Origin of the sequence: Aureitalea marina (assembly GCF_002943755.1) — a bacterium.
GTDB classification, from domain to species: domain Bacteria; phylum Bacteroidota; class Bacteroidia; order Flavobacteriales; family Flavobacteriaceae; genus Aureitalea; species Aureitalea marina.
The window spans coordinates 825,515-1,037,500 of record NZ_MQUB01000001.1; the positions used below are offsets into that span (position 1 = coordinate 825,515).

General features: G+C 44.8%; 161 protein-coding genes, 2 tRNA genes, 1 rRNA gene and 2 pseudogenes (1 of these 166 running past the window's edge). 97 read left to right on the top strand and 69 right to left on the bottom strand.

Annotation, left to right across the window (positions count from 1 at the left end):
* The 6 genes from BST85_RS03825 to BST85_RS03850 form a co-directional block, all read left to right on the top strand.
* On the top strand, positions 1 to 1,066 hold the final stretch of the coding sequence (locus tag BST85_RS03825; RefSeq protein ID WP_104812047.1) for a hypothetical protein. The gene continues 2,105 nt to the left of window position 1, outside the view; only the last 1,066 of its 3,171 coding nucleotides appear in the window; its start codon lies beyond the left edge, outside the window; the stop codon is at positions 1,064 to 1,066.
* Positions 1,059 to 6,977 (top strand): DEAD/DEAH box helicase, encoded by a 5,919-nt coding sequence (locus tag BST85_RS03830; RefSeq protein WP_104812048.1) that lies wholly within the window; start codon positions 1,059 to 1,061, stop codon positions 6,975 to 6,977. The genes BST85_RS03825 and BST85_RS03830 overlap by 8 nt, the downstream gene beginning before the upstream one ends.
* Before the next feature lie 13 nt (positions 6,978 to 6,990).
* Positions 6,991 to 8,061: a PD-(D/E)XK nuclease family protein gene (locus tag BST85_RS03835; protein WP_104812049.1), complete on the top strand. Its 1,071-nt coding sequence runs from the start codon at positions 6,991 to 6,993 to the stop codon at positions 8,059 to 8,061.
* A gap of 22 nt (positions 8,062 to 8,083) precedes the next feature.
* A complete protein-coding gene (locus tag BST85_RS03840; protein ID WP_181039948.1) occupies positions 8,084 to 8,719 on the top strand; it encodes an HhH-GPD family protein in 636 nt (211 codons plus the stop codon).
* Positions 8,720 to 8,794: 75 nt separating this feature from the next.
* Positions 8,795 to 9,970, top strand: a complete 1,176-nt coding sequence (locus BST85_RS03845) for a restriction endonuclease (RefSeq protein ID WP_104812051.1) — start codon at positions 8,795 to 8,797, stop codon at positions 9,968 to 9,970.
* Positions 9,971 to 10,498: 528 nt separating this feature from the next.
* The gene (locus BST85_RS03850) at positions 10,499 to 11,551 is read left to right on the top strand and encodes a hypothetical protein (RefSeq protein ID WP_104812052.1); all 1,053 of its coding nucleotides are present in this window, start codon (positions 10,499 to 10,501) and stop codon (positions 11,549 to 11,551) included.
* A 281-nt stretch (positions 11,552 to 11,832) separates the two neighbouring features.
* On the opposite strand, the gene BST85_RS03855 is transcribed toward BST85_RS03850, so the two are convergent.
* Positions 11,833 to 11,917: transfer RNA gene (locus BST85_RS03855), tRNA-Ser, on the bottom strand.
* Positions 11,918 to 12,044: 127 nt separating this feature from the next.
* On the opposite strand from BST85_RS03855, the gene BST85_RS03860 reads away from it, so the two are divergent.
* Entirely contained in the window at positions 12,045 to 12,800 is a 756-nt protein-coding gene (locus tag BST85_RS03860; RefSeq protein ID WP_104813892.1) for a sulfite exporter TauE/SafE family protein, read from the top strand.
* A 153-nt stretch (positions 12,801 to 12,953) separates the two neighbouring features.
* Here the strand turns inward: BST85_RS03860 and BST85_RS03865 are convergent, their stop codons facing one another.
* Positions 12,954 to 13,832 (bottom strand): DUF5694 domain-containing protein, encoded by an 879-nt coding sequence (locus BST85_RS03865; protein WP_146090641.1) that lies wholly within the window; start codon positions 13,830 to 13,832, stop codon positions 12,954 to 12,956.
* A 109-nt stretch (positions 13,833 to 13,941) separates the two neighbouring features.
* On the opposite strand from BST85_RS03865, the gene BST85_RS03870 reads away from it, so the two are divergent.
* Positions 13,942 to 14,574 (top strand): NAD(P)H-dependent oxidoreductase, encoded by a 633-nt coding sequence (locus BST85_RS03870; protein ID WP_104812054.1) that lies wholly within the window; start codon positions 13,942 to 13,944, stop codon positions 14,572 to 14,574.
* Positions 14,575 to 14,617: 43 nt separating this feature from the next.
* Positions 14,618 to 15,826 carry a DegT/DnrJ/EryC1/StrS family aminotransferase gene (locus BST85_RS03875; protein WP_104812055.1) on the top strand — a complete coding sequence of 403 codons (1,209 nt, stop codon included), beginning with the start codon at positions 14,618 to 14,620 and terminating at the stop codon, positions 15,824 to 15,826.
* Positions 15,827 to 15,855: 29 nt separating this feature from the next.
* On the opposite strand, the gene BST85_RS03880 is transcribed toward BST85_RS03875, so the two are convergent.
* The 9 genes from BST85_RS03880 to BST85_RS03920 all read right to left on the bottom strand — a co-directional run bounded on the left by BST85_RS03880 (position 15,856) and on the right by BST85_RS03920 (position 25,918).
* Positions 15,856 to 16,299 (bottom strand): hypothetical protein, encoded by a 444-nt coding sequence (locus BST85_RS03880; RefSeq protein WP_104812056.1) that lies wholly within the window; start codon positions 16,297 to 16,299, stop codon positions 15,856 to 15,858.
* Positions 16,300 to 16,392: 93 nt separating this feature from the next.
* Positions 16,393 to 17,541 (bottom strand): 3,4-dihydroxy-2-butanone-4-phosphate synthase, encoded by a 1,149-nt coding sequence (gene ribB / locus BST85_RS03885; RefSeq protein WP_104812057.1) that lies wholly within the window; start codon positions 17,539 to 17,541, stop codon positions 16,393 to 16,395.
* 43 nt (positions 17,542 to 17,584) lie between these two features.
* Positions 17,585 to 19,018, bottom strand: coding sequence for an LptF/LptG family permease (locus BST85_RS03890; RefSeq protein ID WP_104812058.1), 1,434 nt, complete (start codon positions 19,016 to 19,018; stop codon positions 17,585 to 17,587).
* Positions 19,019 to 19,024: 6 nt separating this feature from the next.
* Positions 19,025 to 19,675, bottom strand: a complete 651-nt coding sequence (gene lolA1, locus BST85_RS03895) for an outer membrane lipoprotein periplasmic chaperone LolA1 (protein WP_104813893.1) — start codon at positions 19,673 to 19,675, stop codon at positions 19,025 to 19,027.
* On the bottom strand, positions 19,662 to 22,064 hold the full coding sequence (locus BST85_RS03900; protein WP_104812059.1) for an FtsK/SpoIIIE family DNA translocase: 2,403 nt from the start codon (positions 22,062 to 22,064) through the stop codon (positions 19,662 to 19,664). Before BST85_RS03900 ends, lolA1 begins: the two co-directional genes overlap by 14 nt.
* A 113-nt stretch (positions 22,065 to 22,177) precedes the next feature.
* Positions 22,178 to 22,549, bottom strand: coding sequence for a diacylglycerol kinase (locus BST85_RS03905; RefSeq protein ID WP_104812060.1), 372 nt, complete (start codon positions 22,547 to 22,549; stop codon positions 22,178 to 22,180).
* Positions 22,546 to 23,058, bottom strand: coding sequence for a thiol peroxidase (tpx, locus tag BST85_RS03910; RefSeq protein WP_342750387.1), 513 nt, complete (start codon positions 23,056 to 23,058; stop codon positions 22,546 to 22,548). The genes BST85_RS03905 and tpx overlap by 4 nt, the downstream gene beginning before the upstream one ends.
* Before the next feature lie 73 nt (positions 23,059 to 23,131).
* Entirely contained in the window at positions 23,132 to 24,616 is a 1,485-nt protein-coding gene (gene nhaC / locus BST85_RS03915) for a Na+/H+ antiporter NhaC (protein WP_104812061.1), read from the bottom strand.
* Between the two features lie 78 nt (positions 24,617 to 24,694).
* Positions 24,695 to 25,918 carry an aminotransferase class I/II-fold pyridoxal phosphate-dependent enzyme gene (locus BST85_RS03920; RefSeq protein WP_104812062.1) on the bottom strand — a complete coding sequence of 408 codons (1,224 nt, stop codon included), beginning with the start codon at positions 25,916 to 25,918 and terminating at the stop codon, positions 24,695 to 24,697.
* A gap of 152 nt (positions 25,919 to 26,070) precedes the next feature.
* On the opposite strand from BST85_RS03920, the gene BST85_RS03925 reads away from it, so the two are divergent.
* The 23 genes from BST85_RS03925 to BST85_RS04035 all read left to right on the top strand — a co-directional run bounded on the left by BST85_RS03925 (position 26,071) and on the right by BST85_RS04035 (position 53,921).
* Positions 26,071 to 26,535 carry an Lrp/AsnC family transcriptional regulator gene (locus tag BST85_RS03925; RefSeq protein WP_104812063.1) on the top strand — a complete coding sequence of 155 codons (465 nt, stop codon included), beginning with the start codon at positions 26,071 to 26,073 and terminating at the stop codon, positions 26,533 to 26,535.
* Between the two features lie 89 nt (positions 26,536 to 26,624).
* On the top strand, positions 26,625 to 27,167 hold the full coding sequence (locus BST85_RS03930) for a CPBP family intramembrane glutamic endopeptidase (protein ID WP_104812064.1): 543 nt from the start codon (positions 26,625 to 26,627) through the stop codon (positions 27,165 to 27,167).
* Between the two features lie 86 nt (positions 27,168 to 27,253).
* Entirely contained in the window at positions 27,254 to 28,660 is a 1,407-nt protein-coding gene (gene lpdA, locus BST85_RS03935) for a dihydrolipoyl dehydrogenase (RefSeq protein ID WP_104812065.1), read from the top strand.
* A gap of 14 nt (positions 28,661 to 28,674) precedes the next feature.
* Positions 28,675 to 29,211: an NADPH-dependent FMN reductase gene (locus BST85_RS03940; RefSeq protein WP_104812066.1), complete on the top strand. Its 537-nt coding sequence runs from the start codon at positions 28,675 to 28,677 to the stop codon at positions 29,209 to 29,211.
* 3 nt (positions 29,212 to 29,214) lie between these two features.
* Positions 29,215 to 30,498: an aminodeoxychorismate synthase component I gene (gene pabB, locus BST85_RS03945; protein ID WP_104812067.1), complete on the top strand. Its 1,284-nt coding sequence runs from the start codon at positions 29,215 to 29,217 to the stop codon at positions 30,496 to 30,498.
* A 69-nt stretch (positions 30,499 to 30,567) separates the two neighbouring features.
* Positions 30,568 to 31,878: a tRNA lysidine(34) synthetase TilS gene (gene tilS / locus BST85_RS03950; RefSeq protein ID WP_104812068.1), complete on the top strand. Its 1,311-nt coding sequence runs from the start codon at positions 30,568 to 30,570 to the stop codon at positions 31,876 to 31,878.
* Positions 31,875 to 33,866 carry a protein-disulfide reductase DsbD family protein gene (locus BST85_RS03955; protein ID WP_104812069.1) on the top strand — a complete coding sequence of 664 codons (1,992 nt, stop codon included), beginning with the start codon at positions 31,875 to 31,877 and terminating at the stop codon, positions 33,864 to 33,866. Before tilS ends, BST85_RS03955 begins: the two co-directional genes overlap by 4 nt.
* Before the next feature lie 6 nt (positions 33,867 to 33,872).
* Positions 33,873 to 35,696, top strand: a complete 1,824-nt coding sequence (locus BST85_RS03960) for a CocE/NonD family hydrolase (RefSeq protein ID WP_104812070.1) — start codon at positions 33,873 to 33,875, stop codon at positions 35,694 to 35,696.
* Positions 35,697 to 36,212: 516 nt separating this feature from the next.
* Entirely contained in the window at positions 36,213 to 37,250 is a 1,038-nt protein-coding gene (locus tag BST85_RS03965; RefSeq protein WP_104812071.1) for a LacI family DNA-binding transcriptional regulator, read from the top strand.
* A 155-nt stretch (positions 37,251 to 37,405) separates the two neighbouring features.
* On the top strand, positions 37,406 to 38,923 hold the full coding sequence (locus BST85_RS03970; protein ID WP_104812072.1) for an MFS transporter: 1,518 nt from the start codon (positions 37,406 to 37,408) through the stop codon (positions 38,921 to 38,923).
* Positions 38,916 to 39,575 (top strand): beta-phosphoglucomutase, encoded by a 660-nt coding sequence (gene pgmB / locus BST85_RS03975; protein WP_104812073.1) that lies wholly within the window; start codon positions 38,916 to 38,918, stop codon positions 39,573 to 39,575. The genes BST85_RS03970 and pgmB overlap by 8 nt, the downstream gene beginning before the upstream one ends.
* Positions 39,575 to 41,869, top strand: coding sequence for a glycoside hydrolase family 65 protein (locus BST85_RS03980; protein ID WP_104812074.1), 2,295 nt, complete (start codon positions 39,575 to 39,577; stop codon positions 41,867 to 41,869). The genes pgmB and BST85_RS03980 overlap by 1 nt, the downstream gene beginning before the upstream one ends.
* Positions 41,870 to 41,972: 103 nt before the next feature.
* Positions 41,973 to 43,655: an alpha-amylase family glycosyl hydrolase gene (locus tag BST85_RS03985; protein ID WP_104812075.1), complete on the top strand. Its 1,683-nt coding sequence runs from the start codon at positions 41,973 to 41,975 to the stop codon at positions 43,653 to 43,655.
* 3 nt (positions 43,656 to 43,658) lie between these two features.
* Positions 43,659 to 45,122 carry an alpha-amylase family glycosyl hydrolase gene (locus BST85_RS03990; RefSeq protein ID WP_104812076.1) on the top strand — a complete coding sequence of 488 codons (1,464 nt, stop codon included), beginning with the start codon at positions 43,659 to 43,661 and terminating at the stop codon, positions 45,120 to 45,122.
* 142 nt (positions 45,123 to 45,264) lie between these two features.
* A complete protein-coding gene (pfkA, locus tag BST85_RS03995) occupies positions 45,265 to 46,251 on the top strand; it encodes a 6-phosphofructokinase (protein WP_104812077.1) in 987 nt (328 codons plus the stop codon).
* 11 nt (positions 46,252 to 46,262) lie between these two features.
* The gene (gene gap, locus BST85_RS04000) at positions 46,263 to 47,258 is read left to right on the top strand and encodes a type I glyceraldehyde-3-phosphate dehydrogenase (protein ID WP_104812078.1); all 996 of its coding nucleotides are present in this window, start codon (positions 46,263 to 46,265) and stop codon (positions 47,256 to 47,258) included.
* A 3-nt stretch (positions 47,259 to 47,261) separates the two neighbouring features.
* On the top strand, positions 47,262 to 48,116 hold the full coding sequence (locus BST85_RS04005) for an N-acetylglucosamine kinase (protein WP_104812079.1): 855 nt from the start codon (positions 47,262 to 47,264) through the stop codon (positions 48,114 to 48,116).
* A gap of 2 nt (positions 48,117 to 48,118) precedes the next feature.
* Entirely contained in the window at positions 48,119 to 49,684 is a 1,566-nt protein-coding gene (gene pgi, locus BST85_RS04010; protein ID WP_104812080.1) for a glucose-6-phosphate isomerase, read from the top strand.
* Between the two features lie 127 nt (positions 49,685 to 49,811).
* A complete protein-coding gene (locus tag BST85_RS04015; protein ID WP_104812081.1) occupies positions 49,812 to 50,180 on the top strand; it encodes a hypothetical protein in 369 nt (122 codons plus the stop codon).
* Complete coding sequence (locus BST85_RS04020; RefSeq protein ID WP_104812082.1) at positions 50,180 to 50,830, top strand: hypothetical protein; 651 nt, start codon at positions 50,180 to 50,182, stop codon at positions 50,828 to 50,830. Before BST85_RS04015 ends, BST85_RS04020 begins: the two co-directional genes overlap by 1 nt.
* Positions 50,782 to 51,588, top strand: a complete 807-nt coding sequence (locus BST85_RS04025; protein ID WP_104812083.1) for a sensor histidine kinase — start codon at positions 50,782 to 50,784, stop codon at positions 51,586 to 51,588. Before BST85_RS04020 ends, BST85_RS04025 begins: the two co-directional genes overlap by 49 nt.
* The gene (locus BST85_RS04030) at positions 51,585 to 52,256 is read left to right on the top strand and encodes a response regulator transcription factor (protein ID WP_245917628.1); all 672 of its coding nucleotides are present in this window, start codon (positions 51,585 to 51,587) and stop codon (positions 52,254 to 52,256) included. Before BST85_RS04025 ends, BST85_RS04030 begins: the two co-directional genes overlap by 4 nt.
* Positions 52,257 to 52,385: 129 nt before the next feature.
* Positions 52,386 to 53,921, top strand: coding sequence for a YifB family Mg chelatase-like AAA ATPase (locus tag BST85_RS04035; protein WP_104812084.1), 1,536 nt, complete (start codon positions 52,386 to 52,388; stop codon positions 53,919 to 53,921).
* 165 nt (positions 53,922 to 54,086) lie between these two features.
* Here BST85_RS04035 and BST85_RS04040 read toward each other — a convergent pair whose 3' ends face one another.
* Together BST85_RS04040 and BST85_RS04045 are read right to left on the bottom strand one after the other, a co-directional pair.
* Positions 54,087 to 55,307: a succinylglutamate desuccinylase/aspartoacylase family protein gene (locus tag BST85_RS04040; protein ID WP_104812085.1), complete on the bottom strand. Its 1,221-nt coding sequence runs from the start codon at positions 55,305 to 55,307 to the stop codon at positions 54,087 to 54,089.
* Positions 55,273 to 57,150 carry a glutamate-cysteine ligase family protein gene (locus BST85_RS04045; RefSeq protein ID WP_104812086.1) on the bottom strand — a complete coding sequence of 626 codons (1,878 nt, stop codon included), beginning with the start codon at positions 57,148 to 57,150 and terminating at the stop codon, positions 55,273 to 55,275. The genes BST85_RS04040 and BST85_RS04045 overlap by 35 nt, the downstream gene beginning before the upstream one ends.
* A gap of 187 nt (positions 57,151 to 57,337) precedes the next feature.
* Between BST85_RS04045 and BST85_RS04050 the strand changes: the two genes are divergently transcribed.
* The 5 genes from BST85_RS04050 to BST85_RS04070 all read left to right on the top strand — a co-directional run bounded on the left by BST85_RS04050 (position 57,338) and on the right by BST85_RS04070 (position 63,815).
* Positions 57,338 to 60,205: a M16 family metallopeptidase gene (locus BST85_RS04050; protein ID WP_104812087.1), complete on the top strand. Its 2,868-nt coding sequence runs from the start codon at positions 57,338 to 57,340 to the stop codon at positions 60,203 to 60,205.
* A gap of 80 nt (positions 60,206 to 60,285) precedes the next feature.
* Positions 60,286 to 61,518 (top strand): Nramp family divalent metal transporter, encoded by a 1,233-nt coding sequence (locus tag BST85_RS04055; protein ID WP_245917629.1) that lies wholly within the window; start codon positions 60,286 to 60,288, stop codon positions 61,516 to 61,518.
* The gene (gene pxpA / locus BST85_RS04060) at positions 61,515 to 62,264 is read left to right on the top strand and encodes a 5-oxoprolinase subunit PxpA (protein WP_181039949.1); all 750 of its coding nucleotides are present in this window, start codon (positions 61,515 to 61,517) and stop codon (positions 62,262 to 62,264) included. Before BST85_RS04055 ends, pxpA begins: the two co-directional genes overlap by 4 nt.
* Positions 62,261 to 62,983 carry a 5-oxoprolinase subunit PxpB gene (gene pxpB / locus BST85_RS04065; protein ID WP_104812090.1) on the top strand — a complete coding sequence of 241 codons (723 nt, stop codon included), beginning with the start codon at positions 62,261 to 62,263 and terminating at the stop codon, positions 62,981 to 62,983. The genes pxpA and pxpB overlap by 4 nt, the downstream gene beginning before the upstream one ends.
* A complete protein-coding gene (locus BST85_RS04070) occupies positions 62,976 to 63,815 on the top strand; it encodes a 5-oxoprolinase subunit C family protein (protein ID WP_104812091.1) in 840 nt (279 codons plus the stop codon). The genes pxpB and BST85_RS04070 overlap by 8 nt, the downstream gene beginning before the upstream one ends.
* Here the strand turns inward: BST85_RS04070 and BST85_RS04075 are convergent.
* The 3 genes and pseudogenes from BST85_RS04075 to panB form a co-directional block, all read right to left on the bottom strand.
* The gene (locus BST85_RS04075; RefSeq protein ID WP_104812092.1) at positions 63,793 to 66,378 is read right to left on the bottom strand and encodes a patatin-like phospholipase family protein; all 2,586 of its coding nucleotides are present in this window, start codon (positions 66,376 to 66,378) and stop codon (positions 63,793 to 63,795) included. The two genes, BST85_RS04070 and BST85_RS04075, sit on opposite strands and share 23 nt — an antisense overlap.
* Before the next feature lie 54 nt (positions 66,379 to 66,432).
* On the bottom strand, positions 66,433 to 67,119 hold the full coding sequence (locus BST85_RS04080) for an RluA family pseudouridine synthase (RefSeq protein WP_104812093.1): 687 nt from the start codon (positions 67,117 to 67,119) through the stop codon (positions 66,433 to 66,435).
* A pseudogene (gene panB, locus BST85_RS04085) lies at positions 67,119 to 67,936 on the bottom strand (3-methyl-2-oxobutanoate hydroxymethyltransferase). The gene BST85_RS04080 and the pseudogene panB overlap by 1 nt, the downstream one beginning before the upstream one ends.
* Before the next feature lie 60 nt (positions 67,937 to 67,996).
* Here panB and BST85_RS04090 point away from each other — a divergent pair.
* The gene (locus BST85_RS04090; RefSeq protein ID WP_146090642.1) at positions 67,997 to 68,458 is read left to right on the top strand and encodes a nuclear transport factor 2 family protein; all 462 of its coding nucleotides are present in this window, start codon (positions 67,997 to 67,999) and stop codon (positions 68,456 to 68,458) included.
* Positions 68,459 to 68,461: 3 nt separating this feature from the next.
* Here BST85_RS04090 and BST85_RS04095 read toward each other — a convergent pair whose 3' ends face one another.
* The 10 genes from BST85_RS04095 to BST85_RS04135 form a co-directional block, all read right to left on the bottom strand.
* Complete coding sequence (locus BST85_RS04095) at positions 68,462 to 69,895, bottom strand: L-serine ammonia-lyase (RefSeq protein ID WP_104812095.1); 1,434 nt, start codon at positions 69,893 to 69,895, stop codon at positions 68,462 to 68,464.
* A gap of 59 nt (positions 69,896 to 69,954) precedes the next feature.
* Entirely contained in the window at positions 69,955 to 71,169 is a 1,215-nt protein-coding gene (gene dinB, locus BST85_RS04100; RefSeq protein WP_104812096.1) for a DNA polymerase IV, read from the bottom strand.
* A gap of 35 nt (positions 71,170 to 71,204) precedes the next feature.
* The gene (locus BST85_RS04105) at positions 71,205 to 71,528 is read right to left on the bottom strand and encodes a GIY-YIG nuclease family protein (RefSeq protein ID WP_104812097.1); all 324 of its coding nucleotides are present in this window, start codon (positions 71,526 to 71,528) and stop codon (positions 71,205 to 71,207) included.
* 39 nt (positions 71,529 to 71,567) lie between these two features.
* The gene (locus tag BST85_RS04110) at positions 71,568 to 71,804 is read right to left on the bottom strand and encodes a GIY-YIG nuclease family protein (protein ID WP_104812098.1); all 237 of its coding nucleotides are present in this window, start codon (positions 71,802 to 71,804) and stop codon (positions 71,568 to 71,570) included.
* Positions 71,805 to 71,866: 62 nt separating this feature from the next.
* Positions 71,867 to 73,468 (bottom strand): helix-hairpin-helix domain-containing protein, encoded by a 1,602-nt coding sequence (locus BST85_RS14665; protein ID WP_342750388.1) that lies wholly within the window; start codon positions 73,466 to 73,468, stop codon positions 71,867 to 71,869.
* Positions 73,387 to 74,874, bottom strand: coding sequence for a PHP domain-containing protein (locus BST85_RS14670; RefSeq protein WP_342750389.1), 1,488 nt, complete (start codon positions 74,872 to 74,874; stop codon positions 73,387 to 73,389). The genes BST85_RS14665 and BST85_RS14670 overlap by 82 nt, the downstream gene beginning before the upstream one ends.
* Positions 74,875 to 75,302: 428 nt before the next feature.
* On the bottom strand, positions 75,303 to 77,771 hold the full coding sequence (locus BST85_RS04120; protein WP_104812099.1) for a mechanosensitive ion channel family protein: 2,469 nt from the start codon (positions 77,769 to 77,771) through the stop codon (positions 75,303 to 75,305).
* An 86-nt stretch (positions 77,772 to 77,857) separates the two neighbouring features.
* Positions 77,858 to 79,297: an efflux transporter outer membrane subunit gene (locus tag BST85_RS04125; protein ID WP_104812100.1), complete on the bottom strand. Its 1,440-nt coding sequence runs from the start codon at positions 79,295 to 79,297 to the stop codon at positions 77,858 to 77,860.
* Positions 79,294 to 82,491, bottom strand: a complete 3,198-nt coding sequence (locus BST85_RS04130) for an efflux RND transporter permease subunit (RefSeq protein ID WP_104812101.1) — start codon at positions 82,489 to 82,491, stop codon at positions 79,294 to 79,296. The genes BST85_RS04125 and BST85_RS04130 overlap by 4 nt, the downstream gene beginning before the upstream one ends.
* Positions 82,492 to 82,493: 2 nt before the next feature.
* On the bottom strand, positions 82,494 to 83,648 hold the full coding sequence (locus tag BST85_RS04135) for an efflux RND transporter periplasmic adaptor subunit (protein ID WP_104812102.1): 1,155 nt from the start codon (positions 83,646 to 83,648) through the stop codon (positions 82,494 to 82,496).
* Between the two features lie 134 nt (positions 83,649 to 83,782).
* Between BST85_RS04135 and BST85_RS04140 the strand changes: the two genes are divergently transcribed.
* Positions 83,783 to 84,619, top strand: a complete 837-nt coding sequence (locus BST85_RS04140; protein WP_104812103.1) for a hypothetical protein — start codon at positions 83,783 to 83,785, stop codon at positions 84,617 to 84,619.
* Between the two features lie 344 nt (positions 84,620 to 84,963).
* Here the strand turns inward: BST85_RS04140 and BST85_RS04145 are convergent, their stop codons facing one another.
* The gene (locus BST85_RS04145; protein ID WP_104812104.1) at positions 84,964 to 85,794 is read right to left on the bottom strand and encodes a peptidylprolyl isomerase; all 831 of its coding nucleotides are present in this window, start codon (positions 85,792 to 85,794) and stop codon (positions 84,964 to 84,966) included.
* Between the two features lie 233 nt (positions 85,795 to 86,027).
* On the opposite strand from BST85_RS04145, the gene dnaK reads away from it, so the two are divergent.
* Positions 86,028 to 87,932, top strand: a complete 1,905-nt coding sequence (dnaK, locus tag BST85_RS04150) for a molecular chaperone DnaK (RefSeq protein ID WP_104812105.1) — start codon at positions 86,028 to 86,030, stop codon at positions 87,930 to 87,932.
* Between the two features lie 53 nt (positions 87,933 to 87,985).
* Here dnaK and BST85_RS04155 read toward each other — a convergent pair whose 3' ends face one another.
* The 3 genes from BST85_RS04155 to BST85_RS04165 form a co-directional block, all read right to left on the bottom strand.
* Positions 87,986 to 88,423: a hypothetical protein gene (locus tag BST85_RS04155; RefSeq protein ID WP_104812106.1), complete on the bottom strand. Its 438-nt coding sequence runs from the start codon at positions 88,421 to 88,423 to the stop codon at positions 87,986 to 87,988.
* Positions 88,424 to 88,778: 355 nt separating this feature from the next.
* Complete coding sequence (locus BST85_RS04160) at positions 88,779 to 89,012, bottom strand: hypothetical protein (RefSeq protein ID WP_104812107.1); 234 nt, start codon at positions 89,010 to 89,012, stop codon at positions 88,779 to 88,781.
* 28 nt (positions 89,013 to 89,040) lie between these two features.
* The gene (locus BST85_RS04165; RefSeq protein ID WP_104812108.1) at positions 89,041 to 89,310 is read right to left on the bottom strand and encodes a hypothetical protein; all 270 of its coding nucleotides are present in this window, start codon (positions 89,308 to 89,310) and stop codon (positions 89,041 to 89,043) included.
* Positions 89,311 to 89,575: 265 nt separating this feature from the next.
* Here BST85_RS04165 and BST85_RS04170 point away from each other — a divergent pair, with 265 nt between their 5' ends.
* On the top strand, positions 89,576 to 90,430 hold the full coding sequence (locus BST85_RS04170; RefSeq protein WP_181039950.1) for a helix-turn-helix domain-containing protein: 855 nt from the start codon (positions 89,576 to 89,578) through the stop codon (positions 90,428 to 90,430).
* A gap of 299 nt (positions 90,431 to 90,729) precedes the next feature.
* Here the strand turns inward: BST85_RS04170 and BST85_RS04175 are convergent, their stop codons facing one another.
* The 7 genes from BST85_RS04175 to BST85_RS04205 form a co-directional block, all read right to left on the bottom strand.
* Positions 90,730 to 93,564, bottom strand: coding sequence for a M16 family metallopeptidase (locus tag BST85_RS04175; protein ID WP_104812110.1), 2,835 nt, complete (start codon positions 93,562 to 93,564; stop codon positions 90,730 to 90,732).
* A 98-nt stretch (positions 93,565 to 93,662) separates the two neighbouring features.
* A complete protein-coding gene (locus BST85_RS04180) occupies positions 93,663 to 94,037 on the bottom strand; it encodes a VOC family protein (RefSeq protein WP_104812111.1) in 375 nt (124 codons plus the stop codon).
* An 11-nt stretch (positions 94,038 to 94,048) separates the two neighbouring features.
* The gene (locus BST85_RS04185; RefSeq protein ID WP_146090643.1) at positions 94,049 to 95,824 is read right to left on the bottom strand and encodes a ThuA domain-containing protein; all 1,776 of its coding nucleotides are present in this window, start codon (positions 95,822 to 95,824) and stop codon (positions 94,049 to 94,051) included.
* Positions 95,825 to 95,880: 56 nt separating this feature from the next.
* The gene (locus BST85_RS04190) at positions 95,881 to 96,735 is read right to left on the bottom strand and encodes an ROK family protein (RefSeq protein ID WP_104812113.1); all 855 of its coding nucleotides are present in this window, start codon (positions 96,733 to 96,735) and stop codon (positions 95,881 to 95,883) included.
* On the bottom strand, positions 96,725 to 97,984 hold the full coding sequence (locus BST85_RS04195; protein ID WP_104812114.1) for an MFS transporter: 1,260 nt from the start codon (positions 97,982 to 97,984) through the stop codon (positions 96,725 to 96,727). The genes BST85_RS04190 and BST85_RS04195 overlap by 11 nt, the downstream gene beginning before the upstream one ends.
* Before the next feature lie 3 nt (positions 97,985 to 97,987).
* A complete protein-coding gene (locus BST85_RS04200) occupies positions 97,988 to 99,823 on the bottom strand; it encodes a Xaa-Pro dipeptidyl-peptidase (RefSeq protein WP_104812115.1) in 1,836 nt (611 codons plus the stop codon).
* A gap of 25 nt (positions 99,824 to 99,848) precedes the next feature.
* On the bottom strand, positions 99,849 to 100,031 hold the full coding sequence (locus tag BST85_RS04205) for a glycine zipper domain-containing protein (RefSeq protein ID WP_104812116.1): 183 nt from the start codon (positions 100,029 to 100,031) through the stop codon (positions 99,849 to 99,851).
* 324 nt (positions 100,032 to 100,355) lie between these two features.
* Between BST85_RS04205 and BST85_RS04215 the strand changes: the two genes are divergently transcribed.
* Positions 100,356 to 101,633 (top strand): carboxypeptidase-like regulatory domain-containing protein, encoded by a 1,278-nt coding sequence (locus BST85_RS04215; protein WP_245917630.1) that lies wholly within the window; start codon positions 100,356 to 100,358, stop codon positions 101,631 to 101,633.
* Here the strand turns inward: BST85_RS04215 and BST85_RS04220 are convergent.
* Positions 101,630 to 104,767 (bottom strand): WD40/YVTN/BNR-like repeat-containing protein, encoded by a 3,138-nt coding sequence (locus tag BST85_RS04220; protein ID WP_104812118.1) that lies wholly within the window; start codon positions 104,765 to 104,767, stop codon positions 101,630 to 101,632. The two genes, BST85_RS04215 and BST85_RS04220, sit on opposite strands and share 4 nt — an antisense overlap.
* A 68-nt stretch (positions 104,768 to 104,835) precedes the next feature.
* Here BST85_RS04220 and BST85_RS04225 point away from each other — a divergent pair, with 68 nt between their 5' ends.
* The 4 genes from BST85_RS04225 to BST85_RS04240 all read left to right on the top strand — a co-directional run bounded on the left by BST85_RS04225 (position 104,836) and on the right by BST85_RS04240 (position 107,705).
* Positions 104,836 to 105,279 (top strand): hypothetical protein, encoded by a 444-nt coding sequence (locus BST85_RS04225; RefSeq protein ID WP_245917631.1) that lies wholly within the window; start codon positions 104,836 to 104,838, stop codon positions 105,277 to 105,279.
* Between the two features lie 94 nt (positions 105,280 to 105,373).
* Positions 105,374 to 106,228 carry an ABC transporter ATP-binding protein gene (locus tag BST85_RS04230; protein ID WP_104812119.1) on the top strand — a complete coding sequence of 285 codons (855 nt, stop codon included), beginning with the start codon at positions 105,374 to 105,376 and terminating at the stop codon, positions 106,226 to 106,228.
* Positions 106,225 to 107,055 carry an ABC transporter permease gene (locus BST85_RS04235; RefSeq protein WP_104812120.1) on the top strand — a complete coding sequence of 277 codons (831 nt, stop codon included), beginning with the start codon at positions 106,225 to 106,227 and terminating at the stop codon, positions 107,053 to 107,055. Before BST85_RS04230 ends, BST85_RS04235 begins: the two co-directional genes overlap by 4 nt.
* On the top strand, positions 107,052 to 107,705 hold the full coding sequence (locus BST85_RS04240; RefSeq protein ID WP_104812121.1) for a hypothetical protein: 654 nt from the start codon (positions 107,052 to 107,054) through the stop codon (positions 107,703 to 107,705). Before BST85_RS04235 ends, BST85_RS04240 begins: the two co-directional genes overlap by 4 nt.
* A gap of 7 nt (positions 107,706 to 107,712) precedes the next feature.
* Here BST85_RS04240 and BST85_RS04245 read toward each other — a convergent pair whose 3' ends face one another.
* The 5 genes from BST85_RS04245 to BST85_RS04265 all read right to left on the bottom strand — a co-directional run bounded on the left by BST85_RS04245 (position 107,713) and on the right by BST85_RS04265 (position 116,512).
* Positions 107,713 to 110,112 (bottom strand): glycoside hydrolase family 31 protein, encoded by a 2,400-nt coding sequence (locus BST85_RS04245; protein WP_104812122.1) that lies wholly within the window; start codon positions 110,110 to 110,112, stop codon positions 107,713 to 107,715.
* A 72-nt stretch (positions 110,113 to 110,184) separates the two neighbouring features.
* Positions 110,185 to 112,110 (bottom strand): 1,4-alpha-glucan branching protein GlgB, encoded by a 1,926-nt coding sequence (gene glgB / locus BST85_RS04250; protein WP_104813897.1) that lies wholly within the window; start codon positions 112,108 to 112,110, stop codon positions 110,185 to 110,187.
* Between the two features lie 5 nt (positions 112,111 to 112,115).
* Positions 112,116 to 113,744 (bottom strand): maltokinase N-terminal cap-like domain-containing protein, encoded by a 1,629-nt coding sequence (locus BST85_RS04255; RefSeq protein ID WP_104812123.1) that lies wholly within the window; start codon positions 113,742 to 113,744, stop codon positions 112,116 to 112,118.
* Positions 113,744 to 115,684 (bottom strand): alpha-1,4-glucan--maltose-1-phosphate maltosyltransferase, encoded by a 1,941-nt coding sequence (locus BST85_RS04260; RefSeq protein WP_104812124.1) that lies wholly within the window; start codon positions 115,682 to 115,684, stop codon positions 113,744 to 113,746. The genes BST85_RS04255 and BST85_RS04260 overlap by 1 nt, the downstream gene beginning before the upstream one ends.
* A 195-nt stretch (positions 115,685 to 115,879) precedes the next feature.
* Positions 115,880 to 116,512, bottom strand: coding sequence for an alpha/beta hydrolase (locus BST85_RS04265; RefSeq protein WP_104812125.1), 633 nt, complete (start codon positions 116,510 to 116,512; stop codon positions 115,880 to 115,882).
* A 41-nt stretch (positions 116,513 to 116,553) separates the two neighbouring features.
* Between BST85_RS04265 and BST85_RS04270 the strand changes: the two genes are divergently transcribed.
* From BST85_RS04270 to BST85_RS04290, 5 genes are all read left to right on the top strand, one after another.
* Entirely contained in the window at positions 116,554 to 116,970 is a 417-nt protein-coding gene (locus BST85_RS04270; protein WP_104812126.1) for a PaaI family thioesterase, read from the top strand.
* Complete coding sequence (locus tag BST85_RS04275; protein ID WP_104812127.1) at positions 116,970 to 118,046, top strand: isochorismate synthase; 1,077 nt, start codon at positions 116,970 to 116,972, stop codon at positions 118,044 to 118,046. Before BST85_RS04270 ends, BST85_RS04275 begins: the two co-directional genes overlap by 1 nt.
* 32 nt (positions 118,047 to 118,078) lie before the next feature.
* Complete coding sequence (gene menD / locus BST85_RS04280; RefSeq protein ID WP_104812128.1) at positions 118,079 to 119,740, top strand: 2-succinyl-5-enolpyruvyl-6-hydroxy-3-cyclohexene-1-carboxylic-acid synthase; 1,662 nt, start codon at positions 118,079 to 118,081, stop codon at positions 119,738 to 119,740.
* 27 nt (positions 119,741 to 119,767) lie between these two features.
* Positions 119,768 to 120,598 carry a CvfB family protein gene (locus BST85_RS04285; RefSeq protein ID WP_104812129.1) on the top strand — a complete coding sequence of 277 codons (831 nt, stop codon included), beginning with the start codon at positions 119,768 to 119,770 and terminating at the stop codon, positions 120,596 to 120,598.
* Between the two features lie 118 nt (positions 120,599 to 120,716).
* On the top strand, positions 120,717 to 122,354 hold the full coding sequence (locus tag BST85_RS04290; protein WP_245917632.1) for an alpha/beta hydrolase-fold protein: 1,638 nt from the start codon (positions 120,717 to 120,719) through the stop codon (positions 122,352 to 122,354).
* 1 nt (position 122,355) lies between these two features.
* Here BST85_RS04290 and BST85_RS04295 read toward each other — a convergent pair whose 3' ends face one another.
* Positions 122,356 to 122,799, bottom strand: coding sequence for a hypothetical protein (locus BST85_RS04295; protein ID WP_104812131.1), 444 nt, complete (start codon positions 122,797 to 122,799; stop codon positions 122,356 to 122,358).
* Positions 122,800 to 122,840: 41 nt separating this feature from the next.
* Positions 122,841 to 123,959, bottom strand: coding sequence for a C1 family peptidase (locus BST85_RS04300; RefSeq protein ID WP_104812132.1), 1,119 nt, complete (start codon positions 123,957 to 123,959; stop codon positions 122,841 to 122,843).
* A 56-nt stretch (positions 123,960 to 124,015) separates the two neighbouring features.
* Here BST85_RS04300 and BST85_RS04305 point away from each other — a divergent pair, with 56 nt between their 5' ends.
* A complete protein-coding gene (locus tag BST85_RS04305) occupies positions 124,016 to 124,855 on the top strand; it encodes a 1,4-dihydroxy-2-naphthoyl-CoA synthase (protein ID WP_104812133.1) in 840 nt (279 codons plus the stop codon).
* Positions 124,856 to 125,044: 189 nt separating this feature from the next.
* Positions 125,045 to 125,482 (top strand): doxx family protein, encoded by a 438-nt coding sequence (locus tag BST85_RS04310; RefSeq protein ID WP_245917633.1) that lies wholly within the window; start codon positions 125,045 to 125,047, stop codon positions 125,480 to 125,482.
* Between the two features lie 3 nt (positions 125,483 to 125,485).
* On the opposite strand, the gene asnB is transcribed toward BST85_RS04310, so the two are convergent.
* The 9 genes and pseudogenes from asnB to BST85_RS04355 all read right to left on the bottom strand — a co-directional run bounded on the left by asnB (position 125,486) and on the right by BST85_RS04355 (position 140,111).
* Entirely contained in the window at positions 125,486 to 127,156 is a 1,671-nt protein-coding gene (gene asnB / locus BST85_RS04315) for an asparagine synthase B (protein ID WP_104812135.1), read from the bottom strand.
* Positions 127,157 to 127,371: 215 nt separating this feature from the next.
* Entirely contained in the window at positions 127,372 to 129,783 is a 2,412-nt protein-coding gene (locus BST85_RS04320) for an alpha-ketoacid dehydrogenase subunit alpha/beta (RefSeq protein WP_104812136.1), read from the bottom strand.
* Between the two features lie 161 nt (positions 129,784 to 129,944).
* On the bottom strand, positions 129,945 to 132,149 hold the full coding sequence (locus BST85_RS04325) for a gluzincin family metallopeptidase (RefSeq protein ID WP_146090644.1): 2,205 nt from the start codon (positions 132,147 to 132,149) through the stop codon (positions 129,945 to 129,947).
* The gene (locus BST85_RS04330; RefSeq protein ID WP_104812138.1) at positions 132,098 to 132,727 is read right to left on the bottom strand and encodes a gluzincin family metallopeptidase; all 630 of its coding nucleotides are present in this window, start codon (positions 132,725 to 132,727) and stop codon (positions 132,098 to 132,100) included. Before BST85_RS04330 ends, BST85_RS04325 begins: the two co-directional genes overlap by 52 nt.
* 176 nt (positions 132,728 to 132,903) lie before the next feature.
* Complete coding sequence (locus BST85_RS04335; RefSeq protein WP_104812139.1) at positions 132,904 to 133,593, bottom strand: LOG family protein; 690 nt, start codon at positions 133,591 to 133,593, stop codon at positions 132,904 to 132,906.
* A 15-nt stretch (positions 133,594 to 133,608) separates the two neighbouring features.
* Positions 133,609 to 136,436, bottom strand: a pseudogene (uvrA, locus tag BST85_RS04340) (excinuclease ABC subunit UvrA).
* Between the two features lie 101 nt (positions 136,437 to 136,537).
* On the bottom strand, positions 136,538 to 137,563 hold the full coding sequence (locus BST85_RS04345; RefSeq protein ID WP_104812140.1) for a hypothetical protein: 1,026 nt from the start codon (positions 137,561 to 137,563) through the stop codon (positions 136,538 to 136,540).
* Between the two features lie 251 nt (positions 137,564 to 137,814).
* Entirely contained in the window at positions 137,815 to 139,530 is a 1,716-nt protein-coding gene (gene ggt, locus BST85_RS04350; protein ID WP_104812141.1) for a gamma-glutamyltransferase, read from the bottom strand.
* On the bottom strand, positions 139,527 to 140,111 hold the full coding sequence (locus tag BST85_RS04355; RefSeq protein ID WP_104813898.1) for an acyl carrier protein phosphodiesterase: 585 nt from the start codon (positions 140,109 to 140,111) through the stop codon (positions 139,527 to 139,529). Before BST85_RS04355 ends, ggt begins: the two co-directional genes overlap by 4 nt.
* 70 nt (positions 140,112 to 140,181) lie before the next feature.
* Here BST85_RS04355 and glmM point away from each other — a divergent pair, with 70 nt between their 5' ends.
* Positions 140,182 to 141,570 (top strand): phosphoglucosamine mutase, encoded by a 1,389-nt coding sequence (glmM, locus tag BST85_RS04360; RefSeq protein ID WP_104812142.1) that lies wholly within the window; start codon positions 140,182 to 140,184, stop codon positions 141,568 to 141,570.
* On the opposite strand, the gene BST85_RS04365 is transcribed toward glmM, so the two are convergent.
* The gene (locus BST85_RS04365) at positions 141,560 to 142,435 is read right to left on the bottom strand and encodes a lysophospholipid acyltransferase family protein (protein ID WP_104812143.1); all 876 of its coding nucleotides are present in this window, start codon (positions 142,433 to 142,435) and stop codon (positions 141,560 to 141,562) included. The genes glmM and BST85_RS04365 overlap by 11 nt on opposite strands.
* A 61-nt stretch (positions 142,436 to 142,496) precedes the next feature.
* On the opposite strand from BST85_RS04365, the gene BST85_RS04370 reads away from it, so the two are divergent.
* Positions 142,497 to 143,147 carry a rhomboid family intramembrane serine protease gene (locus tag BST85_RS04370; protein ID WP_104812144.1) on the top strand — a complete coding sequence of 217 codons (651 nt, stop codon included), beginning with the start codon at positions 142,497 to 142,499 and terminating at the stop codon, positions 143,145 to 143,147.
* Between the two features lie 8 nt (positions 143,148 to 143,155).
* On the opposite strand, the gene BST85_RS04375 is transcribed toward BST85_RS04370, so the two are convergent.
* Both BST85_RS04375 and BST85_RS04380 read right to left on the bottom strand, forming a co-directional pair.
* Complete coding sequence (locus tag BST85_RS04375; protein WP_104812145.1) at positions 143,156 to 145,555, bottom strand: carboxypeptidase-like regulatory domain-containing protein; 2,400 nt, start codon at positions 145,553 to 145,555, stop codon at positions 143,156 to 143,158.
* Positions 145,556 to 145,632: 77 nt separating this feature from the next.
* Positions 145,633 to 146,751 carry a TlpA disulfide reductase family protein gene (locus BST85_RS04380; protein ID WP_181039951.1) on the bottom strand — a complete coding sequence of 373 codons (1,119 nt, stop codon included), beginning with the start codon at positions 146,749 to 146,751 and terminating at the stop codon, positions 145,633 to 145,635.
* Between the two features lie 145 nt (positions 146,752 to 146,896).
* Here BST85_RS04380 and BST85_RS04385 point away from each other — a divergent pair, with 145 nt between their 5' ends.
* The gene (locus BST85_RS04385; RefSeq protein WP_104812147.1) at positions 146,897 to 149,266 is read left to right on the top strand and encodes a GAF domain-containing protein; all 2,370 of its coding nucleotides are present in this window, start codon (positions 146,897 to 146,899) and stop codon (positions 149,264 to 149,266) included.
* Here BST85_RS04385 and BST85_RS04390 read toward each other — a convergent pair.
* The gene (locus BST85_RS04390; RefSeq protein ID WP_104813899.1) at positions 149,263 to 150,459 is read right to left on the bottom strand and encodes a Pycsar system effector family protein; all 1,197 of its coding nucleotides are present in this window, start codon (positions 150,457 to 150,459) and stop codon (positions 149,263 to 149,265) included. The genes BST85_RS04385 and BST85_RS04390 overlap by 4 nt on opposite strands.
* Before the next feature lie 54 nt (positions 150,460 to 150,513).
* Between BST85_RS04390 and BST85_RS04395 the strand changes: the two genes are divergently transcribed.
* Positions 150,514 to 154,218 (top strand): metallophosphoesterase, encoded by a 3,705-nt coding sequence (locus BST85_RS04395; RefSeq protein WP_104812148.1) that lies wholly within the window; start codon positions 150,514 to 150,516, stop codon positions 154,216 to 154,218.
* Here the strand turns inward: BST85_RS04395 and BST85_RS04400 are convergent.
* Positions 154,183 to 155,091 (bottom strand): hypothetical protein, encoded by a 909-nt coding sequence (locus BST85_RS04400; RefSeq protein ID WP_146090645.1) that lies wholly within the window; start codon positions 155,089 to 155,091, stop codon positions 154,183 to 154,185. The genes BST85_RS04395 and BST85_RS04400 overlap by 36 nt on opposite strands.
* Before the next feature lie 106 nt (positions 155,092 to 155,197).
* Here BST85_RS04400 and cysQ point away from each other — a divergent pair, with 106 nt between their 5' ends.
* The 27 genes from cysQ to BST85_RS04535 all read left to right on the top strand — a co-directional run bounded on the left by cysQ (position 155,198) and on the right by BST85_RS04535 (position 183,783).
* Positions 155,198 to 155,992, top strand: coding sequence for a 3'(2'),5'-bisphosphate nucleotidase CysQ (gene cysQ, locus BST85_RS04405; RefSeq protein ID WP_104812150.1), 795 nt, complete (start codon positions 155,198 to 155,200; stop codon positions 155,990 to 155,992).
* A 3-nt stretch (positions 155,993 to 155,995) separates the two neighbouring features.
* Positions 155,996 to 156,454: a DUF2061 domain-containing protein gene (locus tag BST85_RS04410; protein ID WP_104812151.1), complete on the top strand. Its 459-nt coding sequence runs from the start codon at positions 155,996 to 155,998 to the stop codon at positions 156,452 to 156,454.
* Complete coding sequence (gene cysC, locus BST85_RS04415; RefSeq protein WP_104812152.1) at positions 156,451 to 157,044, top strand: adenylyl-sulfate kinase; 594 nt, start codon at positions 156,451 to 156,453, stop codon at positions 157,042 to 157,044. Before BST85_RS04410 ends, cysC begins: the two co-directional genes overlap by 4 nt.
* The gene (locus tag BST85_RS04420; RefSeq protein ID WP_104812153.1) at positions 157,041 to 158,399 is read left to right on the top strand and encodes a capsule assembly Wzi family protein; all 1,359 of its coding nucleotides are present in this window, start codon (positions 157,041 to 157,043) and stop codon (positions 158,397 to 158,399) included. Before cysC ends, BST85_RS04420 begins: the two co-directional genes overlap by 4 nt.
* A gap of 134 nt (positions 158,400 to 158,533) precedes the next feature.
* Complete coding sequence (locus tag BST85_RS04425; RefSeq protein ID WP_104812154.1) at positions 158,534 to 159,052, top strand: helix-turn-helix domain-containing protein; 519 nt, start codon at positions 158,534 to 158,536, stop codon at positions 159,050 to 159,052.
* A 37-nt stretch (positions 159,053 to 159,089) separates the two neighbouring features.
* Positions 159,090 to 159,995: a sulfate adenylyltransferase subunit CysD gene (gene cysD / locus BST85_RS04430; RefSeq protein ID WP_104812155.1), complete on the top strand. Its 906-nt coding sequence runs from the start codon at positions 159,090 to 159,092 to the stop codon at positions 159,993 to 159,995.
* An 18-nt stretch (positions 159,996 to 160,013) separates the two neighbouring features.
* A complete protein-coding gene (locus BST85_RS04435) occupies positions 160,014 to 161,279 on the top strand; it encodes a sulfate adenylyltransferase subunit 1 (protein WP_104812156.1) in 1,266 nt (421 codons plus the stop codon).
* Positions 161,280 to 161,315: 36 nt separating this feature from the next.
* On the top strand, positions 161,316 to 162,716 hold the full coding sequence (locus tag BST85_RS04440; RefSeq protein ID WP_104812157.1) for a UDP-glucose 6-dehydrogenase: 1,401 nt from the start codon (positions 161,316 to 161,318) through the stop codon (positions 162,714 to 162,716).
* 15 nt (positions 162,717 to 162,731) lie between these two features.
* A complete protein-coding gene (locus BST85_RS04445; RefSeq protein ID WP_104812158.1) occupies positions 162,732 to 163,670 on the top strand; it encodes a sulfotransferase family protein in 939 nt (312 codons plus the stop codon).
* Between the two features lie 11 nt (positions 163,671 to 163,681).
* Complete coding sequence (locus tag BST85_RS04450) at positions 163,682 to 165,436, top strand: ABC transporter ATP-binding protein (RefSeq protein ID WP_181039952.1); 1,755 nt, start codon at positions 163,682 to 163,684, stop codon at positions 165,434 to 165,436.
* Positions 165,437 to 165,500: 64 nt separating this feature from the next.
* The gene (locus BST85_RS04455) at positions 165,501 to 166,100 is read left to right on the top strand and encodes a sulfotransferase family 2 domain-containing protein (protein ID WP_181039953.1); all 600 of its coding nucleotides are present in this window, start codon (positions 165,501 to 165,503) and stop codon (positions 166,098 to 166,100) included.
* Positions 166,101 to 166,330: 230 nt separating this feature from the next.
* Entirely contained in the window at positions 166,331 to 167,188 is an 858-nt protein-coding gene (locus BST85_RS04460) for a glycosyltransferase family 4 protein (RefSeq protein WP_181039954.1), read from the top strand.
* Positions 167,185 to 168,210 carry an acyltransferase gene (locus BST85_RS04465; protein ID WP_104812162.1) on the top strand — a complete coding sequence of 342 codons (1,026 nt, stop codon included), beginning with the start codon at positions 167,185 to 167,187 and terminating at the stop codon, positions 168,208 to 168,210. The genes BST85_RS04460 and BST85_RS04465 overlap by 4 nt, the downstream gene beginning before the upstream one ends.
* A gap of 32 nt (positions 168,211 to 168,242) precedes the next feature.
* The gene (locus tag BST85_RS04470) at positions 168,243 to 169,040 is read left to right on the top strand and encodes a sulfotransferase (protein WP_146090646.1); all 798 of its coding nucleotides are present in this window, start codon (positions 168,243 to 168,245) and stop codon (positions 169,038 to 169,040) included.
* Positions 169,040 to 170,176 carry a glycosyltransferase gene (locus BST85_RS04475; RefSeq protein WP_104812164.1) on the top strand — a complete coding sequence of 379 codons (1,137 nt, stop codon included), beginning with the start codon at positions 169,040 to 169,042 and terminating at the stop codon, positions 170,174 to 170,176. The genes BST85_RS04470 and BST85_RS04475 overlap by 1 nt, the downstream gene beginning before the upstream one ends.
* On the top strand, positions 170,173 to 170,937 hold the full coding sequence (locus tag BST85_RS04480; RefSeq protein WP_104812165.1) for a sulfotransferase family 2 domain-containing protein: 765 nt from the start codon (positions 170,173 to 170,175) through the stop codon (positions 170,935 to 170,937). Before BST85_RS04475 ends, BST85_RS04480 begins: the two co-directional genes overlap by 4 nt.
* Before the next feature lie 30 nt (positions 170,938 to 170,967).
* Complete coding sequence (locus BST85_RS04485; RefSeq protein WP_104812166.1) at positions 170,968 to 171,801, top strand: hypothetical protein; 834 nt, start codon at positions 170,968 to 170,970, stop codon at positions 171,799 to 171,801.
* A gap of 51 nt (positions 171,802 to 171,852) precedes the next feature.
* Complete coding sequence (locus BST85_RS04490; RefSeq protein ID WP_146090647.1) at positions 171,853 to 172,779, top strand: sulfotransferase; 927 nt, start codon at positions 171,853 to 171,855, stop codon at positions 172,777 to 172,779.
* A gap of 34 nt (positions 172,780 to 172,813) precedes the next feature.
* Positions 172,814 to 174,028, top strand: a complete 1,215-nt coding sequence (locus tag BST85_RS04495) for a glycosyltransferase family 4 protein (RefSeq protein ID WP_104812168.1) — start codon at positions 172,814 to 172,816, stop codon at positions 174,026 to 174,028.
* Entirely contained in the window at positions 173,962 to 175,107 is a 1,146-nt protein-coding gene (locus BST85_RS04500) for a glycosyltransferase family 4 protein (RefSeq protein ID WP_104812169.1), read from the top strand. The genes BST85_RS04495 and BST85_RS04500 overlap by 67 nt, the downstream gene beginning before the upstream one ends.
* A 596-nt stretch (positions 175,108 to 175,703) precedes the next feature.
* Entirely contained in the window at positions 175,704 to 176,447 is a 744-nt protein-coding gene (locus tag BST85_RS04505; RefSeq protein WP_104812170.1) for an O-antigen ligase family protein, read from the top strand.
* Positions 176,413 to 177,390 (top strand): sulfotransferase family protein, encoded by a 978-nt coding sequence (locus BST85_RS04510; protein ID WP_146090648.1) that lies wholly within the window; start codon positions 176,413 to 176,415, stop codon positions 177,388 to 177,390. Before BST85_RS04505 ends, BST85_RS04510 begins: the two co-directional genes overlap by 35 nt.
* A 20-nt stretch (positions 177,391 to 177,410) precedes the next feature.
* Positions 177,411 to 178,262, top strand: coding sequence for a glycosyltransferase family 2 protein (locus BST85_RS04515; RefSeq protein ID WP_104812172.1), 852 nt, complete (start codon positions 177,411 to 177,413; stop codon positions 178,260 to 178,262).
* Positions 178,262 to 179,434 (top strand): glycosyltransferase, encoded by a 1,173-nt coding sequence (locus tag BST85_RS04520; RefSeq protein ID WP_146090649.1) that lies wholly within the window; start codon positions 178,262 to 178,264, stop codon positions 179,432 to 179,434. Before BST85_RS04515 ends, BST85_RS04520 begins: the two co-directional genes overlap by 1 nt.
* Positions 179,435 to 179,465: 31 nt before the next feature.
* A complete protein-coding gene (locus tag BST85_RS04525) occupies positions 179,466 to 180,581 on the top strand; it encodes a glycosyltransferase family 4 protein (protein ID WP_181039955.1) in 1,116 nt (371 codons plus the stop codon).
* A 97-nt stretch (positions 180,582 to 180,678) separates the two neighbouring features.
* Positions 180,679 to 181,437: a polysaccharide biosynthesis/export family protein gene (locus BST85_RS04530; RefSeq protein WP_104812175.1), complete on the top strand. Its 759-nt coding sequence runs from the start codon at positions 180,679 to 180,681 to the stop codon at positions 181,435 to 181,437.
* Positions 181,438 to 183,783, top strand: coding sequence for a GumC family protein (locus tag BST85_RS04535; RefSeq protein ID WP_104812176.1), 2,346 nt, complete (start codon positions 181,438 to 181,440; stop codon positions 183,781 to 183,783). It begins immediately after the preceding gene.
* An 8-nt stretch (positions 183,784 to 183,791) separates the two neighbouring features.
* Here BST85_RS04535 and BST85_RS04540 read toward each other — a convergent pair whose 3' ends face one another.
* Positions 183,792 to 184,520 carry a tyrosine-protein phosphatase gene (locus BST85_RS04540; RefSeq protein WP_104812177.1) on the bottom strand — a complete coding sequence of 243 codons (729 nt, stop codon included), beginning with the start codon at positions 184,518 to 184,520 and terminating at the stop codon, positions 183,792 to 183,794.
* A 193-nt stretch (positions 184,521 to 184,713) separates the two neighbouring features.
* Between BST85_RS04540 and BST85_RS04545 the strand changes: the two genes are divergently transcribed.
* The 6 genes from BST85_RS04545 (at position 184,714) to BST85_RS04570 (ending at position 193,423) form a co-directional block, all read left to right on the top strand.
* Positions 184,714 to 185,880 carry a glycosyltransferase family 4 protein gene (locus BST85_RS04545; RefSeq protein ID WP_104812178.1) on the top strand — a complete coding sequence of 389 codons (1,167 nt, stop codon included), beginning with the start codon at positions 184,714 to 184,716 and terminating at the stop codon, positions 185,878 to 185,880.
* Positions 185,881 to 186,164: 284 nt separating this feature from the next.
* On the top strand, positions 186,165 to 187,313 hold the full coding sequence (locus BST85_RS04550; RefSeq protein ID WP_104812179.1) for an MraY family glycosyltransferase: 1,149 nt from the start codon (positions 186,165 to 186,167) through the stop codon (positions 187,311 to 187,313).
* Positions 187,314 to 187,411: 98 nt separating this feature from the next.
* Positions 187,412 to 188,584 carry a DegT/DnrJ/EryC1/StrS family aminotransferase gene (locus BST85_RS04555; RefSeq protein ID WP_104813900.1) on the top strand — a complete coding sequence of 391 codons (1,173 nt, stop codon included), beginning with the start codon at positions 187,412 to 187,414 and terminating at the stop codon, positions 188,582 to 188,584.
* Positions 188,585 to 188,589: 5 nt separating this feature from the next.
* Positions 188,590 to 189,666, top strand: coding sequence for a polysaccharide biosynthesis protein (locus tag BST85_RS04560; RefSeq protein WP_104812180.1), 1,077 nt, complete (start codon positions 188,590 to 188,592; stop codon positions 189,664 to 189,666).
* Positions 189,667 to 189,674: 8 nt separating this feature from the next.
* Entirely contained in the window at positions 189,675 to 191,960 is a 2,286-nt protein-coding gene (locus BST85_RS04565; RefSeq protein WP_104812181.1) for a TonB-dependent receptor family protein, read from the top strand.
* A gap of 41 nt (positions 191,961 to 192,001) precedes the next feature.
* Positions 192,002 to 193,423, top strand: a complete 1,422-nt coding sequence (locus BST85_RS04570; RefSeq protein ID WP_104812182.1) for a PQQ-dependent sugar dehydrogenase — start codon at positions 192,002 to 192,004, stop codon at positions 193,421 to 193,423.
* Positions 193,424 to 194,376: 953 nt separating this feature from the next.
* Here the strand turns inward: BST85_RS04570 and mnmE are convergent.
* Complete coding sequence (gene mnmE / locus BST85_RS04575) at positions 194,377 to 195,786, bottom strand: tRNA uridine-5-carboxymethylaminomethyl(34) synthesis GTPase MnmE (RefSeq protein WP_104812183.1); 1,410 nt, start codon at positions 195,784 to 195,786, stop codon at positions 194,377 to 194,379.
* A gap of 92 nt (positions 195,787 to 195,878) precedes the next feature.
* On the opposite strand from mnmE, the gene BST85_RS04580 reads away from it, so the two are divergent.
* Entirely contained in the window at positions 195,879 to 196,244 is a 366-nt protein-coding gene (locus tag BST85_RS04580) for a DUF4870 domain-containing protein (protein WP_104812184.1), read from the top strand.
* 55 nt (positions 196,245 to 196,299) lie between these two features.
* Here BST85_RS04580 and dnaN read toward each other — a convergent pair whose 3' ends face one another.
* The 4 genes from dnaN to BST85_RS04600 form a co-directional block, all read right to left on the bottom strand.
* Positions 196,300 to 197,418, bottom strand: coding sequence for a DNA polymerase III subunit beta (gene dnaN, locus BST85_RS04585; protein ID WP_104812185.1), 1,119 nt, complete (start codon positions 197,416 to 197,418; stop codon positions 196,300 to 196,302).
* A gap of 112 nt (positions 197,419 to 197,530) precedes the next feature.
* Entirely contained in the window at positions 197,531 to 199,225 is a 1,695-nt protein-coding gene (gldG, locus tag BST85_RS04590; RefSeq protein ID WP_104812186.1) for a gliding motility-associated ABC transporter substrate-binding protein GldG, read from the bottom strand.
* Complete coding sequence (gene gldF / locus BST85_RS04595; protein WP_104812187.1) at positions 199,222 to 199,938, bottom strand: gliding motility-associated ABC transporter permease subunit GldF; 717 nt, start codon at positions 199,936 to 199,938, stop codon at positions 199,222 to 199,224. Before gldF ends, gldG begins: the two co-directional genes overlap by 4 nt.
* A complete protein-coding gene (locus BST85_RS04600; RefSeq protein WP_104813901.1) occupies positions 199,935 to 200,771 on the bottom strand; it encodes an SAM hydrolase/SAM-dependent halogenase family protein in 837 nt (278 codons plus the stop codon). Before BST85_RS04600 ends, gldF begins: the two co-directional genes overlap by 4 nt.
* Positions 200,772 to 200,880: 109 nt before the next feature.
* Here BST85_RS04600 and BST85_RS04605 point away from each other — a divergent pair, with 109 nt between their 5' ends.
* Positions 200,881 to 201,834 (top strand): PhoH family protein, encoded by a 954-nt coding sequence (locus BST85_RS04605; RefSeq protein WP_104812188.1) that lies wholly within the window; start codon positions 200,881 to 200,883, stop codon positions 201,832 to 201,834.
* A gap of 1 nt (position 201,835) precedes the next feature.
* Complete coding sequence (locus BST85_RS04610; protein ID WP_104812189.1) at positions 201,836 to 202,792, top strand: phosphoribosylaminoimidazolesuccinocarboxamide synthase; 957 nt, start codon at positions 201,836 to 201,838, stop codon at positions 202,790 to 202,792.
* On the opposite strand, the gene BST85_RS04615 is transcribed toward BST85_RS04610, so the two are convergent.
* Positions 202,789 to 204,039, bottom strand: coding sequence for an acyloxyacyl hydrolase (locus BST85_RS04615; protein WP_104812190.1), 1,251 nt, complete (start codon positions 204,037 to 204,039; stop codon positions 202,789 to 202,791). The two genes, BST85_RS04610 and BST85_RS04615, sit on opposite strands and share 4 nt — an antisense overlap.
* Positions 204,040 to 204,109: 70 nt before the next feature.
* Between BST85_RS04615 and BST85_RS04620 the strand changes: the two genes are divergently transcribed.
* Positions 204,110 to 205,492, top strand: coding sequence for an alanine/glycine:cation symporter family protein (locus BST85_RS04620; protein ID WP_104812191.1), 1,383 nt, complete (start codon positions 204,110 to 204,112; stop codon positions 205,490 to 205,492).
* On the opposite strand, the gene BST85_RS04625 is transcribed toward BST85_RS04620, so the two are convergent.
* The 3 genes from BST85_RS04625 to BST85_RS04635 are packed head-to-tail and all read right to left on the bottom strand — an operon-like array spanning position 205,456 to position 208,994.
* Complete coding sequence (locus BST85_RS04625; RefSeq protein WP_146090650.1) at positions 205,456 to 206,406, bottom strand: SGNH/GDSL hydrolase family protein; 951 nt, start codon at positions 206,404 to 206,406, stop codon at positions 205,456 to 205,458. The genes BST85_RS04620 and BST85_RS04625 overlap by 37 nt on opposite strands.
* A 9-nt stretch (positions 206,407 to 206,415) precedes the next feature.
* Entirely contained in the window at positions 206,416 to 207,849 is a 1,434-nt protein-coding gene (locus tag BST85_RS04630; RefSeq protein WP_104812193.1) for an MBOAT family O-acyltransferase, read from the bottom strand.
* A 59-nt stretch (positions 207,850 to 207,908) separates the two neighbouring features.
* Positions 207,909 to 208,994 (bottom strand): M42 family metallopeptidase, encoded by a 1,086-nt coding sequence (locus tag BST85_RS04635; RefSeq protein WP_104812194.1) that lies wholly within the window; start codon positions 208,992 to 208,994, stop codon positions 207,909 to 207,911.
* A 156-nt stretch (positions 208,995 to 209,150) separates the two neighbouring features.
* Here BST85_RS04635 and BST85_RS04640 point away from each other — a divergent pair, with 156 nt between their 5' ends.
* The 3 genes from BST85_RS04640 to BST85_RS04650 all read left to right on the top strand — a co-directional run bounded on the left by BST85_RS04640 (position 209,151) and on the right by BST85_RS04650 (position 211,965).
* Positions 209,151 to 209,783 carry a DUF4294 domain-containing protein gene (locus BST85_RS04640; RefSeq protein ID WP_245917635.1) on the top strand — a complete coding sequence of 211 codons (633 nt, stop codon included), beginning with the start codon at positions 209,151 to 209,153 and terminating at the stop codon, positions 209,781 to 209,783.
* Between the two features lie 483 nt (positions 209,784 to 210,266).
* Positions 210,267 to 211,788 (top strand): 16S ribosomal RNA (locus tag BST85_RS04645).
* A 103-nt stretch (positions 211,789 to 211,891) separates the two neighbouring features.
* Positions 211,892 to 211,965, top strand: a tRNA-Ile gene (locus BST85_RS04650).
* Positions 211,966 to 211,986 lie beyond the last annotated feature (21 nt).

Genomic DNA, 211,986 nt, shown 5'->3' on the forward strand with positions numbered 1-211,986 from the left:
CACATGGCATCGACCGCTCTTTCGACTATTTAAACCCAATCAACCTGCTCAAAAATTATCGACTAAAACCGAATTAAATCTTGATTCAAAGGGAGATAAGCTTTTACAATATATTGGTTTCAGCACAAACGTTAGCACATATGATTTTCCAAAACTGCTTGCGGAACTGGAACCATCAGTGAGTAAAAGTTACGCGAAGAGAATTATGAACTACTGGAGAAATCTTGGTTATATCGACTTTCAAGATTTTGGAGGACTTGTTAAAGTATGTCCTTCGTCATTGTTCTTTTTACAAACCGATCAAGGCTTGAGAGGTTTTCTAACCGGCTATCGCAGTAAAGATGATTTGTCAAGTATTATAAAGTGCTGTAAAGGTCTAGGAATTCAAATTCAAATTACCAAGCATTCAGCTTATTTCGAGGACTTGTATCCTTCAAGGATAATATTGTTCGATCCGGATGGAGAATTAGAGAAATTTCACAGGCTTAAGGATATAATGAGCATTCATTTTGTAAACGATATTCAGAACCCATTCAACAATTCATATGTAGTATATCAATTGGCTTGTTTTTATATACAAAGATCCGTAAATGAACTACAAGATCATTTTAGAGACCTTATCGATTATCCCACAGATCATCACCGTAAGGGAGTGTTCAATATTGAAAGTTTGGAATGGGATGAAACTAACGAATCGCTTCAATCAATAGTCAATGGTGCAGTGGTAAGGTTTGATGGCTTTAAAGACAGGTCTGTCACTCACATAGTCAAGACTCAACACGGTAATAAAGTCCTTACAGAGTTACACCTTGCCGTTTTTATGGCTTTAAAATCTGATGTTTTATTAAAGAGACTAACTGATCGGAATGGCGATTTTGATTTATTAGTCCCCTTATTTCTTGGACTCCCATTTTGGCTAGAACGAGGCCTAATTCTAACTAATGCCGAGATTCCAAGTGTAGAATATTTAAAAGGTAAGCCTTATCGAGTCTATAAAAATATTGACTCCCTAATTCTTTCTGTTGTTGAAGAAAAGTTGAATCAAAACATCCAAAATTATGATTAATCCTATTGGCGTTTTCGATAAAGTTATCAATGGATATATTTCTTATGTAAAAACCGCGTTTGGGACGAGACATGATGAGTTTGAACAAAACAGATTAAATCTTCTTAATCAAGATGCTACCATTTACAGGCAACCTTGGATCGAGCCACTTTTGGAATATGCTTCTGGCCCCAAACGCATTGAAGATTTGACCACTGATGACTTAGTTGGATTCACAAGTCAAGAAGTTCATCTGTTTAAAGAATTTGTGAAGAAGGGCTTATTTACAGGCGATTTCCCGCTTTATGAGCATCAATATTCGATGCTAAAAAAATCTGTAAGAGGTAAGAATTGCGTAATCACATCGGGCACCGGCTCTGGTAAAACGGAATCATTCTTACTTCCGCTGATAGCATATTTGATAAAAGATCTTTCAAAGTATATAGGAAACAGAAGCAGCGTTAATGCAAACGGTCCTTTTACACGCGGCATAGGTCCCACTAGGGGTATTGAATTAGTTGGTCAATCTCATTCAAGGCTTACAAATCAGGTTCTTCAAAGAAATGATGAAAAAAGACCAACTGCAATCAAAGCAATTATTATTTATCCTATGAACGCCCTTGTTGAAGATCAATTGACCAGGTTAAGAAGTTCTCTAGATAGTAATCAGGTTAGAGACTTCTGCGATAATGAGTTAAATGGCCACAGGTTATTTTTTGGTCGATATAATAGTTCATCACCAGTTTCAGGTTCTCTTCACAAATTTGGAGAGAATGGGATTGAAGTAAACACTTCTAAATGGCGACAACTTGAAAAAGAACTAAACAACATTAGAAACACTAGCAATGAAATCCAAAACTACTTGGCAAATGATGATAGTTTAGGTGATGATGAAAAGTTGGAAATAGAATCCAACTTTCAAAAACTAGACGGTGCAGAAATGAGATCTAGGTTTGATATGCATGAAAGCCCACCAGATGTATTGATAACGAATTTCTCAATGTTGAGTATCATGTTGATGCGTGAAGTTGAATCAGAGATGTTCAATAAAACCAAAAAATGGTTAAATGCTGAAACAGATTGGGACATTGAAAATATGACAGAAGCTCAACGCGAAGTCGAAAAGACAGAACGGGTCTTTCATCTTGTTATTGATGAGCTGCACTTGTATAGAGGTACTGAAGGTACTGAGATTGCATATTTGCTACGTTTGCTTTACAACAGGCTAGGGCTTGATCCTAGCTCAAAAAAGATTAGATTTTTAGCCTCTTCTGCATCGTTAGACGGTCAAGAGGGTACTGAAGAATTTGAATATAGTCAAGCATTTCTTAAAGGCTTCTTTGGGCTAACAGAGAATATGAATGTTATTTCAGGCAAGTATATTCTTCCGAAAAAGGTTGATTCTGGTTCAATTGATTCGGAAATGCTCATTGAAATTGGCAAGTATGGTAGAGATTCAAATCACCTTGAAGAGAATGAGTTTGAAATCGAAATATCAAAATTCATTGATACTAAATTGGGCGGAAATGACGGGAATAAGCTTCTTAGTTACTTAACAAATATTAACGAGAATGAGTACCTGTGTTCAAAGGTTACCCGAGCATTTGAATTTCAAGATTCCGAAAGTTCTCCCATACGATTTCGACCCTACCCTGTTTATAATGACAAATTGATAGATGCCGCCAATGATTTCAAATCTATTGCAAGAAAGGTTTTTGGAGATTTAGAAGATCACCAACTGGAAAAAGCCATTCGGGGTCTCCTTATTGTTCGTGGATTGATGGACACACATAAAGAAGCTTTAAAGGAATACAATGAGGATCTTAATTGGAAGCCCAATTTACCAAGGTTTCGTCTTCATTTCTTTATAAGAAACATTGAAGGATTATGGGCTACTCTTAGCGATGATCCAAGTTTATCAAGTAATATTGAAGCAAGCCCATTTGATACATTATTCAAAGAATCTCAAATTACCCATAACAAAAAGAGAGTTTTTGAGGGACTGTACTGTGAAAATTGCGGTACTACAATGATAGGTGGAACGAAGATACCAAATCACAAAGATCACAATTACACATTTCATGGAGAATTGATTAGCACCCCTCCTGAGATAGAAGGGATTCCGGAGAGATCTCAGTCAGCTCGGGTCGAAATGAGATCTGAACATGACTACGGAGTTTTCTGGCCAAAAAATATAAACAATCAGGCGGTGCAGGACTTGCTGAGCGATGGCACATGGGAGAAACGTCATTTAGGTTTAAGGGATGGTCGTTTATATTTCGCTGCTCAAAACGATACTGTTTCTGGGCTTTATTACACTCCTAATAGTGTAGGTAACTTGTCAACTGATTCGGGAACGGCATTACCTCCTATTTGTCCCAATTGTAGTTCGGATTACACTAGGAGACGAAGAAATTCTCCTATTAGAGGGTTTCGTACTGGTTTTGGTAAAACTAACCAAGTACTAGCCAAAGAACTTTTCAAAGCAATACCTAAATCAGAAAAAAAGCCAAGGAAACTAGTTGCTTTCTCTGACTCTAGGGAAGAATCGGCGAGATTTGCGAACGATATTGAAAAAGAAAATTACAATGAAATTGTCAAAGAACTGTTGGTTTCCCAGAGAAATGAGGTGGACATAGCCTTTGAGTTGGTAAGAAGTTTAGAAAGTGGAGATACTGCTAAAGCCAAACTTTATTCAACACAATTAGACGATAAAACTGCCGAGGAAATTAATCAAGCTTTCGTGTTGGAGAACGCCGGTATTGCGAATCAAGAACAGAAACGATTCCTGTTGGATATCAAAAAGAAGTCATTAAAAGTTGAAAAGCTTATTGACAAGATAATATGGGGATTGGTCAAGCAAGGAATCAATCCAGCAGGTCCGAGTGCTTCTAATCGAAGAATTGAAGTTCGTACCTCGGGAACATATTTAGAGAGAACCGAGTCCTGGAAGGATTGTTTCACATGGGATTCGGGTATTCCTGAAATCAATACATCCAAAATTCGAAACGATGGTGAACGCGAGTCCCTTTTGAACTTCATAAGGGAGAAAATCATGTTGGAAATTGCTCGCTTCTTGTTTGGGCGGTTATTCTACAGCATCGAATCATCGGGACTAGCACAAGTAATGATTACAAGTGGCATTCAATCACCAATTAATTCCTTAAACGATGATATTTATCTTGAGGTTCTAAATTCATCGGCTCGTATACTTGGAGATAGCTTTAGGTACTTACCTTCTGACTATCAATATAATAGTTTAAGGGATTATAAAGGTGTGCCAGCATTGCGAAGGTATATAGAAGCTGTAGCTTTTCGACATGGATTAGATCCTGAACTACTTGGAAATCATGTTTGGGATGACATAACTAATAAGTTTAGCCATGCTGACGGTCTGTTGAATTTGTCATCCTTGAGATTGAAATTCGCCAGTGTTAATGATACAGCTTATAGATGTGGTGGTTGCCGAACGGTGCATCTCCATAATTCAGGAGGAATTTGTAAGACCTGCAATAGTGTGTTAACAGACTCCATGAAGCTCGAGGCTGGAGAAGTGCAGAAAGGAAACTTCTATGCACAACAATTCGCAAGGGTAGAAGATTCTATTCGGATGAGGTGTGAAGAACTGACCGGTCAAACGGATAATCAACTTGAAAGACAACGACTATTCAAGGGAATTATAACCGGAGAAAATAAGATTGTAGAGGAAATTGATCTATTAAGTGTTACAACTACTTTAGAAGTAGGTGTCGACATAGGTTCATTGCAAGCTATTTATCAAGGAAATATGTCTCCGATGAGGTTTAATTATCAACAAAGAGTTGGTAGGGCAGGACGAGCTGGTCAAGCCTTTAATATAGCATTGACTTATTGCCGTGGAAGAAATCATGACGAGTTTTTCTTTAACAACCCGGAGAGAATGACAGGAGATTTAGCTCCCGTACCATTCCTTTCGCAATCTCAGGCCCAAATTCTTCATAGAATGGCAATTAAAGGCATACTTAGAAGGTACTTTTTTGATCAATATGATAGACTTAATGGAGGGGTTCATGGTGAATTTGGTGAACTTCAAACTTTTTTTGCCAATAAAGACAACATAAATACCATGTTCAATTGGCTTTCAGACGAATCAAATTGGCGAGACATTTTCAAAACCCTCTGTCAAAATCTATATGTCGATAAGTTGTTATATGAAGATTATGATTTGGAAGGGTTCAAAAAATGGCTGTTAGGCGATTTTAAAGATAAATTTTGCAGTTTAAATGAGAATCAATCATCTATGGATTTGGCCGAAACAATGGCTGAAGTTGGCTTGTTGCCGATGTCTGGGATGCCTACAGGAATACGTAGTATGATTCTAGGATTCAAAAAAGAAGACGGATCTAATAGCTATTCTGCTCAAACAATTGATCGTCCATTAGATAGGGCAATATTTGATTTTGCTCCTGGTTCTCAAAAAACCAAGGACAAGAGAATTTATACGAGTGTTGGTCTTACACCAAAAATTTCGGAAATCTATTTTGATTTTTCCTCTAATTCATATGTTCCAAGAATCTTTGGGGATCAACCTTTCGGTTCTCCCACCTGGGTTATCGTAAATTCACAGAACAATATTCTAAGGACCGAGTTGTATCAAGATGGGCAAACTAAACCAGATGATGAGATAGATAAAAATGCAGAGACCGCACATCTTGTTGTTATTCCGAATGCATTCCGAACAGATTACTCACCTAAACCACAAGACAGGGAGGTCGACCAAGAGGTAAGTACATCTAAACCATTACTGTTCTCAGAAGCATCCTCAAGCCATAGCGAAGAGAAAAAACATGGTTCATCTAATGTGTCCCTATCAAATACTGATTATACGTGGAGATTAAACACAAACGGCGGCGATGGTTTTCGGATGAAGCGCGTCAGTACGGAATATCTTAGAGCACCGCTTCATAATCAGTATATTTCTCTAGATTTAAAGAATAAACTTGGCCGAGGATTCAATGAAGCAGTAAAGGATCAGTTTATTCAAGGGATCATTAATGGCTCGAGTCCAACAGAAGGTAATCCTCCTATCTCTTTAGGAGCAAGAAAGACAACCAACATTTTTCGTTTATTCCCGGTTGAATTAAATCTTAAGCTTGATATAAATCCTTTTCACAGTCGCGATGTTGGGAAAAAGGTTAGCGCAAAAGGAGCCTACCATTCCGCCGCATTCCTATTGCAGCGATGTTTGGCAGATGATCGAGATGTCTCTCCTGAAGAAATAGAATTAGCAGCTGTTACTGAACATCTTTTGGAAGATGGAACAGAAAGAAGTGTGGGTAAATTAATTTTGGCTGATGAACTTTCAAATGGATCAGGATTTGTTGAACACTTGTATAAGCAAATAGACTTTTTTGTTGAGATGTGCCTAAGCCCTAAACCGGAGAACAGATATACGAGTAGTTTTATAAACGAGGAACATGCTAAAGTTTGTAAAACTTCTTCTTATAAGGATCTACAAAACTATCGTAATCTGAACTATCATGGAATCTTGGACTGGAGATTAGGTGTGTGTTTGTTACGTGTTATGAAGGACTCTAATTTCTTAGTCGGATTAGATAATGACTGGCGAAGTATTGAAATAAATGATTGGCCAGCTCATGCATTGGAGTTGGCTAATGATTTTGCGTTTTCAATTGATGAAGCTATTCTTGATGACCCCAATAATATAAAGTCCCACAAGGGGATACCATATATTTCTTATAGAGATATCCATATTGTTGTTGTTCATCCTTTCTGGAATTATGTAGGAGGACACTTCCCAGAAAACAGCTCGTTAACTGAGGTGATTGAACTTTGTGGAAGTCCGGAAAAAATCTTCTTTGCTGATACGTTTAATCTAGTTAGAAGAATGTCTTGGACTTATCAACAATTCTTTACTTGGGTCAACAATTAGAAAATCTTGGCCAATGCGAGATGAGGTTATTGAAATAGCAAAATTTGGACCCAGTAAAATTCACTTTATCTCGGAATGTGAATTGAGATACTTTAATCTGTTGAATCTCGGTGACGGTGTTAAAAAGAATAAAAAATTTAAATTCAATAAAAACTCTTTTCTAGGTATAGTAGTTCATAGTGTTATTGAGGAATATATCAATGAACAATTTGATTTAGACAAGTTCGATAAAATATGGAGTAAAATATTTAAACAGAAACTTAGGGCTTGTGACATGGAAAATAAGGAAGGATTTGTTACTTATTTTCTACCGTATTATATAGTAAAGAAAAACAAGACAAAGAAATTAATTGAAACCCTCAAATATAAATTAGATTCTGTCGAAAGTGAGGTAGAAATTGAAAGCTCCCTTATTAAGGGAACAGTCGACATGTTGGAGTTGAATGCATCAGGTAAATCATTAACGCTAACAGATTTCAAGAGTGGACCAATATGGGACTATATTGACGGAAAAATAGATAAAGTAAAAGCCGCATATGAGGTGCAGTTAAAGTCGTATGGGTTAGTTTTTTGGGAAAAAGGTTACGATGCCGATAAAATTACATGTGTAATTCAGGGTCTGTCTAATAAAGAATATGCACAATTTAGATTTGAAGATCATGATTATGAGTCGCACAAAAAGTTTCTTCACAAATTAAAGAACCATTTTAATTTGCAAATTAGCTCCAATCAGACTGACATATTAGGAACTCCGGGAGATAATACCTGTGATTTTTGCGAATTTATTAGTAGTTGTAAACCACTTCACAACGACTTGTTGCATGGCGATGGCTTTTATCGCTCGATACTAATTATTGATCAAATCAATAGTGAGTTCGATGATCAAAATTCCAAGATCAATATTTCAACAAATGGTGGTCTTCAATCCTTGCATAAAATCCCAGAAACTGAATATTGGAATATAAAGAGTTTAATAACTAAGAATGAAAAAGTACTTGTTTCCAATCTTTATCATGTAGTATCCACAAGGGTTAAGAATTGGACTCAATTTAGTACATATTCAATTATTAAATTAGATTCGTGAAAGATGTCTAATGCTAAAAAAAATGGATGTCTTTAGAAATAAGATATTGACTTGGTATAATCAGAATGGAAGAAATTTCTACTGGCGGAGAAAGTCAATTTCTAAATACCAAAAAGTTCTGGTGGAGGTTTTATTGCAACGAACAAAAGCAGAGACCGTCGCAAAACTACTTCCAGGATTCATAAGTTCTTATCCAAGCTGGAGATCTATCGCGAATACAGAATTATCGGCTTTAGAAGATGCCTTAAAACCATTTGGCCTTTATCGACAGAGGGCAAAAAGATTACATTCTTTATCTGTGGAAATGGTAAGTAGAAATGGGCGATTACCTCGAGATTATAATTCGCTAATAGCAATACCAATGATAGGGCAATACATTGCCTATTCAATAATGTCAGTAATACATGACCAACCATATCCGATGTTAGATGTGAATATGGCGCGGGTCTTAGAAAGGTACTTTGGAAAGAGAAAGAAAGCTGATATACGGTATGATCCTTATTTGCAAGAATTAGCCTTTGAACTAGTAAATATTGAAAATTCTAGGCAAGTTAATTGGGCGGCACTCGATTTTGCAGCCTTAATTTGTAAAGCAAGAAATCCCAAATGTGATGAATGTAACCTGAAGAATTCTTGCTTATACTATTTAAAAGAATAATCTGACTATACACGTCTTATCTTAGTATTAGTTCACTCCATTTTGAGTAAGTCCTATTATTAAAACAGTTTATCCATGAAAAATATATTTCCATTTGATCAACTTAGTTCATCTGATTTAATAATTGATGCAATATATAAAGGAGGCTCAAAGGGGAATGCTGGAGATGATCCAATTAGTAAAATTCTCAAATGTGGAAATCAAGCGGGGTTTAGATATACTGGCACGGCGAAATTGATGAATTTTAATTATATCGTTTTGTATTCGTCAATGGACGATCCAGATTGGCCAGATATGTTGGATTTAAGATCAGGACTATTTATTTATTATGGAGATAATAAGAAACCTGGACATGAACTTCATGATACGTCTCGTAAAGGAAATCTAATTCTAAAGCACTATTTTGGTTTACTTACAAGTAACGATTATACAAGTATTCCTCCATTCTTTGTATTTACAAAGGCAGGAAAATCTCGCGATGTTGTTTTCCGAGGTCTTGCCGTTCCGGGAGCTCAAAATTTAGAAATTACAGATAATTTAGTGGCCATTTGGAAATCTCAAAAAGGTGAGAGATTCCAGAATTACAAGGCAATCTTTACCATTCTGGATATCCCTATTATCACAAGAGAATGGATCGATGACCTTAATCAAGGTAACACATTCACCAAAAACACTCCATTACCATACCTTAATTGGGCAAACAAAAACAGATACTTACCATTAATTTCAGAAAGATCCATAGAATACAGAACTAGAGAGGAACAGCTTCCTAAATCCAAACAAGATTTGGATTCACTTCACATGATATATGATTTTTTCGAAGATCCGTATGAATTTGAAAAATGCGCCAGGGAAATTGTTGTCCTTATGGATTCAAATATTCTGAGCATCGATCTTACCAGGCCTTGGGCGGATGGAGGTAGGGATGCATTAGGGAAGTACAATATTGGTCTTGGATCAAATTCAATCGAAGTTGACTTCGCCGTTGAAGCTAAGAGGTATTCGCTTGAGAACTCTGTTGGGGTCAAAGAAGCGTCAAGGTTAATTTCTAGGATTCGACATCGTCAATTTGGTATATTGGTGACAACATCATTTGTAAGTAAACAAGCTTATAAAGAAGTTACTGACGATGGTCAGCCAATTATTATAATTAGTGGAATTGACATAATAAATATTTTAAAGATGAGAGGGATAAATAGCAAGGAGAAATTGAAGAACTGGTTACTAAATATTAGTAAACAAGATAGGTGATTTCAGTTTATCTCAAAAGATTGAAGACTAATATACCTACTATACGAAACACCCCTAGGTATATTTCATTTTTCACCCAGGGGGGTTCCAAATGAAGATTCATAAAAGAGAGTCTTTTTAAAATCATTTCGCTCTTTCTTCTGCTAAGAAATATAGGTGTTAGGATTCTCTGACTTATTGTTACATTCTGATTCTTCCATCGGGAAGCGGTCACAAAAGATCAATAGTTACATAATGGTATTGCAACTAGAGTTAATATGACCCCCATCTTGACAATCATGAAGTATCAAAATATACAACTCGAACTGGCATATATTATAAAATAAGGTTAATGTTTTCTATGCGTTACCAAAGCTATGTTTACATAACGGGTAGTTATGATACAGGCAAGCTGTAGTTCATAACGCCATTATGTAAAATAGCCACACAGGCTAAATTTGATGCTGAAGAATATCTGAAGACTCCAGAATTTCTCATAGGATATTGGCTATCTTTATTCTTAATTAATCAGTTGCTCATATAAGACCAATGAAGGACATATCATCTTCAGATCCAATGTTTAAACAAAACATTACAGAATTTAAGGATCTACGTATCAGTGTAGAAGGTAAATATGATCGATCTGGAGCCAATTTTGAAAATTGTATTTTTACAGTTCAAATAAAATCACATATAAATTTAAGTGGTTGTTCTTTAGTGAATTGCTCATTCATTGGCGCACAAGACGATCCAGATGATTTTGTCTACAAGAAATCGCTGGTCATAACATCACCTACGTTGGTAGAGAACATTTCTCTGGAAGGTGACTTCACATCCATAGCTATATCAAGGACTTCAATATTTGGTTTCAATGACGTATCCAGATCGGATGTTATGAACCTGAACGATATAGATGTTTTCGATTTTAATATTCGTGGTAAATGTGACGAGTTGAATCTTACGCGTTGCTTCTTCTCAACAAAGACTGAGAAGATTGTAGCATTTTGGAACAAAGAAATTATCCGAAAAGCAAAATGCACCAACGTAATTTTTGATAAAGCATCCGTTAACCCCTATTTTTTGGCTGCAAAGTGTTCAGATAAATCGACATTAGATCTCGTAAATGCTCGTTTGTTTGATGATTGGTCTAGACTTAGAAAGAAATACTCCGGAATTAAGCTGTACATCATTTTGGTTTTGACAACACTTTTCTTTCTTCCGATAATTACTAGGAGTATTTTGTTGTTGATAGCTTCATCAATGAATGAGGTTATGATCGTAAGTGAATCCGTCCCACTTTGGAAAGTTATCTTTCTTAATAATAAAAGCGGATGGGAGGGAATCGTGTATTTAAGTTTGACCCTGATCTTATTATTTTACACAATTGGAAGATTTGTAATTACTCTAAGAATAGCCAGTTTACGTGAAGAAGAACTTTTTTTAAGTGATTCGAAATTCCAATTAGTATCAATGCCTCCCAGTAAGTACAGTTTCGAAATAAAAATGGATAAGGTTCTCAACTGGTTTTATATTATAGCCATTCTTTATTCTACCTACAGATTTATCGAAACTCTATTAATTTTGGTACCGACCTATTCTTAAGTTACCTTTTCCATCTCATTATCATGTTTCGACTTTAGTGAAATTCGAATTTTATCAGTGAATTACTTCAAAATGTAAAATTTTGAATCAGGTCAAGGTTTGTACACTGTTCGCTATAAAGAGCGAAGTAAACTGCAAATGCCTCTAAATTCCACAGCTAGGTTGTTTAGAGCTCAAGATAATTAATCAGGTTCGGCTATAATAATTACCAGCAAACTTACACCTAAACTTATACCCAAAATAAAAAAGCCCCTATTCAAGGGGCTTATGAAGATATTCAGCGGAGGAAGAGGGATTCGAACCCCCGGAGGTGTTACCCTCAACAGTTTTCAAGACTGCCGCAATCGACCACTCTGCCATTCCTCCGTTGGCCTTTCGGCGGGTGCAAATATACTATGCTTTTTCTTTTTCGAGAAAGAAATTTAGGGAAAGTTAGGTGGTGTCCTTAGAGATAAGGATTCTGATAATTTCCTTAACTTTCATCAAAAACCTATTGGATTTCCCCTGGGAACTTCTCGCGCTAGTACTGGCCGGCTTTATTGCCGGAGTCATCAACACCATCTCTGGAGGAGGTTCGCTGATCACCTTACCACTACTCATCTTTTTTGGTCTGCCGGCGGCTATGGCCAACGGTACCAACAGAATTGCTCTGCTGATGCAGAACATCAGTGGGACACTGGGGTTTAGATCCAAAGGGATCTCCAATTATCCGTTTAGCCTCTACATTTCTCTTCCGGCACTCATCGGTGCCTTTATTGGCGCAAATCTGGCTGTAGACATTGATGACGCCTTGTTTAACCGATTGCTAGCCATCGTCATGGTGGTTGTGGTTGCCTTTATGGTATTTAAGCCTGGAGAGCGCTGGGCTCCAAAGAAAGAAGAACTCACTGGAAAAAGATTGGTTTACGCCATGATCGCCTTCTTTTTCATCGGGCTTTACGGTGGCTTTATTCAAGTTGGCGTTGGGATCTTTATTCTCCTGGCCCTTTCAAGCATCAATGGGCTATCATTGGTCAAGTCCAATGCGACCAAGCTCTTCGTGGTTCTTATTTATCAGCTGATCGCAGTGGCCACTTTTATCTATTACGATATGATCAATTGGAAGTACGGTTTGATCTTAGCTCTTGGCAATGCAAGCGGAGCCTGGTTTGCCAGCCGATGGTCTGTCAAAAAAGGGGATAAGTTGGTCAAACGTTTTCTGATCGTGACTGTAATTGCCTTGGCCATCAAGCTTTGGTTTTTCTCTTGATATTCTGGAATTCCGACTATTCAATACACGAATTGTGCATGGTCACGTAATAATTCCTTTGATGCCAATTAAGAATGAAATACATTATCTCGGGAGGGGAATGATTCCCCTAGGTAAAATCAATTTGATTATTAATTGATCAAGTGGATATATTTATCGAGCAATCTCATCTAGACTATCAAATTCTACAAATTCAAACTGCGGGCTGCATTCCAATAACTGTCTCAAAATGGAAGCATGACCATTTCCAAAAATCACCAATATTCGGTCGTCGGTGCCTTCACTAAGCATCTGAATGTTTCTAAAAATACGCAGGTTTCGATTATACCAATAGGAGGAGAGCATATCCGCCCCACGGAATGTTCCTAACTCAAAATCTCCAAATAGATATGCCCCATAATCCCGTTGGTGGTAGTCCTTGGAATTCATCCATTTTAAAGTTTCCAGCAGGCTGTATTCTTTTCTAACCTGGTCCGCATAGTTCAGTAGTTCGATATGCATGCTGTCGTAAGCTGTATTGCTCTTAAAATCGTAATCCTTTCCCATTTTGGCTAAATATTCTGGTGCCAAAGAATCCAAGGTGCTGATAAAGCCATTGGAATCGATCGCATAAATTGTATCCAGGTTCAATTCGGCGGCCAGGCGTACACCGATCTGTTGGTGTTCACTGCGATTGAGTTCTACCTCGTCAGCTTTATATTTTTTGAGGGTTTTGGTGATCGTTGAACGATCAGGTCGTCCTTCCACAGCAATTTTAGTAGGGCGAAATTGTTTGATGTAGTCGATGAGCTCCTGCATTTCTGTTTGTCGTTTTGGGGAGAGTACATCTATTTTATCCTGGTCCGAAGTAACATGGGCGTCCAGTCCCGGATAGTTGAAATGGAAGGTTCCTACAACCAGGACCTCTGCTTTTTGATCCGTGTAAAAACTTGATGGCAGTAGCGGCTTTCCATCATTTAGTTGGTTCAAAGGTGCCTGTGCATGAAGTAAGTTGGACAGGGTAATTAGTATGATTATTGTTAAAGTTCGCATGATGATTGATGATTAATTCATTTATAGACAGAGATGCTCTTGTAAATAGAAACGTTACAGTAGGTAACAATCGAATGGCTCTTTCCTATCTTTGTAAAAAAAAGAATCTATGTCTCACGTGCTCGAACAATTGCAATGGCGTTACGCCACTAAAAAATTCGATTCTGGCAAAAAGTTGTCCACTGAAAAACTCTCCATTTTAAAGACAGCATTTGACCTGACCGCCACTTCCTTTGGACTACAGCCACTCAAATTAGTGATCGTCTCGGAGGAAACGATCAAGCAGGAATTGGTCGAATTCAGTTTTAATCAACAAATGGTTGGAGACTGCTCGCATTTGCTCGTATTATGTATAGAATCAGAGGTAAATGAGCAATATATAGTAGATCATTTCAAATTGATACAGGAGGTACGGCAGACGCCAAGGGAGATTTTGGATCCTTATCAAGAATACCTGATCGGCCACTTTGGGGATAAAGAAAAAATTGAAGTGGACGAATGGATGACCAAACAGGCCTATCTGGCCATGGGTAATCTGCTTACGGTCTGCGCTTTGGAAGAGATCGATGCCTGTCCCATGGAGGGGTTTCAGCCCGCGGAATACGATCGATTGCTCGGACTGAAGGAGCGTGGTTTGAGATCGGTGCTTGTCATGCCTGTGGGCTACCGTCATAAAGAGGATATGTTCAGCCAATTGAAAAAGGTAAGAAGAGGAGTAGAGGAGGTTATCGTAGAGATCTAACCTAAATTAAATGACTAACTATTAACTTTGAATAAAAAGATTTATGCCCGGATTTGAAGTATTTGGTTCCGAAGAGAATAAGCACCTAAAAGATGTCATGGATAGTGGTGTGTTGATGCGTTATGGTTTTGATGGCATGCGAAATGGCCATTGGAAAGCCCTCGAATTTGAGAAAGCATTTGCCCACCGGATGCAGACCGACCATTGTCAATTGGTATCCTCTGGTACAGCGGCCTTAACGGTTGCCTTGGCTTCTGCGGGAATTGGAGCAGGCGATGAGGTGATCATGCCTACTTTTACCTTTGTGGCCAGTTTTGAGTCTATCATGGCCTTGGGAGCTGTTCCGGTGCTGGTGGATATCGACGACACTCTCACCCTGGATCCAAAAGCGGTTAAAGCTGCGATCACAGATAAGACCAGGTGCGTAATGCCTGTTCATATGTGTGGTTCCATGGCCGATCTGGATGCCTTAAAGGCGATTTGTGACGAACACCAACTTATCCTTTTGGAGGATGCCTGCCAGGCCTTGGGCGGAACCTATCACGGAAAGCCCTTAGGAAGTGTAGGTAATTTGGGATGTTTCTCTTTCGATTTTGTAAAGACCATTACCTGTGGAGAGGGTGGCGCAGTAATTACTAACAATGAGAATTACAAGATAAATGCCGATCGCTACCAGGATCATGGGCATGATCATATTGGGAATGATAGGGGTGCGGAAGGACATCCCCACTTAGGCTATAATTTCCGAATCTCTGAACTACACGCGGCAGTTGGTTTGGGGCAGCTAAGCAGATTAGACGAAATATTGGCCATACAACAGAAGCATTATACCGAAATGAGAAATGCTTTGGGGCAGGTCAACGGAATAAGTTTCCGCAGGGTGCCCGAAGGAGGAGTAGAGAATTATTCCTTCCTCAATTTTTACCTGCCTTCGGCCCAACTCGCCAAGGAAGCCCACACGGCTTTATTGGAAGCTGGGGTAGATGGCTGTTTCTATTGGTTCGATAATAGCTGGCATTACATCAATGGTTGGCAACACCTAAAGGATCTGCAGGGATTGGGGAAAATGCCTCAAGAGGTCCAGGATGGAATTCAAGATTTACATTCAGCCGATTTCTCGTCCAGCGATCATTGGATGGGTCGTAACATCTCTATGCTAATCAAGCTGGGATGGGATGAAGAAGAGTTACTAAACAGGGCTAAAAAAGCTTCATCCATATTAGAAGGTATACTACAAAAAGACCGGGTATAAACCCGGCCTTTCAATCATATCATTTAGGATCAATTTCCTTTTTTCTTGTGGTCGGCTATTGACCGTTTGTTAAAGGCATAACCGATAAACAACAGCCCAATCCCTGTCATAGCCAGAGCCGTTGGAGGATTCCCGTCCGTATTCAACCTGACCAGTAGGGTGGCATAAATGGAAGCTCCGCTAACAATTGCACCTGCCCAAAAAATGATCACTGGTATCCAGCGGTGATAGGTCTCGTTAAAGATGACTTGTAACCAGGCAATAGTGATGGCAACAGCCAGAAAACCACCGCTGACGGCCCGCATCAGGGCCAAGATCATAAACTGCATGTTGGCATCCAGGTCTGACCATTGTTGACCGATGGTCTCGGCATGATAAGGCATAAAGCTGGACTTGAATAGATAGATCCCTCCAAAAACGATCAAGATCCCGCTGGCCAGAAAAGTGGCGAAACTAGCTACTCGGGTATTCATAAGGAAATAGTTTGGTGTTAGTTACTTCTAAATTTACAATTTAAATTGTAACTATTCACTTCCTATCCCTGCGTCACCTGGAAGAAGATTAGATCAATAGTTGACGTATTCGGTAATTTCCAGGCCGTAGCCGATCATACCGACCCGTTTGGTTTTCCCGGAATTGGACAGTAGGCGGATCTTACTGATGTTCAGATCGTGGAGGATTTGAGCGCCAATACCAAAATCCCTGGCATCCATTTCAATTCTGGGTGCCCGAATCACTTTTCCATCTGCTTGAGACTCCTTTAATGATTCCAAACGCTTCAGTAGATTAAATGATTGGCTCTGCTGATTAATAAATACGATGGCACCTTTTCCTTCTTTGTTGATCGCGGTGAACATTTCGTCCAATCGTTTATCCGCGTCGTGGGTTAGGGTCCCTAGGATATCGTTGTTCACCAGGGTCGAATTAACCCGGACCATCACTTCGTCACCTTTGGACCATTGTCCCTGAGTAAGTGCTATATGGACCTGATCATTTGTGGTTTGCTGGTAAGCCCTCAGGCGATAGGAGCCAAATTTGGTCTCAAATTGGAAGTCCTCTTTCTTTTCGATCAGGGAGTCGTATTCCATCCTGTAAGACACCAGATCTTCAATGGAGATCAACTTGAGGTCAAATTTCTTGGCAACCTCAACCAATTGAGGCAGTCGGGCCATGGTTCCATCTTCGTTTAGAATTTCGACCAGAATACCGGCTGGTTTAAAACCTGCTAATCGGGCCAGATCAATAGCGGCTTCGGTATGCCCGGTTCGTCTCAGTACTCCACCGTGTTTCGCCCTTAGTGGGAAAATATGCCCTGGACGTCCCAGATCGGAGGGTTTGGTTTCTTCGTTGACCAACGCCTGGATCGTCTTTGCCCTGTCGTGAACCGAGATCCCAGTTGTGCATCCGTGCCCGATCAGGTCAACAGATACGGTGAATTGGGTATGGTGCAGGACGGTATTGTTCTCCACCATCATATTCAGGTCCAGGTCCTGGCATCGCTCCTCGGTAAGTGGGGCACAGATCAGCCCTCGACCATGAGTGGCCATGAAATTGATCATTTCCGGGGTAACCGACTCCGCAGCGGCTATGAAATCGCCTTCATTTTCACGATTCTCATCGTCCACCACGATGACGACTTTACCGGCTTTAATATCGGCTATGGCTTCCTGAATGGTATTCAATTGTATTTCCATGGTCTTGGTAGAGGTGATCATTTCGCCTTTCTTTATTGGGTGTAAAGATACGGAATACCGCTGCTTATTTCGATCGACGACGGATCAGTTTAGAAAAGCGCTGTACAAAAGCATCCGGGTCAAAAATACCCTGGTCTGTAGTAGCTCGGTATGTCAACCATATTCCCAGCGGCAACATGATCACAGAGGACAACCAGGACGCGATAAACGGGTGCATAGTTCCGTCCTCAGCACTATTCTTGGCAAAGATCCCTATGAAGTGGTAGGTCAGGAATAACACGATGGCTACTACCATGGGGAGTCCCATACCACCTTTCCGGATGATAGCCCCTAATGGTGCACCCACAAAGAATAAAATGATACAGGCAACAGCCAGGGCGTATTTCTCGTGGAGGGCGATCTCGTGTTTGTTGATCCGCTTGGTCTTGATCTTGAATTCCTCCTTCTGTTGTCTTATTCCTTGCCGAGTTCCCCTTACATTGTTCAAGGCGGTGTTAATTATGTCGCTGTCCACGGCGTCGGCGTATAAGGACAAAACCCCCTGTAAGGTGTCCATGGGAGGTTTGCGTTCGATCTTATCCTCGGCCATCTTGGGTAGGCCGGTCCGAAGTAACATATTCTCTGAAAAGACTCTGATGTCTTCGGTGTACTTATTGGACAAGGTGTCGATCTCAACTCGCAACTCACTGATCTTGTACATATTGTGGTTGCTCAGGTCATTTTCTTTATCTGCATCCTTTTGGTTAAGTTCTGTCAGGTCGATGTTGATGGTATACTCTTCGAAATAACTCTTGGCAAAAGGGTTTCTGTTTTGTTTCTTGGAATCCTGCACCTGTACATCTTCGTAATAGTTGCCATCCCGCAGGATGAGCGATAGGGTGTTGCTGCCTTCCTCACTGGCCAGTTCCCCGGTTTCCGCCCTAATTACAGTATAGTTGCCGTTGGGCTTGGAAGGGTTCTTTTTATGGATGGTGACCTCTCTTAGATATTGACCTCTGTCACCGCTCTTCTCTTGCACCTTGATGTTGAAATCCTCTCCGATCTGGCTGAATTGCCCTTCGGCGATCACCATGGATGGCTTGAATTGGGATATGTTTCGTCTTAGATTTTGCCACTTATATTCGGAGTAGGGAATGACATTATTGGCAAAGAGGAACGCAGTACCCGCCAGGAGTAAAATAAATACGGTCAGACTTCTCATGGCCCGCTGCAAGGATATCCCTGTGGACTTCATAGCGGCGAATTCGTACTTCTCGGAAAAACTTCCAAAGACCATCAGTGAAGTCACAAGTATGGTCAGTGGCAGTACCAAAGGGATCAAACGTGGAGATACATACCAAAGGAACTTCAATATGATCCATACATCCAGGTCTTTTCCAGCTAGTTCAGCTATATATAGCCAAATGGTCTGCAGGACGAAGATGAACATCAGGATAATAAAGACACTGGTAAATGTCTTTAGGTAGGTGGTCAGTATGTATCGATCGAGGATCTTCACCGCCGCCTAATCCAGCCTGTTGATGTAATATCCCATTTCTTCATATTTCTCCTCGTTAAAGGAGAACAAGGTCTCTGATATTGGCTGGTTGGTCTTAAAGTTTTGCACCGTAAGGGTGAACTTGGTACCATTATCGTCCGTCTGGATCAATTTGTAAACATGCTTGGTCTGTACGTCTATTCCAAGCAGGATATCCTTGATCTCTGCCTGATTATCAATTGGCATCAATTTGACAAACTGAATCTTACGACCCTTCACATTCTGGGTTATATCATTTTGGTACCGATATCCTTTCTCATAAAAAGTGAGCATGCGGGAAGGGGTAACCGACTTTTCATCTTCCGGATTGTAGGGTGAAATGGTCACTTCTTCGTCCTCCGGAACGATCACATAGGAATTGGTACCATCAAAGATGGAAGTTGTTCCCAGCATATTGAGCACGTAATTCTCCCCGGAAATAGTCACATCTCCACGAGCATCCTGGTTCACATTTTCCTTGGTGTTATTAAGATTGTATCGGAATTCGATGTAAATGTTATCGTAGCTTCTGACCTTGGCCGAAACCTCATCCAGCAAGGCTTTGGCGTCCTGAGCGAAACCGATTGCGGATACCAGTGTTACCAGCAATAGAGTCAGTGTCAATTTAATCTTCTGCATGTTCATTGTCTAATAGTTGGTTGAGGGCTTCCAGGGTAGGGACCAGAACTTGTCTGGCCTTACTGCCTTCAAAAGGTCCTACCACACCGGCTGCCTCCAGCTGGTCGATCAGCCGGCCTGCACGGTTGTAGCCCAGTTTTAGTTTACGTTGTAACAAGGAGGCTGAACCCTGTTGGGCCACTACCAGAACCTCTGCAGCTTCCCGGAATAAGGCGTCCCTGTCCTCATGACTAATATCAAGATTTGTGCCACCCTCTTCGCCTACATATTCAGGTAATAGATGGGCATCCGGATAGGCTTTTTGAGAACCGATGAACTCGGTGATATCAGAAACCTCAGGAGTATCCACAAAAGCACACTGAAGTCGGATCATCTCGTTGCCCTGGGTGTAGAGCATGTCTCCACGGCCGATCAATTGATCGGCACCCGGACCATCCAATATGGTCCTGGAATCGATCTTACTGGTTACTCTAAATGCGATCCGGGCAGGGAAGTTAGCCTTGATGATACCTGTTATCACATTAACCGACGGCCGCTGGGTAGCAATGATCAAATGGATCCCGATGGCACGAGCCAATTGCGCCAATCTGGCGATCGGTGTTTCCACCTCTTTGCCGGCAGTCATGATCAGGTCAGCAAATTCGTCGATCACCAATACGATATAGGGTAAATAACGATGTCCGTCGTTGGGGTTCAACTTCCTGGCCTTGAATTTTTGATTGTATTCCTTGATGTTGCGACACATAGCATCTTTCAGTAGGTCGTAGCGCGCATCCATCTCCATGCACATGGAATTCAAGGTATTGATGACCTTGCGGGTGTCCGTGATAATAGCTTCTTCAGTATCCGGTAATTTCGCCAGGTAATGGCGTTCGATCTTATTGAACAGCGTCAGCTCAACTTTCTTTGGATCGACCAGGACAAATTTGACCTCGGCCGGGTGTTTCTTATAGAGTAATGAGGTCAGGATGGCGTTTAGCCCTACAGATTTACCCTGACCGGTAGCTCCTGCCATAAGCAAGTGAGGCATCTTCGCAAGGTCCACAACAAAAGTCTCATTGCTGATGGTCTTTCCTAACGCAAGCGGAAGTGCCATCTCCGCTTTCTGAAATTTGGGGGAAGCGATTACCGAACGCATGGACACGATGCGAGGATTTTTGTTCGGCACCTCAATACCAATGGTACCTCTTCCCGGGATGGGGGCAATGATTCGGATTCCCAGTGCAGATAGTGACAAGGCGATATCGTCTTCCAGGTTCTTGATCTTGGAGATTCGAATTCCCGCCTCTGGCACGATCTCGTAAAGGGTTACAGTTGGACCTACAGTGGCTTTGATGTTGGCGATTCCTATCTTGTAATTGCTCAGGGTATTGACGATCCGATTCTTGTTCTCCTCCAGCTCATCTTGGTTGATGGTAATCCCGGCATTGCCTTCGTAATTCTTTAAGAGGTCTAGTGTAGGGAAGCGAAACTTACTGAGCTCCAGGGTAGGATCAAACTCGCCAAAATCCTCCACCAGTTTCTGGCTGGCATCTTTAACAACTTCTTCCTCCTTGGCTTGCTCTACTTCCAAAGAAATTTCGGCCTCTTCCACAATCGGTTCAGGATTGGATTCGACCTTTTTCAGGGTGATCTTTTCCAACAGTTCTTCTTCTGATTCCTCGTCGGCGACAGTTTCTGGTTGAGTGTTGAGATCCTGGACTATTGGTTCTTCAATTGGTTCTGAAGTGGTTTCAGTTGTATGCTGAACTTCCTCCATTGGAGGTGGAACAGATTCAAAATCTTCGACGATCTGATCTTTAGTTCTTTTAAACAGACCGATCACAAGGTCAGGGGTGACTTTCAACCGTATCACGAGGTATACTATCATCAGGAAGGTCATTAAAAATATCGTCCCGATCAGACCGAGATAGTCCTGCAGTAGGTCGTTCAGTTCGTAACCAATCACGCCACTAAACAGACTGCTTCCACTACTGAAAAATCCAAAGAAGATGGAGATCCAGAGCATCATTAGCAAGCCCCAGAACCAGTATTTCCAGAGCGACTGTTTACTGGAGTTGAAAAAAAGATAAATACCACTTAATGTGATCAAGCCGCCAAGAATAAGGGAAGCCAATCCAAATCCTCGGTAAACAAAGAGGTGACCGACATTGGTCCCAAATTTGTTCAACCAATTGTCTGTCTGTAGTTCCCGGTCCTCCAGTATACCAACTTCGCTTTGGTCAGCCTGCCAATTAAAAAGATAGGAAACAAAGGAAACCATCAAGGCCAAGCCAAAGAAGAACAGAAAACTTCCTAGAATGACTTGCTGTTGTTTGGAGAGGGCGAGGCTAAATTTGCGGGAGGTCTTCTTTCGCTTTTTAGTTGTCCGGGTTTTGCGTTTGGCCATTTAGCGCAGGTTGTCGTTGCACAAAAATACGAATATACAACGTTTTTAGAGCGAATAAATTTTATCCGACTCCCATTGATATGCGCTTCATGACTTAATCTTTTACTGTCGTATCAGCCAGTGAATCGCGGAAGGTAGATCAACAGTCCGACGATCACAGCGATAAGAGCCGCTATAAAAACGGCCCCCGCTGCAATATCTTTGATGATCCCGATCTTAGGATGATGATCGGGGTGGACGAAGTCGGCCATTTTCTCTACGGCGGAATTCAACCCCTCAATGGCCATAACCAGCCCAATGGTGAGCAATTGAAGTATCCATTCCGTTTTGGTCAGTTCGAAATAGAATCCTGCCCATGTCATGATAAGGGCAATGACGGCCTGAGCCTGAATGCTTGCCTCGGTTCGAATCAAGTGCCAGGCACCAGTGGCTGCATAGCGTATACCTTTAAGGCGATTGATTACAAACCGGACTATTCCTCTCATCCAAGGGCGTTTAAGGCTGCCTCATAATTAGGCTCTTGTCCGATCTCCGGTACTTGTTCGGTGTAGATCACCTGATGATCCGAATCAATGATCACCACAGCTCGCGAGAGCAAAGCTTCGAAAGGTGAATCTGTCATGGTAGCACCGTAATCACGACCAAATTGTCCCGTTTTATAGTCGGACAACATGACAACCTTATCGATTCCTTCCGCACCACAAAACTGGGCTTGGGCAAATGGAAGGTCCTTAGAAATGCAGAGTACCTGGGTGTTATTCATTTGACCTGCCGCTTCATTGAATTTTCTGACTGAAGCCGAACAAACTCCGGTGTTTACACTAGGGAAGATATTCAGTACCAATTTGGAACCTTCAAAATCGCTAAGTTTCTTGGGATTTAATTCGTGATCGGTCAAGGTAAAAGCAGGAGCCGAACTGCCCACTTCCGGTAGTTCGCCAATTGTTTGTGCGGGTTGACCGCCAAAGGTGATGTTTGCCATTTTCTTTTTCATTTTTGTTGAATAACAAAAATAGGCAAATGCAAAGCCTTTATTGAGGATTGTAGGGAGAAAAAGTCTCTATTTTTTACTTGGCTAGTTGCCGGATCTTGATACGGAATGCGGCAAAGATCAAGGTCATGAACGGACTAAGCCAATTAAAGATAGCAAAGGCAAAGTAGTCCACCACCGGAACGCCTAAGACTCCACTTTGATAGGCCCCACAGGTGTTCCAGGGCACCAGGACGGAGGTTACGGTTCCGCTGTCTTCCAGGGTTCTGGAAAGATTTTCGGGAGCCAATCCCTTATCCTCGAACGCTTTGCAATACATTTTTCCGGGGACAACGATGGCCAGGTATTGGTCGCTAGCCGTGACGTTCAGTGCCAGACAACTTGCAACCGTACTGGCGAATAATCCGAAAGTCGTATGGAACAGCTTGAGCAGTGATCGGCTAATGGAAGCAAGTGCACCGATCGCATCCATAACCCCTCCAAACACCATGGCGCAAATGATCAACCAGATGGTTCCAAGCATTCCATACATACCACCAGCCGAAAATAAATCGCTCAGGGCTTCATTATCTGTCGGAACAGAGGTGTCAACGGTAATCGCATTCATGATCCCTTTGTAAGCGGTCTCAAAATCCATGGAAGTTCCACCTCCAATTTGAGTTACCACCTCTGGTTGAAAGATCAAGGCCGCAAGACCACCCAATAAGGTCCCCGCCAGTAAGGCGATAAGCGGAGGAGTCTTGGCGATGATCATCACGATAACCAAAACAGGTACAATGAACAACAAAGGTGAGATATAGAAAACCTCTTCTATAGAACCTAATATGGCTCCTGTATCTGTAGAGCCGGTGGTGTCCAAGGTGGCACCAAGAATTATAAATGCGATCAAGGTCACCGTTATGGTCGGGACCGTAGTATAGGTCATATATTTAATGTGAGTAAAGAGGTCCGTTCCGGCCATGGCGGGTGCCAGGTTGGTCGTGTCACTCATAGGGGATAATTTATCCCCAAAATAGGCTCCTGACAGTACGGCTCCAGCGGTCATGCCTAATGAAATATCGAGAGCGCCCGCAATACCGATCAGGGCTATTCCCACAGTAGCTGAAGTGGTCCAGCTGCTCCCTGTAGCTATGGAAATAATGGCGCAAATGATGACACAGGCAGGCAAGAAAATGGTTGGATTCAGGATCTTCAGCCCGTAATAGATCATGGTGGGTATGATCCCACTGATCAACCAGGTACCCGCCAGCGCACCTACCATCAACAAGATCAGAATTGCACCCGTTGTAGACTTGAGATTCTCGGCTACTTCGGATAGCATTCGCTTGTAACCAACCTTATTGAAATGCCCTACGATCGCGGCCACCGCAGCACCCAGTAAAAGAACGAATTGGTTAGAACCACTCAGTGCATCATCCCCAAAGACGTAGACGTTGTAGGCTAGCATACCCACCAGAGCGATCACCGGAATAAGGGCCTCCCAGACTGAGAGTTCCCTGTTCTCTATGATCTTTTGGTCTTCAATCTCGATCTCGGAAATGTTGTCTTGTTCTTTGGACATAGGTTGCTAGTTACAAAAGCGTAATGATACGATTTTGTAAAACGCAATGCAAACCTTAGTCACTTAGCCAAGGATGTCCTAGGCCATAACTGCCGGGCTTTCCTCAAGTATACCGACTTCCCGCATACACTTCACCATAAGCTGGTAGGTGCGGTCGATGTCCTGATCCAGTCCTATGGAGAAACGGATCAGTCCGTCAGAAAGTCCCATCTCCAGTTGTTCTTCTTCCGGGATCTCGGAAGAGGTGCTGGTACCGGGAGCACTGAATAGTGTTTTATAGAAACCTAGGCTAACCGCCAGGTATCCCAGGTTGCGTTCCTGCATAAGTTCCATGAGTTGGTTGGCCTTCTCTAGCGACCCCACATCCAGGGTCATCATGCCGCCATAGCCGTATTCCTCATGGATCATCTTACACATTTGTAAATGACCAGCATGGGATACTAGTCCAGGATAGACTACTCTCAGTCCGTCTGCCTGAAATCGTTCTGCCAGAAAGGAGGCATTAAAACTGTGCTGTTTCATCCTGATGTGTAGAGTCCGCAAGTTCTTCAGTATGGAGGCCGCTCTAAGACTGTCCATGGAAGCTCCCAGGAGCATGCTGGTGCCGTCATTCACATTCTTCAACCGATCAATGAACTCTCGACTACCGCAGATAACACCACCCATGGTATCCGAACTACCATTGATGAATTTGGTCAGTGAGTGCAGTACCACGTCGGCTCCCAATCGGATCGGGCTGATCATCATGGGTGTGAAGGTGTTGTCCACCAGCAGCTGCAAGTTATGTTTCCTAGAGATTTTGGATAGGGAAGGGATATCGGCTACCTCCAATAGGGGGTTACTTACAGATTCGACATAGATCACCTTGGTGTTCTTCTGTATGGCACTTTCAACTGCGTCCAGATCTGTATGGTCTACGAAAGTGGTGGTGACGCCAAACCGAGGAGCGAGGTTCTTTAGAAAGGCATAGGTTCCGCCATAGATCGTACGGCTGACCACCAAATGATCTCCCTGACCACATAACTGCAGTATAGCCGCGGTTATGGCACCCATACCGGTGGATGCAATGTGGGCTGCCTCAGCTCCTTCCATGGCAGCCAGAGCCTCAGACAGGTAAAGGCCTGAAGGTGAACTGTGCCTGGAGTAGAGGTAGCATCCTTCGGCATTGCCCTCAAAGGTGTCAAACATCTTCTTGGCCGAAAGAAAGGTATAGGTAGAGGAATCGGAAATGGATGGATTCACTCCTCCAAACTCTCCAAAATACTGGAGGTCTTGAATGTTGTTGGCGGGATCAAATTTCATGACTGTTTTATTTTTAGTCAAAAATCTAATTATTAGGTTTTATTGTCAATCATATTTAACATATTTAGAATATAAGTTTATATTTTAGAATATTTTAGAAAATAATTCTAGTAAATATGATTACTTTGTTTCCTTAAAGAAAATCTATCGGTATGCAATTTGACCACATAGACCGGAAACTCATCACGGAGCTGCAACAAGATGCCAAGCAGACCAATAAGCAATTATCTGCAAAACTTAGTCTGTCTGTCACAGCGGTCTATGAACGGATCAGGAAATTGGAACGGCTGGGGGTCATTACAGCCTACGGTGCACGTGTAGATCAGACGACACTTGGACTGCCCATGACGGTGTTCTGTCATATCAAACTGGCCGGTCATTCCAGGAATTTCCTGGGCAAGTTTGAGAAACAGGTCACCGAACTAGAAGAGGTCCTGGAGTGTTTTCATGTGAGTGGGGCCTATGACTACTTGCTGAAGATAGCGGTGAAGGACATGGAGCACTTTCGTAATTTTATGGTCAATAAGCTGACCAATCTGGAACACATTGGTAGTACGCAAAGCTCCTTTGTGATAGAAACCATGAAAAGCTCGAACCTTATACCTATCATAGATTGAACCGCTCTAACTTTCTAAAAATAGAGCTACTTCTCTGTTTTGTAGTACTACCCTTAAGTTATCTTTTGGATTACTCCATCTGGGTAAAAATGGCTTTAGGCCTAATCGGTCTGTGTTATATTCTGTTCTTGCTCTTCAAGGTCATCCGTATCCGTTTTAAACCGCAATCCTTGCAGTGGAAACCATTTATCAGGCAAACGGCGGTTAAATTCTTGGTCATTGCAGTAGTTACAACCGTCTATGTCTATTTAACAGACGCTACCAATTTATTTTATGTTCCCCTAAATAGGCCCGAGCTATTTGGGATCATATTGATGATATACACCTTTCTATCGGTTTGGCCACAGGAAGTTATTTACCGGACTTTCTTCTTTGAGCGCTATCAGTCCCTATTCTCGGACCAACGCGTGTTTGTCTTGATCAATGCCTTACTGTTCAGTCTGGCTCACATTTTCTTTCGAAACACCTTGGTCGTGATACTCACCTTCATTGGGGGATTGCTTTTTGCCGTGACCTATTTGCGTTTCCGATCTACCCTTTTGGTTAGTTTGGAACACGCTATTTACGGCAACTGGTTATTCACTGTAGGAATGGGAGAGATGCTGGCCTTTCCCGGAATGGAAGCGGGTTAATGCAAGCCATTTAAAATCGTCACCGGCCTGTTGGCAATTGCCGGGCTCTGTCGTAAATTTGCATTCTTAATCGAAATATCTAATCCATGAAATCATTTGATGTAGTAATTATCGGCTCTGGTCCCGGAGGTTATGTGGCCGCTATCCGTTGTGCGCAACTCGGGATGAAGACCGCTCTCATCGAAAAATACAATACCCTGGGCGGAACCTGTCTCAATGTAGGATGTATTCCATCCAAGGCCTTGCTGGACTCTTCCCATCACTACGAGGATGCCATCAAGCATTTTGCCGATCATGGAATAGATGTTCCTGGAGACATTCAGCTCAATTTTAAGAAGATGATCGAGCGGAAGCAAGCCGTGGTTGATCAAACGACAAGCGGGATCGATTTCCTGATGAATAAGAATGATATTGAGGTGTTTCACGGCCTGGGGTCCTTTAAGGATGCTACCCATGTTCAGATCGAACTGACTGAAGGCGGGCAGGAGGTCATCGAGGCCAAGAACGTGATCATAGCCACAGGTAGTAAACCTTCTACCTTGCCTTTTATCAAGATCGACAAGGAACGGATCATTACTTCCACGGAAGCTTTAAGCCTGACCGAAGTACCTAAACACATGATCGTGATTGGTGGCGGAGTGATCGGCCTGGAGTTAGGACAGGTGTACAAACGCCTTGGAGCCGAGGTCAGTGTGATCGAGTATATGGATCGTATTATTCCAACCATGGACGGGGCCCAGTCCAAGGAATTAATGAAGGCCATGAAAAAACAAAAGGTCAAGTTCTTCCTGTCTCACAAGGTTTCTGCAGTAGAGCGAAAGGGAAAAGAAGTGACCGTTACCGCCACCGATAAAAAAGGGCAAGAAGTTAGCTTTAGCGGTGATTATTGCCTGGTTAGTGTAGGTAGAAGACCCTACACGGACGGATTGAATTTGGAGAACGCCGGTGTTAAAGTGAACGAAAGAGGGCAGGTTGAGGTGAATGACCACCTGCAGACCAATGTGGCTAATATCTATGCCATTGGAGATGTGATCCGTGGAGCTATGCTGGCTCACAAGGCTGAAGAAGAAGGTGTATTAGTGGCCGAGATCCTGGCCGGACAAAAGCCCCACATCGACTACAACCTGATCCCAGGAGTGGTTTACACCTGGCCTGAAGTTGCTTCTGTGGGTAAAACTGAAGAGCAATTGAAAGAAGCCGGTAGTGCGTACAAAGCCGGATCATTCCCTATGCGTGCACTGGGTCGATCCAGGGCATCCGGCGACACCGACGGTTTTGTCAAAATTCTAAGTGACGCCACAACCGACGAGATCCTGGGTGTACATATGGTTGGAGCCCGGGTTGCAGACTTGATCACTGAGGGGGTTACGGCCATGGAGTTCCGTGCCAGTGCGGAGGATGTGGCCAGAATGAGCCATGCCCATCCTACCTATGCGGAAGCAGTGAAGGAAGCGGCCCTGGCGGCTACCGAAAACAGGCCATTACACGTTTAATAGTATTTTGACTTATGAAGAAGATCATCGCCTTTGCAGGTAGTAACAGTAGTTCTTCCATCAATCATAAACTAGTAACCTATGTGGCAGGGCTCGCCCAACAAGCAGAGGTAGAGGTTATCAAGCTCACGGATTATTCATTGCCAATCTATTCTGAGGATATCGAAAAGGAAAATGGTTTTCCTAAGCCGTTGGCGGAGTTGATGAGCAAGATCAAGGAAGGAGATGGGGTCATTATCGCAATGAACGAACACAACAGCGGATGGTCTTCCTTTTTCAAGAACACCATGGACTGGCTTTCAAGATTGGAGCGATCCTATTTGGAAGGGATCCCGGTGTTATTGGTTAGCACTTCTCCAGGAGGCAGAGGTGGACAATCTTCTATGGACTTTGGTGTGAACAACCTGCCCAGAGTAGGTGCCCAAGTGATTCATGGAATTACCGTACCTCGTTTTTATAACAACTTTGACCAGGACGAAGGGGTGATCTCTGAGCCCGAATTGAAGGCGAAGCTCCAGGCTGCCATGGCCGACTTGGAGGCAGCACTTTGATCTATGCGTAGTTCACTGCGCTTTACATGTTCACTTACCCCTGAAGTCAAGGCTAACCTGTTACAATGGGCAGCTAAATTCAATGAAGCTATCTGGTTGGACTCCAATGAGGTGCCGCATTTGAACAACACTTACCAGGCCATTCTTGCTGTAGAAGCTTCAGATAGTATTTCAGTTTCCGGACCGGGTAGTTTTGAGAAGTTGGACCGATGGCAACAGCAAAAAAAAGATTGGCTTTTTGGCTATCTGTCATACGATCTCAAGAATGATCTTGAGGCTCTAAATTCTGGCAATTCTGATCAATTGGAGTTCCCTGAGCTGCTATTCTTTTGCCCCAAACGTCTGTTCTTGTTTGGTTCTGATGAGGTTGAGTTGCTTTTTCTGGATAGTACTGAAGAAGAAATGCGATCGGTTTGGGACCAGATCCAGTATCTAAATCCGCAATTGGATACCGGAAGTCAGGTCAGTATTAAAGTAAGAACAACCCCGGATCAGTACCGTGAAAAGGTCCGCTCGCTGTTGGATCACATTAAACGAGGAGACATATACGAGGCCAATTATTGCATCGAATTCTACAGCGAAGGACAACAGATCCATCCGGAGGCCACTTATCTTCACCTGAACGAGATCTCTAAACCACCATTTTCCTCTTATTTCAAGGTGGGGGATTATTATGCCCTGTCCGCATCTCCTGAACGTTTTTTGCAGAAAAGGGGAAATACATTGATTTCTCAGCCCATTAAGGGAACTCGGAGGAGAGGCGATAACTCTGAACAAGATCTTAGATTGATTCAGGAACTAGAAACCGACACCAAAGAGCGCAGTGAGAATATCATGATCACGGACCTGGTACGAAATGACATGTCCAAAATCGCCAGGTCAGGCTCGGTCCATGTGCCCGAGTTATGCCGGGTTTATACTTTTGAGCAAGTTCATCAACTCATTACAACAGTTTCCTGTCAACTGAAGGAGGATATCAACCCGGTTGAAATTATTCAGGCCATGTTCCCCATGGGCAGCATGACCGGAGCGCCAAAGATCAGGGCCATGGAGATCATTGAGGAATTAGAAGATTTTAAGCGCGGCCTTTACAGCGGTGCCATTGGATATTTCAGTCCGGAGGGAGATTTTGATTTCAATGTGATCATTCGGACCATACTTTATAACGCGGCCAAGGCTTATTTGAGTCTCCCAGTAGGCAGTGCCATTACGATCGGTTCGGATATCGACCAGGAATACGCCGAGTGCTTACTGAAGGCCAAAGCCATGAGACAAGTCCTGGAATAGGCGTTAAATTCCATTACTTAAACGTTAAAACCGCGGTCTGTTTAACAATCGAGATAGTATATTTGGAGGATGCTCAATGCTGTTCGGCAACATATGGACGAATTGCTGCCTCAATGGCGGGAGAAGCACTTTTTGGTAGCCATCAGTGGGGGAGTGGATAGTGTTACACTAACCCATCTACTCAAGGATCTGGGTTGCCACTTCAGTTTGGCCCATTGTAATTTTAACCTGAGAGGAGCCGAGAGTGAAGCCGATCAGGAGTTCGTAGAGGATCTTAGCTCCAAACTTGGGCTTGACGTATATGTCAAATCATTCGACACCCTAAAGGAAAAGGAATCTGCTAAGGGCTCCGTCCAGATGGTGGCTAGGGATCTTCGCTATGCCTGGTTCGCAGAATTGATGGAAGAGCATTCCTTGGATTACCTCGTAACGGCCCATCAGGCGGACGACGATCTGGAGACTTTTTTGATCAATAGTATGAGAGGAACGGGCTTAAGGGGTCTTACAGGTATTAACGCTCTTACCGATTGGACACTCAGACCACTTTTACCCTTCGATAAGCAGACCGTTGTGGATTATGCCAAATCCAAGGGATACCATTGGCGAGAAGATTCCAGCAACCAGGAGACAAGCTATTTACGGAATCAATTGCGATTAGAGGTCATCCCACGATTAAAGCAGATCAAGCCTGAATTGGGACAAACCATAGACAAGACCTTAAAGCATTTGAAAGGTTCGCAGTCTTTGGTAGACGATTATATGCAGCTGATCAGGGGTTTGGTCTTAAGAGAAACAGATTCGGGCTGGGAAATAGACCTTGGTCAATTAGCTGGTCTTCCGCATCCTAATGAAGTGTTGTACGAGCTGCTAAGCCCTTTTGGTTTTACCGCTTGGGAGGATATCTATGAACTGCAAAATGCGCAAAGCGGTAAACAGATATTCTCACCTACTCACCGTTTGATCAAAGACCGAGAAGTACTCATATTGGATGAGCGGAGAGATACGCTCGGCGTAAATAACTATTTCATCCAAGAGTCCGATTCGGCGCTTATTGAGCCTATTTCACTAAATATTAGTGCTGTCGATTCCTTTGAACTGACCAATGCCAATACGGTCTTTTTGGATAAGGACAAGCTCAATTTTCCGTTGCAGCTACGCCCGTGGAAAGAGGGAGATTTCTTCTATCCTTTTGGGATGGAAGGCCGAAAGAAACTGAGTAAATATTTTAAGGATGAAAAACTATCTTTGACCGAGAAAGAGAACCTCTGGTTGCTTTGCAGTGATAACGAGATTGTTTGGGTGATCGGCCACAGAATGGACGAGCGCTTCAAGGTAGAACGAGATAGTTCAAGAATAATAAAGATCGAATACACCCCATGAAGGGAATACAATTAGTCAGACTAGTTGTCATACTTATGATGACTATCACTTCACAGGCTCAGAATATCCTGGATCCGGTGAGTTGGGATATCCGAATCGAGAATGCAGATTCGGAGCTTGCAGAAATTGTGCTCGAAGCCGCAATCGATTCGGGTTGGCATTTGTACAGCCAAAGGCAGTTTGGCGAAGAGTTCGAAGGACCTATAGCCACAGAGATCAGTTTTAATGCGAGTGATTCGACTTTCAAACTAAGGGGTGAGACTGAAGAACCCGATATAGAACCCATCTTTGATGAGGTATTCGAGTTGGAGGTGGTGTACTTTGAAGACACCGCAATATTCCGTCAAACCATTGACGTCATCGATCCGACGGCCGTTATTGAGGCAACCGTATTTTATTCGGTCTGCGACGACGAGAAATGCCTGCAACCGGAAACCAAGACCTTGCGCGTAAATCTGGGAGGAGAACGCTTGGCTATAGAATCGGTTGAATTGAGCGATAGGGACAAGGAAATGGCCCAGGCAATGACCATACCCTTAAAAGGGGTGGATCAGTTTGAGCTGAATCAGACCAAGGAGAAAAGCCTCTGGAACATTTTCCTACTCGGATTCCTCGGTGGGCTTATCGCTTTGTTGACTCCTTGCGTCTTTCCAATGATTCCACTAACGGTAAGCTTCTTTACGAAAAGCGCAAAGAACAAGCAGAATGCTTTGGCGAATGCCATGCTTTATGGCCTATTTATCTTCCTGATATATGTCCTTCTCAGTCTCCCGTTTCACTTGGTAGATTCTGTAGATCCAGAGATTCTCAACAATATCTCGACCAATGTTACCCTGAACATCATCTTCTTCGCCATCTTCATGGTTTTTGCCTTTTCCTTCTTTGGATATTACGAAATCACCTTGCCTAGTTCGTGGTCTACCAAGATGGATCAAAAGGCCAACACCTTTGGTGGAATCGTCGGTATCTTTTTTATGGCCCTTACCCTGGCCATAGTCTCGTTCAGCTGTACAGGTCCTATTTTGGGCTCTTTACTTGGGGGTTCATTGAGCAGTGACGGCGGAGCAACTCAATTGAGTATGGGAATGGCCGGATTTGGTTTGGCGCTGGCGCTACCATTTGGGCTTTTTGCTCTCTTTCCAAATTGGTTAAACAGGCTACCGAGTAGCGGAGGGTGGCTAAATACGGTCAAAGTGGTGTTGGGATTCATTGAGCTGGCACTGGCCTTTAAATTCTTGTCCAATGCTGACTTGGTCGAACATTGGGGAATACTGAAACGCGAGGTATTCATTGCGATCTGGATGCTTTGCGCACTAGGAATGGCCTTGTATCTGTTCGGATTTATCCGGTTTCCACATGACGGACCCAAAAAGCGACCATTGCCTAAAGGAAATGTATTAGCGGGTATACTAAGCGTGGTCTTTTTTCTCTACCTAACACCCGGTCTTACCAACTCCGAGTGGGCCAATTTGAAATTACTCAGTGGTTTCCCTCCACCCTTGTTTTACAGTATCTACGATAAAGGTACTGCTGCACCTTTGGGCTTGGAAGCATACAAGGATTTTGAGACTGGGGTCGCAGCGGCCAAGGCTAGTGGTAAACCCATCCTGATCGATTTTACCGGCTGGGCCTGTGTTAACTGCAGGAAGATGGAAGAACAGGTATGGAGTATCCCTGAAGTCTTTAAGGTGATCTCCGAGGATGTGGTGCTGATCTCTCTTTACGTGGACGATCGGAAAGGCTTGGCAGAGGAGGAACAATTCAACTACCAGAAACCGAACGGAACCGTCAAATCTATACGGACGGTAGGAGACAAGTGGTCTACCTTCCAGACGATCAATTTTGAGAATAATTCCCAACCCTACTATGTGCTGATGGACGCCAATTTTAAATTGCTCAACCAACCGGTAGGCTATACCCCGGATGCGGAGGAATTCCTGCAGTGGTTAGAGGACGGAAAATCCAACTATATCAAACCCATCAATTAATTGTTCATGCGAATTGCTTTTATCCTTTTCTTGCTGATCGCCCCTTTGGCGACTGGCCAGAATTACGTTACCGAGAATTACGAGAAGACCGAGGTTCAGATCACTATGCGTGATGGGATCAAGTTGCATACCACTATTTACAGTCCCAAGGACAAATCAAAGTCTTATCCCATTTTAATGCAGAGGACGCCTTACAGTTCGAGACCTTATGGGGAAGGGCAGATGCGTTCACGTATTGGACCCAATGAATACCTGATGAAAGATGGTTATATCATCGTCTACCAGGATGTACGAGGCCGCTGGATGAGTGAAGGGGTTTACGATAATATGCGTGCCTATATCCCGAACAAAAAGGGAGATCAGGTGGACGAAGCCAGCGATACTTATGACACAATCGATTGGTTGGTCAATAATGTATCCAACAACAGTGGCAAGGTTGGCGTTTGGGGTATTTCATATCCTGGTTTCTACGCCACCTATAGTTTGTTGGATTCGCATCCGGCATTAAAAGCTGTTAGCCCACAGGCTTGTATAGGGGACTTCTTCTTCGATGATTTTCATCACAACGGTGCTTACTTGCTGAGCTATTGGAGGGCGACCGCGGTCTTTGGTTATGAAAAGACCGAACCCTCTTCTACCTCCTGGTATCAATTCCCGGACCTTGGTAGCACAGATCAATACCAGTTCTTCCTGGACAATGGACCACTGAAAAACTTGGATAAATATTACAAGGAAGACAATGTATTCTGGCAGCAGTTGAAAGATCATCCGAACTACGATGAATTCTGGAGAAGCCGGGGCATCATTCAGCATTTGAAGGACATCAAGCCTGCCGTAATGGTGGTAGGCGGTTTATTCGATGCCGAAGATCTATATGGTCCGTTTGAGACCTATGAGAAGATCGAACAGAGAAGCAATAATTACAATACAGTGGTGTTTGGTCCCTGGAGTCATGGGGATTGGGCCAGGGCTAACGAAAGACAGGCCATAGGTAATGTGTATTTTGGAGACAATATTTCCGATCATTTCCAGAAGGACATCGAATTCAATTTCTTTAATCACTTCTTAAAGGGCGCGGCAGATGGTAATTCCGGCTTACCGGAGGCCTATATGTTCGATTCGGGTAGTCGGGAGTGGAAAACCTATGATCAGTGGCCACCGGCAGGGGCAGAGCGCAAGCGAATGTACCTGGGGGCTGATCAACAACTGGCCTTGTCTGCAGGTGATGCCTTCCAGGAATTTGTGAGCGACCCGGCTAAACCCGTACCCTATTCGGAGGACGTCAAAATGGTCTTCACCCCGCGTAAATACATGACAGACGATCAGCGTTTTTCCGCCAGGAGGACTGATGTCTTGGTGTATGAAACGGAAGTCTTGGAAGAAGACCTAGTCTTGACCGGAGATATCCTGACCCGCTTAAATGTCGCAACTACAGGTACTGACGCCGATTGGATAGTTAAAGTGGTGGATGTTTATCCTCCAGATGCCGAGGATTATCAGGAAACCCAGAAATATCTAAAAATGGGGAACTACCACATGATGGTCCGTTCTGAAGTCATGCGGGGTCGATTCAGAAATAGTTTTGAAAACCCGGAGGCCTTTACTCCAGGACAGAAGACCGCCGTCGATCTAAAGCTACAGGACGTTCATCACACCTTCAAAAAAGGGCATAAACTACAGATCCAGGTCCAAAGTACCTGGTTTCCACTTATCGACCTCAATCCGCAGACCTTTGTACCAAATATCTTCAAAGCGGATGCCTCAGATTTTCAGAAACAGACCCATCAGGTATTTCATGACTCCTACGTGGAGTTGATGGTCAAGGAATAAAATAAGTGACCCGACCAAATGGCCGGGTCACTAATAACAAACCTAACTTAGTTGCTTTCTAACCCTGAGGCTGGAAAGCTGCATCGGATTTTAATTTTCTATCCCCACAAAAAATTAGTCCGACGCATTACTAATTCATCTCAAAGATAGGGTCTGGTACTCGCACTCACTATAAGTATAAACACGTATTTTTGAGAGAGATATGGGTGTGATTTAGAAAGAGCTCTAACAGCCCGGTTGACGGAAAACAAAAACGCTGTACACAGTCCTTAAATCCTGTTGCACAGCGCTTTATAGCGATATTAATCTTACTTCCTAAAATCAAATGTACACTATTTGTCAATAGTCTGAAGCCTTCTTGGTAGCATGTTTTTAACTCAAACGTTTTCGTGTTAATAAGTTGCCTTTTTTTAACAGATTGACAATCAAATTGGACGTATTTGACAATACCGTATTTCACCCTACCGATTTTTGAGAATTTTACATACATTTAACCCTTATGCTAAGAAGAGATACATGCAGAAACTAACATTAAAAAAAATTGCTCAAGAACTCGAAGTTTCCATCTCAACAGTTTCTAAAGCATTAAGGGATAGCCCCGAGATCAGTGACGATACCCGTCAAAAGATCAAGGCCTTCGCCAAACTCTATAATTACAAACCCAATAATATTGCCCTAAGTCTTAAGAATCGAAAGACTAAGACCATAGGGGTGATCATACCGGAGATTGTACATTATTTCTTTACGACCGTGATCAGCGGGATCGAAAAGGTCGCAAACGAAAGAGGATACAATGTGATAATCGGGGTTTCTAACGAATCCTTTACCAAGGAAGTGATCAATATGGAAATGCTGGCCAACGGCAGTATTGATGGTTTCATTCTCTCGGTAACCAAGGAGACACAGTTGAAGAAGGATTATCATCACCTGAAGGAAACCATTAATCAGGGAATGCCCATAGTGATGTTTGATCGGGAGGTAAAGGATTTGGAATGCGATAAGGTGGTAGTTGATGATGTGCAGGGCGCGCGGAAAGCTGTTCTGCATCTGATTGAATTGGGATGCAAAAACATCGGGATCATTACAACCAGGGATCATGTCAGTGTTGGAAACTTGAGGACGGTTGGCTATATGAATGCATTGGCACTCAAGGGTATTTCCCTAAACGAGAATTACATTTTAAAATTGGACGACGAACTGGATAATGATGAGAATATCGAACAACTGCAGCAGGAAGTCTCTAATTACTTGCAAGAAAACCCGGAATTAGATGGCCTTTTAAGCGTTAACGAGAAGTTTGCACTGATGGCTATGAAATTAGCACCCGTCTTCGGAAAGGCGGTACCGGAACAACTTAAGGTCATAGGGTTTACCGATGGTGTTCTCTCCAAATACGCCAATCCAGGACTGACAACTGTAAGCCAGCATGGCCGGGACTTGGGTGAACAGGCAGCTCGAATCCTCATCGATCGGCTGGAAGAGGACGAGTTTGAGGTACCTTACGAGCGGCTGGTTGTAGAGACCGAATTGATCGAAAGGGGATCCACAGCCTAAAAGCCACTAAAAAACAAAATTTGGCTATATTTACCGCAATCATAGCGGTCACGGTCTTACTTCCTATATTTGAGTGACGAGATATGATCAAGTATTTCTCTTTTCCTGGTTCTGTTTTCAGGCGAGGTTATTCACTCGTTGTAAAACAGTAGCTAATGCAAAAGCCCAAACTTAGTTTTTGGCAGATATGGAACATGAGTTTCGGGTTCCTGGGTATTCAGTTTGGTTTCGCTTTACAGAATGCCAACACCTCCAGAATTTTTGAGACCCTAGGGGCCGACGTAGAGGACATTCCGATCCTATGGATAGCGGCACCGGTGACTGGTCTGATAGTTCAGCCTATTATCGGTTATTTCAGTGACCGTACATGGACACGTCTGGGCCGGAGACGTCCCTATTTCCTGGTCGGGGCCATACTGGCATCAATTTCCCTGTGCATAATGCCTAATTCGCCCAATCTATGGATTGCTGCAGGGACCCTGTGGATCATGGATGCCTCAATCAATATCTCTATGGAACCCTTCCGCGCATTTGTTGGGGATAACCTGGCCGAAGAACAGCGGACACTAGGTTTTGCCATGCAGAGTTTCTTCATCGGTATAGGAGCTGTGGTTGGTTCCCTCTTACCTTATGTATTTACAAACTGGATCGGACTGAGCAATACGGCGGAAGAAGGTGTCATTCCTCCATCGGTGAAGTGGTCGTTCTATGTTGGGGCCATTGTATTTCTGCTGGCTGTCTTATGGACGGTCATGCGATCCAAGGAATACAGCCCTGAGGAGTTAAAAGCCTTTGAAGGTGGAGACGAAGGAGAAGATGTGGCCAAGTCGGGATCGGAAGAAACTGCCGGAGCCAGTACTAAGGGCCAACTTAGGACCGGACTCTTTATGTTGATTCTCGGGCTGATAGTCACCTATTATATCTACAGCCAAAGTTGGACCAAAGAACTCTATATCCTTTTTGTCGGATTAATCGTAGTGGGGGTATTGTTCATGCTCACATCCTTTTTACGTAAAAAGGGGATGGAGAATGGTTTTGTGACCATTATCACGGATATGATGAACATGCCGACCACCATGAAACAATTGGCGTGGGTACAGTTCTTTTCCTGGTTTGCACTTTTCAGCATGTGGATCTACACCACCCAGGCAGTAACTGGTCATGTGTTTGGAACTACAGACACAACATCAAAAGCCTATAACGATGCAGCAGATTGGGTGCCGGTCATGTTTACAGTATACAATGGAGTAGCCGCACTTGTGGCCTTTCTACTGCCAGTCATCGCCAAACGTACCAGCAATCAATTCACTCATTTCATTGCCTTGCTACTGGGCGGTGTTGGCCTGATATCGGTATATTTTCTATCCTCTAAAGTGGGTCTGCTACTGTCCATGATAGGAGTAGGAGTTGCCTGGGCGAGTATATTGTCCATACCCTATGCCATGTTGTCCAGTTCGCTTCCGGCATCAAAAATGGGTTACTTCATGGGGGTGTTTAACTTCTTTATTGTAATTCCCCAGATCGTGGCCGCCACAATTTTAGGCTTCCTTGTCAAAGAACTATTTAATAACGAACCTGTATATGCATTGATCACCGGAGGTGCAGCCATGATATTGGCGGCTGTGCTTACATTGAGGGTGGTCACCCCCAAAACAAAAAAAAGCTATGAGTAATAAGAAGGGCTTTATCTTCGATCTGGATGGTGTGATCGTGGATACGGCACAGTATCACTACCTGGCCTGGAAAGAACTGGCAGACAGCCTGGGGATTTCCTTTTCTGAGGTGGAGAATGAACAACTAAAAGGAGTCAGTAGGATTCGATCCCTGGAAAAGATACTGGAGATGGGAAACATGACATTGGCCCAGGACGAATTTGACCGGCTGATCACTAACAAGAATGCCGATTATCTCAGCTATGTTGAAGGCATGACCCGGGAAGAGATACTGGCGGATGTCCCTCGCGTACTGCGTTTTCTGAGTGAAAATGGACAGCGGTTGGCCTTGGGTTCTGCCAGTAAGAACGCAAGGACCATTTTAGGGAAAGTCGGTCTCATGGATCAATTTGACACCATAGTGGATGGTACCCAGGTGTCTAAAGCCAAGCCGGACCCTGAAGTCTTTATTCGGGCGGCTAAAGAACTGCATGTACCTGCAGAACGGTGCATAGTTTTCGAAGATGCTTTAGCAGGCATACAAGCGGCAAATAATGCGGGAATGCTGAGTATCGGAATTGGAGACCCGACCGTTCTAAGGGAAGCGGCCTTTGTCTTCAGTGATTTCACCAAAATATCCAACGAATTTCTAAACGAACTTATACAAGCCTAATGCATCAGGAATACATTATACCAGACCCCTGGTCAATTGTCGAACAAGGATTTGACCCGGAAATGGTCAAGTCGTCAGAGAGTCTGTTCAGTATTGGGAACGGAGCCATGGGGCAACGGGCCAATTTTGAGGAAAGTTACAGCGGGCCTAGTTTTCAAGGCAGCTATGTTGCCGGGGTTTATTATCCGGATAAGACCCGTGTAGGCTGGTGGAAGAATGGCTACCCGGAATACTTCGCCAAGGTGCTCAACGCGCCTAACTGGATAGGGATCGACATCAAATTGGATGGGGAGAACCTGGATCTTCACCATTGCCAGAAAGTCGATGACTTTCGGCGCGAACTCAACATGAAAGAAGGTTGGTACCGGCGATCCTTTACAGCAACCTTAGCAAACGGATTGGAGATCGCTTTCCAATCTACTCGTGTGCTATCCTTAGAATGGGATGAATTGGGAATGATCGATCTGAAGATCACTCCACTCAACAGAGACGCTGAGGTAGTGTTTACTCCCTACCTGGATGGCGGCATTACTAACGAAGATTCTAACTGGGACGATAAATTCTGGGAGATCCACGGAATTTCCAGCCAAGGGAACAGGGCCTTCGTGCACTCCATGACGAACAAGACCGAGTTTCATGTCTGTACTTACATGGGTAACCGAATCACACTTGATGGTGAGGTGCAGCAGATGGAAGCTATGACGGATGAGCAACCTTTGTCTATCAGACAGTCCTATACCGTGAAGGCCTCAAAAGGTCAAGTAGCTGGAATTGAGAAGTATGCTGGATATACTGTTTCAACGAATCACCAGGTAGACCAATTGATCTCGGCAGCCAATGCTGCAATCGATCAAGGTATGGAAACTGGCGTGAAGGGTATCATGAACTCCCAGGCCGCACAATGGAAAGATGTGTGGGAAATGGCGGATATTGTGATCGAAGGGGATGTTAAGGCCCAGCAAGGGATTCGCTTCAACATTTTCCAGCTGAATCAAACCTATTTGGGAAGGGATGCCAGGCTCAACATTGGCCCTAAAGGATTTACAGGAGAGAAATACGGAGGAAGTACCTATTGGGATACTGAGGCCTATTGTATTCCCTTTTATATGGCAACCAAGAATCAGGAGGTGGCCAGGAACCTGTTGACCTATCGATACAACCATTTGGATAGAGCGATTGAGAATGCCGGTAAGCTCGGTTTTACGAATGGTGCGGCTCTTTATCCCATGGTGACCATGAATGGGGAGGAATGTCACAACGAATGGGAGATCACCTTCGAGGAGATTCACAGGAATGGGGCCATAGCCTTTGCCATTTACAATTATACACGATATACCAACGATCACTCTTACATCCCGGAGAAGGGATTGGAAGTACTGATTGGTATTGCGCGGTTTTGGGCGCAGCGTGCCACTTTTTCCACAGACAAGCAGCAGTACGTCATCTTAGGAGTTACCGGTCCTAACGAGTACGAAAATAACGTAAACAACAACTGGTATACCAACTTCACGGCGCGTTGGTGTATGACCTATGCGGCGGAACAGGTGGCTTCGGTCCAGGTTAATCACCCGGAAGACTACAACCGGATAATTTCCAAGACGGGATTGAGTGAAGACGAACTCCAAAATTGGAAAGAGATCTCTGAGAAAATGTATTTCCCGCATTCAGAGGAGCATGGGGTTTACTTGCAGCAAGATGGATTCCTGGACAAGGAATTGATCACGGTAGCGGATCTCGGAAAAGAGAACAGACCGATTAACCAGAAGTGGTCCTGGGACCGTATACTGCGGTCGCCATATATCAAGCAGGCCGATGTTCTTCAGGGGTTCTATTTCTTCGAAGATCATTTCTCTGAAGAAGACTTGAAAGTACATTTTGATTTTTACGAGCCATTTACGGTTCACGAATCTTCTTTGTCGCCCTGTGTCCACAGTATACAGGCTGCCAAATTAGGCAGGATGGAGCAGGCCTATACATTCTATCTAAGGACATCTCGACTAGATCTGGACGATTATAACAAAGAGGTAGAAGAAGGATGCCACATTACCAGTATGGCAGGAACCTGGATGAGTATAGTAGAAGGTTTTGGCGGCATGCGAGTGAAGGATGGTACACTTTCTTTTGAACCCCAGATCCCAAACCAATGGGAGGCTTATACATTCAAAGTGAATTTCCGTGGGCAGATCCTCACTGTAAGAGTAGATCACCAAGGAGCGTCATATCAAGTAAATAAAGGTGATGGTCTGACCATCATCAACAAGGGAGAGGCCTTAACCGTAGAGCCTTCCCGCTAGAAGAGTTTTTTTTGTTTTCATTTCGATAGGAGTGCCGGGTCTGCCGATTTAGCAACGACCGGTGGGCCCAAGGCACTTCAAATCAACGACCAAAACATCAGTGATGAAAAAACAGCTATTATCATTCATAATCTTATGCTCAGTAGTTCTTTTTGGTTGTGCCGAAAAGAAGGATGAGCCAACACAAGAAACAGCATTGGCCGATACTGTCCAGGAAATTCCTTTCGACTGGAATGCTGCCAATGTCTATTTTTTATTGACGGATCGTTTCAACAATGCAGATCCTGCCAATGATGTCAATTATGGGCGAAACCAGACCTCGGGTGTTCTCCGGGGTTTTGAAGGAGGAGACCTGAAGGGGGTTACGGCCAAGATCAAAGAAGGCTATTTCGATGACTTGGGGATCAATGCCATTTGGATGACACCTGTTGTGGAACAGATTCACAGCGGTACAGACGAAGGAACTGGCTACAGTTATCCTTTTCACGGTTATTGGACTTCAGATTGGACCACCTTGGACCCCAATTTTGGAACCGAGGACGACTTGGCGGACCTGGTCAAAACGGCCCACGAACACGGTATCCGCATACTGCTTGATGCTGTGATCAATCATACGGGGCCGGTCACCGATTCAGATCCGGTGTGGCCAGAGGAATGGGTGAGAACCTCCCCCAAATGTACCTATGAATCTTATGAAACTGCTATTACATGTACCCTGGTAGAGAATCTGCCGGACATCAAGACAGAGAGCGATGCCGAAGTTGAGCTCCCGCCACAATTGGCCGAGAAATGGAAGGCCGAGGGCCGATATGAGCAGGAGATGCAGGAACTGGACGAATTCTTTGCCCGTACTGGCTATCCTAGGGCTGCCAGATTCTATATCATGAAATGGTTGACCGATTATATCACAGATTACGGGATTGATGGGTATAGAGTAGATACGGTCAGGCATGTGGAAGAATACACCTGGCAAGAGTTCCGGGATCAATGTGATTTTGCATTTGCCCAATGGAAGGCCAACAATCCTGAGGCGGTCATGGACGATAATGGTTTTTACCTGGTAGGAGAGGTCTATGGATATGGAATAGGAACAGGGCGCTATTTCGATTTTGGGGACAAACAGGTGGACTATTTTGATGATATGTTCGATGCCCTGATCAACTTCGATCTAAAGAACACTGATACTGAATTAGGTTACGAACAACTATTCAGTCGCTATGATAGTATACTCAATAGCAGTCTGGCTGGTTTTGGCACTCTCAGTTATATGACTTCTCACGATGATTCCTCTCCCTTTGACAAGAGCAGGGAAAAAACCTATCAAACTGCAACTTTGTTGCAGTTGGCTCCGGGTGCTGCCCAGGTATATTATGGCGACGAGTCTGCCAGATCGCTTATTATCGAAGGAACCGAAGGCGATGCAACACTGCGCTCATTCATGAACTGGGAAGATATTACCGACAATGCCGAAACCCAAGAGTTGATGAAACATTGGCAGCGATTGGGGCAGTTTCGCCATGATCATCCAGCGGTGGGTGCCGGGCGACACCGTGTTATCTCTGAGAACCCGTATCTGTTTAGCCGGACCTATACCACCGATAGGTATAGCGAAGAGGTAGTAGTTGGACTCGATCTGGAGGCAGGAAGCAAGACCTTGGATGTTTCTACGGTATTCCAGAACGGAGATCAGTTGACAGATCGGTATTCCGATCAGCAACTCACGGTTACCGATGGTAAGGTGGTCTTCGATTCGCCTTATGATATTGTGCTGCTGGAGAAAAATTGATTCATGAACAAGAAAATTAACACCTATTGGGTCTTGTTGCTCGGTTGTCTTTTGTTGACCGGTTGTCAATCCAATAAAAAAGAAAAAGAACATTCGACTATGGAAACCCAAGAATTAGCAACTGCTTTGGCACCCATGAGTGCTGAGGTCATGGAGAGTGCCATCATTTACGAGGCAAATATCCGTCAATATTCTGCAGAAGGGACATTTGAGGCCTTTACCAGGGATATACCCCAATTGAAGGAATTAGGTGTCAATATTATCTGGTTGATGCCGGTTTATCCCATCAGCGAGATCCGGCGAAAGGCTACAGGAGACCTGATGGTCGAGGATATCGAGGACCCGGAAGAGCGCAAAAAGTATTTGGGCAGTTATTATGCCATTTCAGACTACACGGCCATCAACCCGGAGTTTGGAACCTTGGAAGATTTCCGGAAATTGGTTGCGACTGCCCATGAGAATGGTATGTATGTGATCCTGGATTGGGTGGCTAACCACACCGGTTGGGATCATGTCTGGATCACGGAGCATCCTGACTATTATACCAAGAATGCTGATGGAGAGATAACCGATCCATTACAGGGTGATGGAACTCCCTGGGGATGGAGCGATGTGGCGGATCTGAACTACGACAATGCAGAGATGCGCGAGGCTATGATACAGTCTATGATGTATTGGTTGAAAGAAGAGGGCATAGATGGATTCCGCTGTGATGTAGCTGCTACGGTACCCACTTGGTTTTGGAAGGAGGCAATAGGCAGGCTAAGGGCAGAGAAACCGATATTCATGCTTGCTGAGGCTTGGGAGCCTGAACTGATGGAAGGCGATCTTTTTGATATGGGATATGGCTGGGACGGTCATCATTTGATGAACGATATTGCCAAGGAGCATAAGAATGCCTGGGATTGGAATAACTATATGAACGATCGTTTTGTGAAATATGGGGATGACGACATACTGATGAATTTCCTAACCAACCACGACGAGAATTCATGGAATGGGACTATATCGGAGAGAATGGGCAATAACCGCGAGACTTTTCTGGCATTAGCCTATAGTATGCCCGGAATGCCCCTGATCTACAGCGGCCAGGAATACGATCTGGATCATCGTTTAAAGTTCTTCGAGAAGGATTCCATTCCGAAGACCAAGGGTAAAATGTGGCCGCTTATGGCCAAATTGGCGAAACTCAAGCAAACTGAGAAGGCATTGGATGGCGGAAAGCAGCGAGCTGGCTACCAACGGGTAGATACTTCAGAAGGTGACCACATCCTGGCATTTCGTAGAACACAAGATGAAGCTGAGCTGATCTATGTGGCAAATATGCGCTCGGAAGCGACTAATTTCACCTTGGATCTAAATGGAAATTATACAGATTACATGAGCGGAGAATCCTTGACGATCCAGCCCGGGTCGCAGTTGGAGTTTGGTCCTTGGGAGTACAAGATCCTGAGGCGTTCAAACTGAGATTGAATAGCAACCTTTTGGGCTAATCAGCCCTTTATTTATAGGGCTTGACGCCCTTAAATGTTAAATTTTATCAACCGAAAACGTTATAGTTTAACCCCTTCATTGCTAGTTCCTTGGCAAAGGCGTAATTTTACATAAGATGAGTAATAACATCAAGCGAATCGCGGTAATGACCAGCGGAGGCGACGCCCCCGGAATGAATGCAGCCATACGAGCTGTGGTTCGGTCCTGTGCTTATCACGGCCTGGAATGCTACGGAATATTTCGTGGTTATGAAGGCATGATCGAAGGGGATTTCGAGGAGCTCGGCCCGCGTTCCGTCAAGAATATCATCAACCGGGGAGGGACATTTTTGAAATCTGCCCGTTCCAAAGAATTTAGAACAGCCGAAGGCCGACTCAAGGCTTATCAGGAGTTGACCAAGGCGGGTATAGATGCCATGGTGGTCATTGGAGGTGATGGTACCTTTACCGGAGCCCACATTTTGTACAAGGAACACGGTTTCCCGATCGTCGGACTGCCGGGTACCATAGATAACGACATTAACGGAACAGATTACACCATTGGTTACGATACAGCGCTCAATACAGTGGTCGAAGCCATTGACAAGATCCGGGATACGGCCAGTTCTCATAACCGACTTTTCTTAGTGGAGGTCATGGGGCGTGATGCCGGTGATATTGCGCTTAACGCCGGAGTAGGTGCCGGAGCTGAAGAAATTCTCATACCCGAACAGGATATGGGTCAGGACCGACTTTTGGAGTCCTTGAAAAGAAGTAAAAAGTCCGGCAAGACTTCCAGTATCGTGGTGGTTGCCGAAGGCGATCAGATCGGGAAGAACATTCTAGGTTTGGCGGACTATATCCGAGAACATCTTACTGAATACGAGGTGAAGGTCACTGTACTTGGTCACATTCAGCGTGGAGGAACTCCAAGCTGTTATGACCGCGTTCTGGCTTCCAGGTTAGGAGTGGGTGCGATTGACGCGCTCTTGGCTGGTGAAAAGGACGTAATGATAGGGATCTCTCACAACAAAGTAGTTACGGTTCCCTTTAAACATGCGATAGAAGGGGAGAACGAAATAGATATCGAACTAATACGAGTAGCAGATATTACATCTGTTTAATTCATAATAACATGACAAAAATTGGAATTAACGGCTTTGGCCGAATTGGAAGACTAGCGTTCAGAATTGCCACGAAACGCGAGGATGTGGAAATTGTTGGGATCAATGACCTACTCAATGTAGATCACCTGGCCTACATGCTTAAATATGACTCTGTTCATGGCAAATTTGATGGTACCGTCGAGGTAGTAGGAGGAAATTTGGTGGTCAATGGAAAGACAGTACGAGTAACCGCAGAGCGCAATCCTGCCGATCTAAAATGGGATGCCATTGGAGCTGAAATCGTGATGGACTGTACGGGAATCTTCACCAATTTAGAAGGTGCCGGAGCTCATATCGAGGCCGGTGCGAAGAAAGTAGTGATCTCTGCCCCATCCAAGGATGCACCAATGTTCGTTATGGGGGTTAACCATCACGAAGTAAAGCCAGAAGATACCATTGTTTCTAACGCATCATGTACAACCAACTGCCTAGCACCTATGGCCAAGGTGATCCATGATAACCTGGGTATAGTAGAAGGCCTGATGACTACAGTACATGCCGCTACTTCTACGCAATACACCGTAGATAGCCCTTCCAAGAAGAATTATCGCATCGGGCGAAGTGCACTGAACAATATTATACCCACTTCAACAGGTGCAGCTGTAGCTGTGACCAAAGTGATCCCGGCCCTGGTAGGGAAATTGACCGGGATGGCCTTTAGAGTACCAACGGCTGATGTTTCCGTTGTGGACCTTACAGTTCGCACCGAGAAGTCAGCAACTTACGAAGAGGTCAAACAACTCTTTAAAGAAGCGGCTGCAGGAGCCTATGCAGGAGTCATCGATTATGTAGAAGATGCTGTTGTTTCTCAAGATTTTGTTAGCGACGCCAACACCTGTAATTTTGACGCCAATGCCGGTATAGCCCTTAATGACAATTTCTTTAAATTAGTGGCCTGGTATGACAACGAATACGGGTACTCTGCCAAATTGATCGACCTGGCAGCCCACGTCGCAACCGTATAATCTATGACTATTATCGCCGATGGCGGATCCACAAAATGCGATTGGATTTTGTTGGATTCCGAAGGAAACCTGGTACTGAAGACTCGTACCCGGGGACTGAATCCTGCCGTAGTTCCCCAGGAGGAACTATATGTTCGTATAAAAGAGAATTCTGAGTTGCCGGCCTTGTTTGAAACTGCCACCATGGTGGATTTCTACGGGGCAGGAGCTGGTACAGAAACACCTCAGAAGATACTTGCTGGCGTCCTTTCCGATCTCTTTAAAAATGCGGAGGTCAATGTGATGGAGGACATGGCTGCCGCTGTTTACGCAGCCACCACAGAGCCCGGAATCGTCTGTATCCTGGGAACCGGCTCCAATAGTTGCTATTACGACGGAGAGAACATTCATACACCCATCGCTTCGCTTGGCTTCAGCTTAATGGATGAAGCCAGTGGGAACTACTTTGGGAAGCGACTGATCAGGGATTATTTTTATCGGCGCATGCCCATTCAGATCGCAAGCGAATTTGAAAAACGCTTCGATCTCGACCCGGATGTGATCAAGATGAATCTTTACCAACGTCCTAATCCGAATACCTACCTGGCCTCTTTTGCCGAATTCATCTTTACGGCAGAGGAAGTAAATGGTTATTTCTATACACTAATTCGGGAGGGAATGGTTCGCTTTATCGAATATCGTATCATGTGTTATAAGGAGGCGCAGAGCGTTCCAATTCACTTTATCGGTTCGATTGCCCACTTCTCTGTCGACATTATCCGCGATTGTATGAAACGTTATCAGTTGGATCTGGGTAATGTCATTAGAAGGCCTATCGATGGCTTGATCGATTATTATAAAGAGCATAAACTAAACTAACCATGGTACTACCATCGGTCAACCCAACACAGACTCAGGCTTGGAAAAAGCTTGAGCACATTCGGCGCGAACGGAATTTCCAATTACAGGACCTGTTTCGGGAAGATCCTGGAAGGGCAGAGCATATGCATATCGCCTGGGAGGATATTTACCTGGACTATTCCAAGAATCTCCTGGACCAGGAGGTGATCGACTTGCTGATGCAGTTGGCCGACGAAGTAGGATTACGGCAGGCCATCGATCTGCAGTTTGCCGGTGAGCCTATTAACGAGACCGAGGGCAGGGCTGTTTGGCATACCGCCTTACGGAACATGAGTAGCCTTCCTCCGGAGGTCAAAGCTACCCTTAGCCAGATCAAGCGTTTTACGGATTCCGTCGTTGATGGAAATTGGAAAGGGCATACGGGGAAAAGCATAAGCCATGTGGTCAATATTGGGATAGGTGGAAGTGACCTGGGACCGGATATGGTGGTAGAAGCCCTGCGATATTATCGCAATCACCTGGATGTTCGCTTTGTTTCCAATGTAGATGGGGACCATGTGATGGAAACAATCAAAGACCTGGACCCGGAAACCACCCTCTTTATCATCGTTTCGAAAACCTTCACTACCCAGGAGACCCTGACCAATGCCAGAACGATTAGGCAGTGGTTCCTGAGTCAGGCGAGCGAAGGAGATATAGCCAAGCATTTTGTAGCGGTTTCCACCAATTTGGAGGCTGTTGCAGACTTTGGCATACTGCCTGAAAATACCTTTCCGATGTGGGATTGGGTGGGTGGACGCTTTTCGCTTTGGAGTGCGGTAGGCTTGTCCATTGCCTGTGCCGTAGGATTTGAGAATTTCAAAGAATTGTTGATGGGTGCACATCGCATGGATGAGCATTTCAAAGCTTCTGAGTTCAAACAGAATGTCCCTGTCATGTTAGCCTTGATCTCGGTTTGGTACAATAACTTTTATGGTGCCGAGACGGAGGCGATTGTTCCTTACTCCCAATACTTGTCTAAACTGGTTGCCTATCTGCAACAGGGTATAATGGAATCCAATGGTAAAGGAGTTGACCGAAATGGCGAACCGATCGATTATCAAACCGGAACTATAATTTGGGGAAGTACCGGGACAAATGCACAACACGCCTTCTTTCAGTTGATCCACCAGGGAACCAAACTGATCCCAACGGATTTTATCGCCTTCGCCAAATCTCTGCACGGTAAGCAGGACCATCAAAATAAGCTATTGGCCAATTGCTTTGCCCAGACCGAGGCCCTGATGGAGGGGACCTGGGGTAGTAAGGTGGAGAATAATTTCAAGCAATTCACCGGTAACAGACCGACCAACACCCTTTTAATTGACGAATTAACTCCCGCAGGTTTAGGAGAACTGATCGCTTGCTATGAGCATAAACTTTTTGTTCAAGGAATCGTTTGGAATATTTTTAGCTACGACCAGTGGGGAGTAGAGTTGGGAAAGAAACTAGCCAAGGGCACACTTTCTGCCATTGAAGACCCTACATTAGGCGGTAAGAACAGTTCTACTCAGGGACTTTTAGAACGCTTTAGGAGTAAGGGATAACACCTCACTAAAAATCTATTTGTAAGAATAAACCTCGGCATTTGTCCGAGGTTTTATATTTTTATGTGCGAACTGGTACTAATTCTACCTATCCCCAAACAAATGAATAAACCTTAAAACTTCAACTATGAGCGAACAAAACAAACGCATTAGCTTGGCTACGGCCAAAACCTGGACTGCAGAATTCAGAACTCGTCAAAGCGGTCAAACCAAAGCATTTCTTATCCCGATCCAGGACCTGGAAGGGGTGCTCAACGAGATCAAAGGGCAAACTGGAGAACCTTGTGCCCGAGCCTATATGGGAATTGATCCTTCCAATGGGGAGCAGAAACTAATCCTCATCGGTACAACCCAGGAGAAGGATAGAGATGGAAACGTGGTATACAGGGATATGCTACCATCTGAAGAAGAGTCCGATGAAGGACCAGGACCTGGTATTTACGACTTCACTCGTCCTTGCCCACCATATTGTGATCCTAATAGTCCTCTAAATTAATGGATGAATTACTGACCAAGGCTTCATTAGTCACCACATACCTCTCACCGGTTTTAGCTGTGCTCTTTCTATTGAAGTGGAAAGAAAATGGTGTTGTATATCGCTGGTTTACGATGTATTTGGTGGCTATCGGAGTCATTCAGCTTGCCCAGGATCTTGTTATCCGCTTTTCTCCGGATGAATACAATTTATTCTTGTTCAAGTATTATTTGATTTTTGAGTTCATCACCTTATCCTTTTTCTATCGGTCAATGCTCAAAAGCAAATGGATCAATTGGGTGATAATAGGCATACTGCTCATAATTACCGTACAGTATATTTATTATCCAGAATACTTGGAAATCTATAATCCACTTGGAATTTGGTTGACACACTGTGCTTTGGTGGCTTTAGCGATCAATCATTTATACCGGACTCTCAGCGATCCTTTACCTTTTACATTGATAAGCGCTGGTCTGGTAGTATATCTAATGGGCAGTGCAGTAGTCTTTAGTGCCGGAAACATTTTTCAGGATGTTAGTATACCAAGGTCTGTGGTCAGTTTCCTATCCAGGATTAACAGCCTGCTCTATTTGGGATTGCAGATTCTAATCATATTTGAATGGATGACCAAATATTCGGGGGCGAGAGCTCTTTCCTTACGCCGATAGTCCTTTCTTTAGGGATTATCATTTTCCTTGCAGTTGGAATTGTCCTTTTCTTCTTTTTCTCAAGAAAGAAGATCATTCAGGCCCAGTTGGATAAGGCCGAAGTGGAGATCAAGGCTCAAAGGGACCTGCTTAAGGCGACCCTGGTCACCCAGGAGGAAGAACGAAAGAGGATTGCACAGGATCTGCACGATGCCATCAGTTCTAAACTGAATGTGGTTTCATTAAATGCCAATTTGCTCAGGGAAAGTGGTATGCCCGAGGATGAGGTTGTTCATGTAGGCGAGAAGATCGCACAGGTAACTGCTGGTGTCCTTGAAAGTTCGCGCCAGATCGCCCATGATCTCTTGCCGCCCACCTTGGTTAAGTTTGGCCTGGAAGCTGCCTTGGAAGAATTGACTGAGGAAATGACTCATGGAGCAAGTTTTCAATTGGAAACGGATTTAGACTATCAATCAGGACTGCTTAGTCCTGAAGAAGAACTGCATTTGTTTCGGATCGTGCAGGAATGCCTGAATAACACCTTCAAGTATGCCGAAGCTACTCAGATAGACCTTAATCTAAGGGGTTTCGAAAAGATAGTATCTTTGAACTACCGCGATAATGGTAAGGGGTTTGACTGGGAGGAGAAGCAAAGATCTTCCCGTGGTTTGGGATTGAGCGGAATTCAGAACCGGGTTGAATTACTGGAAGGTGATCTGGATATAAAATCTGACCTGGGCAAAGGATTTGAACTAACTATAAAAATCGATCGATCTTGAGAATCAAACTGGCCATGGCGGATGATGAAGAACTGTTTCGTGTTGGCCTATCCCATATTTTGAATCGGTATGAGGATGTAGATATCCTCTTTGAGGCGGACAACGGGCAGTCATTGATGGAGCAGTTGGCCGAGGCGGAAGAGCTTCCGGATATTGTGGTGATGGACATTAAAATGCCCGAAATGAATGGGGTAGAGGCCACCAAAATGCTTCGCAAGGAATACCCGGATATCAACATCATCGCCTTGACCACCTACAACACCAAACCTTTTATCCGGAACATGATCGACGTAGGCGCCTGTGCCTACCTGGTAAAGAACTCGGCACCTCAAGAGGTCATTCATACCATCAGACAGGTTTATTCTAACGGCTTTTATTACGACAAATTGGTCATGGAGTCCATTCGGTCCAATAAACGTAGTACCAAGCCCAAAGGGGATAAGACCTCCGCAAATGGTGAATTCATAACGGATCGGGAAAAACAGATCCTGGAATTGATCTGCCGGCAATATACCTCCCAGGAGATCGCCCAAAAACTGTTCATTAGTAAGCGGACTGTAGAAGTTCATCGCAAGAATCTATTGGATAAGACCCAGTCGAAGAATATTGCGGGATTGGTGGTTTATGCCCTAAAGAATGAGTTGGTGCCCAATATCATTATCGAGTAGACCTCGGGTTTCCTAAATTCCACGCGGTATTCATAAATCGGGATAATTACTGATCATTTATCCGAAGATCTCTTCTACTAGCTTTTTAACTTGGCTACGGATTTAATAGCTCCCACTACAGACTTATACATGTTCACCAAAGTCTATGGCAGTGCTGTGATCGGTGTAGAAGCTTCTACCATTTCTGTTGAAGTCAATACGGATATCGGGGTAGGCTATCACCTGGTTGGCCTTCCGGATAGCGCCATCAAAGAGAGCAATTACAGGATCGCCGCCGCCCTCCAGAATAATGGTTATCGAATTCCCGGTAAGAAGATCACCCTCAATATGGCCCCGGCCGATCTTAGAAAAGAAGGAACGGCCTATGATCTTACCCTGGCCATTGGAATATTAGTCAGTACCGGGCAGATCAATACTCAGTATGATCCGGAAGAATACATCATCATGGGCGAACTGGGTCTGGACGGGAGCCTGATGCCCATTCGGGGAGTATTACCCATTGCGATCAATGCCCGGGACGAAGGCTTTAAAGGCTTCTTTTTACCTGATCAGAATGCAGAAGAAGCATCAGTTGTAGAGGGCCTGGATGTTTATGGCATTTCCCATCTGAGCCAGCTTATCGCGTTCTTCGATATAGGTAAGGTTCCGAAAGTAACAGAACATAAAGGGCTTAAAGCTGCAGTAAGCACTAATCCAGAGCTACCGGATTTCTGCGAGGTCAAAGGGCAGGAATCCATCAAACGCTGTATGGAGGTTGCCGCTGCAGGCGGTCATAATATCGTATTGGTCGGTCCTCCAGGTTCAGGTAAGACCATGCTCGCCAAGCGATTGCCAGGTATACTGCCTCCCATGAGTTTGCCAGAGGCCCTGGAAACAACTAAGATCCATAGTGTGGCTGGTCGTACCATGGAACACAATGGCCTGATCACGGACCGGCCGTTCAGAAGCCCACATCATACCATATCGGATGTTGCCCTGGTAGGTGGAGGTTCTTTCCCTCAGCCCGGTGAGATTTCCCTTGCTCATAATGGGGTACTTTTCCTGGATGAACTACCGGAGTTTAAGCGTTCCGTCTTAGAAGTGATGAGACAACCCCTGGAGGATAGGCAGGTCACCATTGCAAGAGCTCGCTTTACGGTGACCTATCCTTCCAGTTTTATGTTGGTGGCCAGTATGAACCCCAGTCCTGGAGGTTATTTTGACAATCCGGATTCTCCCGTGGCCAGTTCCGCATCCGAAACTCGCCGTTACCTGAACCGCATTTCCGGGCCCCTGTTGGACCGCATCGACATTCATATGGAAGTCAGCCCTGTTAACTTCGAAGAGCTGAGCCAAGACCGCTATGGAGAACGATCGGAGGCCATCAGGAAGCGGGTAATAAAAGCAAGAGAAATACAGACCATGAGGTTTGAGAAATTACCAGAGATACACTACAACGCCCAAATGGGAGTAAGGCAGATCAGGAAGTACTGTGCAATTGACAAACAGACCAAACAGCTTTTAAAACTGGCCATGGAGAAACTCAAACTCTCGGCCCGCGCCTACGACCGTATCTTAAAGGTAGCTCGAACTATCGCAGATCTGGATGGTGAAGAGTTGGTACTATCCAGACATGTGGCAGAGGCCATTCAGTACAGGAGTTTGGACAAGTTGACATCCAATTGATGATGATGTCGTTCAATCCTCGAATGCCTCAATATCGTTATTCAGATCGGTTAGCATTTGCTCAAGATCCCTACGATTGCTGGGTTGTATCTGGTTCAGGAGTGTTTGAGCCTATGGAAGATAGCGTATTTTATGGACATTCTTGCCTTAAGGTTCCAGCTACGGCTAGTTCATCCAGGGGGAAGAGAGATATTCTTCTGTTCTGGATGCTGCCTCCCTGTTCTTGGCTCTAAGATGTGTCTCATCCATCCATTTACTTCTATAACCCATAAGGTGAAGCAGGGGACGGGCCAAAAACCTGGCAGTCTTCAGATCTACTACCAACTCATCTTTATTGCCATTGGCCCATTCCACCCCAGGTAAAAGCGGTAGGAAGCGGTCCATTCGGATATGCCTTGCCCAGGCAGACAAGGTCATGAATAGTTTAGGAACCGGTCTAATAATGAAGTAGCCATCGTCTCCTTTCCCCTGGTATAATGGCATGAATATCTTACCATCTTTTGGGTCATTGATGGGGCCGCTGGGGCAATTGGCCAGGTGCTGTCCCTTGTGGATCGGCTGGAAATTTGTAAACCCGGGTAACATCTCGAAGTCGTTCCGGCAGGTTACCAGGTGGCGATGGATGATCTCGCAGATAGAGCGCAGCCGCCTATTGTGTTTGGCCAGGGTGTGATGGTACTTTTTGTAGTTGATATTCGCTTTGTCTATGGCCCCAGTAAATACCATGGAGAGGTAAATGAAGGCTTGGCGATTGGCAATGGAAGCCAGTTCGTCATGCTGTCCTCCTTCAAAACCGAAGGCCACATAGCCAAGCTCATTCACATAGCTAAGCAGCGGCCCATCCAGGTATTCCTCTATCCCCAAAATGATGGGTGCAGGATACTGGTAGGTGAATTCTCGGATTAACAGACTGTCATTAACCGTAAGGAACGGAATGGTCTCACTAGAGGTAGTGTGAAGATCAAAGAAATAGAATGGCCCTTTTCTACTGAGGGTCAACTTCTGCAAGATCTGGTTGATCTCCATCAGTTCCTGCTGATCCTCCAGTAAGTCATTTGGTGCGCTTTGATCGATCTTCTCCAGGTTTGAACGGGTCCATTCCCTGTTCAGATCCACCCGCTGGTATCGAACGCCCAATTGGAGGGCACTGAGGTTTCCGGTAATTGCGATGATCTCTCCAGCAAATTCGGGAGCGGTAGAATTCAGAAATTCAAAAACCCGATGAAGGGCGAAGACCCCGGCAGGTTCATTGCCGTGAATACCCCCAAAGAAAACTAATACTGGACCCGGCTTACTACCCCGGTAATGGCCTAAAATGCGATCTACTGTTACGCTGCGCTTAAGGGCTTTACTATGCACTTGGGTCATGATCAAAGGCAATGACATCTTTAATGGTTATTATTCCGACCAGGTCTCCTTTCTGAAGCACCGGAAGACAGCCTATCTCGTTGGTTTTCATGTGGGTTATGGCTTCCTGTATGGAGGTCCTTGGTGTAGTAGTAATTACTTCGGCTTCCATGATCGTACCCACTATCAGGTCCTTGTCTAGCGGTGGTGGCTGGCCAAATCGCTCAACATGTGTCCACGTTAGCAAGCCTGTTAACTTTCCTTGATGATCGGTAACTGGCATATGATGAATATCCTTCCATTGCATGATCTCAATGGCCAGGTTGGCTAGGTCGTCTTCATGGACAGTGAATAATTGGCTACTCATAATGTGTCCGACGTAACGCGGAGGGGTGTCTGCTTTTGCAGGACAAGCAATATCTGTCCATTCGTGGACAGGTTTACCGGATTGCTCGAATTGATGCAGGTGTTGGGTCAGAAGCCTCAGGGAATGGTCGATCTTGTTCTCTTTCCTCAGCTTCCGATAATTTCGGGTGAGCCATTTAGAGCCCGTTTTCCCCTTCGCTCGTTGTTCGATCACACGCAGATAGTTCTCTGTAGTCTCCTTATCCAAACCAGAATTGGTAAGACCGCGATAGGCAATGGGAAGTAACTCTTTGGTGACCAGGTCCTCAGTACTCATGCGTTTACCATCCCAGCATTGGAAGGTGTCCAGGCCGGCCCTTGCCGAATTGATGAAATTATTCTTCACTTCCCTGAAATCCATCACCTCCGGTATATTGTCGAATTTTGTTGGACGAGCTTGCATCAGACCTACCCAGAAGGCGAAGGTGGCCATGGCGTCAAGCGTAGTTGGCCCAGCGGGAATATATCTGTTCTCTATACGCAAATGCGGTTTGCCGTTTCCAACGCCATAACAGGCGCGGTTCCACGGGTAAATCGTACCACTATGAAGCCCTAGAGCGCGTAGCTTAGGGATCTTTCCTTCTTGAACCATTTTATATGAATCATCCTCCAGTTTGGTGGAAAGTATGGCCGGATACTGGGCGATATTGTCCTTAAAAATATCAACGGTCGTGCCAGTTGCCCATTCTTTGCCAAAGGAGACTCTGGGGCGCTGATCTTTTAGGGCATATGAGGTATTTCGCGTATCAATACTCTGCTGGAACAGAGCGATGCGGGTTTCGGACCAAAGTTCTCTTCCCAGAAGTAAGGGAGAATTCGTACTGACTCCCAAGACCGGTCCAGAAATTGCCTGCGACCAGTTAAAACTTGAAACAAAATCATTGGGATCGATCTGTAAGTGCAATTGGAAACTGGTATTACAGGCTTCAAATAATACGGTGTCATGAATGATGCTCAATTCGTCAACACCTCTTAAATGGAGTTGGAAATCACTGCTCCTAACCTCCTTTAGGATCTGATTCAGCGCGTAATATCTTGGGCTAGGAGTGATATAATCATATCCAAGGTGACGTGAGCCAATGGTCGGCAGTATTCCTGTGAGCAGAATATTGGTACCATATCTTCGGGCGGCACGGCCTGCATTGTCCAAGAGATCATCTAACTGATGATGTACAGATTTCATCGCTCCGGCTTTTAATTCTACCGGATCCAGGTTGATCTCCAGGTTGTAAGTGGCCAATTCTGTCGTGAAGTGATCGTCGTCAATAGCTTTGAGCACCTCCATGTTGTTATCCGAAGGCCGCCAGTCTGCTGTAACCAGGCAAAATTCTTGTTCTGCCCCAATTCGGGTGATTCCCGATTCGATCAGGTCGTTCTGGAGCATGTATTCCAGGGCTCGAATATCTTGTATCAGGTAGTGAATGAATGCTGCTCGTTGCGAAGCTGTTTCCAGAGTTTGGACCGAATGCTCTCCCATTTTACTGGTGGGTTTAGATCGTTGTCAGCTGCAAATTCCAGAAATTTTTAGCTTTAAAATATGACATTCATCAGACCATCATTTGAAGACATACATTCAATACTGGATCGCTTCACTCTATTTAACGTTATTTTAAGGATTAAGGCATGGGTACCATTGTATCTTTAAAACTTTAAAATAAAAACCAATGATCATCAAAAATTTGACAAAACGCTGGGGCATTCTTGCCCTGCTAGGTCTTTTTGTTCTTACTGCCTGTCAGCAGGACAAGGAAATGGCAGCCGATAGCGCGAAATTATCGGTAGAATTTGAAAAATATGAATTGGAGAACGGTCTGGATGTGATCCTTCATAAGGACAAAAGTGATCCTATCGTTTCCTTGGCCATCCAGTACGGAGTGGGCTCTAACAGGGAAAAGACCGGACGGACTGGATTTGCTCACCTCTTCGAACACATGTTGTTCCAGGAATCTGAAAATGTCGGGCAGGATCAGTTCTTCAAGATAATCCAGGATGCCGGAGGAACCTTGAACGGGGGAACCTGGAAGGATGGAACCATCTATTACGAGGTAGTTCCTAACAATGCCCTGGAGACCATCCTTTGGCTGGAAAGTGATAGAATGGGGTACCTGATCAATACAGTTACCGAATCTGCTTTTTACAACCAACAAGAAGTTGTTCAGAATGAAAAGCGCCAACGGGTAGATAACAATCCTTACGGACATACCAACTGGGTGCTGGACAAGAACATCTATCCGGAAGGGCACCCCTACAATTGGCAGGTGATCGGAGAACTGGTTGACCTTCAGAATGCGACAGTAGAGGACGTAAAAGAGTTCTACGATAAATTCTATGGTCCTAATAATGCCACATTGGTATTGGCAGGAGATTTCGAGACCGAAGATGCCAAGGCTCTGATCGAAAAGTATTTCGGCGAGATCAAACGTCGTCAGGAAGTGGCCAAGCTAGAGCCTATGCCTGTAACCATAGACGAGACCAAGCGCCTATATCACGAGGACAACTTTGCCACTACTGCTCAGCTTAACATGGTTTGGCCAACTCTTCAGCAATATACTGACGATGCTTACGCCCTGGATTTCCTTGCTGAGATCCTGTCTAGCGGGAAGAAAGCCCCCATGTACAAGGTGCTGGTCAAAGACAAGGAATTAACCTCCCGTACTGTGGCTTACAACAACTCCCAGGAGATCGCCGGGGAGTTCCACGTAATAATCACTGCCAACAACGGAGTTAATCTAAACGACGTAGAGGCCGGTATCAATGAGGCATTTGCCCTTTTTGAAGAGACAGGGGTTACCGATAGAGATATCGAGCGAATCAAAGCCGGATTGGAGACTCAGTTCTACAACGGTATCAGCAGTGTACTAGGCAAGTCCTTCCAATTGGCGCAATACAATGTATTTGCTGGAGATCCTGGATTTATCGAGCAGGATATCGAGAACATCAAGAAGGTGACCAAGGAAGACGTGATGCGGGTTTACGAAAAATACATCAAGGATAAGCCTTATGTGATGACCAGCTTTGTTCCTAAGGGACAGACGGAACTGATCGCTTCAAATTCTGAAGTGGCTCCGGTTGTAGAGGAGGCCATCGTCGAGAATGTGGCTAAAGAAGTGGTAGATTCTCAGGAAGAGATCGCCAAGACTCCTTCTAATATCGATCGTTCTACACAGCCGGCTCAGGGACCTTCACCAAAACTGAACATCCCTCAGAGCTGGAGTAAAGAACTGGCTAACGGTATGAAGGTATACGGTATTCAGCAAGACGAGATCCCAGTGGTCAACTTCAGTATCGTCATGGAAGGTGGACACCTGCTGGATGATATGGAAAAGAACGGGGTAGCCAACCTGATGACCGATATCATGATGGAAGGTACCGCGAATAAGACCCCAGAAGAGTTGGAGGAAGAGATCGAATTGCTCGGTGCAAGTATCAATATGTACACCACCAGAGAATCCATCGTTATTCAAGGGAACACTTTGGTGCGTAACCTACAGAAGACTTTGGACCTGGTTCAGGAGGTTCTTATGGAGCCACGCTGGGACGAAGAGGAGTTTGCTCGTATCAAACTGGCGACGGTCAATCAGATCAAACGTTCTGATGCGAATCCAAATGCTGTTGCCGGTAGAGTATACAATAAGCTACTATATGGCGAGGATCACATCTTTAGTTATCCGACTTCCGGTACGGTAGAATCTGTTGAGGCCATCACCATGGATGATCTAAAGGCCTATTACGAGAAGAATTTCTCTCCTTCTGTGTCCAATATGCACATAGTAGGTAAGATCGATCAGGCAGGTGCTTTGGCTGCTGTCGCGGGACTGGAAAAAGCTTGGGCTGCCAAGGAGGTAACCATCCCTGAATACCCTATTCCAGATCCTAGAGATCGTTCTTCTGTTTACTTTGTAGACATTCCGAATGCGAAGCAGTCCGTGATCAACATCGGTTATATCGCTCTGTCCAGAACCAACCCGGATTTCTACCCGGCAGAGGTTATGAACTACAAGCTAGGAGGATCTTTCAGCGGAAGTGTGAACATGATCCTTCGGGAAGAAAAGGGATATACCTATGGAGCTCGAACCTATTTTGGAGGTACCAAGATCCCAGGAACATTTACAGCTTCGTCCAGTGTAAGAACAAATACAACCGGAGAATCAGTACAAATTTTCCGAGACGAGATCCGCAAGTACAAGGATGGTATCAGTGAAGAAGATCTGGAGTTCACCAAGAATGCCCTGATCAAGTCCAATGCCCGTCGTTTCGAGACTCAGTTCTCCCTCTTGGGTATGTTACAAGAGATGAGCACTTATGGTCTAGCTCCTGATTATATCTCCCAGGAAGAAGCAACTGTCCGGAATATGACCCTGGAACAGCACAAGACTTTAGCGAATAAATATTTAGACGAGTCCAAGATGGCTTACCTGGTGGTAGGAGACGCCACTACTCAATTTGCCCAGTTTAAGGACATGGGCTTTGATGAAGTTCTGCTGGTCGACAAACAAGGAGAAGAAGTAGAGCTGGAAGAGGTAAAACAGTAATTTTAAGTGTTAGTACCGAGAGAGGGATGCCCGAAAGGGTGTCCCTTTTTCTTTTTATCTTTCTTTTCCAATACCATCACTTGAAACGATTTTTCTCTCAAATTGGTCCGGGCACTTTGGTGGCCGCCGCTTTTATTGGTCCTGGTACGGTTACAGTCTGTACCCTTGCGGGTGTGGAGTTCGGATTTACCATGCTTTGGGCCATGGTCCTTTCAGTTATAGCTACCATTGTTCTGCAGGAGATGGCCGCTCGTCTTGGCCTGGTCACAGGTAAGGGCCTAGCCCAGGTACTCAGAGATGAGATCAACTCCCCGGCCTTTAAGTTCATTGCCCTTGCCTTGGTCGTGTCTGCCATATTAGTGGGAAACGCGGCATACGAAGCAGGCAATATTAGCGGTGGAGCTCTTGGGCTACAGACCCTCATTCCCAACAGCCAGGTGGACATTGGAAGTATCCGCTTAAACACCCTGAGTATAACTATTGGTCTTTTGGCCTTTGTCTTTCTTTTTGTGGGACGTTACAAACTGATCGAGCGATCGCTTGTGGTCCTGGTCATCTTTATGAGCCTGTCTTTCTTGCTTGCAGCATTTCTTACTGAGCCAGCTTGGATAGAGGTGCTCAAAGGATTGTTCGTGCCCTCCGTTCCTAAAGAAGGCCTGTTAACGGTGATTGCCTTAGTGGGTACTACCGTCGTACCCTATAATTTATTCTTACATGCTTCGTTGGTCAAGGAGAAGTGGCGGGATGAGCGAGATCTGAAGGCTGCAAGGCGAGATACCTATGTATCGATCACATTGGGTGGTTTGGTTTCCCTGGCCATTATTATTTGCGGCGCAGGGATACAGCAATCTGGAATCAGTAGTGCCGCCGGTCTGGCAGCGGGATTAAAACCCCTTTATGGAGAATTGGCCAAATGGGTGGTTTCCCTGGGGTTATTTGCTGCAGGAATCACTTCGGCCATAACTGCTCCTTTGGCGGCCGCCTACGTAGCCAAAGGATGTTTTGGGTGGCAGGGTGGCCTTAAATCGAATACATTTCGGCTGATCTGGATGTTGGTATTGCTGATGGGTGTGATCTTTTCATCCATCGGATGGAGTCCGATCGAGATCATCCGCTTTGCCCAGGTCGCTAATGGCCTGTTGTTGCCAATTATCGCGATCTTCCTACTTTGGGCCGTCAATCAGCGAAAGATACTTGATAGTTATGTGAACAAGCCGGTGGTGAATCTACTGGGAGTCCTGATTATACTTGCAACGCTGATCTTATCCATCAGAAGCCTGGAACGGGTTTTTGAACTTAACTTATTGGGGTGATAGAACAGGGCGACCATATCATCGACATCAATGCGGACTTGGGAGAGGGCATTGGGCCGGACCATGCCATCATGCCCATGATATCGTCCTGCAATATTGCCTGTGGCGGTCATGCTGGAGATATGACCAGTATGAGATCGACCATTCAGTTGGCCTTGGATCACAATGTCGCGGCCGGGGCACATCCTTCTTTCCCTGATCGTGATAACTTTGGCCGTGTGATATTACAAATGAGTCGCCAGGAACTGACCGAGTCGATCTTTGAACAAATTCTCACTTTCTCTGCGGTTTGCGAAGAATTGGGTGCTCAACTTCACCATATAAAGCTTCATGGTGCCCTTTATAACTATGCGGCCAAGGACGCGGCTACCTCAGATGCGGTTATCAAGGCCCTGGAGATGACGGGCCTGAGGCCAATTCTGTATTTGCCTTACAATTCGGTATTCCATCGCAAGGCAGAGCATCTATTCCCATTGGCATTTGAGGCTTTTATAGACCGTCGTTATGAGGAAGATGGATCCCTTCGTTCCAGGCAAGAAAGTGATGCTGTTATCCATGAGCCTGAACTGGCCTGGAAACAATTGCAGCTTATGGTCACGCAAGCTAAGGTGATGACGGTCCAAGGTCATTTGATCCCTGTTAAGGCCTCGACCTTTTGTTTGCATAGCGATCATCCAAATGCGGTGGAAATTTTGAATTATATCCGTAATCAGATGAGTACCCACGGAATAGTTTTGAATGCATGAGGCCCGAGATCAAACAGTTTGGCGATAAGGCAGTTCTCTTGGAATTCCCACCACATATTGATCCGCAACTCCACCGCAGGGTCATGCAATGGACCAGATTTCTGGAATTGCATTTTCAAAAAGACATTCTCAATGTAGTGCCCTCATATGCTTCAATTGCAATTTATCTTAATTCCCATGTGGAGGTAGAAACAATCATCCAGAATCTGAAGGTGTCAGATCCTTTATCTACCAAGGAGAACCCCAGACGGAAATGGCATTATACATTACCGGTTTGTTATGCGGACTCCATGGCTCCCGATATGTCCTCAATGTGTGAGAGCTTGTCCCTAACTCCAGAACAGTTGATCAGATTACACACAAAACCAACCTACTTGGTATATTTTATAGGGTTCTTACCCGGTTTTCCCTATTTGGGTGGCTTGGATAGTCAATTGCACTTTCCTAGAAAGGACAGCCCAAGACCACTGGTAGCAAAAGGTTCGGTTGGAATAGGGGGGCAGCAAACAGGTATTTATCCCCAAGACTCTCCTGGGGGCTGGAACCTGATCGGTCACTGCCCTGTACCCTTGTTTGATCCCGGTTTGGATACTTCCTCCTTGCTGGCACCCGGCGATCAGGTCTCCTTTCAGACTATCAGTTTAGAAGAGCATGAAGAAATTAGTGAGTTGATTATCCGGTCGGACTATCAAGTTGGAAAAACCGAGATCCATGATTGAGCTGATTACATCTGGTATTGGTACTTGTTTGCAGGATCTTGGTCGATTAAGAACACGACAATTTGGTGTGCCCGTAGGGGGAGCCATGGATCAGATTTCTGCAATCAATGCCAATCGTCTATTAGGTAACGAGGACGATGCGATTGTGATTGAAATGATGTACTCCGGGCCTCAACTGCTTGTTCATGAACCGTGCACTGTGGCACTGCGAGGCGGGAATTTCCGCTGTATCATCGACGGTAAAGAAGTTGACAGCTCTAAACCCATACCACTGTATAAAGGTAATCAGATTCAATTCCGGACAGGAACTACAGGTATGTTTGGTTATTTGGCAGTTAGGGGTGGAGTTAAGTCTGATAAGGTCCTGGGGAGTGGAACCAGTCTGTCAGGATATACTGGAAAGTCGAGGCTTAAAAAAGGTGATATGCTAGAGGCAAATGATGAAAAAATCTCCAAAGTGGATCAAAATAAAGAAGTAATAGACACAGACTATAACACCTCTTCAATAGCCGTTTATCCTGGTCCTGAATACGAAGCATTCGCCCATAAACTACCCGATTTGGAGACAATGACCTGGACTGTTTCCAACAGCAGTAATCGTATGAGTTACCAGATGGAAGAATTATTGAGTAAAGAAGCTTCCGGGATTCTCACAGCCCCTGTTCAGGCCGGGACTGTGCAATTAACGCCATCCGGTCGTTTGGTCGTCTTAATGCGTGATTGCCAAACGACTGGAGGATATGCCAGAATATTACAATTGACGGACAGGGCAGTAAGTCAATTGGCCCAGAAAAGACCTGGGAGTCGTATTAATTTTTCCCTGAAGCTGTGATCGAATCGGTGACCATAGGGATAAGGACCTTTATCTCCTCGAATTGAGCCTTTACCTCATCATGCTCCAACATGGCCTTCATAAAATCGATACTCCCAGGGTTTAAATGCCTGGAAAGTGTGGGCTCATAGTACTTCCAGGGTTCTGCAAGACCCTTGTTCGGATCTTCCGTCTTGTCATAGATTCGATCGTTTGATTCCTTTATCATGCTGTCCAGGATTCTGTGTTGGTCTTTACTGATGCTTATTTCCCCGTCCAATGCGGACTCAATGTCCTTAAAGTTGATCTTATGAGGAAGAAATATTTTTATGTAGTTCAAGGAACTGTCTTTCACCTGTAGGTTATACAAGTAGTCGGCCAGGTAACCTGGTACCTTATCCAGGTTGAGACCAGTTTTCAGATCCGCTATGATGTTATCCGTCTCCACCTCGTCTTTTTCTACTCTTCCGATCTTTTGAATGACGGTGAAATCCTGAATTATCTTATCGGCATAGAGTGATTTAGCGTTGATTATTTCAATGAAAGTAACACCTTTAGTGAATATATTTAAGTAGTTGTTATGAAAGTAGTTGTATAAATCTAAATTACTTAAAAGACCGCTGTTGTCAATAGCTCCAGCATCTATAAAATGTCCGTATCCTTTGATCTTGGCCGCTGGGCTTAGAAAAGGAAATCGATTGGTAGTTGATACGGCTTGATAATAGGTCAATGTCTTTTGATCCTCCAGATCCCCCAGGTTTTGCGAAAAAGGAAATATGGTCTGGAAATCATTGGCCTTTACCGACCAGCTGATACCGCGCTTGCCATTTGTTGCAGCTGTGTTCATAATCAGGGAAGGATAATGAACATCCTTTTCATAGGCCATTTTCCATATATCCCTGAATGCCGTGGAATCCAAATGGGGAAGTGGTCGATCGAGGATATCGTTCTGATAGCGCCGCATTTTGAAGTAAGGCCTGTCCTTTCCCCTGAACTTATTCAATGGCCAAAGCTTCCGATAAGTGTCCAGACCGAAGGTCAGACTTATGTCCAGGGAGGTGTAGTTATCGCTGATCACAGCATCAATCTTCTTATCGATATCCTCAAAATCGGTTCCATTCTCTCCGTATAGCACGGTGTAGAGCGCCAATCCCAAAGAACCTCCCGAAGCACCCGATAGCCCGACTGTCTGATTCAATAATTTCCCATCTGTTCTTTTTTGAAGTTCTTGCAAAACCAGCAAGGTCCAGGCATTGGCTTTCAAACCTCCGCCATGAGAGGCAATAAAGAACCGGTGTTCATGGTGCTGGAGTAATGATTGGGTGAACACCTCTTCTCTGATTGGGGACCGGGAGCTGGAGACCTGATCCAGTTCGTGTGTTCTTACCTCTCCCGACCAAAACCAGGTAATTAGAAAGAGAATAAAGAACAGTGTGGTTGTACCAAAGAGAATTTTGTAGAGCCTCGATCTTTGTAATCCTTCTTTCTGGGCCACAAAATAGTACTTCCAAAGATTGGCGATCAGGAAGTAATAAAAATATAAGAAGGCCATAAGAACCGGGATCCCATTAAGCAGAAAGGCACCATTGAGACTACCGACGGTACTCGAAGCTATTATGGCAAAGGAAACAAAGAAACCAAGATGGAAAAGGGAAAGATATTTCTCTGAACGGCTCAATGAAAAGCACCAATTCAGGAATGATTTTGACGGGAAGAACCATTTCAGAACATTGGACAGATAAGTAAACCGATCGAACTGTGTTCGGAGCAAGCGAAAAAAGACATAATTCCAGATCAGGACAAAACTGGTTGCATAAAGGAGGATCAGGCCAAGAAGACTGAACTTAACCCACAAGACCGTAACCAGTAAAGCGATCAAGCAAAGTCCGATGATCCCCACATATATTTTGCCCAATCTTAATAGATAATGGCTTTTACGCTTGTTGTTTATAGCGCGGTCGGTCTCCGTCCGGCTTAATGCAACCTCCTGTTCCAGATGGATCAGCTTACGCTTTAAAATATAATAGGCAAGGATAGGCAGGATCAGGCCGAAGTACATCAGGGGTTTGATCCATCCTAAAGGCAGACTGGTGTAGGCTAGAATAGGATCAAAGCTTTTGAGGATATAATGAAACCATAGAATGTGAATGGCCATACCCAGACTGTATCTAAGCGTATTGGCCATTCGATCGATGGTATAATGGCTTTTGTCCAAACGGAAGATATATACCCGATACCATTTGAAAGTGCCATCACCAAAAGGATAAGCGGCCCTCCAGCTGATGTGTCGGGCAGAGTCGTTCAGGTTTGCAGCATAGTAAGTGTATATAGGATAATGAGAGAGTGCGAGGGCGAAAAGATTGATAAAGAGGATGCTCAACATCAAGCTGAGGGTAGTACTAGCGGTTTGAACTTCGATCATATCGATGAACAGGGTAAGAGCCTGGTCCATATTCAGGAGCAAGAGCAGAATAATACCCAATACAACTAAGCTGAGGAAGCTGGACTTGACAAAGTTCTTGACAGAGTTCTTGAACTGGTCCAAGCCCTCGATTAGTATAGGAAACAATCGAAATGGAGGCATTATTGGCCAATTAGTACTTCAAGTTAGTCAAAATTGGCCCAGTTGCTCTTATTTTTATTGGCAAGCTTGCCAAGTGTTGTCAGGAGGAGGGGGAGCAGTACAGATCAATTGCTCTTTCTTGACCGGATGGATTAGTGAGATCTCCCTGGCGTGCAGGTGAATACTGCCATCGGGATTGGAGCGTTTGGCTCCATACTTGAGGTCCCCTTTGATGGGACAGCCAATAGCAGAAAGTTGGGATCTGATCTGATGGTGACGCCCGGTCTCCAAGTTGATCTCCAGCAGGAGATACCGATCTAGTTTTTTGAGAACCGTGTAGTGAAGAACAGCCTTTTTACTATTTGGGCGTTCTTCTGTGTAGGCATAACTCTTATTTTGTTTCTGATTTCTAACCAGGTAATGTGTCAGACGATCACTTTGTTGGGGTGGTGCGCCCGAGACAACGGCCCAATAGGTCTTTTCTGTCTTTCTTTCCTGAAACAGTTTATTCAGCCTGGACAAAGCCTTGGAAGTCCTGGCAAAGATTACAACGCCTGTGGTAGGACGGTCCAATCGATGGACGACTCCCAAGAAAACCGACCCTGGTTTATCGTATTTCTTGGCGATATACTCTTTGCAGACTTCGACAAGCGGCTTATCTCCCGTTTTATCCCCTTGAACTATGTCCCCGGCTCGTTTATTAATGATCAGCAGGTGATTGTCTTCGTAAAGGACCTGCAGGTTGGACCGGTTGGAGTGCATCAATACTGTTCTTTATCGCTGGGAAAATCTCCGGATTTCACGTCGGCTATATAATTTTTGAACGCCTCTGTCATGCCATTATAGAGGTCCAAATATCTTCTGAGGAATCGGGGTTGAATTCGTGTGTCATACCCAACATATCATGCATTACAAGGACCTGCCCATCCACCCCACCACCGGCTCCAATACCAATGATCGGTATAGTAAGGCTACTAGCTATTTCCTCAGCAAGTTTAGCAGGTACTTTCTCCAGAACGATGGCAAAACAACCCGCTTTTTCCAGCAGCATGGCGTCTTCTCTCAGTTTTTGAGCCTCGGCATCTTCTTTAGCCCTTACCGTGTAGGTGCCAAACTTGTAAATGGATTGGGGAGTCAGACCCAAATGTCCCATCACTGGTATTCCAGCATTGAGTGTCCTTTTAATAGATTCTTTGATCTCCTTGCCACCTTCCATCTTAACCGCATGAGCCCCGCTTTCTTTCATGATGCGTATAGCCGAACGAAGTGCTTCCTTGGGATCACTCTGGTAGGTGCCGAAGGGCAGATCAACCACCACAAGTGATCGTTCTATAGCCCTGATCACAGAGGAAGCATGATAGATCATCTGATCCAATGTGATAGGGAGGGTGGTTTCGTGTCCAGCCATAACATTGGAGGCGGAATCCCCAACCAGAATAACATCGATGCCCGAGGCATCTAGTATTCGGGCCATGGTAAAATCGTAAGCGGTGAGCATACTGATCTTCTCACCCTGTTGTTTCATATCCACCAGGGTCTTGGTGGTGATTCGCTTATAATCTTTCTTGGCTATGGACATACTGAATTGAATTACCCGATAAAAATACTACTTTTAAGTCCATTCAAATTGAAAACGTAAATGAAGTCATACCTAACCGTTGTTCTTTTAATGATCGTCTGCAGTCTTCAGGCCCAACAGGATTTTACCGAGGCCGATGCTAAAGGCATTATCGATACCTTTTTCGAAGGGTTCCATGCGGGGGACACCCTTAAGATGAAGTCTGTTATGGTCGATCATTTACCTACTCAAACAGTATTTACAGATAAAGACGGGAACAATCGTATCTCCAACGGAACGGCCGACCGATTGCTCACTGCTATTGCTAATCGTCCTGCTGAGCAAAAGTGGGATGAACGGCTTTTTGGGTATGAGGTGAAGATCGATGGTAACCTGGCGCATGTCTGGACCCCTTATCAATTTTGGCTAAATGGTGAAATGAGTCATTGTGGTGCCAACGCCTTTACTCTTGGAAAGACTGATGATGGTTGGAAGATCCTCCATCTGATCGATTCTCGCAGGCGGGAGAGTTGTAGTATGTAGTACCTAGCAATCGCTTAAACTGACCTTTACCGCAAGTCCACCCTCGCTGGTCTCTTTGTAGTTCTTGTGCATATCCTGGGCTGTTTCCCACATGGTAGCAATAACTTTGTCCAGTGGGACCTTGGCAGTACCCATGTCTCTATCGAGGGCCATTTCGCAGGCATTAATTGCCTTTACTGCTCCCATGGCGTTGCGCTCTATACAGGGTATCTGAACCAAGCCGGCGATAGGATCGCAGGTCAGTCCCAGATGATGTTCCATCGCTATTTCGGCTGCCATAAGGACCTGTTCAGGTGTGCCACCCATTAGTTCAGTCAGACCCGCTGCGGCCATAGCCGATGAGACTCCGATCTCGGCCTGGCATCCTCCCATCGCTGCGGAAATGGTGGCTCCTTTTTTAAAGAGGCTGCCAATTTCACCTGCAACCAGCATAAAACGTTTGACATCCTCAAAATTGGCATCGTGATTCTCGATCACCATGTAGTACATCATCACTGCCGGAATAACCCCGGCACTACCGTTGGTAGGAGCAGTGACTACTCGTCCAAGGGAAGCATTTACTTCGTTGACCGCCAGGGCAAAACAACTCACCCATTTAAGGATCTGCCGGAATTTGACCTCGGTATCCCTGATGGTCTCAATCCATTCGTCAGAAGTGGAATAAGTGGAATTGCTAATAAGTTTTCTGTGTGTTTCGAAGGCCCGACGCTGCACATTTAGCCCTCCGGGAAGTGTACCTTCCGTGTGACAGCCTGTATACATGGAGTCCAGCATGACATCCCAAATTGCTTTTAACTTTTCGTCTATCCGCTTTTCGTTCCTAATGGACAATTCGTTGAGCATAACAATTTCGGAAACGGTCTTCCCGGTCTGCTTACAGTAGTCCAAAAGCTCATCGGCCGTCTGGATCGGGTAAGGGAAATGGGAAAATCGTTCCTGAACTCTTTTTGTCCTTGTTCGTGCTTCACGAACTACAAATCCGCCACCAATGGAATAATAAGTCCGGCTTTTAGATTCTCCATTATTTAGAATAGCCGTGAATTTCATGCCATTGGGATGGTACTTCAAAAAACGCCTATGGAATTGTATTTGTTTCTCTGGGTCAAAGGGAATAGAAAACCGACCCGCCAGTTGAAGGTACTTTTCGTTTTGAATATCGTCTATGCAGGGATCGATTTCTGATATGGGATAAGTGACGGGATCGAAACCGCATAGTCCAAGAATGACGGCTATATCTGTTGCATGGCCTTTACCTGTAAGGGATAATGAGCCATAAAGGTCAACTTTAATTTCCTGAACCTGGCTGGTAATACCTTTCAAATCCAGGTAATCCAACCAGCGAAGGGCTGCTCGCCAAGGCCCCAGTGTATGCGAACTGGAGGGGCCCACTCCAATTTTCAGCATGTCGAACACGCTAATGCTTTCCACCTTATCCATGGGAAACAAATATAAGTGCAATTTGGTTCTGGAGTCCTGCCAGGGTTAATTTTTTCGGGCTATTGACGGCGGTTGGCAAGCAAGGGTGGAGGGCCTCCATTAAAGGGGTTCCAACGGCTGATGCTCTTGGCTCCCATTCCGGCAGCTTTGATCACGGATCGGTCACCATAACGTTCCCTCATCTTGTCCATGGCCTGGTAGAGGTTAATGATCTTTTCATTATCGTCAAAGAGGTCGATCTGGTAACCTCCTCCTACTAGGTGACTGAATCTGACTCCGACCAGTCTGACCAGCATCCGCCTTTGGTAGAGCCGGCGGTAAAGCTCCATCACCACCGGGATAATCTGGTGATCTGCGGAGGTGTAGGGGATCCTTCTTTGCTGGGTATAGGTCTGAAAATCAGAATAGCGGATCTTAAAGGTGATACAGGCCGTTAGTTTGTTTCCCCGCCGCAATTGGTAAGCCAGGTTTTCGGCCATGGCAACTATTATGCTTTCCAGCTTGCGGGTGTCTGTGGTATCCCTGTCGAAGGTGCGTTCGGTAGAAATAGACTTTCTTTCGGTATACTGCACCACAGGGGAGTTATCTATTCCATTGGCCTTTTTCCAGATCATTTCCCCGTGCTTTCCAAAGACCTTGCTCATCATCTCCAGGGGCATTTCCTGTACAGTACGTATGCGCTTGATTCCCAGGTCGCAGAGTTGACGGTAGGTGACCTTGCCCACCATAGGGATCTTTCCTACCGAAAGGGGAGAGAGGAAAGGCTTTTCTGTACCCTGGTCAATATAGAGCTGGTTGTTGGGCTTGGCCTCACCGGTAGCGATCTTGGAGACTGTTTTATTGATGGAAAGCCCAAACGAAATAGGCAGTCCGGTCTCTCGCATGATCCGTTGACGCAGTTCGGAGGCCAGTTTGTTACAGCCAAAGAACTGATCCATTCCGGTGAGATCTATGTAGAATTCGTCTACGGAGGTTTTTTCATAGAGCGGTACATTTTCCTTGATGACCTGGGTGACGGTATCGGAGAACTTGCTGTAAACCCCTGAGTTTCCTCTTAGAACAATGGCTTCCGGGCACAATTGCTTGGCCAGTCGCATGGGCATGGCAGAATGGATCCCAAATTTCCTGGCCTCGTAACTACAGGAAGCCACTACACCTCTGTCTGAGGTGCCACCTATCAGTACTGGTTTGCCAATCAGTTGGCTGTCCAGCAACCGCTCGCAGGATACAAAGAAGGTATCCAGGTCCATATGAAGAATGTGGCGGGAAGACATATGTGTTAATCGTTAATCGTGATTCGTGACTTGATCTACGTCACTTCGAGTGTTCGTCGAAGACGGACGTATCGAGAAGCTTTTTTAGCTAAAACCCTAAGTTTATTAAAATCCTCTTCAATTAATGCTTCTTTCTTTGACCGAGACCATTTTTTTATTTGCTTCTCCTTTTCGATAGCTAAATTGATATCAGTAAACTCGGCATAAAAGACCAACTCTACCGGCCTTCTGGTATGGGTATAAGATTCAGGATAGCTGCCATTGGTATGAGAAAGCAATCGTTTTTCGAGATTACTTGTAACACCAGTGTAGAAGGTTTGGTCTGAACATTTCAGTATGTATACATATGATCTTTTCATGATGTTTAAGTTCTCGATACAATTTTACCTGCGGTAAAATCACTCGAACTGACGGGATGAGCTTACAAATTGATTTTTAAGTGATAGCTCGCTACTCACAGCCTGAGACAAGCTGTTGAACTCCAGGCATTGAGCCAACTGTACAGGCCGGCGGTTGCGAGTATTGTTGCGTTTTCCTGCTTTGTGCTCTTGCATACGCTTGGACAGATGGCGGGTGATGCTGCTGTAATAGCTATTGTCGGCACATTTTAAGAGATAGACATAGTATGTTTTCATTTCGTTAATCGTTAATCGTTAATCGTTAATCGTTAATCGTTAATCGTTAATCGTTTCACGCTTCACTCCCCACGCTTCATGTTCTTATATCGCTTGCCCCTCATCCGGGTGGTAACCACCCCTTCGGCATAGCGGGGATCTTCTATGATGGCCAGGCGCTCCATCTTACTGACCTCTAAAGTCAGGCAGCCAAATTCTTCCATCACTACTCCAGTGATGCGGTAAATCCCTTTACCTCTAAACCGGTAACGAGCAGCAACAGGAGGGAAGTGGACTGTATCGATAAAGTCCCCGTCAGCATCCAGGAAGGTCCCGAAGTACATGGTCTTTTTGCCGGAAGTCGTGGTGCGTTTGGTAGTCACCAAGTAGCCATCTACAGTAACCTCTTTTTTGATAAAATGGACCAGATCGCGGGCACGCATCCAGTTCCCTGAGGTCTCCAGTAGTAGTTGGAAAGGGCTGCACAGTGGATATCCCAGGAGTTCCATCTCGTCAAAGGCGTCCTCCAATTGGCTGCTGGGTAGGTTAGGGGTCTTGAAGTCTCGTTTCTGTGCTCGGAAGAGCGTTTGTTCCGATTGCTCCAGACTAACCTTGTTGATCTTCATATGAGCCTCCCACAGGAGTTCCCTCTTATTTCGACCCGTAAAACGAAAGCTGTCAATCTTGATCAGGATACTGATCTGCTCCATGGAAATGGGAACCCGTTCGATAAAATCGTCCAGGCTGGCAAAAAGCCCTGCTGCCTCCCGATCCTCGACCAGGCGCTTAATGACCCGTCTTTCCAGAGCATGGAGAAACATAAAGCCCAGGTAGATATCCTTTCCCCGGATCAGGGTTTCGGACCGGCTGATGTTGACACAGGGAGGGTGTATGCGCCCTCCGTGCATACGGGCTTCGTGTACATAGAACTCAGTACGATAAAAACCACCAAAATTATTGATGGTGGCCACCATGTATTCCAATGGGTAGTAAGCCTTGAGAAAAAGACTTTGGTAGCTCTCTACGGCATAGGAGGCGGAATGTCCCTTGGCAAAGGCATAACCAGCAAAACTCTCGATCTGCCTCCAGATCTCCCGGGTAAGCTCATCAGACTTTCCACTGTTCTTGCAGTTGTCAAAGAAACGCCCCTTGACCTTCATGAATTCGTTCCGGGAACGGAACTTGCCAGACATTCCTCTGCGAAGCATATCCGCCTCGCCCAGGGTAAGCCCTCCAAAATAATGAGCTACTTTGATCACGTCTTCCTGATAGACCATGACCCCATAAGTCTCCGGCATAATGTCCAGCAGCACCGGATGGGCATCCTTGCGACGTTCCGGGAAGCGATATCGCAGTATGTATTCCCGCATCATTCCGGATTGGGAGACCCCTGGCCGGATAACCGAACTAGCGGCCACCAGCCCCAGGTAGTCATCTACCTGCAATTTGCGCAACAGCATCCGCATGGCCGGCGACTCCACATAAAAACAGCCAATGGCTTTTGCGTTGCGCAGCAGGTATTTGATCCGTTCGTCTTGTTTAAAGCGCTTGATATCGTGGATGTCAATAGGGGGCTTTTTGGGATGATTATAGCGAATCACTTCTACGGCGTCCTTGATCTTTCCCAAACCCCGCTGACTGAGAATGTCAAACTTGTACAGTCCGATGTCTTCTGCAACCACCATATCGAATTGGGTAGTCGGAAAACCTTTGGGGGTAAGAAGGTGGCCGTGTAATAGTGGATGGGTTTTTCGGAGATCAGTATGCCCCCGGCATGTATTCCCAGATAGTTTGGGAAACCCTGTATGCTTTCACTGTAGATGAGCACCAGCCGGGATAGTTTATCCAGTTTATCCGGGCGAATGTCACCTCCTGAAAGCCGGTCGATCTCACTTTTGGGCAGGCCAAAGACCTTGCCCAGCTCCCGCACAGAAGCCTTATACTTAAAGGTGTTGTATACAGTGAGCAAGGCCGTGTGGGGAAAGCGACGGAAGATGAATTCGGTGATGTCGTCCCGGTCACTCCAGGAAAAGTCGATATCAAAATCGGGTGGATTCTTTCGATACAGGTTGATAAAACGTTCAAAATAGAGATCAAGTTCTACTGGGTCCACATCGGTGATGCGCAGCAGGTAGGCAATGATGCTGTTGGCCCCGCTACCGCGACCCACATAGAAATACCCTTTGCTACGAGCGTATTTCAGGATCTTCCAGTTGATCAGGAAGTAGGAGACAAAGCCCTTTTCATGTATGATATCCAGTTCCTTCTCGATCCGTTTCATTACACGGCCTCCCGGACGTTTGTAGCGGTAGGACAGACCAGCATAGGATAACTTGCGGAGCAGCCGGTAGTCCAGCCCGGTATTGCCGGTATAGCTGCGTTGGTTATTAGGAACTTCCTGGCTAAAGTCAAAATCGATACTACAGCTGTGCAATAACTTTTGTGTGTTTTCCAACAGCCAGGGGAATTCCTCATAGGCTTTGATCAGATCGTCCGGGGGGCAGATGAGGTCTTCGGGATGCCCCTGATCAGTTACTGGTAGCTTGCTCAGTAGGGTGTTTTTGTCAATGGCCCGCAGCAGCCTGTGGGTATTGAATCCCTTTTTGTCCTTAAAGGATACGGTGTGCAAGGCCAGCAATTTTTCTGGCTGTTCCTTCCAGTGAGAGAACTTCAGTCGGTTAAGATCACTTGCCCTGACCCCGAGGAACTCATTCTCCTTGAGACCTTTTCCCTTGTAAGTAGCAAAAGGATAAACCACCAAGGTGTCTGCCAGTGGTACCGGCTGCTCAGGTATCTTGAGTTGCTGTTGGTGCAGAAACCCAGAGAGGTAGTTGTTGATCTGCAGGAAACCGTGATTATTCTTGGCCAGTAGTATGAACTGTTGTCGGGCTCCCTGTCTGAAATCTACCCCTATGACCGGCTTCAAACCATAGCGAGGTGCCAGACGCACAAAGTCCAGGCAGGCCGAACTGTTGTTGATGTCTGTCAGGGCCATACAGTCAATACCCATTCCCTGGGCCATTTTAAGGAGGTCCTTGGGCTTGATTGTGCCATATCGCAGGCTGAAATAGGTATGTGTATTAATATACATTTGGAATTATTCCAAAATTAGGAAATATTCCAAGAAGTTGAATTGGTCAGAATGTTAAAGTTGTGGTTTTTGTGGGTGAAGCATGAAGGGTGAGGAGTGAAGAGAAAGAGTAGTTATTTAGTTTTGACAACTGACTAAATAGGTAAGTGGTGAGCAGTCAGGAGAAAGAACTAGGATTAATTAACTACTTACTATCCAAAATAGGTAAGCACAGCTGGCTGCTGACCAGACTAGTCAGTATTCTTGAATTCATAAATCTTTATTCACGAATTGCAACAGATAAATCTTTTTGCGCTAGGGGTAAATCTTTGAATAACGTAGATTAGCCCCGGACGGGGAATGGGGGCCCCAAAGTAAAATGGTTAATCGTGACTCGTTCATTGTGATTCGAAAAATTAATTCATTGACTAACGACTAACGACTTAATCCTATTCATCGTTCCCAGGAAATCTTCCCTCGAAAGATTTGATATGCAGATCCCGCTGAGGGAAAGGGATCTCGATATCATTGGCATACAAGATATCATGCACGGCAAAGACAATTTCACTCTTTACCCTTACCCAATCGTCAAACTGGGCCGTCCAAAAAAGCATGCGGAAATCCAAGGAACTTTCGCCCATAGCATTGAACAATACAAGGGGTTTCGGGTCTTTCATGATGTCCGGGTTCTCCTCAAGCACTTGTAACAATAACTTCTTTACCCGATGAACATCGCTTCCGTAAGCCACGCCCGAGATCACTTCTATCCGCCTGTGCCGGTCAGAAAGTGTCCAGTTGATCACTTCCTGGGAAATGAGCTGCCCATTGGGCACTATGACCTCGGCTCCGTCGAAAGTCTTAATGTTGCTGGAGCGGATACCCATAGACTTTACAACCCCCATCAGGGTACCAACTTCTACGGTATCGCCAATCTGTATAGGTCGTTCAAATAATAGGATGACCCCGGAGACCAGGTTGTTGAAAATGTTCTGTAGTCCAAAACCGATCCCCACACTGAAGGCACTGAAAATAATGGTTAGTTGATCCAAGGGCATCCCGATATACCGGGTTGCGAACAATACCCCAAACACAATGATGGTAAATTGAGAAATCGCCGTGATCATTCTGGGAACTCCTTTGTTCAGCGGTATGCGGACAAGGATGTCATCATTGAGAACCACTTTGATCGCTTTGGAGATCAGAACAGAAAGCCAGATGATCAGGAAGAAATAGAAAATACTGCTTAGGGTAAAACTGATAGACCCCATATTGATTGGGTCTGTCAATAAGGAAGTAAGCCAATTTTCAACAGATCGCCGCACATAAAATACCCGCAATAACATACGTACCCAGCAAATGAGGGCGATGAACACCACTATCCGGGAAACCAGCCGCTTCAAATATACTTCATGGATGCGTACCACATTAAAACGCTGAAACCACGTATTACCAAGCAAAAAATGAAGCCCACCAATTAGGACTATACAACTGAAATACAAAATAATAATCCCGATCAAGTTTGCCACCAGTGCTTCGGTAAATACTCGGGCCATATCAACAAAACCAAGAAAATTGGCAATAATCGCGATGGTAAGTCCGATCCAATGTATCCAAAAAGTGAAATAGATAATCCGATTCAAGCGTTTATTCTGCAGCTCAAGTATTCTCTTTTCTCTTATCCATGGAAGTAATGCAATCCACTGTATAAGTGAAAACAGCAATAGTAATAAACGATATCCAACTGTATACTGCGGCATGAAACCGTCTATAAATCGAATCAAGATCAAAATGGCAAACAACCAGAGGTAGGGCATCAAATCTGGCTTTATCAACCGCGCATGTAATTGAAGTATTGGCACCAAAAGGATCAGGATCATAAGGTCATCCATTAGCGGTGGTGCATTTGCAAAGAAACCAGAAACAACAAAGAAGCCAAACAATAAAGCGGCACTCAATGGCTGGTTTAAAATAGAAACTAAGCTAGACTGGAATGCAGTGAGGTTAGTCAAGTCTTTTTGGTTCAGTCGATTTCTCAACCAATAGAATAACACAACAATCATTATAACGAAACCAATGGCCAGAAATAGAATGTTCTGTTTACTCATTAAATAGGACTTAAAGGCTTTCCATTCACCACCAAATCGTTTACTAAATGAAGACACTGAATCTCCTAATCTGAATCCCTTGTAATCCAATTGATACATGGGTGTTTCAGCATGTCTATATAAATTTCTTTCGCGCTCAGAAAGGGTTTGCTCTATATCCTCCACGATCAATTCGACATCGATCAATCTGGTTATAGTATTATTAAGACCCTCAAGTAGTAAATCTTTTCTCCATTGGACTTCACTATTGATACTGTCCTGTTGTCCAATCACCTGTAAGGCGAGACTTTCGGTCCTAGAGTCAATAGTAATGGAGTCATTGACAAAGCGAGTTTCAATCTGATCAAGTTGGCTATTAGTTTGTTTTTGTCTGTCTGCCTGCAGTCGTTTAATTGCTGAGGAAAGCCCATCTCGTTCAATTTTGAGCTTGTTCCTTTGGTCCTTCCAGAAAAGTTCCAAGTTTATCAAGCCTCGGACGTTTACTCGTTTTGTGTTTGTCCTTCGGACTACAAATAAAAGAGAATCTACCACAACAAGGAACGAGTCATTTTTTACCAGCTTAGCATTGATTTCTGATCGTTCCGGAAGGGAATTGGCCCACTTAAGCGATCGGACCTTGATCTCTGACAAAACTACTGGTAACTCCTCCTCTTTAATTGGAATGACAACTTCTCTTTGGGATAAGCTCACACTGTCTGTAAGCATCTGCTTTACAACATTCTCCTGGGCTTGGAGCATGGTAAGTGGCAACAGACTACAACCAATCAAAAGCCCCAGAATAGACAGGTTCAATTCTTTCTTGAATTTGATCATAGCTTTATACAAATTCAGCTCAAGAAGGCCAAGGCTCAGATGCTTGATTTGGGTCAAATAATAATTACGGCCAGAGTAGTATTATCTCACTCAGTTTGCCGGGCTGCATCTCGTTCTTCAGGAGTGAGCCATCCACCACCAACTGCTTTATAAAGTTGAACATAGCTCGTCAATAAAGATGCTCTGAGATTTTCCAAAAGCAATTCAGCATCAAAGGCCTGTCGCTGTTGTTCCAAAAATTCCAGGTAACTGGTAACTCCCTTATTGTAGCGTTCCATAGAGAGATATTGGGCCTGAAGCGCCGAGCGCTTTCTTTCATTCGCAATCTCAATCTCCACCTTGGTGGTTCGTATATCCACCAAAATATCTTCTACCTCTGCAATAGCCCCAAATACCGTATTTTGATATTTATAAAGCGCCTGCATTTGCCGACTATCCTCAATATCGACCTGACGTTTTAAACGTCCCCAATAGATTAGTGGTGCCATGATCTGCCCGCCAAGGCTCCAAAGCGGGTTTGAAAAGGATAAACTTTTAAAATCGTTTGCAGCAACACCACCAAATGCGTTTAGACTAATGGTAGGCAACCGATTTGCCTTGGCAGAACCAACCCGGGCATTCTGACCGATAACCTGGTATTCTGCTGCTACGACATCAGGACGTCTAGCTAGAAGTTCGACGGGAGTCTGTACCGGAATATCTAAATTGTAATTCTGTTCTTCCAAAGGTGTTCCTGTCTCTACCGGTCCCGGATTTCTTCCAAGCAGTATACTCAAGGCGTTCTGTAATTGAACAATCTGCCTTTCATACTGTGGAACAGCTCCAGCTGCGATGGTATATTGAATAGTTGATTGATCCACATCGATAATGGGTACAATACCCTTATCGTATCGTGCCTTGATAATCTGTACCATACTATCTCTTGACCTGGCGTTTCGCTGAGCGATCTCATATTGACTTTTGGCCTGTAATAGCGCAAAATAGGTGCTCGCGACTTCACTAACCAAGGAGATCATCACACCGCGGTAACCATATTCGGTAGCCATTAGATCGGCGCGTGCGGCTTCAGATAATCGACGAATTCGTCCCCAAAGATCAATTTCCCAGTATACACTTCCCGATCCAAATACCAGATTATTGGTTTGCCCAACTTGATTCATGACAAAGTTACCCCTAGTGACCTCGCCATTGAGGGTAACTTGAGGCAATAGATCGGCATTTTGTATGTTGAGAGCAAATCGGGCTTGCAGCACATTTTCTGAAGCGATCATGGCGTCCCGGTTGTTCAAAAAGGCTTCATTGATCAGGTCGTTCAAGATTGGATCGTCATACATGGTCCACCATTCGATCGCAGCAGTATCCAAGACAATGGTGTCTGTCCGGATAGAGTCATAGACTACGGTGTCATCCGGGTTTACCTGGGCGAAAGAAGTAGGCTGATTGAACTCTGTTCCCTTATAATTCTTACCAACCTTGCAACTGTGCAGCAGAAGAATGGTCAGTCCTATTGCGAATAATCTTTTCATTCTTCAGAGGTTTGTTGGGTTGACATTTGAGCATCTCGCTTCTTTTCGTAACCAGCTAGCTTTCCAATCAAAACGAAAAGCATAGGATAGAAGAAAACCCCCAAGAAGGTAGCCACACTCATTCCACCAAGCAATGCCATACCCATTACTTTTCGAGCTTCTGCTCCTGTTCCTGAAGCTATCACTAAGGGAAAAACCCCGAGAATAAAGGAGAATGCAGTCATTAAAATTGGACGGAACCTCGATTTGGCGGCATTAATCGCCGCGTCGAACAATGAGAGCCCTTTTTTAAACTCATCATTGGCAAATTCAACAATCAGAATGGCATTCTTGGCGGCCATACCGATTAGCATCACGAATGAAACCTGGGCAAAGATGTTGTTCTCAAAACTTACACTAAACTGCCTGGCGATCCACAGGAACATGAGGGCACCGAATATAGCAAATGGTGTTCCCAACAGAATGGAGAAGGGGAGGCTCCAGCTTTCGTATTGGGCTGCGAGAATGAGGAATACAAAGACCAATGAGAAAGTTAGGATCACTCCAAGGGAGCCAGAAGCTTTATTTTCTTGGAACGACATGGCATTCCAGGAGGTAGTCATATCGGCAGGTAGCACTTCTGAGGCAACCTCGGTCAAGGCGGCCATGGCTTGGGCCGATGAATATCCTGGAGCGGGACCTCCTGTAACTTCTACGGAACGGAAGAGATTGAATCGGGTTGTATAATCCGGACCGGATACTGGTTTTACCGTAGCCAGGGTTGAAAGGGGTACCATTTCTCCCTCCTTGTTCTTGATAAAGAAATTCTCGATCTGCTTTTCGTCGACCCGATATTCACTTTCGGCTTGAATATAGGTCTTATACAAGCGTCCAAAGCGCGTAAAATCATTTACATAGGCTCCTCCCATGAATGCACCAATACTGGTATACAGATCATTCAGAGAGACACCCAACTTCAGGGCCTTTTCCTTGTCTATATCCATGAAGCGCTGTGGTACCGTACTTTGGAATGTTGTGAATGCACTACCGATCTCCTCTCTGGCGTTGGCAGCTTGAATGAATTTACCGGCGTTCTGGGAGAGATATTCTGGTGTGTTTCCTCCTTTGTCTTGTAACATAATGGAGAATCCCGAACCATTACCCAAGCCTGGAATGGCAGGAGGCCCAAATGCGAAGGCCTGACCCCCTTTTATTTTTGTAGCCAATGCAATATTTACTTGGTTGATCAATTCCTTCGCCGTAAAATCCCGATCTCCCCAATCTTTTAGGGTAGCAAACATAAAGGCATTGTTGGTAGCCATTGCACCTGATAACAAGCTATATCCAGTAGCGTTAGTTACGTATTCGACCTCTTCAAAGCCTAATAAGATTTCCTCCACCTGGCTTCCGATCTCATCAGTACGCTGAAGGGAAGCAGCATTGGGCAACTGGATGTTGACATAAAAGTACCCCATATCCTCCTCTGGTATAAAACCACCAGGCACCAATTTCCCGAAGATGGCGGCACCAACGGTCAGCAGAACAATAAAGATTACTCCTCTTTTCATTTTGCGAGTAACCACGTGGGTAACGCTCATGTAGGAGTCAGTCGTCTTTCCCATCCATTTGTTGAAGGCTTTAAAAAATGCACCCAGTGGTCCGCCATACGGTTTTGGTTTCTTCAATAAAATGGAACACAATGCAGGACTCAGGGTAAGGGCATTCAAAGAGGATACCAATACCGAGACCACAATGGTGATGGCAAATTGCTGATACAGGATTCCGGTAATACCAGCCATTCCAGCAACCGGAATAAACACAGCTACCAATACCAAAGTTGTAGCAATGACCGGTGCTGTAACCTTCTTCATAGCTTCTATGGTCGCCGCCTTGGTGGACATACCTTTTTCGATATTCACCTGAACGGCCTCCACAACGACAATGGCATCGTCTACCACGATACCGATTGCTAAGACAAGCCCAAGTAGTGATAAGACATTAATGGTAAAGCCGAGCAAGGGGAAGAACATAAAGGCCCCGATCAGTGAGACAGGGATTGCGAGTGTAGGGATCAAGGTGGCACGCCAATCTTGTATAAAAATGAAAACAACTAATATGACTAGTATGAGCGCTATGATCAAGGTGACCACTATATCACGAATTCCCGCGGTAATAGGTAAAGTGGTGTCCAGGGAAACATCGTAGTTCATGCCCTCCGGAAAATCCTGACTGATATCTACCATCTCGGTTTTAATATTATCAGCTAGCTCTACGGCATTAGAGCCAGGAGCTTGGTATAGAGCCACAATAGCCGCTGCTTTTGGATCAGCCTCGCGACCAGTCACATTGATACCGAGTCTGGGAATCATGCTATAGGTTTCTACTCCCAAGGCAACCCGGGCAACATCGCCAATCTTAATTTGTGACCCATCCGAAAGGGTTCTGATCACTATGTCTTCAAATGCTTCTGGCGAATTAAATCTATCCGGTAATCGAACGGTATAGGTGAATTCAGTGCCGGGGGGTGCAGGTTCCGCTCCAAATTTCCCTCCAGGAACAATCACGTTCTGCTCGTTGATCGCATTGACGATCTCCGGGACCGTAATTCCCCTTACCGCCAGTAGGTCTGGTTTGATCCAGATTCGCATCGAATAATTGGCGGCTCCCAATATATCCACCCGTCCAATTCCTGGAACACGGGCCAACCGGTCTTTTATATTAATCAATCCATAATTCCCAAGAAACTCGGCATTGTTGTGAGCTGGATTGTCAGTAGTCAATGTGATTAGCATTAACTGACTTGGCAATGATTTTTTGGTGGTCACCCCATATTGGGTAACTGCACTGGGTAATTTGGCCGTTGCCGCAGATACACGATTCTGGGCCAATACGGTATTCATATCCGGGTCAGTACCAACATCGAAGGATACCTGGATCACCATGGTTCCGTCGTTGGCATTTGTACTTTTCATGTAGATCATATTGTCCACCCCATTCATCTCTTGTTCAATAGGGGTGGCAACAGATTCTTCTACATTTAAAGCATTTGCGCCTGTGTAAGTGGCCCGAACTTCTACAATAGGTGGAGTCAGATTAGGGTATTGTTCAATGGCCAACCCGATCACGGACACCCCACCTACAATGACGATCACTATAGCGATCACCATGGCCACAATTGGCCTGTGGACGAAAAAATTTCCTTTACTTTCTGCCATGATTAACCAGCATTTTTACTAGTGAAGTCACTGGCAACAGGAACTACTTCCATACCTGCTCTGATCTTTTGAAGAGCGTCTATGACAATCTTTTCGCCTCCATCTAATCCATCTTCGATGATGACCATATCACCCACACGAGTCCCTAATTTGACGGGCACCGATTTGATCTGATTGTTATCATCGACAATCATGACAGAATATTCACCCTGTAATTCAGATAGACAGCGTTGTGGTATTAAAATGGCATCCTCCGCTACAGTTAATTGTACTCTGACCTTCGCATAAAGGCCAGGTCGGAGTAAGCGAGCGGTGTTTGGAAAGCTTGCCTGAATTAGCAATGATCCAGTACTGGTATTAATCTGGCTATTTACAAAGTCAATGACTCCTTTCTCGTCGTATAAAGTTCCATCGGCAAGTATTAAGTCAATATACGGTTCTACTTTACCATCTTCTACATCGCGTTTAACATCCTCGACTGTTCGATTACGCTGGTACTCTCGGGCCAATTCTAGGTATTTACTTTCCGAGATACTGAAATGAACCCTCACCGTGTCAATTCTTGAAACGGTATTTAGGATAACGGGATTTGGTTCTTTACCAACATATTCACCCTCTCTGGCTTCCGTCTTTCCAATTAAGCCTTCAATTGGGGATTCAATCGTTGTGTACCCCAATTTGATCCGAGCTTGACTGACATTAGCTTTGGCTGCATTTACAGAGGCTATTGAGGCATCGTATGTCGCTTGTGAGGCATCGAGATCACTTTGACTCACCGCGTTGATCTCCGCCAGGGGCTGGTATCGGTCCAATTCGTTTTTGGCATTGACCTTCATGGTCTCAGCCTCAGCCAACTTACTTTCCTGGGCTGCGACTTGAGCCAGATAGGGATCCGGGTCAATAGAGTAGAGGAGTTGTCCTTTTTTAACCTGGGTACCCTCTTCAAAGGATATCTTCTCCAGAAATCCATCCACTCTGGCCCGAATGGGGATGTCCTTTAGCCCATAGATCTGACCAACAAATTCGTTGTAGATGGGAACATCTTTCTTTTGGGCCTCAAATACAGGAATCTCCTGAGGCGGAAGTTGGGCTACATCCTTATCCCCTTTACAGGCGACAAGTAATACGGTAATAAGGGTGAAGGAGAGATATTTCATAATCAGAGTTAGCGAGAATCTCAAAGTTAGAAAAATCCCTTTATGTTCCGAATTTTCTTTGCGTAATAAACTCTTTATTTTAATTTAACCCTTAAGAAGTTTTTTTAGCCTTTTCATTAATCAACTTAAGACCTATGAAGTTCTCCCGTCCACTCCTACCTATAAGTAAATTAATCACCCTATTTCTGGTGGCAGGATCACAAGTATTCGGCCAGAGTTACGCTGATAGGCAAGGAGACTCCATCAACCCGAGATTCTATGTAAAGGCGGGTTTCTACTATCCTAACCTATCGACCACCTTGCGGATCGATGGGCGCCGATTGGGTACGGAGATCGGTTTGGAGGACGACTTGGGATTATCTGAAGACCTGGCCGTGTTCCGAGCAGACGCCTTCATCCGTCTAGCCAAGAACTCTGAATTGGTGGTAACCTATACCAAGATCAATCGGGATCGGTCACTGACCTTAAAAGAGGATATAGAGTTTCAAGACATCATATTCGAACAAGGATCGGGTGTTAATTTCAATTTCGATGTAGACTATTTCGCAGCGACCTATCGGCATTCCTTTTTTAATAATTTGAACTGGAAGGCCGGTGTCTCCGGTGGTTTGCGCGGAGTATTTATAAATACAGGATTCGAGGCTCGATTAAACAATGCCTTTACAAGTTCCAAGACTGATTTTATGGCACCTGCCATTTTGTTTGGTTTTCACGGATCTGCCTACCTGACCCCTCGCTTATTGGCACGATATGCGATCGAGTTCTTTTGGCTGGAAATAGAAGGTGTAAAGATCAACATATTAGAATCTAACGCTTCGGTTACCTGGTTCTTCTCTAAGAGCGTCGGTATTGGACTGGCCCATTCAACGAACAACTATAGGGTAGAAGAGATACCCTTTGGCAGCGATTTGAAAGGCAGGGTTCGGTTTAATTTTGGAGGGATCAATGCTTTCCTGGCTGCGCGTTTTTAAATTTCACTTGTAGGTGCGAACACTTTGTAGAGATGTTTATTCTTACTCCCAACTATTCTTAAATCAACACGCAATCATTCAAGAATGATAAGCAATTCAATGATTTTTCCTGGTGTGATACTATCCAGTGAGTTAGATTGCACCCGGACGGGGCTTGGGGGCCCCTAGGTATGATTTGTTAGTAGTTATTCGTTAATCGTGATTCGATTTATTTAGTGAGCAGTGAGCAGTGAGCAGTGAGCAGTGAGCAGTGAGCAGTGAGCAGTGAGCAGTGAGCAGTGAGCAGTGAGCAATTTAATAATGAGTCATGTAATTTGGTGGTTTAAAATTCGCTTCACGCTTTACTACTCACTCTTGACCACCTCAGCTCTATGAATATAAACCGGCTGGTCAGGCATACCTGCTTCATTAACAGCGACCTTGGCGATTGAATCAATTACCGTCATACCGCTGATCACTTCTCCAAAGACCGTATAATTTTGGTCCAGATGAGGTGTACCTCCCTGTTTCCGATAAATTTCTCGTTGATCTTCGGGAATGTCGTAGTATTCGAAGGTGAAAGTATCCGCTAATTTATTTATAGTGTCCGATAAACGGCTAAACGTTTCCCAGTCTTCATTCTGATCGGCCAGGTTCAGGGAATCCTTCCAGCTGCTATTACTTGGGTCCTGTAAAAAATAATACTGTTGTAACCAGGTGTTGATTCTATCCTGATCTACATCGATAAGACTGTCAACCCGTGGGCCTCGATGCACTACATAAAAGGAGAGCGAAGAGGACTCCCTGTCCGGGTTACCTGTACGCGCAGCACCTAGAGCTCCTCGTTTGTGGAAGAGGGTCGAATCCATTTCTGCGGGGATTCTGTAATTGACGGCTTCCAGCTCCACGGAATCCATAGCGGCCATTGTCAGGCTGTCATAGAGCCCCGCTTGAACGACAAATCCTTCTAATACTCGGTGAAATAACATACTGTCCAGGCGCCCTTCATTTACAATTTTTATAAAATTATCGCGATGAAGCGGCGTTTTGTCCGATAGTTCTATGACCACATTTCCCATGGCCGTCTCTAATTTGACCTGCACAGGTGAAGGCTCGGCTATAGCCGGTTGTTCTTCTTTTTCAGATTTGCAATTGACAAGGGTAAACGCTAGAGCTAGGAAGAGTAGAGTTTTCATGGTATTGGATGGTTTAAAGCATGAAGGTAAGGAATAAGTAGGTTATGCGTTAGTCGTTATTGGTTAATCGAAGGCCAAACAGTTATACTACTTATTCGATTCACGATTCACGATTCACGATTCACGAATCACTAATACTGACACCCTGTCAGCTATTTTCCAATGGCATAAAGATTGACATAGAGTAGACAAATTGGAATTCGATTAACACTTAAATAATAGTTCATTTAGTTATGAGTAAAATAATTGGAATCGACTTGGGGACCACGAACTCTTGTGTGTCTGTGATGGAAGGTAGTGAGCCAACCGTGATCCCTAATGCCGAAGGAAAAAGAACCACTCCCTCTGTAATCGCGTTTGTTGAGGGCGGGGAGATCAAAGTAGGGGATCCGGCCAAGCGTCAGGCTGTGACCAATCCCACTAAGACCATTTCTTCCATTAAGCGATTTATGGGAAATAAGTACTCCGAATCTTCTAAAGAGGCGGAACGCGCTGCATATAAAGTTGTAAAAGGGGATAACAATACTCCCCGTGTAGATATAGACGGTCGTCTGTACACTCCTCAGGAACTCAGTGCGATGATCCTTCAGAAAATGAAGAAGACAGCCGAGGACTACCTGGGGCAGGATGTGACCCGTGCGGTTATTACCGTACCTGCCTACTTTAACGATAGCCAAAGACAGGCTACAAAAGAAGCAGGTGAGATCGCAGGACTGACCGTAGAACGAATCATCAATGAGCCAACGGCTGCTGCCCTGGCTTATGGGATGGACAAAAAAGACAGCGATCAGAAGATCGTCGTATTCGACTTTGGTGGTGGTACCCACGATGTCTCTATCCTTGAATTAGGCGATGGGGTATTTGAAGTACTGGCTACCGACGGTGATACTCACCTGGGTGGAGACGATGTAGATAGCAAGATCATCAACTGGCTGGCCGATGAGTTCCAGAGCGAGGAGCAAATGGACCTGCGTAAGGACCCTATGGCCCTGCAGCGCCTGAAAGAAGCTGCTGAAAAAGCCAAGATCGAATTGTCTGCTTCCAGCCAGACAGAGATTAACCTGCCTTATGTAACGGCTACGGCTACAGGGCCTAAGCACTTGGTTAAAACCTTGACCCGTGCCAAGTTCGAGCAGCTGATCGACGATCTGATCAAAAGAACAATCGAACCTTGTAAGACTGCACTTAAGAATGCCGGTCTGCAAACCAGTGATATCGACGAGATCATCCTGGTAGGAGGTTCTACCCGTATACCTGCTGTGCAGGAAGCCGTAGAGAAATTTTTCGGTAAGGCTCCAAGTAAGGGAGTAAATCCGGATGAGGTTGTTGCCGTTGGGGCTGCGATCCAAGGTGGAGTATTGACTGGTGATGTGAAGGATGTACTCCTGTTGGATGTGACACCTCTTTCTCTGGGAATTGAGACCATGGGAAGCGTGATGACCAAACTCATCGATGCCAACACCACCATCCCGACCAAGAAATCTCAGGTGTTTAGTACAGCTGCTGATAATCAGCCAAGTGTGGAGATCCACGTCTTGCAAGGAGAACGTCCAATGGCTGCAGATAACAAGACCATTGGCCGATTCCACCTGGATGGTATTCCACCGGCTCCTAGAGGAGTGCCTCAGATCGAGGTTACCTTCGATATTGACGCCAATGGTATCATCAAAGTAAGTGCCACTGATAAGGCGACAGGGAAATCTCAGGATATCCGAATCGAAGCCAGCAGCGGACTTACTGACGAAGAGATCGAAAAGATGAAGCGTGATGCCGAGGCCAATGCCGAAGCGGATAAAGCTACAAAAGAAAAGGTGGACAAGATCAACGAGGCCGATGCCATGATCTTCCAGACCGAGAAGCAACTGAAGGAGTTTGGCGACAAGCTGAGCGAGGACAAGAAGAAGCCGATCGAAGATGCCCTGGAGGAATTGAAGAAAGCCCACGAGACCAAGGATGTTGATACCATTCAACCTGCCCTGGACAAGATCAACGAAGCTTGGAAGACCGCCTCAGAAGAGATGTACAAAGCTCAGGCCGAAGCACAGCAGAACGGTGCGCCTACTGGTGATGCCGAAGCTGGAGCCGACAGTGGAGAGAATTCTGATGTAGAGGATGTCGACTTTGAAGAAGTGAAATAATTCACCATTTTCCATAAGAGAAAAACCCGGCCTACAGCCGGGTTTTTTTATTCTTAGGACGAGTTTCCGTTGCTATTCAAAACAAATTGATCCAAGCGTATATCATCCAATCCGTGATTGTCGATAGGATATTCCAATTGGCCCTGGATATTGTAAAGAGAGACCAGGATGAACTGGGTCAGAACCACGATCAGATAGCAGATCCCAGGGTGGGTCCCATTGCCAACTCCATTGATGATGGTTGGCGCATAGATCAGTGGGAAAAGGTATATAAAGACCAGGCAATAGGCCTTTAAACTCACGGGTATACGGTGTGTAGGTATGGCATGAAGGTTTTCCGCAGAGTCGTGCAAGTCTCTCATTAAGCGCAAAATCCGGTCCTTAGACCGGGGACTCAACTCCTCCTGGTGTTCATTCACAAAGTTCTGAACCTGATCGATACACTGGTCCAGATCTTCTATAGTGTGATCATAACGCCCGAGGTGCTCCATGGTCTTTTCACTCAGATCATTAAGAATTTGGGTCGAATTGGCCTGCTAACTCTTCAAATAATCGATCTATCTGGTCTTTATTACTCATGATGAATAATTAATTTCTTTCGTAAACTGTCTTTGGCCCGGGAAATCATTGTTGGGGAATACTCCATTTAATTCTTGTCGGTCATTTGGTTCATACCCATAAAAAAGGCCCAACCTTCCGGTTGGGCCGACGTTTAAGTGGGGATAGGCGATTCTCTCAACAATCTCTAACCTTAACTCCAATCACTAACATGATCGCCTGATACTTAAACGCAACAATCAAAAACCAACAATCATGAAAAAAATTATCTTCTAAATCTTTGTCTCTTTATACGTTCACACGTTGTAAGAAGGAATTCCCTTTTATGGCAATGGCCAGTTTTAAGGTTCGGTTGATCCTTCTTTCACGGATCTGTTCCAACCGGAAGAGTATCTCTGCCAGGCGTTGATCGTCCTCTTTTTCGATCAGCCGTCTGGTTGCCGATGGTAGGTCCTGGAAACTGAGCAGCTTTAATCTGTTCTTTCTCCTATTAAACCACACTTTTAAATAATCCCAATTCATCCATCAATACTCTTTAGGCTTAAAAAAATCACTGACTGTAACCATCATTTCCCAACTGCTGCGTAACCTCATTTAATTCCAACAACATCTTACGCTCTGCGACAGTCAGTGACTTTCCCTTCAAATCCTCCAACAACTCAATGAACTTATTTTGTTCTAACCCGATCAGGACTTCCGATCCAATGGATAACCCACTCAGGTAAATCTTTATGTCGTTGAGCACGACCATCTTTTGTTCTGCCGTATGGCGATCCCGAATGATCTTTTGCTCTAACAAGAGTAACTTCTGATACAACATCTCCCTTCTTCGCTCTGCTCTTGTTATCTTTGTGAAACCTTTATAAATAGGAGCCTTCTTCTTTTCTTTCTTGTTTGCTTCTTCGAACTCCCAACCAGGTGGCGGAGATCACAATGAGCAGTGTTATAATTACTTCCATAAGACTTGATAATTTGGGGTTTATCCTTATTGACAAGACAAAATTAGACCGTGGTGGAAGCACTTTTGTAGACATGGCATGTCCAGTCTGTACATTTTTGAATATTTTTATAAAAAGTGTGCTTCAATGAAGAAATATCCGGATCTCGGAACCCTCTTACTGGACTATAGAAAAGCTCATGATATGACCCAGATCGACCTGGCGGCAATGCTTGATGTCGATTCTAGGACAGTGGCTCGATGGGAAAGGAACGTGACCTTGGTGCATCCTGAAAAGGAGAAATTTTTGGTGCAGCAGCTCTCAATTCCACATCAAGTCATCCACAATCTCAATTCTGAACGCCCAATTGCCGTATTTTACGACATCGAACGTCGGATGTACTCACACTCCATCATGGGTTCCTTGATCAAAGACGCCAATTGGTTTAAGAACGAGATCGAAGTAGAGGAGGACAGGCTGACCACTTTTTCGTCCCGGGAAGACGCAGATTTTGTTCACCGGGTAAAAGCATTACATACCCACTTACCTGGATTGGATATTCGAATTCTACAAGAAGCGGCTAATAGATTACCAGAATTGAATCTGATGCTGGACGATCAAAGCGGCTTTTACGCTGGTCAAATTGCTGTCCTGCCACTTAGAATGTCCAGCTACCTGGAGTTGCGCGATCGGAAAAGAACAGAGGAGGAGCTCAGAGTGGGTGATCTGAGTATGAATCCCAGCGAGGGAACAGTTTTCTATTTCTATTCCTTATACGCCGATTCTATGGTCAGTGCGTTTTATTTGATGTCGCGTTTTTTTGGCTATTTCCGCAAAATGAAATTCAATGACTACACAATTTCAGGTATAGTTTATCGCGAGCATACTGCTCATCTATGGCGTCAAACCGGAATGAAGATCCTGTGGCAAGATGAAAATCCGCATTTGGAGATACTGGTAGAAGGAAATCTTGACATGTATCTGTTTGGGTCCATGAACTGACCTGGCCAGGTCTATTCTAGATCGACATTTGACGAAAAGAAACATCCGGCAACCCATTCTGGAAAGCCGGATGAACAATAAACCTACAAACATCAGTAGCATGTTCGCTTATGAAGAATGGGGATGTGAATGATAAGATTATCGGTATTCCAAATTTTAATATGTTCTACCGTGAAATCATTCTGTTGATGGTTTCCCGAAGGTATGCTAAATCAACACTCCAGGCAATAAGTGTATACACGTAAATACCTGCGAGTGAATAGTGTATAAAAAAAGTCGGCCACATAGGGCCGACTTCTCTATGGTCTGTTAAGTAGTATGGGTTCACCGTATCCAAGTTCCCTGAGCCGTTCAAATTGAGTGGCGGCATCACCAACTACCAGGTAGATCATTTGATCTGGTTTGATGTGGGTCCTTGCTAGTCCCTGCAACTCATCCAATGTTAGCCCTTGCACGTAAGCAATACGTTCGCTGGCATAGGCGTCTGAAAACCCGTAATTCGAGATGTTCCGGATCATGTTCAGTTTGGAGTTGATGGTCTCAAAGGACCTGGCGCTACTCTTGATCATAAATCCTTGGGTGATCTCAAGATCACTTTCTGTTAGGCCCTCTGCATAATTGCTCATGATCTCTTTTACAAGGTCTGCGGACTCGAAGGTAACATTAGAACGAACACCGCTAGATACCGTGAAGCTACCCCCGTAATTGGAACCGCTAAATCTGGAACGTATTCCATAGGTATACCCTTTTCCTTCTCTTAGCTGTTGAGTGAATTGTGAAGCGAAACCGCCTCCTCCCAAACGGTAATTCATAACAAATGCAGGATAGTAGTCCGGATCCGTGATCTTGAGCGCGGGATATCCGAAATTCAGTACAGATTGTTTAGCCCCCGGCACATCGTAGAAATAGACCTTGGAGACTGTCACTGCCGGCATTTCCGGAACTGCAGGGATATCTACTGTTTTCGGAGTCCAGTTAGCGTCAATTCCCTCAAAAGCCGTCATAACATCGTCTTGATTTACATCGCCAACTATATGTAATTTCGATACGGAAGGAGATAGGAAGGTTGTGTAATATTGCTTTAGATCCTCCATGCTAATGTTGGGTACAGACTCCAAACTACCCAAATTGTTATTGGCCAGTATATGGCCTTCTCCAAATAGCAGTTGGGCATACTCATTAGAGGCGATGGCATTTGGATTGGCTTGTTGTCTTTGCAATTGACTGATAACGCTTTGTCTTAGAAGTTCCAATTCTTTCTCGTCCCATCTGGGCTCTAACAAGATCTCGCGGACCAGTTCTACTGTGGCTGGGAAATTCTTGGACAGGCAGTTCGCAGAGATCACTAAAGAATAATCGGTGGAATAGGCCCCTATAGAAGCTCCAAGTGCCTCGATAGCTTGTTCCAATTGAGCCGGCGTCTTGGAAGCCGTACCTCTTGTCATCATTTGGGCAAGCATATTGGATACTCCGATCTTTCCTTGATCCTCTAGCAGTAGGCCCCCGTCTATCTGAATTTCGAACTGTACCAGTGGAACTTCATTGTTTTCGATTCCCATGACACGGATTCCCGAAGCCATATCGGATCGCCAAACCTCTGGAGTGCCGATTACCGGGCTAGGACCGTAGGGAGGTTCAACCGAACGGTCAAAACTGGATGGAGTCCGTTCATACTCTGCAGCGAGACTGGGATCAAAGGTTTCTTCTGCCCCTTGTACGATCTTTTCCTCAACCACTTCGGCCAGACTGGATCCCGATAGGACCAATGAAGCCTGACCTTGCGGTACAAAGCTTGTCGCGATGTAATGCTTATCCTTGAGGTAGGTATTGTAAACGCGCATCACGTCCTCGGTTGTTACTTCCAGAATATTCTTTACATCCTGGTTAATAAAGCCCGGATCTCCTGCGAAGATTTCATATTGTGCCAGTTGAAAGCCTTTGCCAAGAACAGAGGACAGACCATTATAAAAATTGGTTTCCTGACCAGCTTTGATACGGTCCAGATCTGCTTGGGAAATTCCATTGGCTTCAAATTCGTTCATGGCCTCTTGTATACCGGCTGCGACGGCATCCAGGGATTTACCGTCAAAAGCGGTGACACGCAACATGAGTTGACCGGCCAGCTCAGAATTGTATTGGAAGAAATTCACATTATCTGATAGCTGTTGCTCCTCTACCAATTTCTTATACATCGGAGCTTGTTTACCCCTTGACAGGTATTGGACCAATACAGATAGGGGATAAGAATCAGGATGATATTGATAAACTCCGGGCCAGGTCAAGGTCAACTGTGGAAGGCGGGCAAAATTGTCTTCATAATACAGTTTCTTGGATTCGGTCAAGCTCACAGGACGTTTTTCCATTTTGCTGATCTCCGGACCTCTTGGAATCTCATCAAAGTACTTCTTGACCCATGCCCTGGCTTGTTCTGTATCGAAATCTCCAGCTATGGTCAGTGTCACATTATTGGGAACATACCAGCTGTTGAAGAAATCCTTAACATCCTTCAAGGTGGCATTTTGCAAATCTTCCAAGGAACCGATTACCTCCCAATTGTAGGGGTGGTCTTTAGGGTAAAGATTGGAATGGATGACTGAGGAAGTATGTCCGTACGGCCTGTTGTCCACGCCCTGTCTCTTTTCGTTCTTAACAACTTGTTTCTCCTTGGCCAGCACCGGATCCGTTACGGTGTTGATGAAATAACCTAGTTTATCGGCTTCTGCCCAGATCATTTTTTCCAGTGCATCATTGGGAACTGTCTGAAAGTAGTTGGTCCTGTCCCGATTAGTGGATCCATTGGCACCAGAACCTCCTATGCGCGCACTCATCTTATCCAGGCCACCTTTACCCAGGTTCTCCGACTCCAGGAAAAGCAAATGCTCGAACAGGTGGGCAAAACCGGTTCTGTTCTCCACTTCCCGAGCGGATCCAACATGGGCAGTCAAAGCAACTGCAACCACTGGGTCGGAGCGGTCTATGTGAAATATGACCTGCAGGCCATTGTCCAGGGTGAATTTTTCAAAATCTACTTTAAATTCCTTGTCATTCGAAGCAATCTCATTATCAGCGGATTGTTGGCAGGCAGGAAAAAGCAGGACGGTCATAAGGACCGCCAAGAAGGCTGTTTTTTTCATGATCGATGTTAATTGTTAAGGCGCTGTTCAAGCGCCACTGCTAGTTACAGAATTGGCTGGATAAATACAAGGTCTGATTCGGGAATAGTTAAATCTGATCAGACGTGCTGGTCTATCAGTATAGGATTGCCATCAGGGTCTTCCAGGATAAGACTCCCTGGGCCAGTATTGGTCTGGTCCGAAACCGGCGTATGAATTTTAATTCCAGCAGCTTGTATTTGAGCTTGTAAATCCCTGACATCTGTAAAATTACCTAAAGGATTGGCTTGATCGTCCCAGCCTGGGTTGAACGTCAGGATATTCTTGGGAAACATTCCCTGGAAGAGCCCTATGGTACAGTTACCATTCTTTAGAATGAGCCAATTCTGTTCGATATCTCCATGAAATTTGGTAAAACCAAGTTTTTGATAAAATTCCAAAGAAACATGGATGTCCTTGACGGTTAAACTTAATGAGAAGTTTCCTAGTTGCATGTTCAATTAGTTTAAATATTGGAGTCTAGGGCGATCTGCCACAGACCATCTTTGTTGCGTTCCCAGATCAATATATATTTCCCGTTGTACCCTCCGGCACATTGACCGATCTCAATGACCAGATCCTCCCTAAGGGGTTGAACAATTAAGGGATTCAACTCCAACTGATAGCTGGGATTATTCATATAGGAGTATTCCCTGAGAATCGCCTCACGACCTTTGATCAATGGGCGGTGGTTGTAGTAGAGGGCATCTTTAGTATACAGTTCGTTCACCAGTTGGTCCACTCGATGGGCATTGCAGTATTGCATCCATTCTTTACGTCGCTGATCTAATTCGGTTTTGTCAATTTCAATGATTTCGGCCGGCACCGTAAATTCGAATAGTCGTCTCTTTGGATTGGAGTTCAATTCCCAGATAACGAATTGACCAAATAATTGACCATAATTGGTTCTAAAACCGCCAATTTCATAAGCATGCCTGCCTCGATTATTCGCTAAGACATAATTCATTGTCCAACTACTGTCAATTCGGGCCGAAAACTGCTGCCATGCTTTTCTAATATCATCTTTTCCGCTTTGGGTGTTCCATTTGTCATTCACTGCGATTGCTGCATCTGAATAGACTTGTATGGAGTCTGAAGGAGTACTGTTTACAAGAGTCAGCCACTGTTGATAGGGGTTGCTGTCTCTTCTTTCTTTTTGCAACTGTGCGAGCTCTGCATTAGGGTTCCAAGGCCGGGAACTTGTCCGATTCTTTCTTGGAAAATCTTTGGGCACGGCCTGCGTTACGCCACCAGTGGCGGCCCATTCTGACCCACGCTGGAAAGTTGTGATAAAGCCAACACATTCCTGGGAATAATCAAAATGCCCTAGAGCAGAATGAAAGACTCGACCTTGTCCGTATCGCGTAACCATGAGCATGGGTTCGTTTCGTTCTGACCCCCTGGTATTTTGATCCCAAGGCGGATCGTTCTGCTCCAGATCGGAATATGCCGTTGCTAGTATGGTCATATTCTCGGCTGGCCCTCTCATGCGGTCGTAGAGCTCGTCTTTGGCGTGCATCCAGACCTCAGGGAGTCCTTGCATAATTGGATGATCCTTATCCCGGGTAGTGACCAGGAATTCATGTTCTGGACCATGAGATCCGCATATTCCTGCTCCCTTATCTCGAGTCTCTTTCCCATCCTGATCAAGGTAAACGTAGGGTCCTGAGTCCTGATCGCGTCCACCCCAGGCTCCCAGACCAATCATCTTGTTATATTCATCCCAGTTGCCAAATGAATTATTGGCGGCATGAATAACAACCAAGCCACCCCCATTGTTCATATAGTCTTCGAATTCCTTTTGAGTGGTTTTAGGCCATGGGGCCGCATCTATCCCAAAATTGAGCACAACCAGATCGTGTTGGTCAAAATCAGGGGCATAGTTGGGGTCGGTGATTACGCGATCAACCTGACGTTGACTACTTTCACTTTTTAAAGGATACTCCCACAGATACTGATCCAATCTGTAAGGACGGTTGGGGTTGTATTTGATCCCCAGGTCGATCTGGGACGATCTAACTATGTTTACCTCGAAAAGACCAGTCTCTTCCAGATAAGACTTCATCATTTGAGATGTCTTTGGCCAGATATAGTGGTTATTCTGACCATCCAATATCAAAGCCCTCAATTTTTGCTGAGATTGATCCGGCACTTCCTTATTTCCAGTAAAAGCCCACAAGAAGAAAGACAGAGGTAGATAGAGCCAGAACATGCCAAATAGATGCCGAAGAGATGCTTTCATAACTACAGATTCACCTCCTTAAGGTAATCAATGCAAATGGCCTGCGCAAAGGGTATCTAATTGCTCAGCATGGCGGCACCGATCAAAGGTAGGTCGGGCGTGTTTTCCGGAAGAAATGCAGTTTGTTCTAATTGCAATTGATACGGGAAATCGAAAAGCCCTTCTCGCATACTCCTCTCAAAATAAGGCCACGCCTGGGAAATAGAACCTCCCAGTACGATTGCCTCAGGTGCATAAGCAAAAAGAACGATGCGAACGGCTTCTCCCAAATGAATACCAAATTGTCTAAAGGCGTCCAAGGCCTCTTTTTCTCCAGCTTTGGCTCTATTATGCATATGTTTTGCAGATTGACCGTATTCTCGCTGAAAGAAGAAACTTCCACTGTATTGCTCGACTATACCATCTTGATATGGAATCATACCTATCTCACCAGCACCGCAAAGTAGTCCCTGGTAGAGTTTTCCATGCGTAATCACACCGCATCCCAGACCGGTACCCAAGCTAAGCGCCACCATATTCTGATAGGGTTTTCCAGTACCGGCATAGTGACTTCCCAATGCAAAACAGTTAACATCGTTATTGAGCTTAACCGGAAGCTTGAACTTTTCTTCGACGATTTGGATAAGGCCTATCTTCTTCCAAGCTGGCAGATTCTGGATATCGAGTATCTCACCAGTTTCAGGATTAACAAGGCCCGGAACACCAATTCCAATAGCGGTTACTTCCTCGGTTAGAACCAGCTCGATACATGCAAACAACTGTTCCAGCAATTGGTCAGAACTCATTGCAGGATTCACTGCTTCTCTGTGTTTAGCCTCCAGCGTAATTTCATGGGTCGACATCCCGATAGCCGCTCGACCTGCTTCGAACTTTGTTCCACCCAGGTCTACACCAATTAGCTTAGTGTACATCTTCACTTCCTTTTTTAAACCGTCTGTTATTGATCAATGGCTTGGCCCAAAATCCGATACTCAGGATAAAGGCAAGGGGGATGAACAAGAAGTACATGCCAGCGCGAAGATCCAGACTGTCGCCTATCATTCCTACAATCAATGGCAAAATTGCTCCGCCCGCTATTCCTGTACATAAGATCCCGGATAGGGCTCCATGATGTTCCCGGACCGAATTCAGTCCCAGGGAGAAGATGATGGACCACATCACCGAGATCGAAAAACCGGTAGCCGCAAATCCATATACAGCTAACTGGGGCCCCGCTGTCAGTGCAGTAAACAGACAGCCCATGGCCAGTAGGGCAGAACCGATAAGCACCATGCGACTATCCAATAATTTAAGCAGTAAAAGTCCAAGTAGACATCCTACTGTCAACAATCCCCAAAAATAGGAAACCGTTGAGGCACCTGTGGTTTGGGGGTCTAATCCATGATATTGATATAAGAATTCTGAGATCCAGTTGCCAATTCCCTGTTCCGTTCCTACATAGCAAAATATTCCCAGAAAGAACAATAGGGTGTATTTATTAGAGAGGAGGTAGGTATAGGTTTTTCGGCCACCACCTTGTTCGTCCGTACTCCTGATGATCTCAGGGAATTTCATACGGCTAATGACCAACCAGAACAATAAGGCTATCAGGGCAAAGATCAAATAGAGTGAAACCCAGGGCATATCTGCCGGAACCAGAGAACGCAGCAAAACGGTCAATCCGTCCTGAGTTTCCTCACTTACCAAACCGATGTACAGGTAAGGACTCACAAAAGAAGCCAATCCGAAGACCAGTTGGGCCAAGACGGAGTTAAATGCGAAGTCCGCCTCTCCACCGGCAACTCGCAACATGGGGTTGATGATCACTTGCAGAACAGCCATACTACAACCCAGTAAAAAAAGGGTAATGCTGAATAGCCCGAATGAAGGGAAGAATGCAAAAATGACCGAGGCAATCGCAATGCACACAAAGGCAGTGATCAGCAAACGCTTGTCCGAATACTTTTCGACCAGGAATCCCGCAGGTATACTCATGACCCCATAAGCAACAAAGAAGGAAAAGGGAAGCCAACCAGCCATTGCCAGGCTGAGTTCGAAACTCACTTTGACATCAGCCAGGATGGAATTCAAAATATTGGTGATCAGTGAGATCGAGAAAAAGACCATCATCACAAGCAAAACCAGCTTGGGATAACGTTTAGATTGATCGGTTTGTATCATGCTTTAACGGGTAGCGGCTTTCAGTGCATCGTTACCGCCAACCACGGGCAAGCTCAAATAGGTGCCAGAGAGGTCCAGGGTCAGTTCTGTACCTGGTTTGGGCCATATGGTGAAGTCCTTGTCACTAGAAAATACCATAAGAGCAATACGCTGCCCCGCAGCTATGATCTGATCATCCGGTTGCAACTCGAAGCTCATTTCGTAGAATTTTCCAGGTTCCAAAGGTTCACTGCTTTCCAGACTCTCGTGATTTTGCAGATCCGCCCAACCTCGGGTGATGATATTTTCGGTGATCGCAGCTTTATTATCTGGGTTCCACGGCAGGCTAACCAGCCAGACCGAAAGGTTACAAGCCGGTTTAGAACTGGCCATCTTTACTTTGATCTCAGCGACTCCGGAAAGGTGCAGATCCTTGGTCAGGACAGGAGTCTGATATAACAAGCGGTGATCACTATTACTGGATTTGGCCAGGGAATCTCCAGAAATGGATACATCGTCAACCACTTTTTCCAGGGCTATCATGCGGTTTTGTACAAGGGACAGGTCTCCCATTTGGTTACCACCTTTCATGGGATAGAGTTTTACATCCTCGGCATCTGGATGGGGATAGTCCGGATAAGGCGTGGGATTATCCCTTTTGTCAGCCTCGCGCACGATCCAAGACTTCGGATCATCTTCCACCCCGTTCTCAATTCCATGCAGGTAACGGGTAAACCATCTGTTCCTAAGGCTAAGGGGAGGAGGTCCACCATGACCATTTTGATGATAAAAGATTTGAACGGGTAGTCCTTTTGCCCGGGCTGCTTCATAGATCCGATAGCTGTGTTCTGGCATCACGTTCCAATCGTTGAATCCATGCGACATCAATAGGGCTGTTTTCATGGGTTCCATATCGTTCAGATAGTCCCGACCCGCCCAGAATTCATTGTAATCTCCGGTAATGCGGTCCATGCCGTTGGCCATTTCGGTATCCCGAACGATCTTGTTGTTATAGGCTCGCTTGGCCGTGTCACCGCTGTGGATGAAATCGTAGAGGACATCGATGTCTTCTCCTAAATATCCGCCGGGATGTCGGATCAAGCCATTGGAACGATAATAGTGATAATAGGAGGTATTGGGTGCTATGGGGATGATAGCTTCAAGCCCTTCAACCCCAGTGGTTGCAGCGGCCAATGGAATCGTACCGTTATAACTGGTCCCAGTCATACCTACCTTTCCAGTACTCCAATAAGCGCTTACCTTTTCGCCTCCATCCGGACTGGTGTAGCCGTTGTCTTTACCGGTTAGCCATTGGATCACCGCCTTGGGTGCGAGGGATTCATTATCTCCACCAACGGTAGGAGCACCTTGGGAGAGACCGGTTCCCGGTGAGGAACTGTGGACAACAATATATCCCCTGGGTACCCAGGTTTCGATATGGGAATTAGAGATGATAGGCCGTTCTCCACGTCTGACGACTTCTGGATGCACCCTAGGCTTGGGTGGTTGTTCACCAACTTCATGTTTCACATCCCAGAAAAGACCTTCCACATTGCCAGCTACCCCGGCAAAATAAGGGCTACTCACATATATAACAGGCAATTTCAAGCCTTCAGAGTCAGTTTGTCCTGGTCTGGTAACCGCGACATGCATACGATCTGGTTGACCATCTCCATCGGTATCGAATTCAGTTTCCACCCAAAGGTCATGGCGAATCCAATTTTCATAATCACTGAAGGCTTCTACTAGCTGGGCCTCACCATTTTCGAATACGGGTTTAGCTTTGGCCGTTTCACTGGATTGCCCCACGGCTTGGATACATGCCAAAGCCAGGAGAAAGAAGGAAAATTTTCTAATCATTAGTGGAAAGATTGCGGTGTTAGTGTTAATCTGATGAATTGGTTTCGTCTTCGTCCTTGTTCTCATGAGCAGAGAAGCCTGCACCTATTGCAACCCCGATCGCAGTGCCTAAGGCAAGCCATGTACCCATATCGTCCAGGGCAGCTCCCAGGGCAGCACCTATAGCAATTCCCAAGGCGATACCAGTACCCAACTTCTTTTTGTTCATAGGAGGTCGATTTGGACCAAGTTACAAAAATGGAGTCCTAAAAAGAAAGAACCTCCACGGTTCGCGTGAAGGTTCTTTAGAGCGATCAGTAGCTCTATTTCACCACTGATCTGTGACATTGTGTTTACAATTATGATTCTCACATCACTTCGATTCACTAACCAGGTCAATCGAATCATTGTAAAATTAGCCATTTATTATGGAACTGTTACGTGCGAATATTCGCATATTTTAATATCTTTAAATGACATATCTTCATTTGATGACTAAGATCATTTTCTATTCATCATCAAAAAAGTTATTTCACTAAGAATTTTCAAAATCATGATTGTCAGACTGGTGGATGTATGTAACTCAATGAGAAACGGCTTTCAGCTAGTGGTCATCTTGTTTGTCGCATTTTCTATTCAGGCACAGACCGGTTACCAGACCTATAAAGGCAAAGTGGTAGATGAGGACAATCGCCATGTACTGGAGTCGGTCAATTTGCAGGTCAAGAATACCAATATTAGTACGGTGACCAATGCCGAAGGTGAATTCACCCTGAAAGTGGACAATGATCTGAATACCGGGATAGTCATTGTTTCCCTGTTGGGTTATCAGCCCCAAGAGATCTCCCTGGACGCCATCCAAAATGGTGACACTCGGATAGAACTCAAGCAGCAGGTAACCAGCCTGAGTGAAGTTAGCTTGGTTGCTTTTGGCAATGCGGAGGCTTTAGTGAGGCGTGTGTTTAACGATAAGTACAATAACCAACTGGACGAACCCGTGCTGATGACTGCCTTTTACAGGGAAACGATCAAAAAAAGAAGAAGGAACGTATCGCTAACCGAAGCCGTGGTGAACATATATAAACAACCCTATTCATCACTTAGAAGAGATATTTTGGAATTGCGAAAAGCAAGAAAGAATACGGATTATCGCCGCCTGGATACAGTTGCCATAAAACTGCAGGGAGGTCCGTTCTCTACTGTATTCCTTGACGTGATGAAATACCCGGAATTCATCTTTACTTCGGAAAACATAGGGGAGTACCGCTACGAATTTATGACCCCTTTGACGGTGAATAACAGAACGGTTTATGTGGTTTCGTTTACCTTGAAGGATCGGATGGATCAACCCCACTATTTTGGCAACCTCTACATCGATACGGAAACTCTGGCTCTAGTCAGTGCCAAATACGAATTGAATGTGGGAGACCGAAAAGCGGCCAGCCGTATGTTTGTAAAGAAGAAACCAAGGGATGTTACGGCTTATCCGCTAAGTGCAAATTACCATGTGGATTACAGAGAGAAGAATGGTAAATGGCATTATGGTTACGGCCGGGTCAACCTCTCATTCAAGGTAGATAAACGGGGTAAACTTTTTAACACTACCTATACACTGGCCAGCGAAATGGCCGTAACCGATTGGGAACCCAATCCGAATAATACCCTCGCTAAAGCCAAGGATAGATTGCGGCCGAATGTGGTAATTACCGATCAGGTTTCAGGATTCTCCGATCCAGACTTCTGGGGCCCGCTCAATGTGATCGAGCCCGAGAAATCTATAGAATCGGCAATAAATAAAATCAGACGGCAGTTACGCCGCAATGGAGATTAATCGTCCTTCATAATCAGCGCAGGCAGTTGCAACTGGTTGTAGAGTTGGTTGTATTGTTGCATCTCGGTTTGAATGATGCTGTTCTTCTCTTGTTCATAAACTGCCCAATCTTTCTTCAGATCTGCAAGTCGCTGACGTTCTCCTGTAGTGATCTCAGGTATGGCACCGTCCACAACACCCATTAGAAACAGTATCTCTGCATTCAGCTTATTGTTGAAGTTGATAACATCCTGGAAGGTCTTTTGTTTTGCTTGTATCAGGTTCTCTTCCCAGCTTGTGATCCGCTGGATCAAGCTGTCTCCTGTGGTGATTAATTCTGCTGCTTCTTCCTTGTCATCCAGCAGTATCTTGTAGCCTTTCAGTTGATCCCGTACCGAACGCATGTCGTTGACCGATTCATGAATAGCTTTGACCATTCCTTCCAACTCCATTAGCATTTGCTGTTGAGCAGCGTAGTCTGAATTACTAGCGGAGAGTCTTGGGTTCGGAAGAATTTGAGCTGTTGTACTGCTCACCTGATCGCCTAATTTTAGTTCCAGGGTATAGGGTCCGGGGCCAACACGACTACCATTGGTGCCACCAAATACAAAGACCTGATTTACTGTAGGCAGGTCGTCCCTTCGGAAATTCCAGCTAAACCGGTTATATCCTTGTTTCGCAGGAAGAACAGCAGGTCTTGACGGACCGCCGGGCCAGCTTTTAAAACCTTTGGGGGCCTTACTGCTGATGGTGCGAATAACTTGGTCTCCTTGCTTAATGGTAAGGGTCAGATCCAGGCTGTCCGGTTTCTCTGGGACGAAATAATCGAAAGTAACCCCGGAGACCGGGTTTTGACCAAGTCCAGGTGTACCGGCAGGAGCTCTGCCTCCAAAGATCCTATAACTTGGTTTGGGTTGGAAGATGGTCAGTTGGTTCTGGGTGGAGTTAAAATTCTGCAGTGCGGTCAGATCGTCCAGTATCCAAAATGAACGACCGGCTGTGGCTACGACCAGATCATTGTCCTGAATGACGAGATCGTTAATGGGTACAACCGGAAGGTTGAGTTGCATCTTCTCCCAATTATTTCCTGAGTCCATAGAAACATATAGGCCGGTTTCTGTACCAGCATAGAGTAAACCTTGTCTTTTGGGGTCCTCCCTTACTGCTCTTACGAAGGTGTGGTCTCCACTGATTCCATTGGTGATCTTGGTCCAATTCTGACCGTAATTGGTGGTCTTGAATATATAAGGCTTCAGGTCCATCTGCTTGTATCGCATAACGGCAACATAAGCCGTGGCAGGGTCGTGAGGAGAAACTTCTATACTGTTTATGATACCTTCTCCAAAATTACCGGGAGTGATTGCATTCCAGGTTGTACCCCCATCCTTGGTCAAGTGAAGCAGCCCATCGTCAGTTCCGGCATAGAGCACTCCTGCCTCATGGGGAGATTCCACCAGGTACATTATAGTATTGTAGTTCTCTCCACCGGCGGCCTCGTTGGTGTAAGGTCCTCCACCTGGCCCGTGCTTATCGGCTTCGTTCCTGGTTAGGTCCGGACTGATGATAGTCCAGCTTTGCCCTCCGTCAGTAGTCTTGAACACGTGATTTCCGGCATGATAAATAGTGTTTCGGTCATGAGGAGAGCTAATGATCGGTGCATTCCAGTTATGTCTGTATTTGGCATCTTTGGGTGCCTTGCTCAATCCCAATTCCGGGTATTGGTTAATGCCTTTACCTTCGCCGGACTCTTTCATCCAACGTTCAATGATACCCTGGTAACAACCGCCATAGACCACTATGGGATTATCTGGGTCAAACGCCAGGTAGGCACTCTCACAACCAGCTACGGAATACCAGTCCTTCCAATCTATTCCGCCATCGTTGGTGCGACTGGCTATAGCTATAGCCGAGTTGTCCTGCTGTCCGCCATAGACATAGTAGGGCGCTCGATTGTCCGTGATCACCCTATAGAACTGGGCGGTGGGTTGATTTTGTTGAGAGCTCCATGATCGTCCTCCATTGTTGGAGATATTGGCGCCTCCATCATTGGAGTTGATCATGATCTGGTTGTTCTGAGGGTGGATCCACAAATGATGATTATCCCCATGCGGAACCGGTACATTACTAAAACTCTTCCCTCCATCAATGGATTTCATGACCGGGGCGTTCAGCACATAAACGATGTTCTCGTTCTGCGGATCGGCAAAGATCTCCATATAGTACCAGGACCGGGCAATATTTACGCGGTTCTTATTGACCTGTGTCCATTTTTTCCCGGCATTATCAGACCTGTAGACTCCGCCTTTTTCTCCTTCGGCTTCTATCACGGCAAAGACCCGTTCCGGATTTGCGCGAGACACGGAGATACCGGCTTTTCCAAACTCTGCAGGTAAACCTCCCTTCATCTGGTCCCAGGTGCTGCCACCATCAGTCGACTTATACAATCCTGAATTAGGCCCGCCGGATTCCATGGTCCAGGGATAACGCCTATGTTCCCACATGGCGGCATAAAGGATAAGCGGATTGGTCATATCCATGGAAAGGGAAGAAGCTCCTGTCTTTTGATCGATGTAAAGCACCTTCTCCCAATTTTCTCCTCCATCTGTACTTCTGTAAATACCGCGATCTTCCGAATCCCCGAATTGAGCGCCTTGTGCAGCTACAAAAATGATATCGTCATTTTCTGGATGTATGATCACATCGGAAATATGGCGGGTAAAATCCAAACCGATGTGCTTCCAGGTCTTACCGGCATCCGTGGATTTGTATACACCATCGCCCATGGAGGTCATTACCCCCCTGGCCGCATGCTCGCCCATACCAACCACAACCAGGTTAGGGTTGGACTCAGAAACAGCTATAGCGCCTACTGTACCCGTCTTGAAATAGGCATCGGAGACATTTTTCCAGGTGATGCCGTCGTCGGTGGTCTTCCAAACTCCACCTCCCGTACTTCCCATGTAGTAGGTCATCGGTTGTCCAACAACGCCACTGGAAGTTACAGAACGACCACCCCTAAAAGGACCGATGTTCCGCCATTTGAGTGCGCTCATTTGATCATTTAGGCTTTTGGTTGTATTGTCACCCTTCTTTTGGGCGTTTAATGGTAAGAAAAACAGCATGATACATGCTATCAGATTGATGGTAGTTCTCATCTGGATTAATTTTTGTTCGTTTAAAGTTAACTAAACCGGAGCGAACCATTTAGTTATTATCTTTGATTATGCAACTGGCCAAAATACCTCCACAACCTCCACTTTGGGTCTCCTATTATCGGGTAACCAGTCCACTTATGTGGGCTTTGCTCTTATTTATTTTGGAATCGATCTGGTACGGTTATGAGCTTTGGTACGCGGCCAATTTCCGAGGATGGATACTTATCGTCTTCTGGCTGTGGTGTTTCCTGTTCTCCTTTGTTCACATTTTCCTGGTGATAATGGATGGCTGGTCACGTTTTCAGAATTATAAGCGGGTGAAGGACCAATTCTATCGTTATGGCTTTCAGTCCAGGATAGCAGAGGCCTATATAGTCTCCAGTTGTCAGCGTAGGGCGGTTAAAGTTGCAGCTTCAGAGCTGGGCATGGAAGAACTGGTGGTCAATTATTACAAAGAAAGGGGGTCAAGTGGTATCATTACATTCCCTACTTTATGCTACAAGATCCGTTGATCTTCTTTAAGAAAGCCTTTTGGTCCAGAACTTTTATTGAAAAGTACTACGCCTCCAAGTTCGACTATCGCTCCCTTTCATTGGAATACTCTGCATGATCTTTCAAACGGATGCCATCTCGAAATCCTTTGGACAAAGACTGGTCCTGGATCAGGTTAACTTTGGTTGCCAAGCTGGTGAGATAAAAGCGGTTATCGGTCCGAACGGTGCCGGAAAGACTACACTATTCAAATTGATTTTGGGTTTGTTACGGCCAGACTCAGGAAAGGTACATTGGAAAGCTGAAACGGAAAGATCCGTCGGTGCTATCATCGAGAAACCATCTTTTTATTCCTATTTGAATGCCTCAGAGAATATCCGGCTCTTCGGCAAGTTGCAAGGCCATAGAATAAATTCTGAGAAGGTTACCGAAATATTGGTCCGAGTTGGTTTGGATCCAGATCGCAAAGATCCGGTCAGGAATTATTCTATGGGAATGAAGCAACGTCTGGGAATTGCAATTGCCTTGCTTGGCGATCCCGAGGTCCTGATATTGGACGAACCTTTTTCCGGTCTGGACCCTATGGGAATACGTTCCTTAAGTGACTTGCTTACCGATCTTGCGAAAGAAGAGGATAAAGCCATAGTCATCTCCTCTCACTTTATGGATCAACTGATCAAGTTTTGTGATCAGGTATCGGTCATGTCCAAGGGATCTATTATCGTAGAAGGGAGTTCATATGATCTCTTGAGTGCAGATCCTAAAACATACCGTCTTGAAGGTCCTGACCTGCTGTCTTCTGACGTACTAAAGGAATTAGACCTGCAGGTGGATAAACACCGCGTCAATGTTCGAAGCGATCAGATGCTCATGCAGGACTTACTGGGAAAATTACTGGAAGAAGGAACAGTGATCACTGCTTGTATACCTCTTCTGGCCATTGAAGAACTGATGAAACCGGAACAGTGACAAGTTTGATCAACATAGAAATATTTAAACTACTCAAGCAGAAGAGAACCTACCTTGCCATAGTGGCGATCTTTGTTTTCGAGCTGGTTGTGCTTTGGGTAGCCCATGATCAAGGTAAGGCCATTCTGGATACCTTATTGGATCGACTAAAGGACACCTTTTACTTCAGCGGGGAATTGCTTAACGGCAATTTGATCACCTACCTGTTACTGAATTCGCTTTGGTTTCATCTTCCGTTGATCCTCATGATCATAGTCTCCGGGATGATGTGTTCTGAGTATGAGGATGGAACACTCAGAGCTGTTTTATTGCAACCAATCTCCAGATGGCAATTTCTAATGTCCAAATACCTGGTTGCTTCTTTATTTACAATTATAGTCGTCCTTTTCCTAGGTGTTACAGCAATAGGCTTTTCCCATTTGCTCTTTGGAGGAGGAGACCTGGTGGTCTATTTTGAACGATTCACCTTTTTCGATCAAACTGAAGCCCTGAGACGTTTGGGCTTGGCTTTTGTTGCAGGCTCTGTGACCATGGTGTTCTATACTGTGGTCAGTATGACCCTGGCTGTGCTTTTCAAACAAACCATTAAGACCTGGATAGTTGCTGCTGTTTTTCTGGTGTGTTCAAACTTGCTTGTACAGGTGGACCTGGGGTCCGAATGGCTAAACCTTTGGTTCTTTCCTAAACTGACCAATACCTGGCAAGAGTTCTTTGTGACCGATATCGATTGGAGCTTGATCGGTGTGCGATTAATGGTTTTAACAGTTTACACGCTCTTAGCAGCGAGCGTAGGTTTTTGGATATTCAATAGGAGGGAGATAGGATGAGATGGATCTTGTACATAGCGATTTTAACAATTACTACTGCTGCTGTTGGGCAGTCCACAGACTCACTGGTCATGTCCCTTCAACAGCGACTGGATACTATTCAGAGCTATTCCGCCCGTGTCCAATTGTCGGAGGAGATCGACTTTATTGATATGCCGGATAAGGAGGCTGTGATACATTATGAAAAGGACCAGCCCATTTTGATCCAATCGGAGGATTTTGTCCTACTCCCTAAGCGTGGATTAGATTTTTCACTTAGTGAACTATTTCGATATCCATATCTGGTGGTGGACAGGGGATGGGAAACTAAAGCCGGTATCAAACTGAAAGCACTCAATATTATACCAGAGGATCGAAAGGCTGATTTTTCCATTGCGACACTCTTAATAGACCCAGAGAGACTCCAACTAAAGGAATTGGAGATCAACACCAAAAAGGAGGGAAGCTTCTATGTAACCATGGATTACAACTCACCGCACGATCTGATGCCATCTGCGGCCGTGGTCAGTTTTACCTTAGAAAAACTACGTATCCCACTCAATTTTATGGGCAAGGACAGCTCTATAGACCGTAAAGCGCTACGTTCGGAAGAGCCCAAGGAGGGCCGGATAGTCATGAAGATCTCCGACTATCGTATCAACAAGCAATAACCTCAGATTATTCTCCTATAAAATGGAGTTCCGTAAAGTTTTTGTCTACCACAATACAGGTATTACCATTCACCCTTAATTCGGATAAAGGAGTTTCCTGGTTGTCAACCTCGATCTTCTTGATCTCGAATGGAAGTCCTTTCAGATCCAGTCTGAACTTGTCATATGGAGTAATATAACGTCCCTCTTTGTGCTGTTGAAGGATGAGCTCATTCTTTTTACCAGTCACCTTAAAGGTTCGGAAACTGTAGCGTCCTTTCTTATAATCGTAACCTTCATGGGCATCTTCATAAAGTACGGAATTCAGTTTACCCTCTTTGTAGTAGATCTCCAGTTCGACCTCATCGATCTCCTTTTCTCCTACATACTGCTGAACCGGATACTTCGGAATGATAGCTCCTTCCCGAACAAATAGCGGTATGGTCTGGATATCTGCGTCCACCCATTGTTCTTTACCACCTTTTACGACCTCGCCTGTCCAGTAGTTGTACCAACGACCACGTGGGATATACATTCTCCTTCCTTTGGCGTTGGGCTCCTGAATAGGGCAGACCAACAGATGGTCCCCACAGATGAACTCGTCGGTTCTGTAATAGGTTTGATGATCTTCTTGGTCAAAATACACCAGTGGTTTGATCATAGGGATGCCGTCGGTGGCATAGCGGTAGAACATGGTATATAGATAAGGCAATAACTTATACCTCAGCTCAATATACTTTCTGGTAATGTCCGTTACGTCCTGATCGAAAGACCAGGGCTCCTGGTCTCCGTGATCTCCGGAAGAGTGAACCCGACAGAATGGATGAAACACCCCTAATTGTATCCAGCGTATGAATAACTCTCCGGTTGGTTGTTCTGCAAATCCACCTATATCAGAACCGATGAACGACATGCCGGAAACGCACATGCGCTGTACTTGCTGATTGGCCAGCCACAAGTGTTCCCAACTCGCTACGTTGTCACCAGTCCAGGAGGAAGAGTACCTTTGGGTCCCGGAATAGGCAGAACGAGTAATGATAAATGGTCGTTTTGGATAAACGAATTCCTTGACGCCCTGATAGGTCGCCTTGGCCATTTGCATGCCATAAACATTGTGAGCCTTGCGGTGACTACAAGGATTGCCGTCGTAATCGTGACGTACATCCAGCGGGAAGGTCTTAGTTGGAACTTCCATTACGGCTGGCTCATTCATGTCATTCCATACGCCGGCTATGCCGACGTCCTCGATCAATTCTTTATAGAGTCCGCTCCACCAGGTCCGCACTTCAGGATTGGTAAAATCCGGGAAATTACATTCTCCTGGCCATACCTTTCCCCTCATCAAGGGACCATCTGCCCGCTGGCAGAAATAACCTTTCTCCAGGGCTTCATTATAGATATCGTAGTCCTTGTCGATCTTAATACCCGGGTCGATTATAGCAACGGTCTTAAACCCGTCCTCCTGCAATTCGCTGACCATTTTCTCAGGATCGGGAAAATAATCCTTGTTCCAGGTGAAGCATCGGAAGCCATCCATATAATCGATATCCAGGTAAAGGGCATCACAAGGGATCTTTAGCTCTCTGAACTTTGCTGCCAATTCTCTGACATTGCTTTCCGGATAATAACTCCACTTGGACTGGTGATAACCCAAGGCCCACAAGGGTGGCATCTCGGGTTTCCCGGTCAAGTCCGTATAGGAGGTAACTACCTGTTCCATTTCTGGCCCGTAGAAGAAATAGTAATTCATTTCCCCGCCTTGCGCCCAGAAACTGGTCACATTGCGGCGTTCATGGCCAAAGTCGAAGAAGGTTCGGAAGGTATTGTCAAAGAACAGCCCGTAAGCAGTATCATTGTGTAAGCCAATATAGAAGGGGATCGCTTTGTAGATGGGATCCCGATCTTTCCCATAGGCATATTCGTCGGTCACCCAGTTCTGCACTCGTTTACCTTTGAGGTTGAAGTGCATGGGCTTGTCACCCAAGCCATAGAAGCTCTCCATTTTCTGGGCTACCTTACTCATCTTCACAATATCAGAACCGTGCTCGTAGCTGAATTCCCAGTGGAATCCGATCTCGTCTTCCATGATCACCTGACCGTCCAGGGTTTTGATGGTCTTTCTGAAATTACTCTTGTCGATCTGCAGAATCAGCTTGGAAGTCCTGATCTGATAGTGATCTTTTTCTTCCGTGTAGTCTAATTGATTGTATCCATGAACGGCATCCTTGGAGATGGCATAGGAGAAGTCCTTTGCAAAACTTCCTTCGGTTGCATATCTGAATCTGAATACGCTATCTCTGAGAACAGTGACCTTTAAGGCAACCCCGTTGTCGGAGTAGAAATAAAAATTGTCTTTCTTTTTTTTGAAGTCTATAATGGACTTGGGAAACTGATTCCCCTTCTGTTCCAGTTCGGTATTGATAATCATAAAACGCGAGTTGTAAAGACGGCCATATCGAAGTGAAGGCCGGCCTTCGGGGTCTTAACTTTCTTTTTCTTTTTAGCTTTTCTTTCTCGTTTTCATCCTTTTCAGCGCCATCATGCCCAATGGAGGCAGGGTGAAACTAATGGATTGATCCCAGCGATGCCAGGGAATATCTTCTGTTTTGGGGCGGTTGCTGAAGGTCACCCCGCTACCGCCATAATTACTGTCGTCACTATTGAATACATAGCGATAACTACCTGCGTATGGTATCCCAATGCGGTAATCCTCTCGGATCACAGGGGTCATATTGCAAATGATGATCAGGTCGTCCTGTGGGTCTTCTCCGTGCCGGATAAAGGCCAATACCGAATTTTCGGAATCATCGTAGGAGATCCATTCAAATCCTTCTGCAGAGAACTGTTTTTGATGCAAGGCCGCCTCTTTCTGATATAGGGCATTGAGGTCGGACACCAAACGCTGTATGCCGCTGTGATAGCCATACTGTAGCAAATGCCAATCCAGACTGGTTTGGAAATCCCATTCTTCGCTTTGACCAAATTCGCCACCCATAAAAAGTAGTTTGGAACCTGGATGAGTGAACATATAGCTGTACAGCAATCGCAGGTTTGCAAAGCGCTGCCATTCGTCTCCTGGCATACGGCCAAGAATGGATTGCTTCCCGTAAACTACTTCATCATGACTCAGAGGCAGCATGAAATTCTCCGTAAAGGCGTAGGTCATGCTGAAGGTGATATCATTCTGGTGATGTTGGCGGTAAATGGGCTCTTTCTTAAAATACTCCAGGGTATCGTGCATCCAGCCCATCATCCATTTCATTCCAAATCCGAGTCCTCCCAGGTAGAGCGGACGCGAAACCATAGGAAAGGAGGTAGACTCTTCTGCTATTGTCTGAACTCCTTCGAAATTTCCATAAACAGCCTCGTTCAGTTCTTTAAAGAATGAAATAGCATCCAAGTTTTCCCTGCCTCCATAAATGTTTGGTTCCCATTCTCCATCCTCCCTGGAATAATCAAGGTAAAGCATAGAGGCTACGGCATCCACACGTAAGCCATCCACATGGTATTGATCTAACCAAAAAAGCGCATTGCTGATCAGGAAAGCACGAACCTCATTGCGTCCGTAATTGAAGATCAAACTCTTCCAATCCGGGTGATAACCTTTCCGCCTGTCCGGATGCTCGTACAAATGTGATCCGTCAAAGAATCCAAGTCCATGTGCATCTTCCGGGAAGTGGGAGGGAACCCAATCCAGGATGACTGCTATATCATTACGATGTAACTGGTCAATCAGTTTTTTTAGTTCCTCCGGGTAACCAAAACGAGAAGTAGGCGCAAAGTAGCCCGTTAGTTGATATCCCCATGAAGGATCGTATGGATACTCCATGATAGGCATGAATTCTACATGGGTGAAGTTCATCTTCTTCACATAGGCTACCAACTCTTCCGCCAATTCCAAATAGCTCAGCGGCCGGTCTTCTTCAAGGTTTCTCATCCAGGACCCCAGGTGGACTTCGTAAACGGAGATCGCCTTATCCAGGCGGTTCAGGTCCTTGCGTTTTTTCATCCAGGAGTCGTCCTTCCACTGGTATGGGGATTCCCATACGATGGAAGCTGTATGCGGAGGGTGCTCCGCACGAAAAGCAAAAGGATCCGCCTTCTCCGTCTTTATATCATTGTGATGCGAATGGATCTTGTACTTGTAGGAGGCTCCTTTCTGAACTCCAGGGATAAATCCTTCCCAGATACCAGAACCATCCCAACGCACGTTCAAGGGATGCTCGCCCTCTATCCAATAATTAAAATCTCCGATCACAGAAACCGCCTTGGCCGAGGGTGCCCATACCGCAAAATATACTCCTTCCTCTCCATCGACCTCCATCAGGTGTGCACCTAATTTTTCATAAAGGCGGAAGTGTTTCCCGCTCTTAAACAGGTCGATGTCAAAATCTGTAAACAGGCTGTGTCCCTTAACTTTACTCATAAAACTTATTCCTGGTTCATAATCGAGGCGATTCCCTCCAGAGGGATAACTGCCCATAGTGGACGAGCATTCATCTCGTAACCCAATTCGTAAACTGCCTTTTCTAACATGCTGTACTTCAGCATAAACACCCGTTCTTGGTTGTATCCAATATTCAAATTGGCAGCTTGGATCAATTCGGTGTATTTCTGCAAGAATACCCCGATCAGATATCTGTAAAGTATCTCACCAGCTGTAACCAGGTCTTCGTGAGTAGAGTCCAGTTCGGAACCGTGGTTAAATATGGTGGCATAGATCGCATAGTGGAATGACCGGAACAAACCAGCTACATCCTTTAGCGGAGGTTGCTTCACCTGTCTATCCCTGATTGTACTTTCCGGTTCCCCTTCGAAGTCCAGGATAATGAAATCTCCGTCCTTAACTAGGATCTGTCCTAAGTGATAATCCCCGTGTATCCTGATCCGTTCCCCCTTTAACTTGGTCCAGTCGTAATCCTGGAAGCGTTTCCTGATCTCATTCTTACCATCCAGGAATTGCTTGGCCAATTCCAAGGTCTTACCGTCCAGTTTATGCAGATTGTTCTCAACGGTATTGAGGCGATTCTGGAACTGGTAAAAAACCCTGTTCTTTAGCCAGACCTCGTAATCCATGTTGAAATGTTGTGGCTCGAAGGCAGTCTCTTCAAACTCGCTACCCAGGGCAATATGCATTTCCGCAGTTCGCTTGGCCATCTGTTCGATCTCCTGGAAAATACTCAGACCGGCCCAGTCTATGATCTCGTGTGGTACCTTTCTTAGGGGCAACCGAAGGAACAATTCGTGATTGGGTAACCGATCTACTTTGATACCTCGAAGCGACAGATTACTAAATACCTTTAGCATCTTTTCCAGCATGTACTCCCAGGCATCACCTTGGTTCGGAACCAATTCCTGCATCAAGGCAATGGTGATGATAAAGTTGTCACTATCTATGATATTCAAACTACCCTGGTAGGCCGGTGTATTCTTAAATCCTTTGCGGTTGGACAAAAACCGGGACATTTCGTAATCCGGGTTCTTGTTGGCATAGATACGTCTAAAGAACTTGATGACACATTTGTCATTGATGATCACTGAGGTGTTGCTCTGTTCCATCCCCATGAAGCGAGAGGACTGATAGGCTGTTTCCTTTAAGGCATCCCCTCTATGATATTGGACTCGGGTGGTGTCATTTGGTTCGGAACTGAGGATACGCTCAAAAACCAGTCTTCGAAATGCTTCCAGATTGATGGCGTCTATCAAGACCCCATCTGTACCCTGCACATTTACACTAAGGATTCTGTCCTTCTTGGCAAAATCTTCATCGGTCACAAAAGCAATGGGCAAGAAATAGTGTTGGTAGAAAGCCTCTTGGAAATTGACTTCAAGGATCAGCCCGTAATACACTTCTTCATTTTGCTGAATTCGAAAGTACTCGGTCAGTTCTATATATTTCAGCTTACTGGACTTGCCGCCATACCAGCGTTGTTTCTGTATGTATTCTTCCAGTACTTCGGAGAGGAACATCTTCACGAAGCCCTCGTCGTCCATAAGTTGTTCCCAGGGTACATTGAACCTGGGGATAGACTTGTTCTTACTGGTTTCTGCTTTGGCCATTAATGGGTGATCTTAAACAAGTGGAAAGGTAAGGCAGGGTGTAATTCTACATAATTCCATTCTTTATCCCAAATATAGCTGCTACCTGTGATTTGGTCAGTCATTTGTACGGGATGACCTTCGGAGATGCCCATGGCATGCAGCGGTAATTGCACCCAACCATTTTGAGCATAATACGGATCCAGGTTGACGATCATGATGGTCTCGTCCTGTCGGTCCTGGTCAAACTTGTAGTAGGCCAATAGCTGATCATTCTCTACAGCCAGGAATTGAATATCATTGGTCTGCTGTAAAGAAGTATGCTGTTTTCTAATGTGGTTGATCTTTCCGATCAAGGTGGTCAGTTTGTTCTCTACGCTCCAGTCCCAGGATCGGATCTGGAATTTTTCGGAATCCAGGTATTCTTCCTTGCCAGGTAATGCTGCGCCCTGCATTTGTTCAAAAACAGGACCGTAAATACCTGTATTCGAACTCAGGGTTGCGGCCAGGAAATACTTCTGTAAATAAATCGGTTCGTGACTGCTTTGCAAGGCCCAGGGGTTGATGTCCGGGGTGTTGGGCCAAAAGTTAGGCCGGAAAAAGTACTGCTGGTCGGTCTGGGTCAATTCCACCAGGTAGTCGATCAACTCCTGCTTGCTGTTTCTCCAGGTGAAATAAGTATAAGATTGAGTAAAGCCTTGTTTGGCCAACTGATGCATGACCTTCGGTTTGGTAAAGGCTTCCGATAGGAAGATCACTTCTGGATATTTCTTTTTGACCTCGGCAATCAACCACCCCCAGAAGTAGAATGGTTTGGTGTGTGGGTTATCCACGCGAAAGACTCGAATACCGCACTCTTCTATCCAATACATGGCAATGCTCAACATTTCTTTCCAGAGGTTCTTCCAGTCCTCACTTTCAAAATGAATAGGCAGGATGTCCTGGTATTTCTTGGGCGGATTTTCGGCGTACTGTACAGTCCCATCCGGTCTCCATTTGAACCAGGCGGGATGCTCTTTGACCCAGGGATGATCCGGTGCGGCCTGCAAGGCAAAGTCCATGGCCACTTCAATTCCTAATTCCTTAGCCTTATTGACCAAGGACTTGAAATCCTCCACAGTTCCCAACTCTGGGTGAATGTCCTTATGACCACCGTATTGGGAGCCAATACCCCAGGTGGATCCCACATCACCTTCCTGTGCTTCGGTGGTGTTGTTCTTTCCTTTGCGATTGACCTCCCCAATTGGATGAACGGGCGGGAGGTAAAGCACATCGAACCCCATATCCGCAATACGAGGAAGCAAGGCTTCACAGTCTTTAAAAGTACCGTGAACACCTGGTTCTGGGGAAGAAGACCTGGGGAAAAACTCGTACCACGTACTGAATCCAGCCCTTTTTCGTTCTGCAAAAGCACCCAATTCGGCACTTGCATTGACCAGGAACTTGTTTGGATAGCGCACGAAAATATCGTGAAGTTCAGCACTTTGTGCAGCCACAACTGCTTCTTCGTAATGAGCCGGATCTTCAAATTTTTCTGCCAGGGAAGACAAGAATTTCTTTTTGTCCCCTTTGGTTTTTTTTGTGAGATCTTTGAGGTAAGTTGCTCCTTCTAACAATTCAGAATTCACATGCTGACCGTCATCGATCTTACGCTCAATGCCGTGTTGCCAATTCAGGGCGTGATCTACCCAGGCTTCAACCTTGTATTGGTAGGGCCCCTCTTTTTCCATTTCCATGGTAGCTCCCCATCGATCATTCTCGATTGGTTGCATTCTGACTTCCTTCCAATTTCTCTCTTTCTGGTGCTTATAACGAAGACTAGCAGCGATCACATCGTGGCCATCGGAGAAGACGTCAGCCTGAACTTCGATTCGGTCACCAATAATACATTTAATGGGGTGAAGACCGCCATCCAATTGAGGATAGACTTTTTCAACGATCACTCGCCTTTGATTGAGCATAATAGCGCGGTTGGTTTAATGGACGTTAAATATATGAAACCGTCCAAAGAAATAGAGGTACTTTCTCCTTTTTAGACAGCCTATAACGTTTTCGTTTGATACTTTTTTCACCATCTGGGCTCATAGCGGTCACTTTACCTAACAAATTGCTGATTTTCAGTGCAAATTCGGTCTTTAATTCGAGCTTAGAAAAACCTAAATCTGCAGCAGATATTCTTCATTGACAACATGGGCTCCCTTAAATGGGCGTTCCTGTACGGATCCAAAAAGCGCCTCTGCTCTTTTCCTTTCCAGGTCCAGCCTATCCTGGTTAATATATGGGTCCGAATTACCGAAGACATAGTGAACCTTTGTCGTTTCTTGAAAATGGCTGAAGTCCTTTGCAGTCAACTCTTTAGGAAGACCGCCAGAATGAATGATTAGCTGATCACATCTTCTTTGATATTTGGCCAACCAGCGGGTGGCGATGGAAACTCCCTGCGAATAACCCAAAACGATAAGTTCGCAGTTGGTATGAGCTAATTCTGCCTGCCATACCCCTTCCACATAGTTTAGAACATTATCGGTCTCGTTTACCGTGTCCTCCCGGGTGAGCCAACTAGCACCTACGTGTTTAAAGTCTGGGCCTTGATAGTATTTGGACGGAGCCTGAGGGGCGATTATATAATTCTTGACGGGATCTAGGTTTTTGAAGTGTCTTATAAAATATCTGCTCAAATATCCCATCCCGTGAAATACCATCCAGATCCTTTGAGTATCGGCACTCAGCTTGTTCAAAGTGGAGTAGGTGTTCGAGGCCTGGTAATTGATTCTTTTTTCAGTGGACATCCCGGGTTGATTTTTTATTTTTACAAAAATATCGATCCCAAATGGACCCCAAAGACCAGCTACTTAAAAAACTCAACTCCCTTTGCCCAAATACACTGATGGAGACCCTTCAGATTGAATTTGTGGATGTTGAAGACGAAATGGTTGTTGCCCGTATGCCGGTCACAAACAGGGTTCATCAGCCCGACGGTGTGCTGCATGGCGGTGCTACAGTCGCATTGGCTGAAAGTGTTGGAAGTGCGGCTTCCCATTTGTTTTTAGGTGGTCAGGATGTTCAGGTTCGAGGGATAGAGATCTCTGCCAATCACTTAAAAAGTGTAAAGAACGGCTATGTTTTCGCTCAAGCTACAGTAATTCATAAAGGACGCAGTACTCAACTTTGGCAGATACGGATAACGGACGACCAAGATCGACTGATCTCCCTGGTCAAACTTACCACCATAACATTATCTAACTGATGAGGAATGTTGAGGAGCTTATTGCTCGAACAGATTGTTCCCTGGAACACTCACGTCCTTTCGTTATTTACAGTGAGGTAGGCTCCAAGACTATTCAGGCTTATTTTAGTGAGGATAATCCATCAGAAATAGAACCATTTTCCGGCCGTGGTTTTGTTTTCGCGCCTTATCAATATGACAACAATGCGTTGTTTTTGAACTTTGACAATAGTAGCAGTTTGCACCTTGAGCATACTGAATGGTCACAGGAGCTGACAAGTCTCAGTGGAGAGAACAGGCCTTGTACTGAATCTGAAATGAGTTCTTATTTGAGATTGGTAAAGGATGCCCTTTCCCTGATCAAAGTTAAGACGGTGAAAAAAGTGGTCACTAGCCGATGTTCTTCCATTGCGTTGAGAGATTTTGACTTGAATAGTCTTTTTCGCCGGCTCTTTGGTCTTTATCCGGACGCGTTTTGTTATATCTGGTATCATCCGGAATCTGGTCTTTGGTGTGGGGCAACCCCAGAGTTACTGGTACAGACAGATGGTCAGGAATTCCATACCATGGCCCTGGCCGGAACCAAACCCTATGAACAATATCTTCCGGCCAATTGGTCCGAGAAGGAGGAAGAAGAGCAACAATTGGTGGTGGACTTCATTGTCAACAGATTGCAAAAGGTGACATCGGTTGTCAAATTATCCAAGACACGGACTCACCGAGCTGGTCAGGTAGTTCACTTGAGAACTGACATCAGTGGAATGCTGAAAAAGAACAAGACCACCTTGGGAAGTTTGGTAAGAACATTACACCCAACTTCTGCTGTATGTGGTATGCCTAGGAAATTGTCTTCAAATTTCCTCGAAAAGCAGGAAGGCTATGACAGGGAGTACTACACCGGGTTTCTCGGGCCTTATAACCAGGAGGAGAGTATGGGGAAACTATATGTTAACCTGCGTTGCATGAAACTTTTTAAGGATAAAGCCCATATTTATGTGGGTGGAGGAATTACCGAGCAATCGGACCCACAATCCGAGTGGGAGGAGACCGAGAACAAGAAGCGCACCATGTTAGAGGTGCTCTCCGCTATGCTTTAAAATGTGGCCCTGCCTTCGTAACTTTGCAGCGGATGAATTTTTCCGCTAAACCGCTTTCCCAAACTATCACTCAGCTTTGCCTGATCAAAGGGATCGATCACGTGGTGATCTCCCCGGGTTCCAGGAGTGCTCCCCTGACCATCGGGTTTACTCAAAATCCAGGTTTCAATTGTTTTGCTGTAGTCGATGAACGCTGCGCTGCATTTACGGCCCTGGGGATGGCTCAGCAATTGGAAAGACCGGTTGCCTTAGTCTGTACTTCGGGTTCTGCACTATTGAATTATTATCCAGCCATAGCCGAGGCTTTTTACAGTGATATACCGCTGGTGGTGCTTTCTGCGGATCGTCCACCAGAACTGATCGATAGAGGGGATGGGCAGACCATTCGGCAGGAAAATGTCTTTGCCAATCACATCCTTTACAGCGCACAATGCCAGGAGGGAGAAGAACATCAGTTGCAAAATGAGACCCTGATCAATGTGGCCTTGAATACAGCTGTGGAATTAAACGGACCTGTCCATCTGAACTTGCCTTTCTCTGAGCCGCTTTACGGGGTTACGGCCGATATGTCCGTCAGACCCCAACACGTTCCGGTTCGTCTTCCCGAAAGAGTTGAGATCCCAATGGATTGGGTTGTTGATCAGTGGATGCAGGCGGAAAAGAAGATGGTTCTTTCAGGTGTATTACCGCCGGCTGCCTTGAATAAGGGAACCTTGGACAGGTTGCTGTTGGACCCATCCGTACTTCTATTGTCAGAGACTACATCCAATATTCCACATTCTGCGTCCATTACTGCCATCGATCAACTGATCGCTCCTTTATCTGAGTCTGAGTTTTCTGAGCTTCGCCCTGATCTGCTGATCACCATAGGCGGAATGGTGGTCTCCAAAAAGATCAAGGCATTTCTAAGGAAACACCAGCCAAAAGTGCATATCCACGTTGACCCTAAAAAGGCTTACGATACCTTCTTTGCATTAGATCGTCATATAAAAGTTACTCCTCAGCAGTTCTTCGATGCGATCTCAAGTGAGCATTTAGCTAGACAAAGTAGCTATAAAGACCAGTGGATAAAGGTCAAGAATCATCGGTTGCAGCTTCATGATAAATACATGAGAGAAATACCGTTTTCTGATTTCCTTGTGCATCAGAGAATATATTCAACTATTAATACAAGTTATTCCCTTCAACTAGCTAATAGTACGGCAATTAGATATTCTCAATTATTCGATTTATCCCATGTTTCCAGCGTCTATTGTAATCGAGGTACCAGTGGGATCGATGGCAGCAATAGCACCGCCATTGGAATGGCGATGGTGAGTGAATCTCCTGTCTTGTTGGTCACTGGGGACCTTAGCTTCTTTTATGATAGCAATGCCTTTTGGAACGACCATATTCCTGCCAGTTTCAGGGTGATCTTATTGAATAATTCCGGTGGTGGTATTTTCAGGATTCTCCCCAATGCCAAGGAGACTGATAAATTTGAACAATTTTTTGAGACCAAGCACCCGCTAAACGCCGGTTCCATTTGCCAGATGCACGGCCTGGACTATCAATTGGTCAGTGATAGTGGTTCATTAGAGAAGGCTCTGGATGGGTTCTATGAAGATACAGGCAGGGCGAGAATTCTGGAGGTAGATACTTCCGCATGCCCCAATGATGAGATCCTGCTTAATTACTTTGAGTTTATCCGCTAACGGGAAAATTCGGACTACCTTTGCCGCATGTTAAAGATCGGAGAGTTCCAGGAACTGAAAATACTGAGAGAAACAGATCCAGGCTTGTACCTGGCAAATGAAGAAGGAGACGAAGTACTCTTACCGCACAAGTACAAACCTGTGAAGTTTGAAACAGGCGATGTTCTCAATGCGTTTGTATACCTGGACAACCAACAGCGCCCTGTTGCAACTACCTTAGAACCACATGTGAAACTGAATGATTTTGGTTATTTGCGCTGTAGCCAGGTCAATAAGTTCGGAGCCTTTATGGATTGGGGGATAGAGAAGCAACTCTTCGTACCGTACAAGGAACAGGCCCGTCCCATGAAGGAAGGCAGTTGGTATGTGGTGCGTCTGTATCTGGATAGTCTGACCGGGAGACTGGTTGGTTCCAGTAAGACCAGGCGTTTCCTTCAAAACGATGAACTGACCGTAGATAAATTCGATCAGGTTGAGGTGCTGATCACCCATATCACTGAACAAGGGGCACACGTTATCGTGAACGGTCAACACCAGGGGCTGATATACATAGCCGATATTTTTGAAGACTTGCACAGCGGGGATCGGTTTCAGGCCTATATCAAGAAGATCCGCCCGGATAAGAAACTGGACGTGGTGCTGCAATCGCCCGGTTACAGGAGTATTGAACCCAATGCACAGTATATCTTGGAAGAATTAACTGCGGCAGGAGGTTTTTTACCGCTTCACGACAAATCCGAGCCAAAAGAGATCAAGGACACCCTTGGGTTGAGCAAAAAGAGCTTTAAAAAAGCTATCGGAAGTCTGTATAAGGACAAGAAGATCAAGATCATCGAGGGCGGTATAGAACTGTGCTAAATTCGTAACTTGGAGCAACTAACTTTAGTTTCTCCATATGTTATTTCGCGCATTCTCTTTCGTACTAGTACTCCTTTTAATTTCATGCCAACAACCTGGTACTGATATCTCTTTCAAGGTGACCCTGGATAAGGCAGTTGCAGAAGGTCCCATCGATGGCCGCTTGCTCCTCATGTTCTCCAATGACGATTCTGCCGAACCTCGATTTCAGATCAATCCAGGGCCTAATGGTCAGATCATATTTGGAAAGAATGTAGAGGATTGGAAGCCCGGTACATCCGTCGATTTTACAGCCGAAGACCTAGGGTTTCCGTTTGAACAGTTACAGGACATTCCCAAGGGAACCTATCAGGCTCAAGCGCTGCTGCATGTTTATGAGACCTTTGATCTTTCTACAGGCCATTCGGTCAAGTTGCCTATGGACAACGGGGAAGGGCAGCAGTGGAACAGATCTCCCGGTAATATCTACAATCTGCCGGTGGAGGTCAACATTGGAGAAGGAACAGAGGTCAGCTTGAAAATCGACCAGGTTATTCCACCGATCGAAGAACCGGAAGACACTCAATGGGTCAAACACATTAAGATGAGGTCGGAAATGCTCTCTGAGTTCTACGGCCGGGATATGTACCTGGGGGCCCATGTACTCCTGCCGAAAGGTTTTGATGAGCATCCTGAGGCCAACTATCCCCTCATGATCTTTCACGGTCATTTTCCAAGCGATTTTGGGAACTGGAGGACAACTCCACCGGATGAGAACCTGGAGCCGGAATATTCAGCTCGGTTCGGGGTAGAAGGGTATAATATCATTCAGCAAGAGGAAGCCTATGATTTTTACCGACGTTGGAATGCCGAGGACTTCCCGCGCTTTTTAATCATTAAGATCCAGCATCCCACGCCCTACTACGACGATAGCTATGCCGTCAATTCGGCATCACAGGGTCCTTATGGGGACGCCATAACTTACGAGTTGATCCCTCATATCGAAGAGCAGTTCCGAGGAATAGGACAGGGCTGGGCCCGTTTTCTTTACGGGGGTTCAACAGGAGGTTGGGAAGCGCTTGCTGTACAGGTGAAATATCCTACCGAATACAACGGCTGTTTTGCGGCTTGTCCTGACCCTATTGATTTTAGGGCCTATTGTCTGACCAACATCTATGAGGACGAAAATGCCTACTACTATCCAACTACCTATAAAAAACTAGAAGTCCCCGGGCATAGGGACTATTTGGGAAATGTGAATACTTCCGTCAAGGATTATAACCATCTGGAGTTAGTTTTGGGAGATCGCTCCAGATCTGGTCAACAGTGGGATATCTGGGAAGCGACCTATTCGCCCCAAGGAGAAGATGGTTATCCGGTTCGGCTCTGGGATAAGTACACTGGAGAGATTGACCATGAGGTTGCCGACTATTGGAAAGAGAACTATGACCTAAGACATATCCTGGAACGGGATTGGGAAAAATTGGGCCCCGAATTACAAGGCAAGATCCATATCTATTGTGGCGATATGGACAACTATTACCTGAACAATGCGGTCTATCTGATGGAGGACTTCCTGGAGAGTACGACCAATCCATACTACGATGGGGAGGTGACCTATGGGGACCGGGCAGAACACTGCTGGAATGGAGATCCGGATCAACCAAATCATATCTCTCGTTTGCGCTACAATTCCATGTATGTCTCCAAGATAATGGCTCGCATAGCCGAAAGTGCCCCTGCGGGTGCCGATCTGAGCAGCTGGTTGTATAAATAAGCTAGAATCCTCTCCCTAAGCGATAAGGAGCACAGCGCGCGCAAATTCCTGTAGGAGGGCAAGAGTTGACCAGGTTCAGGCCTCTCATCTCCTGATAGACCTCGTTCTTCACCCGGGTGGCCCCATCAGATTGGTAGCCTTCGGTCTCGAAGCCATAGAATTGCTGTTGTAGATAAGACAGATCGTAATCCTGTTTGATAAAACTGCTTTGACCTTCCAGGGCAGTCATCATATCAACGGGTTGCCGGTAATTCTGTGCACTCATCTGGAAGGACTTAAGCCTGGAAGCATAGGAGGATGCCACCCCCTTGTACAAGCCGATAGAACTTATGGACTCAATAGCCGGCAGGGTATTGGCTTCCAATTTGAGGAATCGATTTTCAAAATCGTATTGCCCAAAGCCGGTCAAAGGGAGTAGGAACAGTATGACGATCAAGTATCGCATGCTACAAAATTATCAAAAATCGCGCCAGCGAGAAATCCTTATCACAAGTTTAACTTCCTGGCAATGGCTTCCGGGAGGGCATCCTTATGCACCATAATACTGATAGCCTTAAGCCGCATATAGGACGTGCTGAAGTAAACATAACCACCATTAGCGTTGCGAGATTCGTCGGTCCCCCAACTGTTCTTGACCTTGTAATAGCGGGTTCCGTTCTGATCTTCCAACAGGCCGGTGATGTGCATCAGGTGGTCGTCCGTGGTGTTGTAATTTTCAAACTCGGACTGCCTGAAGACCTGGTCGATCTGCCGCTCAGGATAGATACCCTGCAAGGCTTTAATGGTATTCTCAGAGGAGGCAGGCACTATAGCTACACCGTCCTTGGAAGAAAAGCTGCGCTCACTTACGTCGCAGTCCAGTTCTACGGTAAAACCGTTCTCCAGGGCGTGATCTACGATCTGCATCATCTCATCCAGGGGCAGGTTATACATACTGCCGTTGCTCCAGTTGTCCGGAATATTCAGGATAAAGGACTCGTTGTAGGGAGCATGAGCAAAGGAGGTCAGGGTGATATAGTCATCAGGATCGATACCCGTCATCTCAGAGAAGCTGGACGGAGTATACCGCTTCCCATCATAATTGAATTCCTCGACATTTTCTCCCAGGTAAATATCCAGCATGGCTTGGACCGCATCCCGCCACTTACTGCTGAGTTCTCGTCCGGGATTATTTACATAGGTTTCCAGCATGCTGCTTAGCACTGCGATCATTTCAGCGTGATTATGGCCTTTCTGTGTTCCTGGAATTCCCGAATAGACCGATTGAGGTACCAAACCGAATTCCCTAACCGAATTCATCACATCGTGAGCCAGGCCACCTTCACTAAATTGGGCCTTTCCCTGCCGCATAATATAATTCTCTGCCTTTTTGGGATAGGTATTTCTAACGGTATACATTTCTGAAAGGTCGATCTGTTTACCTGAAATACGAATGATCTCGGACTCCAGGAAGGAGGTACTGGAAAAACTCCAGCAGGTTCCCGTTCTACCCTGGCTGATCACTGGGGTGGTCTCCAGGTCGATCAGTGTGTTGAATTGATAGGCCTGTTGGGCAAAACTGGAAGAAAAGAGCCACAAAGCGGCCAAAAACAACTGTACTTTCATGGGAATTGGTTTAGTAAACGCAGTCAAAGATTTATCTTTAGCGCAAAATAAACAAAATGACGACACCGGATTGGATCACCGCCAAAGAGTATACCGATATCACCTACAAGAAGTGTAATGGGGTGGCCCGTATTGCTTTTAACCGTCCAGAGGTTAGGAACGCTTTTCGGCCTCATACCACAAGTGAATTGCTGGATGCCTTTCACGATGCCCAGGAAGATCTATCCATTGGGGTAGTTTTGCTTTCAGCAGAGGGTCCGTCCCCCAAGGATGGAGTCTATAGTTTTTGCAGCGGGGGTGACCAACAGGCCAGGGGACATCAGGGCTATGTAGGCCAGGACGGCTACCACAGGCTAAATATCCTCGATGTTCAACGTTTGATCCGCTTTATGCCGAAAGTTGTAATAGCTGTGGTTCCCGGCTGGGCAGTCGGCGGTGGGCACAGCCTGCATGTGGTCTGTGATATGACCCTGGCCAGTAAAGAACACGCCATCTTCAAACAGACCGATGCCGATGTGACCAGTTTTGACGGAGGATACGGTAGCGCTTATTTAGCCAAGATGGTGGGGCAGAAGAAGGCCAGGGAGATCTTCTTTCTAGGGCGCAATTACTCGGCTAAGGAGGCCTATGAAATGGGTATGGTCAATGAGGTGGTCCCACATGAACAGTTAGAGAACACAGCCTATCAGTGGGCCCAGGAGATCCTGGCCAAGTCTCCAACTTCCATAAAGATGCTCAAGTTTGCCATGAACCTGACCGACGATGGCATGGTTGGCCAGCAAGTCTTTGCAGGAGAGGCCACCCGTTTGGCCTATATGACGGACGAGGCCAAGGAAGGAAGGGATGCTTTTTTAGAGAAAAGAGCACCTAACTTTGACAAAAAGTGGCTGCCTTAGCAATTTTGTTTGATCTTTTTGACTGGCTAATCGGGCTATATTCGGCTTGTGCATTACCCGGATATTTAGATATTGATCAGTTATATCACTGATTAACAGTTAGTTGTTTTTTCTACCGAATAATTGACATCCGTCAGGATCCAAACTTGCTGGTATTTTTATATTTGAACGATTTCAGCAATCCCACTAGTGAAAGCTTTCAAATCCGTTCTTGCCTTGAACTTACTCAGCCTGACTATAGGCCTAGTCTATTTCTTTTTTGGTGTTCTTAAGTTCTTTCCCAGTCTGAGTCCCGCCGAGGATCTGGCCATACGGACCATCGATATGCTTAGCCTGGGATTGATCCCGGACAGGGTATCTATTGTGCTCCTTGCCGCCTTAGAAACCGGCATCGGTCTAATGTTGATCCTGGGATGGAAACCTAAAATTGCCATTTATCTGGCCCTGGGCCATATGGTCTGTACATTTACTCCTTTGTTCTTCTTCCCAGACCTGGCATTCACTCAGCCCACCTACTTTCCTTCCTTGTTAGGGCAGTACATCGGTAAGAATATCATCATCGTTGCAGCCCTGATCTCACTCCTGCGTCAAGAACGAGAGAGCCAATTGGTCTTTGACGAAGAATAAGTCCTATTTCTCGTAAGCTTCTTCATGTACATTAGCAACAGCCCGTCCGCTGGGGTCGTTCATGTTTTGGAAACTGGCATCCCAAGCCAGGGCAACCGGACTACTACAAGCTACTGAAGGAACCGATGGCACGCTTAGCGCTGCAGTATCACTTGGGAAATGCTCTTCGAATATGCTTCGATAATAGAATTCCTCTTTGGATGTTGGTGTTTGAATAGGAAAGCGGAAGTGGGCATTGGCCATTTGTTCATCCGTTACCTCCTGGTCTACCATTTCCTTTAGCGTGTCTATCCAACTGTAGCCTACACCATCGCTGAACTGTTCTTTCTGCCTCCAGGCCACGCTTTCGGGTAACATATCTTCGAAGGCCTTACGCAGTATCCACTTCTCCATACGTTCCCCGTTGATCATTTTATCCTCGGGGTTCAGTCGCATGGCCACATCCATGAACTCCTTGTCCAGGAATGGCACACGTCCTTCAATTCCCCAGGCCGCCAAAGATTTGTTCGCCCTCAGGCAGTCGTATTGGTGCAGCTTATCTAGTTTCCTGACTGTCTCCTTATGGAATTCTTCGGCATCCGGTGCCTTGTGGAAGTATAGATAACCACCGAAAATCTCGTCACTTCCCTCTCCACTGAGCACCATTTTGATACCCATGGCCTTGATGGCCCGAGCCATGAGGTACATGGGAGTAGAGGCCCTTATTGTTGTAATATCATAGGTCTCCAAGTGGTAGATCACATCTCGGATGGCGTCTATACCTTCCTGAATGCTGAATTTGATCTCGTGATGCACTGTATCCAGATGATCCGCTACCTTTTGAGCTGCAGCCAGGTCAGGTGAACCTTCTAGACCAATGGCAAAGGAGTGCAACCTAGGCCACCAGGCTCCTTCCTGGTCACCAGATTCTACCCGCTTATCTGCGTACTTTTTGGCCAGGGCAGAAGTGATGGAAGAATCTAATCCACCGGAAAGCAACACACCATAAGGCACATCACTCATCAATTGGCGGTGTACGGCAGCATCCAGGGCCTCTCTCAATTCTTCAATTGAACTCTCATTGTCTTTCACATGTTCAAAGTCCATCCAATCCCGACTGTACCATTTTTTAAGCTCTCCATCCTTGCTGTAGAGATAATGACCAGGAGGAAAGAGTTCGATCTTACTGCAGTAGCCTTCTAAGGCCTTTAGTTCTGAAGCGACATAGAATGTCCCATTCTTGTCCCATCCCATATAGAGGGGGATGATACCCATATGGTCCCTGGCGATGAGGTAAGCATCCTCTTTGGCATCGTATAAGGCAAAACCGAATATGCCGTTCAGTTCGTCCAGGAATTCCGCTCCTTTGTCCTTGTAGAGGGCAAGGATCACCTCACAATCCGACTGGGTCTGAAATTGATATTTTCCTTCATAAGGAGCTCTCAGCTCCAAATGGTTGTAGATCTCTCCATTGGCAGCCAGAACCAGGGATTGGTCTTCAGAGAACAGGGGTTGTTTCCCGGAGGTTGGATCAACAATAGCCAGCCGCTCATGGGCAAGTATGGCGTGATCATTAGTATATATACCGCTCCAATCCGGACCGCGGTGACGGATGGTTTTAGACATGGCCAGGAGCTGAGGTCTTAGGCTCTCTGGAGATTGTTTCAGGTCGAAGGCGCAAACGATTCCACACATAATTGCGTATTTAATGGTTTAGTTGATTCAATAAAAAAACCCGTCAGATTAACAAAAACCTGACGGGCCATATATCGCGACAAGTTTTTGCTACGGCATTGCGTTATTATTATTCAAATTGTTATTCAGTGCAGTAAACATAACTTGTACTTCTCTTTTACTTGAATCAAATATCCAATTATTTCTGGATAATCCAACAATTTTGTAAGAAAAATTTACCTCAAGGGAGGGAAATCAGTTGGGTTGGCCTCGTTCATAATGGCGTATACCTTTTCGAAGACATCTTCAGTAGAAGGCTTGGAAAAGTAGTCGCCATCCGTGCCATAGGCAGGTCTGTGCGGCTGAGCTGATAAGGTCTGAGGAGCACTGTCCAGATGTTGGTAGGCGTTCTGCTTCTCTAAGATGTGCTGCAAGATATAGGCCGATGCTCCTCCAGGGACATCTTCATCTACTACGAGCAACCTGTTGGTTTTGGCCACACTTTTTACAATGTCTCCGGGAAGGTCGAGTGGCAGCAAACTCTGGACATCGATCACCTCGGCATCAATTCCCAATTGCTGCAACTCTTTGGCCGCATCCATTACAATCCGCAAAGTGCTACCATAGGAAACTAATGTTATATCAGATCCTTCACGAACTGTTTCCACAACACCTATTGGGGTTCGGAATTCGCCCAGGTTGTTGGGGAGTTTCTCTTTTAGTCTGTAACCATTCAGACATTCGACTACCAGGGCCGGTTCGTCTGTCTGTAAAAGGGTGTTATAGAAACCGGCTGCCTTCGTCATATCCCGTGGAACCAGGATATACATGCCGCGCAGCAGGTGCAATACGGCTCCCATATGTGACCCGCTATGCCAGATACCCTCCAGTCTATGTCCTCTTGTCCTGACGATCAATGGAGCCTTTTGGGTCCCCATGGTCCTGTATCGAACTGTGGCCAGATCATCACTAAGGATCTGAAGCCCATAGAGGATGTAATCCAGGTACTGGATTTCGGCAATTGGCCTCAAGCCTCGCATGGCCATTCCTATACCCTGGCCTACGATGGTAGCTTCGCGGATCCCGGTATCGCTTACGCGCAGTTCACCGTATTTATCCTGCAGTCCTTCCAGTCCTTGATTAACATCACCGATCTTTCCGCTATCCTCACCGAAGACCAGTAACTCAGGGTAATGGTTTAAGAGGTGGTCAAAGTTATCTCTAAGGATCAAACGACCATCCACATCTTCGGCATCCTGATCGTAGGAAGGAAGTACTTCAGAGATGGAAGTTGCCCGGTTCTCGGCTTCAGAATACAATTCGGAGCTGTATTTTGGTTGGATCAATTCGAAATAGTTGTTGATCCAGTCTTGGAGCTGACGTTTTTCCGGACTGTTCTCGGTAGTGACGAAACGCAGCGCTTTTCGGGTTCGAGAAAGAATATCTCTTCTGAGTGGTTCTTTTTCTTGTTCCAGTTCCTCCCTGATCTTATCGATGAACACACGGTTAGGACTGCTGTCTGCCAAGTTCTTCAATAGGGTAACAGCTTCTTGCTGCTCTACCTTTTGGGGAGCGATAAAGGCGTTCCAGGCCTTTTTCTTGCCTTCACGGACCTCTTTCTTTATTGCCTGATCCAGTTCGGTCAATTCCTCTTCTGTGGCAATATTGCTATCCAGTATCCACTGGCGCATCTTCACATTACAATCGTGATTAGCTTCCCATTCCAATCTTTCCGGGCTCTTGTAGCGCTCATGGGAACCGCTGGTAGAATGGCCCTGAGGTTGAGTTACCTCGGTCACATGGATGATAATTGGAATGTGTTCTGTCCTGGCCAGTTCTCCGGCTCTGGCAAAGGTGTCCATCAGTTCAGGATAGTCCCAGCCTCTGACCTGTATCATTTCATAACCAGCCTTTTCCTCTGTCCGTTGAAACCCGGACAGAATCTCAGATAGATCTTCTTTGGTGGTTTGATGCCTGGCATGAACGGAGATTCCGTATTCATCGTCCCAAATGCTTACAACCATAGGAACCTGTAATACACCTGCAGCATTGATGGTTTCCCAAAAATGCCCTTCACTGGTACTGGCGTTTCCAATAGTACCCCAGGCCACTTCATTCCCATCTACCGAAAATCCACGACTATCTATGTCCTCTTGGTTCCGGAAAACCTTGGAAGCTTGAGCCAACCCAAGCAAGCGAGGCATTTGTGCAGCCGTAGGAGAGATGTCCGAGCTGGAATTCTCCTGGCGGGTTAGATCTTTCCAGTTCCCTTTTGGGTCCAGGCTATGCGTAGAGAAATGGCCACCCATCTGTCTTCCGGCACTCATGGGATCCGCATTCAGATCTGTGTGGGCATAGAGGCCGGCAAAGAATTGCTCTATGCTGAGTAGGCCCAAGGCCATCATAAAGGTTTGATCCCTGTAGTATCCGCTTCTCCAATCTCCTTTCTTAAAGGCACGCGCCCAGGCAAGTTGTGGGACCTCTTTCCCGTCCCCGAAGATCCCAAATTTGGCCTTGCCGGTGAGAACTTCTCTTCTCCCTAACAGACTACACTCCCGGCTGGTCACCGCTACCTTGTAATCATTCAGGACAGCTGTTCTGAAATCATCAAAGGTCAGGGTTCCATTTGTTTTGGGTTTGCTCTGCATAGGAAGGGAATTAGAAGGCAAAATTACGAAAATTCAATCGCATTTGCAATGGCAAAACCATAGAGTATTATCAGCAATTAGGGCTTATAATTGTCAAATTCGCAAAAAATATATGATTTACGACTTGTGGATTGTCGATTAGGAAATTTGTTGCAGTTCAATTAATACCATTCCCTGGTGAACAAACTGAAGAGTGTTCTAAGGCTTAAAGTGACGATGAATCGGATCCGCTTATCGTAGTCACCCAATCCAGGTTCCCAGCCCAGACTGGAGTAAAGCGGGAAGTAGAGTTCAAAATAATCCTCCACCAAATTCAGTCTCACCCCAGTATCGAATACGGCCTTAGTGCCTTGGCCTTTATTGTGGACCAAACCGGCATCACCATATAAGAACACCCATTTCCAAACACTGGCGCTCGCGTTAATGGTCGTGATCCAGGAATCGGCGAAAGCCGGTTCCAATTGACTTTTGAATCCACCTTCAGCAATGATCAACTGTTGGCTAAACAATCCGCTGTCTTCGCTACGTCCGTAGTAATTGTAATCGAATAGGTAATCGGTAGGTCTGTCCAATGCAAAACTGAAGAAGTCACCCTGGTTTCTGGTGTCGTTGAATAAGAACACTCCGGCAAAAAAGCGTATGTTGATCTGCCTGTTGTTCAGGAAGAGTTTTCGATATTCCAGTGTAGTGGAGAGTTTGCTGAACTTGTCCGATATCTGGTAATCCAGTACACCCCGATAGTAATCGATCAGATTGGGGTTGGAGAAAACGTATTGGAAGTTAAAGACACTGTAGTTGGGTTCGTCCACTTCTACGACATTAGGATCGAGATCCCTGCTAACAGTCACACTCCTGAGATTGATGAACTGCTTTTTATTACTTCTCAGATCCTGAGGCCTGAAAGAAAAGGTCATATAGGGAGAAAGTCTCTTGTACAGCAGATCCACATTGTAAGAGAACAAGCTACCTGAGATCCCATATCGCATGGCATACAGGTTCCCCTCGTCCTTGAAGTCCGTATACTGCAGAGACGCACTACCTACAAGCATATTGGATTTGAGCGCATATTGAGGCTCGAGCTTATAATGGAAACCTTTTCGCAATAAGGTCTTATTGTAAAGTTTAGGACCAATGCTCAATCCGTCGTATACATTATAGCCGAATACGGGCATGACAAACACCTGACCGTAACTGGGATCTTCTACATCCTGGAACAAACGCACCTGGAATGGCCTGTTCATTAGGGTAGTGATCCCTTTGTAGTTGTTTCTTTGGTTGAACTCGGGGATGATCCCTTCATAGTTCAAGGCCAGCTTGCGCACTCCCTCGGCAGGCACCATTATGGTGGCCGTATCGCTGAGCGGTGCCACCCACTTTTTAAAGACCACGGTATCCCTGTTGATCCCATAGATTGAGATCGGCATGGTGTTGTCCTTTAGGTTGGCGATACGCACCTCCAGGGAATCTCCTCGCTTTTTGACCTTTTTGATCTTGAAATCGATGGTTGTACGGCGGCCCACATAGTCTTCGAAGAACCAATTGACGGGTAGCTCCGTATTGGACTCTAACAATCGCTGGAAATCTTCAGGCCCGACATCCTGAAACTGGTTCTGCTTATAAAATTGTCTGACGGTGTTGTCTACGGTCTCATCGCCCAAATAATCCGACAAATACTGCAGGCCATCTCCTGCGTAGTAATCACTGGCAATGTTCTTATTGAACTTCACCAAGGAGTCCTTAGGCGTAACCAGGGATTGATGCAGGTTGTTCCTGGCCATGTTCAAATAGAGCAGGGGATACTGATCGTTGAATTCCAAATCTGCCAGGTGAGCCCAACGAATGATGAACCAATCACTTAAGCTCCCGATCACCTTCATGTTGGGATAGAACTGATCCACATATTCTGTCATCAGGTGAATCTGTAGGGCTCCGATCAGCCAATGATCCTTCCTGGGATGAATGGGCAGTGTGTTTTCAATATACCGACGGGAGACGGTTTTTAGCATTTCGATCTCATACTCAAATCCGGCTGGAAAGGGACTGACGAAATTGGGTAGCTGATTTAGACCATATACCGGGCTAGTCTTATAGTCCGCCTGGCTGATCACCATCTTTTTAAAGGGATAGGCACCCAGGCGATCGTCCAGGAAGAAAACAATGCGGTCGATGGCCAGGGCCTTGATAGGCCCGGTGACCTTGCGATCGTCCATATTGGTGACCACTTCAAACTTATCGGTGACCACAGAGCTGAAGGTCGGAATCCTTTCCAGGTAGAGATTGGCTGACATCCGATTCTCTCCGCTCAATGCAGTGACTACCCGGTCACTTGCCTGGAACTCGGATACCACATCCAGATCCGAGACCAACTGATAACCCGGGGGCTGTTGAAGGTGATCCGATAGGAGGTAGGAGCCTGAAACAGATCCTCGGAATTCTTATTGCTGTAGGCTTGCCAACCGTCCCTGTAAACGGCCGGAGTTAGATACCAATACTTTAATTTGTAATCTCCCTGCCGCGTTACTCCATATCGGGTGAGGCGGGCATCCGGTTGCTTTGAGTTGTACTGAAATTTTAACTTGTATATTTCTCCAGGTTGTAGAACAGAATCCAGCTGGACGATCAATATATCCAACTCGTCCCCGCGTTTCCATTCCAACGCCAGGGACTGAGAATTAGCAACACTATAGATCTGCGTTCTCCCTCTGTCCTCATCTTTTTCAAACCTGAAAGCACGATCAAAATTTTCTCCGAAGCGTTCGGCTAAAGGAGTAGTCTTTGTAGAGAAACTGTTCGCCCAATCATTGAAGTAGATCTGCGATATGGTATCGTTGGATGTATTCGTAAAGAGAACTTCCTGAACAATATCCAGGGAACGGGATTGTGGTTTCAGGGTAGCATCAATGGATATCTCCTGCTGGGACCAAGCCAGGGAGATGGGTATCATAATCAACGCGAGTATGTAAAACTTCCTTAACCTCAAATAAATGCCTCTAGGGCGCATTTGTTCATCTGTAATTATAACAGATTAGACCTCAGAATCCCTACCGGGTTCAATTGGCCTATTTCCCTGATCAATCGTTCATTGCACAGCATGTGAACAGTCGAAATGGGGCCACCAAATCAGAAATTTGGACTTAATCTATTTTCATCATAGAACGAATTGAGAACCTCCAGAACCTGTTCCTCGTCATCCACCAAGTGGATCAGTTCCAAATCTTCAGGGCTGATGTTCCCAAATCCATTCAGGACGGACTCCCGCAACCACTGGATCAAACCACTCCAGAATTCGGTCCCAACAAGGATTATCGGAAATGCTTCGATCTTTTGGGTCTGGATCAGGGTTAGGGCCTCGAAGAACTCATCCAGGGTACCAAAGCCCCCTGGCAGTACTACAAAACCTTGGGAATATTTCACAAACATGACCTTGCGGACAAAGAAGTAATCAAAATCGATACTCTTATCCGGGTCGATGTATTCGTTGTCGTGTTTTTCGAATGGCAAGTCAATGTTCAAGCCCACAGAGGTGCCGCCTGCCAGATTAGCTCCTTTGTTTCCGGCCTCCATGATGCCGGGTCCACCACCCGTGATCACCCCATAACCATTCTCACTGATCTTTTTCGCAATGCGGCATCCTAACTCGTAATACGCTTCTCCAGGCTTGGTTCGGGCCGATCCAAAAATAGAGACACAAGGCCCTATCTCACTAAGTTTTTCATAGCCATTGACAAACTCCCCCATGATCTTGAAGATCGCCCAGGAATCGTTCGACTTGACCTCCGTCCAATGCTTGGGTTCAATGTTGTTTCTCATAGCAAAAAATACGTGCTAATGTAGCTCTTTTTTCAGGAAGCGGGCGGTGTGTCCATTCCCCTTGACCAGTTGTTCCGGGGTACCTGTAGCAACAATTGTGCCTCCGTTCTTTCCACCTTCCGGACCCAGGTCTATAATGTGGTCTACGGTCTTGATCACATCCAGGTTGTGTTCTATGATCAATACTGTATTTCCTTTGTCTACTAATTTATTTAAGACCTGAAGTAAAACTCGAATGTCCTCAAAGTGGAGTCCTGTAGTCGGTTCGTCCAGGATATAAATTGTGTTACCTGTATCCCGCTTGGAAAGCTCGGTGGCGAGTTTGATTCGCTGAGCCTCCCCACCAGAAAGCGTAGTTGATTGCTGCCCCAGGGTTATATAGCCCAACCCAACATCCTGGATGGTCTTTAGTTTGCGGTATATCTTTGGGATGTGCTCAAAAAAGGCACAAGCCTCATTGATGGTCATGTTAAGAACATCGGAGATGGACTTACCCTTATAGCGGATCTCCAGGGTCTCTCGGTTAAACCGCTTCCCCTGACAAGTCTCGCATTCCACGTAGACATCCGGAAGGAAATTCATTTCGATGACACGCAGACCACCTCCCTGGCAGGTTTCGCATCGCCCGCCCTTTACATTGAAACTGAATCTACCGGGCTTATATCCACGAATCATGGCTTCAGGTACTTTGGCAAAGAGACTGCGGATCTCAGAGAATACCCCGGTATAGGTGGCTGGGTTGGACCTCGGTGTCCGTCCGATCGGGGCCTGATTGATGTCTATCACCTTATCCAGGTGTTTCAGACCACTGATGGTCTTGTAAGGCATGGGTTTCTTCACTCCGTTGTAGAAGTGGTTGTTAAGTATGGGATAGAGGGTCTCATTGATCAAGGTGGATTTTCCACTACCGGACACGCCGGTGACCCCGATCATCTTCCCCAGGGGCAGGTTGATAGAAACGTCCTGCAGGTTATTTCCGGTCGCTCCCAGTAGTTTCAAGGATTTGCCGCTTCCTTTTCTACGTTCTTGGGGAATCTTGATCTCTTTGGTACCATTGAGGTAGTCCGCTGTCAGGGTATGTTGTTCCCGGATCTGTTCCGGAGAACCGGTGGATACGATCTCACCCCCATGCTTGCCGGCGGCAGGACCGATATCGATCACATAGCCAGCCTTTTCGATCATGTCCTTGTCGTGTTCCACCACCAGAACAGAATTTCCCAAATCTTTGAGTTGGATCAAGGATTGGATCAGTTTTTCATTGTCCCGCTGATGCAGTCCTATACTGGGTTCGTCAAGGATATACAATACGCCAACCAATTGGGAGCCGATTTGGGTTGCCAGCCTGATACGCTGTGCTTCACCGCCGGAGAGGGATTTTGAACTTCTATTCAGTGATAAATAGGTTAGGCCTACATCCATCAGGAATTGCAGCCTAGCCTTTACCTCTTTAATGATCTCTGAGGCAATCTGCTGCTGGTTTTCACTCAGTCTATCGTGCAGATCTGAAAACCAGATAGCTAAATCCTGAATGTCCATTTCGGACAGCTGAGCAATGTTCTTATCGTTTACTTTGAAGTTCAGGGATTCCTTGCGCAAGCGGGCACCGTGACATTCCGGACAACGTACACTATCCATGTATTCCTTGGCCCATCTCCTGAGCGATTTAGATTCGTTGGCTTCGAAGGTGTGTTGCAGGAAAGTCGCCACTCCTTCAAAGTCTATTTTGTAGCTGCGGGTAATTCCAAGGGTCTTGGAGGCCACATCAAATTTTTCGTTACCCCGTGAAAGATGATCTCCTGGGCTTCCTTAGGGATGGCATGAAAGGGATCTGATAGTTTAAAATCGTAGCGCTGAGCGATCAGTTCCAATTGTTTGAAGATCCAGTTGTTCTTGTTGGGTCCATGAGGAGCAAGGGCCCCATTATTGATGGATAGTTCCCTGTTGGGAACGATCTTTTCCAGGTTGACCTCATGTAAATGACCAAGCCCTTTACATTTTGGGCACATTCCCTTGGGGGAATTGAATGAAAAGTTGTTCGGTTCTGGATTGGGGTAGGAGATACCGGAGGTGGGACACATCAGGGACCGGCTAAAGAACCTGACCTGATCATTCTCTGCGTCCTGTACCATCATAATATCATTACCGTGATACATGGCGGTTGCTATAGACTCGGTAATACGTTTTTCAAGTTCTGCTCCCTGATCCATCTTCAGGCGATCGATCACGATCTCGATATCGTGCGTTTTATATCGATCGATCCGCATTCCTTTTACCACGTCAAGAATCTCACCATCCACGCGAACACGTGTAAAGCCCTGTTTTCCGATCTGTTCGAATAATTCCCGGTAGTGACCCTTTCTGGACCGCACCACTGGTGCGAGAACGATCAATTTCCTGTCCTGGAACTCCTGGACGATCAATTCCCGGATCTGCTCATCGCTGTAGGAGACCATGCGTTCTCCCGTCTCGTAACTAAAAGCGTCACTGGCTCTAGCATAGAGCAAGCGAAGAAAGTCATAGATCTCGGTAATGGTACCTACTGTAGAACGCGGGCTTCTGCTGGTGGTCTTTTGCTCGATGGCGATCACTGGAGATAAGCCATCGATCTTATCTACATCCGGGCGCTCCAGGCTACCTAAAAATTGACGTGCGTAGGCAGAAAAGGTCTCGATATAACGTCTTTGGCCCTCGGCATAGATGGTATCGAAGGCCAAGGATGATTTTCCGCTACCTGATAACCCGGTAATAACGACTAGCTCTTCCCTGGGGATAATAACATCGATATCCTTTAAATTGTGGACTCTTGCCCCTAAAACCTCGATAAATTCACCTTGATCGACCATATTTTGCAAAAGTACTTATTTACGAGCAGAATAAGAACGGACTGGAGTTATTTAGCAATACAATTTCGAGCCGATCAATTGGCTGAATTGGGTCCCGAAGATCAGCCCTGAACAGGCGGGCTAAATTGGTTCTTGAGGAAGGGATAAAGGGAGAAGGTGATAAAGAAAAAGATCCCGCTTACAAAAGCAAAGGAGACCATCAAGGTGATTTCCGGAAGTTGAAATAACCGATAGGCCAGGGGTAGGCTCAATCCGAATAATACCAAAGCTAGGAATAAGCCATAGAGATAATTGACAAAGGCAGGGAGGCTTTGTCTGATCTTGCTTTGGAGTTGGAATAATCTCGGGATGACCTCATTGGTCATGTATTCACCCAATTTGGATAAGAATACCTCGTTGAAAGAGGAATCTTCAAATGCTTCACCGTCTATAGAATAGGCCAAGGTCATGATCTTCTCCTGATGCCTTTCGTAAACGGCTTCGTAGTTGAGCGCCTCTTTGTAGGAGGCGTATTTGTATCCAAAATAATACCACAGGCCTGAACCGCACTTATGCTCCAACCACTTTTGAACCATCTCATTTGGGTAGATTGAAGGGTGGGAGATCTGCTCTTTAACCCGTCTCTCCCGGAGGTCGGTCATCAACAGGGATTTCAGCTCCAGATATAAGTTCTCAGTGTCCTGATAAGGCGAGTTTTCCTGTAGGAATTCGATGGCCAGTTTGGACTTTCCCTTGTAAAACTCCTTTACTTCGAAGAAGGTCAGACCTTCGAATTCATCATCAATGTATTCTTTGAGCCCAGGCATCCACATTTTAGAATTCATCAGTAACTCCACTATACTGCGGAAATGATGCATCTTTTGCGTCAGTAAGGTGAGCAGATCGCTATTGGTGTCCTGGTTTTGACGGAGACGGCCGATGGTGAAGAGCAAATACAGAACAATGAGTAAACACAGACCGCCACTGATGGCCATAAATGGACCGCTAGCCAACTGCAACCGCTCTACATATTCCGTATTGGTACCGGAATTGTACCAGAGCAGGAAAAAAATGGCTATAGTGACTATCCCGCTTATCCCCAATGGGATCAGGGCATAGGAGTGGGATATGAGTGGGGTCTTTCTCATGGGAAGGTATAGTAAATACCCAAAAAAAAAAGCAGATCTCGTTAAGTCTGGGCAGAAACATCAAAGTCCTACAAACGTACACCCAGACTAGGGCTAACGGGATCTGCTATAGGTATAGCTATACACCATTAGTTGGATTTAGTTAGTTCCTCAAAATTAGCGATTAATCCTACAAAATGTAGTAAAAAACTTACATTTCGATGTAAGAACAGAAAAGCCCGATAAACGGTCAAAAAATAAGTTGGAATACGTTAAAATCCGACAGAAGTATCGTCTCCACGTCTGTCTGCTCCACCCTCCAGGCGACCATCCGGTAATACTAGGATTCCATCCACCTTACCGATTACTGGTGAGTTATTCTCGTTGGTTTGGTAACCTTTGGCTCTAAGGGCTTCAAGTACAGCAGGGTCAAAGGAATTGGGTTCAAACAACACCACGTCTGGCAGCCATTGATGATGAAATCTCGGGGCATTTACGGCTTCTTGCATGGTCATGCCGTGTTCATAGACGTTCAGAACGGTTTGTAGAACCGACGTGATGATGGTAGATCCACCGGGTGTTCCCACGGTCATCCAAAATTCGCCGTCCTTCTCTACCAGGGTGGGGGTCATGGAACTCAGCATACGCTTACCTGGTGCAATGGAATTGGCTTCTCCGCCAATAAGGCCAAACATATTTGGCTCGCCTGGTTTTGCACTAAAATCGTCCATTTCGTTATTCAAAAAGAACCCAATGGAATCGGCATACATTTTAGAGCCGTAGGCCCCATTTAGCGTGACTGTGACAGAAACCGCATTACCCTGGGTATCCACTATTGAATAGTGGGTGGTCTCCATGCTTTCATAGCCGGGGATACTTCCATAATTGATCGAAGAAGAGGGAGTGGCCTGGTCAAAAGAAAATTCGTCCATACGACCGGATAGATAGTCGTCCGAGATCAAGGTGTCAATGGGAATATTGACAAAATCAGGGTCGCCCAGATAGAAACTGCGATCGGCGTAGGCACGGCGCTCGGCCTCTACCATGAGCTGTATGGCCTGGGTACTGTTGTGACCGTATACTCCGATAGGGTATGGCTCTATCATATTCATGATCTGGGCAAGGCAGACACCACCACTAGAAGGAGGGGCCATGGAGATAACTCGCAAATCCTTGTAATCAAAGACTACCGGCTCCCGCCAGACTGCTTCGTAAGCTGCCAAATCCTCCATTGTAATAATACCACCGTGTCCTTGGACAAAATCCACCAGTTGCCGGGCAGTTTCCCCTTGGTAAAATTCAGACCGACCATTCTCAGCTATTCTTGTCAGTGTTGCTGCTATTGCAGGATTTTTCAGGGTATCACCTGCCTCATAAACCTGGGTGTAGACAGACCCCTTGCCATTTACTTCTTCAAAGAGGTCCCGATAGTTATCAAATCGTTGTTTTTGTTTTTCCGTGACTACATAACCCTTTTCCGCTAATCGGATCACCGGGGCCAGTAGTTCCTCCATTGGAAGTGTGCCAAACTTTTCGTGCACCGCAAACATACCGGCTACACCACCAGGTACCCCTATGGCCATGGAACCCACTTTGCTCATCGCCGTCTGATAGTTACCATCTTCATCCAGGTACATATCTCTACTGGCCGCTAATGGCGCTTTCTCCCTATAATCTAAGGCACCTATTTCTCCGTGCTGTGTCCTGTAGACCAGGAAACCACCCCCTCCAATGGATCCTGCGAAAGGGTAGGCCACAGACAAGGCCATCTCTGTCGCAATCATTGCATCGAAGGCATTTCCTCCCTTTTTCATGATCTCCGAACCAATACGAGATGCTTCTTCCCGGGCCGAAACCGCCATAGCATTATCCACGATCAAGCCATGAAATATAGGCTTGGTCTCCTGTATATCGACAACGGCTTCCTTTTCTTGTTTACAAGCGATCAGAAGGATAGATGCGAAAAGAGCGAGCAATAGATTTTTCATAGTTGGTCTAATTTGGATTGGGAAAAGATAATTAATTCGTTAAAAAAGAGATCGAACTCGGACCCGAATTCCTCGTAGAATTCTTGTAGTTCGTTGACAGACTGTTGCATTCGGCTCTTACCTGCTGTGCGGGAATCCATCTGACCCAATATTTTCTCTAAACCGGGAATGGTCGCATAACTGAGCAACCAGTTGTCGGCAATCATATAAGGCATCAACCGTTGTATTCGCGGTGTTAACTCGTCATATCTGTGGTGCAAGAGATCGTAGAATTCCTGCACAAAGTCTTGCAGTGGCTGTTTGTGGTATTCCATCCATCTGGAAGCCAGAAAATGGTCGTAGAACATGTCCACGATCACCCCGCTGTAATGACTGTAAGATGCGTGTAGACGAGCCGTACTCTGACGGACTACAGGGTGTGCATCGGTAAAGGTATCTATTGCCCGATGTAATAATATTCCTTTCTGAATTTGTGGGGAGTAATCCTTGTACTTCCTGCCTTTGATGCCGTCCGCCATGAAATTACCCAAGGTAACCAGTTCTTCCTCTCCGGATAGATAGATATGTGCGAGAAAATTCACGTTGGACAAATTACAAAATCGAGGGTTTTGAAGAAGCAGATAAATTATCTTTGCCAAAAATACCCTGAACATGACCTTGATCAAATCCATTTCTGGAATCCGCGGCACCATAGGAGGGTTGCCGGAAGATAATCTAACCCCTATCGATATTGTCAAATATGCCTCTGCTTATGGGCAATGGATTCGCGAATTCCGCAAAAAAGAGAATTACCGAGTTGTTTTGGGAAGAGATGCTCGAATCTCAGGTGAAATGGTCCACCAGCTAGTGATGCAAACCTTGGTAGGAATGGGGATCGACGTGATCGACTTGGGGCTGTCAACCACTCCTACTGTAGAGGTAGCGGTTCAATTGGAAAAGGCCGATGGCGGGATCATTTTGACCGCCAGTCATAATCCGAAGCAATGGAACGCACTTAAATTATTGAACCACGAAGGTGAGTTCCTCGATGCCGAAGCAGGTGCCAGTATCCTTGAACTGGCAGAGGCAGCCGATTTTGCTTTCAGTGAGGTAGACCACTTGGGTCAGGTAGTGCGTAACCAGGCCTATATAGATATCCATATAGACGAGATACTCGATCTGCCGCTGGTAGATGCCGAGGCCATTCGCAAGGCGAAATTCAAGGTGGTGGTAGACGGGGTGAACTCGACAGGTGGAATAGCCGTTCCTCTGCTTTTAGAGGCTTTAGGGGTACATCCGGTTAAACTATTCTGTGATCCCAACGGGGAATTTCCACATAACCCGGAACCCTTGAAAGAGCATCTGACCGACCTGATGCGGGAAGTGGTGGAACACCGAGCCGATTTTGGGATCGTAGTGGATCCTGATGTGGATCGCTTGGCCTTTGTGGACGAAAAAGGGGAGATGTTTGGCGAAGAGTATACCCTGGTAGCGGTGGCCGATTATGTGTTGTCTCAAACCCCTGGGAATACGGTCAGCAATATGTCTTCATCCCGAGCATTGCGAGATGTGACCAAACAAAGAGGTGGAGAATATACAGCTAGTGCCGTGGGAGAGGTCAATGTGGTTAAGGCCATGAAAGCGACCAATGCCATCATAGGAGGTGAAGGCAATGGGGGAATTATCTACCCGGAATTGCACTATGGTCGGGACGCCTTGGCAGGAATTGCATTATTCCTGACCCACCTGGCCAATGAGAAAACCTCAGTTTCCCAACTCCGGAAGCGATATCCAGCATATTTTATGAGTAAAAAGAAGATCTCCCTCACGCCAGATCTGGATGTTGACGGTATTTTGGCGGGTATGGCCACTAAGTATGCTGATGAAGAGATTAGTACGATAGATGGGGTCAAGATCGATTTCCCGAGCAACTGGGTACACTTGCGAAAATCCAATACCGAACCCATTATCCGGGTCTACACCGAGGCCGGATCACAAGATGAGGCGGATAAGCTGGCCGATCGTTTTCTTGGAGAGATAGACGCCCTGGCTAAGGGGTAAGCCGGTGTTTCCAGCGCTTGTGCGACCACAAATAATAAGCCGGGTCTTCGGCTACCTGTTTTTCGATATTGTCCAGGAATAGTCGGGTGATCTCGTAGTCCGGTAAACTTGCAGGATCATCTGAAAGGGGAATGAATCTGGCGGAATAATAGCCTCGCTTTACCTTCTCAATTTGTAAATAGACGCAGGCATGCCCTAATTTCTTGGCCAGTTCCTCTGTTCCGGTGAAAACAGGTACATCGATACCCATAAAATGGTCCCTATGTTTAAAAGCCCCTAGTTTGGGGGTTTGATCGGACAGGATCAAGGTCATATTCACTTTGCCATCCTTTTTATCTCTGAAAAGTCTGGGAACAATGTTCTTGTTGGACACGATCTCGGCGCCAAATCGCCCACGGATCTTTCGGACCAAACGGTCAAAGTAAGGATTGTCCAGTGGTTTATAAACAGCATATCCCTGCTGGGAGATCTGCTTCTGCAAAATGCCACTCCATTCCCAGCTGGCATAGTGAGCACACATCAGCATCACACTTTTATTTTGCTCCGCGTATTGATGGATGAGATCGATGTTCTCAAATTGGAAGCGCTTGGTGCTCTCTTCTTCGCTTATGGTCAGGTTCTTAATGGTCTCAAAGATCAGATCGCAAAGGTGGGTATAGAATCTGCGGGCGATAATTTTCTTTTGTTCTCGACTTTTATCTGGAAAGACCAGGTCCAGGTTACCCATAACCACCTTCTTTCGATAGCCAAAAACCCGGTATGCAAGAAAGAAGAGAAAATCAGACTTTAGATACAGCAACCAAAAAGGTAATTTGGATGTGACCCACATCAGTGGGTAAAGAACAATATAAATGAGGCGCTGCATACGATCTAAAGGACAAAACTACTATTTTTACATCACTATCTTCGCTACTTAAACGCATTCCATGCAACAAATTCAACCTGTCACCCTCATTATCATTGCGGCCAATGTGATCTTTTCACTAAAAGGGTTCAACGACTACGGATTCTTCGAGAAATACAAGTTCAATATTGCCGGAATCAGAAGAGGGGAGAACGTACGGATGATCTCCTCCGGATTTCTTCATGTAGACTTCACCCACTTGCTTTTCAATATGCTGACCCTCTATTTCTTTGCCAATGTGGTCATCGTCAATGTGGGTGTATTGCGGTTCGCTTTGATCTACCTGGCCAGTTTGCTGGTTGGTAATTTGCTCTCCTTTTATTTCCACAAGGATGAGTACCATTACAGCGCCGTGGGAGCCAGTGGAGCAGTCACCGGGATACTGTATTCGGCCATCTTGTTCTATCCGGATATGGGCTTGTATCTATTCTTTATTCCAATCCCAATTCCGGCCTGGATCTTTGGCTTATTGTATCTTTTGTATTCGATCTACGGGATGAAGAATCGAGTGGGGAACATCGGTCACGATGCCCACTTTGGAGGTGCAATAGCGGGATATCTGCTAACCATCTTATTCAATCCTGAACTCTTACAGACCAACCTTTGGATCGTCCTGGTTTTGGCCGCACCCATCATCTTGTTGTTCTTATTGAGTAAGGCAGGAAAGATCTAGAGCGGGTTCTATCGACTGGCCAAGAGGGTTTGACGATTGATCTTTAGCAGTTGGATCTTTTGATCGTCAGATGGATTTAATTTGTAAACCTGTACCACCTTGGTCTCGTCCACTTTCCCCCAGTTATAATAGGCGGTCATTTTGAAATAGGTCGGCGCAGATTTCTTATTGCCTTTATAGCTTAAATTGATCAACCAATCTCCCTCCATAATGTCCTCTATAAAGAATCGCTTACTGGAAAATCCCGTTCGCTTTTCGGTATTGATCAGCAGTTGGTTGGCTTCCAAGGTGTGTTCAAACACATACGCCCTCCTGTCCGGTGAGACGAATTCCAAATCAAATTCCGCCTCCGATGTATTCCATTCAAAGACAAAACGAACATCGGTCTGAAAATCCATCAGATCCTCACTTTGGGTTTGGAAAACCTCTTTGATCTGGGTCTGGTTCTTTCTTCTGAAATAGAGCCATTCCATTTCATCGTATACTAATTCCCCAATTCCCTCTAAACCCGTAGGGTAGCCTTGGTTTATATATCCCATATACATCCTCCAGGCCGGTTTGAACTGCTCTGCCTGTACATAAGCCTGTGCAAGATCCCGATAGGATTGGGCGTATCTGGGCCTTAGACCAAATACCTTTTTGTACGCTTCGATAGCGTCGAAGTTCATATCCAATGCTTCAAACTGGTAAGCGATGGCCTTTAATCGTTCTGGATTATTTTCTGATTGTAGTTGGGTTCTGAGTTCAGATACATTCTCCAGAGCCCGAGCAAATTCAGAATTGGCCAATGCGTCATTGTTATAGAAGTTGGAGTTGGCCAGATCAGTATTGAGCACTGCGGCACCATCCTTGGCCTCAAAGTTACCGGATCGTGTTTGGATCACGATCACACCTCCAGCGGATTGTGGGCCATATCGAGTTAGGGAAGAGATCGATTTTAGCACCCGGATATCCTTGATGTTTGCTACATCCAAAGGTGGGATTTGTGTCAGTACGACTCCGTCAACCTCCCACAAAGGAGGAGTGTTTGCCTCAATGGAGCCTGTTCCTCCACGTATCACGACCTCGCCGGTAATCGGATTAACAGTCAAACCCGCCACTTTTCCGGCCATGAAATCCAGCAAATTGACGGAGGCGGGATTCAGGTCATCACCATCAATATATCCGCTGTTATATCCGGCTTTCTTCGGATCGAATCTCCCCATTGAGGTGTAGAATTCCCGTTCGGCCTTTTTGGTGTAACTGGATCGTTCTCCATCTCGGCTTTTCGCTTTTACAACCACTTCATCCAATACATTTTCATTGGCTATCATTTCGAAACTGAGTTCGCTGGTAACATCCTCGACGATCAATCTAACGGCCTTGAATCCGACATAACTGAAAACGAGGACCTCCCCAGTTCTCGCTTTGATCTGATAGCGCCCCTTGGCATTAGTAGTCGTACCGCGGTTGGTATTTTCAACTGTTACATTGACCTCGGGCATGGGGGATTCGGCAAAGGAGATCTCTCCCTTGATCTTCCTGAGCGGACCAGACACAACAGCAACAGGATTACTAGCAGAATTCGTTGATTGCATGTCACTGTCGGCACGAACCGCGTCGTCTTGGTAAAAGTTTTGATTTTTTATGCGCTCATTGGCCCGATCACGCTTTTGTTGAGCAATCGATAAGTTGGCTATGGTCCGGATGTATACAGTCCTGGTATTCCTGAATACGAAAATATCTTCGACCAATTGACTATCGGGCAATATTGGAGAGGGTAGTCCATCTACCAGCAATTGACTATCGGGCAATATTGGAGAGGGTAGTCCATCTACCAGCACCCGAACAGGCAGGTCACGTATAAAAATTTGATTTTTGATCACGCGCAAGGAAGCAACCTTGCCATTCAATGTTTCGATCAATGGCAATCCATTTTGAACCAATCGACCCGGAATATACCCTGTAGCAAAGCCCGATTTGTAAGGGTTAAGCGTACCGGTCGGCATGGGGAGATCAACATTCAGTACTTCTTCCTCGATGATGGAACTCACCGAATTTTGCGGTTTTCGGACATCCGCATTGATGATAACTTCCCCTAACTCGTTGGAAACCGGGAACATTTCCAGGTTCAGTTCTTCGGTCACGTCTTCTACGATAACAAAAAAGGTCCGGTAACCAATATGACTAAATTGCAAAACCTCACCATTGCGGACCTCCATTGAATATCGGCCATTTTCGTCCGTTTGAGTTCCTCGGCTTGTTCCTTCCACGCGAATATTCACCTCCGAGAGTGGTTCATTTTCGGTCTGAATCACCCCATATACCTGTTTGATACCGGTATTTGAGTTCTGGGAATGAAGGGTGGGTAAGAGAAAAAATAAAAAGAGCGACAGCCACATTGGCCGTATAGGTAGAATCTTGTTCATATACTCCAATTTTTCCCTTAAGTTAAGGAATTAGTTGGAGACTTGATCACTGATTAACGTGCTTTTAAGATTGACTATCAGGGAGTTTTCATTAATGTTGCCAGCTTGTCGTGTAGGGCTTGGCCACGCAAGTTCTTGTCGATGATGTTGCCGTCTTCGTCCAGCAAGAAAGTCGCTGGGATAGCTTTTACATTGTACTGACGGGCAATCGGATCCTGCCAGAATTTGAGATGTGAGATATGATACCAGTCCATTTTATCGTCTTCAATGGCGTGAATCCACCGATCCCGTTGTCCGTTTCTATCCAATGAGACACTGATAATATTTAGCCCTTTGTCGTGGTATTTGTTATAGGCTCGCACAACGTTTGGATTTTCCCTACGGCATGGTTTACACCAGGAGGCCCAAAAATCGATTATGGTGTATTTTCCCATGGCATCTTTTAAGGACAGGGTTTTACCATCCGGTGTCGGTCCGCTAAAATCCGGAGCTACGGAGCCGACTTCGGCCTTGGCCAGGTTGGTCATGGTATCTTCCAGGTTCTTCGCGATCTGGGTATCCGTTAAGTTTGGACCAAAACCTGCATAGAGCTGTTTGGTCTCTGCTGCCGTGATCTGCTTCCGATTCAGCATTTCAGAAAGCAGCATTAATGAAAACAGAGATTCGCTGTGATCCTTGATGTATTTCTTTTTGTATTGAGTCTCTTCTCCGACCAGCGCAAGGTTCTGTTGCTGGATCTGGGACGCCAACAGGTTGTCCTGTTCTCTTCTGGCCTGCTGATACTTTTGAACTTGTTCCTGCTTTTGTTCATTGTAGGTGTCGATCTGACGGGAAAAGGTGTAATAATCGTCGTTCTGCGTCCCGCCTGTAGCATAAGAGGCATCCAGACTATCCTTATAAATGTTCACCTGAACTTCTTTCCATTCTGGGAAGAAGATCACATTGGCTTGTGTATTCTCTACCGTGAGATAGTTCAAACTTGGGAGGTCAGAAAAGGCGTACTGACTACCGAATTTTCCACTGACTATAGATAGGGTATCCATGATCAAGGGCCGATTATCGCCATAGACCGAATAAACATAGACCTTGGTTCCATCCGAATAGCCTCGTGCATCGCCGGCTAATTGGTATTGGTCTTTGTCCGTGGAACAAGAAATAAAACCAAGTGTAATGAATAGACAAATCAATCGTCTCATATATGTAGGATAAGGATTTGAGCAAAAATAGCGGTATTTTTTAATTGGCAAAATCGACATTATCTCAAAGTATTGTTAATTAGGCATTTGATACCCTGGAGCATTTTATCTTTATCTTTGCATAACTTAACCGGTTGATATTGAGATGAAAACTACGAAGAGAGCATTCCCGCTAGCCATTCAAATCAGTTTCGAAAAGCTCTTCGATTTGTATCGAAAGAAATTAGTGACGGCCAATGATTTGCTAAAGGACCGTGCTCAAAAGATACTGGATATTGCCCAGCAGTATCCCGAGCTTTCCACCGGTATACCCAGTGGTACCGACCTGAGTCAGTATAAAGACCAGATCGATTTTGTTTTAGAAGATTTGTTCGCGTCGGTGCTTGAGACCAATGAGATCAAAATAGCTACGGTTCCTTTCCAAGAGAATATCTTCAAAGCTTCTGTCCGGTACGAGAATATTCAGAATGTAGCTGGTGAGGACTTCTCACTCCAATTAATGGATTTTTCTGATGAACAATTCTACGTCATGGGCTGTAGTATCATCCTAAACAGCTATTACGGATACAATGTAGATTTTAGACGTCCATTTTATTACAGTATTCCAGATGCATTGGGAATAGTGCGATCCTATCGTGTCTTGTACAATGCAGATTTTGTCGAGGTGGTTAAAGGTGAGAATGCCAAGGATATCACCAAAGAGGATTTGGCGGAATTGTTGGATAATTTTGATAATATCGACATCTGGAAGGAAAAGTTTCCGCAAGAGAGCTGGATCTTTAAGGGTTTTGTAATTGCGAATATGTATGATGCCACCACGGATGTGGCTCTGTCCAACTTCAAAACAAATCTCCTGACAAAGGAGGCGAATGAAGACGGCTTTGCTGAGCAGTTCCTCTTTACCATGCAAGGGCTGTTTAATATACCGGAGATCCAGGTGGGTTATGCCATGTTTGACGGCCAGGAGCAGGAGTTTATCAATCCGAAGCAGATGTATAATGTCTCGAGTTTCCTGCTAAACGATAAACTTAACGAATCCTGTCATGTGTCCCTCTGTGATCGGTCTTATGCCATACTCTTCCAAAAGAAGGAACGCTACACGATCTCGGATGTTCCCAAGTTTCATCGGCTTTACCCAAAGAACCGACTGTACAAGACGTTGTACAAACAAGGTATCGGTAGCGCCATCATAACTCCACTGGTTAGCCGAGGTAAAATTATGGGGGTCATGGAATTGGTATCCCCAAACCCACAGGACTTGAACTCGATCAATGCGACTAAACTAGAGGACATCATGCCGTATCTGGTCGATGCCGTACGTAGAGGAATAGATCGAAAAGAGGCGGAGATCGAACTGATGATACAAAATGAGTGTACTTCTATACACCCAAGTGTGCACTGGAAGTTCCGAAAGGAGGCAGAACGTGTTTTGCTGTCACGGCATACGGATATGCCCTCCAGTTATCAGGAGATCACTTTTGATAATGTTTATCCGCTGTACGGGCAAGTAGACATTAAAGGTTCATCTACAGCCAGAAATGATGCGACTACAAAAGATTTGATCGAGCAGTTGTTATTGGTTGGCCGTATTGTAGATCAGATCTACGAAATGGAGGAATTGCCTATCTACGAACAAATTCGCTTCCGTATTGACAGTTATATGCAGGAATTGGAGCATCACCTGGACGTAGATACCGAACGCAATGTGTTAGCTTTCCTAAGGAAAGAGATCCTACCCCTCTACAAGCACCTGAGTAAAAAGAGCCCGAAACTGAAGGAGTTGATCGATCTGTACAACCAGGAGGTAGACCACGACAAAGGTTTTGTCTATAAATTCCGCAAGGAGTATGACCAGTCTGTTATGAAGGTCAATAAATCCATGGCAGAACTGTTGGATCAAAAACAGAATGAAGCTCAGCGCATGTATCCGCACTATTATGAGCGTTTCAAGACCGATGGGGTAGAACACAACCTGTACATAGGAGAATCTATCACTAAGGAGAAATCCTTTAATAAGATATATCTCTATAATTTACGCTTGTGGCAATTACAGGCGATGTGCGAAATGGAGAATGACTTTTACCATTTGAAACAGGATCTACCTGTCCCCATGGATGTGGCCTCTATGATTCTGGTCTTCAACACCTCACTCGCTTTGCGATTCCGTATGGATGAAAAGCGTTTTGACGTAGACGGAACCTATAATGCACGTTATGAGGTGGTGAAAAAACGTGTAGATAAGGCCTATGTGAAGGGAACCAATGAGCGCATTACCCAGCCTGGCAAGATCACAATAGTATATTCTCAAAAAGCCGATGAGAAGGAATACCTCAAATATGTTGGCTTCCTGCAGTCCAAGCACCAATTGGGTAACGAGGTGGAGATCTTGGAGTTGGAAGACCTTCAAGGGGTCACTGGTTTAAAAGCCATCCGGGTGAACGTCTTGTACAATCGTCCTGGTGAGGAGGAGAATTACTACACCTATGAAGATCTGATGAAAGAGATCGGAGCCTAAGTAGCTTCTACCGAGATAAAGGCAATCGCAAAAGCAATTACTGAAACGACCATTCCTACCATGAAAACCGTGTAAGTTATTCTTAGTATGCGGTATTTTCTTTCTAGGACGAGCCCCAGGAAATAGAGATCCTTGGTCAGGGAATTATAAATATATTCCTTGTCCTGCAGCATCTCGTTCATGGCCCATTGAAAGTCATTCAGGCTCATTTGGTGGAAATTTCCGAAAAAGAGCAGATTCACTTTCTTTTTGTTCACATCATCCTTGGTAAACCTGCCTTTGGTCACATTGGGTCGGGTAGCCAAAATAGACATGATGATAGAAATCACGGAGAAGAACAAAAAGATCAGGGTAGGAACCATCAGGTAAGCGTTCTTCGGATTATCCAGTTTTGGGATCAGGTTGGTCAAGGCAATGGATATGATGATAGCGTTAACTGATAGCAGAATGTTGGCTTTGGTATCGGCTATATCACTCAGCTTAATATGATTGCGAAGCGTTACCCTAAAGACACTCTGAATGGCTTTGTCCGGATCCAGGCTCTTGGCCTTTTGCTTGTTCAGCTCCTTGGTCTTTTTATTATCAGCCTTTTGCTTTTCGATCTTTTGCTGTTCTTCTTTCATGCGTTTGAGGTTTTCTTCTTTCTTGGGACCCCAATTTTCCTTGGCGTAGTCGGTATAATACTGATGCCAATTCTCTAGCACAGCTATATTCTCCTTTAACCAGGCAGAGCGGGAGTATTCTTTCTTTCCCTGCATCTTTAGTTCCAGGCGGAGGAACTCGCTGGCCTCTTGGAAGTAATCCTTCGCAAAGTGGGAGGCATCGGCATCTCGGATGATCTCCTCCAGCAACCCTTCCGGTTTAGCTTCCATTCGGGTGGCCATTATGCAGGCTTCAACTTGTTTGATGGTCTCTTCCGGGACCTTCTTCTCGGTTAGGAAGTTGCGAGCCATCTCGGCACTGCGTTTTTCATGATCCAAACCGCCTTGACAATAGCCCGTATCGTGAAACAGGGCAGCCAATTGAAGTACTTCTTGCTGCTGCTCTGTCAACTCGGAATTATCAATGATTTCTTTTGTACTTTTAACTACGCGTTTGGTATGTGTTAGGTTGTGATAAAGACAGGTAGAGGGAAGGTTCTCTACCAGGAACTCGGTCACAAACCGTTTAGCGTCTTCCAATGTTGGAGTCATCACAGCCATTTTTGCGGAGTCAAATTACTAAAATTTTAGCCTTAGTCAGATTGTATGCTTAAAATTTACAGACTGTCGGTTTATATTCTTCTCATAGTATTGATAACCGGCTGTGCTACCTACAAATCAAAGTATTCGGACATCAGGTCGGTGCCTTCCTCCGGATCGGACCAACTGCAATTGGATAAGCGTATCTACCTGATCGGTGATGCCGGGTACGCTACAGAACAGCAAGCCTCCGATGGCGTGCAACTGATGAAAGATTATTTGAGTGGTCAACAAACCGAAGACGATTATCTACTCTTCCTGGGAGACAATATCTACCGGCAGGGAATGCCCTCCAAATCGCATAAGAATAGGTCCCAGGCAGAAACCCGCATCGATTATCAGATCGACCTGGCCAAATCCTTTAAAGGTCAATCGTATTTCATTCCAGGGAACCACGATTGGTACAGCGAGGGATTAGCTGGCCTTAAACGACAGGAAGAATACGTGGAGAAAGCCATGGGCGACAAGGATGTTTTCCAGCCGGAAAATGGGTGTCCCTATGAGCGGATCGATCTTTCGGACGACATTGTTCTCTTGGCCATTGATACCCAGTGGTACCTGGCAGATTGGGATAAGCATCCCACCATGAACGACGATTGTGAGATCAACACCAGAGAGCAATTCTTTGTGGAGATCAGTGGCGAGTTAAAGAAACACAATGAAAAGACCATTATCATGGCTATGCACCATCCGGCCTTTACTTATGGGGAGCATGGTGGTTTTTTCAATGCTTACAAACATTTATTCCCACTCAATCAACCGATACCGCTTCCGGGTCTCGGTTCTATTGTGGCTCAGGTGAGGTCACAAGGAGGAGTGTCTTCACAGGATAGGTACAATGTGCGTTACGACGAATTGATGGACAGATTAGTGACCATGTCCAGGGATAGTGACCGGGTGATTTTCGTCTCTGGTCATGAGCACAGTCTTCAGTATATCGAAAGCCTGGGGGTAAAGCAAATCGTTTCGGGTTCAGGATCCAAGCGGTCCGCTGTTGCATTAGGCCCTGGGGCACAGTACGTAACCGGAGATCAAGGTTTTGCCGTATTGGATATCTACACGGATGGATCGTCCCTGGTTCGCTTCCACACCTTCGACAGTGGAACCGAGAATTTGGAATTTACAGCCGAGGTCTATGCACCCAGGGAGCAATATGATGTTAGTCGTTTACCCGATACTTTTCCAAACGAAATTGAAGCCACCGTTTATGATACTGAGGAGACCGAAAAATCAAAGGCTTATGTAAAGGCCTGGGGATCACATTATCGCTACATCTATGGGACCAAGCTGAAGGTACCGGTAGCGACATTAGATACTTTATACGGTGGGTTGACCATCGAACGAAAGGGTGGTGGTTTTCAAACCAGATCATTGCGCGTACAAGATGCCGAGGGTAGAAATTATGCTATAAGAGCAGTCAAGAAAAGTGCCGTACAGTTCTTGCAAAGCGCTGCCTTCAAGGATACCTATGTGAAAGATGAATTCCGGGATACCTTCACAGAGGACCTGATCCTGGACCTTTATACGGCTACTCATCCATTCGGGACCTTTGCGGTAGCCGGTATGGCGGACGCTGTTGGTGTTTATCACGCCAATCCTTATTTGTTCTACATGCCTAAGCACAAAGCTCTGGGACATTTTAATACTGAGTTTGGAGACGAACTTTATTTTATCGAGGAAAGGCCCGATGACGGATTTTTAGATGTGGCGTCCTTTGGTGAGCCTGATGATATTGAAAGTACCGATGACGTACGGAAGAAACTCCGATCTGACGAGAAATACCGGGTAGATAAGCAGGCCTATATCAGAGCCAGGATGTTCGATATGGTCCTTGGAGATTGGGACCGTCACCAGGATCAGTGGAGATGGGCTCGATTTGACATCTCCAAAGACGAAAGCATCTATCGCCCTATTCCCAGAGATCGCGACCAGGTATTTGCCAACTATGACGGAAGCATAGCCGACCTAGCAAAAGCGCTGATTCCCTTGACACGAAAATTTACCGAATACAGCGACAATGTCAAGGATGTGAAGTGGATCAATCTGGGAGGAATCAAACTGGACAGGACATTTGTACAAACGGCAGTAAGAGACGATTGGGTCAAGGAGGCAGAACATATTCAGCAAACCCTGACCGATCAAGTAATCGAAGAGGCTTTCACCAATCTTCCCGTAGAACTACAGGATGAGACCACCGAAAGGATCAAGGCCATATTGAAGCAGCGACGAGCACAATTGCCGGATATGGCTAGTCGCTACTACGACCGCCTCGCCAAATTGGTGATCATGACGGCGACGGACAAGGACGATCATATCAAGATCATTCGGAACGATAGAAGCACACGAGTAGAGATATCCCGGATCAAGGGTGGAGAAGTGCAACCGGCATACAAAGTTCGGGACATCAGCAGGGATGAAACGTCAGAGATCTGGATATATGCCTTGGATGATGACGATGAGATCAGCGCAGTCGGGGGAGGAGATCGACCTATTTTTACGCGGGTTATAGGGGGTCAGAACAACGATATCTATAGAATAGAAGATGGCCGTAAGATCAAGGTTTTTGACCATAAGAGTAAACCCAATACGATAGAGCAGCCAGGTAATGCCAAATTCCGCCTGACGGATATCTACTCCAACAATCTATACGATTACACCAAGTACATTGACAGAACCAACAATATTATACCACTGATCGGTTTTAACCCGGACGAGGGATTCCAATTGGGTGTGGTAGATGTGTTCACCATTAAAGGGTTTAAGAATGAACCCTTCCACCGCCAACATCGTTTACGGGCTGGATATTACTTTGCCACCAATGGGTTTGACATAGAATACAACGGTGAATTTACCAATGCCCTGGGACGATGGAATTTCCTGGTCAATGCCCATATCACCTCAGAGAATTTTACAAGGAACTTCTTTGGATTCGGTAACAATACCGAGAATATGGACGACGAGGAAGGTTTGGACTTTAACAGGGTGAAGACGGCAGCCACGGATCTGAGGGTAGGTTTGGCCCACAACGGGTTCTATGGTAGCCGTTTCGAAGCTACAGTGGCGTTTTACCGAGTAGAGGTTGATGATACTCCAGGGCGGTTCACCACAGATTTCTTCGAAGATATGCCCGAGGTATTTGATAAAAATGCCTTTGCCAACCTGGATCTGAATTATGTCTTCGAATCCGTCGACAATCCAGGAACGCCCACTCGAGGGATGTATTTCCGTTTAAAAGGAGGTGTGACCACCAACCTGGAGAACTCCAATACTTATGGATATATTCATCCAGGTCTGCAATTCTTCAACGCTTTGACCAGGGAAAGAAAGCTAGTGCTGCGCACAGCGGTCCAAGGGCAATTCAACCTGGGAAGCGATTACGAATTTTACCAGGCGGCCGTCCTAGGAGCGCAAACAGGTTTGAGGGGATTCAGGAATCAGCGTTTTGCAGGAGATAGCAGCTTGGCATTTAGCGGGGATCTGCGCTATAATCTGACTCGATTCAAGACCGGATTACTTCCGCTAGAACTGGGAATTTTTGGTGGAGGAGACGTAGGACGCGTTTGGTTGGATGGAGAAGATTCTTCCAAATGGCACAATGACCTTGGAGGAGGATTCTGGGTGAATGCGGTCAATACGCTTTCCGCGCAACTGGGCCTCTTTGGTAGTAGCGAAGGTTTACGGGTTACCTTCGGGGTCGGCGCTAGTCTCTAAACAGTAACGGTATAAGTTTGGTCCTTGACCTCTGGATCGTTCATCGGCGATTAGCAGACAGTCCCCCTTTTCAAAACTTATGCTTTCCTTTTGCGAACGATGCCCTAGGCGAAACAACCTGCTTCGGTATTTTTTCATCGTATCCCAGTTGATGCTATCTAAGATCCAGACCTTGTTGTAACTCAATAAGGCGATCCGGTCCAGTACAGGGTCGTAATCTGCAGCAGTGATCTGGCAGTCCCTGGAGTCTTTACAACTTTCGAATTTCCCTAATCTTCTCGCGATCTTTGTTCCAGAAGTAGCAGGGATACGGTAAATGTTACTTCCGTTGTCAAAGGCCTTATCTCTATGCCTGGTGAAGAGGTAGAACTGACCTTGCCGATAGATAAAGGCTTCGACATCAAATTTCCGCTCTTTCTTTTTAGGGGGATACTCGCGCTGATTCTCAAATCGAAAAAAAGTTTTTCCAACTAACTGCATCTTCTCCAAATTCTGTGGATCTACTTTGAGATGATAAATCACCTGGTCCCTTCTTTTATTCATATTATTCCCGAAGTCACCCACATAGAGTAAAGATTCCTTGTTGGTGGCTAGTTCTTCCCAGTCCACATTCTTTAAGCCTTCTAACTGTGCCGATCCCACTAGTCCAGACTCTTGAAGATTCCAGCAGTAGACCTCCGGACGGTTCCCCGAATCGTTCACCATCCATAAATGATCGGTCCCGGAAACAAATTGGATACCGCTAACTTCTCGCATATCCTTTGGAAGTTGATCCACCAACTCCAATTTGCCGTAATCTTGGCAATTGGCCAATGCGCTGACTAAGCAGATCAAACCAAGTCTGGAAATCGTGTTCCTACAGAATTTATGCACCTGAATGGTTTTGAGGGTTAGTTTCTTCTAAGTTACAATAAACTCACCTACTTGATGGAGCATTGTCATTGAATTATTTACCTTTGGGCACCAAATTTTTAGAACCATGAATACCAACCTCAATCTCGCCATAATTGCTTCGATACGAGCAGGTGAAGCTATAATGGAAGTTTATTCCGGACCATTTGACATCGAACTAAAGGGTGATGAATCGCCGCTCACGGAAGCCGATAAGAAGGCGAATGATGTGATCAATTCGTTCTTAACTCAAACGGATATACCCATCATCAGTGAAGAGAACAAACAGGTTTCATATGACGAGCGTCAAAATTGGAACAGATGTTGGATCGTCGATCCTTTGGATGGAACCAAGGAATTTATCAAGCGCAATGGGGAATTCACGGTTAATATTGCTTTAGTCGAAAATGGTAACCCTGTGATGGGTGTGATTTTCGTTCCCGTTTCTCGGACCTTGTATTTCAATGATCCCGAGACAGAGCAATCTTATCGAATGGTAGTTCCAGAAGGAATTTCCAATGAATTTACACCAGATGGAGCGGAAGGCATTCATTACAGCGCTAAGGCCGATCAAAAGATACGTGTTGTTGGTAGTCGATCTCACTTAAATAAGGATACTCAAGACTTCATTGATTCCCTAGGTGGAACTGAGCAGGTGGAGATCGTCTCTAAAGGGAGTTCGCTCAAATTTTGCCTGGTGGCAGAGGGGCAAGCAGATGTTTACCCTCGATTTGCACCCACCATGGAGTGGGACACAGCAGCGGGTCAAGCGATATGTCAATCTGCGGGAGTTGAAGTGATCGACCAGAATACGGATCGACCATTACAATATAACAAAGCGAACCTTCTGAATCCTTATTTCAAGGTAGGGGCTATCCAGTAATTAATGAGCGTTAAAAGGGAATCCCACATAAGAAGCCTGGCCAAGGGTATATCGTGGCGGATAGTAGCTACTACGGATACTATTTTGGTGGTGCTACTGGTTACCTGTCTGCTAGGAGAATGTAGCATTGAGCATGCACTGGCCATCGGTGGGGTGGAATTCTTGATCAAATTTGCCGTTTATTATGTGCACGAAAGACTTTGGCAAGTATGGCGCCCTAGTCAGGTTACGCATCGGCGAACCTTATACAAGAGTATTTCTTGGCGGCTGATCGCCACTACACAGACATTCATTATTTCTGGGGCTGTCTTGAATCGTTTTGACGAAGTCGCCCTCTATATTGCGCTGACTGAGCTATTTACTAAATTTATTCTGTACTATTTACACGAACGGCTGTGGCTGCGATTACCTTTAGGTAAAATGCGGTCTTGGTTTTACCGAACTGTTTTAAGAAGACGATGAACGAGAATATAATCCCACATTCATTTCAGGTAGCCCGAACGGATCGGGAAAAATTAATGGGCCAAAAGGGTTGTTTGCTCTGGTTTACCGGTCTTTCAGGTTCAGGCAAGTCTACAATTGCCAACCAGGTTGAACTTCGTTTATTTGAACTAGGAGTCCATACCTATCTTTTAGATGGGGATAATGTCCGGTCTGGCCTAAATGGCGACCTTGGATTTACCGATCAGGACAGAATAGAGAACATCAGACGGATTGCGGAAGTCGCCAATTTAATGGTCGATGCAGGTCTGGTTGTCCTGGCTTCATTTGTATCCCCCTTTATCTCGGATCGGCAAAAGGTGCGGGAAACCATAGGAGAGGACAGATTTGTAGAGATCTACGTGAACACACCTTTAGAAGAATGCGAGCGTAGGGATGTAAAAGGTTTATATGCCAAGGCGCGGGATGGAAAGATCCCAAACTTCACGGGCATCGACTCCCCCTATGAGGCGCCGATCAAACCTGAGATCGAATTGCAGACCATGGGTAGCTCTGTTGAGGAATCTGCCCGTGAGGTAACCGATTACCTTGCTTCATTCATGAAACAATGACCAGATCAAGCTGCCGTCTCGTTTTAATCCTATTGATCTTTTCGACTTGTCAACTCAAGGCACAAGACTGGGAGTGGAGGGCAAGTGCTGGTCTTACAGGACTGCTATCCGGGGACGAGGGCTTGCCATTTTGGTTATTGGCTAACCAAGATGGTCAGTTTGGGCCTCAAACTTCATTTTCAGGTATAGCCGAAGTAGGAGTCCGATATTTTCTAAGTGACCAATCTACCGTATCCGCCGGGGCGGCTGGGTTTTATCGCAATGAATTCGATCCTGAAGTGGCCAGACGTGATCTTTACTTGGAATACCAAAACCGGTGGGTTAGGGCAAGGGCAGGGTCCAGGAAGGACAGTATCCGGGCACAGCAATTGTCTATAACCAATAAGGATTATTTGTTCTCAGGGAATTCCAGGCCGCTTTCTGGTCTTTTAGTGGAAGCTTTCGAGCCGATAAGGATATCGAATACCTTCTCACTGGATTGGGGAATTGCTCATTATACCTTGAATGATGATCGGTATGTAGATGGAACGTGGGTACATTATAAGTGTTTGGCTTTACGTATGCGGTTTAATGAGCGAAATCTGCTCATTGCCAAATTGACTCACTATGCGCAATGGGGTGGAACTTCACCTAAATTCGGTGACTTGCCGGATGACTTTGCCGCTTTTATTGATGTCTTCTTTGCCAGGCGGGCCAGTGAGGACAGCGGAATCGACCGCGAGAATGCGAACGCCGTTGGGAACCACCTTGGGTCATATTATCTGGATTATTATTTGAATACGGATCGAGGGACCTTCAATATCTATCACGAACATCCCTTCGAAGATGGTTCAGGAACGAGGCTGGCCAATTTTCCAGATGGAATCTGGGGCCTTCATTGGCGATGGACTGATAATCCTTGGTTGGATGGGGTCCTTTACGAATATATTCAAACTACCGATCAATCTGGTAATCCGGGAGGAAGTGGGGGAGACAATTACTTCAGTAACGGTATTTATAAGAGTGGTTGGAGTTACGATGGGCAGATCATTGGCTTGCCATTGATCCTGATCGACAATTCACTGGACCTGGATGACAATGCTACCGCAATAGTCAGCAACAGGATCAAAGCACATCACCTCGGGCTGTTAGGGCATATTGATCGGCTTCAATGGATGGTTAAAAGTACATTCGCCCGCCAATTTGGCCGTTACCAAATACCCTTTGACCCGGCTATAGACATTTGGAGTGCATATCTCGGATTGCGTTTCCGATCCGATATTGGAGTTTTTGGGCTGGAAGGAGCCTTTGACCTGATAGATCCTGGGCTGGATCGTTCGGGCTTCGGGATCAGTTACCGCTACTACATCGATTGAGTTGTCTAGTTGTTGAATATCAGTGTGTTGCCCCTGATGTTACCTAAACATTAAGATTATACATTTTTATGTGATTTGAGTTGTGTTTCTGATAAAATGAGTACTTTTGTTACTCGTTTTAACCCCCAAACGTCGTGAACAGCCTCAATTCGCTGATTACATCCAAAACACGAGTCCGGTTATTGACCAAGTTCTTTGTCAACCCAAAGAATGAGAGTTATTTAAGAGAGCTTGCCAAGGAGTTCAACGAGTCGACCAATGCCGTCCGACGCGAGCTTAACAACCTCAGTGATGCCGGCTACCTCAAAACGGGTAGCAGTCAGAACAAGGTCACTTATCGGGCCAATACAGATCATCCCCTTTACAGACCGATCCAGAATATTATCAGGAAATCCCTGGGGTTGGAGTCCCTCGTTCAAATGGTACTGACCAGACTGGGAGAGGTAGATAGGATCGTCCTGATCGGTGATTATGCGAGAGGTTACGATAGTGGCAATATAGAGGTAGTGATCATTGGGAACTATTTAAATGATCGTTTCATGAGCAGGATGTCCAGGTCGATCGAAGAAAAGATCGACCGAAAAGTGAGCTTCCTCGTAAATACAGACTATTCCCAAGATGGATTAGTCCTCTATGACAAAAGCAACGAATAGAATTAATAAAAGCAGATATTCTTTAATTACAGGATCTATGACCAATTATGTAATGAACCATCTCCAAGAACTTGAGTCCGAAGCCATCTTCGTGATTCGGGAGGTGGCCGCACAGTTTGAACGTCCGGCCTTATTGTTTTCCGGAGGTAAGGACTCCATTCTATTAACTCATCTGGCCAAGAAAGCCTTTTACCCGGCCCGCATTCCGTTTCCACTGATCCATATTGATACGGGGCACAATTTCCCTGAAACCATTGAGTTTCGTGATAATTTGGTAAAGGAACTAGGAGTAGAGCTAGTTGTAGGATCGGTTCAGGAGGCCATCGACAAAGGCCGTGTCAGAGAAGAGACCGGTGTCAATGCCAGCCGAAACTCCTTGCAGATCGTTTCCCTGCTGGATACCTTGGAAGAACGCAAAGTTGATGCTGCCATGGGTGGTGCGAGAAGAGACGAGGAAAAAGCCCGTGCCAAGGAACGCTTCTTTTCACATAGGGACGAATTTGGTCAATGGGATCCAAAGAATCAACGGCCGGAGCTTTGGAACCTCTTTAATGCTCGGAAACACAATGGCGAACATTTCCGCGTATTCCCAATATCCAATTGGACGGAGATGGACGTTTGGCAATACATTGAGATGGAAGGAATCAAACTTCCGTCATTGTACTTCTCCCATCAACGAGAGTGTTTTATCCGCGATGGTGTGATCTTGGCCAATTCTGAATTTGTCACCCTCAAGGATGATGAAGAGTTACAGGTAATGACCGTTCGGTACAGAACATGCGGTGATATGCCAATTACCGGGGCTGTGGAATCGGATGCCGATACCGTAGCGAAGATCATCGAGGAAGTGGCTGCCACTCGAACGACAGAACGAGGTGGACGTGCAGATGACAAGCGCGGAGAAACTGCTATGGAGGATCGAAAAAAGGCCGGATACTTTTAAACCTATTACAAGCAAGACATGGATTACCAACATACAGAATTATTGAGATTTACAACGGCCGGAAGTGTTGACGACGGAAAGAGCACACTGATCGGTAGGTTGTTGTACGATAGTAAATCGATCTTTCAGGATCAACTGGATGCCGTGGAAGAGAGTAGTAAGAAGAAAGGTTTCGATTACGTAGATCTTTCACTCTTGACAGATGGTCTGCGTTCCGAGCGGGAACAGGGAATCACCATCGATGTGGCTTATCGTTACTTTTCCACACCTAAGCGGAAGTTTATCATTGCAGACACTCCCGGACATATTCAGTATACCAGGAATATGGTAACCGGTGCTTCTACTGCTAACCTGGCCATTATTCTGGTGGACGCCAGAAAAGGGCTACTGGAACAAACTCATCGACATTCCTTTATCGCATCTTTGCTGCGCATTCCTCACGCAATTGTATGTGTGAACAAAATGGATCTGGTGGATTATAGCGAAGAGGTGTATGATCAGATCGTCCAGGATTTTACAGATTTCTCAGCTAAACTGGAGATCAACGATATCCAATTTATACCAATCTCTGCCCTGATGGGAGATAATGTGGTGAACCGCTCTGAGAATATGCCTTGGTACGAGGGAAGCACCCTGATGTATCATTTGGAGCATGTGCATATATCCAGTGACCTGAATCACATCGACAATCGTTTTCCGGTGCAATCCGTAATCCGTCCTCATAAGATCGACTTCCAGGATTACCGCGGATACGCCGGTCGAATTGATGGTGGGATCTTTAAGGCCGGAGACAAAATTCGAGTATTACCAACTGGGTTTACCTCTACCATTAAGAGTATCGAACTGGCCGGAGAAGAAATGGAGGAAGCCTTTGCACCCATGTCTGTGACCATGACCCTTCATGACGAATTGGACATTAGCCGTGGGGATATGATCGTCAGGGAAAACAATAGTCCAGACGTAACACAGGATATCGAAGTGTTGGTCACCTGGATGAACGAACGTCCATTGTATAACAGGACCAAGGTCATTGTAAAGCACACGACCAATGAATGCCTGGGGATGGTAAAGGACATCAAATACAAGGTAGACATCAACACCCTGCACCGAATTACTGATTTTGATGCCGTTGAGATGAACGATATAGCCAGACTGTCCATTAGAACGTCCAAACCCTTATTTGTGGATCCTTATGGCCGGAACCGACTAACCGGAAGTATCATTATCATAGACGAACAAACCAATGAGACCTTAGGGGCAGGTATGATCGTACGAAAGGGTTGATCTCACCGGCTAAAACCAACAAACATTAAATGCGTCATGAAAATTAATCGAATATGTTGTATTGGAGCCGGCTATGTTGGGGGACCGACTATGTCTGTCATTGCTCAAAAGAATCCGGAGATCCGAGTAGATGTTGTCGATCTTAACGAGCAGCGAATCGCTGATTGGAACGATCAGGATCTGACCAAATTGCCTATCTACGAGCCTGGTCTTGACGGCGTAGTTGCCGAAGCCAGGGGACGAAACCTATTCTTCTCTACTGAAGTCGATGATGCTATCGAGAAGGCAGATATGATCTTTATTTCGGTTAACACCCCTACAAAGACCTATGGTACCGGAAAAGGGATGGCCGCAGATTTGAAGTATGTGGAACTATGTGCCAGGCAGATCGCGCGAGTAGCCAAGGATGATAAGATCGTTGTAGAGAAATCCACCTTACCTGTGCGTACGGCCGAAGCCATTAAAAGCATTTTGGACAACACGGGGAATGGAGTGAACTTCCAGATCCTTTCTAATCCGGAATTCCTGGCGGAAGGAACAGCAATCGATGATCTTTTAAGTCCGGATCGGGTGCTGATAGGCGGTGAACAATCTGAAGAGGGACAAGCGGCAATTAACGCGCTGGCTTCAGTATATGGAGCTTGGGTCCCTGAAGATCGGATTCTAACGACTAATTTATGGTCGTCAGAGCTTTCAAAATTGACTGCGAATGCCTACTTGGCCCAACGGGTCTCGTCCATTAACGCCTTGTCTGAATTGTGTGAAGCGACCGGTGCTGATGTAGACGAGGTGGCCAAAGCAATTGGAATGGACTCCAGGATTGGTCCAAAATTCTTAAAGGCGAGTGTTGGATTTGGAGGTTCTTGTTTTCAAAAGGATATTCTGAATCTAGTCTATATTTCCAAATCCCTCGGATTAGATGCCGTAGCGGATTATTGGGAACAGGTGATCATCATGAACAACCACCAGCGGGCGCGATTCGCCAAGAAGATCATAACCACTTTATACAATACGGTTTCCGGGAAAAAGATCACATTTTTGGGATGGGCCTTTAAGAAGGACACTAATGATAGCAGGGAATCGGCGGCCATTTATGTGGCGGATATGTTGATGGATGAGCGAGCAGAGATCGCCGTATATGACCCAAAGGTGAGTAGTCGGCAGATGCTGGAGGATCTGAATTACCTCAATACCCGATCAGAATCTGAGAACGAAGAATTGATGGATACTCACAACGAACCTTACGGTGCGACCGATGGTGCTCATGCAGTAGCGATTTTAACCGAGTGGGACGAGTTCAAAGACCTGGATTGGGAACGAATTTACAAGGGGATGCAAAAGCCAGCTTTTGTATTTGATGGCAGGAATATTATGGATAGTCAGAGAATGAGGGACATCGGCTTTATTTTTCAAGGAATCGGTAAGCCGTCGGAATAGGAAAGTAAAGACGTTTTGAGTTCGGAACAATACGATATTATTTTTATAGGAGGAATTCAGCGGTCCGGAACAACCTTTTTAAGGGGATTACTCAATAACCATAAAGATGTTCTAATCCTTTATGAATGTGCTTTCTATAAATTACTTTACAATAAATACAGCAATGGGATAGAAAAGGACTCAATCGGTCAATTTCTCGATGATTTGTACAACATTCGCAGATTTAGACTACTAGGTATAGATCGTCAGATCTTGAAGGAAAAACTGCGACAGCATGGCGGTTTAGTTCCTTATCCGAAATCAATTCGTCTGGTTTTGGATATTTACAGGGAACAGAATAAGCCAGAGGCCAAAGTGGTTGGACTTAAGAATCCCAATGCGTTGTTCCATCTGAAGTTCATTCATGAACTTTTTCCAGAGGCCAGCTTCCTCAACATGATCCGTGATCCCAGAGGCGTTCTGGGTAGCTTAAAGAAAAAAAGGACTAAACGCGGTTCATATGATAGACGGGAGGCGATTTGGATGGTTTACAAGCGTTTTCGCGATGTGGTTAATATCCACAAGAACAAACAACTTATTCCAATTCAGCACATACTGTATCGTGATTTGGTCAGTAATCCTGAATCTACTATTAGAGAGATCTGTAAGTTTATTGGAATTATTTGGAGTCCGGACCTATTGAATAGCAATAAGTCTGAGGTTCTCAATATCCCTGAAAATGAGCGATGGCAGCATGGTCTGGCCTTGGAAAAGCCCAATACCGATCGGATTTCCGCCTACAAGGATGAGTTAGATCAGGCAGAAATAGCGATCACCGAATATCTTTTGAAGGATGAACTGGATTATTTTGGGATGCCTCAACCAACCTACAGAACTACCTACACCACCTATTGGGAGGTGTTTAAGATTTACACATATCGGCTTCAAAAGAGTCTAGGTGTGGCCTGCTTTTGATTGATGACATGATGGAGAAGTATTTTAAGAACTTTCTATTTTTCTACAAGGCAATTGGGAATAGGCTTTTTGTTGCTCTAACTCTAAATGTCCTGGTAGGAATTTTAGATGGATTGGGGTTGGCCATGTTCCTGCCTTTACTTCAAATGGTTAGTGACAATGGTGGTGAGATAGAGGGTAAATCTGCTGTGATCGAGGGAATGTTCTCCTCAATGGGTTTGGAGCTGAACCTGTTCTCCGTGCTGTTGTTCATGGTGTCCATATTCGCGGTAAAGGGACTGATCAAATTTCTCTCGTTTTCTTTTCAGGTAATAATTCTTCAGTCATTTATCCGGACCGTACGGATCGATATGTTCGACAAATTTCATGTTTTGAATTACAAATACTTTACCCAATCTGATTTTGGAAGATTACAGAATTCGGTGACGGCAGAGGTATCCCGTGTTGGTCAGGCTTGTCGGTCATATTTGAAGACAATGGAGGCTTTAGTTCTAGTAATGACCTATCTTGTTCTGGCCTTTATCACAAACCCTCAATTTTCCCTCCTCGTTACCGTTGTAGCTGGCTTGACCAATTTTCTGTATAAGTTCATCAATCGAAAGACAAAAGGCCAATCAAGAATATTGGTCAAACGCAATGATTTTTTCCAGGGAATGGTTTTGGAGTACCTAAACAATTTCAAATACTTAAAGGTTTCCGGAAAAATTCAGGTCTTTGGGGAGAGGCTTACTAAGGGGATCAAGCAAGTTGAGGAAACCAATAAAAGAATCGGGATCCTCAATGGAATAGCTTTGACCATACGTGAACCTATTTTGATTTTCGTGCTCTCAGCAGTTATGTTGGTACAGGTGGAAGTTCTTGGTGGTTCACTGGGATTGATTCTGCTTTCCATCGTTTTTTTCTACCGGGCCTTACAGGTTGTATTGGTCATGCAGAATCAATACAACGTATTTCTTTCAGTAGAAGGGTCTTTGCGAAATTTAGAGCAAATACAACGCGAATTCGATGATCACCATCAAGATACAGCTGGTCGTACTTTTACGGGGCTTCGCTCTTTTATTCGATTAGATGGCATCCGTTTCGGTTTTGGCGATCGGATTGTATTGAACAATATTGACCTCATTATTCCAGAGAATAAAACGATGGCCTTTGTGGGACCCAGCGGCAGTGGTAAGACCACATTGATCAATTTGATCGCCGGACTCCTGTCGCCGGATTCTGGTCAAATTTTATATGACCATAAGCCAATATATGAGTATGACATTTCCAGTTTGCAGAGTAGGATAGGATACATAACGCAGGAGGCAGTTGTTTTTAGTGATACGCTTTTTAACAATATCTCGCTTTGGGATAAAATGACGGATGAGAATTTATCGCGCTATGAGCGGGTTGTTCAAGACGCTGCAATGGATGAGTTTGTGGAAACAGATAGTGCAGAAAATCAAGTTAGCGGACTTAATCTGAGCGGTGGTCAAAGACAGCGAGTTTCTATAGCTCGAGAGTTGTTTAAAGAACCTGACATTCTAATCATGGACGAGGCAACCTCATCTTTGGACTCTGCAACCGAGGCGGTAATTCAAAGAAGGATCAACGAATTTTCAGGAAAAAAGACCATCCTTATCGTGGCACACCGATTATCAACCGTTAAAAAGGCCGACATAGTCGTATATCTGAATGCTGGAAATATAGAAGCTCAAGGAACGTATGAAGAATTAATGGATACAGTACCTAAGTTTCAGAAGATGGTGGAATTACAGAACCTGTAAATTGGTCGACACCTAGTATTAGGTTCATATGATTTTTTAGCATGGGTCCGGAACGATGTTAATTATGCAACTGTTTAAGAAAACACCCAAGAAGAGAGGTTATTTTGTCCATATTCCGAAAACCGCCGGTGGGAGCATGCGGTATTTCAGCCGGCATGTCGGTCTAGAAATCGTGGGGCATAATCTTCGTGACCCTAATTATCAATATTTCAAGGATTATGAGGATAGAATGTCATATTTCTCTTTTGCATTTGCACGGAACCCGCTAGATCGTGCCGTTTCAGCATTTCAATTTTTAAGTGAAGGGGGCATAAATGAAGAAGATCAAAAAGACGCTCAGCAATACGTTAGTCCTTATAAGGGAGACTTTAATGCTTTTGTTCATTCGGAATTGACAAAAGGTGAGGTGTTAAAGCAGTTACACTTTATGCCCCAGCATAATTGGATTACGGATTCTGCTGGAAAACTATGTGTGGATATGATATGTCGTTTTGAGAACTTAGAGCAGGAGGTTACCAAACTTAACCAACTACTAAATATCACTAAACACTTCGAAATGCCACTAAAGAATCCAAGTGCCAAGGGGAAGAGAATCATTGACTCGAAATCTGAATCGATCATCAGGGAGGTCTACTACAAGGACTATCTAATGTTTAATTACTAGCCGGGTTGGGAAATCAATAGTCAGTGAAAAAAAATCCGCAAATTCAATTCATTTCATCCAAACCGATCCGGCCTTTCGGAACTGTCCAAATGCGGTGTTTGCAACCGGCAGAATCGCTCGGAGAGAAGGGGTTTGACGTGGAGGTAGGGAATATTCGAAAAGTATTGCCAACAAAAAACGGCATTATTTTTTTTCATAGAACACCGAGCAACGCATTTACCCGCTCATTCTTGAGATTGGCCCGATCCTATGGGAATGTTTTAGTTTATGACACAGACGACTTAACCATAATCGAAGCCAAACAGAAGGACCACGTGATGCATCTATGTGATGCAATTACTGTTTCTACAGAGTTTCTTAAAAAGGAATTCGCCAAACATTTCGAGCCGGTGATCGTTATACGCAATGCACTTTCAAGTGCCTATTGGCAGGCCGCCACCGCGATAAGAGAATCAAAATATGAGGGTGATAATAAGTACGTAACTATGGCTTACCTAAGCGGGTCTGCCACACATGATGATGATTTCAAAATAATTGAGCAATCACTTCTTGAGCTTCTCAATCAATATGACCAAACACGGTTGATCTTGGCGGGTAAATTGAATTTCTCTAAAGATTTCTTCCAATTTCAAGATCGTTTCATCAATTATGAATTCATGTCCTATACTGATTATGTGAATCTATACAAGTGTATTGATATCAACTTGGCTCCATTGGATGTGGACAAGCCTTTCAATCAAGGCAGAAGTGAACTCAAGTATATGGAAGCCGGAGCTTGTGGAATTCCTACGGTGGCATCACCAACGGATAGTTATTTGCATGCAATTGAACCAGGCGTTAATGGTCTGTTAGCCAGCGGTGGAGAGTGGAAAAGTCAATTGATTAAATTGATCAACAATTCGGAATTACGTCGTGAACTGGGGGTCAAAGCTTGCGCCGACATGAGCGCAAATTATTTGGGGGATAGTCGGGTTCGGGAGTACATAGACCTTATTCATCGTTTGAAGGATCAACAGAACGTCCGATCAGGACCGCTTCGGAGATTAGCTTGCTTAACCTCCGTGTATCTAACCCGATTGATAAGATGATAACCTATATCAACATTCTACGTGTTTTGGCTGGTATTTTTGTCGTCCTACTTCATGTATCGGGCGATGGTTTTGATTTGGATTTGGAGACCTACAATAAAGGGTCAATGAATTGGTGGGTTACTAATGCTTACAATTCGATCACAAGGTGGACTGTGCCCATTTTTGTCATGATGGGAGGCGCACTTGCCATACGCCCCAAAAACCAGCGGATGACAAATTATATTTTGAAAAGGTCAAAACGGGTCCTGGTTCCATTGTTATTTTGGGCTCTGATCTATTTGGGATATCGCATAGGTTTCAATGGACTGAGCATTGATAGAGCATTCTATCAATTTTTTATAAGCGGAAAACCATTTTATCACCTTTGGTATTTCTACATGCTCTTAGGTTTGACGATTTTAACACCTGTTCTAAGTTTAATTCGAGAAAAGTATGGGGAGTGGTTCGTTGGTCTTGTTGGATTGGTCTTGTTGATCCTATTTCTAACAGTGCCAGCATCCCATGACGTTTTTCCTTTGGTGCGGGTTGAATCTGTTCCGGCATATTTGGTCTGGTTCATGCCTTACTTAGGCTACTATTGTCTAGGTAGTTACTTCGCCAATATGAAAAACAGGATCAAACCTATGTTAATTGTTCTCCTATTATTAATCTTATGGACCGTCACTATTATTGGAGTATACTATGCGGATCGGATATTTCACAGTTACCTTGCCTGGAACACAGCAGGGATCTCAATATTGATCTTTGTGTTATTTAAACAGATGAACTTCGCTTCAGGGATTAGTAAAATATCGACCAAGTTGGCTCCCCTTACTTTAGGCGTGTATTTGATGCACCCATTACTATTGGAATTATTGAAGGGGCACAGGTATAACAATAGACTCGATAAACCCCATATTGGCAATTCCAATGATCACACTCTGTTGTTGGTCGATCTGTCTATTATTCACGCAATTATTCTTAAAACACAAACTGCTGTCACAGGTGGTTGTATAGCGAAGTTATCCCGGCTAGTATGATCAATAGAATTCAGAGTTCGATAAAATCTAGGTTGAAGACAAGGCGTATCAACAGGCGTGCTTCCAAGAAGGAACGTTATCAACTGAGAAATGAACTAGGCAGTCCTTCGGCCGTAATCTGGATCTTCGGTTGCCAAAGATCCGGGACCACATTTTTAGAGAATATTTTTCGTCATGATCTGAACTCATCCGTATTTGGTGAATTTAGTCCTTTAACAATAGGGGAGAGAAAAACGGTATTGAAAGGTAGAGCAGAGGTGACCACTTTGGTTAGTGATCAAAATGCAAAGTATGTCGTAATCAGACCCCTGTTTGAATCCGATCGTGCTATTGAGTTGATGAATTTTTTTCCCAACTCTATAGGAGTATGGATGTTTCGTGAAGGTAGTTTTGTAGTGGACTCTATGATGAGAAAATGGAAAGACCAATTCTTTGCTATTTCTCGGCGTGTCGAATCGGATGAGCAAGGACATTGGAGATTATCAAAATCTGTTATGGAGCATTCCCTCGAAAATGGAGAACTCCACGTGGCCGAACGATATGCTCGATATTGGATTATGAGAAATGAGATTCCTTTTGAGAATAAACTGATGGCCGATGAACGCTTACTATTCTTGGATTATAGAAAATTGGTTCAGGATCCGGGTCAATGCATAGTTCAGATACTACGACACGCAGGGAAGTTCGAAATTTGGCCTGATTTCAAAGTAGATGCTAGAACAAATCGGCTTTACCAAGAACCAAAATTGGAAATATCTCCTGAATCTAGACTGCGTTTGCAAGTCTTGTACAAAGAGTTAGAAGTAATCGGGAAACAACAATTCGGCTAATGATCGCAATCGTAACACCAAATCCGGATACTCCAGCCGAGACTTTCGTTAGGCAACACATCAGGTTAATTCAACCTGGAAAGACCGTGGTGGTCTATTGGGAAGGGAATGGAAATTCATTGGACGGTATATCCTCAAATCGTATACCTGCGCGTTCCAATTCTGTTCTTGGTAAATTGGTAAGCCTAAGGAGCTACATGTTGTGGGGTTATCCTGGACTTTTGGTTGGCCATCAAGGGAAGCAGTTAGAGAAATTTTTCAAGCATCACCAGGTCGAAGCAGTTCTGGCTGAATTTGGACCGACTGGTTGTGCAGTCATGCGAGTATGCGATAGGTTGAATTTACCACTGTTCGTGAATTTTCACGGTCATGATGCCACGGTCATGGCCAAACGAAAATTGATCCGTCGCGCCTATCGCTTTTTGAATAAAAGAGCGACTGGATTTATTTGCGGGTCCAATCATTTTAAACAAATTTTGATCGATCTTAATATTAGTGCAAATAAAATTCAGGTAATTCCTTGTGGAATTGAAATGGAAGAATTTGGGCCTTTGGAACAAGGTAAAGATGATGGTCTCGTTCTGGCAGTAGGTCGGTTTGTAGAGAAAAAAGCACCACATTTGACCATACAGGCATTTGCTAAGGTAGTTGAACAATGTCCTGAAGCCCGTTTAGAAATGATAGGAGGGGGGCCATTATTAGAAGAATGCAAAATATTGATTGATCGTCTAGACCTCACTCAGCAGGTTATACTCCATGGGGTTAAAGATCATCAATTCGTGAAGTCGAAAATGAAGCAGGCATCTGTATTCGTTCAGCACTCCGTAATAGCTAGTAATGGAGATATGGAAAGTCAGGGTGTATCATTGTTGGAGGCAATGGCCAGTTCGACGCCTCAGGTAGTCACGGATCACAATGGGTTTAGTGAGACGGTTTTAGAGAATGAAACAGGATTTTTGGTTCCTGAGGGCGATACCAACCAGATGGCCAATAGAATCATTGAGTTATTATCTGATCCTATAAAACGCTCTCGCTTTGGTATTCGATCCCAAGAGATTGCCAAATCTAAGTTCGAGTCTAGAAGTATGGCAGAAAAGATTCGAAATTTAATGTTAACCTCCAGTCGAGTTATATGAGCGCACAAGAAATACACAAGAGTGAATACGATTCCTTTTTCTGGTTGCACATCAAGAAATCTGCTGGAATCTCTACACGAAAACTGTTACAACCTCACTACGTTGAAGTGGTAAGAGGTAAGAAACCTCAAAATTTCATTCAATCCGATCGGTCTCAGTACAACGATATTCTCAATAATTTCCGAGTAGTTCTCGGTGAGTATCAATTTAAGCGAGCACTATTTGCGAAGAAATTCCTGTACAAGGAACAATGGGACAACATCTATTCCTTCGCCTTTGCCAGGGAACCAGTGGATCGTTGTGTCAGTATGTTCTTCTATTTGTTCTATGGAAAAGATTTGTCGTTGCCTCGGAAGATTTACAACACTTATCGAAACATTAGAACCTATGGTAAACCACTTAACTCATTAACCGGGCAGTTTGATCTTTTTTTAGACCTGGTGCAACAGGCACATGAGGACAGGACTTCCATTTACATTCCCAGGGGTTTACATTTCACCACACATACAGCTTCTGTTTTCGACGATGTGACAGACACGGAAGGGAAGGTCTTACTGACCGAAATATTCAAATTGGAGAATTTGTTGATGGGGGTCAAACGTGCTCATGAAGCCTGTGGACTTCCTATGAATAATCCGGAGGTTGATGTCAGGTCCAATAGAGGAAAGAACAAAAAGGAGTTTAGTCCCTCTGTTGAACAGCGAAGAAAGATCGAGTCCATTTTTTATAAGGACTTCGAATTATACGAGAATGCGAACTAGAACAATTATTATTTCAAGTAATGTATCCTTATGTTCCTGACAGATGATTTTTGTTATGTAGACATGCCAAAGACCGGCACGGTAGCCGTGAACAATTGGTTAAAGGAACTGTTTCCAGATCGGTATTTCAAACACCATGAAAAACCAAATGCGGACATTGTGAACAGTGGTCGCTTGCTGTTTGGCACATATCGAGACCCACATTCATTTTATCTTTCCTTGTGGACCTATGGTTGTACCAAAAGAGAGAGAACGGGTGGAGTTTACTCTAACTTAACCTCCTTTAGACTGTTCAAATCTTTGGCTTACTCCAAAAATAAACTCGGAGCAATTAGAGCAATAGTCTCCAAGCTAAGGCTTCGCAGATCATTGGATATAGAATACCATAAACGCCTCTATGCCGATAAGAATGACCCCGAATTATTTCGGCAATGGCTGCGAATTGTACTCGATCCAAAATATGCCTGCTTGCTTTCGGGCTCCTATTACTACAGTGGAATCCATAAATTAACAGGTCTGTACAGTTGGTACATGTTAACTTTCTACTTTAAAGACCTAGGTGTGTTGACGCAAGGTAAGGTCAGGTCTGAAAAAGAGCTTCTTCAATTTGTTGCTGCCAACTGCTACATCGACGAATTCATAGACCAACAAAATCTCTTTGAGAGTTTTCAAAATTTAATGCGGGAACATCAATTCTTAAAAAATAATGCCGTTTTAGATCGCCTGGAAGATCGCCCAATGAACAGTTCGAAATCTGGGCAGGTGGATCATATGTCATTCTATACGGACGAATTGGTCAAATTAGTCGAGAGTCGGGAGTCTGTAATTGTTCAGCTCATTAATAACCGCTACCTCTCTGAGTGAGTCAAGAAACAAATGAGTATGAGTTCAATTGGCATCTAAAAAGAGTCTAATTTGGGAAAGACAAAAGTTATCATGTTGAGTTCACTGGCATTTTCCGGTAGCACATTGTTCGGACTGGCCTTGGGTAGACATAGTAGAATGACCACTCTTGGTGAGGTTATGTATCTGGAGCGTGACTATCACCCAAATCTGCAATGTTCATGTGGAGAACGATTAGGAGAATGTCCAATGTGGAGTAGAGTAGTTAAGCAGGCTAACAGTCAATCTGTCGATGTCCAGTTCAAATTTGACAAGAAATGGAAAGGCGTTGATTTTGACAAGAAAGGATTTAACTTTTATAAATTTTTATTGATTAATGGTTTTCGTCCTCAACGAATCTATCGTGATGATCAAATTGAAAATTATCGGATTCGAAATGGGAACTTCTTTAACCTCATGGGGAAGGAATTCCCTGACACGGAGTACTTTGTTGATCTCTCCAAAACACCCGAACGCATGGAAGTATTGATGGGATCTCCGTCAATCGACGCTTATTATATTCATTTGAGGAGAAATCTGAAGGCTGTTTACAAATCCAATCTTTCTCGTCGCAAAATGACTCGGAAAGGATGGGGCTTCAAAATGTTACGTGAAAGTTATTTATTGCATGCCCGTGAACGTCATAGAAGAAAAGTCTTTGATCGAGTTCCTAAATCAAAAAGAATTACTGTAGATTTTGATCTCTTCAAGGCCCAGCCTATGCAAGAATACCGGCATGTGCTGAACTGGCTTAATTTACAAGATGAAGAGATCAAAGACCCAAGAAGTCTATCGATAAAGAAGCAACACTTATACTTAGGTAACCGCTGGCTTTTCTCGTCAGATCCAAATTATGATGTTCAAATATCTGAGAGCTCTCAAAAGGTTGAGTTGAATAGATTGGAACGTATGAGCTTTAATATATTTAAAACATTATTAAACCCTAATTTCAAAGACTAGATCAAGGATTTGAATTTGAATTAATTAAACAGAAATGAAGGTAGTATTTGGTTCGGTCCCTAAAGATAGTGGTACTTTCACATTTTACAGGAATGTTAGACCGGAACTGGAGAAATTGGGAATCAGCCTATACTGCGTATCCGTTGGTGCTGTTCAAAAGGGATTATGGCAAGATGAATACGCAGATGATAATTGCGTTCTGTTGGCACCAAATCACCATAGGGTTAAAACATTGTCAAAGGTATTTGTCGACTGGTGCATAGCCAACAAGATTGATTTTGTTATGGGAATCAATTCGGAACCTATTTTGAGTGCTATACCACACTTACCAAGATCAATTAAGGCAGTATCTAGATGTGCTAATGCATTTGATCACGGGTACAAAATAACGATGTCAGGCAGAGAAAGATTAATGGCAATTTTTGCGTTGACACCCCGTTTGAGGGATGATCTTATCAGCAAGTATGGGGCAGACCCGGAATTAATGCATTTAATCCCGAATGGAATCGACCCATCTCCTTACGATCAGCTAAGAAGAGATTCTGGAGCGGATTCCAATGTCTTGTCCATCGGATTTTTAGGAAGATTGGAGCATGTTCAAAAAGGGGTCATGCACATTCCGTCGATTGTGGAAGAATTAATGAAAAGAAAGATCCCTTTTCATCTTACAATAGCGGGAAAAGGCAAGGATTGTCAACGTCTCGAAACAGCACTTCAACAAGCCATATTGGATGGACAGGTCAGTATGATCGGGGCTTTACCCCCAAATGAAGTGCCTGAGTTTTTGACGGAACAGGACATATTCCTTTTCCCATCGCATTTTGAAGGCTGTCCAAATGCGCTCCTTGAAGCTATGATGGCGGGTTGTGTTTCGATGAGCTGGGTGATTAATGGTATAACGGACTTTGTTTTGAGGGACGGGAATACGGGATTCTTATTCGAGACAGGGGATTACAGAGGGATTGCGGAACGCATAGGCAAATTAGATAAGGATAGGAGACTAGTTAGTCAATTGGGTATTAATTCAGCTAAAGAGGCGAGAGATCGATTTACGCCAGAACGCACGGCAAAAGCGTATTTCGAGGTTCTTAAAACCTTAATGGATTCCGATCTTCCGGAGGTTGCAGTAAAGCCATGGTCTAAATTCAAAGGAGATCCTAATTTCAAGCACTTTGGTGATCCATGGATGCCGAGAAGTTGGCAATTTTGGCTGAAAAAACACTTGAAAAGGACAACAGCATTATGGTAGTCCATCAGATCATTAACGATTATGATTTATCCAGGGGTGGTGCCCAGCGGATTGTCAGATTACTTCATACAGGACTGAATGATGACAAGTTCAGCTCGAGGTTGATCGGTTTGTCATCATCTCCGACGCAAGAATTGACACAAGCGGAATCCTTTGGTTTCTCATCTGTCTATAATTGGAAAATTCCGTTCTCATTGTATCGCTATTTCCGAAAGAATGTTTCCGAAGGAGATGTTGTTCATGCACATCTTTTTCCCACGGTATTCCATGTATCTGTGCTAAAGCAGCTGGGATTACTACCCACATGTACATTTATCTACACTCAACACAGCACATCCAACCGGCGACGAAACAAATGGTGGGGAAGAATGATCGATAGTATTTCCTATAAGGCTTACGATCACATAGTGGGAATTAGCCATGGAACTACCTCTTCACTGCTATCTTGGAAACCTGAACTGGAAGAGAAACTCTTAACCATTAACAATGGGGCGGACCTTAACTTTTCAGAACCGATTAGTCGGAAATCTTCGGACTGTAAATTGAAAATATTGTCTGTTGGACGATTACACCGATCAAAGAACTACGCAACAGCTATCCGGGCGATCGCATTGATCAAAGACGTAGATTTCGAATTTCAAATAGCTGGAATTGGTCCTTTGCAAAAAGATCTAATGGAATTAGCGAAAGAATTGAAAATTTCGGACAAAGTGAAATTCTTGGGATATGTTCCAGATTTGAGTGATACCTTGCGGTCGGCAGATATTTTCTTGTTGACCTCTACTTGGGAAGGATTTGGCCTTGCCGCTGTTGAGGCCATGAATGCAAGTTTGCCATGTGTTTTATCCGACGTGATCGGACTCAGGGAATTAATACAAACTGATGGGCACGAGGGATACTTGATCGATCCTGAAAATCCACAGGAGATTGCAGAAAAGTTGAAGCTCCTCACTGCAGATCTGGAAAATCGCAATAGGATGGGTTTGTTGGCTTTCAATCGATCAAAGTCCTACGGGGTGGGTGAAATGATAAAAAAGTATACGGAACTTTACAAAAAGGAACTCGTTGGATCGCAATAGAAAAATAGCGCGAAGGTTACTTTTTTGGACCGTACTCATTTTGTTTTCGGCTCCAAAAATAAATTATAAGTTAGGACCAATACCCGTTTATTTGATCGATCTGTTAATTGCAGCCACGGCGTATTATGCCTATAGGATATCAGGCAGCGCACAACGCATTCCATACAAGGCCTGGTGCTGGCAATATGGATTATGTTCATGACAAACGAATTACTGAATGGTGTAATTCTAGGTTCACTTTTGGAGCCGATCTATTTGACCCTGCGCTCCACCTTAGCAATCAGCCTGTTTTTTAGTGTTCCGAGGATTATTCAGTCTACGAATGATATCAAGAAGATGTTGAATTATGTTTTGATCGGTTCAATGATTACATCTTTGTTACTAATAGCAAGTTCCTTACCATTGACACGGACAATTGTCAGTAATTATGTATTCTCCAATCCCTATTTGACTCCAAATAGTGCATCCCTGACAGAGAGTTTAGAGAGTACAGAAGAGGCGATGAGGGGCTCTTCTCTAATCGGAGTATCCATTATTAGTGGCGCATTTTTAAATGTGGCCTGGCCCATGTTACTTTTATTCTTTTCCGGGGAAGGATGTCTTCCTCCAAAAAAATATTGGTTTCTGTCGCTCTTTTCCTCGCACCCATTGCCGTAGTAATGACTTATTCCAGAGGAGCCATACTGGCATTAATTCTGGTGGTTGTGGGGGTCCTAATTTTTCAGAAAGCCAGAGTCAGATATAATTTTGCGGTTCCTTTAATTGGAGCGATTTTGCTGTTTCAATTATTAGGATGGAATTCGGAGTATTTTTTCTTTGAGCGCATTGAGAATAGGGTTACTGCCAGTATCGAGAATCCGTACGAAGATGTAAGAGAAACCGAGCGTATTTTGGCTTACATAGAACCGTTTGAACATCTCGCTCAGAATCCGATAAATCTGTTCATTGGACAGGGATTTGCTCGATCCAAGATCCTGAATGGCGATTTACGTTCTGTTTACAGTGAAAATGCTGCTGATCATGCCGTGTTTGCTAAGGCTTATTACGCCTACGGTATGATCACGGCTATTATGTTGATTATTCTTTTTATTAAAATGGCCCTGTATACTTATCGGATGATCTATGGTTTTACAAATCAAAAATATTACAGCAACCAGTTTTCCAGGATTCTGATAGCCATTTTGATGGGATTTTCATCCTGGTTTGTCTTTGGTCATGCAGCAGTTTCAACCCCCAGAGGTAGTATGTTGATGTTTTTTGTTTTTGGACTAGTGATCACTCAGTACAGACTCATATCGTTCGAATTTGAAGAAGAACAAAAGAGACAATCAGATTCGTGAAGGTATGAAGCCAACTGTAGTAATCTTATTATCAGACAAGCGGTCAGGTTCCACCATGCTTCAAGATGCGCTTTGCGCTCATTCCCAGATTCAGACGGTCCGTTATTCTCCCCATACTTATCTGGAAACTCAGCATTGGTTGAAGGGAGCCGTAATTTTAGAGAAGGATCAATCGGATTTTCATGGAAATAAAGTGTATTCTGGTTACGGCAGTGCAAAGAATGCACGAATTTACCTGAAAGACGAACTAAATGGGAATCTGCCAGATTTTAATTTGACCACAGACGACAGTTCACTGGTATTCAGTGGCTGGGAGGCGATTTGTGAGGAATTTGCCAAGCCTGTTTTCTTTGAGAAGTCTCCACAAGTAGTTGCCCATTGGGGCGCTTTGGCTTTGATCTTAGAATGGATGCAAATAACAAAGTTCAGGGTAAAGATCATTGGTCTTGTTCGAAATCCGTTGGCTGTGCAGTATTCCGCATTTAAACTTTTCCGTTCATTACCTGTCAAACGGCAGTTTGGGTGGTTAAGTGGTCAAAAGAATTTAGTGCGTTTCGCACAAGCTATAGATCCGGCATCGTATTATCAGTTGCGATATGAGGATTTGGTGAACCAACCCGAGAAATCCCTTCAAGCCATTTGTGATTTCATTGGTTGTGATTTTGAAGAAGCCACAAGTAAAAATATACATGGGAACTCCATGCGAAAATGGAATGACGATCCCTTTTTTGATCTACAGCTGGATCCAAGCGTGGTTAATATGGCTATGGAATTAGGATATTCTGCGGACGAATTAGCGAACAACAACGAAAGCAGACCGGATTTGCTTAGTAAATTGAAATGGCAATTAGAGACTGCTATGATCAAATCCAAGAATAAAATTATGAACCGATGGATTCATCCTCTTCGGCTGTTCTTAAGATTAAATCGGGATAGAAGTTAATGGTATTAACACCTTTTAGAATGACGAAATTTAATAATGGATCAAAAAAGAACACACTTGGAGTTGTCGCGATCGCTTACAACGAGGAGATCGATCTTCCCGGGTTTCTATCCCATCTCACAGCTTGGGTCGATGAGATAGTGATCGTCGACGATGGCTCGACGGACAGGACAGGTGAAATAGCCCATACATATGGTGACAAAGTGAAGTTCCTGATATCTCCAAGAGAGGAGGGGCAATATTACTCGGATCAACGAAACAAAGGCATAGCTGCATCAGAGAGTCAATGGTTGTTACATATGGATATTGACGAGCGCGTGCCACCTGAATTAAGCCGTGAAATTATTCAAGCCATTCAACGTAAAGATAAGGATGCATATCGTTTCCGACGTTTAAATTATTTCATGCACAGACCCATGAAAGGCGGTGGATGGTCAGATTGGAATCTCGTGCACTTGTGTAAGCGAAAATACTTGCGCTTTGGTGGAATGTATCACGAAACCATTGACTTACAAATACCTGATTCACGAATCGGTCAATTGAACAAAAAGATGTATCATTTCAATGATTCTTCTTACAACGAACGGTTGAGAAAAAGTTTGACCTATCAGGAAGAAGTGATTAAGCACTTGCGGGAGCGTGGGGTCCGCGTAGGTCTTTGGAACATGATCTATGCATTATGCAGAGAATTTGGTGTTAAGTACTTCTACAAGCGAGGTTTTCAGGACGGTACCACTGGATTTATATCAGCTTTTCATTCCTCATTTGCCATGTTTAAAGCATATGCCTTATTGTGGGAAGAGCAGAATAGGGTAACACGTGCACAGTTGGAAAAAGAAATGGAGTCCGAATGGAACCGAAATAATAATTGATGCACATTCTTTTTCACAGACCTACTCCTTGGTCCAGCTCGATTAACTGCAGCACAAAGATTTATGCCCGGCTATTTGCTGAGGCTGGACACAAAGTGACTTATCTTCAGGCTAATATCAATTCGGCGCAGTATTTCCTAAAAAAGGGATATTATCAATTTTGGGCGGAAGGATCCAGGATGGAGGATGGAATCTGGGTGACATCCGGTCTAAGTTTATCACCGCTCATTGAGCAGATAAAGTGGCATCAGCCAGTTCTAGCAGACTTAAGATATCGTTCCTGCCTGCCGTCTATTCGCAATATTGTTGAAGAATCTGGATTCGGTCCACCTGATATTATTTGGACCACTATACCGGGTAGCAGTGCACTCAAGAAGATTTTTCCGGAGTCACGATTGATTTTTCACAGTATCGATAATTATGAAGCCTTTCAAGGACGCTCTATCAATAGACTCTTAAGAGTAGATTACAAACGAGCCGAGAGAATTTTCGTCATAGGGGAGGCCATTAAAGCCGATGTTATTTCAAAACATAAGGTAGATTCGGATCGGATTACCAATTTAGGTCAGGGAGTCAATCTTTCGCCATATCAGAAAAACCTCCCAATGCCGGATGAATACAGCAATATGAAAGGTCCGATTGCGGTTTGGGTAGGCGTGCTGAAGAAACTAGATAAAGATTATCTGCGGACTGTCTTAAAGGCCATGTCGAAATCGGATGGTTCTGTCGTCTTAATCGGTCCGAAGGATCCGGATTTTGATGTAATGGCTTTAAAATGGGATAATCTTTATTTACTGGGGTCCAGGAAAGCCGAGGACGTTCCTGCCTATTTAGTGCATGCCGACCTTGGTTTAATGATATACAATCGGAATAATCAAGAGGTTTATAAAGGGCAACATCCTCTAAAACTCTATGAATATGCGGCAGCGGGAATTCCTGTTATTTCCACATGGCATCAAGAATTTGAGAGTCTTAATCCGCCGGTTTACCTGGTGAATGATGATGTTGACCTGGAATTGTTAGTTGAGCAGGCTCTTAAGAGTAGTAACGAGTTGAAACGAGACATTCTTCAATTTGCCGAGAGGAATAGTTGGCAAAATTGTATGAACAAGGCCTTGGAGGTTATGCATACAGTTATGAATCTTTCTACCAATAACGAAGTTAATGAGTAAATCGGTTGCATTTTTTTCTAATCAATTTGCAATGACCTCTGGCCATGGAATCGCGCGTTATGCTAAGGAATTGTATGCCGGTATTAGAAGATTAGAATCGGAATTTAACATTGTTCCGGTGTCTACTTGGAGCGATCGCAAAGGAAATGATCTTAATGATTTTATTGAATCTACCGGTCTGAACATATTACCTGGTGGGTCCAAGTTTTTGCCGCTGGCTTGGAAGTATTTTAACTATCCAAATGTAGAGCAGTGTTTGAGATCGGAGGTGGATTTAGTTCATGCTTTGTCCCCCGGTTACCCCCTTGCAACACGTAAACCTTATTTGGTTACGGTTCATGATATTGGACCCTTGACCCATAAACAGTTCTTCACTAAGAAAGATCAATGGCTAATGCAGGCAAGTATTAAACAGGCCGTTAGGCATGCAGATGGTATAATTTGTGTTTCTCATAGCACGGCAAAAGACTTGCAAAACTATGTTCAGGATACCTATCGAGAGGATTTGACCGATCGGATTCGGGTTATCCATGAAGGCGTTGATAGTGATTTTGGCCAGCCGGTTAAAACCATAGAAATTCCAGATATCCACTTAATTGATGAGCTCAAGGGAAGACCATACTTGTTGACCGTTGGTAAGATCAGTCCGAGAAAAAATCTCGATCTGGTATTAAACTCGTTTAAGGATTTGACTCTCAAGTTCCCCGACCATCAATTGTTAACAGTAGGAGGCGATGGTTGGGATTTTCAGCAGGTTAAACAAAGAGCGGGAGAATATGGGATTCAGAAAAGCGTTCATTTCTTGGGTTATGTAAGTGATGAGTTATTGAAACACCTATATGCGCATACCGAAGTGTTCATTTACCCTTCTTTATTTGAAGGATTTGGACTGACCTTATTGGAGGCCATGGCATGCGGAGCACCCGTTGTAACGTCCAATATTTCAAGCATGCCGGAAATTGCTGGTGATGCGGCCATATTGATCGATCCGAAGAATCAGCATGATCTGACGGACAAGTTGATCCAATTGCTCTCGGATAGCACAATGAAGTGCTATTTTCGAGAAAAGGGAATCAGCAGAGCATCGGACTTTGATTGGCAACATACAGCGACCAAAACACTTGAATTTTATAATAACATAATTTGACCTTCAATTAATAGGTTCGACCTGTTCATTTTAATTGTATAAATTATTGTTGAATCCTGATAAAGAGTAACTATTTTTGCGCAAATTTGACTTAAACATGAGAACTATTTCCCGCACATTACTGGTGTTATTAATTGCTGCCACAGTAATTTCATGTGTTTCTAAAAAGGAAATATATTATATGCAGGAAGTCCCAGAGAATCTAAAGACCGTGCCTTTTGAAAATTTGACCATTCAAAAAGGTGACATCCTCAACATACAGGTCGCTGCTTTGAACCCAGAATCGGTAGCCATGTTTAACAAAACACCTCAGACTCAACTAGGTAACGTAGAAACGCTCAAATACTCTGGATATTTGGTGGATGAACTGGGTGAGATCAAGGTTCCTTATATCGGGAGTATACGGGTAACTGACATGAGCACACGGGAATTAGAGATAAAATTGGTGGAAGAAATTTCACCTTATGTAAACGAACCGGTAGTTGCCGTTCGTTTGGTCAATTACAAAGTTACCGTGCTTGGTGAAGTGAAAAATCCCGGAACGATAACAGCCTCTGAAGAGCGACTAACAATTCCTCAGGCATTAGGCTATGCTGGAGATTTGACCATAAATGGGAGTAGGGAAGATGTTGTCCTGGTTCGTCAAACGGAAGATGGTTACATTACACACAATCTGGATCTAACACAAGATGATCTATATATGTCACCCTATTTCTACCTCAATCAGAACGATATGATTTACGTCCGACCAAATGGTGCTAAGGTGAAAAGTGCAGGTTTCGTTGGGAACGTAGGCGCGGTTCTTGGAGTTGTTTCACTAGCTCTTACCATTACAATATTATTAACCAACAATTAAATGGAAGAATCATTAAATTCACTCTTCGAGGAGCGCTCCTTCAATTTCAAAAAAGAAGTCGGCTATTACCTTTTCTTTTGGCCCTACTTCTTGATGGCAATAGTCCTTTGTTTGATCGGATCCTTCATTTATTTGCGCTATCAGACTCCTATCTACTCCGCCCAGTCTCAAATTCAGATTAAAGAGGGAAAGGATGACGCCTCTACATTCTTGGCTCAGAACCTTCAGTTATTTAATAGTAGCCGGATCAAAATGGTCAATGAGATAGGTGTTATTACTTCTGGTTTTATTCTAGGCCAAGTTGTAGATCGGTTGGATCTGCAAACCCGTATTTTTTCAGTGGGTTCGATCCGGGAATCATTGCAAGACCAAGAGTTTTTGCCATTTAAGGTTAATTTTCATGATAGGAAGGAGTTAGGTAGGTTTGAAGTCACAGTAGAAAACGGGGAGGTTAACATCATCCAGGGTGAATCGGTCACAAAACTGCCTCAGAACAATGCCATGGTTACAGATAAGTTTTCTTTGATCTGGATCGACACCTTAACAAAAGAAGACAAGGAGTACCGGATTGTACATGTATCCAGAGAAAATGCAATCGCTCAATTGAAAAATACGTTATCGGTATTACCTGCCTACAAGGGTAGTGAAATCATCGATTTGAAGATCAATGGACCTAACCGAAATATCAATCGTAAAATACTGGATGTTCTGATCGCCGTTCTCCAAGAAGACCAAGTGGCCGAGAAAAGAGCCGTTTCCGAGGTCAGTATCAAATTTATAGATGAGCGTCTGGCTGGATTATCGGAAAGTATTGATACCATCAGTGAAAACACAATCGAATTCCAAAAATCAAATCGGGTTTATGATCCACCTGTGCAGACGAGTAATGCGCTTGGAAACCTTATCAAGGGACAAGATGAGGCACTAAGATTAAATATTCAATTGGAAATTGCCCGGTCGTTACGCGAAAATTTGGAAGGTCAAACTGACTATGAGTTGCTCCCGGCACAAGTGGGTATAGAAAGTGAAGATATTAACGATTTGATCCAGAACTACAATCTTGGTGTTGCAGAGCGAAAGAGCTTACTGATTGGTTCTACGGATTTAAATCCGCTCGTCATTCAGATCACAGAAGAGTTAAAGGAGACCAAATCCATTATAATCTCAGGAATCGACCAATATATAGCATCTCTTCAGGTTTCTATTCGGAAATTCGATGAAGTGCTAACCGAAACGGAGAGTGTTGTTGCCTCCATTCCAAGAAAGCAAAGTGAACTTAGAGGCCTATTCCGTAATTTCCAGATAGTAGAAGAACTTTATTACTTCTTGCTTCAACGAAGAGAGGAGGCTTCGATCAAATATATGTCGGCTCTTCCTAATCTGAAGGTGTTGAGCAATGCGGTATCGAAAAACACCAAGGTTTCTCCAAAGCCTAAATCGACCTACTTGGGAGCTCTGATACTCGGTTTGTTGGTTCCTTTTGGAATCTTGTATGCTTTAAAGAACCTGGATAACAAGATTAATACCCGTGAAGATGTAGAACAAGGTCTGATGGGCGTTTCTATCGTGGGTGAGATACCTCATGAGAGCAACAAAGAGAGTTTTGATGATCCCAGAGGCATTGTGGCAGAAGCGACTCGAGTCATCAGATCGAACTTGGCCTTTATGTTACCCGATCATGGGAACGGTGTAATAACCGTAACTTCTAGTATAAAGGGAGAGGGTAAATCTTTTGTTGCCTTTAATCTTGCCCAGAGTTATCAGGCCTTGGGTAAAAAGGTCATTTTAGTAGGAGCGGACCTGCGTAACCCACAAATTCATTCCCGTTTAGGAATAGAACGATTTGATCATGGTTTGTCTTCATATTTGAGTTCTTCCGAGGATATTGATTTCGATAGTCTTATTTCCAAGGTGCCCGGAAGTGAACTGGATTTTCTGTTTTCCGGCGTCATTCCACCCAATCCATCGGAATTATTAATGAGACCGAGAATGAAAGAACTGGTTTCAACGCTCCGATCCAAGTATGATCTGGTCATCATAGATTCCGCTCCCATGATGTTGGTCAGTGATACGACACCAATCCTACCTTTGTCCGATTTAGTCGTCTACGTCTGTAGATCACAATACACGGACAAGAATGTCTTTGCCTTTATAAAGGATATGGTCAAACGTGAGAATATCCCGTCGATCGCCATGGTTTTGAATGGGATCATGGTAGGCGGTTCCAATAAGAGTAGATTTTCCTATTCCTATCGCTATAGTTACAATTATCAGTACAACTATGGCTATGGCTATGGTTATGGCGAAGACAGGAAGAAGAAATCTCGATCTAATCGAAACTCTTGATAGTATGACTATCTGAAATCGGCAATCTGCCGCTCCCTGATCTCTTCCCAGGATAATAACTGTTTCTTGTTCAAACGGATCTCCTTTAGCAGGTGGAGATGTCCAGGACGGTGAGCGTCTGTTCCCAAGTAGTCATATAGGCCAAGGTCCATGATCTTAAAAGCCTTTTGTTTTACATCGTCACCATAGTGACCCAAGAGCGAAAGTGCGTTGAGCTGCAATTTAAAACCCCTGCCTTTCAGTTCACTGAACTTCTTGAGGTCATTTATGCCGTGATACCGCTCCGGATGTGCTAATAGTGGTTTTATTCCTTGCTGCAGGAGCTGGAACCCTGCCTGTTCCAAAATCTGGGTATTGCCAAAAAAATGAATCTCGACCAGGCAAATATTGTTAGGCAACAGCAATTCCGGAGATCGTTGCTCAAAATCGGCCATGAATTGTTCATCTACCATATACTCGGCAGCATAGCGTTTCACTTGAATGTTTTCCGATCCCATGGAATCTTGCAGCACATCAAATGATGATTTTACCGATTGCGGGGTGTTGGGGTAAAGTTCAGAATATACATGCGGGGTGGGAATTACCTGAACAAACCCTAACTCCTTATAGGCCTCCAACATTCTATGTGAATCCTGGACTTCTTTACATCCATCATCGATTCCCGGCAGGAGGTGATTGTGAATATCACATAAACCCTCAAAGATAGGAGGGGAGGTCTTGTTGAAAAAGCTGAACATGAAAGTAGGTTTCTGGGAACAAATCTACGTGATTACCTCCTAATCCCCGATAAACTTCAGCGAACAAATTCGGGGTCCAATCAAGAAAATGCTCGTATTATTGTGACATCAATTGGCGTCGTGATCAATTTGGATACAGAGGCCAACTCAAACTTTAATACCCACCCGTTAAGATGATAAAAGCGAATTATGCATGAATAGTGATATTGCTTCATTTGATCTTTCGGGCTTAAAAGTTGCCATTGTTGAGAATACGGGGGCCGATTTTGTTATTTCAAGATTGCGTTTAGCCCGTTATCTCAGAGATCGTGGTGCCGAGATCATGGTGATCGTTCCGGCCGACGGAAGCAGTGACGAGATACGGGATGCCGGCTTTCAAACTCTGGAGGTATCCTCCAATATTCGCGGTAAGGGAATTGGTAACAAACTTCGATTCATGCGTGATTTGCGTAAGATCTGTCGCAATAATCGATTTGATATCATTCATTTCTACCGAATGCAGCCCAATCTTATCGGAACGCCTGTAGCATCACTGACTTCCAAGCCTAAGATCGTCAATCACATTACAGGCCTGGGCGTGGTATACTCATCGAGAACCTGGAAGAATCGTCTGCTTCAGTTTGCCATAACCTCCGCCTATCGGCTAAATGGATTATTGTTTTCACCCCATTACATCCTTCAGAATACGCAAGATGTAAAAGATTTAAAGATCAAGAAACGATATAGTGTTATCCGTGGTAGTGCGGTAGACGAAGATCGATTTAACCTCAAGAACGTTCAGACCTTAGAGAACCATTCCGATGGTCTGACTTTCCTGTTTGTATCTCGTCTGCTTAAGGAAAAGGGTGTTCTGGAACTGGTTGAATCCTTTATTGCGGCACAATCCGAACTGCCGGATGGAAGCAAACTTCAATTAGTTGGTTGGAGCGATCCGCAGAATCCATCTGCCATTTCCGAGCAATGGCTTAAGGATTATACCCGTGCGTATCCAGGGATCAAAGTACTGGGCAAGAGGTCAGATATTCCAGAGCTTATCAAACAGGCTGACGTATGTGTACTACCCACCAGGTACAGAGAGGGAACACCGAGGTTTATGCTGGAGTCCATGGCCATGGCCAAACCGATCATAACCACTAATATGCCTGGATGTGATCATTTAATTCCGAAGGGAAAAAATGGAATTTTGGTCGAGCCAAATGACCAACCAGCACTTACCGCTGCACTTCTCTGCATTTCCTCGCTTGATCTAAATGCCATGGGACAAGCCGGTTATTCTCTTTATTTCAATGAATTCTCAGAAAAAGTGGTCTATTCCTCCATTGCGGATGTCTATTTATCCATGACAAGAGGGAGTCAATAAAAATTCTCTATTGCGAATTGAATCTATCATTGAGAATTTCTTTTCATCGGCAACTACTCTTCTTATGCTCAATACTATAACGATTGAGGAGACATTTCAAGAGATTTCTTACAATACTTTTTTGCTAAGTATCTGATTCATAATCAAGTGACATTTACCCTACGATAAGGTAAGTTTACTGTTAAGTTATACGATTTTGGTAGCAACGTGATGAAATTTTTGTACTTTGCACAAAAATTAGCGAGAAATAGATCCCCAAATCTCGGCTTCAAACAATAAGGAGTATGAACGAAAGCACTACTCTGATATTTGAGCTTTTCGTCTTATGTGGTATCTGTACAGGTTTCTGCTTGTACTATCTCATCAACCTGGCTAATCGCTACAATCTGCTCGCGGAGTCTAACGAGCGGACCTCGCATTTCGGAGAAGTCCCTTCCATAGGTGGAATTGCCTTTTTTATCAATTTTCTAATTGCCCTTGGGGTGACCCAGTTTTTTGGAGATTGGAATACGGGGATGGCGTTAATGATAGGAACATCCATCATTGTGTTTGTCGGCATCAGAGATGATATCTTGGACTTACCGATTCGGCGAAAGCTGCCGCTGCAATTATTTGCCATTATTTTGGTTTTGTTTATGTCTGGGCTCAAGATAGAAGGGCTCTACGGTTTTCTATACATTGACCAGGTTCCTGCCTGGATATCATATCCTTTGAGCTTCTTATTGGTGCTGTTTTTTATGCAGGCATACAACCTCATTGATGGCATAGATGGACATGCCGCAAGTATAGGGATCATTATTTTTGGTTCCTTCAGTGTCTTTTTCTGGCTTATTCAAGATTACTTGTTTCTGACAATTTCGGCTGTTTCCCTAGTTGGATTGCTGGTTTATCTCTGTTACAACCTTTCCAAGCTGTACAAAATATTCATGGGTGACACCGGAACCTTACTGATCGGCTTTCTGATCGGTTTCTCTATCATCCGAATATTGAGCTATACGCCAGAACAGGTTGCTGTTCTACCTTTTAGGGGGCAATTCTTACCGGTATTGCTCTTAGCGATCCTTTTTGTCCCGATATTTGATGTCTTCCGGGTCATGATAGTTAGAAAACGATCTGGCAAACCGATATTCTCTCCAGATAGAAATCACGTGCATCATGTGCTTACAGATGCTGGATTCTCCCATAGAAGGGCATCTTTCTTTAGTGCCTCCTTTAGCCTCAGCTTTGCTTTTGTGATATTCCTGATTATTCAGAGCGAATCTGTGATTCTGTTGGGCATTGCCGTTCTGATATTCCTGCTTCTGGTCAATCTTCTGCTGATTCGTTTGGGTAAAACCTATCGCGCGAAAAAATTGAAGGTTCTGATCCGTAAACCCGTGATGAAGTACTCCAAACTTTTTAAGGCGCTGGGGCTCTATAATTTCCTGGTATAGGGTAAGTTTCCCTATCTTCGTTCCAGACAGATAATTGAGCTTTCCAAAGTTTACAAGAAAGGAACAGTTACTTGTCATATGCCACCCAAATCAGTGAAATGGCAAGCGAATCAAGCCGAGATAACAACAAGAAAATACTGCTTTCACCTCCGTCCCAAACTGGGTTGGAAGAGAAGTTCTTAAAAGAAGTTCTGGCCAGTAACTGGCTGGCACCTGTCGGTCCACAGATCGATGCGTTCGAATTGGAACTCTCACAATACTTGGGTAGCAACAAGGAAGTAGTCGCACTCAATTCAGGTACTTCAGCTATTCATTTGGCCTTAATCCAATGTGGGGTGGGGCCTGGAGACCATGTGATTTGTCAGTCTTTCTCATTCGCCGCTACAGCCAATCCTATACGATATTTGGGTGCAGAACCTATCTTCATAGATAGCGAGCAGGATACTTGGAATATAGATCCGAATGTGTTGGAACTGGCTTTAGCAGAATGTCAAAAAAAGGGGATAGCTCCCAAGGCCATTATTGCAGTGCATACCTATGGTACACCTTGTAGACTTAAGGAGATACTTCAAATAGCAAGCCGGTATGAAATTCCAGTAATCGAAGATAGCGCAGAGGCCTTAGGCAGTTCCATTGGCGATGATCCGTGTGGCACATTGGGAGATTTTGGAGTTTTGTCCTTTAACGGAAATAAAGTGATCACCACTGCCGGCGGAGGAGCATTGATCTGTAATGATAAAGAGCAAAAAGAAGCAATTATTGCCTTGGCAAGACAGGCGCCCACACCTGGTCGCCATTACTTTCATCAAGAGATAGGCTATAACTACAGGATGAGCAATCTGAATGCTGCCTTAGGAAGGGCCCAGTTAGTCGGTTTGGCCAAAAAACTAGATCGACGATCACAGATTCACCAACATTATACTGAGAGTCTGAGATCGGATTTAGGAATAAAACTCTATGAGGTTCCGGACCTGACAATGAAGTCCAATTATTGGCTGAATTGTATATGTTGTAATTGGAAGGAATTGAAACTCGATTTAGAAGATGTAGTCTCAGGACTTGCTAATCAAAACATCGAGGTCAGGCCGTTTTGGCATCCCTTGCACCTTCAACCATCCTTTAATGGAGCTCCCTATTATGGGAATTCTGTAGCCCAGGAACTTCAGCAAGTCGGTTTGTGTTTGCCTTCTGGAGATCAGATGACCAATTCGGATGTTGATCGGGTAGTGGAAGCACTTCATTTATTGATCACAAAATCAGCTTCCAGTTAGCTAATATGCAAGATCATCATTTTCGGGATAGATTAGATCAGTTACACACCATCTATAAACAAGGATTGGGTGCAGATTATCTCTGCCCTCAGGAAGACGACTTATCAGAGGCCATAGTCAACACTAATATTCTGGTGAGTGGAGCAGGCTCTATAGGCTCGTTTCTGGTTAGGTGCCTAATTGGTCTCAAGCCGAAGAGATTGGTGGTTTTTGACAATGATCCGAAGCAACTAGATGCCCTTCAAGAGTCTTTTGCAACTAAGCCAGGACTACCAATTGAGTTCGTCAATCTGGATCTCAATGATGGGACAGGTGTTGAACGATTACTTGCCAGGAAGGACTTCAAGTATGTGTTCCATACTGCTGCTTTAAAACATTTACCTCCTCTCGAGGAAGATGTTGTGGCTGCGGTCAGGACCAACACGCTGGGGTCTATACATCTTTTTCAAGCATGTGAGAGGCACGGAGTAGAGCGTTGTGTATATGTGTCTACGGATAAGGCCGTAAGTCCGATCAGCGTTCTTGGACGTACTAAACTTGTAGCGGAAAATTGGATCAGGTCCAATGCGAGCAAGTTAGGAGATACCAAGATTGTGATTGCCAGGTTTGGAAACGTATATGGATCTGCTGGTTCTTTGGTGCCTTATGTGGAGAATCAGCTGGACGAAGGTGGAATGATCAACCTGACACATCCCAGTGCCGATCGTTTCTTCATTTCACCGGTGGAATCTATTCAACTTATCCTGAGTTGTTTTAAACAAGGAGAGCCCGGGCGTACCTACATTTGCGACATGGGAGATCCAATTCCGGTAATTAGGGTTATACAGCATTTAGCGGAGGCGATGAACCTTTCTTTGGACAACCGGATCACTACAATTGGGTTGCGAAAAGGCGAGAAGGTCTCGGAACAAATCGCAGAAAAGGGTTCTTTGTTAAGGCCTGTGGATAATGCATCCATGTATAGTGTCGACTATCAAAATTGGTCTCCCTTAACGGATCAGAACCTATATGAAATAGAAAGACTGGCAAATCTGGGGAATGATACGGAATTAAATCAATTCATAACTGCTTTAACAAGCTGACTCTCACCATGAAAATTCTACTTAGATGGTCAGCCTGTATACTGTTTTGTTTACTAGTTACTACGGCTTGGTCACAACAATCCGGTTTCGTATTTGAAAGAGGCAGTGGGCGCGCCATTCAGGGTGTAAGTGTTATCAACACCCAACTTAGCGATACAACTTTTACAGATCAGCTCGGTGCGTTTTATTGGAAAGTCGGAGACGAACTGGTATTTGAAAAAACCGGATTTAAGACCGTAGTTCTCGGAATCAACGACGAATTCACCGGTCTGGTAGAGTTAAATGCTTCGCCAAATGCATTGGCTCAAGTGGTTATCCGCTCTGGGAACAGGGGGGAGACTTTGGATAAAATGGCGCAGTCGGTGACTGTACTAGAACCAAAGCAAATACAAATAAACAATATTGCGAATATAGCTCCCGTACTCAACACGGTTCCCGGTGTCTATATGCACAACGGTACGCTGACCACAAACCGAATTACTATCCGAGGGATTGGTTCTCGAAATTTGTTTGGCACAAGTAAGATAAGGGCTTTCTATCAAGATATTCCACTGACTAACGGATCAGGTTCCTCTACAATAGAAGATCTAGAACTGGAATCCTTGGGCCGGATGGAAGTCTTAAAGGGACCCACATCCAGCCTGTACGGTTCAGGGCTGGGAGGAAGTATCCGTCTGCTACCATTTAAAGGATCCTTTGCGAATAATGAGGTTAGATCATCATTTGCTGTTGGTTCATTCGGTTATCAAAAAGGCCTGGTACAAGCTGATATTAGCGGTGGGAAACAAACCGCCACAATCACTTATAGCCGTCTGCAATCAGATGGTTATCGGGAGAATAATGAAACGGATAGGCACGCTGTAAGTTGGGCTAGCCGGCATATACTGGGAAAACATGATCGGTTGACATTTGTGGGTAATTTTACGGATCTAAAGGCCTTTATTCCTAGTTCTCTCAGTGAAGAAGATTTTCTAGACAATCCCGAGCAGGCGGCCTTTACATGGGGCCAGGCAATGGGTTTCGAGGAGTATCAAAAAGGACTGTTCGGCCTGTCCTGGAGTCATGTTTACAGTGATGATCTCCAACAGTATACCAGTGTATTTACTTCATTCCGGAATAATTATGAACCGCGACCATTCAATATCCTGGATGAATCCGAATGGGGTTGGGGTATTCGATCCCGTCTTACGGGCCAGGGGATATTGGTTGGAAAAAAGATCAGGTGGAGTCTGGGAGGTGAATGGTTTTTCGATCAAAATGATTTCAGCACTTTTGCCAATTTGTATAGGGACTTTCCACCTGGTACCGGCAGTGTACAGGGTGGACGCCTGGATAATCTTAAGGAGAAACGTTCATATTTCAATGTTTTTCTGGACTCAGGTTGGGACCTCAATGAGCGGACCCAGATCAATCTGGGTCTCAATTTGAACCAGACTCAATATCGGTTAGAGGATAGACTCATAAATAACGGGGTCGATAATAGCGGGAAATACACCTATGACCTTATCTTGTCCCCAAAACTAGGAGCTACCTACCAACTAAAACCCAATGTGACACTTTACGCTTCCATTGCTCATGGGTTTTCCCCGCCAAACCTTGAAGAGACCTTGCTCCCTGATGGAAATCTAAACCCAGATATTCAGCCGGAACGTGGATGGAATTTTGAAATTGGCAGCAGGGGAGCAGTAAATGATGGACGGATAAGTTGGGAAGCAGCAGTTTTCTATATGCCAGTAAAAGATTTACTAGTTGCCCGCAGGACGTCGGAAGATGAGTTCATTGGAGTTAATGCGGGCCGCACCAACTACCTGGGTTTGGAAGGTGCACTTAATATCTCTTGGATAGAAGCCGAACAGTTCCGTTTAATTCACCGAAACGCTCTGGCCATCAATCATTTTCGGTTTGACGACTTTGTGGATGACGGGAATGACTACTCCGGAAACAAATTGACAGGTGTACCCAATTGGACCTTCAATTCAATCTTGGAATTTGACTGGGATCTTGGTCTTTATGCCAACATCAATTTCGTTCACGTTGGGGATATTCCCCTGAGAGACGATAACTCGGTCTTTTCCGATGATTATCAGCTGATCAACCTAAAGGCAGGCTACCGAAAACAGTTGAAGCGCTGGCGAATAGAGCTCTTTGGCGGGATCAATAATCTGTTTGATACTAACTATGCATCCATGGTGCTGATCAATGCCTCATCTTTTGGCGGAAATTCCCCCCGATACTTTTATCCCGGAGAACCGATCAATTACTATTCTGGCCTCGGTATAGCTTATAAATTCTAGCTTTTCATTATTTTGGCCGAAGATTGAATCTTGCCTTCCCGATGAAGATATTTCCCGGTTTACTGATCACAGTAATCTTGCTTATTAGCTGTAAGAATGAACCCGAAACAGCAGTTGTAACAGGAGATTTTGAAGCCTCAATACCGTTTAGGGGCGATCTGCCTGATCCTGATGATGATAATGGCGGCCTTGTACTCCCGGATGGTTTTGCTGCTCTGGTAGTGGCCGATAGTGTTGGTCGGGCCAGACATTTGGCGGTCAATGATAACGGAGACATCTATATTAAGCTTCGTATTGCGGAAGGAGATCGTGGGAATATGGCACTTCGAGATACTACCGGAGATGGTCGCATAGATATCTATGAACGATTTGGGGATTATCCCAACGATGGGGCGTTTGCTACTGAAATGCGAATTCATAAGGGTTATCTCTATTTCAGCTCTGAACTTGTGATCTATCGTCAAAAACTGACTCCAGGTCATCTGGTTCCAGAGGGAAGTCCGGAAATTCTGGTAAGAGATGTGTATCCTATAAGATGGCACAATGCCAAGTCCCTTGCTTTCGATAATGAAGGTGGCATGTATGTAACTTTTAGTGCCCCGACCAATGCCTGTGAGGATCCGAGATCCACCAATGTGGTCAGAGGTTTCTATCCTTGCCCGGAATTAGAGGTATTTGGTGGTATCTGGCGTTTTGATGAAGCAGGATTAGAGCAGACCCAGGCCGATGGCGAGCGCTATGCGACCGGGCTACGTTCCGTTGTTGGTATCAGTTGGAACCCACAGACCAATAGCCTGTATGCAGTACAACATGGTAGGGATTATTTGAATAATCGGTTGCCGCAAGCCTACTCAGATTGGGACAATGCCAATTTACCAGCAGAGGAATTCGTACAGATCGATCAGGGAGACGATTTTGGTTGGCCTTATACGTATTATGACCACTATAAAAAACAGCGGATGATTGCCCCGGAGTACGGTGGTGATGGCAAGAAGACCTCAGACAGGTATAAGCACCCCATCATGGGTTTACCTGCTCATTGGGCGCCCAATGATCTTTTGTTCTATCAGGGAGATCAGTTTCCACCTCGCTATAAGCATGGTGCATTTATCGCGTTTCACGGATCCACTAACAGGGGACCTTACCCACAGGCCGGATATGTGGTAGCGTTTATACCCATGGAGAATGGCCTGCCATCAGGGCCGTGGGAGATCTTCGCCGATGGTTTTACAGGGGTTGATGTCGTCCGGGAAATGAAGGACGCCAAATATCGCCCAATGGGTCTTTCAGAAGGACCCGATGGATCCCTTTATATCTCCGAATCCAGGCAAGGCAAGATCTGGCGTGTGATCTTCCGTGGAGATCCCGAGCTTTTTGGTGATCAGCAACTGGCAGGGATGGAGAAATGCCTGGAGCGGAGTTACGTCAAAACCCCGGACAAGACCAAAGATCGGCTAAAGTAGTAGAGATTCATGAGTCGTGAATCGTGATTGGTGAATCGAATAATTAATTTTCTGCTCACTGCTCACTGCTCACTGCTCACTGCTCACTGCTCACTGCTCACTGCTCACTGCTCACTGCTCACTGCTCACTGTTCACTGCTAACTGCTCACTAATAAATTAGACCCCCGATTTCTCGAGGGTCATTCTATCTGCTTGGAATCTCCCAGCTGTTGTGAAATCAGAACAATGGGATGTTTTTTTCTATTAACCAATACAAAAATAGGTTCAGTAGAGCTTCAAATTGCCGACAATAAATGTCCAGTAGGGTGGGTCAAAATGACGGGTAAAGTATTATACATTGTCAATTCGTGAATGATCACCACTGCATACAGGAATTGCCACAAGGGAAAAGCAATTTCCTTGGCATTGGCGGGTATTATCAATAATTTGTTCTGGGAGGGGGTAAGTCCCCAAGGTAGAAATCGTTAAAAAATCGTCAACTGTGATCTGACTGGAGCCATTTCTGCAAACCAATCAGTTTTCATTGTTCTTTGGTTTCCAAAGCCAACCTATGGGGAGAGCAAAGACCAGGAATAAGTACCGTCCGGTCACTAAACCGAAGATGGTTATTACAGCGAGCAGTATATAAAGCCAATATCTGGGTTTCAAGCGATACTATATATGACTCCAAATATAGAACTTCGATTAACGATTAACGATTAACGATTAACGAAAAACCCCAGCCAAAAGGCCGGGGCACACTAACTCAACAATCAATCTAATCTATCTAACCAAATATCTTTTATCTACTTGATCAACAATCACAATACAAATATCCGGTGGTTTTAAGCGGTTTTTGCAGACATGGAATGTCTGGTTTTTCACAAAAGCGAAAACAGTGAAGAGTGAGGAGTGGGTCAAATGATCTATATTCTGCTCACTGCTGACCGCCGACTAAATTGGCTGAGCCGATCTACTTTCCAATACAAAAATTTGCAAAAATGTTCCCCAGCAGATCGTCGGTAGTGATCTCACCGGTTATTTCGCCCAGGTAATGCAGGGCCTGGCGGATATCAATAGCCAAAAGATCAGAGGAGAGGCCTTCTTCCATTCCTTCCTGGACCCTAATGATCTCCTGTCTGGCCTTGGTCAGGGCATCGTAATGCCGGCTATTGGTAACAACAACCTGGTCATTTTGTAACACACCCTGGTCTATCCAACCTAGAAGTTGATCGGTAAGTTGTTCCATGCCGCTCTTATCCTTGGCGGAGAGCATGATTATCTGCTGATTCGGCCGTTGTGAAAATGATGTGGTTCGAGTAGAAATTTCTTTTCGCTCCAATTCACTGATGGTATCCACCTTATTTATAAGAACGATCAGGGGTTTGCTCGGATACTTTGAGCTGATCTGCTCGATCTGTTCTTGCATCCAATCTGTATCAAGACATTTCTTCGCCTCCAGCATCAGTAAAACAATACGGGCCTGCTGCATCTTTTCGAAGGTCTTTTCTATACCCAGACTCTCAATTGTATCCGATGTCTTTCTAATCCCCGCGGTGTCTATAAAACGGAAGCGAACTCCGCCCAGGTTGATCTCATCCTCAATGGTGTCGCGCGTAGTACCGGCTATGTCGCTAACAATGGCCCTGTCCTCATTTAGCAGGGCATTTAGTAGGGTAGACTTCCCCACATTAGGCTCTCCGACAATGGCTACAGGAATTCCGTTCTTCAAAACATTTCCTGAAGAAAAGGACTCGATCAATCTACTGAGGGCCTTATCAATTCGCAGCAATAATTGGGTAAACTCGCTTCTGTTTGCAAATTCAACATCTTCTTCTGCAAAATCCAGTTCCAGTTCGATCAGGGAAGCAAAATTGAGCAGTTCTGCCCTTAATTCATGGATCTCGGAAGAGAATCCACCGCGCATTTGCCTCATGGCTAGTTGATGTGATGCAGCGCTATCGCTTGTAATCAGGTCAGCAACAGCCTCAGCCTGGCTCAAGTCCATCTTGCCATTTAAGAAAGCCCTGAGGGTAAACTCACCGGCTGTAGCCATTCGACAGCCTTTGTGAAGTAGTAATTTGATGATCAACTGTTGGATAAAAGGACTTCCATGGCAGGAGATCTCTACAACGTCTTCCCCTGTATAACTGCTCGGATTCTTGAAGACGCTTACCAACACCTCGTCCAGCTTATTAGCCCCATCCACCAGCCATCCTAGATGAACCGTATGGCTGTCTTCGTGTTCGATCTTTTTTCCGCTTCTTGACTGGAAGACTTGTCCAATTATCGCAATTGCCTCGGGTCCGGACATCCTTATTACGGCAATGGCTCCGGTGCCGGGAGGAGTTGCAAGGGCTACTATGGTCTGCTGAGGATTCATCGGTGGCAAAAATACAAATTAAGCCACAGTGTAACATTTTGCCGACATCGAATACCTATACAATGAATCAACCTTTTAAGAAATAAAACGTCATGGAAGTCGTCAATAATGGAAATAGTATGCGGGTAGATAACTCCCTGCTGGTCATCACTCACCTCACTCAGTTACTGACTTATATCACGGGTTTTGGTGGATTGATCGTTCCATTGATCATCTGGGCCAATTCTAAGGATAAGGTTGTTGGCATGGACGAGCATGGTAAGGCTATCATCAATTTCCAACTTAGCCTGATCATTTACGCCATACTGGCGATTCCGGCCATTTTGTTACTCGGCCTGGGGATCATTATTCTAATCTTCCTGGGAATCTTCGGATTCGTCTTACCAATTGTCAATGCTGTTAAGGCCAGCAATGGAGAGAGTCCAAGCTATTTTGGGATGATTAGGTTTCTCAGTTAGATGCACTCGGGGTTACTAGTTAATCGTTAGTCGAATAACGAATATCCATTCACGATTAACTATTCAGCATTACAGGCATTACCAGCATAATGGTCTCTTCACCTTCGTCTTGTCCGTCAATAGGTGTGAGGATACCGGCACGATTGGGTAAGGACATTTCCAGGGACACATCTTCACTACCTAAATTTCCAAGCATTTCGGTAAGGAATCGGCTGTTGAAACCAATCTGCATATCGTCTCCCTGATAGTCACAGGTAAGACGCTCGTCCGCTTTGTTGCTGTAGTCGATGTCCTCTGCAGAGATCTGCAATTCTGCTCCGGCTATCTTTAACCGAATCTGATGAGTGGTCTTATTGGAAAAAATGGACACCCGTTTTACCGAATTCAGGAACTGATTCCGACCAATGGTCAACTTATTTGGATTCTCCTTAGGAATTACGGCCTCGTAATTGGGGTATTTACCATCAATCAGCCGACAAACCAGTTGGGTTTGATCAAAGCTGAACTTGGCATTGCTTTCATTGTATTCGATCACCACTTCTTCTTCACTGCCTGCCAGGATAGATTTCAAGAGGTTCAAAGGCTTTTTGGGCATGATGAATTCAGCATCCGAGTCTGATGCAAGATCGGTACGCATGTATTTCACCAGCTTGTGAGCATCCGTGGCAACCCAGGTTAATCCATCCGCACTCAATTGGAAGAACACACCGCTCATCACCGGACGTAGATCGTCATTACCCGTAGCAAAAAGGGTCTTTCCAATGGCAGTAGCCAGAATGTCCCCCATGATGATGGTGCTGCTTGGGTCCTTCAATTCGACCGCATTGGGGAAATCGTCTGCATTGGCGTAAGCCAGCGCATATTTACCGTGATTGGAACTGATCTCTACCGTGTGATTGTCCTCTACAGTGAAGGTCAAAGGTTGCTCCGGAAAGGTCTTCAGTGTATCCAGTAACAAACGGGCCGGAACACAGACGCTACCGCCTTCATTGCTTTCAACGTCCAGGGTAGAGGAGATGGTGGTCTCCAGATCTGAGGCCGAGATCGTCAGTGAGGAACCTTCCAGTGAAAAGAGAAAATGATCCAAAATGGGGAGTGTGTTGTTACTGTTGATGATCCCCCCAAGGACCTGCAACTTTTTGAGTAATAATGAGCTCGAAACGATAAATTTCATCAATGCCTCTTTTGAATGAACAATTAATAAAAACAAGGGCCAAATCGGCCCAAAACCAATGCTTACAAATATATCGGAATTGACTTGTTTGCTAAAACAAACTTATCAACACTTATCGGCTATAACGCCGCTTTCTTGACCACTGAAATAGTATTCCCAGAACTGTCATTAAGAGCAGTGGAACCAGGATGTTCACCAGTTGCCACTTTAGCCGCTGGTCCGCAATTTTATCGGGGTCCATAACAGCTATGCTCACCTCTTTGGAACGAATGTTTATAAGTCCGCTATCGTCCAGCAAGTAATTGACTGCATTGAGCAAAAACTCCTTGTTTCCATACATGTTCCCGGTATATCGATCGAAGCCCAATTCCACTGGTCGGCCATTTCCGTCCAATTGATTGTTTATCAAACTAGCGTCAGCGATCACGATCATTCGGGAATATTCACCCTCATCTTTACCGTCAGTGTAGGTAAAGGGTTTTATCCTGTTCCTGTACACAGAAGAAAACTCGCCTTCGATCAGAACCGCCAGAGGTATCTCACCTCCATCGAAACCGAATTGAGGCCCTGGGCCTTCGTTCACGATCTTCAGATTTTCCGGGATCTCCTTGTCGAAGTCGATAGGCGCAGGCAATCCGACCAATTTAGAAAGGGGAGAGCTTGTTAACAAAATCGTCTTTTCCAAGGGATTGGGTAAAGTATCCATGCTAGAGGTATACTCAAACTTCACGCCTTCCAGGTTAACGGAAACAGGATGATCTCCTGCAGAAACTGATAACGGATAGTAAAACCAGGGGAAACGGTTGAATTCTGCCTGGTTATCAGCTCCTGATGCCAACAGGATGGGAGCCGAATACACATCCTTGACCAGGTTTGGATTGATCCTGACCCCATATCGGAAAAAGAAATCGTTTAGGTTCAGATCCTGTGGGAAGGCAAAGTTATTTCCGCTTAGGCTATCAGTTTGGTGAAAGGCACCGTCGACTAACCAGAGTGAACGACCACCTTGCAACTGATACTGGTCTAAGACATATCTTTCTTGGTCTGTAAATGCCTCTGTAGGCCCTGCGCTTACAACAAGATCAAAATCGTTCAGGTCCTCCAGGGTTCCAACAGCATCTATGGCAACGGAATCCAGGGTGAAGGGTGCTATGTAATAATACTCCCGAAGTGATCCGAAGAAATCGGCTATATAACGATCTGAGGTCTGACCATTTCCTTTTAACACCGCTACTTTCTTACTCTTGGGTTGGACCAATTTGGACAGAGCTTCGCTGATGGCATATTCCAAATTTTGAATCGAACTGTTAATCCGGTCTCCAGTTGTGGACCCCAGGTTGTTCTTTAACAATTGGATTTTGACAGTCCTCCCTTGATAATAGGCCAGGGCCCATGGGTAGACCAATTCCGATGTAAGACGGCCACTCCTTTGTACATCCACCTGAACAGGGGTAAGCCCTGACTGGGCCAGTTGCTGCTGGATAACCTCTGGTTCTGCTTCGTCTGCCAAGGGATCGACCATGCGATAGAACAAGCTTTCGTTCTCGCTCTGATATTCTGCCAATAATTGATCGGTCTCGGCCCTTAGTTTCATGAACTCTGCCGGTAAGGCACCTCCCATAAAGACTTCGATGATCAGATCTTCTTGGATTTGTTCACAAAGTTCTTCGCTCACCTCGGATAAGGTATAGCGACTATCCTGCGTGAGATCTACCCTCAGATGTACGCGTTGACCTAAGAATAAAAGGATCAGCAAGCCAATAAGCAGCAATGAGTCCTTGCGAATATGTTTCAGTAACCTGCTCATCTCTTACTTTCCAGACTGATTTTAGTCATCCATAAAAAAAGGATGGTGACCGTTAGGAAATAAATGAGATCATCACTATCCAGTACCCCACGAGACATACTGTCAAAATGGGACTGCATCCCCAGTTTGCTGAATATCTCCTGACCACTGAGTTCGGTTAGCGAGTTCAAGCCGAAATAGATCAGGAAGATCAGAATGACCGCCATCAGGAATGCTACGATCTGATTGCTACTTAGAGAAGAACAGAAAAGGCCAATAGCAGTATAGGCAGCTGCCAGAAATAGCAAACCGAAATAAGATCCAAGAACAACACCTAGATCCCAGTTTCCTGGAATCAGGCTCATTTCGGATATGGTCCAGACATACGTTAAAGTGGGAATCAGGGCCAGTAGCATCAGCAGAAAAGCACCTGTAAATTTACCAAGCACCAATTGCCAGGTGGAAATAGGCCTGGTCAGTAACATCTGTAAAGTACCCATGCGCCTCTCCTCGCTAATGCTCCTCATACAAATACCCGGGATCAGGATCAACATCAATAGGGGAGCCAGGTCAAAAAAGGCACCCAGGTCGGCAAAGCCAGCATCCAGGATTTGATAATCCCCTGGGAAGACCCAGAGAAAAAGACCGCTGGTCAGCAGGAATAACCCAATGACCAGGTACCCGGTAGCCGAGGAAAAGAAATAACTGATCTCACGCCTTGCAACTGCTATCATTTTCCGCTGAAGTTAATGGTGATAGTATCCCGATAAGCTAGACCAAAAAGCGTAGAAGCACTACCTACCGTATTGGGGTTGCTCTTGTAGATGGCCAATTCCAGATAACCGGAAGCATTCCAAAGCGCTAGTTTCTTACCATCTTCCTCCCGCTTTTCATGGGGCAGATCAAAGTTGATAGCATCACTGTAATGGGTGTGGATGGTCTTGAAGTTGGCTGTCCTGGCCGAGATGACGAAATCACGTCCTTTACCAATTTTTTCGAAAAGTGTGCGCGAAATATTAGAGATCACGTTACCGTAGTTATCAATGTAGATCACATTGCCTATGATCTGGTTGTTCTCAGGGTTAACAACGGGTTTTATACCCGTAAGTTGCTTGATCTTCTCTATATTCTTGCCGATCACTTCCAGTGTACCACCCCGAGCAATATGACAGGCCACCTTAACAAAGACGTCCAGGACTGGGAAATTACTTTCTATCCGGTCGTGGATATTGATCTCTACGATCTTTTCCGGCCTGATCTGTGAAGTGAGCATCGAGATGATGCCATTGTTCGCGCAGATAAAGAAATGTCCATCTAGTAATACCGCAATGTGCTTATTCTCCGGGTTCAATTCGCTATCTATACCAATTATGTGGATAGTGCCCGGAGGAAAGCTCTTGTAGGCGTTTTGGATGATATAGGCCGCTTCCATTAAATGAAAGGGATCTACAGAATGAGATATATCGACAATCCGGACATCTTCCAGCTCGGAATAAATGGCTCCTTTGACCGTTCCGGCAAAATGATCTTTCTCACCAAAGTCGGTGGTGAGGGTGATTATTGGCATACTGGAATTGTTGATAATTTGTTCATACTCGACCCTCAAAAATACGGTAAGTTTGCAAAGAGAAAAACTATATTTACTTCAACCCCTTAACACTAAATATAACCGCCTTTTGAACGAACTTATTATCGAATTGACCGAAGTAAATCCACGCGAATTCTTCGGACTTCAAAATGCCCACATTGATCTACTCAAGAAGTACTTTCCTAAATTAAAACTGGTTGCCCGCGGAAGTAAGTTAAAGGCTTACGGTGATGAAGAAGTATTGGAAGAATTTGACACCCGCATCAGCATGATGCTGGATCATTTTGGTAAATACAACACCTTGGACGAGCATACCATTGAGCGATTACTCATGGTGGATACAATAGAGCACGAACAATCCCCAAAAGCCAGTGATGAAGTATTGGTTCATGGAGTTAGTGGTCGTCTGATTAAAGCGCGAACACCTAACCAGCAGAAATTGGTCAATGCCATGCGAACCAATGATATGGTCTTCGCTATAGGGCCAGCAGGAACGGGAAAGACCTATACCGGGGTGGCCTTGGCGGTTAAAGCATTAAAGGAAAAACAGGTCAGACGCATCATCTTGACGCGGCCAGCAGTTGAGGCTGGGGAAAACCTGGGTTTCTTGCCGGGTGACCTCAGGGAAAAGTTGGATCCTTACATGCAACCGCTATACGACGCCTTGAGGGACATGATCCCTGCCGAGAAACTCGATAATCACATTGAAAAAGGAGTGATACAGATTGCACCCATGGCCTTTATGCGGGGACGTACACTGGATGATGCCTTTGTGATCCTGGACGAGGCTCAGAATACTACACATGCCCAGATGAAAATGTTCCTCACCCGTATGGGACGGAATGCGAAATTCATGATCACAGGAGATCCCGGACAGATCGATCTTCCCCGCCGAGTTATCTCCGGGCTAAAAGAAGCACTACTCATATTGAAGGATGTGGACGGAGTTGGGATGGTTCACCTGGACGACAATGATGTGATTCGTCACAGACTGGTCAAGAAGGTGATAGCTGCATACAAGGATATCGAAAACAGGAACTAAAATGAGCCGCACAATCACCGATACTAACTTTCAATTTCCCGGACAGAAGGCGGTCTATAAAGGAAAGGTAAGGGAAGTTTATACCCTGGAGAATGATCTGCTGGTGATGATCGCAACAGATCGATTAAGTGCCTTTGATGTGGTAATGCCTAAAGGGATACCGTATAAAGGACAGATCCTCAATCAGATCGCCACCAAAATGATGGCCGATACCCAGGACCTGGTGCCTAATTGGCTAGAAGCAACTCCAGATCCCAATGTGGCCATAGGGGAGGCTTGTACACCCTTTAAAGTAGAAATGGTCATTCGGGGCTATATGAGTGGTCATGCTGCCCGGGAATATAAGTCAGGAAAACGAGTTCTTTGCGGGGTACCTATGCCGGATGGAATGAAAGAGAACGATGCCTTTCCGGAACCTATTATCACACCGGCTACCAAGGCCGAAAAAGGCGATCACGACGAGGATATTTCCCGGGAAGAAATCCTGGAGAGAGGAATAGTTTCAGAAGCGGATTATCTGCAACTGGAAGATTACACGCGTAAACTATTTAATCGCGGCACGGAGATCGCGGCCAAGAGAGGGCTTATACTGGTTGATACCAAATACGAGTTTGGTAAGACCAAGGATGGCAAGATCGTCCTGATCGATGAGATCCACACCCCGGATTCTTCCAGGTATTTCTATGCAGAAGGTTACCAGGAAAGACAGGAAAGGGGAGAGGCCCAAAAGCAACTCTCTAAGGAATTTGTGCGGCAGTGGTTAATCCAGAATGGGTTTCAGGGGTTGGAAGGTCAGCAAGTTCCTGAAATGACGGATGAATACATCGACACGGTTTCGGATCGTTATATCGAACTATATGAGAACATTACCGGTGAAACTTTCGAAAAGGCTGATGTCAGCGATATTCAAGCTCGCATCGAAAAAAATGTGACTACCTACCTAAGCCAAAGAGCTTAGTTCTTTTCTCCTTTGATCAGATCGAATTGATGGATATAGCCTAGGCTGACTTCCGTATAATCGGCTTGCCCCAGGTTGGCATTGATATGAAAGGCGATGTACAGATTATTGTTCCTGAATTCTTTGGTGGGCCACAAATAATACTTTAAACCCAGTCGGGTTGCAACGGCGTGTTTCAAGCGAAATTTAGTGTCAAATTCCCCCAATTGCCAGAATTCCGGAATGTCTGCAGGAGTATTGTCCCATCCCTGATTGATGCGCCAGTCGATCTTGTAGGCCGGTTTATGAATATTAAGGCCTATTCCAACTTCTATACCAACGTGATTCAGCAATACTTCACCTGATCCCATGATCCCTATATTGGAAGCATTCCATCCAGGAGCAGAGGTGAAGGACTCAAATTCCCGTCCAGGCTGCACCAAGGATTCTTCATCATTGATATAGTCGTAATAGTGCTGATAAAATCGGTAGAAGATCCCAGCTGTCCATTTCCAGGTGTTATTGTAAACCTTACCGTATTCTACCATAACTGAATAGACAGGCTTTTTGTCGTTGAATGCTTCGGAGAGTACGTTTATCCCATATCCGGCGCGGCCAGAGAAAATACTATAGCGACTGCGATCAAATTGTTCCCAAGGCTCGGTTCGATCTTCGGCTGGGTCGATCTCGGCAGATACACTTAGCAGAAAAGAGTTGATCCCTTGGTTGGGTAGTCGGGTGTGGCCGTTGGAATGATGATTGTAGCCCACACCTATTTTCCAATTAATCCGCTGACTCTGTAGAAGCCTGTAGTACATAAAGGTTTTGAAAGACCAGACCAGATCGGTGGTAATCGCACGGTTATTTGGATTAGTAACTGCGTCGAATTTGGTATCGAAATACGAAATCCCCATTGCCGCCAAGACCGTAAGCCGCCGTTGGTTAAAGACGTTAAATTCTATAAAGGGAAGTAATGAATACGAACCTCCCAGTTCCCGGTTGTTGCCGTAATTGGTATATCCAATGCTGAGCCCAACAAGAGGACCTTTCAGTCTTTGTGCCCACTCTTGTTGATTTTGGCTATTGGACCAACTCAGGTTAACCAGTGCCTGCCATTGCAAGGAGCGCTCCGGAAAGTCCTCGTTGGCCTCTGCGGACTGCCCGATCATGATCTCCGGGGTCCAAAAAAAGGTCGATTGGTTTTCAGTTTCCTGACCCAACAAACAGAAAGGCAGGATGAGTAGGAGATAGGTTAGTTGCCGTATCATAGACTACAAAGAAAAACATCTCTGATCAATTATAAAATTTAAAGTACATTAGCCAGGCAACCTATCCCTCTTGGAGAATCTTGAGAAATTTGTCGCCCAACTTTCTTCCCTTGCATGGGGATTACCTTTATTGATCATACTGATAGGAGGAGGGATTTACCTGTTATTTAGAATTCGATTCATACCCTTTCGATATCTGGGGCACGCAATAGCTGTATTGCGTGGCAAGTACGACGACGAGAATGACGAAGGTCAGATCTCACATTTCCAGGCCTTGACTACAGCCTTGAGCGCAACGGTTGGGATGGGGAACATTGCCTCTGTTGCAGTTGCTATTGCCATTGGTGGACCTGGTGCAGTTTTTTGGATGTGGGTGAGTGCCTTAATAGGGATGAATACTAAATTCTTCACCGCAACCTTAGCCATCTTGTTTCGTGGGAAGGATAGTGAAGGACAACTACAGGGAGGTCCCATGTATTTCATACGAGAAGGTTTGGGTAAAAAGTGGATGCCTTTGGCGGTCATGTTCAGTGTTTCGGGATTAATTGGAGCATTGCCGGTTTTTAATGTAAATCAGCTGACACAAGCCATTAATGACATACTGCTAAAACCCATAGGATGGTATCAGGGTTTCCAAAGCAATCTTGTGGTGGGAATTATTTTGGCGACGGTTACAGCCATTGTCATATTAGGAGGATTGTCCAGGATCTCTCGTACCGCCGAGCGACTAGTACCTTCGATGGTATTGATCTATTTCCTGGCGGTCATAACGATTCTCGGAATGAATATGGAACAGGTTCCATATTACTTCAAACTGATCTTTACCGATGCATTCTCCGCTCAATTCTATCAAGGTGATGCCTTTTTAGGAGGAGTCATTGGCGGGATCATCCTACTCGGAATACGCAGAGGGGCTTTTTCGAACGAAGCCGGTATCGGTACTGCGCCCATGGCCCATGGGGCAGCTAAGACCAACGAACCCGTCCGTGAAGGTTTGGTTGCCATGTTAGGACCTGCAATAGATACCTTGATAGTTTGTACACTTACAGCATTGACCATCCTGGTAACCGGGGTATGGCAGACTAGTGATGCCAATGGGGTGAGTTTGACGGCAACCGCGTTTGAAAATGCCCTACCGGGAGTTGGGCAATACGTATTGTTGCTGTGCATTGTTATTTTCAGTATTTCTTCTGTTTTCTCTTACTCTTATTATGGTTCCAAATGTATGTCCTTTCTTTTCGGCGTTGGAAGTAAGAGATACTATGTCTACTTCTATATCTTGAGTATAATCATAGGAGCAACCACTTCATTGAGTTTGATGATCAACCTGATCGATACCTTCTTCGCTTTGATGGCTATACCAACCATGCTATCTACACTAATACTCGCACCTCGTGTCGTAAAAGCCAGTCGGGATTATTTCAGCCGTATATCGTTTTCTAAAAGGAGCTGATTAATTGTGGAATCCAAGGATCTAGTAAATTGTTGTGCTCCTTTATTGTTCAGATGATTGTGATCCTTAAAATCGGCCGTTTTGTAATTCGTCGTATCTAATTCCTTATTGACAAAACGTATTTTCGGAAATCTTTCTTTGATAATTTGAATAGCCCTATCTCGCCTTACTCTAATCTCAGAATTCATATTTCTTATATAAGTTTCATGTTTAGGTGTTATTACGATAATTGTCACAATTTGGTCTTCCTCAAGTTCTTGGAGGAAACTTAGAAGATAGTCGAGGTTTTTGCGATAAACTTGTGGATTAGGTGGTCGCTGCTCAAAGAAATCAATGTCCTCAACAATCAGCGGATCTTGATGGTTAACTAAGTCAAATTTCCCTGGTCCCGGCCGAAAATATTCGTAGCAATATTCGGCGGCATCGACTTCCTTTCGTTTCCTGTTAAATTTCAAATAACGTTTAAACATAACGCTAGGTCTCTTGTAAAAGAGAAGATTGTTCCAAGGACCATAAGGCTTGTTATTAGTCTTGGCGTCGTAAAATCTATACATATAATTTTGTCGACTTTTCTTTGTTCTGTGTGGGACCTCTAAATGTTCATAGGATAATTCAAGGATGACAACTTTGATTTTGCCCGGATAATTACTTCGAAGATAATCCATGGTCAGTCGGTCGTGCAGATGCTGTTTATTTCCGAAAGAAAGGTCCAATGCCTCTGACGATAATTGGCAAGGTATGACCGCTTCACGTAATTGAGAAGATCCTGTAACTAAAATGGAGGATTTATTAATTCTTTGAACCAATGTTCGTTGTTCATCAAACAGGAGGTAGCTATGATACTCACCAAACAAATACAAACCAATTATGGGAGTGAAAAAGAATACTAATCCGTAAATGAATTTTTTGTTCAAAATTGACAATTAGAATTGAAAGTAAATAAATGGGTCTTTTGAACTGGACAACCATAAAATACAAAAGATCATTACATAATATATTGCCCATCGCACTGGGGTGCGTAAAACTTCTTCAAGCCTTTGAAGGGGATGTACCCTTCTTCTCGCCCAAAGTTCCAAAACAACCATAAGTACTACAAATAGAAGCGTCCAAAAACTAACCAGGAGTGTATATGTTCCTCCGAAACTTAAACTAGAGATCCCAATTATCATCTTCCAGGCTTGCTCTAGAGATTCTGCCCTAAACAGTAAGTTGTGTATGGCCACAATGACAATAAAGTAGCCAAGTGAAACGGCACGTGTCACCCGGTTTAGGAACTGGAGCAAACTTCTTTTGCCGAAGGGAAGGCGCATTCTTTCTAAGAGGATCATTATTCCGTCGAATAATCCGAGTACAATAAATGTCCAATTTGGTCCGTGCCATAATCCAACCAAGAGCATGGTGATTATGATCGCAAGAGGTCTGAGGACACCAATTGGCAGAAGTTTGGTTTTGATCAGCGGGAAATATAAATAGTCGGTAAACCATCTGGTTAGTGTAATGTGCCAGCGCTGCCAGAATTCGGACATACTTTTGGCTAAATAGGGGAGCCTGAAATTCTCACTTAAGCGAAACCCAAACAAGCGGGCCGTACCCAACGCGATATCCGTATACCCTGTAAAATCACAATAGATCTGAACGGTAAAAAGGAAAATACCATAGAAAAGCATGGGCGAATTGAAATCCTGATATCCATCAAATACGATGTTGGCTCCAATACCAGCATTGTCTGCAATCACGATCTTTTTAAACAACCCCCAGAGAATCCTTCTCAGCCCATCTTTCTGGCCTTCCTTGTCAAATGATCTGTGATTGGAAAATTGAGGTAACAATTTGTTGGATCGTTCAATAGGTCCAGCCACGAGTTGCGGGAAAAAACTGGCGAAGCACATAAAATCCAGCAGCTTCTTACTAGGTTCTATTCGACCCCTGTAAACATCGATGGTATAACTTAAAGTCTGAAAAGTGTAAAAGCTCAATCCGACAGGGATCAAGACATTCATTAGACTAAATGTTCCGGGCTCGAATTCCTGTCCCAACATCTGATAAAAACTTCTCAAAAAGAAGTCGTAATACTTAAATAATATAAGCACACCAATATTCCAAAAGACGTTATGCCAGAGATAAAATTTTCTCCACTTCTTCGATGAAGACTGGTGTATAGCCAATGCGCCATAAAAATCGATAAGGGAACTGGCCAGTAAAAGAAATAAGAAGCGCCAGTCCCATTGGCCATAGAAGAAGTAGCTGGAGACAAGAATAAGTATGTTCTGTACATTCCTCTTCTTGGTACCTATCAACCAATACAGGCTGTAGACCACAACGAGAAATAGACCGAAATCAAAGGAATTGAAGAGCAAGAACTAGTGCCTTTGCCGTAAAGATAGTAAAGTGTAGATTCTAGAGCCGAATTTGAGGGTTATTCGAAATAGCTAAAGGTATTTCCTGGCTCTATTTTTAGCAGGGACTCATAGATCAGTTTGATCACGTTCTCTACATCGCTCTTGTGAACCATCTCTACAGTGGTATGCATATATCTCAGCGGGAGGGAGATCAATGCGCTTGCTACCCCTTCATTGCTGTATGCGAAGGCATCCGTATCCGTTCCGGTAGCACGGGATAGAGCTGCTCGCTGGAATGGGATGTCGTTGTCCGTGGCGGCTGATATGATCAAATCACGGAGCTTTTGCTGCACGGCAGGAGCATAGGCAATGACAGGTCCATCACCAATTTTAGCCAGTCCCTGTTTCTTTTTATCGATCATTGGAGTTGTTGTGTCATGGGTCACATCAGTGACTATGGCCACTTGAGGTTTTAGTCTGGCGGCTATCATTTCGGCTCCTCGCAGACCGATCTCTTCTTGGACAGAGTTTGTTATGTAGAGACCAAATGGCAGCTTCATTTTGTTTTTGTGCAGCAGCCGCGCAACTTCTGCGATCATAAATCCACCCATACGGTTGTCTAAGGCCCTACAGACAAATTTATCTTTGTTCAAAATATGAAACTGATCGGGGTAGGTTATCACACAACCGACATGCACCCCCATCTTCTCTACCTCCTTTTTGTTTTTAGCTCCTATATCAATAAAGATGTTCTCAGGCTTGGGTGGTTCTTCCTTCGCCCGGCTCCTGGTATGGATGGCAGGCCAACCAAACACGCCAGGGACGATGCCTTTTTCCGTGTGGATATTGACCACTTTCGAAGGAGCGATCTGATGATCACTTCCTCCATTTCGAATGACATAGAGCAATCCATTCTCACTGATATAATTGACATACCAGGATATTTCATCGGCGTGTCCCTCTATGACCACTCGGTATTCTGCATCCGGATTGATTACGGCAACAGCAGTACCATAAGTGTCCGTCATGAATTCGTCCACATAGGGCTCGAGATATTCCATCCACAGTTTTTGACCGTTCCATTCGTAGCCGGTCGGTGCTGCATTGTTTAAATAGTTTTCAAGAAAATTTAGTGATTGTTTAGTGAGGATGGATCGGGCCATAAAGTAATTTTTTGATGATCAAAATTAAGTAATTCTTAGGAAGTCATCAGGGTGAAAATAGTATTTTTGGAACGGTTTTTAAGGGATACTTATCACGCCAGATTTTGATCCATGCGATTAGTTGCCTTCATATTGATTTGTCTTGGCTGTTACGTCATGAGCGCCCAGACGTTGACGGAATACAAGGAGCGTAAAGACTCTTTGGAGACTTTCTATTATATCATTGAAGGTGATACCATTCCCAGGGAGTTCATCGATTTGGAAGAAGTGGTATTGCTGAATAAATTGGAATTCACTTCGAAAGAAGACCGTCGAAGATATCTAATTCTAAGGCGAAAGACCAGAAAGGTATACCCATATGCCAAGATGGCTGCAGAACGGTTGCAGGTGATGAACGCCCGGCTCGAAACTATAGAAAAGAAAGGGGACCGTAAAAAGTATACCAAACGGGTCCAGAAATATATTGAAGGGGAATTCTCCGAAACATTAAAAAAATTTACACGAACAGAAGGGCAGATCCTCGTGAAGTTAATCTACCGTCAAACAGGTCAGACTGCCTTCGAATTGGTTAAGCAGTTGCGATCTGGATGGCGTGCATTCTGGTACAATACCACGGCTAGTATGTTTGACATATCACTCAAGGAAGAGTACAAGCCTTTTGATGTGAAGGAAGACTATTTGATAGAGGATATTTTAGAGCGTTCTTTTCAAGCTAGTTTGCTGGAGCGGCGAGCACCGGCATTTGATATAGACTTCCTGGACTTGAAATCCCATTGGAACGATCAGTAGTTTGTTGATAAATACGTAATTAGGGTATTGTCAGGAATTAATTATTCTCGTATCTTGCGTGTTCGCTCTTTTATTTTTTTCAGCATAATCGAGTAGCATCTGGCGTCCTGCAGAATAGAGTGTAGGAAGCGTAGAGTTGCGCGCTTGGGATTCAAGACCAATAGGATTAGAGAAATCAAACTTTTTTTGATCTGTAATTATTGGGTTCTGAGTTGTTTACGAATTGTTGATAACTAATGATTCAAATTTGCCATTTTTATTTTGGTAGAATCAAAAAAGCGATTGTATATTTGCAGCCGCTAAAAACGACAGGGATGTTGTTTTTGATAAGCGGAAAGATCTTTGAGATTATTGAAATTGACAGCGTATGAGCTTGGATTGGAAACGATCCAGCTTGTATCGAAAACTAAACTAAGTAGACGTTTCTGAGATTCTTTTGGGTTTGGCTTTTGATTGTTAGAGATTAAAATTATTTAAGATTTGACGATGAAGAGTTTGATCCTGGCTCAGGATGAACGCTAGCGGCAGGCCTAACACATGCAAGTCGAGGGGTAACAGGGATTGCTTGCAATCCGCTGACGACCGGCGCACGGGTGCGTAACGCGTATACAATCTGCCTTACACTGGGGGATAGCCTTTAGAAATGAAGATTAATACCCCATAGAATGTTAGTATCGCATGGTACATACATTAAAGGTTACGGTGTAAGATGAGTATGCGTCCTATTAGTTTGTTGGTGAGGTAACGGCTCACCAAGACGACGATAGGTAGGGGCCCTGAGAGGGGGATCCCCCACACTGGTACTGAGACACGGACCAGACTCCTACGGGAGGCAGCAGTGAGGAATATTGGTCAATGGGCGAGAGCCTGAACCAGCCATGCCGCGTGCAGGAAGACGGCCCTATGGGTTGTAAACTGCTTTTATACAGGAAGAAACACTCCCTCGTGAGGGAGCTTGACGGTACTGTAAGAATAAGGACCGGCTAACTCCGTGCCAGCAGCCGCGGTAATACGGAGGGTCCGAGCGTTATCCGGAATCATTGGGTTTAAAGGGTCCGTAGGCGGGCAATTAAGTCAGGGGTGAAAGTTTGCGGCTCAACCGTAAAATTGCCCTTGATACTGGTTGTCTTGAATTACTGTGAAGTGGTTAGAATATGTAGTGTAGCGGTGAAATGCATAGATATTACATAGAATACCAATTGCGAAGGCAGATCACTAACAGTATATTGACGCTGAGGGACGAAAGCGTGGGGAGCGAACAGGATTAGATACCCTGGTAGTCCACGCCGTAAACGATGGATACTAGCTGTTGGACTTTCGGGTTCAGTGGCTAAGCGAAAGTGATAAGTATCCCACCTGGGGAGTACGTTCGCAAGAATGAAACTCAAAGGAATTGACGGGGGCCCGCACAAGCGGTGGAGCATGTGGTTTAATTCGATGATACGCGAGGAACCTTACCAGGGCTTAAATGTAAGTTGACAGGGGTGGAAACACCTTTTTCTTCGGACAATTTACAAGGTGCTGCATGGTTGTCGTCAGCTCGTGCCGTGAGGTGTCAGGTTAAGTCCTATAACGAGCGCAACCCCTGTTGTTAGTTGCCATCGAGTAATGTCGGGAACTCTAACAAGACTGCCGGTGCAAACCGTGAGGAAGGTGGGGATGACGTCAAATCATCACGGCCCTTACGTCCTGGGCTACACACGTGCTACAATGGCCGGTACAGTGAGCAGCCACCCCGTGAGGGGGAGCGAATCTATAAAACCGGTCACAGTTCGGATCGGAGTCTGCAACTCGACTCCGTGAAGCTGGAATCGCTAGTAATCGGATATCAGCCATGATCCGGTGAATACGTTCCCGGGCCTTGTACACACCGCCCGTCAAGCCATGGAAGCTGGGGGTACCTGAAGTCGGTGACCGTAAGGAGCTGCCTAGGGTAAAACTAGTAACTGGGGCTAAGTCGTAACAAGGTAGCCGTACCGGAAGGTGCGGCTGGAACACCTCCTTTCTAGAGATGTTTCTAACCTTTAGAAGACAAATCCGTTAAGAGAGAGTCAAGGGGCTCTACTTAGTTTAGCTGTCAATTTTATTAAGATATATAAGGAACAGAAAGTCTCGTAGCTCAGCTGGTTAGAGCGCTACACTGATAATGTAGAGGTCGGCAGTTCGAGTCTGCCCGAGACTACGAAGAGTTCATTGAAAGAAC

What these genes read in the sequence shown, in the direction of transcription:
- BST85_RS03830 (WP_104812048.1), top strand. Translation starts at nt 1,059, where the DNA reads ATGATTAATCCTATTGGCGTTTTCGATAAAGTTATCAATGGATATATT.
- BST85_RS03835 (WP_104812049.1), top strand. Translation starts at nt 6,991, where the DNA reads ATGCGAGATGAGGTTATTGAAATAGCAAAATTTGGACCCAGTAAAATT.
- BST85_RS03840 (WP_181039948.1), top strand. Translation starts at nt 8,084, where the DNA reads ATGGATGTCTTTAGAAATAAGATATTGACTTGGTATAATCAGAATGGA.
- BST85_RS03845 (WP_104812051.1), top strand. Translation starts at nt 8,795, where the DNA reads ATGAAAAATATATTTCCATTTGATCAACTTAGTTCATCTGATTTAATA.
- BST85_RS03850 (WP_104812052.1), top strand. Translation starts at nt 10,499, where the DNA reads ATGAAGGACATATCATCTTCAGATCCAATGTTTAAACAAAACATTACA.
- BST85_RS03865 (WP_146090641.1), bottom strand. Translation starts at nt 13,832, where the DNA reads ATGCGAACTTTAACAATAATCATACTAATTACCCTGTCCAACTTACTT.
- BST85_RS03870 (WP_104812054.1), top strand. Translation starts at nt 13,942, where the DNA reads ATGTCTCACGTGCTCGAACAATTGCAATGGCGTTACGCCACTAAAAAA.
- BST85_RS03875 (WP_104812055.1), top strand. Translation starts at nt 14,618, where the DNA reads ATGCCCGGATTTGAAGTATTTGGTTCCGAAGAGAATAAGCACCTAAAA.
- BST85_RS03880 (WP_104812056.1), bottom strand. Translation starts at nt 16,299, where the DNA reads ATGAATACCCGAGTAGCTAGTTTCGCCACTTTTCTGGCCAGCGGGATC.
- ribB (WP_104812057.1), bottom strand. Translation starts at nt 17,541, where the DNA reads ATGATCACCTCTACCAAGACCATGGAAATACAATTGAATACCATTCAG.
- lolA1 (WP_104813893.1), bottom strand. Translation starts at nt 19,675, where the DNA reads ATGCAGAAGATTAAATTGACACTGACTCTATTGCTGGTAACACTGGTA.
- BST85_RS03900 (WP_104812059.1), bottom strand. Translation starts at nt 22,064, where the DNA reads ATGGCCAAACGCAAAACCCGGACAACTAAAAAGCGAAAGAAGACCTCC.
- BST85_RS03905 (WP_104812060.1), bottom strand. Translation starts at nt 22,549, where the DNA reads ATGAGAGGAATAGTCCGGTTTGTAATCAATCGCCTTAAAGGTATACGC.
- tpx (WP_342750387.1), bottom strand. Translation starts at nt 23,058, where the DNA reads ATGAAAAAGAAAATGGCAAACATCACCTTTGGCGGTCAACCCGCACAA.
- nhaC (WP_104812061.1), bottom strand. Translation starts at nt 24,616, where the DNA reads ATGTCCAAAGAACAAGACAACATTTCCGAGATCGAGATTGAAGACCAA.
- BST85_RS03920 (WP_104812062.1), bottom strand. Translation starts at nt 25,918, where the DNA reads ATGAAATTTGATCCCGCCAACAACATTCAAGACCTCCAGTATTTTGGA.
- BST85_RS03925 (WP_104812063.1), top strand. Translation starts at nt 26,071, where the DNA reads ATGCAATTTGACCACATAGACCGGAAACTCATCACGGAGCTGCAACAA.
- BST85_RS03930 (WP_104812064.1), top strand. Translation starts at nt 26,625, where the DNA reads ATGGCTTTAGGCCTAATCGGTCTGTGTTATATTCTGTTCTTGCTCTTC.
- lpdA (WP_104812065.1), top strand. Translation starts at nt 27,254, where the DNA reads ATGAAATCATTTGATGTAGTAATTATCGGCTCTGGTCCCGGAGGTTAT.
- BST85_RS03940 (WP_104812066.1), top strand. Translation starts at nt 28,675, where the DNA reads ATGAAGAAGATCATCGCCTTTGCAGGTAGTAACAGTAGTTCTTCCATC.
- pabB (WP_104812067.1), top strand. Translation starts at nt 29,215, where the DNA reads ATGCGTAGTTCACTGCGCTTTACATGTTCACTTACCCCTGAAGTCAAG.
- tilS (WP_104812068.1), top strand. Translation starts at nt 30,568, where the DNA reads ATGCTCAATGCTGTTCGGCAACATATGGACGAATTGCTGCCTCAATGG.
- BST85_RS03955 (WP_104812069.1), top strand. Translation starts at nt 31,875, where the DNA reads ATGAAGGGAATACAATTAGTCAGACTAGTTGTCATACTTATGATGACT.
- BST85_RS03960 (WP_104812070.1), top strand. Translation starts at nt 33,873, where the DNA reads ATGCGAATTGCTTTTATCCTTTTCTTGCTGATCGCCCCTTTGGCGACT.
- BST85_RS03965 (WP_104812071.1), top strand. Translation starts at nt 36,213, where the DNA reads ATGCAGAAACTAACATTAAAAAAAATTGCTCAAGAACTCGAAGTTTCC.
- BST85_RS03970 (WP_104812072.1), top strand. Translation starts at nt 37,406, where the DNA reads ATGCAAAAGCCCAAACTTAGTTTTTGGCAGATATGGAACATGAGTTTC.
- pgmB (WP_104812073.1), top strand. Translation starts at nt 38,916, where the DNA reads ATGAGTAATAAGAAGGGCTTTATCTTCGATCTGGATGGTGTGATCGTG.
- BST85_RS03980 (WP_104812074.1), top strand. Translation starts at nt 39,575, where the DNA reads ATGCATCAGGAATACATTATACCAGACCCCTGGTCAATTGTCGAACAA.
- BST85_RS03985 (WP_104812075.1), top strand. Translation starts at nt 41,973, where the DNA reads ATGAAAAAACAGCTATTATCATTCATAATCTTATGCTCAGTAGTTCTT.
- BST85_RS03990 (WP_104812076.1), top strand. Translation starts at nt 43,659, where the DNA reads ATGAACAAGAAAATTAACACCTATTGGGTCTTGTTGCTCGGTTGTCTT.
- pfkA (WP_104812077.1), top strand. Translation starts at nt 45,265, where the DNA reads ATGAGTAATAACATCAAGCGAATCGCGGTAATGACCAGCGGAGGCGAC.
- gap (WP_104812078.1), top strand. Translation starts at nt 46,263, where the DNA reads ATGACAAAAATTGGAATTAACGGCTTTGGCCGAATTGGAAGACTAGCG.
- BST85_RS04005 (WP_104812079.1), top strand. Translation starts at nt 47,262, where the DNA reads ATGACTATTATCGCCGATGGCGGATCCACAAAATGCGATTGGATTTTG.
- pgi (WP_104812080.1), top strand. Translation starts at nt 48,119, where the DNA reads ATGGTACTACCATCGGTCAACCCAACACAGACTCAGGCTTGGAAAAAG.
- BST85_RS04015 (WP_104812081.1), top strand. Translation starts at nt 49,812, where the DNA reads ATGAGCGAACAAAACAAACGCATTAGCTTGGCTACGGCCAAAACCTGG.
- BST85_RS04020 (WP_104812082.1), top strand. Translation starts at nt 50,180, where the DNA reads ATGGATGAATTACTGACCAAGGCTTCATTAGTCACCACATACCTCTCA.
- BST85_RS04025 (WP_104812083.1), top strand. Translation starts at nt 50,782, where the DNA reads ATGGATGACCAAATATTCGGGGGCGAGAGCTCTTTCCTTACGCCGATA.
- BST85_RS04035 (WP_104812084.1), top strand. Translation starts at nt 52,386, where the DNA reads ATGTTCACCAAAGTCTATGGCAGTGCTGTGATCGGTGTAGAAGCTTCT.
- BST85_RS04040 (WP_104812085.1), bottom strand. Translation starts at nt 55,307, where the DNA reads ATGTCATTGCCTTTGATCATGACCCAAGTGCATAGTAAAGCCCTTAAG.
- BST85_RS04045 (WP_104812086.1), bottom strand. Translation starts at nt 57,150, where the DNA reads ATGGGAGAGCATTCGGTCCAAACTCTGGAAACAGCTTCGCAACGAGCA.
- BST85_RS04050 (WP_104812087.1), top strand. Translation starts at nt 57,338, where the DNA reads ATGATCATCAAAAATTTGACAAAACGCTGGGGCATTCTTGCCCTGCTA.
- pxpB (WP_104812090.1), top strand. Translation starts at nt 62,261, where the DNA reads ATGAGGCCCGAGATCAAACAGTTTGGCGATAAGGCAGTTCTCTTGGAA.
- BST85_RS04070 (WP_104812091.1), top strand. Translation starts at nt 62,976, where the DNA reads ATGATTGAGCTGATTACATCTGGTATTGGTACTTGTTTGCAGGATCTT.
- BST85_RS04075 (WP_104812092.1), bottom strand. Translation starts at nt 66,378, where the DNA reads ATGCCTCCATTTCGATTGTTTCCTATACTAATCGAGGGCTTGGACCAG.
- BST85_RS04080 (WP_104812093.1), bottom strand. Translation starts at nt 67,119, where the DNA reads ATGCACTCCAACCGGTCCAACCTGCAGGTCCTTTACGAAGACAATCAC.
- BST85_RS04090 (WP_146090642.1), top strand. Translation starts at nt 67,997, where the DNA reads ATGAAGTCATACCTAACCGTTGTTCTTTTAATGATCGTCTGCAGTCTT.
- BST85_RS04095 (WP_104812095.1), bottom strand. Translation starts at nt 69,895, where the DNA reads ATGGATAAGGTGGAAAGCATTAGCGTGTTCGACATGCTGAAAATTGGA.
- dinB (WP_104812096.1), bottom strand. Translation starts at nt 71,169, where the DNA reads ATGTCTTCCCGCCACATTCTTCATATGGACCTGGATACCTTCTTTGTA.
- BST85_RS04105 (WP_104812097.1), bottom strand. Translation starts at nt 71,528, where the DNA reads ATGAAAAGATCATATGTATACATACTGAAATGTTCAGACCAAACCTTC.
- BST85_RS04110 (WP_104812098.1), bottom strand. Translation starts at nt 71,804, where the DNA reads ATGAAAACATACTATGTCTATCTCTTAAAATGTGCCGACAATAGCTAT.
- BST85_RS14665 (WP_342750388.1), bottom strand. Translation starts at nt 73,468, where the DNA reads ATGGTGGTTGCAGAAGACATCGGACTGTACAAGTTTGACATTCTCAGT.
- BST85_RS14670 (WP_342750389.1), bottom strand. Translation starts at nt 74,874, where the DNA reads ATGTATATTAATACACATACCTATTTCAGCCTGCGATATGGCACAATC.
- BST85_RS04120 (WP_104812099.1), bottom strand. Translation starts at nt 77,771, where the DNA reads ATGATCAAATTCAAGAAAGAATTGAACCTGTCTATTCTGGGGCTTTTG.
- BST85_RS04125 (WP_104812100.1), bottom strand. Translation starts at nt 79,297, where the DNA reads ATGAAAAGATTATTCGCAATAGGACTGACCATTCTTCTGCTGCACAGT.
- BST85_RS04130 (WP_104812101.1), bottom strand. Translation starts at nt 82,491, where the DNA reads ATGGCAGAAAGTAAAGGAAATTTTTTCGTCCACAGGCCAATTGTGGCC.
- BST85_RS04135 (WP_104812102.1), bottom strand. Translation starts at nt 83,648, where the DNA reads ATGAAATATCTCTCCTTCACCCTTATTACCGTATTACTTGTCGCCTGT.
- BST85_RS04140 (WP_104812103.1), top strand. Translation starts at nt 83,783, where the DNA reads ATGAAGTTCTCCCGTCCACTCCTACCTATAAGTAAATTAATCACCCTA.
- BST85_RS04145 (WP_104812104.1), bottom strand. Translation starts at nt 85,794, where the DNA reads ATGAAAACTCTACTCTTCCTAGCTCTAGCGTTTACCCTTGTCAATTGC.
- dnaK (WP_104812105.1), top strand. Translation starts at nt 86,028, where the DNA reads ATGAGTAAAATAATTGGAATCGACTTGGGGACCACGAACTCTTGTGTG.
- BST85_RS04155 (WP_104812106.1), bottom strand. Translation starts at nt 88,423, where the DNA reads ATGGAGCACCTCGGGCGTTATGATCACACTATAGAAGATCTGGACCAG.
- BST85_RS04160 (WP_104812107.1), bottom strand. Translation starts at nt 89,012, where the DNA reads ATGAATTGGGATTATTTAAAAGTGTGGTTTAATAGGAGAAAGAACAGA.
- BST85_RS04165 (WP_104812108.1), bottom strand. Translation starts at nt 89,310, where the DNA reads ATGTTGTATCAGAAGTTACTCTTGTTAGAGCAAAAGATCATTCGGGAT.
- BST85_RS04170 (WP_181039950.1), top strand. Translation starts at nt 89,576, where the DNA reads ATGAAGAAATATCCGGATCTCGGAACCCTCTTACTGGACTATAGAAAA.
- BST85_RS04175 (WP_104812110.1), bottom strand. Translation starts at nt 93,564, where the DNA reads ATGAAAAAAACAGCCTTCTTGGCGGTCCTTATGACCGTCCTGCTTTTT.
- BST85_RS04180 (WP_104812111.1), bottom strand. Translation starts at nt 94,037, where the DNA reads ATGCAACTAGGAAACTTCTCATTAAGTTTAACCGTCAAGGACATCCAT.
- BST85_RS04185 (WP_146090643.1), bottom strand. Translation starts at nt 95,824, where the DNA reads ATGAAAGCATCTCTTCGGCATCTATTTGGCATGTTCTGGCTCTATCTA.
- BST85_RS04190 (WP_104812113.1), bottom strand. Translation starts at nt 96,735, where the DNA reads ATGTACACTAAGCTAATTGGTGTAGACCTGGGTGGAACAAAGTTCGAA.
- BST85_RS04195 (WP_104812114.1), bottom strand. Translation starts at nt 97,984, where the DNA reads ATGATACAAACCGATCAATCTAAACGTTATCCCAAGCTGGTTTTGCTT.
- BST85_RS04200 (WP_104812115.1), bottom strand. Translation starts at nt 99,823, where the DNA reads ATGATTAGAAAATTTTCCTTCTTTCTCCTGGCTTTGGCATGTATCCAA.
- BST85_RS04205 (WP_104812116.1), bottom strand. Translation starts at nt 100,031, where the DNA reads ATGAACAAAAAGAAGTTGGGTACTGGTATCGCCTTGGGAATTGCTATA.
- BST85_RS04215 (WP_245917630.1), top strand. Translation starts at nt 100,356, where the DNA reads ATGATTGTCAGACTGGTGGATGTATGTAACTCAATGAGAAACGGCTTT.
- BST85_RS04220 (WP_104812118.1), bottom strand. Translation starts at nt 104,767, where the DNA reads ATGAGAACTACCATCAATCTGATAGCATGTATCATGCTGTTTTTCTTA.
- BST85_RS04225 (WP_245917631.1), top strand. Translation starts at nt 104,836, where the DNA reads ATGCAACTGGCCAAAATACCTCCACAACCTCCACTTTGGGTCTCCTAT.
- BST85_RS04230 (WP_104812119.1), top strand. Translation starts at nt 105,374, where the DNA reads ATGATCTTTCAAACGGATGCCATCTCGAAATCCTTTGGACAAAGACTG.
- BST85_RS04240 (WP_104812121.1), top strand. Translation starts at nt 107,052, where the DNA reads ATGAGATGGATCTTGTACATAGCGATTTTAACAATTACTACTGCTGCT.
- BST85_RS04245 (WP_104812122.1), bottom strand. Translation starts at nt 110,112, where the DNA reads ATGATTATCAATACCGAACTGGAACAGAAGGGGAATCAGTTTCCCAAG.
- glgB (WP_104813897.1), bottom strand. Translation starts at nt 112,110, where the DNA reads ATGAGTAAAGTTAAGGGACACAGCCTGTTTACAGATTTTGACATCGAC.
- BST85_RS04255 (WP_104812123.1), bottom strand. Translation starts at nt 113,744, where the DNA reads ATGGCCAAAGCAGAAACCAGTAAGAACAAGTCTATCCCCAGGTTCAAT.
- BST85_RS04260 (WP_104812124.1), bottom strand. Translation starts at nt 115,684, where the DNA reads ATGCTCAATCAAAGGCGAGTGATCGTTGAAAAAGTCTATCCTCAATTG.
- BST85_RS04265 (WP_104812125.1), bottom strand. Translation starts at nt 116,512, where the DNA reads ATGTCCACTGAAAAAAGAATCAATTACCAGGCCTCGAACACCTACTCC.
- BST85_RS04270 (WP_104812126.1), top strand. Translation starts at nt 116,554, where the DNA reads ATGGACCCCAAAGACCAGCTACTTAAAAAACTCAACTCCCTTTGCCCA.
- BST85_RS04275 (WP_104812127.1), top strand. Translation starts at nt 116,970, where the DNA reads ATGAGGAATGTTGAGGAGCTTATTGCTCGAACAGATTGTTCCCTGGAA.
- menD (WP_104812128.1), top strand. Translation starts at nt 118,079, where the DNA reads ATGAATTTTTCCGCTAAACCGCTTTCCCAAACTATCACTCAGCTTTGC.
- BST85_RS04285 (WP_104812129.1), top strand. Translation starts at nt 119,768, where the DNA reads ATGTTAAAGATCGGAGAGTTCCAGGAACTGAAAATACTGAGAGAAACA.
- BST85_RS04295 (WP_104812131.1), bottom strand. Translation starts at nt 122,799, where the DNA reads ATGCGATACTTGATCGTCATACTGTTCCTACTCCCTTTGACCGGCTTT.
- BST85_RS04300 (WP_104812132.1), bottom strand. Translation starts at nt 123,959, where the DNA reads ATGAAAGTACAGTTGTTTTTGGCCGCTTTGTGGCTCTTTTCTTCCAGT.
- BST85_RS04305 (WP_104812133.1), top strand. Translation starts at nt 124,016, where the DNA reads ATGACGACACCGGATTGGATCACCGCCAAAGAGTATACCGATATCACC.
- asnB (WP_104812135.1), bottom strand. Translation starts at nt 127,156, where the DNA reads ATGTGTGGAATCGTTTGCGCCTTCGACCTGAAACAATCTCCAGAGAGC.
- BST85_RS04320 (WP_104812136.1), bottom strand. Translation starts at nt 129,783, where the DNA reads ATGCAGAGCAAACCCAAAACAAATGGAACCCTGACCTTTGATGATTTC.
- BST85_RS04330 (WP_104812138.1), bottom strand. Translation starts at nt 132,727, where the DNA reads ATGATACCCATCTCCCTGGCTTGGTCCCAGCAGGAGATATCCATTGAT.
- BST85_RS04335 (WP_104812139.1), bottom strand. Translation starts at nt 133,593, where the DNA reads ATGAGAAACAACATTGAACCCAAGCATTGGACGGAGGTCAAGTCGAAC.
- BST85_RS04345 (WP_104812140.1), bottom strand. Translation starts at nt 137,563, where the DNA reads ATGAGAAAGACCCCACTCATATCCCACTCCTATGCCCTGATCCCATTG.
- ggt (WP_104812141.1), bottom strand. Translation starts at nt 139,530, where the DNA reads ATGAAAAATCTATTGCTCGCTCTTTTCGCATCTATCCTTCTGATCGCT.
- glmM (WP_104812142.1), top strand. Translation starts at nt 140,182, where the DNA reads ATGACCTTGATCAAATCCATTTCTGGAATCCGCGGCACCATAGGAGGG.
- BST85_RS04365 (WP_104812143.1), bottom strand. Translation starts at nt 142,435, where the DNA reads ATGCAGCGCCTCATTTATATTGTTCTTTACCCACTGATGTGGGTCACA.
- BST85_RS04370 (WP_104812144.1), top strand. Translation starts at nt 142,497, where the DNA reads ATGCAACAAATTCAACCTGTCACCCTCATTATCATTGCGGCCAATGTG.
- BST85_RS04375 (WP_104812145.1), bottom strand. Translation starts at nt 145,555, where the DNA reads ATGAACAAGATTCTACCTATACGGCCAATGTGGCTGTCGCTCTTTTTA.
- BST85_RS04380 (WP_181039951.1), bottom strand. Translation starts at nt 146,751, where the DNA reads ATGAGACGATTGATTTGTCTATTCATTACACTTGGTTTTATTTCTTGT.
- BST85_RS04385 (WP_104812147.1), top strand. Translation starts at nt 146,897, where the DNA reads ATGAAAACTACGAAGAGAGCATTCCCGCTAGCCATTCAAATCAGTTTC.
- BST85_RS04390 (WP_104813899.1), bottom strand. Translation starts at nt 150,459, where the DNA reads ATGACTCCAACATTGGAAGACGCTAAACGGTTTGTGACCGAGTTCCTG.
- BST85_RS04395 (WP_104812148.1), top strand. Translation starts at nt 150,514, where the DNA reads ATGCTTAAAATTTACAGACTGTCGGTTTATATTCTTCTCATAGTATTG.
- cysQ (WP_104812150.1), top strand. Translation starts at nt 155,198, where the DNA reads ATGAATACCAACCTCAATCTCGCCATAATTGCTTCGATACGAGCAGGT.
- BST85_RS04410 (WP_104812151.1), top strand. Translation starts at nt 155,996, where the DNA reads ATGAGCGTTAAAAGGGAATCCCACATAAGAAGCCTGGCCAAGGGTATA.
- cysC (WP_104812152.1), top strand. Translation starts at nt 156,451, where the DNA reads ATGAACGAGAATATAATCCCACATTCATTTCAGGTAGCCCGAACGGAT.
- BST85_RS04420 (WP_104812153.1), top strand. Translation starts at nt 157,041, where the DNA reads ATGACCAGATCAAGCTGCCGTCTCGTTTTAATCCTATTGATCTTTTCG.
- cysD (WP_104812155.1), top strand. Translation starts at nt 159,090, where the DNA reads ATGACCAATTATGTAATGAACCATCTCCAAGAACTTGAGTCCGAAGCC.
- BST85_RS04435 (WP_104812156.1), top strand. Translation starts at nt 160,014, where the DNA reads ATGGATTACCAACATACAGAATTATTGAGATTTACAACGGCCGGAAGT.
- BST85_RS04440 (WP_104812157.1), top strand. Translation starts at nt 161,316, where the DNA reads ATGAAAATTAATCGAATATGTTGTATTGGAGCCGGCTATGTTGGGGGA.
- BST85_RS04450 (WP_181039952.1), top strand. Translation starts at nt 163,682, where the DNA reads ATGGAGAAGTATTTTAAGAACTTTCTATTTTTCTACAAGGCAATTGGG.
- BST85_RS04455 (WP_181039953.1), top strand. Translation starts at nt 165,501, where the DNA reads ATGCAACTGTTTAAGAAAACACCCAAGAAGAGAGGTTATTTTGTCCAT.
- BST85_RS04465 (WP_104812162.1), top strand. Translation starts at nt 167,185, where the DNA reads ATGATAACCTATATCAACATTCTACGTGTTTTGGCTGGTATTTTTGTC.
- BST85_RS04475 (WP_104812164.1), top strand. Translation starts at nt 169,040, where the DNA reads ATGATCGCAATCGTAACACCAAATCCGGATACTCCAGCCGAGACTTTC.
- BST85_RS04480 (WP_104812165.1), top strand. Translation starts at nt 170,173, where the DNA reads ATGAGCGCACAAGAAATACACAAGAGTGAATACGATTCCTTTTTCTGG.
- BST85_RS04485 (WP_104812166.1), top strand. Translation starts at nt 170,968, where the DNA reads ATGTTCCTGACAGATGATTTTTGTTATGTAGACATGCCAAAGACCGGC.
- BST85_RS04495 (WP_104812168.1), top strand. Translation starts at nt 172,814, where the DNA reads ATGAAGGTAGTATTTGGTTCGGTCCCTAAAGATAGTGGTACTTTCACA.
- BST85_RS04500 (WP_104812169.1), top strand. Translation starts at nt 173,962, where the DNA reads ATGGATGCCGAGAAGTTGGCAATTTTGGCTGAAAAAACACTTGAAAAG.
- BST85_RS04505 (WP_104812170.1), top strand. Translation starts at nt 175,704, where the DNA reads ATGTCTTCCTCCAAAAAAATATTGGTTTCTGTCGCTCTTTTCCTCGCA.
- BST85_RS04515 (WP_104812172.1), top strand. Translation starts at nt 177,411, where the DNA reads ATGACGAAATTTAATAATGGATCAAAAAAGAACACACTTGGAGTTGTC.
- BST85_RS04520 (WP_146090649.1), top strand. Translation starts at nt 178,262, where the DNA reads ATGCACATTCTTTTTCACAGACCTACTCCTTGGTCCAGCTCGATTAAC.
- BST85_RS04525 (WP_181039955.1), top strand. Translation starts at nt 179,466, where the DNA reads ATGACCTCTGGCCATGGAATCGCGCGTTATGCTAAGGAATTGTATGCC.
- BST85_RS04530 (WP_104812175.1), top strand. Translation starts at nt 180,679, where the DNA reads ATGAGAACTATTTCCCGCACATTACTGGTGTTATTAATTGCTGCCACA.
- BST85_RS04535 (WP_104812176.1), top strand. Translation starts at nt 181,438, where the DNA reads ATGGAAGAATCATTAAATTCACTCTTCGAGGAGCGCTCCTTCAATTTC.
- BST85_RS04540 (WP_104812177.1), bottom strand. Translation starts at nt 184,520, where the DNA reads ATGTTCAGCTTTTTCAACAAGACCTCCCCTCCTATCTTTGAGGGTTTA.
- BST85_RS04545 (WP_104812178.1), top strand. Translation starts at nt 184,714, where the DNA reads ATGAATAGTGATATTGCTTCATTTGATCTTTCGGGCTTAAAAGTTGCC.
- BST85_RS04550 (WP_104812179.1), top strand. Translation starts at nt 186,165, where the DNA reads ATGAACGAAAGCACTACTCTGATATTTGAGCTTTTCGTCTTATGTGGT.
- BST85_RS04555 (WP_104813900.1), top strand. Translation starts at nt 187,412, where the DNA reads ATGGCAAGCGAATCAAGCCGAGATAACAACAAGAAAATACTGCTTTCA.
- BST85_RS04560 (WP_104812180.1), top strand. Translation starts at nt 188,590, where the DNA reads ATGCAAGATCATCATTTTCGGGATAGATTAGATCAGTTACACACCATC.
- BST85_RS04565 (WP_104812181.1), top strand. Translation starts at nt 189,675, where the DNA reads ATGAAAATTCTACTTAGATGGTCAGCCTGTATACTGTTTTGTTTACTA.
- BST85_RS04570 (WP_104812182.1), top strand. Translation starts at nt 192,002, where the DNA reads ATGAAGATATTTCCCGGTTTACTGATCACAGTAATCTTGCTTATTAGC.
- mnmE (WP_104812183.1), bottom strand. Translation starts at nt 195,786, where the DNA reads ATGAATCCTCAGCAGACCATAGTAGCCCTTGCAACTCCTCCCGGCACC.
- BST85_RS04580 (WP_104812184.1), top strand. Translation starts at nt 195,879, where the DNA reads ATGGAAGTCGTCAATAATGGAAATAGTATGCGGGTAGATAACTCCCTG.
- dnaN (WP_104812185.1), bottom strand. Translation starts at nt 197,418, where the DNA reads ATGAAATTTATCGTTTCGAGCTCATTATTACTCAAAAAGTTGCAGGTC.
- gldG (WP_104812186.1), bottom strand. Translation starts at nt 199,225, where the DNA reads ATGAGCAGGTTACTGAAACATATTCGCAAGGACTCATTGCTGCTTATT.
- gldF (WP_104812187.1), bottom strand. Translation starts at nt 199,938, where the DNA reads ATGATAGCAGTTGCAAGGCGTGAGATCAGTTATTTCTTTTCCTCGGCT.
- BST85_RS04600 (WP_104813901.1), bottom strand. Translation starts at nt 200,771, where the DNA reads ATGCCAATAATCACCCTCACCACCGACTTTGGTGAGAAAGATCATTTT.
- BST85_RS04610 (WP_104812189.1), top strand. Translation starts at nt 201,836, where the DNA reads ATGAGCCGCACAATCACCGATACTAACTTTCAATTTCCCGGACAGAAG.
- BST85_RS04615 (WP_104812190.1), bottom strand. Translation starts at nt 204,039, where the DNA reads ATGATACGGCAACTAACCTATCTCCTACTCATCCTGCCTTTCTGTTTG.
- BST85_RS04635 (WP_104812194.1), bottom strand. Translation starts at nt 208,994, where the DNA reads ATGGCCCGATCCATCCTCACTAAACAATCACTAAATTTTCTTGAAAAC.
- BST85_RS04640 (WP_245917635.1), top strand. Translation starts at nt 209,151, where the DNA reads ATGAGCGCCCAGACGTTGACGGAATACAAGGAGCGTAAAGACTCTTTG.